The organism is Photobacterium sp. TY1-4, from assembly GCF_025398175.1.
Taxonomy (GTDB): domain Bacteria; phylum Pseudomonadota; class Gammaproteobacteria; order Enterobacterales; family Vibrionaceae; genus Photobacterium.
Genome location: NZ_CP099734.1, coordinates 2,528,804 through 2,759,489 on the forward strand (window position 1 = coordinate 2,528,804; position 230,686 = coordinate 2,759,489).

Sequence of the window (230,686 nt, forward strand, 5' to 3'; positions counted from 1 at the left end):
CGACGGCCAGCCGGGCGAACCAATCATGTGCAATACCGCCCATCGATTCTCGGGCATTGATCTCGACAACCGGTACGATTTCCCCACTCGCCAACAGCATGGAATCCACGCAGACCGGCCCCCAATAGCCATCCTGATAAAGCCGGGCAAGTAATGGTCGCAACAGCTCGGGATACCCGTGCGCCCGGATGCGCTGTAACAGGCCATCCCCCATCGCTTTCACCCCGGAGAACTTCAGGTTGTCATTGATGATTTCTGATAACCCGAGCAAAGCAATATCGCTATCCCTGCTGATCTGCCATTGGCTGGAAAAATCGACCTCTTTATCCACAAACGGCTCGGCAATGAGCCCCACCTGCCGGCCAGCCTCCACCTGACGTAGCAAGTGCTCCCTGACGCGCTCCCAAATGGCCGGATGACGCACCACCAGACTACCTTTACCGGAGACACCAAACGGCTCTTTTAAAATCATCGGCAGGGGATGAGCGTTCAGCGCCAGCAGCGACGATCGCGTTGAAACAATCTCGCCTAATTGCGGGATATTCAGCTGACGGCAAACCTCGACGGCGTAGCGCTTGTCATTGACTTTCACCACAGCGTCAAAAGATGGCAGATGCGCCGAACTTGCCGTGCACTGATAAGCGGCCGGCACACAGGCAAACGGTCGCTGCAAGCCTTGGTGGGGTAAGCCGTGGCACAGTATTTCAGCCGCTTCCCCCCAGTTGGGCATTCCGGCTGCCTGCCAGTCCTCAGGATGCACAAAGGCAGCATGACGCGAGGACGCAATACCCAAACTAGCGTGATAGCTGACTAACGCAGGATCCGGCGCGATCACGGTAAAGACCTGCTCCGTAGCGGTGCGGGCAATAAGTACTTCATCCAGGCAATACAGCTGGGGATCTACACGCTCTGCGGCAAATCTCGGTAGCGTCACGAGGGTGGGATCCTGCCATAAGGCTTCGGCCTCAAAGCAGGCCCATCGGATCTCAGTGCTCATCCGCGGCCACTTCGCTTTGCTGCTCAGCAATAAACGTCATCAGCGCTTGCACACTCTGCATGATTGAAAAATCCAGCTGGTCAAAATCAAGCCGGAGGTCAAACTCGGCTTCCAGTTGCAGCAGAAAGTCAATGATATCGAGTGAGTCCAGGCCCACATCTTCAATCAAGTGGCTCTCTAAGGTGATGGTCTCTTTCAGGGAAGGATCTTTTTTGATTTCGGCGATCAGGGTGGTGATTTGCTCAAACATGGTCTTCCTTTGTACGCTCAGTAACAGATTGCTCTATTTTTTTCACTGACAAAGAAAGTTGTCTATTGATGAATCAGCCAAATATTCGGTTTTTCGGCTGACTCTTCAAGAATATGAAACCCTGGAGATCGTAAGGTGATTCATCCGTGATATCACTCGATTACGCTGCAAAACCCTCAGCGAGCGACGTGGAAATCTGCTACGTCCGGCGCAAAGTCCATGCGAAAAAGCCCCGACAAGCAAAGGCTTATCGGGGCTTTAGAAGAATGGCACGCCCTACAGGATTCGAACCTGTGACCACATGCTTAGAAGGCACGTGCTCTATCCAACTGAGCTAAGGGCGCGCGGAGTGTGTAACAAAAGTTACGGGACGGGATTATACGTTGCCCGTCTCCCACGTCAACGCTTTTTCCTTGAATTTACCGCTCGATGCGCACAAGCGGTTAAAGGAGCAACAATTTGATTCAATTCACGAAATTGAAACCCTGCGCTCATCAGCTGCGCCAGGCTTTATTTTGTAACAATGACAGCACGCATCACGCCGGCAGCCCCGTTGCCATATTGGCATCATTCCAGCAAAAACCAAAAAGCAAACGTTTGCGCTAGACCTGTTCTCTATTCTCTGCGACAATAACGCCGCTCAGTTATTAACAGCTCAAAGGATAAACATGGCCGCTCAAATTATTGATGGAAAACTGATCTCACAAACTGTTCGTCAAGAAGTTGCTGCACGGGTAAAAGCGAGAACCGAAGCTGGGTTGCGTGCCCCTGGGCTTGCCGTTGTCCTTGTCGGGGATGACCCTGCGTCGCAAATTTATGTCGGCAGCAAGCGCAAAGCCTGTGATGAAGTCGGCTTTACCTCGAAATCGTTCGACCTTCCGTCGACCACCAGCGAAACTGAGCTGCTGGCATTGATCGATGAGCTCAATGCCGATCAAAGTATTGACGGGATTTTGGTTCAGTTACCGCTCCCAGCCGGGATCGATGCAACTAAGGTTTTAGAGCGAATCGATCCGGAGAAAGACGTGGATGGTTTCCACCCGTACAACGTCGGTCGTCTGTGTCAGCGGATCCCGAAACTTCGTTCTTGCACCCCAAAAGGGGTCATGACCCTACTGGATCGTTACAATATTCCGGTTCGCGGCAAACATGCGGTGATTGTCGGCGCGTCCAATATTGTTGGCCGACCAATGACGCTGGAGCTGCTACTGGCCGGTGCGACCACCACCACTTGTCATCGTTTTACCCAAAATCTGGAGCAGCATGTTCGCCAGGCCGATATTCTGGTCGTTGCCGTGGGTAAACCAAACTTTATCCCGGGCGACTGGATCAAAGCCGGTGCAACTGTGCTGGATGTCGGCATTAACCGTCTGGATAACGGCAAACTGGTCGGCGATGTCGAATATGACATCGCTCGTGAAAAAGCCCGTCATATCACCCCGGTTCCGGGCGGCGTTGGCCCGATGACAGTCGCTACCCTGATCGAAAACACCATGCTGGCCTGCGAGCAATACCACAGCGAAGATTGATGGGCGCTCACCCCATACTTGAACGCTGAGCAAACGATCAATCACGCACACACATACAATAAAAGCGAAAGGTCTCCCTTTCGCTTTTTTAATCTCCCGGTACCGCCAGAGAACACCAACGACGGTCTTGTATTCAGTACGGTACAAGGTGGCAGTGGTCCGAAGCTAAAGTTTCCTTCCACCAGCATTGCTCCAAGCCATTACAGACTTTTCACCACGCTCTTAAGGTAATCGGTAAAATCTTCACCTAGCGTCTCGTGACGCATACCGTAGTCAACAAAGGCTTGCATATAACCCAGCTTGCTGCCGCAATCATGGCTCTTACCGGACATATGGAACGCATTCACTTGGGTCGATTCCATCAGCATATCAATCGCATCGGTCAGCTGAATTTCATCCCCGGCACCGACCGGCGTTCGCGCCAGCAACTTCCAGATTTCAGCCGGCAGCACGTAACGACCGACGATCACCAGGTTTGATGGTGCCTCTTCTACTGCAGGCTTTTCGACAACCTTGGTCATCGCTGCAGTTTCGCCCGGGTGCAACTCGCTGCCATTGACATCTGCAACACCATAACTGGACACTTCAGACATCGGCACCGGTTCAACCATTACCTGGCTGATCCCGGTTTCAGCAAAGGCTTTCACCATGGCTGCCATATTTTCCTGCCGCAGGTCGCTGGCAACATCATCAAGGATCACATCCGGCAACACCACCGCAAACGGCTCATCGCCAATCAGCGGATACGCACACAACACGGCATGGCCGAGACCTTTCGCCTGTCCCTGACGGACATGCATGATGGTGACATCCTTCGGACAAATACTTTGTACTTCTTCCAACAACTGGCGCTTCACCCGCTTCTCCAGCGTGGCTTCCAGTTCAAAGGAAGTATCAAAATGGTTTTCAATCGAGTTTTTTGATGAATGGGTGACCAGCACAATCTCTTTAATACCGGCCGCCACACACTCATTCACCACATACTGAATCAGCGGCTTGTCGACAATCGGCAGCATTTCCTTCGGAATAGCCTTGGTTGCAGGCAGCATCCGGGTACCCAGACCAGCAACTGGGATCACCGCTTTACGGACAGGGGAAGTTGTAGGCATTTTTTATTCCATTAATCAAGATTCGGGCAAACTATATCAAACCACCGGCAAAGTAGCGACCGCTCAGCCCCATGTAAACATGCCGCGTTATTTCTTCACGATATCTTCATTCTGAACGCTGACTTTCACCGGCTTGCCCAGCAAATTAATCAACATAAAAGATCGTTTTTCGCCATCCGGCTCCTGATAAATCGCTTCAATGCCTTTAAACTGGCCCTGCGTCAGCTTCAGGCTCTCACCCGGTTGCGGCAAACTGGACAGTTTGGCCTGATGCTCCTCGCAATTTTCATTCATCATCAACCCATAGATGATATCCGGCTGCACGATTTGCGGTTTGGCACCCTGACTGATGAAATTGGCAACCCCGCGGGTCGAACGAATGGTCGTGTAGCTGACCTCTTCCGGATCAAAGTAGACAAACATATAACCGGGGAATAACGGCTCACAACTTTCCGTGCGCTTTCCCCGAACAATCTTCTGCACCGTAACCTGCGGGTAGTAACATTCAACACTTTGGCGATCAAGATTGATCACGGCGCGCTCCTGCTCACTACGCTTACAATATAGAAGGTACCAATCTTTCATCTGCTTCTCTTTTTCATTGACGCCAAACTCCAAGATTATATACCGAAACAACCTCAAGGTGCAGAATTCGAAATCGCACGACGGGCTTCACAGCGAGTCGCCGGAGCTTAGACTCTCTTCAGCCATGGCCAGCACACGCTCACACAACAAAAAAAATTGAAGCGTCATCAGGCCTGAATCGATGCAATCATACACATAAAATCCCCACCTTCGTGTGCCACACTCGCCTCGAGAAATGTAACAAATATGAAAAAAATCGATCGACAACCATTATCAACCAAAGAATCAATATTAAATCGACATATAACCCCAAAAATAACTGCAACTGCAGCAAATAAAACCAACTCAAACCTTTAAACCTAAGATTTCACTTTTGAGTGCATTTTGCTCACTTACTTATAGATCAATTACTTATATCGATAATAAATTGTTCTGATTTTGTAAAAGTTTGCAGTTTAAAAGTTTGTAGATTATAAAATAGGCCAAATTTGCAAACACACTGACAATGGATTACAGAGTAAAATCATGAACAATGGAAATAGTGGTACCCTGTTAGGACATCCGAAAGGGTTATTTTTGCTGTTTGGCACCGAGCTGTGGGAGCGATTCTCCTACTACGCCATGCGTGCCATCTTGGTCCTGTATCTCACAGATAAAACCATCAATGGCGGGCTGGGATGGACAACCCAGGAAGCCTTAAGCCTTTACGGGATTTATACCGGCCTGGTCTACATCACCCCGCTGATCGGGGGCTGGATCGCTGATAACTTCCTGGGCCAACGTCGCTCAATCATTATCGGCGGTGTGCTGATGGCTTTGGGCCAGTTTACGCTCGCCCTGCCAAATAGCATGGTCGACCCGCACGCCGTCACCGCGTTTTACCTGGGCCTTGGCCTGCTGATTATCGGTAATGGCATGTTCAAGCCAAACATTTCAACCATGGTCGGCGATCTTTACCAGGAAGGGGATAACCGTCGCGACGGCGCATTTACGATTTTCTACATGGGGATCAACCTGGGCGCGCTCTTGGCTGGTATTGTCGCAGGTTCTGCATCTACCGCTTATGGCTGGAAAGCCGGCTTTGTTGCTGCAGGGATCGGGATGGTGATCAGTCTGATCACACAAATGATTTTTGCGGAGCGCCTGCTGGGCGATATCGGGAAGGTGCCTGCGGCCAAACGTGCGGCAAACATGAACGCATCCGGCAAAAAAGAGCCCCTGACCAAAAAGGAAATCGACCGTCTGAAAGTGATCATGATCATGGGTTTGTTTGTCGTGGTTTTCTGGGCCGGCTTTGAACAAGCAGGCGGCCTGATGAGCATCTACACCCAGGAATATGCTGACCGCATGATTGGCAGCTTTGAAGTCCCGACGGCCTGGTTCCAGTCACTGAACCCGTTATTCATCATCACGATGGCGCCGGTGCTGGCCTCACTGTGGGTGAAAATGGGCCCGAAAGAGCCGAGCTCGCCGGTTAAGTTTGCGATGGCCCTGTTTATGCTGGCAATTGGTTTCGTCTTTATGATGGGCGCCGTGATGCAGCAAGGGGGGGACCTCACCGCGAAAACGTCCATGTTGTGGATTATCGCCGCCTACTTCTTCCATACTATGGGTGAGCTGTGCCTGTCGCCAATCGGCCTGTCGATGGTGACCAAACTGGCACCACTTCGCCTGGCGTCGTTGATGATGGGTGTTTGGTTCGGGTTTAATGCCGTCGCCAACTACGTCGCCGGGATCATTGGCGCGCAAGTCGGTGAAGCCGGTCCAATGGCCATTTTTAGCGGCATCGCCATCGCAGCAGGGATTTCCGGGCTTGTACTGCTCCTGCTGTCGAACCAACTGATCCGCTGGATGCACGGCGCTGAAGGTAAAATCGATCAAGCTGTGCTTGAAGGCGCTGAGCCTCAGCCAGCCAAAGCATAAACCATTTCTGGCGTAGCCGCCGTGCCATGACGCCGCTGGAATAAGCAAAGCGGAGCCCCTGGGCTCCGCTTTTTCGATCGTACTTTAGCAAAGTAGGATAAATCATATTTGAATAAAAACGCCGGAGGTGAAACAGGCGCCCGGTTATCAGCTATACACTGATCCTAAAACCCACATCGTTTGATGATCAGACTAAAACTGGCTGCGCCAATTTCACTGAGCGACAGGCGTCCGCCCGACTCAGACAGCTGTAATTCAATGGTATCGTTTTGATAAGCCTGGGTCCCGAGCCAGGGTTGAGCGACAATCTCCTTCCGATCGTCACTGGTTTGCAGGACAGCCGCCAATCCGGTAGAGGTTACACTCAGGCTTTTATCGCAGGCATCAAATATCCCGAACAGGGCCCGAATGGGGGATGCATAACCCGAATGTTTCATCCCCTGCTCAATCAGGCGCAATAAACCGCGGATATCCCGCTCATCGGCCATCCGGGTACGCAGATAATCATTGAAAAATGCCCGGATCAGCAAGGTGGTTGCCGTGCCGTTTTCGGTGTCTGATGAAGAATCCACCAGGTAAAACGCCAGTCTGCCATCAATCAACCAGGTGTAATCGAGCAACACCGGCTGCACATCGGCCGACTGCAATACGCAATAGCTGAGCTGCCAATCCCCCAATTGCGACTCAGTGTCCGGCATCAATCCCAAGAGTAACTCTCTCGCCGCTTTCGGATTCGCTTTCAGCTCCTCGATATGCCATTCCAACTCTTCATCAATGCCAGCGCTATCTCCCCCAACCTCAAACCACTGGCTGGCAAAATCCCGGTTGTCGGCAATCGAATCCTCTGTACGCAACACAGATAAAATGGCTGATTTGAGCACCATGATATTATCCAGCGGCTTGATCAGAAAATCTTTCACGCCATGGCGTAACGCCGTCGCTACATCCGCCATATCCCCGGTCCCGGAAATCACAATCACCGGCACCATGGGATACTGGACCGAGACCTCTTCAACGAACTCCATGCCGGTCAGCACAGGCATCGCCAAATCACACAGCAAAACATCGGGGATGTTGTCCCGCAAAGCCCGTAATCCTTCCAGACCATCTTCGGCTTCACGCACATGGCAGCCCTGGCTTCTCAAAAAGCCGGTAAGCATACTGCGAAATACAGGATCATCTTCAACGACAAGAACATCTTTATCCTCAAGCAAAGTCTGTGCCCTCCATGAGTGATGATGAGTCGCATCCTGAGTGGTGTCAGGCGAGTTAGCGGAATTGTCTGGAGAAGTGCGCATGAAACCCCGGTCAGCAAATGAACCTATCAAAAGCATAGGTCGGAATTGATGCTCCGTCACAAGGATCACTGTATCCGGGGCGGAATTTATTGGGTTATGCAAACCATATCAAACTTTGCGTCATGAATTTGTCGCAAGCCGTTCTCGATAGCGACTCTGAATGGATTTTGACTTACAGCAAATCATCTAATGATAATGACATTTTTAGACCCAGTTTGTTATACAATTCTCATTTGTTTAATTTCAGCTGCTGTAACCTATGAAGCTTGATGATCTGAACCTGTTCCGCCTGGTGGTTGAACATGGCAGCTACACTGCCGCCTCTCGAAAAACCCAAGTGCCTGTCGCTACCCTGACCCGACGCATTCAGGCGCTGGAAGAGTGTTTAAGTATTCGCTTGCTCAACCGCCACGCCCGTAAACTGTCTCTGACTGAGGCCGGGCAGAAATTCTATGATGACTGTAGCCCGCTGCTCCAGCAGCTGGTCGACACCACCGAGCATATCAGCGAGGAATGTAAAGGCGCGGCCGGTAAGCTGAAAATCGCCGCCCCTTCCAATCTGACCAAGGTCATGCTTCAGCCGATGCTCAACGCCTTTATGCGCGAACACCCGGCGATCAGCATTGTGCTGCAAATGAGCAACGAGCCGGAACAGCTGGATCCGACCGACTGGGATATTATTTTCCGTGTCGGGCCGCAGCGGGATTCGACGCTCATCGCCCGGCGGATCAGTAGCGTGAAAGATATTCTGGTCGCCAGTCCGGACTACCTGGCCCACCAGCCGGAGCCGAAGCATGCCCAGGATCTCTCTCAGCATTCGCTGCTCAAAGGACGTCCCTTGATGCGCTGGCGCCTGACCGACCACAATGGTGAAACGGTGACCATCAGTGAACGAGGACGCTTTGAAGCCAACCAACTCAATGTGGTCCGTAAAGCCTGCGTCAGCGGCCTGGGGATCACCCTGATGCCGGATGTGATGCTGGAGAAATATATTGCATCCGGTGAGCTGGTCCAGATTCTGCAAAACTGGTCGGAAAACCCCCGTGATGTTTACCTGATGTACAACCACCGCGATTATCAACCGGAAAAGTTGCGGTTGTTTATCGAGTTCGCCAGCAGCTATTTCAAGCTCTGAGCCGTACAAGTCAACCCAGGGAAAGCCCGTGAAACGACAGGTGAATTTCTTGCCAAGCCTGTCAACCCAGACTAAACGTTAATAGACCGAATAGAGCAATTTTTGCCTGCTCCACCCGGCGACCCGCCGTCACAACGAACCCAGGCATTCAGGACAGTAGATTTCTGTTCGGTTTGACAACAGAGCACACACGGAACAAGTGAGACGTGTTCTTGGGAACAATAACCTTATGATGCGCATGAATGCGCTGAGGAATGAGGAAACGTTATGATTCTGGGACATTTATTCGGGCTATATACACATCCGAAACAAGAGTGGCGCACCATTGACAAGGAACACGAAGGGTTTCAAAGCAGCTTATCGCATATTTTGCTGATTGCCTTGCTTCCCCCGATTTTTGCGTTTATTTCCAGCGTCTTTATCGGCTGGCGGATCGGGGTCGGTGAGCCGATTTACCTGACTCAGGGCAGTGCGCTGGGCATGAGCGTTGCGATGTACTTTGCTTTAATCGCCGGAGTGTTCGCCCTCGCCTACCTAACCTACTGGATGAGCCACACGTTCGGTTCAACGCCAACCTTCACGCAGGCAGTCGAGCTGGCCGCCTATACGGCAACGCCGCTCTTTATGACCAGTATTGCGGCGATCTATCCGCAGGTATGGTTTTTAATGATTGCCGGCCTAATCGGGATTGCCTACTCGGTCTACCTGCTCTATACCGGGGTACCGATTCTGATGCATATTCCGGAAGAGCGCGGATTCATCTATGCCAGCTCGATTGTAACCTGTGGCCTGGTGTTGCTGGTATCGATCATCGTCAGCTCAGTCATCTTGTGGAATATGGGGCTGGGGCCACAGTTCAGCCACTAGCGCTAGATGCTAGATGCTAGATGCTAGATGCTAGATGCTAGATGCTAGCGTTACAAAAGATTGCAACACAATCTGCGCGCGTACCGCATCTCCACAAAACACTTCAACAACAAAAAAAGCGAGAGGTGCTCCCTCTCGCTTTTTCCCAGTGTTGCTTCTCAGACCGACTTCAAGGCCAGCAGCAGCACGTTAGCCGTTCTGTAACCGCCTTAAGCGTCTTCATTGTGCAGTTCAAGGTTGGCCAGATCCTGCTGGATTTCACGCTGAATTTTCGAGTCTTCACTGCGCAGCGTTTCCAGGTATTCCAGATACTGCTGGCTGACGTCCCCGGTGACATACGTGCCGTTAAAGACCGAACTCTCGAATTGAGTGATATCCGGATTGCCTTCGGAAACCGCTGCCACCAGATCGTCCAGATCCTGGAAAATCAGACCATCAGCACCGATCATCTTGCAGATCTCATCCACTTCGCGGCCATGGGCGATCAACTCATTGGCACTTGGCATATCAATGCCGTAAACGTTCGGGAAACGAACTTCCGGCGCCGCAGAGGCCAGATAGACTTTCTTTGCGCCGGCTTCACGGGCCATTTCGATAATCTGCTCTGACGTAGTCCCGCGCACAATCGAGTCATCCACCAACAGCACACGCTTGTCCTTGAACTCAGAGCGAATGGCATTCAGCTTGCGGCGTACCGATTTGCGGCGCATCTGCTGACCCGGCATGATAAAGGTCCGGCCGACATAACGGTTCTTCACAAATCCCTGGCGATACGGCTTGTCCAGCGTCCGGGCGATCTCCAGCGCACTGTCAGTGGAGGTTTCCGGAATTGGGATCACGACATCAATGTCCAAATCTTCCCAGTCCCGTTTGATTTTTTCACCCAACTTCACACCCATGCGGACCCGGGCACCGTAAACGGACACTTTATCAATAAAGGAGTCCGGGCGAGCAAAGTAAACAAACTCGAAAATACATGGGGTCAGCAGCGGGTTATCCGCACATTGCTCCGTGAACAGCTCGCCGTCGAAAGTAATATATACAGCCTCTCCAGGCGCGACATCACGGACGAAGTCAAAACCGACCGCATCCAGGGCGACAGATTCCGATGCCACCATGTACTCAATCTTTCCTTCCACTTCCCGCTTGCCCAGACACAGCGGGCGAATACCGTTCGGATCACGAAAGGCCATAATGCCATGACCGATCAGCATGGCGACGACAGCGTAGGCACCTTTGACGATCCGATGCACTTCACGAATGGCGGCAAAAATTTCGGCGGGAGTGATTGGATAAGAGGGGGCTTTTTCGAGCTGACTAGCCAGCACATTCAGGAGGATTTCTGAATCAGAAGTTGTATTGACATGACGTTTGGTCTGTTCAAACAAGGTTTCTCTGATTTCGGCTGCATTGGTCAGGTTACCGTTATGCGCCAGCGCCAGACCATAAGGCGAGTTGACATAAAACGGCTGTGCCTCCGATGCACTTGAACTACCGGCCGTCGGGTAACGGACATGGCCAATTCCCACCTCACCCTGCAGGCGCTGCATGTGTCTGGCTTCAAACACATCCCGCACCAATCCATTTGCTTTTCGCAGACGGAAACGATTGCTCTCCAGGGTAACAATACCGGCAGCATCCTGGCCGCGATGCTGTAGCACAGTCAGTGCATCATAGATAGACTGGTTGACCGGGGATGAACCCACGATTCCGACAATACCACACATGTCCTAAATCCTCGTCACGCATTAAGTGCAATGATAGCAGTTTGACGCTGTCCTTAATATTCAGCGGGAACCCAGTTGCCCGGATCCCCGCTGATTCAAGACACCATCAGTCAACTGCCTGATTTCCGATACTAGAATGCACCGGGCAAAAAGCTTGATGTTTCTTTGAGGTAAGTGAAGAACCACTCGATCACCACACCAAATTGCGGGATCAGCTGCGACTCTTTCCACCAGTCAGCATCCGAAAACCCGGTAAAGGCGTCGATGAAGAACAACAGGGCCGACACAATCAGGACCCCGCGCACTCCCCCAAAGACCACACCCAGAACCCGATCCGTCCCTGACAGGCCGGTCTTCTGGACTAACTGTCCTATCACATAGTTCACCACGGCCCCGACAACCAGAGTCGCAATAAACAATGCGGCGATGGCGCTACCTTTGCGTAGCATCTCATCTTGAATATTGGTGAAGAATGCCGCCAGCTCAGTGTAAAAATTACTGGCAATAAAAAAGGCGGCAAACCAAATCACAAGTGATAAGGCTTCTTTGACAAAACCACGGATCAGACTGACCAGTGCCGAGAAGCCGATGACGCCTAAAATTACGTAATCTATCCAGATCATCATTTGTTGTATTCGTCTTGTTGGTGCGTATTCTAACAGAAAAAATGAGAACGCAAACGTTTACCTAAGGGTTTAGTGGGTTAAATCTGAGCAACTGACCTTTCAGGCCCGTTAATTTTTCCAATTCTTTGATCTGGGTAGACAGCTTGTCTTTCGAGAGATCCGGTCCGACAACCACCCGGGCCAAATCCCCCGGTTTGGGCTTCTTGGGAAATACATGGGCCTGGTAACCGGCATCCCGTAACGTCGCAACCAGCTGATGAGCGTTGTCAAACTGACGGAACACCCCGAGCTGTACCACCCAGCCGCTCTCCTGGTTACCGGCTTTCGGTGCCTGAACCGGCTGCGGGGCAACCTGTAACGGTGCATCCGCCGCTGCAGACTCGTCCTCAATCACCACGGTTACCGGATCCGGCGGCAGCTCTATTTCCGCAAATTCAGGCTCCGGAATAGTCTCATATTCTACGGCCGCTTCCATTTCCGGCTGAAGCGGGATACTGGCAAACTGCTCCTGATAATGCTGTTTCTTCCCGTCGAACAGGTCCGGCAGAAAAATCACCCCGATCGCGACCAGAATAATGGTCCCGACCAACCGACTTTGGAATTTACTTGCCACGTCTACTCCTGTGTTGCTGCAATATGGCTGGAAATCTGACCGACAGTGTAAAACGAGCCAAACACGATTACCATATCCGCTTCAGTCGCCTGTGTCAGCGCTGTGTCATAAGCCTGTTCCGGCGTCTGACAAGCCTGATAGGTCTGCCCTGCCAGATGCCGGACAATCTCATCCGCCGAGGCTGCCCGCGGGCCTTGGAGCGAAGCGGGGTACCAGACATCAACGACCGACTTCAATTCGGCAACCGTTGCCGCAATGTCTTTGTCATGCAGCATCGCGACCACAGCGTGGATCCGCTGCTTTTGTTCGCGCTGCTGAATTACCGCCAGCTGCTGCGCAAAATACTGGGCCGAGTGCGGGTTATGCGCCACATCCATGATCACCAGCGGGGATTCCGACACCCGCTCCATACGTCCCGGTAAATTGGCTTTGGCCAACCCGGCAGCAATATGCTCATCACTGATCTCAAGCTCTGCCACGCCCAACGCCATCAGAGCGGTGGCCGCATTCGGCAGCGGCAAAGACGGCAACGGCAAGTTCTTCAAATCAAACGCACCGCACTGCCAGTCCCAACCGCCGTTGTGTTGCTGGTAGTCAAACTGATAACCGACCTGATACAGCTGGGCACCAATATCATCGGCATGGGCCGGCACACTGGCCGGCGGATTCGGCTGACCGCACACGGCAGGTTTGTCGGTGCGGAAAATTCCGGCTTTTTCATACCCGATCACTTCAATGTCGTCCCCCAACCAGTCAACATGGTCGACCGCCAGGCTGGTGATCACGGAGACGTCGTGATCGACGATATTGGTCGCATCCAAGCGTCCGCCAAGCCCGACTTCCAGAATCGCCACCTCCACCTGATGGGTCCGGAACAGCGCCAGGGCCGCCAGGGTACCGAACTCAAACAGGCTCAGACTGGTGTCTTCGCGATACTGCTCAATCGATGCAAAAGCGCGACTGTGCTCGCTATCTGCCAACTCCTGGCCGTTAATCCGTACCCGCTCGTTATAACGCACCAAATGCGGCGAGCTGTACACCCCGACGCGATAGCCGGCTTCGCGTAAAATTGCTTCAAGAATCGCGCAGGTGGAGCCCTTGCCATTAGTTCCGGCAACGGTGATCACCCGCGGCGCAGGTTTGGTGAGATCACCGCGACGGGCAACGGCCATGGCACGGTCTAATCCGAGATCGATGGCGCTGGTATGGAGGTTTTCTAAATAGGTCAGCCAGTCGGCTAATGAATCGGTTGCTTGTGGTGCTGTCAGTCCGGACATTCTTTATCGTTCTAATAAATCACTGTGAAGGGGACTTTACCACTGAATCGGGAGGAAGTTCATGCAAACCGACGAATAATTTGTGGGAAACGCGCACCGGTTTGCATGTTTACGCCGGGTCAGAAGACACCGGCGCAAGACGGTCAGCAAAAATTACTCTTTTTCCTGGCCGCTTTCTTCTTGAGGGGCGTTGGCGTTAGCATTGGCTTCGTCTTCAACAACCACAGTTTCCGGCTGGATCACCGGCACCACCATCGGTGATGGGGACTGAGTCATTTTCGCCACCAGGCCGCCGATACGCTGGCGCATCTCACGACGGTCGACAATCATATCGATGGCGCCATGCTCAAGCAGGAACTCACTGCGTTGGAAACCTTCCGGCAGTTTCTCACGCACGGTTTGCTCAATCACGCGCTGACCGGCAAAGCCAATCAGGGCCTTCGGCTCACCAATGTTGATATCGCCCAGCATCGCCAGACTGGCAGACACGCCGCCCATGGTCGGGTCGGTCAGGACGGAGAAAAACGGCAGGCCTTTGGCAGACAGGCGCTCCAGGGCAGCACTGGTTTTCGCCATCTGCATCAGCGACATCAGCGCTTCCTGCATACGGGCGCCACCACTGGCCGAGAAACATACCAAAGCACAGTTGTTCGCGATGGCTTCATCTACTGCGCGAACAAACTTTGCCCCGACGACAGAGCCCATCGAGCCCCCCATAAATGAGAATTCAAAAGCACAGGCAACCAGCGGCTGCGACAGCAAGGTGCCTTTCATCACAATCAGGGCATCTTTTTCACCGCTGCTTTTTTGGGCAGCAGAGAGACGATCTTTATATTTTTTGGAATCGCGGAATTTCAGCTTGTCCTGCGGCTCCATCTCACCTGCAATTTCGACCTGGCCTTCGGCATCCAGGAACGTTTCCAGGCGGCGACGCGCTTTCATGCGCATGTGGTGATCACACTTCGGACAGACTTCCAGATTACGTTCCAGTTCCGCGTGATAAAGCACTTGCTCACATGAAGTACACTTGGTCCATACCCCTTCCGGGATAGACGCTTTACGTGAGGAAACAATATTGCTTTTCGTGAGGATCTTTTCAAGCCAGCTCATGAATGACCTTTCATCTTTTTCATATCCCCGCGCACTCGCAGAGAATTACAAATTCGTTAAATTTTACCGAGGTGGAATTAAAGCACAAAGTTGTCTGGCTGTAGATAAAAAACTGGTTGTACTAGTTGATATTAGGCGATTGCTCCTAATATCGGCCCTGAACGTCTCAGGGCCGATCCCAGCATTCAGTCCGGCAGAAACAGCGGTCCAATCGGCGCTTTCGGGATCCCGAACGCTTGCGGGTAGTCCACTTCTACCAGATACAAGCCCTCCGCTTTTGCCGTGGCTCCGGCGAGGGTCCGGTCTTTCTGTGCTAACAGCCATTTCATCCATTCCGGCTTCTCTTCACCGCGGCCCACTTTGATCAGGCTGCCGGTGATGTTCCGCACCATATGATGGACAAAGGCATTGGCCTTGATATCAATCACCACATAGTGCCCCTGACGGGAAACGTTCAGGTGCATCAGATTACGCCAAGGACTCAGGGATTGACAATACACGGCTCGAAAGGATGTGAAGTCATTCTCACCAAGCAGGTACTGACCGGCCTCGTGCATCTTCTCTACATCGAGTTCGCCGTGATAATGGCTGACGCCGGCGCCCAAAATCGCAGGTCGCAGTGCATGATTATAGATGATGTAGCGGTACCGACGTGCTGTCGCGCTAAAGCGGGCATGAAAGTCCTCATTTACTTCAACGGCCCACCGCACGGCAATATCTTTAGGGAGATTTGCATTGGCACCCATGGTCCAGGCAACCATCTTCCGCGCGACATGGGTTTCAAAATGGACCACCTGGCCCGTCCCATGTACACCGGCATCGGTTCGACCGGCGCATTGTACTTCAACCGGGTGATTGGCTATTTTACTGAGCGCTTTCTCAAGCCGCTCCTGAACACTGTCAACATCACGCTGACGCTGCCAGCCATAATACTTGGCCCCATCATACTCAATGCCTAAAGCTACGCGCATCATCTACTTCGTTCTTACTGTCTGTCGGCATCACAGGCCGGTTAATCGAGATGCGGAATTATAGGGAAAAAGCGGGCAGGTTTCGAGGGGGGATTCACGGCCGGGACTCGGGCCCTCCGAATGAGGGCCCTGTCCCAGGATAATGATGACCGTTTAACGACTCATTTTTTGTAGCAGGATTTGTGCTTCTTTCTGGCTCTGGGCATCGCCATTACCAGCAATATCTTCCAACAGCCCCTGCGCCCCTTCGCGATCATTCATCTCCAGATATGCCTTAGCCAAGTCCAGTTTGCTGGCATATTCCCCCTGGCTGTCGACATCAATATCAGCAACATTATTCAGAATATCCGGAAACTCATCGAGGCCAACATTCAGATCCAGCGGCTGCTCTTCAATCTCTTCCGGAGCGTCGGCTTCCATGTCTTTCATCAGTTCATCGATACTGATATACGACGGTGCCGGCTCCGGATCATCGACCAACTCGCTCTCCCCCGTCGCATCAGTCAATACTTCTGAATCCGCTTCTGCCAACAGAAACTCCGGATCAAATGCAGCCACATCATCAATATCCATTTGTGGTTGCTCTGCCCAGTCTTCCGTTTCCAGCTCCGGATCCGGATTGCTGGCTGCCCAGATCTCCGCATCCTCCTCCGGATACATTTCTGAGGCCAGGGCATCGTCGTCAAGCGCAGATGACCAGAGCTGATCCCGCTCAGCATCTTGCTCATCCTGCTGGCCTTGCTCATGCTGTTCAACAGTGGTTGATTCGGCAGCCGACAGTGGTTGCTGTCCTGGCGCCTCCGCTTCACGATGTGGACGCGCATTTTCATCCCCGGTATGTTCGAACCCTGCAGGTGCTAAAGCTTCACTTTCTGAGGGATTCGTCGCTGCCGAACGCTCTGCTGCAACGGCTTCATCCCGTGCCTGCTCAGCCAACAAACTGTCCGCAGTTGCGACATCCATGCCGACAAACTGATCATTTTCAAAGCTATCACCTTCAAAGCTATCATCTTCAAAGCTTTCATTGTCGACGCTGTCATTATCAAAACTGTCATCCGTAACCTGTTCGTCCGGATCACTGAGCAGTGCAGCCATATCGAGCCCGGCCGTATCAACCAGCTCATCATCAAACATATCCGCCGGGACCTGAGCATCATTCGGCGATGTCGTCTTCCCGGAAGCCTGATGAGCCGGCGCTGACGCCGGAGCCGATGCAGCCGCCGACTCTTGGGCGCCCGTATGATACTGATCCAACGCCATTTGTTCATCAAACGAGGCCTGCAGCGCATCATCTTCGCTGAACTCAGCAATGCTGGCCGGATCAATGGTTTCAAATTCAATCTGTTGCTCACCATGAATTGAGTAGCGCGGCTCTGAGGACGCAGCATCCCCCATGGCTTCTTCTGCGGCCAACACCAGTTCCTCCGGTGTCGGCTCATCACGTGCAGACTCAGACTCTGATTCAGGCTCCTGCAACAATGTGTCTTCCGGCTCAGCCGCGGTCACGGCATCCTCGGAAACCAATGGCTCACTCAGATTCAGCGGCGCTTCCGCCTCTAGCTCAGTCTCAGAGTCAGGCTCGAACGCATCCGGGTCCGGTGTCGGCGCAACGGCTGGTTCATTCAGCTCAGGCTCGACTTCCGGCTCAGACTCGGCCAGGGCCGCTTCTTCATCAAACGCCGGCCAATCTTCCAGATTCAGCGGCGCATCCGACGCTGACTCATGCGCCGGCTCGGCGAGCGCATCCAGGTCCGGTGTCGACTCAGCGGCCGGTTCAACTGACGACGGTGCTTCATTCAGCTCAGGCTCTGCTTCCGGCTCCAACTCAACTTCAGGCTCAGACTCGGCCAGGGCCGCTTCTTCATCGAACTCCGGCCAATCTTCCGGGTTCAGCGGCGCATCCGACGCTAACTCATGCGCCGGTTCAGAGAGCACATCCGGATCCGGTGTCGGCACAACGGCTGGTTCAACGGGCGACGGTGCTTCATTCAGCTCTGGCCCTGCTTCCGGCTCTGGCTCAGCTTCCGGCTCCAACTCAACTTCAGGCTCAGACTCGGCTAGGGCAGCTTCTTCATCGAACGCCGGCCAATCTTCCAGGTTCAGCGGCGCATCCGACGCTAACTCATGCGCCGGCTCAGCGAGCGCATCCGGGTCCGGTGTCGACTCAGCGGCCGGTTCAACGGGCGACGGTGCTTCATTCAGCTCAGGCTCTGCTTCCGGTTCTGGCTCTGGCTCTGGCTCAGCTTCCGGCTCAAACTCAGCTTCCGGCTCCAACTCAACATCAGGCTCAGACTCGGCCAGGGCAGCTTCTTCATCGAACGCCAATGTTTCATCAGGCTCAGATGCATCGACCAACTCTTGTACATCCGCAAGCAGCGCATCAATATCTTCATCTTGTACGTCTGCCGCAGGTTCAACGCCTGCAATAGCGTCATCAACGTCTGCAATAGCTTCAACGTCTGGAATGGCTTCAACGTCTGCAATAGCTTCAACGTCTGGAATGGCTTCAACGTCTGCAATAGCTTCAACGTCTGCGACGGACTCAGCCTGCTGCTCATTCAGTGCTTCATGCAGCGCATCCGCAAACCCCGTCTCGTGTGTGTCCGGGAAATCTGCATCGCGTGAAGCATCCAGCTCATGCCCGTCAGTTGAAGTGTCCGCAGGTTCAAATTCCGGATCATCAAACAGCAACGCGTCGACGGCCGGGTCGGCAACCGCGGGTTCAGTCGCCGCTGACATCGGCGCATCGGCGCTCAAATTGACATCATCAGCGAAATCGGATTCTAAGACAGAATCCAACCGTTCTGCAGGCTCAAACGGCTCGCTGCCTTCCGATGTCGTCTGAGGCGGTTGAGCGGTTTGTGGCTGATGTCCCTGTTGCGCGAGAATGTCATCCAACAGATCGGTGCTGTTTTCATCAATGACAACCTCATCCAGGTTCAGAGCCAGCTCATCTTCAGTCTCAATATCCGCGACATCAATACGACTCTCGTCACTGTCTTCCTCGTCCGCAACCAGTTCATCAAGCAGCGCGGTACTGTTTTCATCAATCGCAATATCGGCCCGATTGAAAGTATCCTCGTCATCCCCAAGGAGCTCATCGAGTAATGCCGTACTGTTCTCTTCCAGCTCAATATCCGGGGTATTGAGCTCATCATCGTCTATAAATTCATCCAGCAACGCCGTACTGTTTGCATCAAACAGTGCGTCCAGCTCCTCTTCCGGCAGCGCATGCTCTTCTACGGCAAACAGCGCGTCTGCATCAGCCAGTGCCTGGTCGACGGCAGCCTGCTGCGCTTGCTCCTCAGGCTCATCAACTTGCACTTGCGTCGGTTCAGGGGCCGGCTCATCCAACCCGACCGTCTCAAACAAGGAGTCCAGTTCATCCTGATCCACCACTTGAGCCGTTGCCGCTTCAGGCTTTGTTGCCTCAGTCGGTTCATCATCCGGAAGATCATCCGTTAACCCGCCGGCTTCGCTCAACAAATCATCCAGGATGGACTGGTCCAGCAACCCATCCTCAATATCTTTGTCAGCATCATCGGCCAGTTCCGCATCCGCCAGATCAAAACTGTCGTCGTCATCATCATCGCCCTGCAGGGACTGCTCCCACATGGCTGCCAGCGCTTCGTCCGAACTTGGCTCCGAGGACTGTTCAATCTCATCCAGCGCCCGCTCCATATCCTGGAGTCCAATCGCTTCTTCATCTCCTTTCACCGAGATGCTGCTTGGCGTCAGGCCACTTTCAATTTCAAAGTCATCATGACCATCGGCGGACAGGTCAAGTAAATCATCCGGCTCACCCGACGAATTGCCATCATGCTCCGGCCCGAACAGACTAGTTTCCGGATCATCGAACAGAGAATCATCCCCGGCGAACAGATCATCAACGTCTTGCTTGTCGCTATCCAGCTCCGGGATCGCCTCAGCGTCCCCTTTCGGCGGGGCCGGAATTGCCGGTTCCTGCGCTTGCGGGCCTTCCAGCGATTTCACATCGTCATCTTCTTCTTTACGACGCATCATGAAAAATGCAATCGCGCCGGCAATCAGGGCGCCAGGCACAAACGCAGCAGCAGCCATGGCCCATGGATTAGCGACCAAGTCATCCATCCAGGAGGTTTCAGGCACCACCGGTGCGACCGGTTGCGATTTCTGTTGCTGAATAAAATTGAGGATTTCATCGCGCAGTTGCTCGTCGTTGCTGATCTGATCTTTGAGCGCACTGACCTCATGCTGCATTTCTGCCAGGCGAACGCGCAGCAAGTGGTTACTCTCCACCAGCTTGGTCATCTGCACATCAGAGGCATCCAGTTGCGTCTGCAACGCAGTCGGCTTCGCGGGAATGCCTCCCTTATCAGTCGCGCTGGCCGCTTGGGCCGTTTTACTTGCCGTTTGTACCGATGTGGCCGCCGGTGTGACCGGGGCCGCCTGCGTCACCTGCTCCTGAATGGCAACTTGCGGTTTGGGTTGTGGGTTCGCCACAACGGTCGGTGCCGGCGCAGTGGCGCTTGGCGCCGGTGCACTTGGTGTCTGAGTTCTTGGTGGCGGTGTTCTGGAAACCGAAGTCGCAGGCGTCGCCGACTGGCGTACCTGGCGGCGCTGATCGGCATCCAGACGACGCCGTACACTGTCCAAATCTTCCTGACGGATCTGGGCTAAAGACGGTATTCTCAGCACACTTCCCGGGATCAGACCGTGGATATTATTCTGCTCAAATGCCTGTGGATTCGCCCGGTGAATGGCACCAATGACCTGATAAATAGAGACCTGGTTATTCGGACGGTAACGAGAGGCGATCGACCACAGGGTTTCATTACTCCCGGTCGGACCGTAGCGATTGATGGTATTCTGGCTCGACGCAAAAGATTGAGCAGGCTCAGTCGAAGCTGCGCGCACTTCATCTTCGGATGGGCCGATAATACGCACCGCATGGGCTGACAAGGGCATCTGAAGGGCGGCTCCGGCAATGACGACCGGTAAAATAAAACGTTTGATCATAGTCGATAAGTCAGACACTGCCTGCTGTCCTCTCTGGCAGAGATGAGAAATTGGTTTCGAGTATCGAAAAAGTCGCGTCGAGCTTCGAAGTTATGGCGCTAAGCATAATGAATCTATCGGCCATTCATCAAGACTCTTGAACGGTAAATGAGGGATGCTGCCTAATTCGAAAGACGAACCGCTCTGCGTGTTCTGGTATTGCGCTGAGTAAAAATAAATACGGCCCATCCTACCGAAAGGCAGGATGAGCCGCACCAAAATCCATTACAGGTATTCTGCAATCAGCTTTTCGGCAATCTGCACGCTGTTCGTCGCAGCGCCTTTGCGGACGTTGTCGGCCACAACCCACATGTTCAGCCCACACGGATGACTGATGTCTTCCCGGATCCGGGCGACCATGACGTGATCTTTCCCGGTCGCATCGCTGACCTGAGTCGGATAATCGTTACCGTGGAAGAGTTCCACCCCTTCGGCATTTTCCAGCAGGCTAATCGCTTCTTCGATATGAACCGGCTGGCAGGTTTCGACATGTACGGCTTCCGCGTGACCATAAAAGACCGGCACCCGAACACAGGTCGGATTCACGCGGATATTGTCATCGCCGAGGATCTTCTGGGTTTCCCACACCATTTTCATCTCTTCTTTGGTGTAGCCGTTATCCATAAAGTCATCGATATGCGGCAGGCAGTTAAACGCAATCTGCTTGTCATACGCTTTATTTTCTGCCGGCAAGCCGTTCAACAGCTTCGCAGTCTGTCCGGCAAGCTCATCAACCCCTTTCTTTCCAGAGCCGGAGACCGACTGATACGTGGCAACATTAATGCGCTCAATGCCGTACGCATCATGGATTGGCTTGAGGGCCACCAGCATCTGAATCGTCGAGCAGTTCGGGTTGGCTATGATATTCCGGTTACGGTAATCCGCCAGCGCGTGCGGGTTCACTTCCGGCACCACCAACGGAACATCGTAGTCGTAGCGGAACTGTGAGGTGTTGTCGATCACCACCACGCCGTGATCCGCCGCAATCGGCGCCCAGTGTGCAGACGCTTCTGCGCCGGCCGAGAACAGCGCCAACTGAACCTGACTCCAGTCAAAGTCTTCGACGTTGGTTACACGAACGCTTTTACCCTTAAAGCGCAGCGTTTTACCCGCGCTACGTTCCGAAGCCAGTAAATAGAGATTGCGAACCGGAAAATCACGCGATTCTAAAACCTCGACGATCGTTTCGCCCACGGCACCAGTGGCGCCCAGAACGGCAACATCAAATTCCTGACTCATGGCGTTTCCTCAACTGTAAAACCTAAATTAGCCAGCGACTCTAACCCAAAACCGGCCTGTCCGGCTACTGTAATCGCACTGTATTCGCGCCGATCCCAGTAATTTTTCCGCATTTGATCGAAGGCCGAGGCCATCCGGGCAGTATTCTCTCCTGCGGCAGTCATTTCGCGGCGGAATAACCCATCGTCCCGACGCACATCATAGACGAGCTGAATCAGGCGAAACAGGGTCTCTTCCTGCCAGGCGCGACTGAGAGCCACCTGCGGCAACGGCGCTTCCGGCAACAGACTGGCAGCAGATACCGGCTGTCCCTGATCTAAGAACTCGCAATAACGGTTAAAGACCATGGTCGTTCCCCGAGCCTTGCCTTCGAGCCCGTAGCCCGCCACATGTGGGGTCGCAAACGCCAGCAACGGCAGCAATTCAAGATCCACCAACGGCTCTTGCTCAAACACATCCAGCACAGCGGTCAGGGCTCTGCCTTCCCCGGTCTGCGCTTGTTGAAGCGCAACTTTCAACGCGGTGTTATCGACCACAGGGCCACGAGCTGCATTGATCAAAATCGCGCCGGGCTTCAGCTGCTGCAAAAACGCTTCATCCACCAGGTGATAGGTCGGGTATGCGCCGTCACGGGTGAGCGGCGTATGCATGGTGATAATGTCACACTGCTGCTGTAGCGCTTCCAGCGAGTGAAATGCCCGGCTGTCGCCCTGTTCGGCTTTCAGCGGATCATTGAGCAGGTAGCGGATCCCCAGCGCGTCCAGACATTTCGCCAGGTAACTGCCGACATTGCCCGCACCGATGATCCCCACCGTTTTATCAAAAATAGAAAAGCCCTGCTGCTGGCCCAGCACCATCAGGCTGCTCAGCACATACTCAGCCACACCCACCTTGTTGCATCCCGGCGCTGCAGTAAAGGTGATCCCCTTTTGCGCCAACAATGCCTGGTCGACATGGTCCTGTCCTGCCGTCGCTGTACCGACAAAACGCAGTCGGTTTGCCTTCGACAGTAAGTCAGCATTCACTTTGGTGACCGAGCGAATCATCAGCGCATCGATATCCACCAAGTCATCAGCAGTCAGGGTGCGGCCGGGTTTGGCAATCACCTCGCCAAGCTGGCTGAACAGGTCGAGCGCATACGGCATATTTTCATCAATGAGGATTTTCATGGGTCCGTTCCTGTAGCGTCGCGGCAATGACAGCTCTCGCGACAATTGCGGCCTGCGCGGCGATAGCTCACGTGGCGGCGGCAATAAGAAAAAAAGTGTCAAAATAGTATTGAGTTGCCCGGGAAAGTACAAGCCTGTTGAGGGACTGGGCCAACGTTACGCCAGCCATTAATGTGAAGCCGCTGCCTGTCCCGAACGACCCGTATAAAAAAACCCGGCATTGAGCCGGGTAAAAAATTCCAGGAATAAAAACACCTGCCAGTGCAATAGACAGCTCCCGCAAAAGAAAATACTATTCACACCAACAAGTGCCGCGTCTGTTTTCGGCACTGGTTAACCGGATCGGTCTTTGAAGTCTCTGCAAAGCCATCTTAGAACTGTCCATTAGCCAGTGCCACTCCCGGAAAAATGACAAAAGTCATGCGCAGAGACGAGATCCTACTGTCGAGCGCTGGGAATGTTTTCCCTGATTGAATCTCGCCTCTGACAATTGTGACCGCGAATTGTTGTCGCGGTGACCCATTAGCCTTCGTACTTCTTAATCACCAGCGTGGCATTGGTACCACCGAAACCAAAGCTGTTCGACATCACGGTCTTCAGCGCTTGCTCTCGAGTTTCCGTCACAATATCCAAACCATCCGCTGCCGGATCCAGATTCTCGATGTTGATGCTCGGGGCGACAAAACCGTGCTCCAGCATCAGCGTTGAGTAAATCGCCTCATGCACACCCGCAGCACCCAGGGCGTGGCCGGTCATGGCCTTGGTCGCAGAAATCGCCGGGCTGTTGTCACCGAAGATTTCCTGGATCGCGCCCAGCTCTTTCACATCACCGACCGGCGTTGAAGTTCCGTGGGTGTTGATGTAGTCGATTGGCGCATCCAGATCCTGCATCGCCATCTTCATACAACGCACCGCACCTTCACCTGATGGTGCCACCATGTCGTAGCCATCGGAGGTCGCGCCGTAGCCGACGATTTCGCCGTAGATTTTCGCACCGCGTGCCAGCGCATGCTCCAGCTCTTCAACCACCAGCATGCCGCCGCCACCAGAGATCACGAAGCCATCACGATCGGCATCATAGGTTCGGGACGCTTTCGACGGATCATCGTTGTACTTGGTCGACAACGCGCCCATCGCATCGAACATCATGGTCAGGGTCCAATCCAGCTCTTCACCGCCACCGGCAAAAACAACATCTTGTTTACCCAGTTGGATCAGCTCCAGCGCATGGCCAATACAGTGTGCAGACGTCGCACAGGCTGAACTCATGGTGTAGTTCACGCCACGAATTTTAAACGGTGTCGCCAGACAGGCTGACACGGTTGAAGACATGGTACGCGGGACCATATAAGGACCCACACGCTTCACGCCTTTCTCGCGCAGGATATCCACCGCTGCGATTTGGTTTTGCGAGGATGCACCGCCCGAGCCTGCAACCAGGCCGGTACGATCATTGGAAACTTGTTCTTCAGTAAGACCGGCGTCTTCAATTGCCTGCTCCATAGACAAATACGCAAATGCTGCTGCATCGCCCATGAAACGCATTTTTTTACGGTCGATATGCTCAGACGGGTTCATTTTCAAATCACCCCAAACATTGCTGCGCAACTTCATTTCCGCAAACTGTTCGGAGAAATTAATACCGGATTTACCGGCTTTCAGAGACTCCAGCACCTCTTTCACATTGTTACCGATGCTGGATACAATACCCATGCCTGTAATTACGGCTCGTTTCATGATGAATTCCTACTGTCATTTAACGATGCTGATCATAACGGGTTTATCTCGGGAAAGTGGTCAGCTTTCCCGGCAAACGGTACAATCAGCACCAAGATCATCTGTTTGATCGGTCATTGCTCGCGAATCAATCGCTTATCAGGCATTCACGGACCATGACCGACCCTTGTTACAGCACTACATGAGGTTTCCCCTTGTCCGAGCAGTCTCCCCATCGCATTGAAAATGCCGTTCTTGACTGGAATTCATCCGGTACCCCGGTCTCCAATGACTTTGACGATGTTTATTTCTCAAATGCCAATGGCTTAGAAGAAACACGCTACGTATTTCTCCACCAGAACGGACTCCCGCAACGCTGGGAAACCTCGACGCGTCGCCGATTCGTGATTGCTGAGACCGGTTTTGGCACTGGCCTGAACTTCCTGGCCGTGTGGCAATGGTTTAAGGCCTTTCGCCAGGCAAACCCGGATGCCGCGACCCAAGCACTGCATTTCATCAGTTTTGAAAAATTTCCGGTGACGCGTGACGATTTAATCAAAGCGCATGCGTCCTGGCCGGAGCTGGCAGATTTGGCAGAGCAGCTGCATGCGCACTATCCACCAGCTGTGGCGGACTGCCACCGGATTGTGCTGGAAAATGGCCTGATCACCCTGGATCTCTGGTTCGGCGACATTAAAGACTGTATGCCACAAGTATGGACCAATGATGACGGGATCGTGGACGCCTGGTTTTTAGACGGTTTTGCCCCAAGCAAAAACCCGGAAATGTGGAACCAGAATCTCTTTGACGGCATGGCCAAACTGGCACGGGAAGGTTGTACCACCGCAACCTTCACCGCCGCCGGATTTGTCCGCCGCGGCCTGATTGAAGCCGGTTTCGACATGAAGAAAGTCAAAGGATTCGGTACTAAGCGAGACATGCTGGCCGGCACCATGACCCAACGCCGACACTCTGCCTACTTCAAGCCCTGGTATGCCCGCAAACGTGCCGACCAGCCGCAAGACTTGGCGATTATCGGGGGCGGGATTGGCTCGGCCACCACCGCGCTCGCGCTGACCCGACGCGGCGTCGATGTAACACTCTACTGTGCCGACCCGCTCCCGGCAAAAGGGGCTTCCGGCAATCGCCAGGGGGCAGTTTATCCCCTACTCAATGGCTCGAACGATCCCCTGTCGCGCTTTTTTGCCCCGGCATTTTTGTATGCCCGGCAGTTTGTCGAACAAGCGGCGCAGCACAAAACCTTTGCCCATGACTGGTGCGGCGTCACGCAGCTGGCCTGGGACGACAATGCACAAAAAAAACTGGGAAAAATGCTGGAAGGCGGTTTCCCGGACACGCTGATCCGATTTTTGGATGAGGACCAAACCCAAACCGTCACCGGCGTCGAAACCGGCCACACCAGTGTGAACTATCCGTTAGGGGGTTGGCTGTGCCCGCAGGCGTTGACCCGGGCCTTGATCGAACTGGCAAGTGAAAGTGGTCATCTCACCCTCAAGACCAACACCGAGATCCGTCAACTCGAGCGCAGCGATCCGGTTGACGCTGCCTCAGCCGAAAAACAATGGACGCTGATTGCCGATGAAGCACGTTTTCAACACGATACTGTGATCGTCGCCAATGGCCATCGTTTTGAGGACTTCCCGCAAACCAGCCAGATCCCGGCCTACTCGGTCCGGGGCCAGGTGAGTCATATCCCGACCAACCCAGCGCTCTCGCAGCTCAAAACCGTTCTGTGTTACGACGGCTACCTGACCCCGGCAAATCCGGCCTCCCAAAGCCACTGTATCGGCGCCAGCTACCGCCGGGGCAGCACGGATCTCAGCTTTTGTCCGTCAGAGCATGCGGACAACAAACAACGCCTGGTCAACTGCCTGCCGGGTGTTGAATGGCCGCAAACCATCGATATGGACGAGAACCAAGCCCGGGCTGCTGTGCGCTGTGCCAGCCGGGATCATTTGCCGTTTGTCGGCGATGTCTGCCAGTACGAGCCACTGCTTTCGCAATATGCCGACCTGAAAACCCAACAAGACACAGCAGCGCCAGTGCCGGTATGCCCGAACCTGTATGCCCTGATTGGTTTGGGCTCCCGCGGGTTAAGTTCAGCGCCGCTGTTGGGAGAGCTGCTCGCCTCGCAAATCTGTGGAGACCCGTTACCTCTGCCGAATAGCGTGTTAGATGCGCTCCATCCGGGCCGGATGTGGGTGAGAAAATTGGTGAAAGGCAAACAAGTGTAACGACGCGCCTATCTATAGACGCGCCTGTCCATCGTTGAAGTGATATTCACGCATCACTTCAGGTTACAGATTGCGCGTGACTGCTTGGGGGCTATTCCGCCTGAGCCGTTACCGGTGGTGCCGGATCATCGCCACCACCGGTATCCGAAACAGCGACACCGACCACTAAAGCCGCCACACCAACTGCTAATACCGTGGCAGTGATCCCACCTGCCGACGCAGCCATCGCCGTATCAATCCCTGCGGCTTTGCCTGTGCTCCCAGCTTGAGTTGCCGCAGTCGATGTCGAATTGGCAGCAGATGCATTCTGGGCGGATGTTTGCGATGCCTTGGTTTGCGGTGCCTTCATTTGAGGAGCCTGGGTCTCCGACATCTGTTGCTGAGATGTCTGTTTCTGAGCTGCCTGAGGCGATTGGCGAGCCACCGACTGCCCGCCGACGCGATCAGCCGCACATGTCGACAGGCTCGTCATGCCGGCAAAAATACCAGCGCAAAATAGTGCAAGCGTTGCTCTTTTCATATCATTCCCCGAACCACAAATACGAGCTGATAGATATGTAAATAAGTATAGGCCAGCGTGGAAAACCGGGAAATGAGGTCACAGAAAGGATGCAATCAATCTTAGAAGTGAGAAAACCGCACAGGGAAATATTCGTGGAGAAGCTGAGGAAAAATTCGTTGTTATTCAGTCTGTTATCAAGAGAATCAGGGACGACTCAATGACGCCCCTTCCATTAAGTTTTTCTTTCAGTGCAAGGCACAACCGAAAAACTTAATCAGAGCCGAATAAATCTCGGGTGTAGACTTTATCGGCAACATCCGCCAGTTCAGTAGCCATCCGGTTGGAGACAATCACATCAGATTCTTGCTTGAACGCTTCCAGATCCGTCATCACGCGACAGTTAAAAAACTCCGGCTCTTTAAGTACCGGCTCGTAAACCACCACTTCAATCCCTTTCGCTTTCAGTCGCTTCATAATGCCCTGAATAGATGAGGCACGGAAGTTATCGGAGCCACTTTTCATGATCAAGCGATAGATACCCACCACTTTCGGCTTACGGCTCAAAATCGACTCCGCCACGAAATCTTTCCGGGTCCGGTTAGCATCCACGATCGCACCAATAATATTGTTTGGCACATCTTGGTAGTTGGCCAGCAATTGCTTGGTATCTTTTGGCAAACAGTAACCGCCGTAACCAAACGATGGGTTGTTGTAATGTGAGCCAATCCGTGGGTCCAGTCCAACGCCTTCAATAACCTGACGGCTATTTAAACCATGGGCTTCGGCGTAAGAGTCCAACTCATTAAAATACGCAACCCGCATGGCCAGATAAGTATTGGAGAACAGCTTAACCGCCTCTGCTTCTGTCGAATCAGTGAACAGAACTGCAATGTCTTCTTTGACTGCGCCCTGAACCAACAACTGGGCAAACGTCTCGGCACGCGCTGAGCGCTCGCCAACAATAATCCGGGAAGGATGCAGGTTATCGTAAAGTGCACGGCCCTCACGCAAGAACTCCGGCGAGAACATCAGGTTGTCACAACTCAGCTCTTGTTTTATTCGATGAGTAAAACCAACCGGCACAGTGGACTTAATCACCATCACAGCACTCGGATTGACTTCCATTACTTCTCTAATGACCGCCTCTACAGAAGAAGTATTAAAGTAATTTGTCACCGGGTCATAATCCGTTGGTGTTGCAATCACCACAAATTCAGCGTTTTGATAGGCTTTCAGTTTATCAGTCGTTGCAATAAGACTTAGTGAACTCCCTGAAAAAAAACGTCTAATTTCATTGTCATCAATCGGGGGGATTCGACGATTAATTAAATCAACCTTTTCAGACAATATATCAAGCGCGACAACATCATTGTGCTGTGCTAATAAGACCGCGTTCGATAAACCAACATATCCAGTTCCCACAACAGTAATCTTCATTACTATCCCCCAAAGAATCAACTGAAAGCAGTGTTATTATGTCCGTTTCAACTTCAGTCACCTTAGCAGCAAAGTGTGACACGAATATTGAAACAGCATCTCTCTAGTTATCTAAACGGATAGTGCAAAATGAATATTGTTGCTAAGTAAATGTCGTAATTATTTCGCATTCCGGGTGCAATATTGACAAATGCTGGGACAGAGCTTGTTGCGAAGCGGGCTCGCCATGAACCAGCCGGATTTGCTGTGGCCCCTGTTGAATACCTGCCACAAACTGGATCAGATCGTGCTGATCTGCATGTGCTGAGTACCCGGACATTGTGTGAATCGCAGCCTTAACTTCGACAGTGTGCAGATCGAACTCAACCAGCTCGGGTTGGGCTAATAACTGACGCCCCAGCGTTCCCTCAGCCTGATAACCCACCATAATTACATCGGTTCGAGGATCCGGCAGTAATGCTTGTAAATAATTCATAATCCGGCCGCCATTACACATGCCACTGGCTGCAACAACAATGGCCGGCTCACCGGTTGCTTTTAAACGATTGATCAAAGCCTGGTGTTCTGCGTGTTGGGTGATGGTGATACATTGATCGAACGATAAGGGGTGCCGACCGCGATAAACCCGCTGCTTGGCTTCTTTCGCCCATAACCGCTGAAAATGCAGGTATTGTTCAGTGACCCTGGCTGCCAAGGGGGAATCCAGAATGATAGGGATGTCCGGCCAGTTTGGCTGACTTGAAGGATAGCCAAATTCAGATTGCATCGCTTTGGCGAGCAGGTTTTCAAGATCGAACAATATTTCCTGAGTCCGACCCACCGAAAAAGCAGGAATCAAAATCGCCCCGCCATCCTGCAAAGAACGCTGAATGATATCAGATAAACACGCTTCCCGTTGAGTCACCGCATGATGACGTTGGTCGCCATAGGTACTTTCAAGCACTAATGTGTCGGCTCGAACGGGCGACACAGGATCAACATGTAAGGGCGTATGGCAAGGTCCGAGATCGCCCGAAAACACAACGACATGACCATCGGGTAACACGATCTCGATATAAGCTGAACCCAGGATATGACCAGCCGGTCGAAAGCAGACATGAATCAGCTCACCACTCGGCCAAATCAAATCCACACGACAGCCAAAAGGGATCGGTTTCAGGAGAGATTTGATCACCCGGGTAAACTGCTCGCACTGCGCTTGATTCAACCCCAGGTTGATCTTTAAGCCATCTTCCAACATCAGCGGCAATAAAGCAGCCGTTGCTTCCGTCGCATAAATTGGCCCGCGAAATCCTGCCGCCAACAACCAGGGAATCCGTCCAATATGATCAATATGGCAATGCGTCAGCAACAGCGCACGAATATGGCGAATAGGAAAATCAATATCATGACGTGCTCGAGCTTCACGGCCCTGGAACAGACCACAATCAACTAATAGGCTGTGCAGCCCCAACTTGAGCTCATGACACGAACCTGTAACGCCTGAACTTGCACCATGATGTATGATCTCCACAACCTGCACCTATAACATTGCGCCGAGAAGAAATCATGACAAAATCAGCGAGATATAAAATAGCAAGAATGAAGAGTCTAGAAATAAATCACGATTAAACGTCCTGACAGATATAACGGTTACCTAAAATATTTCCTCTTCCCCAATGCACTTTCTTATAAGGCATACTCTAATTTTGACAGTCTGAGGACAAACTCACTACACTCAAAAGTGATTGGGAAACGTGCAGAAAACCATTAATGATAGTTATAAATTTACCAATTACACAAAAAAATACGAATTTTGTTACCTTAATTCACGTTATCCAACAACAACAAAACTGATTGCATATGTAACTTTAATGTCACCAGCTTTGGGTATAACATAACGAAAAATTTTTGCTTCTTATATAGGCAGAATGATGGATATGGAACTCCCAATACTCTTTAGTTTTTCTTTAGTCAGCTTATTTGCGCTTCGAATCATCGCTAAAAAAATTCAACTGGTCGATACTCCAAGCGGCAGAAAACAACATCAGGGGGTGATCCCGCTCGTCGGTGGGATTGCCATCTTCGGCTCAGTCTGCGTCGGCATTATGTTATCGCCCGAGATCCACACGGCCCCCATATTGTATCTCAGCTGTGCCACAATCCTCGTGCTCATCGGCGCGATTGACGACAAATATGATATCAGTGTCAAAAGTCGCCTGCTGGTTCAAGTACTCATGTCTGTCGTGCTCATCGCAGTTGGTGACTTGAAATTAACAAACTTAGGCAATATCAGTGGCTTCCAAGAGTTAACCCTCTCAACGCCACTGAGTTACATGATCACAATTTTCGCGATTCTTGGGGCAATTAACGCTTTCAACATGGTCGACGGCATTGACGGATTATTGGGCGGGCTGGCAACCGTCTCATTTACAGCGCTCGGGTATCTGTTTTGGGCCGGTCACCAGATCAACCTATACCAATTCTGCGTGATCTTTGTGGTTGCAACCATACCCTACATCATGATGAATTTAGGACTACCATTCGGTCGCCGCTTCAAGATTTTCATGGGGGACGCCGGCAGTGTCTTCATTGGCTTTACAATCGTTTGGTTACTGGTTCAAGGCACCCAAGGCGAAGAAAACTCATTCCGCCCGGTGACGGCACTGTGGATCATTGCCTTGCCGCTGATGGATATGGTCACCATCATGATCCGCCGGATCCAAAAAGGCCAATCGCCGTTTAAACCCGATCGGGAACACCTGCATCACATCTGCCAACGGGTTGGACTGTCTCAGAGAATGACGCTGGTCACCATCTGTAGTATCGCGGGTTTGTTTGCCTATATTGGTATTTTAAGTGAGCAGTATCAGATTCATGAAGCGGTGATGTTCTTGAGCTTTCTTATCCTCTTTACGCTGTACTACTTCATGATTTCTCACATCTGGCGTATCACTTCCTGGCTCAGAAAGCGGTCGTTTCAACGAACCTCATTCAAAACGTCGTCCATCAAGACACAAACTCACATCAGACCACAAAACCTAAAACAAAAATTGGGTACTTTTACCAACCAGAAGTAACTACCCTTCGGCTTGCAGTAAACGACTGTAAGCCGAAGATTTCCCGCTTGTAACAAAAACGTGCTCTAAATCAATCCCTTCCCCAATAAATCAACTATACTCAACACTATAGTCACTTTTCTAACATGACCATTTCATCATCAAGGAGATACTGTCGCCTTACCTGTTAACGACACCCGTTCATTGCAAGGAGGATGTATGCAAAAAATTCATTTCGCAACTAACACGATCAACGCCGTCTACCAGATGACGGCGCAGGCTTGTTTTTCATTCGCGTTGCGACTCTCCTTGTTTTTGGATGAATTAGAGCAGTATGACCAAATGTCGAAGGCGATGCGCCGGGAAGATCGGCTGAAAGGTATTTAAAAAAGAAATAACTGAAAATTCGTATTCTGGATCAGATACAAAAATGCCCTGCTGAGCAATGACAGCAGGGCATTTTCACTTATCGGTACATTTAAATCGTATCGATAAATCCGTTGAAGAAGCGAATATGGGCTATAGCTTCTTTGCCCAGGCCATCGCCGCTTCTTCAATTAATCCGTAAGCGAAATCAAACGCCTCACGACTTTGGCGATATGGATCGGGAATATCTTTCTGACCAATCCATTGCCCAAATAGCATGGTTTTACCACGCGCTTCCGGCGCAATCTTAGTCACAGCTTCAATATGTCCTTTTTCCATCACCAGGATCAAGTCGTACTGCTGGCACAATTCACCGGTCAACTGCTGGGCTTCGTGCCCTTCCAGGCTGATACCGTGTCCTTCAGCGACTTCCGCAGCCATCTTATCGGCAGGCTTTCCGACCAATGCACCGACACCAGCAGAAGCAATTTCCTTTCCAGGCAACAACTGCTTCAGTAAATACTCGCCCGATGGTGATCTGCAAATATTACCGACACAAACAACCAAAATTTTATGAAACATAAACGATACACTTCCTCAAACACAAACCCCAAAAACAAAAAATGCCACATCCAACAGATGCAGCATTCCTCATCAGCTACCCAATTTTAAACTTGGTCCCAGACAAACCAAGAATTATTTCTCGGCGTGAGACTGGCCCATCTCAAGATCCAACTCGGATGCTTTTTGACGACCGGCAAGTTTGTGAATAAAGGTCGTAATACGCCAGATGTAGCTGATCGACAGGAAATATCCGACAAATACAGCCAAGAAACTAAAGAACATCACCGACTCACTGATTTTGTTGATATCAGACCAAATACCGATCCCCGCCAATACGGACGCCAAACTGCAGATCACCACCAGAGACATCCCGGAAGACAACCCAATGCGCTGACAGATATGGTGGAGGTGTTCGCGGTCCGGCTTAAACGGGGACTGTCCTTTGCGGATCCGGCGGATCATGATGGTCGCCATATCCATCAGCGGTACCGCAATCACCCACAGCGCCGTCACCGGACGGATATGGGTTACTCGCTCGCCTTGCGTTGCCTCAATCAGCAGCCAGATCACCGTAAAGCCAATGAAAATACTGCCGGCATCCCCCATAAAGACTTTAAAACGCCTGCCCAGCGGAAAACCAAGGTTCAGCATGATGTAAGGCACCATTGCGGTGACAATCAGGCCACACACTGCCGCCAGCTCGGTATTGCCATCGACCAGGAACATATAACCCAATGCAGCAAAGGTCACAGACGCCAAGCCGCCAAGGAGACCGTCAATGCCATCGACCATATTAAAGGCGTTGATTGCCCCAATCACACCAAAAATCGTCACCAGATAACTCATGGCAAGCGGCAGTTCAATCGCCTCACTACCCATCAGGTACCCCAAGTTATGCAGGCTTTTCCCGGCCATATGGATCATCGCCAGAGAAACTGCAGCCTGAATCACTAACCTAATTTTAAAGCTAATATCCAACCGGTCATCGACAACCCCCATGACCACCAAAATCGTTGCACTAATCAAAAACAGAATTGTGTCTTGATCAACCGGTGTAAACATAAGAAAAGCGATACTCAGTGTGGTAAATATAGAAACCCCACCAACCAGTGGAATCACACCCTGATGCAGTTTTCTGGCATTAGGCTTATCCACTAAACCGACTCTCTTTGCTAGCTTACGGAAAATAAACAAACTACAAAAAGAGAAAATAAAAACGAAAACAAATGCGGTAGCTGTCATAGCGAACTCTTACTTGAGTAATAGCAGAAAGCGTATTGATTGCATATAATTAAAGCTTACTAAGCAATACAACCATCCCTCAAAAAACAAATGATTAACAACAAAAATATTAATATACCTGCTCATAATCTTTTGAAATAACTTGCCAAGTATATCGAGCATTAGCTATTTCTTTCATTTCAGTTGCAACTTTTTGACGTACTTCTGAATCAAAACCACTCAAATGGCTTTTTAACATTTCAGAAGTTGAAAAATATATCGCTTTGTCGTCTGTACTATAGCGATTGAAACTGCAATCATACGCATAGATTGGTTTGGTAAAATGCATGGCTTCTACCAGAGAAGGATTGGTACCCCCAGCAGAATGACCATGAATATAGCCTGAGCACCCTTTACGAATCTTATACAAGTGACTAAGGTCATATACGGGATCAATAATTTCTATATTAGGGCATTTTAAAAACTTAGATTTTAAGCGACGACCATATTCACTATTATCCCAATTACCAATAAACTTCAAACAGCTTTTTGAGTTTACAAACGCCTCTAAAATCATTTCGACGTTATTCTCTGGCTCTATACGGCACAATGAAAGATAATATTCTTCGTGTTCTACATCAGGTTGGTTATGAGGTATTACATGATCACCACCGTACGCAATAATCACATTAGATTTTCCATATTCCTGAATGACATAATCTCCGATCGCTTGATTATCCGCAATGACCACATCAGAATATTTAACAGCAATGGATTCAGAAAATTTTAGAAATTTTCTAGCAAGTTTACTCCACTTATCGCGCCGCCACTCTAACCCATCGATGTTCGTGATAACTCTAGACCGAGAAAACAGACGATATATCGGCAAAAAGATACAACCTGAGACACCTAGAATTAAAGTAACATCTGGTTTAATTGACAAACATTTCACTAATGAAAAAATATCGTAAGGGATGCTTTGGATCCCATTCGCATTCAAAGGCAAATATATTAACTCAGCGCCATTATGCTCAACTTTTTGTTCATCATATGATTTAGATGAACAAAAAACCTGATATGACACATTCTCCGAAGAGTATTTCGTCAGGTTTTCGACTAAAGACTCAAAACCACCATAGCATGCAGGTATGCCAACGGTACCTATCACTGACACTTTCTTCATAATGTCACCGCGTCTTGAAATGGAGTACCATCAAAATCTTTCTCTGAAAGTGAAGGCTGTTCAACAAGTAGTGGCCACTCTATACCCAACTCCGGATCATTCCATAAAATCGAGTGCTCCGCTTGTGGGTTGTAATAGTCAGTACACTTGTAAACAAACTCAGCCTCATCACTGGTTACATAGAATCCATGTGCAAAACCTTCAGGTACCCACAGCTGACGTTTGTTCTCAGCAGACAGGTACACCCCAACCCACTGGCCGAATGTCGGAGAGTCTTTGCGGACATCAACCGCAACATCAAACACTTCACCCGAAACCACGCGGACCAGTTTACCCTGTGTATTTTCCGTCTGGTAATGCAACCCACGCAAAATCCCTTTTTTGGATTTCGAGTGGTTGTCCTGCACAAATGGGGTTGGTTTGCCGGTCACCAACTCCTCAAATTTCTTCTGCTGCCAAGTTTCCATGAAAAATCCGCGTTCATCACCAAAAACAGATGGCTCAATAATTTTTACATCGGGGATTTTCGTATCAATAACTTTCATAACATCACTTATAAGCTTGAATGTTGTCTAAGGCCTGCACCCAATTACTTGGCTGGATACCAAACTGGGCTTCAATTATTGTGCAATCGAGCCGCGAGTTCTCCGGCCGTGTCGCTGGTGTCGGATAAGCCGATGTCGGAATCGATGAAAGATTAGGTGTAGTCTTCAACACTTCCTTCTCAGCAGCTTGCTCGAAAATCTTCTCGGCAAAGTCATACCAACTGACATGCGGCATGCCGGAGAAGTGATAGACGCCCCACGCTGCATGCTGGCCCGATTCAAGATGGTTGACCATGGTGATCAGGGCATCTGCTATATCCCCGGCATAGGTTGGCCCGCCGAACTGATCGCCGACGATACTCAGTGCATCACGATTTTCACCAAGTCGCAGCATGGTCTTGACGAAGTTATTGCCATGCTCACCAAAAACCCAGGCCGTTCTTAAAATGAAATGCTTTTCACAACAACTTGCTACAGCCTGCTCACCAGCAAGCTTGCTCTGACCATAAACCCCTTGTGGACCGGTCTGGTCGGATTCAACATAGGGGGTTTCGCCTTGACCGTCAAAAACATAGTCAGTTGAAATATGCAGCATGACGGCACCACACTGCTGCGCCGCTTCAGCCAAATAGCGGGGGCCATCCCGGTTGATTAAATACGACAGCTCAACTTCTTTTTCGGCTTTATCCACAGCGGTATGTGCTGCCGCATTGATAATATAGTCTGGTGAAAAAGCCTGGACGACCTCGTGTACGGCAGCCTCATCAGTAATATCCAGCTCAGCACGATCAACAGCTAATAACTCAGCTTTACCTGTGAGTTTTGAAACAAGGCAATGGCCAACCTGGCCATTGCTTCCGGTGATCAATATTTTCATGAACGATAAAGCCTTATTTCTTGACCAGGGACATCAGGTAGCGTCCGTACTCATTCTTCAGCATTGGCTCGGCACGGGCAGCAAGCTCGATATCACTGAGCCAGCCGTTACGCCAAGCAATTTCTTCCAAACAAGCAACTTTGAGCCCCTGAACATTCTCAATAGTTTGCACGAATGAAGAGGCTTCATGCAGGCTTTCATGAGTACCGGTGTCAAGCCACGCGAAACCGCGTCCCAGCAGCTCGACACTCAGCGAGTCGTCATCCAGGTACATTTGGTTAATGCTGGTAATTTCCAGCTCACCGCGGGCTGATGGCTTCACTTGCTTAGCAAAATCAACCACACGATTGTCATAGAAATATAAGCCTGTGACTGCATAGTTTGATTTTGGCTGAGCCGGCTTTTCTTCAATCGACACCGCTTTCATCTGGTCATCAAACTCGACCACCCCAAAGCGCTCCGGATCTTTAACTTGATAACCGAAGACGGTCGCGCCATGAGCACGTTCAGCGGCATGGCGGAGAGTATTGCTGAAAGACTGGCCATAAAAGATATTATCGCCCAGCACAAGGCAACACTGATTTTCACCGATGAAATCTTCGCCAATCAGAAATGCCTGCGCCAAGCCATCCGGGCTCTCTTGTATGGCGTACTCCAGGTTGATCCCAAAGTCACGGCCATCACCCAGTAAGCGTTTGAAGCCTTCATTATCTTCCGGGGTGGTAATCACCAGAATGTCCCGGATCCCTGCCAGCATCAATGTCGACAGCGGGTAATAAATCATCGGCTTATCGTAAACCGGCAACAATTGCTTTGAGACACCCCGGGTAATGGGATAGAGACGCGTGCCGGAGCCCCCGGCGAGAATAATTCCTTTCATTTTTCAACCTCCGCCCCTAAACGCTCACGGCTGTATGAACCGTCCAGAACCCGGCTCCACCAGTCTTTGTTGCTGAGATACCATTCAACCGTTTTCCGAATACCGGACTCAAACGTTTCGGCTGGTTTCCAGCCCAGTTCACGTTCAATTTTCGAGGCATCAATGGCATAGCGCACATCATGGCCCGGGCGATCTGTCACATAGGTGATCAAATCCTGGTACTGGGCAACGCCTTCAGGTTTCGCTGGCACCAGCTCTTCAAGCAGTGTGCAAATCGTTTTCACAACGTCAATGTTTGCCTTTTCGTTGTGGCCACCGATATTGTACGTTTCACCAACCTCACCTTCGGTCACAACTTTGTAAAGTGCGGACGCATGATCTTCAACATACAGCCAGTCTCGAATTTGCATCCCATCCCCATAGACCGGCAACGCTTTACCTTCCAGGGCATTCAGGATCATCAAGGGGATCAGTTTTTCCGGAAAGTGATACGGACCGTAGTTATTGGAGCAGTTGGTGACAATCGTCGGCAGACCATAGGTACGTAACCAGGCGCGGACGAGATGATCACTGGATGCCTTGGACGCAGAATAAGGGCTTGATGGCTCGTAAGACGTCTCTTCCGTGAACAGATCGTCCGTGCCTTCCAAATCACCGTACACTTCATCGGTAGAGATGTGGTGGAAACGGAAAGCGGCTTTTTTCACCACATCAAGCTGGCTCCAGTAGGAACGAGCCGCTTCCAACATGGTATAAGTCCCAATAATATTGGTTTCAATGAATTCGGAAGGGCCGTCGATGGAACGATCAACATGGCTCTCGGCGGCCAGGTGCATCACCAAATCAGGTTGGTGCACCTCAAAGATGCGTGCCATCGCCTCACGATCGCAGATATCGGCTTGCTCAAAAGCATATCGAGCACTATCTTGAACTGACAGGAGTGATTCTAAGTTTCCCGCATAAGTCAATTTATCGACATTCACCACTGAATCTTGGGTTTGGTTAATAATATGGCGTACAACCGCAGAGCCAATGAAGCCTGCACCACCTGTTACTAAGATTTTCATTTTATTTTTCTCCTGAAAATAAGAAAGAGTAAATCAGTGCCAGATTTCTTTTAACTCCCTGCATAGATATTCCATTTTCATAACAGGTAATTAAATCTCTAAGGCTTCCACCCTCACCTATTTTTGATACTAAAATTAGATTTTCTTTATGATTTTGTGCAAGGTGCGGCTCATATGCTTGCATAAATGCAACAGCTTGAGCTGACACTTTTAAGCGGAAATTACGAACACGACCTATACCAGCTCCAGTTAGCATCGAAATAACATATCTCATCAATGAATTGGATGGAGCACCTAAAACATTTTTTCCATGTTGACGATATAAAATAGTTTTATTAGAATCAAAATCAATTCGACCGAAGAACTTAGCTATTAATGCAAGCCACCAGTCATGCATAGCCACATTTTTTATATCAAAATCAACTGAAAAAACTTGCTTTTTTAAGCTGTTATTTACCGCAGAAGTACACCCAACAACAAAATTCTGAATTAAAATATTATTTTTAGAATTAGAGTAATTTGCATCCATACACTGTTGCCGTAAAAATGAGGAGTGCAAAGTGACGAGTGATTGGTTCACCACTCGAAGATCTGTATGATAAAGAACACTTATATCCATATCAACATTTTTAAAATGTTCTACAACTCTTTCAACCTTACTCGGTAACCAAACATCATCTTGGTCACTAAACAGATACACATCTGATTCAACAACCTTTAATAATTGAATAAAAGAACCGGCCGAACCTAAATTACCATTAGACTCAATAAGCTTAAATCGACAATCTTTCTTACAATAGTCATGTAGTAGGCTCAAAGTATTATCGCTGGAACCATCATCACGTATAAAAACTTCAAAATCACGGTACGATTGAATTGCTATTGAATCTAATTGCTCAGTTATAAAACTCTCACCATTATAGGTGGATAATAAGATAGCTATTTTCATGAGAACTTAAACCTAACAAGAAACCTACAGCAAATAACAATAAGAACTAAGTTAAAAATGACATAGAACTTATAAAACATAAATTCATACATTCCCATTACCATGTTCCATGAGAAATAGGCGTACATTATATAAAACCCCGTAACTCCTTTTGTTGCCTGAGTATATAACAACCCCCAAACATACCCAATCATCAGAAAGATTAGACTTCCAAAGTAAGAAAAATCAACATAAGGAATAGTAAACATCGTTGGCGTAATAGTACCATGAAAATGTATTCCTAAAACATCAGCTTGCAAATCTTTTAAAGTGTATACATCTGAAGATATGATAGTTAACCAAGGGTATAGTATTGTAAAATACCCGTAAAAATAATCACTAACTTCCATTACATACAAGTTGAATGCTTTAAAATTGAAAGTTAATCCAACATAAATATAATAGAGAACTGCTGATAAATATGAATCATCAAGAACCCATACATCATCTATTGAAGAAAAGACACTTTCACCAAAAAAGAAATAGTCTCTGAGCAGCCTCGTTATACCAAAAAGAATCAAAAGCACCCCACAGAAAAGGATAAATGCTTTCGCAGAAAAATTATCTTTCCTGTAAATGCAGAATAGTAAAAACGAAAAAGCAACTATTTCTGCTCGATTCCCCATTAATAAAAATAAAGTCATTGTAATAATAATGCAAGATATACGCTTAGCCTTATGTGTTTCATAAAAGTATATTATCGAACAAAGTAAGTATGATGACATGGCTATAACATGGACATAACCATTCACCATAAATTCCATTCGTAACAACTCAAAATCTGGATTTAATATCGGAACAGTACCAAACCTTAAGAAGAAGTAAATGTGTTCAAAAATCAGTAATAAAGATGAAATTGAATATAAGACATAGATAAAACTCAATTCAACATTAAAACTTTTAAAATGAAAACTTTTAAATGAGAAATGTGAAATTTGATACCCAAGAAACAATAATGTTGTACACAGTGTAAAGTATATAACTGCATTCAAATTAACCATTTCATATTCACTACTTAACCCTAAGGAAAATAAAAGAAAACAAGCAGAATAAAATAATATCAAATACAGCGGTTTCAATATGATTAACATAAAAAAATGGGGAATCATTCCCCCATACCCTAAATTAATTATAATATGGAATTTTCAAGAAAATGATTTATCCGTTTTTTTTGCTCAGCAATTAACTCACTGGAGATCGTACCAGATGAAATTAAATTCAAAGCTTCATCATAGAAGTCAGATGTGGGAATATTTTTTGCGTATTTATTCCATGTTTTGTTATATTCTTTAAGTTTTTTAACTTCACTAGTATAAATTGCACAAACAGGAACACTATAAGACATAGATGTAATTGCACCATGAAGACTCGTTCCTATATAACATTTTGAACCGGAAATAACTTTCATTATTTCTAATACATGATCATTCTTGAATAATTCAATTGATTCACATCCAATTTTTTCATGAATTTTTCCAAGTAAAATATGATCTTCATGACCAGTCGCTTTTCCAATTGGTACAAGTTTAATATTAATATGCTGACTTAATAATTTTAACTGTTCACATATAAAATCTAAATCTTTAATTGCATAATGCAATCCTGCCTGGAAAACAATGTATTCTTCCTCTGTTTTTTTGAACTCAAAATAATCGCTCATAATTAAAGCTGAGTCAGGTATTAAATCTCCAATGACACCGTCTGAATTTAATTTCTGATGTAATTTTTCATCTCGATAAGAAACACTGTCAGAGAACTTCAAAGAGTTCGTCATATAATGGTAATAATAGTCATCAAGCTGTGAAACTCCAGACCCACCTACACAATTAAAAACTAGGTTTTTTGGAGTATTATTGAAATGACTTTTATCAAAAACATATGGTAGTTGACTACTACAGTTATATTTATTGGAGACTAGATTATTAACAACTTTTAACCCTAATGTTTTTTTAATTAACTTCAAAAAATAGACATAGTAGTTAGAAGTAGTTACATGCGTATCCATAACATACCAATAAGAAGACAAAACGTCCCCACCAGCAATAATCACATGATCATAAATACATTCAGAATTAAAAAGCATTGAAAGCGTATTTGTTTTATATCCACCACAATATTCAAGATCGCTCTCTGTTAGGCTATAATAGTCAATATCAACATTTCCGATGTTATTCTCGATAAATTTAGTTAGAATTAATGGAAACAGAATATCACCATAGTTATGACGATCAAATGCTCCTACAATTGCTACTTTCATAAAACTTTTTCTCAATAATCAAAAAGGCTATATTTTGAAGAACCACACTCAAAATCATACGAATTAATACAGATATAGAAGCTCCAACCAATTGAAACTCATATATTAATATACTCGCATATATCATATATAGTACGGTTTCACCAATGTGTATACAAGCTACTTGTTTCGTGAACCCACTCGCTTGTGATATTACAAAAGCTGGCTGTGATAACATTTGCAACAAATAAGCAATCAGTAGTATCTTAAAAGACAGCATTAATGAACCAGAAGTATTCTCGCCCAGCCATATTAACAAAAAATCATTACTAACAAGACAAACAATAATTATGCTTAACATTGTGAAAACAAAACAATAAAACAATGTTTTAGAATATATATCCTTTTTTCTATTCAATTCACTCTTAGAAAACCATTGAAAAAGTACAGTAGAAACAGAAGAATTCAGAACAGATGTTTTTGACGTCAATTCAGCTATAGGACTGTACATCACGTATGCACTTGGGCTAATCATCGATAATATTATTTTATCTGCAGATCCAAGGATAGCGGATAGAATACTACTGACTCCAGCCCAACCACTAAAATTGACTATATTTATAAGTTCACTCTTTTCTATATTCTTCGGTATAACTAATTTAACATGAACATATTTATATGTTAAGAAAAACCAAGTCAATGTTTCAAAAAATTTTATTAGTAGAAAACCAAAGACAATAAGTGTAATGTCCACATAAAATAACGATACAACCCAGGGGCAGATATATGGCAAAGTAGAGAAAACAATCTTCACTTTTGCCGTAATATTAAACCGTCCCATCCCTTCTAAAATAAATCTAAAAAAATTCGATAGAAAAGAAACAAACACTAAAATAGAAAACTCGATACTATGTTCTTGAAAGAAATATATGTATGCATTTTCAAGGGTAAAGGAAGCGGCAAAATGTATAGACACAAGCCCCAACATTACTATAAACAATGATACTGTGACATACAAAAATAACACAAGTGATACGTGTTGTGTACTTATATTCATTGAGTATCTTGCAATGTAATGTGTCAGATATTTCCCAATCCCCAAATCTAAAATAGTGGACAAGCTAATCACTATCCACAACAGTGTTAATTTAGAGAAGTCATCATAGCCAAAAATCTCTATATTTAGAGGGATAAAAATAATTGCAAAAAGTAAAGGTAAAATTAACCCTATTATATTCCATATTATATTTCGTATCATTTTCTTATCTTAAGTTTATTTCGCAATCGCATTAAATTTAACTCCAACCGCACTATAACATTCACCCAAACACAATACCATTTATAAATTCATTTTAAAAAAATGAACTAAAATTTAATGATGAAACTAATTTCAAATTACAACAAGAATATGTGTGTTTATCTGTTTTTGCTACTAAAATAAAAGGCAGCGAATTTAACTATCAAGTCAGTGTTCGCTTATTCAAGCTTTAATATTATTTAAAACATTAGTTTAAGCTGCCTAAATTCAAGACACTCACTCGGCCTGAGGTGTATTCGAATATATACTGGCTTTGTTGACTAAATCGGCGTGAACTTTTCTTGCAGTCAGTGATCTGATCTTGTGACGTTTACTGACAGGCCACCCTCATGGGAAAAAGCACTTACCGAACAGATAACTGGAAAGAGTACAACCAATCACTGATTAACCGCGGCTCGCTGACATTCTGGATCGACGAAGAAGCGATAAGCGGCTGGTTATGCTCTGAACATCACGGTAACCGTGGACGCGGCTATCAATATTCAGACACTGCGATCATGACTGCTCTCATGGTGAAGCGACTATTCAACCTGTCACTTCGTGCTGTTCAAGGTTTCATGAACTCGGTGTTTTCTCTGATGAAAGTACCACTAACATGCCCGAACTACAGCAGCATCAGCAAGCGAGCGAAAACGGTCGATATCCCTATCAAAATGCCTGCTCGGGGTGAAATTCGTCATCTAGCTATTGACGCAACTGGCCTGAAAGTATTCGGCGAAGGTGAGTGGAAAATGAAAAAGCATGGCAAAGAACAACGTCGTGTCTGGCGAAAGCTCCATCTTGCTGTTGATGCTGATACCCACCAAATTATCTGCGCAGAACTCTCGTTATCAACCGTCACCGATGGTGAGGTCATGCCAACATTACTTAACCAAACTTATCGTAAGATCAAATCGATATCAGGTGACGGCGCTTATGATACCAGGCTGTGCTATCAAGCGATTCAACGGAAGAAAGCACAGCCCCTTATCCCTCCCAGAACTGGAGCAGCATACTGGGAGCACGGTCACCCCAGAAATGTTGCGGTTGCAAACCAGCGTATTCACGGTAGCAATGAACACTGGAAAAAGACCAGTGGTTACCACAGTCGCTCAATCTCGGAAACGGCGATGTCGAGATATAAGCGACTGCTTGGTTCAGCTTTAAGCCTGCGTGATTACAACGCTCAGGTCGGAGAAGCGCTTGCTGCCGTCCGTGCGTTGAACAAGTTAACAGGGCTCGGCATGCCCGTAACTCGTAAAGTTAGCTAAAACATGGCTTAAATTGGGTCGATCTGTTGTTTTCCTGATTTGATCAACAAAGCCATATATACTTGCACTTTCTCGTCATAACTAACCAAACAGGGTAAGAACATGAATGCTCATTTTACTCGATACTTTAAAACCAGCCAGTAAGACCTTGTCCAGATAAGAAGTATTCATCGCTGCAATGTGCCGAAAACAGACCATGATCTCAACGGCATCTCCGCGATAAATCTGGCAAGCATCCTCGTTCATTGATGCATCAAGTACCCAGTGCTGGTTGTTTTCAATTCCCCAGTGGCCACGCACTGCGGTGGCAAAACGCTCTTTCTCCAACTCAGCAGAGCTAATGTAATAGCGGTATTCAAGTGACTCTTTACCCTATTTATCAATGCGCTAACCAATGGTAACGCCGATGCCCATTAGCCTTTTTTAATCAGGAAACTCTTGTACCAACTCACCAGCAGGTAGTACATGATATTCTCAGGCTTCGATTCGTCCGCGGCTTTGTTCCACAGTGACATTTTCAGGGACAAACCGAAGTTTACGCAGACAGCGCCTGACGTACAGCTTTAGCCAGTGTTGCGTGGTTACCTTTAACTGCAAGTAAATAATCACCACCTTTATCAATGATGGTTGAGGCGATGTTGACTTGACAGGCTATCGCGTCAATCGAAATCAGGCAGCCTTTGATCTCCAACAAGTTAAGCAGTTTCGGTATTGCCGTGATCTCGTTGGACTTCGAATTGGTTTTGAGGTGGCCCATAACTACGCCGTTGGCCGTGTCGAAAGCACCAACCGTATGAATCGTAGACTGCCTACTTTCGCGGTTATATGAGCCGTGCACCACTTACCATCGATAGCGATGAACTCACCATCTGAGTGCTCAGTGACGGCTTGTATCCAGTTGATAAAACACTGTTGAAACTGACTTGGATCTAGGCGCGAGATAACGCAAGCAATGGTGTCATGAACAGGAACCCAAAACATACACCCATCGCTGGTTGAATGATTTACTGAAACGGAAACATAAAAACGTTGCAGTTGTAGCATTGGCAAATCGAATCGCTCGAATTGCATGGGCGTTACTGGCCAATCAGCAAGACTATAAGCCGGAATTACTATCGGCTTGAAATTGCGCATGAAATGTAAATGAGAAAACAGGTAAGACCGTGAGTGTGTAGCTCTGATTTGATCAAGGGACATGTTAGTCCGAGTTGTTGATAAGAGCATACCCAACGGAAATCATTAAGAGTCATTGAACTCGGATATAAGTGCGCAAAACAACGCCTGAATTCTTTACTTCACTACTTGCAATAGGAAGTGTCCATATATGATCAAATCAGAAAGCCAATAGATCTACCTAATATAAGTCATGATTTAGATAACTTTGTGAGTTACAAGCTTGCCTAGCCTTGTTAATTTTGCCAACGCTCGGACAGCAGCAAGCGCGCTTCCTCGACCTGAGCGTTGTAATCATGCAAGCTTAAAGCTGAGCCAAGCAGCCGCTTATATCTCGACATCGCCGTTTCCGAGATCAAGCCACTGTGGTAACCACAGGCCTTTTTCCAGCGTTCATTGCTCCCGTGAATTCTCTGGTTTGCAACCGCAACATACCCTGAAGTGACTGCGCTCCCAGTGTGCTGCTCCAGCTCTAGGAGGGTAAGGGGCTGTGCTTTCTTCCGTTGAATCGCTTGATAGCACAGCCTGATATAATAAGCGCCGTCACCTGATATCAATTTGATCTTAAGATAAGTTTGGTTGAGCAATGTTGGCATGACTCCGCCATCTGTGACGGTTGATAACGATAGTTCTGCACAGATGACTTGATGGGTATCAGCATCAACAGCAAGATGGAGCTTTCGCCAGACACGGCGTTCTTCCTTGCCATGATTTTTCATTTTCCATTCACCTTCACCGAAAACTTTCAGACCAGTTGCGTCAATGGCAAGATGACGAATTTCACCTCGAGCAAGCACTTGGGTGGGGATATCGACCGTTTTGCTATGGCGCTGATTTCCTCTGGGCCTCCGCCCCAACATAGCACCATTTCAACAAACCTGACCCTCTCCTTGGGCATGCGGTATTTCAATGCCAGTGTTCGGCGTTGCTGGCTTAACATATGTGTATCGCTAGGCCTGTTCACTTCTGCACCAGCATTCCTCTTCAGCTCACCACAGATAATTGAACGCTGAGCACTTAGCCTTCTTGCTATCGCTGTTTGCGAATTATCTTCGCCGATAAGTGTTGAAATCTTAAATCGTTGACCCTCGGTCAATTACTGAGAACACATTGTAAGTAATACTGCTTTGATTTTGGCGATAAGAAGGATACCACTTTCAGCAGCAGACCTTCTCTCTCGCCATCTTAGCCATGAGTGTTGCACTTTTTATCTAAATTCAGGGACCTATCTCTATGTATCCCGTATGAAATCATATCTTTCATACTCTCTAAAAAGCGGTAAATCCTAAAAGTTCAAATAATTAATCATTAGAACTGTAACTGTAATTATAATATCCATAATTATTACCATAATAGCTACTCGACTTACGAACTACAGCATTCAGAATAAAGCCTTTTATTTCAATGCCATTCTGTTCAAAACGCTGCTTCGTCACTTCCACTTCTTTTACAGTGTTTTGACCAAAGCGACCTACTAGTAATGATGTTCCTGCATGAGAGCCAACAATTGCAGCGTCAGTCACCGCTAGAATTGGCGGTGTATCGACAATGACTAAATCGTAGTTAGCTGAAGCCCAGTCCATAAGTTCTTTAAAACGCGGATGCATCAATAATTCGGATGGATTTGGTGGTACTTCACCACGCCCGATGAACTCCAAATTTTCAACGCCAGGCTGTTTAATCAGAGTTTCAATGCTTACTTGGCCACTAAGATAATCTGATAATCCAGGCTTTGCACTGACACCCATTTGGCGTTCCATCCTGCCTTTACGCATGTCGGCATCAATTACCAGTACTTTTTGTCCAGCTTTAGCAACGACGGCTGCCATATTAGCTGATACAAATGACTTACCAATGCCCGGGCTTGGACCGGAGATCATCAAAATATTATTTTTTGCTTCCATCATGGCAAAGTGCAGGCTAGTACGTAGGCTACGCAGTGCTTCAATGGATAAATCAGCCGGGTTCGAAACAGCCAACAAAGTCTCTTCAATAGAAAACTTCTTTTTACCATTTTGTTTTTTCTCAAGCTCGATTTGCCAATCTGACATTGGCACACTTGCATAAACCGGTAAACCAACCGCTTCAATTTCATCCGGATTTTCAACCCCGCGATGAAGCGCAGCACGAAGTAGTGCAATCGCAACCCCAAACATGCCACCAAGCAAAGTTGCCAGTGCTACAACCAACGTTTTTTGGGGTTTCACCGCCTTGGTATATGTCTGTGCTTTATCCAGAATACGTACATTCCCTACCGTGCTGGCTTTCACAATATTGAGCTCTTGTACTTTATTCAGCAGTTCGACATAGATTTGCTGATTCACTTCAACATCTCGGGTTAAACGCAGCACTTCTCGTTGGGTTTTCGGCAATTTTTGGATCTGCTGGTTCAGGCGCTCTCGCTCGCCAAGCAAGGTTTTACGTTTATCCAGCAAGGCAACATAAGCCGGGTGTTCTTTGGTAAAACGCTGGGAGATTTCACTTTCCTTGAAAGTCAACTCATTGAGTTGTGACTCAATCGTTACCATCACATCTAATGTTGATTTGGCCTCTAAGCCTAAATCAATCGACTCATTTTCCTGGCGGAACTGATTCAGCAGATCCTCCGATGCTGTCAATTGAGTTTTGATATCAGGCAAATGCGTGCGCAAAAACTGCAGACTATTTTCTGCTTCTGCCGAGTTTCGTGCCACATTTTGCAGGAAGTAATTCTGACTGATATCATTCAGGATTGCTTCGATTTGTGAACGATTTTCACCAGTATACGACAACTGGAGGATTCCCGTTTGTTTACCACGTTCGTTGATTGATAAGTTTTGCTGTAACCACTGGATGGCGTCTAAACGACTCTGTTTGGTGAGTTCAAAAGACTGTCCACTTTCAGCATCCAGCTTCGATACAAACAGTACGAACTGGTTATTCTGAGCCAACATGCCTACCGTACCGTTCAACACCAAATTACCATCTACATCTTGGAGCTCATATTGTCCAGACGAAGCATCTAAAACACGAAGTCGATACTTAGGTTTCAGTACTCCATCAGGGATTTCAAAACGCTCAATATGTGCTTCTGGTTGATTCCCCTGGATTCTGGCAATTCCTTTACCGAAAAGCGGAAAATATTCAGGTGTAATGGTGGTTGTTAAATTTAGCTTATCAACCGTTTTTCCCAATATCATCCGAGATTTAATAATCTCGATTTCGGTTGTCGCGGAAGACTCACTGGCAAACAGCTCGCCCATCTCACCCAGCGCAGGCATCCCTGAACTTTTCTCTTCAACTTGAATGAGTGCATCTGCTTTATATATCGGTGCTGCCAGCAACGCATATGCGACGCCAACAATGGCAAAAACGAAGGTGATAGCAATAATGCTCCAACGGCTATCCAGCAAGATACCAAACAGTTTTCCCAGATCAATTTCATCTGAGTCTTGCTTCACCTGAGTGTTTTGAGTAACGCTCATAAATTCTTAACTCAATATCAATAGTTTATATCGTAATCATATGTCTGATTGTCGCTTCGAACCATTACGGCCAATTTCTGATCCGCAGCACGCCCTCACTCAGCTCATTGAAACTGGTAATAGTTGGGACCAGTTGGGTAATCACACGGTTCCAACGGACGATCGGCGCCGCAGTCACATAAACCACATCATAGGGCTGTAATTCAAATTCGGTTCCGATGACCAAAGCTGACGCATCAGACAAGTTCAACTGATAGATGTCAGCCAATCGTTGTTGCTGCTCAGTATTGGTGTTGCTTGGATTCACATCCTGTGTCATCTTGCTGCGAATCACAAACACTCCGGTCGCGTCTGCAGACAGTTGATTGATGCCACCAACATTACTGAGCGCTTCCGTGAGGCTCATCCCTGCCCGATCAATTTTCAGCAATTTCGGATCGTTCACTTCACCCATCACAAAGACTTTTTGGGCATCGTTGCGGGGCACATGAACGATATCTCCCGGGCGGAGCAAGCGGTTCTGTGTCAAATCGCCACGTTGCATTAAGGCGTACAAGGAAAGACGCTCTTCCAATCCATTGCGGGTCAATGTGACGTTACGCCAGTCCGCATTCTCTGCCAAGCCACCAGCACTATTAATGGCATCTAACAAGGTTAGCGGGACATTGGTGATCGCTTGCTTACCCGGATTGTTAATTTCACCGGTGATGTAAGCCTTTTGTGAGCGGAATGAAGCGACATTAACGTCAACTTGTGGGCTTTCGATGTATGCAGCCAGACGTTTGGCAATATCGTCCCGAACTTCAGTTACGGTTTTCCCTGCAACCCGCACGATGCCAATGTACGGGTAAAAAATCGAACCATCTGCATGGACCCAGTTGCCTGCTTCTGCCGAACTTCGATAAGAGCCGGCCGGAATCGTCAGCTCCGGATGATCCCAGATGGTAATATTGAGGATATCCCCTGGGCCAATGCGATACTGATAGCGCGCGATTTCAGCATCTAAAGTCGCATTCATCTGAGAGTAAGCTTCTTGAGCTTTGTATCGTTTTGCTGTCGTTGCCGTCAGTGGGTATACATTGACCTGCTCCGAAATATCCTTGGTCTGCTCACTACCTGTAGTAACCACATTTTTGTTATCAACACTCAAATGGGAACCTGGCACTGTACATCCAGCCAACATTGCTGTTGCTACCGCTGTTATAAGAAGCTTTTTTGTAAAATGCATCATTCGTAAAGTTCAACTTTCAAATTGATTGATATGCTTAGATAACACTCAGGGTATGCCGCCCCTAATTACGGGGACGTGACATTCTCAATATCTGTGTGCTTGCGCGATTAAACGAGACTGCAGCGTTTAATCGAGGTTTGAGACTGGTCGCTTCACACCACGGAAGCGAAAATTCAGATACGCTACCGCCCTTGGGTTCGAGTTCCCAATGCACTCAGAGAGCGTTCAGTTGTGATCAGTTTGAGGGGTATCCCCCTGAACTGATTGGTTTGTCCATTTCTGTGCTGAAACGCAACGAAGCGTCAAAAAGTTATACATTTATCACTATTGCAGCGGCCATATTCTACACAGAATACGCCAAGAGAGAAACTCAAATTTTGCCTCTTCTCATTTTAAAGAAGTGAAACGCCCAAGATAAGACACTGAAATTTATAATGATATTTCCTGAACAATCTCGATGGTAAACAGATTTAGGCACAGAATTGTCTTTCTCCGTTTATCTTCGTTCTGAGATCTTGTTCCCTAAATTAAATGTGTTTCGTGACAAATTTATGGCCCCATTGCCTTCCTCTGAGTTAGTTCATATCATTAACAGGAAGACTATCTTCACTTTACTATTAATCTTATAAATAAGGGGATCGGATGAAGAAGACTGCAATCGCGCTGTTGACTACAATGTCGATAGCCGCAATGTCGATGGCTGGTTCGGCCTTTGCTGCGACTGAGACAGCTGGTTCAACCAGCTCTGCCAGTGCAACCTCGACGACAGCTTCAACGGCATCCACAGCGGGTGCAACATCAACCACAGCAACCACTGCAGGTGCGGCTTCGAGTACAGCGGCGACTGCGGGTGCAACCACCGGGGTTGCAGCGGGTACTGCGGGTGCTTCACTGGCAGCCGTCGGCGGGATTACGGCAACAGCTGTTGCTGCAGGGGCTGCAGTCACAGTTGCAGCTATCGCCGTTGCTGACTCGTCAGATAACGACAACAACACAACCACTTCTGTCTCTGCTCAAGGCTAAACACTTCGTTGAACCACAACGAAAGCTTACCTGAGTTGCTGAAGTTTGAATTGATAACCGCACATCGCACGTGGGTGCGGTTATTCTTCTCTTGGCATTCTTCACTTACTGTTCCGGACGGCTTATGATTGAAGTTTCCATGCGCCCTTCCCGACCAATTCTGTCCCCTTTCATTCTATTGCTGGCAATGCTTTCATTAAGCGGGTGCAGCCAAAAGTTCAATGATGTCAACGACACCTTGCACCTGGCTTTATTGGGCGAAAATGACATTCAAAAAAGTGACCTTGAGATCCAAAGCCTGCCTTATGCCAGTATGTATGCCCGCCTCGGCAACGGCCCACAGGCTTTTATGGTACTGGCATTAGCCGAGCCGACATTCGGAATCAACCCTGCTCAGCTACCGTCGTTCCAGCTAAAGTGGCTCTCCAACGATCAGGGGATGCTGGTGACTGAACACGGACGCTTAATCAAAACGCTGAATCTCCCGACAGGAAACTTACTCACGACGCAATCAACAACAACCGATCCCCTCGCCCTCGGTCTTCATTTAGCCAAGACCCATAAGCACTGGCAGCGACAGATTGACTGGCAGCCCGGCTATCACTTCGGTTATCAACTCCATTCTGAGTTTTCCAGCCAAGGCACCGCCGTCATTCTGATCAATGAAACCCCTGTCGAAACCTTGCACTTTACCGAACATGTCACAGTTGAGAGTCTCGCGCTCAATTTTGACAACGACTTTTGGCTCCACCCGCAAACCGGAACAGTACTCAAGAGCCGACAAAAGATTGCGCCTGGCCTGCCTTATATTGAGATGACGCTGTTAAAACCATTTTCGTTACCTTAAAGATAACCCTTTGTTTCGTCAGAAACTTCGATAACAAAAAACTGTCGAAGTTCTACACTTAAAGTTACGCACCGTCTTGAATAAGTCTCGACTCCAAGAGGCCTCGGATGTTAAATGAATAGCCATGAACTCATGAAAAAGCCAGCCAATATGCCGATAACCATTTTATCCTGGGTTGCCGGCTACGTTTTTAAGATGGCCTACGGCATAGCCACCTTTGTGTCTGGTCTCTATATCACTTCTTTTTTTGTTTCTATCGTTGTTTCTGTTTTTGTTGCGCCGGTTTATGCAGAGCAGAGCGCCGTACAACTCACGCAACAGCCACCAGCTAGCATTCAAGTAAATGTTGCCACTTCAATTCGCAGTCAACAGCAATTGCAGCTTCGTTACCCTCAACCTGTCAGGGTCAATCAGATCCTCGAAGATACCCGCCATAACATCCACCGTCTTCGCGAACTTTCCGGAGCTAATCCGATCTACTGGTCCGGGGCATCTTTCTATTTGAGCCAACCCTTTCCTGAAAAAAAACAGGTCATTTCCCGACTTCAAGCACTTGCTGAGCAATGGCAAGGTGAGCAAAGAACAACTGTCTTGGCATTGATCAAGCTGTTTGAGAGTCAGGTTTTCCAGCCACGGATTTTCTCCACGATTGATATTGACCAGATTCGGATCACGCCATCACTCAATCCTTTAATTACGGAAAACATGCTGCTGATTCTGCCATCCCGACCAGCATCGGTGCTGATCCTGGGCGCTGTCAGCGAACCTCAGCAACTTTCCTGGCAAGAACGTACCGGTGCCCGTGAATATTTAACGCAACTATCACTTTTGGATAATGCAGAGAACAGCGAAGTGGTTGTGATCCAGCCCGACGGAACTGTCGAGCACCACCCAATAGCCTATTGGAATCATGATCACCGGGATATTGCGCCAGGTGCAACGCTATACTTGGGCTTCCAATCTTTGCCTTCAGGGTTTACAACGCTCAATGAAGACATCATTAACTTGTTAAGACATCGGGCCTTATGATGCATCAACGTGTTCTCTTCTCACTATCTGCGCTCTCTTTGGCAATGCTGCCTGCCGTACCAGCGCAGGCTGATGACTTCAGCTATCCGGTGTTAACCCCTTCCCAGACTGACTTTGGTGGTGTCGGACTCATCCAAATGCCCTCAGGGCGAATGGCGAAAGAAGGTGAGTTTATCGCAGGCGGCACGTTCAATGATGAGTACCATCACTACACTGTCTCACTGCAACTACTGCCATGGCTGGAGTCAACCATTCGCTATACCCTGGTTCAGGACCTGCTCTATAGCAATGACGAAAGTTTCAGTGGCGATACCAAATACACGGACAAGGGCATTGACTTCAAAGTTCGGCTATTAAAAGAAAGTTACTGGTTGCCGGAGACCGCCATCGGCGTTCGCGATTTTGGGGGGACGGGACTCTTTGATGGGGAGTATCTTGCCGCCAGTAAACATGTCGGGCCGTTTGATCTCACCCTCGGCATAGGCTGGGGTTATCTCGGCAACAGTGCCAATTTCCACGGGGATAAAACTTTAGGCAATGACTGTGATCGCGGCACTGAATATAAAGGTAAAGGCGGCAATATCGATTTTGAACGCTGGTTCAGTGGTTGTAGTGCGCTTTTTGGCGGGATTGAATACCAGAGCCCCTGGCAGCCGCTGCGCTTCAAGGTGGAATATGACGGCAATGACTATACCAGTGATTTTCCGGTTACCCGGGGCGGAATCACGATGCCCCAAAGCAGTAAGATCAACTACGGCGTCCTGTATCGTTTAAATAATTGGGGCGATTTACGTCTGAGTTATGAGCGGGGCAACACCTGGACCTTTGGTTTTAACCTCAATACTAACTTTAATGCCATGAAGGCGATTTGGCGTGATGAGCCAGCACCGGTCTACCGACCTCGCCTTACATCACCGGATCAGCCACTTTCAGCCAAAGATTGGGAGCAGTTGGCACAAGACTTACATACCATTGCCGGTTACCAGGATCCGACGATTTACGCCACCAATGACACTGTGACCATACTCGCCCCTCAAAGCAAATACCGTAACCGTGATGAAGCTTATCAGCGGGCAGCGACACTCATTGCGAACCAAGTGCCCGCGGCCAACGAATTCCGACTCATTGAATCTGTCAATCACCTGGCTGTCACTGAAACGCGCATTGATCGTGAGCAATTTGCCAAGGTGGCTCAATATGAATATTTCAACGCAAAAATCAGCGATGCCACAATTGTCGCCTCCCCTTCAGTACCGGAAGGGAAACTCATTGCCAAATCTGACAAGCCCTGGGAAATCAGTGTGGCCCCGACCTTGCAACAATCTTTTGGGGGTTCGGAAGATTTCTATCTGTTTAATATCGGGATCAATGCCGGAGCCAACTATTGGTTAGGGGATCATATCGAGATTGGCGGTGGTCTGTACTTCAACCTCTATGATAATTACGATAAGTTCCTCTACGAAGTCCCACCCGACGGCACTGACTTAAAACGAGTCCGGACGCTGGTACGTCAGTACATTAACGATAACCCAGTTCGCATCAACAATCTTCAACTGACCTGGATGGATAGCCTGAGTGATAACTGGTACAGCCAGGCCTATGCTGGTTATTTGGAAATGATGTTTGGTGGCGTGGGAGGTGAAATCCTCTACCGTCCGTTTGACAGCAACTGGGCAGTCGGCGTCGATGCCAACTACGTTATCCAGCGCGATCCGGACTCTCAACTGGGCTTTTTCACCGAAGAAGTTCAATATGACCCCATTACAAACCGGAATTACCGCGTCCAGACCGGTGCAGTCACCGGCCATGCCACGGTTTATTATCAACCGCAGTGGAAATGGCTGCCGAATACCCTGTTCAAAGTCAGTGCTGGCAAGTACCTGACCGAGGATAAAGGGATCACCGTCGATTTTTCCAAACAATTTGACAGCGGTGTGATTGTCGGTGCCTTTGCCGCGAAAACAAACCTGTCAGCAGAAGAGTTCGGAGAAGGGAGCTATAACAAAGGGTTTTATATCTCGATTCCGTTTGACGTAATGACGGTGAAACCGAGTACCAACCGTGCGACGATTTCCTGGCTACCGCTGAGCCGGGATGGTGGCCAGATGCTAAACCGTAAGTATCAGCTCTTTAGCGTGACGGATGCACGTTCACCTTGGTATGGACGAAGGCCGATGAACTAAGTTGATCTTCTGTTCAATTAGATAGACCACTAGACGAGGTTTAATTTATCACTCCTTAATTACAATCATATTAATAACGTGATCTTGAGCGAGAAAAGCCTTTTACTTCCTGCGGAATAATGAAATTAGGCTAAAATAGTAATGGTTAACATACGATAAATCGTCAAACATATGGCGAAAAATCACACTTTTTGCTTACGTTGTAGAAGAGGTAATTGAGCATGTTCCGGTTGTACGCTCGGTTTTCAGTGGAGCACCCTTTGATCCACAAATCAAACATCTTGATGACATTCAGTATTTTTATCCTATGCTGCTATCAAATTCTTGAAAAAAACAACCTCCAATATACAGTTGGTTTTATTTTAATTGCGATACCAACATTTATCTTCGCGAAATCATCTGACTATAAACGAAAATATTTAAGTACGGATAATTAGCAATCATGGAAGAATAAAAAAGTGCTACTAAGTAGCACTTTTCATTCAATTTCAACGTAATTCAAAAAATTGGATTACGAAGAGCAAGCTGATTGTTGAAGTTGATCCCACATAGCTTTCACGATCACCTGATCGGCTGGTGCTAACTCAGTTTGTGCATCTGCAAGACTTTGTTCAACCAAATCGTTCATCTGCTTCACATTGGTCATACCTTCCAGTTCACACTTTGCTGCAGAGAGCGAAATATGACCACGTAGATACCCACCAGCAAACAACTCGTCATCGGATGCGGTTTCTACTGTTTGATCAATCAAAGTCAGTAGTACTTCTTCATATTGCTGGATCATCATGTTGGTAACTCTTCTATTGAAAGTATCTCGGCCCCAAAGGTTATGTGATGTTGGCTTTATATACTCATTGCAGGCTCAGGAAAATCTTCAGGGCATAGTGAATCGATCTCATAATGGCTTCTTAATGCATCTGACAAGGTTTGTACACGTTCAGGCAATCCTTGCTCAAGGTAGTACAAAACTTGTTCACGCACTTTTCGCGTAAAGCCAATCCGATCCGGTTCGTAGTTGCCGCTTAAGTTATCACAGCTAACCTGAAAACGAAATCCACAACTGGCAGACAAAATCCACTCCAACGCCTGCGGTTTAATTTCGACTTTTTCAAATTCTGCCTGCTTTTCAGCCGTCCGACCATCCGGCTCATACCAGTAACCATAATCTTCTTTTAGCCGACGTTGCGGCCCGGCAACGCACCAATGTGCTATCTCATGCATCGCTGATGCAAAATACCCATGGGCAAAAATGATACGGTGGTACGGATAGACCGAATTAGCCGGCAAATAGATAGGTTCATCTGTCCCGCAAACCAATTTGGTATTGTGAGTCGCGTAAAATGCGGCGTTGAAAATTTCTATTAAATCAGTGTAATGATACTGCATGGTGACATTTTAAATATTGTTCTGTTAGTGCCTGATCTGATCCCCGGCACCTTTGCCGATCGCCGTTTGAAGTATCAGCTTAAAGTAAAGCGATAATGAAAAAGAGCGAATCATCTCAGCATCTAACGATGCGAGTTTTTGCGGCTCCGACATATCAACACCATTCACTTGCGCCAAACCTGTGATGCCGGGTAGAACATCCAGCACTCCAAGTTTATCACGGGCATTAATCAATTCTTGCTGGTTAAACAGGCACGGACGAGGACCAACCAAGCTCATCTCCCCCCGAAGAACATTAATCAACTGAGGTAATTCATCCAATTTAGTTTTACGAAGAAAGCTCCCCAGCTTGGTCACCGAACTGGCCTGAATCAAATGGGTTGCAACAGAAGCGGTTTCGACAGGCATGGTACGAAACTTAACTAAGGTAAATGGCTGCAGATGTCTGCCGACACGCTCCTGGCGAAAGACAGGTTGACCCGTGTCAAATTTCCCCAGAATGTAAACCACTCCCATTACAGGGGCTAAGGCGATCAGTCCGGCAAGGGCCAAACTGAAATCAATCGTTCGAATCAAAGAATTGTGCATGAGTTTTATTTTCTTACTGTATATTTCAAAGCGCATTCAAGGCGATAAGGCGGCGACCAATCCAGCGTTTCTTTGGTATGGCGGATGTCGACCTGGAGTGAACTACAGAGCCGTTGCCCGACTTCAGGTTTACCAAGAAGCTTCGTCAGGCCCATAAGCCACGCTGCAGGCACAGGCACGAGTCGACTTTTCGTTCCCATGGCAACCGCGAGTTTTTGCAGCAACTGGGTCGTCGAGATATCTTCGTCATCGGAAACTAAAAACACCTGATTAGCTGCTTTCGGATGATGCAGGCAAACCTTCATCAGGTCAACCAAGTTTCCCAGGTATACTAAACTACGTGAATTCTGAATCGCCCCGAAAGGAAGTGGAATTCCTCGCTGGACTATATGTACCATCTTGGCAAAATTCGCTTTTACGCCGGGCCCATAAACCAAAGGGGGGCGGATAATCACAATTTCCATCCCAGAACGCTGTCCGAGAGCAAGTAGCGACTGCTCAGCTTCATATTTACTGAGGCCATAGGGATCATCAGGGCAAACCTGACTTTGCGATCTGAACGGTATCCCGGGAAGCGTATTCTCCCCGTTTACCTTGATGGAGCTTAAAAATACAAATCGTTTCACACCTGCAGCAGCAGCCTGCTCGGCTAACCTGAGGGTTGCAGTCGTATTCATTCGGCGGTACGCATCTAAAGGATTTTGAGCATCTTCGTGCATTTGGTGCACTCGCGCAGCACAATGAACGACAGCATCAACACCAACTAACTGAGATTCAATCTCAAACGCTGACTCGAGATCAAAGACAACGGTTTGCATCATTGAAGACGCAGCCTGCCGTACACCACAAATCACTTCAAATTGCTTTGATTCCGATAAAGTATGGGTCAGCGCACTACCAACAAAACCGGTACTACCCGTAACAAAAACTTTCACAAGCGCTCAATTTTCCAGCAAATAGAGCTGAAGATTTTACCACAACAGGTCTGTGACTGCATGTTCGACGATATATAATTGCAACTCCCCCACAATCGATTAAAATCGCAAGGTTGAGAAAACTATTTAGCGTGACTATGTTCAGACCTATTCAAGCCCTACTGAGTACCAAGCGAAGTAATAAAAGAGCAATAACATTAACTTATGATGTGATTGCAGTCCTGGTTTCCCTCTATCTGGCCATGAGCCTTCGCTTGAGCGACTGGATGTTTGATATCACCATCAGAGAGCTGGCCAGCTTTGCCGTCACAGCAATGGTGACAATCTATACATTTGTTCGACTCGGTATGTATCGCGCCGTATTGCGCTATCTGATGTTACCGGCGCTAGGCAATATTTTTCTTGCGGTGATGCTTTCAGCTGTTGCTTTAGCAATCTCAGGATTCTTTTTTCAGTCATTCATCCCTCGCAGCGTACCATTGATTTATACCGGGCTCGGTATCTTGCTTCTCGGGGGGCCACGTATTCTGATCAGAACCCTCTATTACCATTACTACAAACGTAAAAAACCGAATGTTTTCATTTACGGCGCAGGTGCCACTGGCCGGGATCTCGCCTATGCTCTAATCCATGGTTCTGAGTATCACCCTGTCGTAATTCTTGATGACGACATCAGCAAAGTGGGTCAGATTATTTCCGGACTCAGAGTTCACCACAGTAGCGATTTTGAATCACTTCAATCACTGTACAAACCGTTAAAACTGCTACTTGCTATTAACAATATCAGTAAAGGGGACAGATTACGCTTACTGGATAAGTTATCTGACTGGCCCATCGCGATTCAGTCTGTCCCTTCAGTTGAAGATATTGCAGCAGGGAAAGCCAGCTCGACTGAAATCCGCGATCTTGAGATTGGTGATTTGCTTGGCCGTGCGCCGGTAGAACCTGACCACAACCTAATGACGCAGAACATCACAAACAGAGTTGTCATGGTGACCGGTGCTGGCGGCTCTATCGGTTCAGAACTTTGTCGTCAGATTTTACAGCAAAACCCTAGATGCATCGTCTTGTTTGAGCTAAATGAGTACAACCTGTACTCGATCGACCGAGAGCTCAAAAAATTGATCGAGAATACAAGAAGCAACTGCCGAGTCGCCTCTGTGCTCGGCAGTGTGCAACGACAGAACCGTGTTGAAAAAGTCATGAAAAAATATGCCGTCGAGACAGTCTTTCATGCAGCAGCCTACAAACACGTGCCCTTAGTTGAAGACAATATTGTTGAAGGGATCAGGAACAACGTCTTTGGCACATTGGCAACCGCGGAAGCTGCAATTCATGCCGGCGTCAAAAATTTCACATTAATCTCAACCGATAAAGCAGTTCGTCCGACGAACGTGATGGGCGCGAGCAAACGTATGGCAGAGCTTGTACTGCAAGCATTAGCCGATCGTCAAACAGAGACGATCTTCACCATGGTTCGTTTTGGTAACGTACTCGGCTCGTCAGGCTCTGTTGTCCCCTTATTTAAAGAACAGATCCGCAAAGGTGGACCCGTGACGGTGACCCACCCGGATATCATTCGATATTTCATGTTGATCCCGGAAGCAGCACAGTTGGTCATACAAGCGGGAGCAATGGCGCATAACGGGCAAGTGTTCGTACTGGATATGGGCGAACCTGTCAAGATCCTCGACCTGGCTAGACGCATGATTCATTTGATGGGAATGAGCGAAAAATCAGAAAACGAAGAGGAGTCTCAAGAAGGGGACATTGAAATCCGCTTCACCGGGCTACGCCCAGGAGAAAAACTCTTTGAAGAATTGCTGATCGGCGATAATGTTGAAGGAAGCTCACACCCCAAAATAATGACGGCAAGAGAAGAAAGCTTGTCATGGGGTGAGATGAATAAACTGTTGGATATACTCGATCGTTGCTGCCATGATTTTGATGTAGGATGCATCAAGCAAGTGTTACTCGATGCGCCAACTGGTTATAACCCAAAAAAACAAATCGAGGCAGCATGATGGCTACTTTATTCATTTCAATTGTCAGTCACAACAATGATGACCTTATTATTGCTAATCACGCTTTATGCCAGATTGCATCAGAACATCAGGTTGTTATCAAATCAAATACTCCGGCAACTGCAGCACTTAAAAAACACTGTATCAATTATAATATAGTTTTAATTGATAAAGACCATGGCCTTGGATTCGGTGAAAATAACAACTACGTATTTAAATACTGTCGTAATCATTTGAATATGAATCTTAGAGATTTATTTCTAGTTCATAACCCTGATCTTGTTATAGAAAAAAGTGCATTAAATCAATATGTTGAAACTAGTCAGCATTATCCAACATCAATCTCAGCCATCAACCTGTACAAAGACAGTGCATTTACGACTTCGGATGACTCGATTAAAACCTTCCCAAGATTATTAACACCGATCCTTGCAAGGATAAAAAATCAACGCGCTGACACTTACAACAAACGTGAAATAAACACTCATACTGTCATTGATTGGGCTGCAGGTTCCTGCTTACTAATACCGGTAACTCTATATGAAAAGCTGAATGGGTTTGATGAGAGGTACTTTATGTACTTTGAAGATGTGGATTTAGCGAGGAGATGTAAAAAAAATGGTTACTCTGTTGTCTACCTACCGGAGATAAAAGCTATTCATTACGCATCTTATAAAAACAGGAAAATATTATCTAAAAACTTTCTATGGTATCTGAGAAGTTTTCTTCGATACCACTTCATCTAAAAGAAACCCAGCATAAGCTGGGTTTTTTTGTTACTGACTTAGACTTGAATAAATTGCATCTGCAATTCTTGCTGATGCTTTCCCATCACCATATGGGTTATGTGCAAAGCTCATTGCTTCGTATTCAGATTGCATAGTCAATAAAGATGTGACTTCTTCACAAATCTTAGCCACATCAGTGCCAACTAATTTTACAGTGCCAGCAGCTACAGCCTCCGGACGCTCCGTAGTATCACGCATTACCAGAACAGGCTTACCTAATGAAGGAGCCTCTTCCTGAATACCTCCTGAATCAGTCAAAATGATACTTGACCGATCCATTAGGTATACAAACGGCAAATAATCCTGAGGTTCAATAAGATGAATATTGTTTCGATCGGATAAAAATTGATTTACAGGCTTGCGAACATTTGGGTTTAAATGGACAGGATAAACAAAATCAACGTCCGGAAACTTACTTGCCAAATCTGACACTGCCTGGCAAATACGCTCAAACCCACCGCCAAAACTTTCTCGTCGGTGGCCAGTAATTAACACCATACGACGATGATGTGCTAAGAAGTCAAATTGTTTCGAAAATTCAGCTTGAAGGTTTGCGTCATTACTCAACTTATCTTTGACCATATATAGCGCATCGATTACAGTGTTTCCCGTAATGATGACTGAATCTTCAGGTACATTTTCAGAAAGCAAGTTATTCGCAGAGGTTTCAGTTGGTGCAAAGTGTAAGTTTGCCAAACAACCTGTTACTTTACGGTTACCCTCTTCTGGCCAAGGTGAGTAAATATTATGTGTACGTAGTCCAGCCTCAACATGACCAACCTTAACTTGTTGAAAATAAGCGGCCAAAGTCGTCGATAAAGTCGTCGCAGTATCACCATGAACTAAAACATAATCAGGCTTAAAGTCAAGTAAGACTGCTTTTAAACCATTCAAAATTGTTGAAGTAACATCAGTAAGATCCTGACCAGGTTTCATGATATTTAAATCATAGTCAGGATTAATATCAAATAATTCTAAAACTTGGTCCAGCATTTGTCGGTGCTGACCTGTAACACATACTTTGCTTTCAAAACGATTATCTTGGCTAAGTGTCTCAACTACAGGAGCCATTTTAATCGCTTCTGGTCGAGTCCCAAATACTGAAAGTACTTTAATTACGCTCATAATTATTCCAAACTATTTCTAATACTAAAATATATCCTTGAAACGATCTTCCCAAGTTATAACTTCGTTCTCTTTTGGCATACATCCATTCAAGTGCATCTCAAGTGTTAAAACTTTTCCTTCATTAACACGGTGTTTCATTTCACCAAACGCGGTCGAGATTATTGGAATTCCTGCTGCTACATATTCATAATATTTCACAGGATCTACAGCTTCAGTAAGTTCGTCCAATTTAAAAGGAATCAAACCATAATCAAATGAAACTAATAGACTAGCAATTTCACTATGCTCAACTGCAGGTTCCACTGATATATTATCTGGTAGATCAGGTAGTTTTGTATAGCAGGGTCCAATCAATCTTACCACAGAATCAGGCTTAGATTTGGCAAGTTTAATAACAAAATCCCAATCAAACCACGATGCTATACTACCGATATAACCATAAACACAATAATCGGAGTTAACTTTTTCAACTCCTTGCAGTGATTGAACAAAGCTACTATCACATGCATTCCGAATGACTTTTGATACTGTTGTATTATCTTTGTATTTATCGAACAAACCAGTAGACGAGAACCAAACCTCATCAGAGAGTGATAAAGATCTAGTTAATAAATTAGCTACACTTTTCGATGCTATTCCATCAAAAAAATATGGATAATCATCCATAATATCAAAAATAATTTTTTTGAAGGTAAATCCTTCAATCATATGCAAAGCTAACCGGCTTGGTTTACCACTGATTAATATTGTATTATTGGAATCAAAACCTATAGCCTGCAACTTTCCGATGAAATATTTTATCGCAACATGGTTTAGTTTAGAATATATATCCTCAAGAGGTTCAATAGGTAGCAATCCACTACAGTTAAGTATATGCAAATTGGATGGCTTTTCTATACCTTTTGATTCAACCCCTACCACTTTAGTACGAAAATCAGATAACTTCGGAAAACGAGAAGCCGTCGGTTGAATCCAATAAAAATTTTCAACACCTTGCTCTAAACAATTTTTTGCAAAAAAATGTGGTCTTTGAGCTATACTATTCCATGATACTGGAGATAAATAGATAATATTCAAATCATAATCCAAGTCTAGGTTGGGGCTTTAGAAGCCCCCTTATATTAATCACTATCCTAGCTTTAATGTATAGCTTGGCTAAATGTATTTCATCGTAAACTTTCAAAGGATTATTCAGTAAGCAAACGACTTTTCCATTTCAGCAACACGTGCATCCCAACTATTTTCATCAGCAAGACTTGCTAATCTATTCTTAAACTCTGAATCTTTACTTAACTCAATTGCTTTATCAATTTGCTTAGATAAAGATTCTGCAGAATCTCCAGAAAGCACTTCATCAAAAGCGATACATTCAAGCATCTCTGAAGTAACTACAACTGGCTTTTCTAATGCAAAATACTCGAACAACTTTAGAGGAGAGGTAGTACGAGCAATTTCTGTAGGTGCAAATGGAATGAAGCAAATATCAAATGTATGTGCATAACCAGGAAGAACTTTATAGTCTACTGTTCCCAAATATAGTACATTATCAGCTTTTACTAATTTATCGACTCCGCCGTAATAGTCTGGACCAATAAATACAAATCCTAAGTCTGGTCGCGATAATACTAGTTTTTCTATCTCTTCATACCATAACCAAGGGGCAATCGCACCGAAGTAACCAACAATATACTCATACTTATTACGAAAATTAACTAATTCAGTAGGAAGTTCACATTCAACGTGAACTGGGTCTCGATAATGGCATGTATCTACACCGTTCTGAGCCAAGATAACCTTATCTTTGTCAACAAATTCTAGCGCTTCACTTTCCAACTTCTTAGCTGATGCAACAACAACATCAGCTCCGCCATTGAAACTTGCCTGTTTTAGCTCAAGTAATCTTTTTATATTCTCATCATCTCCACTAATAGCCGGATCTATATGATCAATATATTCATACATGATTGTTGAATAATTGGAAAGTTTAGATATTTGTTGAGGTGGCAATGAGTATGCCGTACTATAAAACGATCGGACAGCACCTTTAATATGGTCAACCTGAGGGGAATTAGTCAACCAAACATTCGGGGCAACTTCCCGAAATCCATTTACGCAATCATGAGTTAGGTTTGTAGTCCGGTATATCACTAGATAACCTGCTCTACCAAAAGCACAAGCAATATGCTGTGGCCTTTGATATAGCGGGACATCCCAATCAATGACAACCTCCTGAACAAAAATACCTTTATAGTCATCTTTTTTTGAAAGAATATTTTCTTTAAAAGAGTCCCAGTTTAAATCGAACTTATTCACTTCGTTTAATGGTGCTACTACTGCTTGTCCTCTAAATCTTCTAACAACCTTAAACCTAATTCCATTTAACTTATGACGAAGACCGCTAGGCATCAACCAGAAGCTAGTTCTTGCCATTTGGTATAAGTGACGTTTAAGCATCACGATTGAAAACTTGGACTTTTTAACAGACATAAAAAAATCAGTCATTCTACTCTTACTCTCTTTAAAAAAACTATTTATTGTTTCAAAAATTGTTCTTCTAGAGCTGTCTAACTCTTTGTGATTGGATTCTATAATATTTTCTAAAAAATTAATTTTTTCATTTAACTTCAGTAAATTATCATTTATTGAAATTGTTTCATGTTTATTTTTTTCACTGAAGTAATGTAGCTCTTTCAATAAACCTGCATGTATTTCAGAAAGTTGATTATTTGATAGAAACTTTTGTTCATAGGATGCTATTACTTTTAGCGATTCAAACGGAAAAGAAAAAGTTAGAGTTTCAATTATCTTTCTGAATTCTGGACTATGTAGATAGGGTTCTGTATTATCTGAATTGTATGATGTATACTCAATCAAATTTGAAAAATTATCAAAAAACGATTGATCATTACTGATCTTAACATCAGAAAGATTTAAGTTATTAACCCATAAATTGTATGCATCAAACTCTTTAAGTAAACTTTCAGATATCACTGTTGCATTTTTAAGTTGCTGAAAAAAGACATCATAGTTAATTTTTTTCAAATTACGACCTGAAAAATTACACTTCTTGGCCTTCGTAAATCTTACATCATTCAAAAATCCCTTCACGCCATCATAACCAACAAGGCATACAATTTTTTTAGCAATCGCAGCCTCTATTACGCATCTTCCCATACCTGCAATAAGATCATAATGAGATAAGTTTTGGCTAATACTATCAACGAATCCTAATAGTCTTACTCTTTCGCTGCACTTATTTTCGTCAACAAAATCTTTTATAATTTGGCTCGAATCACCATCACCAGCTATATCAATATATTTAATTTCTTCTGAAGCGATCGCGAACTTAAGAAACTCTATAATCCCTGGTAATTTATCAGCATCAAGTCGGCTAACAACTAAACATCTATAATGATTTAGTCGTATCAGCTTCTGATTTACTTCATTATTCACCGGTAATACAGAATTTCTTAACAAATGAATATTTTTAAAATGGAGTTGTGCCAATGCATATACTTCTTCGGAGACAGCAAGAGTCAAATCAACATATTTGGATATTAAATCATTAAGCACAAAATCATATTCAGGACCAAAAAATCCCTCAATCGACACAGGGCCATGCAAGGTTAACATAACAGGTATGTTTTCAATTTTAGCTGCTATTACCGCTGGTAAAATACTATGAAATGGATGAGTATGAACAATATCTATCTCATATTTTTTTATTATTTTTCTTAGCTCTGAAATTGTACGATTTAATTCAGATAACGTAGTGTCATAATTTAACTTCAAATTATAGTCTATTGTATCAAAATCCGAAAAATCCAAACTCTGATTAAAGTTTTCACCTGCGGCTAGATGAATACGACATCCATTTTCTTTTAATACTCTTGCTTGTGTGCTTATGTATGTTTCTACACCGCCTATATTAAAACTCTCTGTAACAACTAATATTTTTTTCATATAGAATTCACATTAGCTTTATCAAAATTCACCTTTACCGGAAGAGCAGCAATACCAGAGCAATTAGCCCTAGGTTCAGAAACCTTAATAATGATTACGTCAGTCTTTCTATCAAGATAAGCCATGTCGGCGTGACTAATTGCTTCCGCTATGGCTAACGTTATAAAGTAAGTTCCTTCACAAAGGTTTACATCCAGTTCGAATGATGCTCTAAGCTTATCTTTATCTTCAGGAGCAGTATAGTTTAGCTGATGGTATAATGTACTCGTGCCAAATACAGGCACTCCTTCAACTGTTCTTATTAATACTCCAGCTTGTATTTCCTTAACACTTCCCAATACTTCTGTTGTAAAATTGATTACCGCTTTATCTCCAGTTCTAAATACCTCACAATGTTTCCCTGATTGGTCCAATACATCCCAACTGGTAATATATGCACCAGATCTTTCACTTTTATTCTCATTCATTTTCTCTGGTTTGAGACTTTCAGTATCACCTTCAATATTTTTTTCAACTTTACTATCCTCACCCTCATTATTTTTCTGATTTACATATCTCATATATGTTTTCTCATCAGAGTATAATAAGGCATGATACTGATCTACAATTTCTTTTGCGGCACCTACACCCTGAACACATCCTTTATGTAACAGAACCGCCCTTTGGCAAAATTTCTCTACAGTTGCAGTAGAGTGGGTAACAATCAGAATTGAACAACCTGATTTTCGTAGTTCATCAATATAATCGAAACATTTTCGTTGAAATTTCTCATCACCAACTGATAAAGCTTCATCAACAATAAGAATATCTGGCTTCACACATGCTTGCACCGCAAAAGCTAACCGTACATACATCCCACTTGAATACGTCTTCACAGGTTGATCAATATGATCGCCAATATCAGCAAATGATTCGATCTCGTGAAACTTTTCATCCATTTCTGACTTTGTGAATCCCAGAATTGTTCCATTTAGGTAAACATTCTCTCTTCCTGAAAACTCCGGATTGAAACCAGAACCTAATTCTAACAAAGCAGCAAGTTTCCCATTAACTGTCAAATCACCATGAGTTTGACTTAATGTACCGGCTATAATTTGCAGTAAAGTGCTTTTTCCACTACCATTTCTACCCAATACGCCAAGAGTTTCACCACGCTTTACATCAAAACTGACATCATTTAAAGCCCAAAACTCTTTAAAATATTGCCTTTTACCAAATGGTAACATCTGGAGCAATCTTTCTTTTGGATTTGCATACATTTCGTATTTTTTAGAAACATTGTTAATAGAAATTGCAATATTAGATGACATCTGCAAACCCTTTCTTTGTAAAACTAAACCAGTAATATCCAAACCATGCAACTACTGAAGAAATTAAAGTATATACTGACCAATATTCCCAGTTCATACCTTTACCCCAAATCATGACATCTCTTGCTTGTTCAACAACGAATGTTAAAGGGCTAATATGCATAAAAAACTGATATGACTCTGGCAAAATAGAAACAGGGTAAAATATCGGGGATAAATACATTAAAACCATCACAAAAATCCCAATAAACTGTGTAATATCTCTCATAAACACACCCAAAGATGCCAAAATCCATGATAGGCCAACTACCATTAATATAAAAGGAATCATCACTAGTGGTAGTAGTAATATTTCTAAATTAGGCAACCCAAAAAACAACAAGTAAAATACTAGCCAAACAATGAAACTAATAAAACACTGAAATAACGCAGAACACAATGTTACGATTGGCAGTATCTCTATTGGGAAAACTACTTTTTTAACATAATTTACATTCCCGATAATTAGGCTAGGAGCTCTTGTTATACATTCCGAAAATAAATTAAATATAAGAAGGCCAGAAAATAATACTAGTGCGAATTCTGTTTTTGAATCGCTACCACCCGCCCATCTTGCTTTAAATACGACGCTAAAAACAAATGTATATACAGCTAACATGAGCACTGGATTAATGAAAGACCACATTACTCCAATTAATGATCCTTTATACTTCCCAATTACTTCCCTTTTTGTCAAAGAGTGAATTAAAGATAAATTTGTATTAATCACTCGAACTAAGTCAATCGGGGCTTTTATTATGCTACTATTAGCTTTCATTGTTTCTTCCAAATCAGAACAGGAAAAGGGGCATTTTTTATACTGTTTTTATATTTCATATTTTTTAGAACTCTTTAATAATAATCCCTGTTTATCTTTATCAGACAATATCACATCACTCTGAATAGGCCATTCAATACCAACATCCGGATCATTCCACAGAATCGAGTGCTCCGCTTGCGGGTTGTAATAGTCAGTGCATTTATAAACGAACTCTGCTTCATCACTGGTCACATAAAAGCCATGTGCAAAGCCTTCCGGAACCCAAAGTTGGCGCTTGTTCTCTGCAGATAAATACACCCCAACCCACTGACCGAATGTCGGAGAATCTTTGCGGACATCAACCGCAACATCAAACACTTCACCCGAAACCACGCGGACCAGTTTACCCTGTGTATTTTCCGTCTGGTAATGCAACCCACGCAAAATCCCTTTTTTGGATTTCGAGTGGTTGTCCTGCACAAATGGGGTTGGTTTGCCGGTCACCAACTCCTCAAATTTCTTCTGCTGCCAAGTTTCCATGAAAAATCCGCGTTCATCACCAAAAACAGATGGCTCAATAATTTTTACATCGGGGATTTTCGTATCAATAACTTTCATAACATCACTTATAAGCTTGAATGTTGTCTAAGGCCTGCACCCAATTACTTGGCTGGATACCAAACTGGGCTTCAATTATTGTGCAATCGAGCCGCGAGTTCTCCGGCCGTGTCGCTGGTGTCGGATAAGCCGATGTCGGAATCGATGAAAGATTAGGTGTAGTCTTCAACACTTCCTTCTCAGCAGCTTGCTCGAAAATCTTCTCGGCAAAGTCATACCAACTGACATGCGGCATGCCGGAGAAGTGATAGACGCCCCACGCTGCATGCTGGCCCGATTCAAGATGGTTGACCATGGTGATCAGGGCATCTGCTATATCCCCGGCATAGGTTGGCCCGCCGAACTGATCGCCGACGATACTCAGTGCATCACGATTTTCACCAAGTCGCAGCATGGTCTTGACGAAGTTATTGCCATGCTCACCAAAAACCCAGGCCGTTCTTAAAATGAAATGCTTTTCACAACAACTTGCTACAGCCTGCTCACCAGCAAGCTTGCTCTGACCATAAACCCCTTGTGGACCGGTCTGGTCGGATTCAACATAGGGGGTTTCGCCTTGACCGTCAAAAACATAGTCAGTTGAAATATGCAGCATGACGGCACCACACTGCTGCGCCGCTTCAGCCAAATAGCGGGGGCCATCCCGGTTGATTAAATACGACAGCTCAACTTCTTTTTCGGCTTTATCCACAGCGGTATGTGCTGCCGCATTGATAATATAGTCTGGTGAAAAAGCCTGGACGACCTCGTGTACGGCAGCCTCATCAGTAATATCCAGCTCAGCACGATCAACAGCTAATAACTCAGCTTTACCTGTGAGTTTTGAAACAAGGCAATGGCCAACCTGGCCATTGCTTCCGGTGATCAATATTTTCATGAACGATAAAGCCTTATTTCTTGACCAGGGACATCAGGTAGCGTCCGTACTCATTCTTCAGCATTGGCTCGGCACGGGCAGCAAGCTCGATATCACTGAGCCAGCCGTTACGCCAAGCAATTTCTTCCAAACAAGCAACTTTGAGCCCCTGAACATTCTCAATAGTTTGCACGAATGAAGAGGCTTCATGCAGGCTTTCATGAGTACCGGTGTCAAGCCACGCGAAACCGCGTCCCAGCAGCTCGACACTCAGCGAGTCGTCATCCAGGTACATTTGGTTAATGCTGGTAATTTCCAGCTCACCGCGAGCTGATGGCTTCACTTGCTTAGCAAAATCAACCACACGATTGTCATAGAAATATAAGCCTGTGACTGCATAGTTTGATTTTGGCTGAGCCGGTTTTTCTTCAATCGATACCGCTTTCATCTTGGCATCAAACCCGACTACCCCGAAACGCTCCGGATCTTTAACTTGATAACCGAAGACGGTCGCGCCATGAGCACGTTCAGCGGCATGGCGGAGAGTTTTACTGAAAGACTGGCCATAAAAGATATTATCGCCCAGCACAAGGCAACACTGATCATCACCGATGAAATCTTCGCCAATCAGAAATGCCTGCGCCAAGCCATCCGGGCTCTCTTGTATGGCGTACTCAAGGTTGATCCCAAAGTCACGGCCATCACCCAATAAGCGCTTGAAGCCCTCATTATCTTCCGGGGTGGTAATCACCAGAATGTCCCGGATCCCTGCCAGCATCAATGTCGACAGCGGGTAATAAATCATCGGCTTATCGTATACAGGTAACAACTGCTTTGAGACACCCCGGGTAATGGGATAGAGACGCGTGCCGGAGCCCCCGGCGAGAATAATTCCTTTCATTTTTCAACCTCCGCCCCTAAACGCTCACGGCTGTATGAACCGTCCAGAACCCGGCTCCACCAGTCTTTGTTGCTGAGATACCATTCAACCGTTTTCCGAATACCGGACTCAAACGTTTCGGCTGGTTTCCAGCCCAGTTCACGTTCAATTTTCGAGGCATCAATGGCATAGCGCACATCATGGCCCGGGCGATCTGTCACATAGGTGATCAAATCCTGGTACTGGGCAACGCCTTCAGGTTTCGCTGGCACCAGCTCTTCAAGCAGTGTGCAAATCGTTTTCACAACGTCAATGTTTGCCTTTTCGTTGTGGCCACCGATATTGTACGTTTCACCAACCTCACCTTCGGTCACAACTTTGTAAAGTGCGGACGCATGATCTTCAACATACAGCCAGTCTCGAATTTGCATCCCATCCCCATAGACCGGCAACGCTTTACCTTCCAGGGCATTCAGGATCATCAAGGGGATCAGTTTTTCCGGAAAGTGATACGGACCGTAGTTATTGGAGCAGTTGGTGACAATCGTCGGCAGACCATAGGTACGTAACCAGGCGCGAACGAGATGATCACTGGAAGCTTTAGATGCCGAATACGGACTAGATGGCTCATATGAGGTCTCTTCCGTGAACAGATCGTCCGTGCCTTCCAAATCACCATACACTTCATCGGTAGAGATGTGGTGAAAACGAAACGCAGCTTTACGGCTGTCCTCAAGCTGATTCCAGTAGCTGCGCGCGACTTCGAGTAAGGTATAAGTCCCGACAATATTGGTCTCAATGAAGGCTGCTGGGCCATCAATCGAACGGTCGACATGACTCTCTGCAGCCAGGTGCATCACCAAATCAGGTTGGTGCACCTCAAAGATGCGTGCCATCGCCTCACGATCGCAGATATCGGCTTGCTCAAAAGCATATCGAGCACTATCTTGAACTGACAGGAGTGATTCTAAGTTACCCGCATAAGTCAATTTATCGACATTCACCACTGAATCTTGGGTTTGATGAATAATGTGGCGTACAACCGCAGAGCCGATGAAACCAGCGCCACCTGTTACTAAGATTTTCATGTCAGTCCTTATTTTTAGGCACGCTACCGCCCTAGGGTTAACCGCACCCCCACAGCGTAAATATGAAAAACTGGTCAAAAACCATCCAACCAGTTAAGTTAACTGAGCCGTATTCTACCAAAACGAGTGCTTGGGTTCCAACTTGAAAAAATATTAAGTGATGACTTTATTACCTATTAATATTCAATAAGTTAAGTTGCATGTATTTCTGACTTCACTAATTATTCTATGGGGTTAATATCAAATCTCACCTTGAACGAAAATGACCTTCCACAATGAAAAAATGGCCCCTGCATGCAGGGGCCATTCAAATCAACACTATTCAACAAGTAGCGTTAATATTCATTAATCTCATCCAGAAAGTCATCCAGGAACTCTTCTTCCTGAGGCGCTTCCAGCTCCAGCTCACCGCCGCTGGCGCGGAAGTTGCGGTTCTGGATATAGGCATCACGAGTAAAGAGGTATGGATCCGGAGAGTCTTCGAGTAGCGCTTCCTGGGAAACCAGCGCTGCGCGATCTTCCATCCCCTCGAAGGCCCATTTACCCAGACTTTGCCAGAAGGTCAGCAGGCTGAGCGGGAAGTATAAACCGTCGACATAATCACCGGCCCCCTCACGCAGGGTCGTCGGCCCATAGAAAGGCACCATAAAGTACGGTCCGTTCGCTACACCGTGATATCCCATCGCATCACCAAAACCAGGCTCAGCTGGCTTGCGGATATCGGCGGCAGAGGCGATATCAATCAAGCCGCCAATGCCGAACACGGTATTGATCCAGAAACGGTTGAAGTGAGTCACCGCCTGCTCGCCATCAAGCATAATGATGCTGTTGACCATATTGGCCGGCTCATCCAGATTGGACAGGAAGTTGCGGATCCCGCTACGCAGCGGTGAAGGGACATAATCCACATAAGCCAGTGAAACCGGACGAGCAATATACGGGTCCAGGTAGTTGTAGTTTAAGTCCCACATTGCACGGTTGAAGCCCTCAAAGGGATCATAGGTTCCTGCGACATTAAATTCAGGCTCCGCTTCGACCTGGACAACATTGGTTTCCGCTTCCACCGCCTCTGCGGTCTCGTCATGGGGTGTCTCAGCACAACCGGTGAGCAACAATGCGAATAAAAAAGAGAGTAATGTTATTTTTTTCAAAGAGATACCCTATGAAACAAAAAAGCAGACCGGACAATGATATCCAGCCTGCTCGCTTTGTGCCAGTCTTGTGTGATCAGTATTGCTTGTTAATCAGAACATTAGTGGAACCACCCAACGGGATAACTTCACTCTGTCCATACCAATCTCCCTGCTTGGTCATCACATTGCCATCGGTATCAATCCGGGCTTTGACAATCAGGTTTGGCAGAGAAGACATCAGACGCTCCGGGATCATGCTATCGCCATCAGTCAGGGTCAGAGTCATCGGAAACTCAGACAACGGGAGCCGACGCGCTGCAACCGGCATCGGGGCACCATCTGCCGAATGGACCGAAACAATCACCACTCCCTGAGCCGGCAAGTTGACCGTCGGATCCAGGTCAATCTTCACGGCAACGCTGGCATTGCCGTTTGCAGCGTTCGTGACCGCCTGTAGCTGCGCCTGCGCCCGTTCAATACTGCGGTTGAGCATCTGCGCGCGAGGATCACTCTCCCCAATCAGGGTTTTCATCATCGTCCAATAAGACACCGCCTGCTCATAATCCGAGCGCTCATAGGCATCAAAGGCCAACAACGACAACGCACGAAGGTTGGCGTGATCTTGTTTGACCACAGCCTTCAGCAACCGGCGCGCTTGCTCGCTTTGAGCCGGATCACCAATCATCATCAGGGTTTGAGCATAACTTAACTGAACTTCTGGATTGTTCGGATCCAGTGCATAAGCTCGTTTCATGGCGCCTTGCGCAGTATCAGCATCACGGTTCGCCATGCCAATCCGTCCCAGTAACAACCACCCTGTGGCGTCATCCGGGGTTTCATGCAATCTGGTTCGCAGTCCCAGCGTCAAATCATCCATTTCCTGATCCGTCAGCGGCGCGGCATTATCCCCTTGCATCAGACGCTTCGACAGCTCCGGCAACTTCTGAACAGTCTGCTGCCAGGTGTCAACTTTATTCAGGCTCCCGACCGTCAGATATGAGCCGTAACTAACACCGATCAGGATCAGGATACCCGGGATCAGAATGGCCGGACTGCTTTTCGCTTTACGCTGCTCAGACTGCGCCGGAACATCATCCAGCAGAGACTGTTGCAGCTCAGTGACCAGTTCCTCACGGTTCGACACCAAGCCTTCATCGGCTTCCGATTCAAGTTCACCAACCCGGTCTTTAAAAAATGCTTTGTTTAACTCGTCACGGCTGGCGGTATCATCCTGCGGCTTGCCAAAAAAAACCGGCGCCACAAAAATCAGGATTGCCAGCACAACCAAAGCGACGGTTACTAACCAAAACAGCGTCATTCCTTCACCTTCCCGTCATCATTTGGTTTTGAAGATTCAATCTCGTCCAACAAGGATTTCAGCCGTGCGGCTTCGCCGGCATCCATCACCGCCGACGATTTTTCCGCACCGTGTTTACGCGAGCGGACGACCAGGATAGTAAAGCCGATCACGATAAACAGCACCGGCCCCAGCCACAAAATGATCGTGGAGAGCATCAACGGCGGATCATAGGTAACAAAATTACCGTAGCGGGCGATCATGTAATCCACGACATCCTGTTTGCTCTTCCCTTCATGAAGCATCTCAAAGGCTTTCTGGCGCATATCTTTGGCCAGTTCAGCATTCGAGTCTGCAATGCTGTTATTCTGACACTTCGGACACCGCAGTGTTGCGGTCAGCTCATGGAAATCTTTTTCCTGCGCTGCACTTTCAAATTCATAGACATCAATCGCGGCTGTCACCGGCAAAGCCAGGCTCAGCGCCAACCCCAGCCCAAGCAGCAGCGCTGCAACTTGCTTCCTCATCCTTTGGCTTCCTCCAGCAACGCCTGGTACATCGGCTCCAGCGTCTCTGACCAATTCCGGGCATTCACATCACCGACATGGCGATAACGGATAATCCCGTTCGCATCAATCAGGAAGGTTTCCGGCGCACCATAAACGCCCAAGTCCATTCCCAACATGCCGTTGCCGTCAAACAGGCTATGCAAATAAGGGTTGCCGAGATCATTGAGCCAACGAACGGCTTTCAACCGCTCGTCTTTATAGTTCAGGCCGATGATTTTCACGCCCTGAGACGCCAGTTCGTTGAGATACGTGTGCTCGGCATAACAGGTCGGACACCAGGTCGCCCACACGTTCAGCAGTAAAGGCTCACCCTTGAAGATATCCTGCTCATACAGTTTACCGGCTTCCACCAGATCTTCGAGCTTAAAGGCCGGAACGGGTTTCCCGACCAGCACCGACTCCAGCTTGGTCGGATCATCACCCTCAGCATTGCGGGTCAGTTGAACCATCAACACCACGGCCAGAGCCAGAAACGCGGCCAGCGGAATAAATAGAAGTTTCTTATTCATCAGTGAACCTCAGCTTCACGATCCATCTTCGCCTGCCGGGCAGCTTTTGCTGTCTTCCGGAAACGGTAGCGTTTATCGCTAATCGCCATTGCGCCACCCAGTGCCATCAAGGTTGCACCAAACCAAATCCAGTTCACAAACGGTTTGTAGTAAATCCGGATCGCCCAAGCGTCATCGGTCAGGCGTTCTCCCAATGCGACATACAGGTCTCGGGTCACGCCGCTGTCAATCGCCGCTTCAGTCATCATCGAGCCCGCGACACTGTAGAAACGCTTCTCGGCGTGCAATACAGTCACCGGCTGACCATTGCGGCTGATGTTGATATCCGCAATGTAACCGTCGTAGTTCGGACCGTCTGCATTACGCAGACCAGCAAAGTGGAAATCATAATCCTGTAGGGTGACCGTTTCCCCGGGTGCCAACCGCACATCTTTCTCAATATCATAGTTTGAGACCAGGGTGATCCCGATGACCGAAATCGCCAGGCCGATATGACCCAGCACCATCGCCCAGTGGCTCCGGCCGAGCTTGCCTAAACCGGTCATCAGAGAATGACGATGGGTCGCACGCTCATACAGCTCAAATCCATGCATCACGATGATCCAAAGCGCCATCACCATTCCCAGGACGGCCATCGGCTCCAAGCGATCCGTGAAACCAGCAACCAACGCGAAGGACAACGGCAGCGTGATCACCGCCGAAATCAACATCTGCTTACTCAGGCTGGACAATTGGTCACGTTTCCAGCGCACCAGCGGGCCGATCCCCAGGAAGAAGGCAAACGGGATCATCAGCCAGGTAAACAGGGTATTGAAGAAAGGTACCCCGATAGACACCGACCCCAGGCCAATTTGTTTATGAACCAGCGGCAACAAGGTACCGATTAGCACCACCAGCAACCCCGCAACCAGCAACAGGTTATTGGCCAGCAGCAGGTTTTCCCGTGATAAGAGGCTATAGTTGCCATGAGAGCGAATTTGACCGCCACGCAGGGCGTACAGCAGCAACGAGCCGCCAATAACCACAATCAGGAAACCGAGGATAAACATCCCCCGCGCCGGATCCGAAGCAAACGCATGCACCGAAACCAAGACGCCAGAGCGAACCAGAAAGGTGCCCAACAGGCTCAGCGAGAATGCCGAAATTGCCAGCAGAACAGTCCAGGCCTTAAATGTGCCCCGTTTCTCGGTCACTGCCAGCGAGTGCATCAAAGCGGTCCCGGCCAGCCACGGCATGAAAGAAGCATTTTCGACCGGATCCCAGAACCACCAGCCACCCCAGCCGAGTTCATAGTAAGCCCACCAGGAGCCCAACGCGATACCCAGTGTCAGAAATGACCAGGCCGCGATGGTCCACGGACGCGACCAGCGTGCCCAGGCGGTATCCAGCCGTCCCGTCATCAAGGATGCAATCGCAAAAGCAAAGGCGACCGAGAAACCAACATAGCCCATATACAGCATCGGCGGGTGAATGATCAGGCCCGGATCCTGGAGCAGCGGGTTCAAGTCACGCCCCTCGACCGGGAAGTACGGCAAGGTGCGCAAAAACGGATTCGACGTCAGGATAATGAACAGCAGGAACCCAACCGAAATCATCCCCATCACGGCAAGCACCCGCGAGACCGACTCTTGCGGCATGCCACGACTGAACGTCGCCACCGCTGCAGCCCAGGCTGCCTGGATCAGCACCCACAGCAGCAATGAACCTTCGTGCGCACCCCAAACCGCGGTGATCCGGTAGTACCACGGCAACATACTGGTCGAGTTGCTGGCCACATAGCCGACGGTAAAGTCATTGATGTAAAACGCGTGACACAGAATCACGAACGACAACAGCAGCATGCCGAAGACCCCATAGGTCAACGGGCGGGCCATTCGCATCAAGGTCTGATTCCCGGTCGATGCGCCATACAAGGGATAAATACTGACCAGGAGCGACAGCCCCAGGGCAATAATCAGGCTGAAATGCCCTAATTCTGCAATCATTGAACACTTCCCTGCATCTGCTCGTTGCTGTACTGAAGCGGCTCATGGGTTTTCTTCATGGCTTCGGCAATTTCCGGCGGCATGTATTCTTCATCGTGCTTGGCCAGCACTTCATGCGCTTCAATCGTCGTTGCGTCCACCAGAACACCCTGAGCGACAATCCCCTGCCCTTCACGGAACAAGTCCGGCAAGATCCCGTCATAAACAACGGTCACGGCCGGGCCGATATCAGCCACCTGGAAGCTCACTTTCAAAGAGTTTGGATCGCGCGAGACCGAGCCATCCACCACCATGCCCCCAATACGCAGACGCTGACCCACAGATGGTTTGGTGCCATCAGGTTTACCCTGCACCAGCTCGGTCGGGGTGTAGAACAGATCCATATTCTGATTCAAAGCATAAAGCATCAAACCAACCGTAGCGCCGAGGCCTACCACCAACGCCACAATCAACGTCAGGCGCTTTTTCCGTCTCGGGTTCATAGTGTGTTCTCCAGTTTTTTCGCAGCTTTAATCCGGTGCTCACGAGCGATTTTGTTTTTGATCTCGGCCGACAGGCGGCGGGTCTTGCTCAGGCTTGAAAATAAGATCCACAGCAAGGCGGCAAATGAGATCCCGTAGGCGCCCCAAACGTAGCCGGCATAGCCGCCCATCGCTAAAAAGTCACTGAAAGAGTCAAAATGCATGATGGCCTCACTTCATTAATTCACGCACCCACGGGCGGTGGCTTTCACGGGTAATAATATCATTGCGCAGTCGGATCAGAGTCACTGCGCCAAAGAAACAGGCAAAACCGACAATATTGAGCAGCAGCGGCCACAACATTGAACTGTCGATTGAAGGCTTGGCAAATTTGGTGATGGTCGCCCCCTGATGCAGGGTATTCCACCACTCGACTGAGAAATGAATGATCGGCAGGTTAATCACTCCGACAATAGCCAGAATGCCGGCAGCTTTGCCGGCCGTTTTCTGATCATCAAAGGCACTGTACAGGGCAATTACCCCCAGGTAGAGAAACAGCAGGATCAACTCAGAGGTCAACCGCGCATCCCAGACCCACCAGGCCCCCCACATGGGTTTTCCCCAAATCGCGCCCGTCAGTAGGGCAACGGCAGTAAACACCGCACCAATCGGTGCCATGGCTGCCGCCGCCATATCAGACAGTCGAATTTGCCAGACCAGGCCGATAAACGCCGCAATGGCCATTGACATATAGGCGCCCATCGACCAGATAGCTGCCGGGACATGCAGGTAAATAATTCGGAAACTGTCGCCTTGCTGATAATCGGTCGGTGCGAACATCAGTCCCCAAAGGGTACCAGCCAGGATCGCCAGAAAGGCAATCACAGAAAACCAGGGCAACAAGGTACCGCACAGGCGGTAGCAATTTTCAGCTTTCGCGTAGGGATGTAACCACTTCCACATAGTTCTGCTCTACTTGTGTAATAGTAATAAATACGTTTTTAACCGGCCCATTGCTCAGAGCCGGGGAACAGGGCATCAGTGCATGGCCGGATCATTCAGCCAGTGTACCGAAAGCAAAATACCCCTTTAAGGGTATTCGCCGCGTTATCTGCCGCTTCCTTGTTCTCGCTCAAAGTTGTCGCACGAGATTTTGTCTCATGAGACCATTTGGATGTGTGTGTAATTGTAATCTTTTATTGCACACTTATGCGTAGCGAAGCTGCGACAGCAAAAGGCGCCAGCGTCGCCGAGCCGACCAGCATCGCGCCCATCAGGGCCAGCTGCCCGTTATATGCCATGCCCAGGCTGGCAGCATCAATCGCTGCCGTCGCAAAAATCAACACCGGAATATATAAAGGCAGGATCAGCAAGCTCAGCAGCACCCCGCCTTTACGCAGCCCGACCGTCAGGGCAACCCCGATTGCACCGAGGAAACTCAACGTCGGCGTCCCCACCAGCAAGGTCAGCACCACCGCCAGCCAGGTTTGCCAGTCTAAAGACAATAAAATGGCCAGCAAAGGGCTAATCAAGAGTAAGGGGACCCCGGTCAGCAGCCAGTGCGCGACCATCTTCGCAAAAGCCAGCACCGGCAGTGGTGTCGGCATCATCAGCATCTGCTCAAGAGAGCCATCAACAAAGTCATCACGAAACAGCCGCTCCAGAGACAACAAGGCCGCCAGCAGCGCTGCGACCCAGATGATCCCCGGCGCAATCCGGGCCAGCAGGTTCGGCTCCGGACCAACCCCCAGCGGGAACAAGGTGATGGCGATGATAAAAAACCACAGCGGATTAAACACATCGGCCTGGCGGCGAAAGGCGATCAACAGTTCACGGCGAATCACCTGTACAATTGCATTCATCATGAACTAGTGTCCCAATTTGATTTTTCGAAGGTGATCGCAGTCCGTGAACATGTCCTGATGGGTGGTCAGCAACACGATCCCGCCCCGCTCGACGTGGGCCAGGAACAAGCGTTCCAGCACTTTCACACCTTGCTTATCAATCGCCGTCAAAGGCTCATCAAGGATCCACAACGGGTGGTTACTGATCCACAAGCGCGCCAGCGCGACCCGACGCTGCTGCCCGGCAGAAAGTTGTCCGGCCGGGACATCCTCGCGGCCAGCCAGGCCGACATGCGCCAGCGCTTGCCATAAAGCCTCCTCGCCCGAGACCTGGGCTTGTCCCTTGAGCGCGAGCGTATCGCTTTCCCGGTGCATGGCCTGAAAGTAGGCCAGGTTTTCATAGGCTGTCAGTTCCCGCTTGACCCCGGTCTGATGACCAAGAAACAGCAACGCCTGATAATAGTCTTCCCGGGCTGATTCAATTTTCTCATCGTGCCACAGCACATCGCCACTGTCTGCCCGCCCAAGACCCGCTATAATCCGCAGCAGGGTGGTTTTACCGGCACCGTTATGCCCTTCAATCTGAACCAGCTCGCCCGATGAGACCGAAAAGTTCAGCGCTTCGAACAAGACCCGCTCATCGCGGACACAACTTAACGCTTGTACAGACAACATATGAAATGATGTATCCTAGGTGTCACAAATTAGCGGGCATATTACCACACTGGATCGCGATTATGTTAGACACCCGGAGGGATACTTCTATCACGAAGATCATTAAATGTGACATCTATGCGTATCGATAACAACCCGTACAGCGCTTTCACCCCAAGCGAAACAGCAAGGCTGCAAAAAACCACCGGGGCTGAGGTAAATCATAAAATACCTCAATCAGTTAGCTCGTTTTCGCCATCTCAGAGCCAGGTCTCGCAACTCAGTAACCTGTTGCTGCAAATGAATGTACTGCAACGTTTTTTTACAACTTTTGGTACACATAGCGCGCACATGGGTGCAACACCGCCTCCGGTACTCACTCAGGCCTTGGCCCAGCTCTTGATGCCGGATAATCAGGCAACCCTGGTTCAGTGGCTGCGTCAGGGCGCAGGCAAACTCGCCTTGGCGCAACTGTTGGCTCAAGCGAATCAACCCGGCCATCCGATCAACCAATGGCTGATGCAACTGCCACCCGAGGTGAAAGATGAATTCCAGGCGATGCTCAGGCTGGCGACGGAGCAGCGGCTGACACCGACCGGCAAAGACGCTGAGCCACAAGTTCTGCAACTGCCCTTACTGTATCCGAATGGCCGGGAAAGCAAACTGACCATCAAAAAAGACGCGGGGCAACCGCAGCGCGGCAAACAAACGCCTCCCCGCTGGACCGTCCGGATCGCACTGCCGGTGGGCGACCTCGATACCGTCTTTGCCACCGCCTTGTGGGATCAACAAAAGTTAAGCCTCGGCTTTGAAACGGACAATCCCGTGTTGCTGAAACGAACGCAATCACTCACCCCGTTGCTGACGACACGACTTTCTTCAATGGGGATCCGTTGCGACACCACGCAGTTTAAACTGCGACCGCCAGAGCCCGTCGAACCACCGGACGTCGACGGCCTGCTGATCCGAATCTGACAGGTAGATATATGACCAACAAACGCGCAATTGCGCTGCACTATGACGGCGTACAGGCACCGACTGTTGCAGCCAAGGGATATGACCAGCTTGCCGAGCACATTATTGCGCAGGTCAAGCAACACGGTGGATTGATCCACAAAGACGAAGCCTTAAGCGACTTTCTCAATCATCTGGAGGAAGGGGATGAAATCCCGGAGAGCTTGTACCGGATTATCGCGGAGCTGGTCGCATTTTCCTGGGCCCTGAACGGCAAAACCCCGCCCGGGTGGGAGGGGTTTTCAGGTATTGATGAGCAAGTCTAGTGCGAAAAGGCGATACACGGATCCTGATGGCGCTCAGCAGCTCCCGCTGACAAACGCCAAGGGGACACCCAGATTAACGACGCCGGGGCTGAGCCATTTTCTGCTGTAAGCGTAACAGTAGCTCTGCTTCGGCTTTCGGCAAATCGCACTCTTCCATCAGCTCATTGACATCGGCGCCCAGCTCTACCATTTTACTGGCACGGCTGTACAGTTTGCCGTCCGGATCCAACATCGCCATTTCGCCCTGGCGATCATCCAGCACCTCCAGGTGCTCAGCCATATCTGCCAACTTCTGGCTCATTCCGATCGTCCCGGCACGCAACTCATTAAATTGCTTCAATAAACTTTCGTACTGTTGCCGGGAGTTTTTCAGAACCAACTCCGTCGCAGTAAACTTGGCTTCAAGCGCCTGGCGGGCTTTACGCTCCCGGCTCACCAACAGCCACGCCAGAATGACGGCCAGAATCGCCATCACCAACGGAACCCATTGCAGAACCAGCGTAAACATTACAGGTACGCCATCTCATCCCACTCTTCGTCGGACAGCAGTTTGTTCAGATCCACCAGGATCAGCAGCTCACCATCACGGTTGCTGACGCCCTGGATAAACTTGGCACTTTCTTCTGTCCCAACGCTCGGAGTGCTGTCGATTTCAGAGCTGCGCAGATAAACCACTTCCGCAACACTGTCGACCAGGATCCCGATCACCTGTTTTTCAGCTTCGATGATCACAATCCGGGTATTATCAGACGTTTCGCCCGGCATCAGGCCGAAACGGGCACGGGTGTCAATCACCGTCACCACATTACCGCGCAGGTTGATAATCCCCAGCACGTAATCCGGCGCACCCGGAACCGGCGCAATTTCCGTATAACGCAAGACTTCGCGTACTTGCATCACGTTGATGCCGTAAGTTTCATCTTCCAACTGGAAGGTGACCCATTGCAGGACCTGATCGTTCCCGTCTTCTTTTTGTATTTCGGCTACGCTAACCTGAGACATGTTGTTTCCTCTTCGGCCTTGCTCATACTACACTCTTAACATCTAAACCCGCATTCAGCATAGATATTAATTCGTTAACATGAATTAGAGCACACATTTTTTCTTTAACCATTCCGGCAAGCCACGGGCGTTTTCCCGCCTGCTCCCGCCAACGAACACTTTGCGCTGTCAGGGTTTCAGTTCCATGAAGGACACTGCACGCAAGCCCCCATTTACTGGTCCCTAACATCACGATGTAGCGATAATCTTCCTGATGATCATCTGAACTCAACTTCTCCGGCATCACCCAGCGGGCGGTATCCACCACATCCAGCTGATGTTCCCGATTGGTCATCAGGCCTAAATACCAAGGCGGCCGCCCCAGCAAGTGATTGACTTGCGTGAGCTGATGAATGCCGCCAAGTTCAGTCAAGGGCACGGCAAACGTCACCCCATTGACTTCAAAAAACAAAGCCTGGAACTCCGCGTCCAGCGACTGCCGCGACTGCCAGATCTGCGGCGGCTCGCCATGGCCCGCCTGCGTTTCCAGAGCAGCCTCAGGCTCCCCCGTTTCCGCTTCAGGCTCGGACACCAGCGGTTCCCGCTCAAGATTCGGCACATTGGTTTCAGCCGCAACCACCTCAGATGCTGCTGCCTCTTCCCGAAGGACATCTTCCCAACTGACCTCAGGCTCCGGCTCGTATTCCGGGAGCACCGGCTCAGCCAGGGCGGCAGGCTCAGTCTCGATGCTCACCTGCTCCGGCTGGAGCTGGCTGACCTGGCTCAACAAGCGCTGGACCGTGTCCAGATCCGGTTTATCGGCGAACGTAACCGTATCCGGCGCAGTATCCACCGGCGACCAAGCCAGGGAAGCAGGCTGCATTTGCGGCTGTGGTGCCCAGCCCGACACATTGCCGGCCGGGGACGACAAATCCAGCGCTACTGACAACGACGGCGCCTCTGACGACGGTGCGACATCTTCTGACGCACTGTGATCCAGCCGGTCAAAATCAAACGGCATAACCGGTGCCGCGCTCTGAGATTCATCTCCCGCTGCACCGAGTTCAGAGTGCATCCCGTCTGTCGCCTGATGATCCGAAAGCAGCTCGTCTTCAGAGACCGTCTCTTCCGGAGCATGCGCGGCAACATCATCAGTTTCAAGTGCATCGGCTTCAAGCGTATCCACTTCAAACGCTTGCGCAATGTCTTCTGCCTCCGCGGTTCCAGAAGCCGTGATGGCGGTATCGGTACCGTCATCGGCTGTGTCGGCATCGTCACCATTCGCGCAAGGCACATCCCCACCCGCAGACTCGCGCGTCAACGGAGCCGAGCGTTCTTCCGGCGGCAGTGCGGGTGTCTCTTCAGAGACAGTTTCGGCCAGATCCCCGGGCGCGACATCCAAGAATTCCTCTGCCGGCTCAGCCAGCAGATCTGAAAAATAGTCATCCAGCGCCTGCTCGCTGGATAAGGGCTGCTTATCGTTCATCTTGCTCCAACCGCTGTAAATAATTTAACAGGGTTTTATACGCAAACACCCCGCGACAGCTGCGCGCGTACAAGGACGGCGGCATATGCTTGATGCTGGCATCCCGAAACTTAGTGTCAATCGGCACGGCCGAAGCCCAAACTTGCTCCGGAAACCGCACTTTCAACTCCTGCAGCGTTTGCAGCGAGGCGCGAGTCCGCTTGTCGTACATGGTCGGGACAATCGTCACCCGGAAGGCCGAATTACGGGACTTTTGCATAATGTGCAGCGTCCGCATCATCCGCTCCAGGCCTTTCATGGCCAAGAACTCCGTCTGGACCGGGATCAGGATCCGATCACTGGCAGCCAGGGCGTTCACCATCATGACGCCCAGGATCGGCGGACAGTCAATGAGGACATAATCATAATCTTCCGCCAGACACTGCAGGGCTTTTTTCAGGATCAGGCCCATGCCGCCCCGGTTCCCCATCACCCGATCCAGAGTCGCCAGCGACATATGCGCCGGAATAATATCAATATTCTTAAACTGGGTTGGTAAAATCATCGGCTTGACCATATCCCGCGAAATCTCACGCAGTTGAAACAGGTCAAACAGGCTGGACGCAACCCGGTCGGCATCAAAATTCAGGTACGTCGTGAGCGAGGAATGCGGATCGGTATCGACCAGCAACACCCGCTGATTTCGTTCACTCAACAGACCGGCCAGGGTCACCGTTGTCGTGGTTTTCCCGACCCCGCCTTTCTGGTTGGCAATGCTCCAAACGATCAAAACGTGCTCCCTAGGCCATTCCGATCTCAACCAGGATCCGTTCGGCTATCCGCTCAAGCGGCAAGTCCTCACTGGAAATCCCGGCTTTGGCAACTGCCTGCGGCATGCCGTACACCACACAGCTCTCTTCGTCCTGTGCCCAGATGGTTGAACCGTTGGTCTTAAGCATCCGCGCGCCTTCCCGGCCATCTGCACCCATCCCGGTCAGGACCATCGACAGGACTTTATCGTGGTAAACTTTTGCCGCAGAGCCGAAGGTGACATCCACACAAGGCTTGTAGTTCATCCGATCGCCCCCGTCGATAATCCGGATCCGTGCAGCCCCCGGACGCCCTTCCAGCATCATTTGCTGGCCGCCCGGTGCCAGATAGGCCATCCCCGGCTTGAGGGTGTCCCCATCCGCCGCTTCCTTCACCCCAATCTTACACAGGTTGTTCAGACGCGAGGCAAACGCAGCGGTAAAGGTTGCCGGCATGTGCTGGATCAACACAATCGGATACGGAAAGTTGGCCGGAAGCTGAGTGAGAATTTTTTGCAGGGCAACCGGTCCGCCAGTCGAGGTGCCAATCGCCATCAGCTGATATTTCTTTCCGGATGCTTTAAACCGGGCGGCCGGTTTCACGGGGCGCGCTGCCGGACGAACCGGTGCCGGTGCTGTGACCGACGTTGCACCCGCTCGACCCGTCAGTGGTGCTCTCACATCCCGCTCAACCGCTGGTGCAGCTGTCGGTGCCACCGCCGGACGGACCGGGCGACGCATAAACAGACGTTTACGAGCCAGCTCCCCGACACGCTTTTGCAGCAGGTTCACCGCTTCATCCCGGTTACGGGCAATGTCTTCAAACTTTTTCGGCAAAAAGTCCAGAGCACCGGCATCCAGCGCATCCAGGGTGGCTTTCGCACCTTCGTGGGTCAGCGAAGAGAACATCAGGATAGGCGTCGGCGTACGCTGCATGATTTCACGCACCGCAGTAATGCCGTCCATCACCGGCATCTCAATGTCCATAGTAATGACATCCGGCTGAAGCTTGCTCGTCAGCTCTACCGCTTCTTTACCATTCACAGCACTGCCAATCACCTCCAACCGGGGATCGGCATTTATGATCTCGCTGACACGGCGGCGGAAAAAACTCGAATCATCCACCACCAATACTTTTACTGCCATGTCGTTTCTATCCCGTGATATATGAGTTACCCAGCCGAACAACAGGCTGAATCATTTTCTGCCCTGAACAAGACGCTATTTCACGCCGGAAAATAATTCAGCCCGCTAGTTACGGGTTAGGGGCTCGACGCCCCTAACTTTTTATTATGAATTGTTTGCCAAGGGGACTACGTCGGGTTTAACGACCCGCGTAGTGTTTGAGCAGATTCGGCACGTCGAGGATCAATGCAATATGACCATCGCTGGTAATCGTTGCACCGGCCATGCCAGGTGTCCCCTGCAACAGCTCATCCAATGGCTTGATCACGACTTCTTCCTGACCAATCAGGGTATCGACCACGAACCCGATGCGCTGATGACCGATCTGGACGATGACCACATGGCCATGATCCCGATCACGCTTGGGCAAGCCCATCGCGATCAACCAGTCTTGCAGATAGAACAGCGGAATGGCTTTATCGCGAACGATGATCGTCACCTGGCCGTCAACCGTGTTGGTTTTGCGTAAATCCAGATGGAAGATCTCATTCACGCTCGCCAGCGGCAGCGCAAACGGCTGATCAGCAACCCCGACCATCAGAGTCGGCAGGATCGCCAGTGTCAGCGGTACCTTAATGTCAATTCGCGTGCCGCGGCCCATGGCCGAATCAATGCTGATCGAACCATTGAGCTGACTGATCCCGGTCTTCACCACATCCATGCCGACGCCGCGGCCGGAGATATCCGAAATATCTTTCTTGGTCGAGAAGCCCGGCGCAAAGATCAGGTTATAGCATTCCGTGTCGGTCAGGCGCGAAGCCGCGTCGGTATCCATCAAACCACGCTCGACCGCAATCCCGCGCAGCTTGTCCGGATCCATGCCGCCCCCATCATCCTCGATGGTCAGCAGAATATGATCCCCTTCCTGGGAAGCGCCCAGCAGTACGGTTCCGACGCGTGGCTTGCCGGCTTTCTCGCGCACATCCGGCATTTCAATGCCGTGGTCGACCGAGTTCCGCACCAGGTGAACCAGCGGATCAGCCAGTGCTTCAACCAGGTTTTTATCCAGATCGGTCTCTTCGCCGCGCATCTCCAGCACGATTTCTTTCTTCAGGCTCCGGGCCAAATCACGAACAACCCGAGGGAAACGGCCAAACACTTTCTTAATCGGCTGCATCCGGGTTTTCATCACCGCGCCTTGCAGATCGGCTGTGACCACATCCAGGTTCGAGACGGCTTTCGACATCTCTTCATCGTTGGTATTGAGGCCCAGGCTGACCAGACGGTTACGCACCAGCACCAGCTCACCCACCATGTTCATGATGGTATCTAAGGTCGAGGTATCCACGCGTACCGTGGCCTCAGGTGCCGACTTGGCTTTGTCCCGTGTAGCGGCTGCTTTCGGCTTCGCTGCCGCAGCAGCAGGCTTCGGTGCTTCTGAGACCGGTGTCGGTGCTGCCGCAACAGGCGCACTCGCCTGAACCGGCGTTGGCTGTGGTGCCGGAGCAGAAACAGGCGCCGGTTGGGCCGCGAGCATTTCCGAGACTGACTGAGTCGCCATCTCCAGCTCTTCCGCGCTCGGTCCTTTCCCGCTACCGTGCAGCTCATCCAACAGACGCTCAAACTCGTCGTCGGTCATTAAATCATCATCACCGTCGAAGGCGGCCGCACTGACCGCTGCAGCAACCGGGGCTGCCTGAACTGCCGTTGATTCAGTGACATCACTGTTCCCCGGGCCTTTTCCGGCACCGTGCAGCTCATCCAGCAGACGCTCAAATTCATCATCGGTGATATCACCGGATTCTGGCGCTTCGACCGCCTGTGACTGAGGCGCAACTTGCGGGGCAGGTTCGGTTTTGTTCGCAGAAGGACCACAACCGTTGCCGTGCAGTTCATCCAGCAAGCGGTCAAACTCATCCTGGGTAATTTCGTCGACCGAGTTCCCGGCAATGGCTGTCGACTCCGGCGCGCTCATTGGCTCCGGCGCGGGGGCCGCAACCGGTGCAGGCTCAATTTCAGGTGCCGGTGGCGGCGGCGGTGCAACCGGCTCGGCGGCCGCGACCAGCTCATCGTCACCCGGCGGCTGACTGAAACGGTGCAGTGCGTCCAGCAAGTGCTGCTCAGCCGGATCAACCGGTTCACGGTCCTGTACCTGGCTGAACATCGCGTTGATGGTGTCCAGGGCTTCCAGGATCACGTCCATCAGTTCCGATGTGACACTGCGCTTGCCGGTGCGTAATAAATCGAAAACGTTTTCCGCCCCGTGACAGGCATCAACCAAGTGTGTCAGCGAGAGAAAACCGGCACCGCCTTTCACGGTGTGAAAACCACGGAAAATTGCATTGAGCAAATCGGAGTCTTCCGGGCTGCGTTCCAGCTCGACTAACTGCTCAGACAACAGCTCAAGGATCTCCCCTGCTTCAATTAAAAAGTCTTGCAGGATGTCTTCGTCTAAATCAAAGCTCATATATTTCCCCTAAAATCCAAGACTAGACAGCAAGTCGTCAACATCATCCTGCGATGACATGACATCTTCACGATGTTCGCTATTGACGATTGGCCCCTCGGGAGAAAGCTCGCAGACGGCTTTTTTCGCATCTGCCCTGTCTTCTTGTTCCATACCAAAGGCTTTAAGGATATCGACTAATTGATCTTCCACTTCGTGCACCAGCTCGATAACACGACGTATGATTTGTCCGGTCAGATCCTGAAAGTCTTGAGCCATTAAAATTTCGGTCAGTTGACTGCGCAGCGCATTGTTGTCACTGTCGACCTGCTCCAGCAGACGATCGATCTCATGGCAGAGCGCCTTAAACTCGTTCAGCGCAATTTGCCCGCCCATCAACCGTTTCCACTGGGGGTGGACCTGACTCAGGGTCTCGCTCATCCGGTTGGCCAACGGCTCGATATTGTCGATGGCATCCATCGTGGTGTTGGCCGCAGCTTCCGTCTTATCAATCACATAGGACAAACGGTCGCGAGCATCCGGAATTTCGTTTTTCGCAATATCGTTGATGCGGGGATCAAGGCGAAAGTTGGCCAGGGAGTCGTGCAGTTGGCGGGTCAGCTTCCCCACTTCCGCATAGACAGGATCACGGCTGTCAGAAATCGCCGATTGCAGCAAGGCATTTGCATCGTCCTGCTTGCCCTCTTCAAGCAAGCTGACAAGCTGTTTCGCCTGATCGAGTGATATCATTCTAATAATTACCCTATTCGCGCCTGACGAAAATGATTACTGCATCCGCTCGAAAATCTTATCTAACTTTTCTTTCAACGTTGCCGCGGTAAATGGCTTGACAATATAGCCGTTCACACCAGCCTGAGCCGCTTCGATAATTTGCTCACGCTTAGCTTCAGCGGTGATCATCAACACTGGCAAGTGCTTCAGTTCAGCATCCGCACGAATATGCTTGAGCAAATCAATGCCCTGCATACCCGGCATGTTCCAGTCCGTTACGACGAAATCAAAGCCGCCTTTTTTCAGCATGGGTAGGGCAGTCAATCCATCATCCGCCTCCTGGGTATTGTTAAAGCCCAGATCACGTAGCAAATTTTTAACGATTCGGCGCATTGTCGAGAAGTCATCAACAATGAGGATTTTCATGTTTTTATTCAAAGTTGCCTCCACTGAGGTCACAGTGTTTTTATCTAGTGTTTATTAAGCCGTCCAAGACTTTAGCTTGGAACGTAAGCGTTGCATCGCCTGACTATGAATCTGGCAGACCCGGGACTCACTGACCCCGATCACCGCCCCAATCTCTTTGAGATTGAGCTCCTCATCATAGTAAAGAGACAAGACCAGCGCCTCTCTTTCCGGCAGTGTCTTTATTGCTTCAGCCAGTGAATGACGGAAATTATCATCTACAACACCCTGAAAGGGAAGATTTTCTTCAATTGCAGCCTCAGTCGCGATAGCATCTTCGGACACACCCAAATCATCCATCCCCACTAGGCGACCACAATTAACATCATTTAAAGCCTGATGGTACTGTTCGAGTGTCATTTCGAGATGTTCGGCAATTTCCTGATCATTCGGGTCTCGCCCAAGCTCTCCCTCAAGGAAAGAAATGGCTTCCGAAATCCGGCGACTGTTTTTGTACACCGAGCGCGGAACCCAATCACCACGGCGGATGTCGTCCAACATCGCCCCGCGAATCCGGATCCCGGCAAAGGTCTCAAAACTGGCACCTTTGGTGGGATCATAATTCTGCTGTGCTTCAAGCAGGCCGATCATACCTGCCTGAATTAAATCTTCTAGTAGAACGTTAGGCGGCAACCGCCCCATCAGGTGATGGGCTATGCGCTTTACTAAAGACGAATAACGTTCAATAAAGGCATGCGGACTTTCCTGGTACCGTCCGTATGTCAGTGCTTTATTCACCTAGAGAAACCTCATCGGGTGCAGGTTTGACCAAGAGCTTCTCCACGAAGAATTCCAAATGCCCGCCGGCACTGCTCGGCACCGGCCAGGTCAGCGCTTTGGATGCCAATGAGCTCAGCGCCAGGGCTGCCGGGCTGCGCGGGAAAGCCTCAACGACCACTTTCTGCCGCTTGACCGACTGACGTACCCGATCATCCAGCGGCACACAAGCCACCAGCTCCAGGTTGGCATTCAGGAAACGCTCCGTGACCCGGGTCAGCTTGGCAAACAACTCACGGCCTTCGCGGTAACTGCGTACCATATTGGCCACAATTTTAAAGCGCTGGACATCGTACTCGCGGCTGAGGATCTTGATCAGGGCATAGGCATCGGTGATGGACGTCGGCTCGTCACACACCACCACCAGCACATCCTGGGCGGCTCGGGCAAAACTGAGCACCATGTCGGAGATCCCGGCGGCGGTATCCACCAGCAACACATCCACTTCCTCGTCCAGGCTACTGAAGGCCCGAATAAGCCCCATATGCTGCGCTGCCGTCAGTTCAGCCATATTCTGGGTGCCTGAAGCCGCCGGGATAATTTTCACCCCGTAAGGCCCTTCGACGATGATGTCCTGCAAGTCACATTGGCCCGCCAGGACATGGGACAGGTTGCGATGCGCGCGTAGACCCAGCATGACATCGACATTTGCCAGCCCCAAATCGGCATCCAGCACCATGACACGCTTGCCTTCGCGAGCCATGCTCAGCGCGATGTTCAGCGTCACGTTCGTCTTGCCGACCCCACCTTTGCCGCCCGTTACGGTAATGACTTTGGTGGTCGTTAATTTTGTCATACGGCGCAAACCGCTCGCTTGATCGTACATTGCCTTCTCAATCATAAAAGTCCGCCGCCTGATTATCTGAACTATCACTACTCCAGTAATGAGATTGCTGGCTTAATTCTTGCTCTAGTAATTCATTGGCACGCGCCACCAGGTAGTCCCCGGTTGCCACCTTAATATCTTCCGGTACCCGTTGGCCGTCGGCCAGGTAAGCAATCGGCAGTGCGTTCTGAATCGACACACAAATCACTTCCCCCAGACTGAGCGACTCATCCAGCTTCGTCAGTACGCAGCCTGACAACGGGATCCGGCGGAAATGTTCAATCGTTTCGTTCAATACCCGGCGCTGCGCCGTGGACGGCAGCACCAGAAAGCTGCGGATTTGCGAGCCACTGTTTTGCATCAGGGTATCCAGTTGCTCCGACAGGCGGATATCCCGCTGCCCCATCCCCGCAGTATCCAGCAGCACCAGGCGTCGGTGTCTCAGCTGATGCAGTATATCGGCCAACTCTTCCGCATCTTTAGCCACCCGAACCGGGCAGCCCATAATCCGGCCATACGTTGCCAGCTGTTCATGGGCGCCGATCCGGTAGGTATCCGTGGTCACCAGGGCAATCTGCTCCGGGCCAAAATCCATCGCCGCACGGGCGGCCAGCTTGGCAATCGTGGTGGTTTTCCCCACCCCGGTCGGTCCAAGCAGCGCCACGACCCCGCCGGTTTCGAGAATACAGTCATCGGTGGTGATAAGCTGGTCGGAGAGCAGATCGAGCAACGCCGGCCAGGCTTCGTTCGCTGGCACATCTTCCGGAATATAACAGGCCAGCTGATCGGCCAGTTCCGGCGACAGGCCCATTTTCTCCAGACGCTTAATCATCATCGCCCGCATCGGCTCACGACGCTCAACCTCCTGCCACATCAGCCCGGACAGCTGATGCTCGAGCAAACGGCGAATCGAGGCCATTTCATTGCGCATCGATTCGATTTCATCGCCGGCATGCCCGCCACGCGGTTCATAGCGACTCGGATCAAGACGATTACCGTGACGCTGGTTGCCCGCTTTGGTTTCCGGTCCTTGTGCCTGCGGGCGGCGGTAGTCACCGATATCCAGCGCATGTTTGGGCGATTGCCCGGACAGACGGCTCCCGTTGCCACCCCGTTGCTGGCGGCGCTCCGGGCGGGCCTCGGGATCATAGTGCCCCTGGCGGCGGTTCCCCTGCCCCGGGTTCGGCTGATCATAGCCGCCCTGAAATGCACGACGCTCAGGACGTTCCGGCTGTTCGTAGCCACGACCTTGCCCGCGCTCCTGACCGGGTGAACTTTTTGCCTGACGTTTGAGCAGCGCAGACAAAGAATCGACTTCCGTCTCTGCCTGCTCCGGCTCCTGGCTACCGCCGGTATAATTTTGCAGCACATTGGCAAAACGGCTGGCGGCCGACTGCTTGAGTTGGACCTTATCATCAGCCAGCTTGCGTCGTGCCTGCCCCAGACGGTTCGACAGCGCTTCCCGCGTTGCCTGGGAAGCCTTCGGCGGTTCATTGCCGGCGTCGGTATCGACTGCCGCGACAATTTCGACGCCGCCCGTCACTTTTTTATTCGACATGATCACTGCATCAGCACCGAGCTCTTCTTTTACTTCGCTCAATGCAGTGCGCATGTCTTTGGCAAAAAATCGCTTAATCTTCAATCTCGTCTTCCCGTTTCATCACGCTATTGCCGGCGGCTCAGGCCAGCCAGCTTCCACCCGTGGCGATTTAATTGCCCACGGCATGGACAATCCGGATCTGCTTTTCATCCGGCACTTCCTGATACGACAGGACCCGCAGTGACGGGATGGTATTTTTGACAAACTTAGCGAGCGTGGACCGCAATACCCCGGAAGTCAGTAATACGGCAGGCTCTCCTTTGAGCTCTTGCTGCTGTGTCGCCTCGGTCAGGGAGCTTTGCAGGCGCTCCGCCAGCCCCGGCTCAATGCCGGACGACTCACCGCCAGCAGACTGCATTGTTTTATGCAATATCTGTTCCAACTCTGGCGCTAAAGTAATCACCGGCAGTTCAGGTTCTATACCGTTGATTTCCTGACAAATTAGGCGTTTCAAGCCAATTCTGACCGCTGCGGTCAGAATGTCAGGATCTTGACTCTTTGAAGCGTATTCCGAGAGCGTCTGGACAATGGTGCGGATATCCCGGATCGGGATCCCTTCATGCAGCAGGTTCTGCAGTACTTTCACCACCACGCCGAGCGAGAGCTGATCCGGCACAAACGCTTCCACCAGCTTCGGCGCCGTCTGCCCGAGCATCTCGAGCAGGTTCTGAACTTCTTCATGGCCCAGCAGCTGCGAGGCATTATTGGTCAGGATCTGGCTCAAGTGCGTTGCCAGTACCGTGGCCGAATCCACCACGGTATAGCCCAGCGCTTGGGCATGCTCACGCTGTGATTCCATGATCCATACCGCCTCCAGACCAAAGGCCGGATCGGTCGTCGCCTCCCCGTCAATGGTGCCGAACACCTGCCCCGGATTAATCGCCAGCTCCATATTCGGATGAATACTGGCCTCCCCGCACGCAACACCCATCAGGCTTAAACGATAAGTATTCGGCGGCAGCTCCAGGTTATCGCGAATATGCACCGGCGGGATCAAAAAGCCAAAGTCCTGAGACAACTTCTTACGCACCCCTTTCACCCGCTCAAGCAATTCCCCGCCCTGCTCTTTATCCACCATCGGGATCAAGCGATAGCCGACTTCGAGGCCAATCACGTCGACCGGCTGCACATCATCCCAGGACAGCTCCCGCTGGGTCGGCTGCGTGGCCAACTCTGTCGACGGAGCATCGGCTTTGGCCGCCTCGGCTTCTTTTTCTTTCTTGATCCGCCAGTAGGCAATCGCGCCAATCAATACAGCCAGCAGCAGGAACGGGATATGCGGCATGCCGGGGACAATCCCCATCACGAACAAAATTACGCCGGTGATGATCAACGCCTGAGGATTGTTGAACATCTGGAACACCATCTGCTGCCCCATATCCTCGTCAGTATTTTGACGCGTCACCATCATGGCGGCACCGATCGACAACAGAAGTGACGGAATTTGCGCCACCAGACCATCACCAATGGTCAGCAAACTATAGATTTCAATCGCTTCGCCGAAGCCCAATCCGTGCTGGCCCATACCAATCACCAGGCCACCGATAATGTTAATCCCGAGGATCAAAATCCCAGCAATCGCATCCCCTTTGACGAATTTCGAGGCACCGTCCATCGACCCATAAAAGTCAGCTTCTTTGGTGACCTCAGAGCGACGGGTTCGTGCCTGTTCCTGATCGATCAGCCCGGCATTCAAATCCGCATCAATCGCCATCTGTTTACCCGGCAACGCATCCAGGGTAAAGCGGGCACTCACCTCGGAAATCCGCCCGGCACCTTTGGTGACAACCATAAAGTTGATAATCATCAGGATCAGGAACACCACCAAACCCACGGCATAGTTGCCGCCAATGACCACCGAACCAAAGGCATCAATCACCTGGCCGGCCGCATCCGGTCCTTCGTGGCCGTAGAGCAACACCACCCGGGTCGAGGCCACATTCAGTGCCAGACGTAATAAGGTCGCAATCAGCAACACGGTCGGAAACGCGGCAAAATCCAGCGGGCGACGGGTATAAACCGTCACCAGCAGTACCACCAGCGCCAACGCGATATTAAAGGAGAACGCCATATCCAGCAGCAGCGGCGGCATCGGCAGCACGATCATCGCCAGGGTCGCCAGGACCATGATCGGTGCGCCCACGGCCGGCATGGACTGCAGGCGGGATACAGGCAATTTATCCGCAAAAGGTATCGAGAACTTCATTCGGTTTTATCGTCGTTGGTATGATTGGGTGGCCGCGGCTATAGTATCGCTTTCGCTGCGAAACCGGAACCTTCCTAGCAAATCCCGTTCCCGGTTTTCAGCCATAATTTTGACAACCATCCCGTCGCCCTGCGCTGTCGTTGCCGCGACAGGGCGATGCGGCAACAAACTGCCTCAATAATGGTATTCCGGCGGCAGATTCATCGCATCTTTCGACAACTTCGGCCGCTGTCCCCGCCCCTTGCGATACTGCTTCAGCTGGAAGATATAAGCCAGCACCTGCGCCACCGCGGCGAACAACCCATCCGGGATCTGTTGCTCCAATTCTGTCGTGTGGTACAGGGCCCGGGCCAGTGGCGGCGCCGGCACAATATCCACATCATGCTTATTGGCGATTTCCCGAATCTTCAGGGCGATATGATCCGTACCCTTGGCGACCACCACAGGGGCCGAATCAATTTTCGGATCATAGCGCAGCGCCACCGAGAAGTGCTCCGGGTTGGTGATCACCACATCGGCCTGCGGCACGTCCGCCATCATCCGGCGCTGGGCCATCTCCCGTTGCAGCATCCGGATCCGCCCTTTGACTTCCGGCTTACCTTCCTGTTCCTTGAACTCGTCTTTGACTTCCTGTTTGGTCATCTTCAACTGCTCATTGTGCTGCCAAATCTGATAGGGAATATCAATGGCCACCACCACCAGCAATGAGCAGCAGATCAGCAGCACAAACCCCGACAGAATATCCAGGGCATGGAACAGGTTCTGCGGATAAACTTCGATATTGAGCTGGAAGAAGTCTTCCAAGTTCGACCGCATCAGGAAATAGGCCACCCCGGCAACCAGAGACACCTTGAGAATTGACTTGATTAACTCGACCAGGCTCTGCTTGCCAATCATCCGCTTGAGGCCACTCATCGGGTTCATTTTCGACAGCTTCGGCCGCGCCGCTTCGGCGGAGAAACTGATCCCCCCCAGTCCGGCCGCCCCAATCACCGCGGCGACAAACAAAAACGCCAGCACCAACACCAGCGGCAGCGCCACATGCCAGACCGAGCCGGTGATCAGCGCAAACAGCTTGTTGAGATCAAACACCTCTTCCCGGCTCAGGGTAAACATTTTCGCCATCACCTCGGCCAGCCCTTTACCGAGGATTTCACCGAACCACATCAGGCCGACGGCACCCGCCACCAGGACGGCCACAGAAGCAAGTTCTCTTGAGCGCGGTATTTGCCCCTTTTCCCGCGCCTGCTGAAGCCTTCGGGGCGTGGCTTCTTCGGTCCTTTCCTGACCGTCTGACTCTGCCATCAGCAATCCACCCGGATCAAACTACAGATTTGAGAGAAGCCCATGTCCCAGTGGTACTCGTATTGCGGCATGATGGAAGCCACCAGAAACCAGCAAATAACCAGACCGAGCAACAAGGCGAACGAAAAACCGAGCGAGAAAATATTGAGCTGCGGCGCGGCCCGGGTCATCACGCCAAACGACAGGTTCACGGTCAGCAGCGCGACAATCCCGGCCAGGGCCATATTCAGCCCTGCCTTAAACATCAGACCGAACCAACCCGCCAGCTGATAGTAATCGGCCGGTTGCAGCATCGACTCACCAATCGGCAGGGTTTTGAAACTGAGCACCACCATATTGAGCATGGTCAAGTGGCCGTCGGTGACCAGAAACAGCATCACCGCCAGAAACATAAAAAACTGCCCCAGCACCGGGGTATTCTGGCCGTTGGCGGGGTCGACCATGGAGGCAAAGCCCAGGCTCGACTGCATCCCGAGGATCTGGCCGAGCAGCACGAAGGTTTGGGTAATAAACTGGGTGACCAGGCCCATGGCAATTCCAATAATGACCTGCTGCGCGGTGACAATAAACCCGCCGACCGACAACAGCTCAATGGTTTCCGGCACTTTGGGCAGTACCGGCATGACGGCAAAAGTCATGGTGACGGACAGATACAGCCGCACTTTCGCCGACACAAAGCGGGCACCGAAAAAAGTCATCACCATCATCATCGAGGAGATGCGTGTCAGCGGCCAAAAATAATTGGCAATCCAGTCCAGTAACACGGCGGCGGGATACGTCATCACCCAATACTCATCTCAATGCAAAATCGGCTGCATTAATACAGCAGCTGCGGGATCTGCTCGATAATGCGATAAAAGTAATCCATCAGCATCTGCGTCATCATATGGCCGAAAAACATCAGGGCCAGCAGGGTGACAATCAAGCGCGGCAGAAAGCTCAGGGTTTGTTCGTTGATCGAGGTTGCGGCCTGAAATACCGCTACGACCAAACCTATCAACAACCCCGGCACCACAATCGCACTGACCATCACCAGCACCATATACAGAGCGTCCTGGAAAATCTCGACAAAGGCTTCAGGATTCACGGCTACGCCTCCGCTCAGGTGCCAAAACTGCCGGCCAGGGTCGACAGGATCAGGTTCCAGCCATCGACCAGGACAAACAGCATGAGTTTAAACGGCAGCGATACAATCATCGGCGACAGCATCATCATCCCCATCGCCATCAGGACCGAGGCCACCACCAAATCGATGATCAGAAACGGCAAAAACAGCATAAAACCAATCTGGAAGGCAGTTTTCAGCTCCGAGGTAATAAAAGCCGGGATCAGCACCGTCATCGGTACGTCCTGCGGATCGGTCGCCGTCGAGCCCGACATATTGACGAAACTCTCCAAATCCTTTACCCGGGTTTGCTTGAGCATAAAGGCCCGCAGCGGCTTCTGGGCCGCCGTCAGGGCTTCCTGGGCTGTCATTTGCTCATTGATATACGGCTGCAGGGCGGTGGTGTTGATTTGGTCCAGCACCGGCGACATCACGAAGAAGGTCATAAACATCGCAATCCCGATAATCACCTGGTTGGACGGCGTCTGCTGCAGACCCATGGCCTGACGCAGGATCGACATCACCACCACAATCCGGGTAAAGGAGGTCATCAGGATCACGATGGCCGGCAGGAAGCCCAGCGCGGTCATCAGCGCCAGGATCTGCAACGTCACCGAGTAATCTTCGCTGCCGTCCGGGTTGACCGTCACCGACAGCGCCGGGATCCCGCCGCCCTGACCGGTGGCGACCAGCCGGGTTGCCCCGGCTTCGCTTTGCATTTCACTGACCGTCACGCTGTTGCCGGCCGTCTCCGCCAGAGCCGGCATCGCCAGCAGCAGCGTCATCGCCATCAGCACGGCGGCGATCAGACTATTTCTTATCATGCTTTCTTAATAAGTTCGTTAAATGACTGGCAAATTCACCACCACCGGTACCTTCATCGGTAGATACCGGCTGCGCCAGTTTACTGATCAGCGAAATATTCTGTTGGGTGATCCCCACCAGCAGCTGCTCCTCACCGACTTGCAACAATACAATCCGCTCGCGCTGGCCCACCGGCAACTGGCGGAGGATCTTCATGGTCCCGTCGCCGCCCTGGATCCCCGGCAGCTTCATCCGTTTGAGCAGCCAGGCCAGAAACAGGATCACCATCACCACCAGTATCAGCGCAGCCAGCGTGGTCGCAATATTCATATCCGCCGGTGGCGCAGCACTGGCCGGGAGGCTCATCACCAGCCCCAGCGCACCCAACACCCATTTGTCATGTGGCAACTTCAGCATGTCTCAACCTAACGCAGTTTCTTAATTCGTTCAGTCTGGCTGATCACATCGGTCAGGCGGATACCAAACTTATCATTCACCACCACCACTTCCCCGTGGGCAATCAGGGTGCCGTTGACCATCACATCCAGAGATTCCCCGGCAATCCGATCCAACTCGACTACAGAGCCCTGGTTCAGTTGCAACAAGTTCCGAATACTGATTTGGGAGCGACCCACTTCCATCGAGATGGTCACCGGAATATCCAAAATGGTGTCGAGCTTACGACGCTCGTCATCCGTAATCGGCTTACTGTCATCCGTCAGCTCTTCCAGCGGCGCCGGTTGCACCCCTTCGTCAATGGCCTGCTCGGCCAGCGCTGCTGCCCAGTCATCCGCGATTTGTTGATCATCTTGAGACATCACTTACACCTGTTAATCATCGTCATTTGCATCGGCATGGAACAGCGCTTCGCCGATCGCATCATTTTCAAGGAACGCCAGATCGGTTTTCACCATCGTTGGCCGTTTGAGCTTCTCGGTGATCTTCAGCGCCACATTATCACCGGATTTCCCCATCTTGGCCCGGTAAGTCGGCAGGTCTTCGACAAACACGGTTGCCGCCTCCGGCATATCAATCGGAATGACATCGCCCGGTTGCAACTCCATCAAATCCCGCAGGGAGAGCTCGACATCGAGCAACTTGGCCCGTAGATTCACCGGCACATCCATGATTTCGTCCCGCAGCGCTTTGCTCCAGCGTACATCGGTGTCCATCTTGTCACTCTGAACACCGGCATCGAGCAGTTCACGGATCGGCTCAACCATGGAATACGGCATCACGACATGGAAGTCGCCGCCGCCGCCATCAACTTCGATATGGAACGAGCTGACGACGATCACCTCGGTCGGGCTGACGATATTGGCCATGGTCGGGTTCACTTCCGAGTCCAGGTATTCGAACTCAACCCCCATGACCGGAGACCAGGCCTCACGGTAATCCTCAAACACCAGCTTGAGCAGCATCTGGACAATCCGACGCTCGGTCGGGGTAAATTCCCGCCCCTCAATCTTGGCGTGAAAGCGACCGTCACCGCCGAAAAAGTTTTCCACCAGAATAAAGACCAACCGCGCTTCCATGGTGATCAGCGCGGTGCCTTTGAGCGGGCGAAAACGCACCATGTTCAAGCTGGTCGGGACATAGAGCGTATTCTGGTATTCACCGAATTTGATCATCTGGACGCCGTTGATCGACACTTCTGCCGTTTTGCGCAGCATGTTAAACAGGCTGATCCGCATATGACGGGCAAAGCGCTCGTTGATCAACTCCAGGGTGGGCATCCGCCCACGGACAATCCGGTCTTGCGATGAGAAGTCAAACTGAACCACACCGGCTTCGCTCTGACCGCCACCATCATCATCTTCGACGTCATCGACCCCGTGAAGCAGGGCATCAATTTCGTCTTGGGTTAATAAGTCACTCACATTAAACCTATTGCATTACAAAACCAGTAAACAATACGCGTTCGACAACTTTCTGGCCGGACACCTTGACCATGGCATCCTGCACCGATGCCAGCGCCTGCTGGCGCAGGTCCGCCCGGCCGGTCGGAGTCCGTAATTGCTCAACGGTCGCAGCCCCGAATGTTTGTAGCAACGTGCTTTCGATCAGCGGAATATGTTGATTCGCCTGGGATTCATTGTCGTCCCCGCGCACCATCAGCTGGACCTTAACCTGGACCAGGCGATCCCGCTTGTCCCCGGTGACGTTGAAGATAAACGGCTGCGGCAGGATCACATAGTATGCCGGTCCCACCTGCGCAGGTTGCTGGACTTGCGGCAGAGCTGCCGCCGTCTCGGCCTCAGGCTCCTCATCCCCCATCAGGAAAAACCAAGCACCGGCACCGCCGCCCAAGAGCAGCACCACCAGTGCGATGATGATGATCAGCTTTTTCTTCCCGCCGCCGTTCTCTGCGCCATCTGCCATAATTCTGATTACCCTTTGTTGTTCAAGCCGCATTGCTGCGGGGTGTGGTTATTATGCGTAATAATCAACGCGGTCAGTTGGCTGACTCACGTACATCTCTAATGCGTCACTGTCGCCCTGCTGGGACTGACTGCCCGCATGACCGGATTGGCTACCGCCGCCCTGTCCATCCCCGGACTGACTGCTGGTCGCCTGTTGCTGTTGACCGGACTGGCCGGCAAACTGCTGGCGGCTACTGTCTTGCTGGACACTACTTTGTGCCAGTTGCAGCCCCTGCTGGTTCATCAGTTCGCGCAACCTTGGCATCGCCTGCTCCACCAGCTCCCGGGTTTGGGCGTTGCTGACATGGAACTGCACACTGGCCTGATCCTGATTCAACGACAATTTAATTTGTAAACGACCCAATTCCGGTGGATCCAAGCGGATATCCACATGCTTGAGGTTTTTCGCCACCATCACCTGAACCCGCTCAGCCAGCTGTTCTCCGGCTTGCTCTTTACTCAGCATCAAAGGCGCTTGCGCAACCTCAGCCCGTAATGGTGCCGGTGGCATGCCTTGCGCTTGATTCACCGAGGTGATCCCCGGTGCAGCTTCAAGACCACGCCCCTCAGCGCCTTCCGCCCCGTGCGGCATCGCGCCATGGGCCAGAGCCGTCGGCAGCGCTTCGGTGATCCCCTGCGACATCATCGCCTGGGCCACATCACCTGACGCGGCCTCCCCGGAACCACTCATCAGCCCCGGTAATGAACCGCCAGCCTGCAAAGCTATCGACGCCCCGCTCCCGGCAGTCCCGGCCCCCAAGGTGCCCGTACTCAAAGTACCCGTACCCAAAGAGCCTGAAACTGCCTCAGCCACAGCCTGTGGCGTTCCCGGCCCGCTCTGAGCTGCTCGGCGTTGCGCTTCTGCCGATTCAGTCCCGGCAGCCGCTTTGACTTTCTGCGCCACCGCTTCTAACCACGCCGCTTGCTGGCGGGGAAGCATTTGCGCATTGGTACCGCCGGATTCAGCCGATTCAGCCTCAGCAACCATCGCCGCCGGTGTGCCTGGCGCCTTGATGCCTTCAGCGTTCAGCTGCGCCATGGCCGCCAGTTGGCTCGGATCCAGTTTTGCTAGATCGAACTCTGATGGATCCAACTCTGACAGATCGAGCTCGGACGAATCCTGCGTTTGTGGGGTTGCCTCGGTAACCCCCGGCTTATCGGCAGTCAAGCCTTGAGGCAACGCCTCATGAACATTACCCATTCCCCCAGCCATGTTCAGCTCAGCCGTGAATGCTGCGGTTGCCGCCGCCTCTGTCTCTGACAGAGATTGCGCCGCCGCAGCCCCGGACACGTCAGCGGCGGCCGAGAGCGGCAATTCTTTGCCATTGGCCGACTCGGTCCGGAGCACAGCCGACGGGGCTGCTGGCGCCGCCGGAGATGCCAGTTGTTTTTCTGCGGCAGCCAACCGACTCAGCAATGCTTCGCCGTCGTCCATTATCTGTCGCTTCTGGCTGGGATCAAGCCCCTCATCGTCATTATTCTGACGATGAGCCGGTTGAATCAGCTCGCCAGCCTCTGATTGGGAAGATTCGCCCGAATTCGATTGGACCGGCAACGCAGCATCAAGCGCGACGCCATCCCCCTGCGCCGCCGCTGCGCTCAGGTGCTGTTCTTCCGGGGCTGTTTGCCCGGATTTTGATGATTCAGCAACAACTTCGTCCGATGCGGCCAAACCCAGCGTTGCCTGCTCGGTCTCTGCGGTTCCCGAGGCAGCCTCACGGCCTTCTGCCTTTTTGCCTTCTGCGACGTTCAGAGCGACCGGGCGCTGGCGATCACGTGGATTCGTCGCCGACTCAAATGTCTCCGCAAATCTCCCTTTTTCAACTGAATCAACATCTTGCTTTGGTTCAGCCCCGTTCGGGCTGGCTTTACTGCCGCCAGCTTGGGCAGCAGACGGTGTTGGCTCGGCAGAAAAGATGCGAGATGAAAACATAGCGATGCTCGTCTGGATAAGATCGTTAAAGGTTATACAGAAACAATGCAAGAAATGAACCAGAAAGATGAGAGAGGCAGCCGACTGAACAAGATCGCGGCAGTTCCGGCCAGTTGCAGCGAGCAGATAAATTCAGGGCAACTCACGGGTCAGCTTGCGGGCAAACTGCAAGGTTGAGAATTCATCCATCAGCTTTTGCTCCTGTTTGTCCCGGAGCCGCTGCTGCTCTGTCTGTTTCTTTTCCAGTAGCCATTCCACCGAGCGGCGCTTTTTACGCATCTCGTGCCAATGGGCACTGCACTGCTCAACCTGCCGTTCGAACTGGGCCCCGGCAGCTTTCTGCTTCACCAGCGTTTCATCGAGCTGGTTGAGGAATTTCTGCAAGTGGCCGAAGCTGCTGGCCGTGAGTCCGTTCTGGCCCCGAGCCGTCAGTTGCTTGCTGTAATCAAGCCGGTACTGCTCGATTTGCTGCAGCTGCTGGTAATAGCTCTCCAGCTCCAGACGCGCCTGATTGAGCGCCAGGGATGCCTGGTGCTCATCTTCTTTGGTTTTCTCCAGAATCAACGTCAGTGCCGTGTCCGCCATGTCAGCTCCGCTTGTGTTTCAGGTTAACCGCTCAGGGTCGAGCGAAGCATGTTGATGCACATCTCATAAGGCACCGACTCTTTCATCGACTGTTGCAGGTAGGCGTCCAGTTTAGGCTTATAACTGAATGCCTGATCAATCCCGGGATCAGTACCCGGTTTATAGGCGCCAATCGACACCAAGTCCTGGTTCTTACGGCAAATCGACAGGATCTGGCGCACAGCTTTCGCCATCAGCATGTGCTCTTCACTGACAATCGCCGGCATCACCCGGCTGACGGAGCGCTCGACATCGATCGCCGGATAATGACCGGCATCCGCCATTTCGCGCGACAGCACAACGTGGCCGTCAAGGATCGCCCGCGAGGCATCGGCGATTGGGTCCTGCAAATCATCGCCTTCCGTCAGGACGGTAAAAAAAGCCGTGATCGAGCCTTGGTGCTCGCCCCCGTTCCCGGCGCGCTCAACCAGCGCCGGCAGCTTGGCAAACACCGACGGCGGATATCCTTTGGTTGCCGGCGGCTCGCCGACCGACAAGGCGATTTCCCGCTGCGCCTGGGCAAAGCGAGTGAGTGAATCCATCAACAACAGCACATCCAACCCCTGATCGCGGAAGTACTCGGCGATAGTCAGGGCCGTCTGACAGCCTTTCAGGCGCATCAACGGGGAAGCATCGGCCGGGGCCGCCACGACCACCGCCCGCTGGCGACCTTCGACGCCCAGAATTTCATCGATAAATTCTTTGACCTCACGGCCCCGCTCGCCAATCAGCCCCACCACCACCACCTGGGCGGTTGTCCCCCGGGTCATCATCCCGAGCGTTACCGACTTGCCAACCCCGGAGCCGGCAAACAAGCCGATCCGCTGGCCTTTACCGACCGTCAATAGGCCGTTGATTGCCTTGAGTCCAACATCCAGCGGCTCCTTGATCGGCTTACGGGCGAGCGGGTTGATCGGATCGGCGTTAAACGCGGCCCGCTCGGCAGTATAAATGTCACCCAGGCCATCAAGCGGGTTGCCGACGCCGTCGATCACCCGTCCCAGCAATTCCGACCCGACCGGCAAGCCACTGTTTTGCAGCACCGGGGTAACTCTGGCCCCCGGCATAATGCCGGTCAGTTGCTCGCTGGGCATCAGGAACAGGGTCTCTCCGGAAAAGCCGACGACTTCAGCTTCGATATCCCCGCTGAGGGTTTCCACCCGGCACAGGCTCCCGACCGGCGCCCGGCAGCCGACCGCCTCCAGTGTTAACCCGACCACCCGAACCAGGCGACCCGAGGCCACCGGCCGACAGGCCAGATGCTCGGTTTTGTAACGGCCGAGGCGCTCGGCCAGCGTGGCTGCCATTACTGGCCTCCGGTACTGTGCTGGCTATTGGCGCCCTGGAACTGTTGTAAGAGGTGGCGGATCCGATCCTCGATGAGGTAGTCCACGCTGGCGTCGCCCGACACGACCTGCAGGTCGCCACGGTTGAGCGACGGCTCAGCTTGCAGCGTCCATTGACGCTCCGTGAGATTGTCTTCGCCGTAGGCCTCTTTCACCAAGGTTAAATCATCCGGGTGCAGGTTCATTTGCACCTTGCGACCGGCAATCGGCAGCGCGCCCATCACCTCACGAATGGTATTTAGAATAATTTGAGGATTGGTTTGCACCTCCACCCGGATCAGCTCCCGGGCCAGGCAGGCGACCATTGATACCATTTGCTGTTCGACTTCAGCATCCACCTGCTGTAATGGCGTTGCCAGTTGCTCTATCAGCGACGTCAGATGCGCCACCTGCTCGGTAATTTGCGTCTGTCCCTGCTCCAGGCCCTGAGCCAGCCCCTGTTCAAACCCTTCCTGGTGACCGGATGCCAGACCTGCTTCGTGTCCGGCCTGGAGCCCTTCGGCATGACCGGCGGACCGGCCTTCAGCCAGCCCTTCTTCATAAGCCGAATGGCGGATTTCTTCGAGATCGGCTGCCGTTAACGGCGGCGGGCCTTGCTCTTCCGGCATTGCTTCCAGTTCGGGATGCCACTGTGGATCATAGTTCAGGGCATTATCCACCGGTCCCTGCTGTTCATCGGCGTAGTCCGGGTATGCCCAGCGCTCAAGCTCCTGCGCCTGGTGCTCGGACACCCGTAAAAAACCGCGACGGCGTTCAAGACTCATCGCCACTCCTCAGGACCATGTCCCGGCATCATCCACTCATTACAGGAATTCATCCGCGCCGCCTCCGGTCAACATCAGCTCACCGGCATCAGACAAGCGACGGGCGATCGACAGAATCTCTTTCTGCGCAGCTTCCACATCGGAAACGCGGATCGGTCCCATCGCTTCCAGATCGTCCTGCAGCATTTCCGCAGCCCGTTTGGACATATTGCGCAGAATTTTATCCCGCAGCACATCGTCGGCCCCTTTGAGGGCCTGTTGCAGCAGATCTTGCGGTACATCACGCAGCAGCGTCTGGATCCCGCGATCATCGACTTCAGCCAGGTTATCAAAGACAAACATCAGATCGTCGATCTGGGTCGCCATATCTTCATCGGCTTCACGGATTTGCTCCATCAACAACCCTTCAACATTGTTGTCGAGGTAGTTCATGATCTCTGCCGCGGCCTTCAGGCCGCCAATTTTCGCCGCCTGAGCACCGGCCTGACCGGCAAACTGTTTCTCCATGATGTCATTCAGCTCATGCAGGGCCGCCGGCTGGACTTCTTCCAGGTTGGCGATCCGCATCATCAGATCGAGACGGGTCCGCTCCGGGAACTGCGCCAGGATTTCCGCAGACTGCTCCGGCTCAAGATAGGACAACACAATGGTCTGGATCTGCGGGTGCTCATTGAGAATGATGCTGGCCACTTGGCGCGGATCCATCCATTTGAGGGAATCCAGACCGCGCGAGCCGCTGCCCATCAGGATTTGATCCACCAGGTTATTGGCCTTGTCTTCGCCCAGGGCTGCCACCAGGGTATTGCGGACGAAGTCTTCACTCCCCATCCCGATACTGGTGTATTTCTGGATATCTTCCAGGAAGTGGCGATGCACCGCCGAGACTTTTTCCTGGCTCAGATCAGTCATGGAGGCCATCACGCTCCCCACCCGCTGCACCTGTTTCGGCTCCAGATGGCGAATAATACTGGCCGCATCCTGCTCGCTGAGACTCAGCAACAGGATGGCCGCTTTGTCGGCCCCGGTCAGGGACGACACATCGAATTTTTTTTCTTCCGTTGTCGCGACTTCGTTAGCCATCTTCGCTTACCCAACTTTTCACAACTTGCGCGGCCAGATCCGGCTCATTGGCCACCAGGGCCCGCACCGCTTTCAGCAAATCTTCGTCTTTATGCAGATTCGGCAAATCGAGGGTACTGCTGCTCAGCTCCAGTCCTTCGACGCCATCCAGCTCGGCGCCGATGAGATCCACACCATCTTCGCCAAACTTCCCAATCGGCATGCCGTTTTCATCCAACGGTGTGCCATCCGACGCCTGATTCGGATACAGCAACTTGCGCATTGCCGGGCGGACCAAAACCAGAACCACCACGACAATCACCAAGGCGGCTGCCAACCAGCGGATCCAGGTATTGAAATTCGGGTGTTCCCAAATCGGCAGATCCGGTACCACCTGCTCCTCCGGCATCGCGAACGGTACCGAAATCACTTCCAGCATATCGCCCCGGCGCTCAGAGAAGCCGACCCCGCCTTTCAGCAGGCGGGCAATTTTCGCCAGTTCAGCCTCGCTGACCGGCACCCGGGTGATCTCGCCGGTTTCCGGGTTGGTGATTTGCTTGTAGTCAACGGCGACTGACACGGTCTGGCGATTCACGATCCCGGTTTGTGCCCGCTTGTGCCGAATGGTCGTGTCGAGCTCAAAGTTCCGGGTCGACTCCCGGTGAACCGAGCCATTGCTCGAACCTTTGCCCGCTTGCATTTCCGCAATGTCCTGCGGGATCGACGAATCTGCCGGCGGCTGGTTACTCAGTGCTCCCGGGATCCCGGCCACCACATGACCGTTGTTATAATCTTCCAGCGTATATTCGCTTCGGGTCGACGGCGTGGTCGGATCATACTGCTTGCGGGTTTCTTCAATCGCACTGAAGTCCAGCGACACATCGACCTGCGAGGTATAGTTGCCCAGTCCCAGTACCGGGATCAGAATCGCATCAATTTTCTCCCGCAGCGCCTGCTCTTGCTTACGCTCGAGTTCATATTCCTTCCGCTGCGCCGCCGCACTCGGATCTTCGGTGCCCGAGCTCAGCAAACGCCCGTGTTGATCGGTCACCGTAACCCGGGTCGGCCTCAGGCCGGGCACCGCGGTCGCCACCATATCGACAATCGAGTCGACTTCTTCCTGGCGCAGACTGCCATTGGTGCCCAAAGTCAAAAACACCGAGGCCGAGGCTTCCTGGTTATGCCGTACAAACACACTTTGCTTCGGCATCGCCAGCAAGACCTGGGCTTTACGCACCTGGCGGATTTGTTCAATGGCCCGGGCCAGCTGACGCTCCCGGCTCAGCTTCAGGCGCTCACGTTCCAGGCGCTGTGATACCCCAAACCCCATATCCTGCAGCAGGATTTCATCACCTTCGGCGACATTGTTATTCAGGCCGGCTCGGCTCATTTCCAGCTTGATCGACGAGAATTTGTCTGCCGCGACTCGGATTGTATTGCCGTCGAGGGTGTATTCGATCTTTTTCTGATCAAAATGATCCAGGATCGGGATGAGCTCCTCGGTTTCAAACGTCCCGAGCGGCCGCATTTCCGGCTCTTTGATCCAGACCACCACCAGCACAATCAGCGCCACACAAATCGCGATCGACAAGACCAGGATCACCTGACGCAATAAGTCCAGATTCCCCAGCAGGCTATCAACACGACCGGCACTCTTTTCCTCGGTGTCCGGGTTCTGCAGCTCCAGTTCGGAGTCGGTCACTGCCGGCGGAGGCGCATTACCGGCAACCGCCAGCTCGTGGTTTGAAGATGATTCCGACACTAACTATTTCCCGATCTTAAACTGGCATGTTCATCAGTTGCTTATAGGCGTCCACCAGCTTATTGCGGACCTGAACGGTGGCTTCAAAAGCGACGCTGGACTTATTCCGGGCAATCATCACATCCGACAGAGACACACTGCGATCCCCTTGATCGAAACGTGTGGCCAGCTCGCCAGAAGCGGACTGCAGTTGATTGACGGTTTTAATCGCATCACCCAGGACCGCGCCGAAGTCTGCGCTCACCTGCTGACCGGTTGCCGGATGCGACGTATTCTGGGCTTCCAGCTTCATCGCCTGCATTTCTGCCTGAAATCCGTTAACTTTCATGATATTCCCCGTACAGTCAAAAAAGTGTCACCGCTTTAGATACAGTGACGGATTTTATTCATTTGAGTTCGTGTTGCCTAGTCTTCACGTGGTTTCGTGAAACGATTAGCAAGCTTACCGCCAGTGCAAGCCGATAACCCTGCCTCAGTGCAGTTTTTCCTTAAACTGGGATCTCGATTCCAGCATCGCGCATTTTCGCCAGCTTATAACGCAGGGTGCGCGGACTGATCCCCAATTTCTCCGCGACATCCTTGCGCCGGCCTTCGCAGGCGCGGATCGTATCGAGGATGATGGCAAATTCCTGCTCGCGCAGCTCTCCCCCCAACCCTTCGACGCCGGACGGGATCTGCACCGGCTCGATCGTCGGCACTGGTGGTGTCGATTCTACCGCGGTTTGCAGGCTTTGTGCATCCAGCCAATCCAAACCTTCCAATAAAATGTGTTCACTTTCAATTCGGTGGCCATCAGCCAGGATCAGCGCCCGCTGGATCACGTTATCCAGCTCCCGCACATTGCCCGGCCAGCGATATTGCTGGAGCTTTTGAATCGCGGCAGTGCTCAACGTCGGGACCGGTAGTCCCTGCTTCATACAATGGCGCTCTGTCAGATAACCGGCTAACGGAGCAATATCTCCGACGCGCTCAGCCAATGCCGGCCACACGAGCGGAAAAACATTGAGCCGATAATACAGATCTTCGCGAAAATGCCCTTCCGCTACATATTGCTTGAGATCCCGGTTACTGGTCGCCAGAACCCGGACATTGAGCTTGATACTCTTGCGGCTGCCGAGCCGCTCGACTTCCCGCTCCTGCAACACCCGCAGCAGTTTGACCTGCAGGTTCAAGTCCATCTCGCTGATTTCATCGAGCAGGATCGTGCCGTCCTGCGCCTGCTCAAACTTACCGGGACAAGCCTGGACGGCGCCAGTGAAGGCCCCTTTTTCGTAGCCGAACAGCGTCGCTTCCAACATATTGTCCGGGATCGCCGCACAGTTAATCGCGACAAAGGGGCCATCCCGGCGCTCGGAATGTTCGTGAATATAGCGGGACATCACTTCTTTGCCGGAGCCGCTTGGCCCCAACACCATCACGCTGGCATCGGTTTTTGCGACCTTCTCTGCCAGCGCCAGTAACTTCTTCGACTTCTCATCCTCGGCAATGGCGTGGCTGGATTCGCTTTTGACCGGTGCGTAACGGCTGACCATGTTCAACAGCACTTCCGGCGCAAAAGGCTTGGCCATATAGTCGATGGCCCCTTCTTTCATCGCGGATACCGCATCTTCAATATTGGCGTAGGCGGTCATCAGCAACACCGGCAGCTTCGGCCAGTGTTGTTTAATGCTGCGCAGCAAGCCCAGGCCATCCATGCCGGCCATCTGCACATCAGAAACCACGATATCGACCGGCTCAGATTTCAACAACAGCAATGCCTGCTCGGCACTGTCCGCTTCCAGCCATTGGTAGCCGGCCAGGGCTAACGTATCAACCAGCGCCTCACGCAGCCCTTCATCATCTTCGACGACCAATACACGGCTTTGATTCATCACGACTCTCCAATTGCTTGTTGTTGGTGGGTTGTTGCGGCATCCGGTGCCTGAGCCGACGCGCCAGCCAGGGGGAAAGTCAGGGTAAAACAGGCGCCCTGACCCGGCTCGGACTCGAGAGACAATTGCCCTTTATGGGCAGTGGCCACCATCTGAACTACAGCCAATCCTAACCCCGTCCCCTGCTGGCGGGTGGTAAAGAAAGGCTCCAGGATTTTCGATTGCATCTCCGGTGCAATTCCCGGCCCGTTGTCGGCAACGGAAATCTGCACCGTCTCTCCCTGCAGCCGACAGTAGAGTCCGACCCGGCATTGCTTTCCGGACATCTGAATGGCATTGGTGATTAAATTCCCCAGCGCACTGGCCAGGGCATTGGCGTTGCCAAGCAGGGTCAAGCTCTCGTCTTCGCAATCAATGCTGAAATCGACCTGGTTGGAGACCACCTGGGCTTCGACCATGTTATCGAGTTCATTCAGCAGACTCTCCAGGGTAAAAGTGGCGACCACCTTGTTGTCACCGCCCTTTGCAAACAAGAGCATATCATTAACCTGCTTTTCCAGATCATGTAGGCGATCAACTAATTTGGTCTGAAACCGCTGCCGGGTGTGCTGATTCAGATTCGGCGCCGATAAATTGGCGGCGTACAGCATGGCACTCGAAAGCGGGGTCCGCACCTGGTGCGCCAGCGAAGCGACCATCTTACCTAAAGAAGATAACCGCTGCATTTCACTGATCCGCGATTGCAACAGTCGGGTTTCCGTCATATCGGTAATAAAAATCAACTGACCGCTGTCTGTGGCCGAAATGGCCAGTTTGACTTTCCGTCCGCTGCGCAACGAAACCTCATGGCCGTCATCGTCCTGTGGCGCGAATGCCCGCTGAATGACGGAAAACCAACGCTCTCCGACCAACGGCTCGCCGAGCAAACGCCGGGCTTCCGGATTCGCTTCATCCACGACCCCGGTCGAGTCGAGAAAAATAACGCCGGACGGCATGACGTCCAGAACCTGCTGATAGCGGCTTACCTGCTGGGTGAGCGTCCCGGATGGTGGAGCATTGTCGGCCATGAGTTCCCTGATAAAAACGCATAAAAACACCAATTAAGCATGTTTTATGCCAAAATAAAATTCATATTATCAATGGCTTGGCGAAAAGAAAAGAAAGCAGGCAGTGTCAAGAAGGTGACACTGCCTGCGATAGAGAGGAAAATTAGCGCAGGTCGTCTTTGTTCAGACCATATTTGCGCATTTTTTCAACCAGCGTCGTTCGGCGCATACCCAGCATATCTGCTGCGCGGGCAACCACGCCGGATTGGGCTTCCAGGGCCTGACGGATCATGTCAACTTCCAGATCAGCCAGCATTTCTTTCAGGTTGACCCCTTCCGGCGGCAAATCGCTCATGCCGGCATGCTCATCCTGCTCGACATAGCTGGAAGCGAACATGTCGGCCAGCGCGGCCCGCTCTTGATCTTCCGTCGACAGGAAATGATCTTCCGGTTGGAACTCCGGCAAATCGTTATAGCGATACTTCATCGGCAGGTGGTTGACGTCGACCATCTCCCCCGGATACAGAATGATCAGACGCTCGACCAGATTCGCCAGTTCACGCACGTTGCCCGGCCAGTCATGCTCCATCAGGGAGGTAATGGCACGCGGCGTAAAATGGATCAGCTTCGCCCCTTCGGCTTCCATCCGCGCCAGCAGCTCTTGCAGCAACAGCGGGATATCACCAATCCGTTCGCGCAGTGCCGGCATCTCAATCGGGAACACATTCAGGCGGTAATAGAGATCTTCGCGGAACGTATTGTTCAGGATCATCTCATCCAGATTACGGTGCGTTGCCGCAATGATCCGGACATTGACCTTGATGGTATCGTTGCCACCTACCCGCTCGAAGCAGCGCTCCTGCAGCACCCGCAGGAGTTTCACCTGCATCGGCATCGGCATATCGCCGATTTCATCCAGGAACAGGGTACCGCCTTCAGCCAGTTCGAAACGCCCCTTCCGCGCAGAAATCGCTCCGGTGAACGCACCTTTCTCATGGCCGAACAGTTCGCTTTCCAGCAACTCCGGCGGGATCGCGCCACAGTTGACCGGCACAAACGGCCCTTTGCCACGGGAAGAATGGTAGTGAACATTACGGGCCACCACTTCTTTTCCGGTGCCGGACTCGCCGAGGATCAACACGCTGGCATCCGTAGAGGAAACCTGTTCAATCAGATGACGGACCTGGCTGATCGCTTCGCTGCGACCCACCATGCTGCGGAATAAGGTGTTTTTCCGCCCCAGCTGCGGGACCTGGAATGCACGCTTGCCAAGGAATTCCTGGCAATGGCGTAACGCATCAGACAGCTGGCCGTAATATAACGGCAACTCCAGTTCACCCACATAATTGGGTAACCCCGCCAGCTCTTCGGCATGGCATGATAATGCAATGACAGGAATATGATTGTGGACTCTTAATTCATCCAGAATCTTTTTCAGGGTTTTCCCATTACTTACTTTTCCCAGTAAACAGGCACCCCATTCCTTTTCCCAAAGCGAATTATCAACCTCACCAGCCGACACAGCTTCGTGTTGCTCACCAACAAAATTCAGGATGACACTGAGGTCATGACGGTGCTGCTGGTCGTCATCAATAACGAGGGTTTTTGCTAAACCTTGCATAGGAGAGATATTGCCTGCCTTTATAGGATTTTCTATTCTATGGCTTTTATACCAAACTGAGTCATCAGCAGAGCCACTGATCTTCATTCAGTTGAGTATTACTGAGGAACAGCAACCAAAAGTATTGCCGTCCATTGTAATAAAAGCACAGGATAAGGCAACCGGGGACACGCAAAAGCTGTGACCCCAGTACAAAGGAAAGTGTAGATCAAGGCATTGGCGGTGGTATTTTGACTATCCAGGCGAGCAGCCAGTAACCAATACCCTGGTTTGGGAAACGACGGGACTAGACGTCAAGCTGCGTCATGTTGTGATATTCAGTCGGGATCTGATCCCAGGCGGATTTGATTTCCCGCAACATGTCGATCACTTCGTCGATCGGCGCGTCCAGGTTTTCCTGGTTGGCTTTGTAGATCTGCTGGATCATATAGTCATACAGTGCATCCAGATTCATCGCAATCTCAGCACCATCTTCCATCGACAGACAGCTGCGCAGACTGATCACAATATCCAGCGCCTTGCCCAGACGTTCGCCTTTCATCGCAATATTGTTCTGACCCATGGCCGCTTTGCCCTGGATCAAACGCTCAATTGCCCCGGCCATCAGCATCGAGATCACACGGTGGGGTGATGCCGATGTTAACTGACTGTCTACAGATACACGCTTGTAAGCCTGTAGTGATCCTCTCATTGCCATTTTTCTAACCTTACCGAAATGTATTGTAAATCTGCATCGAGCGTTGCCCGTGCTGTAGTCGCTGTAGCTGACCTGCCGATCGCTCTCTGTGTTGGCGAATCCGGTCAAGTAAACCCGACGTGCGTTCTACGGCAGCCCGCCACTCGTTGTGATCCAAGTGTTCAGGCGCTGCCATGAGTTGTTGTAACAATTGATGACGCTGTTGAAGCATCTGCTGCAGTGGCCCGGCATCGACTTCCCCGTCGGTTGCCAGAAGTGCTTCTAATTGATCATCAAGCTGTTGTAATCGCTGCATCGGTCACCTCATTGATCCGACCATCAGGACGGCAGCATGCTCATCATTGAGCTGAGCTGACCTTTCATGTCGCCCATCGCCTTATCCATGGCCGTAAATTGATCATGCACCCGCTTCTGGACACTGTCCATCCGGCGATCCAGCTGCTCCTGCTCACTGTTGAGCGCCATCCGCTGCTCATTCAGGCTGTCTTGCCGCCCTTTGATGCTGCCGGTGATCCCGGTATGCGCATGGATCAGATCTTCCACCTTACGGGCAAACCCTTCACGGCTGGAAAAAAATTCACCGACATCGGCAAAGTTCTTTTCCAACTGACGATCCAGCAGATCATAATCAATCTCAAGTTGCCCCTGCAACGTGGTGGTGATCCCCAGCTCACTCAGAGTTTTGATGCTCTCCGGCGCACCTTCAACGGGCGTCGAAAACACCGCACGCAATTGGCTGTCGATGGTCCGGATAATACTATCACCCACCAGCGGACCTTTGTCCTGAGTTTCCGGATCAAACTTGGCCAGCTCCTGGGACGTGGCATAAAACTGGTTGTAGGCGTTAACGAACTGCTCGATGGCGCCGCCCACCGCGTTGCGGTCATAAGCGACATCCACAATCACCGGCTTGTCCTGCGGCTGACCGAACTCATCCCGCTGCGTCAGCGCCTGCAGGTTGAGATCAACGCCTTTAATGGCATCTTCAATGGTGTTGGTATCGCTGGTCACAACAGCCAGCCCGTCAATCACCACTTTGGCATCCTCAGCCGCCTGCATCTCCCGCATCGAGTTGATCTCGTTATTCGGATTAAATCCGAATTTTTGCAAGGTACTGGCCACCGGGGCATCCACCCGGATCTTAATGTTGTTCTGTTCGCCGCTTTTATCCGCTGACAACACCAGACGCGCACCGGCGTCGTCCTGGATCACCGATGCCATGACCCCGGTATTCGCGGGATGGCGGTTGATCAGCCGAACCACATCGAGAATTTTGCTCTCATCTTCCGGAATGTCGACGTTAAATGCGCTGGCACCCAGGGAGATCGCCAGTTTTCCGGCGCCCATTTTTTCTTTGTCGTCAAATGTCCCGGAGACAATCTTGTGCGACTGTGCCAGTTGCTCAACCTTCACACTGTACTTCCCCGGAAGTGCCTCATGCGACGCATTCGCCGTCAGGACTTCCGGCGTATCCGAGCTGACCGTCCGCGCCGATAAGGTATGATTGCGACGAAAGTCTCCCATCAAGTACTTCATGTCGTCCAAAGCACCCTTCAGCTTCCCGTAGGCACTGATACTGACATCAACATTGTCGCGGCGTTCGTTAATACGCGCTTCTTTCGGTGCCCGCTCCGCCTCGACAATTTTGCTCACCATGCTGTTAATGTCGAGACCGGAAGCCGTCGCGGCTGCGCCTATGTTCATTACCACCTCTATCGATATCGCATCAGACTTTCGTCATGACCAAGCCTCCCGAATGATGCGCCAACTGTCGCGACAGCGACAACATCTCTTCGTCAGGAATTTGGCGAACCACCTCTCCGGTACGCTTATCGTAAATCGTGACCACATTCTTACCTGACTCTTCATCGATCCGAAATGCCAGGCCTTTATTGAGCGTCGTCCCTACAAATTCTTCAATCCGCGCCACCACCTTCTCCAGTTGCTCCCGCTGCAGTTGATGTTGCTGCTCAGCCTTGCCGGACTGCTCGACCCGCCGGACATCGCTTTGACCGCTGTCGCTGCTGGTGGTGATCGGTGCACTGGCGACTGGGGCCGCAGGGATCTCTGGAGATTGACGCTTAGATTTATTTGCAAGACTTGTGCCAACAGAAGCATGGGTGCCATTCTCGGGGGAACGGGAGGGAAGTGAAGAAGTTGAAACAGATTTGACATCCATATTCGTTCACCTTCTGAAAGCAGAAAGCGGCAAGGGGGCAGCCCCTTGCCGCTTTCAGAGGGATTAGCCCAGCAGGCTCAGTGCAGCCTGAGGGGCTTGCTTGGCTTGCGCCAGGATAGACGTTGAAGCCTGTTGCAGGATTTGGTTCTTCGTCATATTGGTTGTTTCTTTCGCGAAGTCAGTGTCACGGATACGGCTGTTCGACGCGTTGACGTTTTCGTTCACGTTGTTCAGGTTGTTGATGGTGTGGTTCAGACGGTTCTGAGAAGCACCCAGCTCAGCACGGTTTGAATCGACATACTTCATCGCGCCGTCCAGAACCGCTACGGCTTTCTGAGCACCACCAACAGAGGTGACGTCAATCTCAGACACGGTGGTGTTAGCTGCTGTACCGGCAATCGTAGCATCAATCGCATTGCCTTTGCTGTCGGTCATCGCCATGGTGCCAGTGGTGACTGCAACTGCGCCTTCAGCAGAGAACAACTGTAGTTCACCTTCTTCAGAAACCGACGCATTGATCTTGTCATTCTGACCGTTGATTCGGGTGGCGATTTCTTCAATGTCATCACCTTTCACCAGGTCAACCTTCACAGCTGTCGCAGTACCGGCAGCGTCAGCGACGCTCAGTTCAATCGCGGTATTGGCATCCAGAGTGGCATCCGCAGCAACTTTTTTGTCGGAAACCAACATGCTGCCGCCCATTTTCGCTTCGTCGGAACGGATGTTGTTGAAATTCATCTGAACCGCTTCACCCGAGTCAGCACCGACCTGGAATGAACGGGAGCCAAAGGTGCCGTTCAGCAGTTTGGTACCACCGAAAGAGGTGGTTTCTGCGATCCGGTTCAGCTCGTCGTTCAGCGCGGTCACTTCTTCCTGGATCGAGTCACGGTCTTCCTGAGAGTTCGAGCCGTTGGACGATTGCAGGGCCAGATCACGCATCCGTTGCAGGATGTTGGTGGTTTCCTGCATTGAACCTTCTGCCGTCTGCGCCATCGAAATACCGTCGTTGGCGTTACGAACTGCCACATCCAAGCCACGACTTTGCGTCATCAAACGGTTCGAGATCTGCAGACCCGCGGCGTCATCTTTGGCACTGTTAATTTTGCTACCAGTTGCCAGGCGCTCCATTGAGTTTGCGGTCGCGTCAGTCGCCTGACCCAGGTAGCGCTGAGCGGTCATTGCAGAAACGTTCGTATTTACTGTAACTGCCATAGTGTCTCTCCTTTCCTATTCATCATGGCTTGACCAGCTCAGCCGGAAAAACCTTGTTATTCTGTGTTCATGAGTTGTAACGGCATGGATTGAAAAACCTTTAAGCTTTTTTTGGAATTTTTTTGTGGTCGCTGTGAAATGTGATCGCACGCATGAAAATAGCCGCGGTAATTCCTCAAGCCCAGGGAGGATAGGGCCCTTGTTCAGATCCCAAGGGATTGATTCACAGAAAATCGTGTCGCGAAATACAAAAACGGCAAGGGATTGCCCCTTGCCGTTTTTGTAAAAGGTATGACTAGCGTCTGCGCGGAAACTTACTGCAGCAAGCTCATCGCTGCCTGCGGCACCTGCTTGGCCTGGGCCAAGATAGACGTCGACGCCTGTTGCAGGATCTGGCTCTTGGTCATTTCGGTGGTTTCCTTGGCAAAGTCTGTATCGCGGATCCGGCTGTTCGAGGCCGACACGTTCTCAGACACATTCGCCAGGTTATTGATGGTATGACCCAGACGGTTTTGCTTCGCACCCAGATCGGCGCGCTGGCTGTCAATATACTTCAGCGCCGCATCAATGATCGGTACCGCGTGCTGTGCACCACCGACGGTTTCCACATCAACCGAAGCCACGGTGACATTTTTTGCCGCGCCCATTGCCATGGTGATCTGCGTGCCGTCTTCATTGTTCATTACCACGTTGCCCGATGACATCGCCACGGTACCATCACCGGAAAAGATCTGCAGCTGGCCTTGTTCATCGACGGATGCATTGAGCTTGTCATTCTGGCCATTAATGCGGGTCGCGATCTCTTCAATGTCATCACCGGCTACCAGCGTTACATCGACGTTCGTCACATTGCCCAGGCTATCGGTGATACTAAACTGGACCGGAGAATCGGCGCTCAGCTTCGCATCGGCCTTGATCGGCGTCGTAGACTGCATCAAGCTGCCGCCCATTTTATCGTAGTCGGCACGCACACTGTCGATGCCCATGATGATGGCTTCACCGGAATCGGCACCGATCTGGAACGCCGCTTCGCCGAAGGTGCCGTTGAGCAGTTTCCGACCACCGAAAGCAGTAGTTTCAGCAATCCGGTTCAACTCGTCCTGCAGGGCGTTCACTTCTTCCTGGATCGCCACGCGGTCTTCATCTGAGTTCGCACCATTGGAAGACTGCAGCGACAGATCCCGCATCCGCTGCAGGATACTGGTTGATTCTTGCATCGCCCCTTCCGCAGTCTGGGCAATCGAAATGCCATCGTTGGCGTTACGCATGGCAACATTCAGGCCACGCGTCTGAGCAACCAGACGATTCGAGATCTGCAGACCTGCCGCATCATCTTTTGCGCTGTTGATTTTGCTACCGGTCGACAGACGCTCCATCGATGTACTCAGGTCACTCGTTGCTTTGCCCAGGTAACGCTGCGCCGTCATGGCAGAGACGTTAGTGTTCACGGTTACAGCCATTTTGCTCTCCTTTGACTTTCGCTCTTGGTTGGCGAAACAGCCTACCCGCAACAGTCGGAACAAAGACCTTGAAGCGGGGCCAGCTATAAGTTGTAAATCATATCGGCAACATCATTGCCGAGAATTCATGGTAGTAATCTTATTAAGCAATCATCGTGCCAAAAAAAATTCCCTTTAATAACAGTCAAATATGCCTTTATGTCACGCTATCTTGGCGAAAGCGGCAAGCCCGTGCCAGTTCAGTTGCCACTTTGCCGAAACTTTGCCGGAAGCCGCGTTCATCTTTTGCCGCCAGCACCCGCTATCCTGCCGTGCTTAGTGCTTAGTGCTTAGTGCTTAGTGCTTAGCGCCTAGTGCTTAGTGCTTAGCGCCTAGTGCTTAGTGCTTAGCGCCTAGTGCCTAGTGCCTAGTGCCGCAAGCAATCGGATCAGATGTAGTTAAACAAATTCAAATCTTTGGTTTTGGCAAAGGCCTGCTGGGATGCCTGCAGCGCCATCATGTTTTCATTCAGTTCAATGACCGCGGTGGCATAATCCAGATCTTCCAGCGTCCCGCGGGCCTGCTTCATCACGATCCGGAAATCTTCATGCATATCTTCCTGGCGATCTAAGGTTTGCAGCCGGGTACCAATTTCGGAGCGGGCCCGGTTGATATGCTTGAACCCTTCGGATAACTCGGCGGCGACCTGGTGTAGCTCGGCAGACGCTGAAGCATCGGATACGCTGCGATCCGACAGCTCGATACCGCGGCGAAAAGCATCAAACACGTTCACTTTGTCCTGGCGGGACAAGTCGATCACGTCGCCATTCTCGATTTCCCCTTCGATGTCCACTTTCAGGGTGCCCCATTCAATCCCTTTGCCGGGCTCGAACGGTGCGCTGCTGACCACTGCCCCATTCTGGTACAGCTGGTACGAAGTGCCGGACGGTGCAGTCGTAAACTCAACCCGGTACGCGGACTGATCGGCATCGTTGCTGTTGGTCGCTTGCGAGAGCAACAACATCGAGCCTTCCTGCAACTGATAGTCCGGCTGGTAATCGCCATACGGATTGGTAACCTCCAGGAACAGCTTGTCGCCGGCATCATTCATCGGCACTTCCACGGCCGGAGCCACCTTGGCCATGCGCTGGTAGCTGTCGCCGACGTAGCTGACATGGCCGTTGTTATCGCGGAAAAACGGCTGCTTGCTGTACTGGGTTCCGGCAAACACGTAGTTCCCGGATTCATCCTGGGTGTTGACCAGATTCATAAACGAATCAAACAGCCCCTGCATATCCTGCTTATGCGCCAGGCGATCATCGCCAGACAACGAGCCGTTCACCATCATCATCGACTTGCGTTTGGCTTCGTCGAGCAGGTTTTCGACCTCAGTGATCGCGGTTTCTTCGTTGTCCAGCCGGTTACGGGCCAAGGTGATCGATTTCAGCGATTGTTCAAGCTGGGTATTTTGCTGATCAAAATTCTGAATATAAATTGAGGAGACCGGGTCGTCTCCGGCCGTCAGCAGGCGCTTGCCGGAAGCCAGCTGCTGCTGGTTCTCCGCCACTTTCACCTGCTGGCGGTTCATGTCATTGGCTACCGACTGATAATTATGGAAGCTGGCAATTCGGCTAATCATGGTCTGTCAGTCTCCCTAGCGTGAAGCATTCAATAAGGTGTCAAACGTTTCGTTGGCAACGGTCATGATCCGGGATGAAGCCATATAGGCTTGCTGGAACTTCATCATATTTGCCGCCTCTTCATCGAGGTTGACCCCGGCAATTTCTGCCACCCGGCCCTCGGCCGCATCTTTCTCCACCAGCCCGACTTCTTTCAGGCGCGAGGCAGAAGCCTTCTGGACCCCCATCTCGGTATTCAGCCCCTGGTAGACATCAATCACGGTGGCACGGCCACCGTCCATGAATTTGTCCGCCTGCAGGTTCTGCATCCGGATCAGATTGCCGTTGTCCCCGTCCGCCGCATTGAGGTTGACCGCAAACAGATCGCCTCCCGCAGCACCCGGCCCCAGCGTGAAGCCATTGCCGCCAACAAGCACTTCTCCGGACGGCGGATAAGGCTGCGGCGGCTGCAAAATATTGCCTTGCTTATCCAGCACGGCAAACTGGCTGGCATCCGGCGACACCGCCACCTGAAATTCCTGCAATCCCCCGGCGCGGGTCACGTTAAACTCTGCGCCGCCCTGGATCTGGCTGGCAGAGCTTAAATAACTCTGGGCGGCAATGCCGGCCGGATCAGCCAGGGTCATGCTGATCTCTCCGGCCGCCGAACGGGTCGGTCGCAGCACAACCCGCTCCCCGGCTTTCATCGGCACTTCCATTTCCACCCGGAAGCCATCCATTGAAAATGCCGACGGGGTGCCGCTTGGGATCACCGTCTGGCGGCTGCCATCCGGCATCGCCAGGGTGTGCTGGCTGCCATCAAACGTCAGGCCGTACTCGCCGATTTTGATCCGGCTGAGATCTTCGACATAGACTTTCAGATCCGCATTCGACCCCGCCGGGAGCATCACCCGGGCCGCTGCCACCGCCGGATCGTTGACATCGCGAAACATGTGCTGACCGACCTGCCCCTGCAAATCCAACCCCTGCTGCTGCAGTTCGTTCACCGAATGGGAAAAACCGATCGCAATCCGCCCGATCTCATCCATCGCATGGGTCAGGGTTTCATCACGAAACTGAAATAAGGCGGCCATTTTTCCGCCGATATCATCATTTCGGATGGTTTTCAGCGATTTTCCTTCCACAATCGCCAACTGGGTCTGCTGCGGATCCGGTTTGCCGCTGACCATGCGCAGCTCACTGGCTTCCGTTCCGGAAACCAGGGTATGGCCGCTGCCAATCATGACGTTGAAGCTTTCGTCATTCTTGCGGGTCACCGTGACCTTGGTATATTCAGACAGCTCATTGATCAAGCTCTGATGGCGATCCAGCAGATCGTTGTCATGACCGGATGCCGGGGTTTTCACCAACGCTTTGTGAACATCCACCAACTCCCGGGCAATGTCATTGACCCGGTTCAGGGTGCGTGACAGGACTTCGTTGGTTTCTGATTGCTGACGCGCGAGAATGGTGTAGTTGTCATTCAGACCAGCTGCCACCATCTTGCCTTTTTCCAGCACCACTTTGCGTGACCCCATATCATTCGGGCTATCGGCCAGGGCCTTCACGGCGTCATACCACTGGTTCATATCTTCCGGAATTTTCTTGGCACTGTTGGCCAGCATGTTATCCAGTCGGCCCAGTTGCCCTTCCCGCTCCATGGCATAGCTCAGATTCGTGGTGGTCAGGTTCAGTTCGTTGGTGGCAAACTGATCAAACCCGCGGCGAACTTCTGCCGCATGAACCCCGGTGCCGTATTGGTTGCCCCCCCACCAAATCGGATCATTGGCTTGCTGGACCACAGACTGACGGCTGTAGCCTTCGGTATTAACATTGTTAATGTTATGGCTGGTGGTATTGAGCTGCCGTTGAGCAGTCATCAGCCCCTGCGAGCCAAGGTTGAGCAAGTCAAACCCCATGGATCCTCCGTCACTGAGGGGGTGAGTATCATCTGGGGATAAATAAGCAAGAATCGAGCCACATAAATCAATCAACACTAGTTGATTGATTTATAATAAATTATCGAATGAAATGTGCAGCGTGGAACGCTGACAGGCAAGAGTTTGCCGGACCGGCTCAGGCGGGGAGCAAGGCTGTTCTGTCCATCCGGTGCCGGGCTGCGGCGAGCAACATCGCAGCCCTTCAGACACCGACGGCAACCTGGTTATTGCATCAAGCGTTTGACGGTGTCCATTACGCTGATGACTTTATCGGAATATTTGGGGTCGGTCGCATAGCCGGCCTGATGCAGGTTGCGGATAAAGCGGACCGGATCTGCCGGCTGCTCTAAGGCCTGCGAGTAGCGTGGGTTCTCATTGAGAAAGCGGACATAGTCATTAAAGCTCTGTTGATAGTTATCATAAGAGCGAAACGCCGCTGTTTCCTGTACCGGGATCCCGTTGTGAAACTCCAGGGTACTGGTCGCAACCTTGTTGCCCGACCAACGCGGATCGGCCTTAATATTAAACAAGTTATTGCTGTTGCCGGCTGCGTTGCGGATCACCTTCTTCCCCCAGCCGGTCTCCAGTGCTGCTTGTGCGATCAGCACCGACGGATCCGTCCCCAGGGCATGGGCAGCCTTTTCCGCATAGGGCCGCATGCGGGACACAAAATCTTCCGGGGAGCGAAACTCGGGCTCAGGGGCTGCGACTTTCCGGGGCGGTAACGGCGCAGTGAAAGTCGCGGGTTGCGTTTTTTGCATCAACGACAGCGCATCATCCGCGGCTTTTTCGATCAGGGCTTTGTCCGTAAGTATCGCTTTATCCACGGGCATCGCTTTATCCGACTGGCGATCCGCCAGCGGCTTTGGCTCCGGCGGCCAGTTCAGCGGAACTTCCTTGGCCGCTTCCCGAAACGCCGGCTCATCGGCTGAAACCGCCTGATCTTCCACCCCACCCAACTGCGACACAATCAGATCGGCAAGCCCGAGCGATCCGGTGGTGCTGAGTTCACTGGCCATCTGCTCATCACGCATCTGCTCAAAGAACTTGGTGTTATTACTACTCATTAAATCCGACTCGAATGCCTCGTTCGCCTGACGCATGGATTTAAACAGCATCTGGGTGAACAACGCCTCAAACTGCTGCGCCGCACCACGCAATGAGGCACTTTCGTCGTTGTTAATCCCGGCCCGCAACCGTTCCAGGTTGGAGATATCATGAATAAAGCCCGGTTCGGTGGTCTTCATAGTCATAAACCTACAGTCAGTCGCGCTACAGTTCTTGGAGAAAAGGTTTAAATAATGATCAGCTGGCCTTCAATGGCCCCGGCCTGTTTCAGGGATTGCAAAATCGCCATCAAATCTGACGGCGCCGCGCCGACCTGATTCACGGCCCGGACCAGCTCATCCAATGTTACGCCCGGCTCGAACTTGAACATCCGGGAATCTTCTTCCTCAACATTGATGTCCGAATTCGGAACCAGCACCGTATTGCCGCCGGAAAACGCATTCGGCTGGCTGGCCGTGAGGTTTTCCTTGATCGTTACCGTCATCCCGCCATGGGTGATGGCCGCCGGTTTCAACCGGACATGCTGGCCGACCACAATGGTGCCGGTGCGCGAGTTGACAATGATTTTGGCCGAGCCGTCAGCGGTCTCGAACTCGAGATTCTCAATGGTCGCCAGAAATGCAACCCGCTGGCTGACATCGCGCGGCGCCCGAACCCGAACCGACGTGGCATCGACGGCAGCAGCCATCTGCGGCCCGAGAAACTGGTTCACCGCGTCAGCCATCCGCTGGGCCGTCGTGAAATCAGATTCCAGTAGGTTAAAAGTCAGAAAATCCCCACGGCCAAACGGATTCGGGACTTCCCGCTCCACCATGGCGCCATTGGAGATATGGCCGACAGTCGGTGTATTGGCGACGATCTTGGAGCCATCAGCGCCCTCGGCACTGAATCCCCCGACCACCAAACTCCCCTGCGCGATCGCATACACTTTACCGTCCAGACCTTTGAGGAAGGTTTGCAGCAACGTTCCGCCCCGCAGGCTCTTGGCCGAGCCAATGGAAGAGACCGTAATGTCGATGGTCTGCCCCTGCTTGGTAAACGGTGGCAAGGTTGCATTCACGGCCACTGCCGCGACATTCTTGGTTTTCGGTTTGGTCCCCGCCGGCAGCTGAATACCAAAGTTCTGCAACATGGCATTAAAGCTCTGATCGGTAAACGGCGTGGTTTCCCCGGTCCCCGGCAAGCCGACCACCAGGCCATACCCCACCAGCTGGTTACTGCGCACGCCGGCAACCTGCGCCACGTCTTTGATCCGAGCCGCTTGTGTCGGCATCGCCAACAGCAGGATCAGGCCCATCAACATTGTCGAAAATTTCACTTGGTACTCCGCTGATCCCGATGTTCAGGCATCTCTGAGTTTAACAGGGCCGAGTGATCAATCACTTGATTCAACCGGCTTAAATACTGACGTTAAAGAACCGGGCCAGCCAGCCCTGCTCCTGAACGTCCTGACGATCACCGGTGCCGGAGTACTGGATCCGGGCATTGGCAATCCGGGTCGAGGCGATGGTATTTTCCTGGCTGATATCATCCGGTCGAATGGTGCCGCTGACCCGGATATATTCATCCCCGGTATTTAACGTCAGCCATTTCTCGCCACGGACCAACAGATTGCCGTTGGCCAGCACTTCAATCACTTCCACCGAGATCGAGCCCTGGATGCTGTTGCTCTGATCTGCCGATGAGCTGCCGGCAAAGGTATTGGCGTTGCTCAGGGCGTACGACAAGTCCCGCTCGCCGATCGTGAGCGGCTTCCCGCCCAGAACAATCGGATCCATCGACAGATCGGCAGATTTATCCAAATCCGAACTGGCACTTTTCTTGGCCTGCGTTTTTTCTTCCAGCATCACGGTGACGATATCGCCGATCCCGCGCGGTTTGGTATCGTCATACAGATCCTGCGCCCCGGCGGCATCGAACAACGAACCGGTAGCCGTTGAGTAATGCTCTGGCTGTTGTTGCGGCCGGATACCGGTCCAGGCCGGATCACCGGCTTGGGGATCATCACGGCGACGCATGCGGTCGATCAGATCACCATCCTGCTTGGTGGTGCCTTCCACGGCATCGATCGGCGATGTTGCCTGCGCAACATCCGACGTTTGTTCCTGCTCTAACTGAAATTGAGTACAGCCGGAGAGCACCAGGACCAAGCCCAAAATGAGTTTCTTCATCGCCACATTAACTCCCGATTAGAGCTGCTGGTTGACGTAGCTGAGCATCTGATCCACGGTCGAGATCACTTTCGAGTTCATCTCATAGACCCGCTGGGCTTCAATCATGTTCACTAGCTCTTCGGTGACGTTCACGTTCGACGTCTCCAGCATGGATTGGCGGATTGAACCCAGTCCGTCCAGGCCCGGAACCCCTTCCTGGGCATCCCCGCTGGCACCGGTCGGCAAGAACATGTTCTGGCCAATCGGCTCCAGACCGCCCGGGTTAATGAAGTCAACGGTGGTGATCTGACCCAGCACCTGGTTTTCCTGCTGGCCCCGGATCCGCGCCGACACTTCACCGTCGGTCCCAATGGTGATCCCAACCGCATCTTCCGGCACCACAATTTCCGGTTGCAGCACATAGCCTGAACCACTGGTCACCAGCTGCCCTTCACCATTAATGGTGAACTGACCATTGCGGGTATACCCCATGTTGCCGTCCGGCAGCAGGATCTGGAAGAAACCGTCCCCTTCGATCATCATGTCCATGGCGTTGTTGGTGGTTTGGGTATTGCCTTGCGTATGGACTTTCTGGGTCGCGACCACTTTCGCGCCGGCCCCCAGCATCAAGCCGGACGGCAGTTCAGTATCCTGCGTCGACTGGCCGCCCGGTTGGTTAATATTTTGATAGAACAGATCTTCAAAGACCGCACGGCTTTTCTTAAAGCCCACGGTCGAGGCGTTCGCCAGGTTATTCGAAATAGTCGAAATATTGGTTTGCTGCGCGTCAAGACCTGTTTTACTGACCCATAGTGCCGGATGCATATTGAATTCCTCTTATCGGTTTAGCCTAAACGCAGCAGTGACGAAGATGCCGCATCCATTTCTTCTGCTGTTTTCATGAGTTTGACCTGCATTTCAAAATGGCGTTGCAGGTCGATCATGCTGGTCATTTCCCCCACCGCATTGACATTGCTGCCTTCCAGTGCCCCCTTCAGCAGCGTGACACCGGCATCTGCGTCAAACACTTCATTCGGGGTTTTGGATTTAAACAGGCCATTGGCGTCTTTGCGCAGATCGGCATGATCCGGGCGAACCAGTTTCAGGCGATCGATCACTTCCATCGCTTCCGGTGGTGCCCCCTGCGGCAGCACGGAAATGGTTCCGTCCTTACCGACTTCAATTTTGCTGATTGGGAGTGGAATAAAAATCGGGCCGCCGTTTTCACCCATCATCAGGTGGCCGCTGCTGTTTTGCAGCATCCCGGTTTGATCGATCTTCAGATGGCCGGCACGGGTATAGGCTTCTTGGCCTGTCGGGTCCACAACCGTCAACCAACCGTCACCTTCAACAGAAACGTCAAGATCCCGACCCGTGGTCATCACCGAGCCTTGTGACATATCCTGCCCGGGGCTCTCCGTCATCGAAAATACCCGGGTCGGCAACCCTTCACCGTATGCCTGCATACTGCGGGCCTGCGCCAAATCGGCACGGAAACCCGTCGTCCGCACGTTGGCCAGGTTGTTGGCATGCAACTGCAACCCATACATGTCTTGCTTGGCGCCACTCATGGCCAAATACAGTGAACGATCCATTATTGCCTCTCCAATCACAATCTGGACAAAATAAAGCAATAACTATGCCACTAAAAATAGCAACTACAAATCAGGAGGTTAGCCAAATCTGCGAACGCAGGCGGCCAGAGAGAGACAATTTTATGGCAGGTTCGGACAACCATTGCCGCTTTTTTAACGCAAAGGCCAAACAGCGGCAATGGCTGCTTCAGGCGACGCGTGAGCGCCACCTGAAGCCCGGATGGGATTAGCGGATTTGCAGAATGGTCTGCTGCAGCTGATTATCCACCTCCAGGGCACGCGAGTTGGCCTGGAAGTTGCGCTGTGCGGTGATCAAATCCACCAGCTCCTGGGTCATATCAATGTTGGACTGCTCCAGGGTGCCGCTCTTCACGGCGCCAAAGGCCCCCTGGCTGGCTTCACCCCAGATGGCAGCGCCGGAATCCTGGCTTGCCACCCACTGGGTACCGCCTTTGGAGACCAGGCCCTGCTCATTCGGGACCCGCACCATGCCGACACGGCCCAGAGTGACGTTCTCACCGTTACTATAAGTCGCGACAATCGAGCCTTTGGCATCGATATCGACTTTAGCCAGATAGCCGGTTGTCGCCCCGTCTTCGTTAAAGCGACGAATTTCAAACGGCGCCGCATATTGGGTCGGCTCATCAAAGTTCACCGACAGCGTCTGGTTTTCATCCGCACCGTTCAGGTTCAGACCGGCACCTGCTGCGCCGAGCGGCTCGGTTTGGATTGGGTTACCGCCATTGACCGAAGCCACTGAGCCATCGGTATTAAAATCAAGAAAGCTGCCCTGCTGGCCGGTGGCTGTGGCTGAGCCGCCATTGACCACATTGACCGGCTTCTCTCCGGTAGAATCGGTCGCAGTGTAGTAAACCGCCCAGCGATTTGCCGCCGTATTATCTTTCACGTAATACGTCGTCATCTTGTACGGCTGACCCAGGGAGTCATAAATCGTTACGGAGGTCGATTTATTGTAAGAATCCGGGTTATTGAAATCGAATTGCTTAGGATCTTTGACGTCCGCGTTGGCCGGCAGGTTCACCCCAACCTCAACATTCCCAGATGCCCGTGGCTGACCAAACTGATCCGGCACTTTCAAAGACTGTGCTTCGTAAGAGGTGACCTGATCGGTTTCCTGATCGACCTGATAACCCAGCAGGTACTGGCCCTCGGAGTTAACAATTTGGTTGTCTTTATCAAGGTGAAATGCGCCGTTTCGGGTCAGGCTGTTATTTTGTGGCTGCAATTTATCATCCGCAACCGCGAAAAAACCGCTGCCCGAAATCCGCAAATCCATCGGGTTATTGGTATAGATACTCGACCCTTCGTGGAATTGCTGAGCCACGACAGAGGTTTGCACCCCGCCCCCGGTAGTGGTTTTGGCATTCGAAAAAATCGAGCTTGAATACACATCACCGAACTCGGCACGGGACTCTTTAAAACCGTAGGTATTGGAGTTGGCAATGTTGTTACTGGTGGTATTGAGGTCTTTCTGCGAAGCCCCGATACCGCTGAGTGAAATATTAAATCCCATGTGTTACATCTCCTAAAACCGGTTAAACCTTGCCGACTTCCAGTACTTCAGACAGTTTGAACGGCGAATCATAGCCCGCCAGATTCAGCATGACATTCCCGTCGCCGTTCCCCAGCAACACGCTGTTGACATTGGCATACGTGGAGACGTCAAACTCACGGTTTTCACCGTCGACTAACCCGGCAACCTTGAGCTGGTAGCGACCCTCCGGCAATAAATTGCCGTTATCGTCCTTACCGTCCCACTCTACCCGATGTTCCCCCGACGGCTTGGCGCCCATATCCAGGGTTTTAATCAATTGGCCCTGCTCATTTTCAATGCGCAGCATCATGTTGTTCAGCGCCTGCGGCAGTTTGACCATCCCGGCCACCGAACCCTCGGCCGTTTTCACCCCAGTGGCACTCGGGACCAACACATCCCGCCCGACCAGAGAAGAGGCCTGCAACGCCTGGTTCGAGGTCATGGCAGAGTTCAAGCTGCCAAACTGCTCGTTCATTTGGTTGATGCCGTCCACGGTGGCAAAAGAAGCCATCTGGGCAATCATCTGATCATTCCCGACAGGTTTGAATGGATCCTGCTGGGCAAGCTGCTTGGTCAGCAATGAGAGAAAGTCTTCCTGCTTCAGCTCATTCTGGCCGGTGACCTTTTGCTCTTCCTGCAGCTTTTTCTCTTGCATCCCCTTGAGTTGATCAAGGTAGGACAAATTGCTTTGACCTGCGCCGTTAATACCGGTCATAACAGTCACTCCTTACCCTTATTTACCCATCTGCAATGTTTGCATCAGCATCTGCTTACTGGCATCTGCAACCTGCACATTGCTTTGATAGGAACGAGAAGCTGAAATCATGTTGGCCATTTCTTCCATCACATTCACATTCGGCTTGTAGATATACCCTTCCGCGTTGGCTAACGGGTGCTCCGGGTTATATTCGGCCCGCAGTGGCTTTTCACTTTCCACAATGCCTTTCACCTGTACCGGCACGCTCTCTTCGCGATTATAGCGGGCACTTTCCAGCGCAGCGGCAAACACCGGATGGCGGGCGCGGTAAGTTTCTTCCGCCGAGCTGCTCACACTGTTGGCATTGGCCAGGTTACTTGAGGTGGTGTTCAGACGAACCGACTCCGCACTCATGGCAGAACCCGTGACATTAAAAACGTTAAACAAGCTCATGATTATTCTCCTTTTAATGCCTTGCTCAGGTTCTTGAATTTAGAGCCCAGAAAGTCAAGTGACGCCTGATACTCCAGTGCGTTTTGCATAAACAGGTTTTGTTCCAGCTGCGCGTCCACCGTGTTGCCGTCGCCGGTATCCGGCTGAGTCGGCACCCGATACTTTTGCTCACCCATCACCATCGTAGAGGCAGAGATATGCCGTTCATTGGTCCGACTAAGGCCAATGTTTGCCTCTGAGGTTGCCGCATTCAGCGCACGCTGAAAGTCGATATCTTTTGCTTTGTATCCCGGCGTGTTGGCGTTGGCGATATTACTTGCCAGGGTTTCCGCACGTTTGCCACGTACGCCAACTGTATGCTGATGAATACCTAATGCTTTATCGAATGAGATGGACATTGCAGCCTCCAAAAATCGTTAACGATATAAAGCAAAGGCTGTGCCAATTTTATCAATAAGCGAGATCAACAAGGAAAAAGAGACGGCAGATAGCGCCAAAGGGAGAGGGCTGAGCCTGCAGAGTAACAGGCTCAGCATCATGGGGATTATTTCAGCTTGTAGATAATGCCCGGGTTACAGCGGATCATCTCGAATTTATCGGTCAGACCGGTCAGCGACTCCGAGGCCCCCAGCAGCAGGTACCCCCCCGGGTTGAGGCTGGCCGCCATTTGATTGAGCACCTTGGCCTTCATGTCCGGCGAAAAGTAAATCAGCACGTTGCGGCAAAAAATGACATCAAACTTCCCCAGCAGCGCATAACTGTCTTTCAGGTTCTGGGGACGAAAGTTGACCATGCGCTTGACTTTGTCATTGACCTTCATCCGTCCGTCGCCGTTATTTTCAAAAAACGTCCGGCGACGCTCCGGAGACAGGCCGCGGCTCAGGGCCAGGTTGTCATAGACTCCGGCACGGCAGGTATCCAGCATCGTCTGGGAGATATCCGTGGCGGTGATCTGCACCCCGCCACCCAGCATCCCCGGCCGGCGGCTCTGTGCCTCCAGTACCGTCATGGCAATGGAATACGGCTCCTGGCCGGAAGAACTGGCCGAAGACCAGATCTTAATCGGGCGCTTGTTTGCCGCCAGCTCCGGCAAAATTTTGTCGGCCAGCACCGTAAACGGATAGGTATCACGAAACCACAGCGTTTCGTTGGTTGTCATCGCATCGACCGCTGCGACCCGTAACTCCCGGTTACGGCCACTGATCACCAGTTGCAGCAACTCAGAAAGAGATGATAGCGAAAATCGGCTGACCAACGGACTTAAACGGCTCCGGACCAAATACTGCTTGCTATCGCCAAGTACTATGCCGCACTGCGCTTCTAAAAAACGGCAAAAGTCACGGTATTCCTGGTCTTTTATGGTTATGGCTGTCATCTACTACTCTTATTCCGATTATTGCGGCATGGCGGCTTTCACCGCAGCACCCAGTTCATCCGGGTTAAATTTAGGAATGAACGCATTGGCGCCCACTCGCTCAACCATCGCCTGGTTAAACACCCCGCTCAGGGAGGTATGAAGAATCACATGTAAATCCTTCAGCTTGGCATCATTGCGGATCTCGGCCGTGAGGGTATAACCATCCATTTCCGGCATTTCAATATCGGAAATCACCAGGGCCAATTGCTCGTAAATACTCTGCTCGGAAGCCATCTGGCGCAGCTTCTCAATTGCTTCTTTACCGTCTTTGACCAACACGCACTCACAACCGATCGCTTCAATTGCCCGCTGCACCTGCTTGCGTGCAACACTGGAGTCATCGGCAACCAGCACCCGACGCACGGTCGGCGTCTCTTCGACCAGCTCTTCCAGAACCGTGCCGGTAATGTCGGTGCTGACCGGCGAAATCTCATCTAGGATCTTTTCCACATCGAGAATTTCGACCAGCTCGTTATCAATTTCAGTCACCGCGGTCAGGTAGTTCTCTTTACCGGCCCCTTTCGGCGGCGGCAGGATCGATTCCCAGTTCATATTGATAATGCGCTCAACCGATGACACCAGGAAGCCCTGCACCGAGCGGTTAAACTCGGAGATGATCACAAAGCAATTGTCCAAATCTTCAATCGGGCGACCACCGGTCGCCAGGCTCATGTCAATCACCGAGATCGTCTGACCACGAATGTGAGCGATCCCTTTGACCAACGGGTGCAGGTTAGGCATAGTGGTCAGTTTCGGGCACTGTAGCACTTCTTTGACTTTAAATACGTTTATTCCGTAGCGCTGGCGTCTCTTGAGCCGAAAGGTGAGTAGCTCCAAACGGTTTTGCCCAACAAGCTGGGTGCGCTGATTCACTGAATCCAGTATCCCCGACATAAGGTGACTCCATGTTATTCGTGTTTTCTGACGATGCGTGTTTGATGAGCATTCTCACCGCAAATTTCATAAGATCAGCTCGAGGCTAATTGTAGCCCCTTCGACTTTGCATTAAAGAGTAAAAACCGTGACCCAAAGAACACATTTCACACTCTTGTCTCTGCTTTTCGGCCTTACAGCCATTTTCTTTAGCCCTTTTGTGTCAGCTGAGACCCAAAATCCGCTCGATATGGTCCAGCATACCGCTGAAGAATACGTAAAGACAATTGTTGATAAGCCGTCAAAGGGTCAACTGACGGTTAAAGCGGCCAATTTGGACTCGCGATTAAAACTCAGTCACTGTGCCGCCCCGCTGGATGTGTCGGTTCCGGGAAAGCAGTCCTTGAGCGGTAATATTACCGTTCTGGTCCGATGTCCGACCGATGACTGGCAGGTTTACGTCCCCGTTCAGACGCAACTCTTATTGCCTCGGGTCGTGGCAATCAAGCCGCTGGCACGCGGCGCCGTGCTGACCGGTGCCGATCTCGACGTTCGGTTGGTTGAGGCCCGTTTTCAGCGCGGGGTGCTGTTCGATGCCCCGGAACAAATCATTGGCTCTAAAGTGAAGCGCAATGTTAATATTGGCGAAGCGATTGAAGGCAACGATATTTGCCTGGTGTGCCGCAACGATGTGGTGCTGATCAAGGCCGGCCACAGCGGGTTCAATGTGATCACCAAAGGCACCGCCCTGTCCGACGGCTCCCTCGGGGAGCAAATCCGGGTTCAGAACAGCAAATCCAAACGCATCGTCGACGGGGTGATCACCGGCGTCGGTGAAGTCACTGTTCGCTTTTAAAAAATGCTAAAGTTATCCCAAGGGCTGCCGATGTAGTGGCTGTATCTAGTTTTTTGAGCAAAGGCTTTTACTATGGCAAGTATTGATCAGCTCCGCGCTGGCCATCTGATGACCACTACCCGCAGCGCAGGCGGTAACGTGTCAAATGCGGCAGCATCGACTGCGAAAAACCAGCAGTCCCAAGGAATTGGCAGTCCCCAGAAAGACGCCGTTTCGCTCAGCTCACAAGGGAAAGCCGTGGGTCAAATTCACCAACAACTTGCCGCCGAGCCCAGCTTTGACAGCGCCAAGGTTGCTGCGATTAAAGATGCCATTGCCAATGGCGCTTACAAAGTTGATGCTGAAAAACTGGCATCGAACATGCTTAAATTCGAAGACGAATTACGCGGCCTGTAATTGGGCGCGAGTCTATCACACGGCAGTCTTATCTGAATGGCGAAGCAATCGGTTATGGCGCAAAGCATTGAACAACTTCTGGCATTGCAACTGGCAACGCTGGAATCACTCAGTCGCCTGCTTGAGCAGGAAAAGGCTGCGATCGTGACGCGAAAGTCGACGGATATTGCCCGCCTTGCCACGGACAAGCTGGCCCTGCTCAACCAGGTTCAGCAACAGGATCACCTGATTGCCAGCCATGCCCATCGCCAGCAACTGACGGAAAACCCTGAGCTGGCGGAGAAGGTCAGCCTGATCAAAACCACCGTGGCACGATGCAAGGAAATCAACGAGGTCAATGGCGAAGCCCTGCAACGCGCACAACTCAGTTTTCACAAGCTCAATAACTTGTTTCAGCAAAGCCGCGGCAAACAGCAGATGACCTACAACAGCAGCGGTGTCGCACAGAATGTCCGCTCCCTGGGCACCAATATCAAGGCCTGATCGCCTGCTGTCCTGACCCTTCCAGCCGGTTCAACGTAAATCTTCTCTTCGCCATCCCAACCTTCCGACCGCCCAAAAGCCGGAATGCGGACAATGGCTCCGAACGCAACGGAATAGATCTGGCGATGAGTGCAGGAGAACAATCCACGACGGAGTTGGAGCGCCTGACATAAGAGCCACGCGCTCACTCGCTAAGGTAAACTCACTAAGGTAATGGTGCCTTGGAGCAGGCTAAATTCTCGGCCGAGAAAATAGCCTGTGGCCGATTTCAGGAGGGAAGCTTCGCTGGGGAATTAAAAAAGAGTTTCCTGATTGGTCGGTACATGGAACACTTCACCGTGCGCTTTCATCCGATCCATTTTGCTCAGATCCAGCTGCATCTCCGTCACAAAGCTATCACCGACCGGATAGCTGCGGATCACTTCCGCACCACGGATAATGCCATCCACGGCCCCGTCCGTTCGCTCAATCCCCAATTGTTGATCTTCCATGCCCGCTCTGGCGCTGATCCGCATACCGTAGACCTGCTCTGTCAACTCACGGTAGGCATCGATTTTTGAGGCCCGCATCGCCCGGACACGTTTCTCTTCCAGTGTACTGCCACGTTGCTCGCTTATCGAGGCATAGCCCACGGCGGTGATCAGATTCTCATTACGGATTTCCGTTAACGGCTGACATCCCACCAGCAGGGTTACAAGCAGCACAAACCAGTAGCGCATATCAACTCCTAGGGTTTCAGAATCACAGTATTTCGGTCGAAGGTCGTCGCATCATTTCGAATAATGACGCCGTTCTGGAGTCGCATTTTATTCAAAGTATCCAGGTCACGTCCAATCCGATCAGCCGGCAGGAACCCCTGCGCTGACGCAATGACCACCCGTGAGCGCATCCCGATAATCCGGGCATTGATCAGAACACCGGCGCCCTGGCGCAGCATGGTCCCGGTCAGGACATAATCAACCGGCTGCTCCCCGACCAAATCACGCCAGTTACGGCTGATCGCAAAATCACCGTCCGGGGTCACTTTGATTGCCCCGGTCGCCTTGTAATCAACCACGGTAAATCCGCGTTGCTGCATCTGATACATAAATCCTTCGGTAACCGAATTCCCGAGCCAGTTGGTTTCGTTCATCTCCTGCAGATCGACAAAAGAGGTTACCGCCAGCGGGGTTTTGGCGCTCAGATATTGATTTGACGTCAGCAGTTGCTCAGTCAGCCCTTCAATGAAGAAGTCCATGGTATGACGCGGCGTCTCCTTCAGCAGGAAAGCACTCCCCATATACGGCTCTTTACCGTTATAGATCGGAGAGTATGAGCAAGATACAGTCATCGCTGCCAGTATCAGGACTATCCATTTTTTCATTCTTGCCAGCTCCGGGTGAAAATAGCCTTGTAGCCTGTTATCGTTCAAAGAAAGAAAAACTTTACCAATGAATCTATGATTCTGCTGTCGGGAACGCTCTTTGCATATGCTGTCAGAGTGTCAATCATCCGACACGGCAAACTTTCTAACACTAAACAGTGGTAAGCAATTTTCATACCGAACTAGAGACGCAATGAAAAAATTAATCAATTTCCTCACAACGCTTTGCCTGCCCGCCCTCTTTGCTTCGACGCCGCTGCAAGCAGCCTGGCTGGAAGTCACCGGCTCAGCCGTGATGCTGGAAAGTGAACACAACGCCCGGACCAATGCGCTGGAAGATGCTGTTTACCAGGCCATGGCCCACGCCGGAGCTGATATTGCCAGTTTTTCCCATCTCAAACCGTATCTGTCAAGCGCACGGACTGAGTATCAATTCAGCGGCAACGAAGTACGGCATATCGTTGTTCTCAAGTCCGGCCAGCAGAGCGGCAAATATTACCTGACCGCTCGCATTGATATTTATCCGTCGGCAAATACTTGCCACAAAGTACAGTACAAGAAAGGGGTCTTGCTGAGTAACTTTTCGCTGATCTCCCCGCAGCATGCGGCGTTGGGAGGCATTTATCAGCTCGGCAACGACTTTACCGTCTTATTGCAAAGACAGATTACCCGCCATTCGCAAAGCTTTGTTGTCTCTGGCGCCACTCGGGTTGCCGTCAACCCCGGCCAACCTTCGGCTATGATGATGCTGGCAGAAGATAATGACGCCCAGTACATTATCAGCGGCCAAATTACCGACTTGACTTCAACCCTGGAGCAGAATCGGTTTAGCGATGATCAAGTCAACCGCCAGTTTGCCGCCACGATGGAGATCATGGATGGTAAAACCGGTGAAATGCTGCTGCAAAAAAACTACCGCGAAATTGCCCAATGGCCCTTCGCCCGGACCAGCCATGTCGATACCCAAAGTGCCCGGTTCTGGCAATCGCCGTTCGGGCAGGCGGTCCAGCGCGTGAGCCGGAACATGATGCTGGACTTGGAGAACGCCCTGTCCTGCCGTACCAGCTTGCCGGAAGTGGTCAATGTCTTCGGCACCAATGTTCAGGTGAACGTCGGCCGGATCCACGGGGTAAAACGAGGCGATCAGTTAGCGCTCTGGCACAGTGCCGGCTTTATTGATCAACAAGGCATTCCGCGTAACCGGATGGTTCAGACCGAGATTACGTTGCAGGTGGAGCGCGTGTATGAGAAATCTGCCGAGCTGACGGTCCAGCAGCCGGATCTGGCGAGCAGCATTCAGCCTGGTGATTTACTGACCAAGCAACGACCGCGCTAGCAATAAGCGCTTAAAAAATGGCGGATTTTAGGTATAATGGCGGCGTCCTTTGCGGACAAGGCTCCCTTAGCTCAGCCGGATAGAGCGTCCCCCTCCTAAGGGGAAGGCCGCAGGTTCGACTCCTGCAGGGAGCGCCACCCCTCATCCGCCAAGCCTGAATTTTTTCACACGCGATTCCCTTGCCAGCACGCTCCCTTCTGATGATCACCGAACCGCGGGTGAACACAGGATTTCTAAGCGCCGCAAACCAATGTCTTCAGTCACCGAAAAACAAAAAACCCCGCGATTAAGCGAGGTTTTTTGTGGGGTTTGGTGACTGCATTCGGCAGAACCAAACCTGGGATAATTTGGTGGAGCTAAGCGGGATCGAACCGCTGACCTCTTGCATGCCATGCAAGCGCTCTCCCAGCTGAGCTATAGCCCCATAAGACGTCAGCAATCTTAAAAACATAACAATTTCATGTCAATAGATATGTCTTATGCACGGTGGCGGCACGCTGAATTTGCAAACCAGCTCACAGAACCCACGAGACTATCCACCCTGAACGCACTCGCCAGCACTAAAAAAGCGGGAACGTCTCACACGCTCCCGCTCTTTCAATCGACAACACGAAAGCAAACGACTTAAGCGTTCACTTCGCGCGCCGCGATGAATGCCAATGCCATCTTGATCCGGGCAACAACACGCGCCTTGCCGACCAGCGTCATCACCGCATCAACCGATGGAGACTGACCCTGACCGGTCACGGCAACACGCAGCGGCATCCCAACTTTACCCATACCCAACTCCAGCTCGGTACAGGTATCTTGGATCACAGCATGCAGATTCTCTGTCGTCCAGGCTTCCAACGCTTCAACTTTGGCCAGTGCCAGTTCCAGCGCTTCTTTCGCAACCGGACGCAGGTGTTTCTTCGCTGCACCTGCTTCAAACTCGCTGAAGTCCTGATAGAAATAACGAGACTGCTCGGCCAGTTCAATCAGGGTATTGCAACGCTCACCCACCAGTTGGATCACATCGGTCACAGCCGGGCCGTTTGCCGTATCAATTTCCTTCTGATCCAGGTGCCATTGCAGGTAAGTAGCAACATAGGCTGGATCGGATGATTTGATATAGTGGTTGTTCAACCACAGCAGCTTATCGGTATTAAACGCTGAAGCTGACTTGCTGATCGAATCCAGGCTGAACAGCTTGATCATCTCTTCCAGCGAGAAAATTTCCTGATCGCCGTGAGACCAACCCAGACGAACCAGGTAGTTCAGCAGCGCCTGCGGCAGGTAACCCTCATCGCGGTACTGCATCACGCTGACAGCGCCGTGGCGTTTGGACAGCTTGGTACCATCATCGCCCAGGATCATGGCACAGTGGGCAAACTCAGGGACCGGTGCACCCAGAGCCTGATAAATGTTGATCTGGCGCGGCGTATTGTTGATATGGTCTTCCCCACGGACAACCTGGGTGATCCCCATATCCCAATCATCAACCACCACACAGAAGTTATAGGTTGGGCTGCCATCGGTACGGCGAATGATCAGATCATCCAGCTCACTGTTGGCAATTTCAATTCGGCCACGCACGTGATCATTGAAGACGACGGTCCCTTCCTTCGGATTGCGGAAACGGATCACAAACGGGCTGTCTTCAGTCGCAGCATCGTTCGCCGCGATCACTTTCGGATGATTGGCATCGTAGCGCGGCTTCACGCCTGCCGCCATTTGTGCTTCACGGATTTCATCCAGCAGCTCTTTCGGGCAGTAACACTTATACGCCTTGTCTTCCGCCAGCAGTTGGTCAATCAACTGGTTGTAACGGTCAAAACGCTTAGTCTGGTAGTAAGGACCCTCATCCCAAGTCAGGCCAAGCCACGCCATTCCTTCCAAAATGGCGTCAATCGCTTCCTGAGTCGAACGCTCGAGATCCGTGTCTTCAATACGCAGGACGAATTCACCGCCCATGTGTTTTGCAAATAGCCAAGAGTACAGCGCTGTACGAGCACCACCCACATGTAAAAAGCCTGTCGGGCTCGGTGCGAAGCGAGTTTTCACCGTCATCTGAAATACCTAAATGAAAGAAGATGCATCTGGCAGCAAAATCACTGCCTTACTAAAGATGGCCGCTATTTTAGCATTGTGAATCGAGAGTACAAACTGTCACGGAGCAACAGCATTGAGGAAAAGAAGGCGAGCATCAGGAGATGGGGGATGTAGAAAACAGCCAAAGCTGCTTCCCACACCCGCGATAGTGGCTCAAGAACTCAAAAGTCTTTGGCCAAAAGTTATCAAAAGATCGTTTTACCACCTTTTTGCTGGCAAATATGATGCGGCACCCATTGTTGGGTCGTTTTGCCATCCACATCAATCACACAGCGGTAGATCGGCATACTCGGCTGCCCACCAGAGCCTTGATTATTACTGGCCAGTGCCCAGGCAGAAGAAAGTGACATCAGCAGTACCACCATACTTGTAACGAATGCTTTCATACAACCTCACTTAATCAGGCAATCACATCAGTTTGGAGTATAGGTCACGCTTTAGAGTACTTTGATGCCAAACAATTATTTTTTAAAACAAAGAAATGGTTTATCTCAACCTTGATACTGGGTTCATGAGCGGCATTTTATGCTGCCAATCGCTCGGTAGCCCCCAGCTCGACAGCGTGAGTCGTTCACAATAAAAAAGCCGGGCACATGGCCCGGCTCCGTCAATTCAGTAACGAATTACTTGATTGTATAAGGAATTGACAGCGTTACTTTGATATCTGTTTCGTCCTGGAACAAGTTTGTCCAGCCAGTCCAGTTATCTGTTTCAGTGTCATTGACGTACTCAGTGTAGTGGAAGCCAACATTCGCACCTTCCAGAGCACCGTTTGAAATCGCATAGTTGGCGAAGATGCTCCCGGCGTATTCTGACAGGTCATCCAGGCCAGCGACATCAGAAGAGGCGACACCCATAGCAGCGGAGATACCAGCTGAGAATCCAGGTGCGCCGATATCGCTGAAGTCACGTGACAGCGAGCCGAAGAGCGCCAGTTCACCATCGTGGTTGAAGTCAGAGCGGTTGTTCCACCATACATCGTAAGTCCCGTTCGAGCCACCGTATTGCTTGGTCAGGCGATACGCAAAATCTGCCATAGCGCTGTCATCCTTACCATCAGCAACCGTATAAGTTGCTTCTGCACGGACCGAATATGGGCCAAATGAATTACCGGACATGAGTGCGAACTGGTAAGCCGTACTATCGTACTGCTGGTCATCATCAATCGCGTACAGCTGAGCCGCGAGGAACAGGCCGCTGTCTGAAGTCGAGTTCACTTTCACGTGGGCAGTCTTACGGTCACCGTCAGTCAGGCCAGCATACGCACCATCAATGTTGATCCCACTTGGCAAAGAGTAGCGCGCACCGATTGAGTATGCATCACCTGCATCACTCCCGTCAGTCTGTTGGAACTGATAAGTATCTTTGAACCATGGTGCTTTATAACGATCAGCGTACACAAGACCCAGTTGCAGATCACCCAGGTTCACCCCAACTTCCCCCCCAAGGTATGAACCGGCAGCGAAGCTCCAGTTTACGCCAATGGCCGATGGTACCGATGGCTGGAAGTAACCCAATTTTGCAGTAGCGCTATCACCAAATTTAAACTTGGCCGCAACTGTTTGGTAGCTAATCCCATTCTCATTACAGTCAACATTCCATTTACTTTCAGTACCGGCATCGCCCTTTTGATCCAGACATTCACCGTTCGCAGGGCCATCACTACCGTATGGACCACTGACATTCCAGAAATTCATTTCATGGTCTGGCGAAGAGTTTTGCCACATATCAAATGTACTGTAGACATTGAGGTCCAAGCCGACCACATCGCCCACATAGCCAGAGCTAAAGCCTAAATTCATGAAGATGGAGCCGTGATCTAAATTCGGTTTTTTAGCCGTATCTTCTTTTTTCACGGCATCGAACCCACCACGCTCACGATCGCGCAGGAAGAAATTTACCGAGCCATTCATTGATGAATCATCAAGAAAACCACTGGCGTGGGCAGTTGTGGTGACGGTAAGTGCCGAGCCAGCCATCACACCAACAACGACCGCACTTAATACCGAACGCTTAAACATTTTATCCATGGAAAAACTCCTAAAAATACTAGCTGATTTACCTGTGCCTAAAAGGTTGGCCGCCGAAGGCACTAAGCAACTCCCCATATGTCAGCGCCGTTGAAAAACCGCGCTAAATCATATTTGTTCCGTTCGTTAGAACGTCTGATTTACTTCACTCACTAGACTACTTTCGCAGCGCAAAACATCAACGACAACTTACTTAATTGTTTAAAAAATATGAGGCAGTGCAAACTTTTCCTTCGTTAGTGATCCAGCTCAAGCGAATTCGAAAAACGAATAATAACCTACAGTAACAACAACTTATACAAACTTCATTTGCAATGCGTGATCTCACTCGAGAAATAAGTGATCTATCACTTAGCTCGTTTCAAGTAAATAAGACCCAAGAACGAAGTATGATCGGATGGTATTTTTAAGATGAAAAATATGTAGAAGGAATATTATAAAGGTAATAAAAAAGTGGCACCGGTCACCCCAATGCCACTTTTATTCAATTGCGTCGACGAATTAATTAGCGCTGCATAAAATCGACCAGCGCTTGCTCATCCCAAATTTCAATCTCAAGCTCCTGGGCTTTTGCCAGTTTGGAACCGGCCGCTTCACCCGCAACCAGCAGATCTGTCTTCTTCGAGACGCTGCCCGTCACTTTGGCCCCCATCTCCTGCAGTGCCGCTTTGGCTTCAGCACGCGTCAATTGTGACAAGGAGCCCGTCAGGACGACCGTTTTTCCATCAAGTGGCAATTCGGCATCATCTGCCGGCTTTTCAATGGCTGGCCAGTGAACGCCTGCGTCACGCAGGGACTGGATGACCTCCAGGTTATGCGCTTCCCGGAAAAAGTTCACCACATGCTCTGCGACGATGGCCCCGACATCAGGCACTTCGACGAGCTGCTCCAACGTCGCCTGGCTCAAAGCCTCAATGGTTTCAAAGTGCTTAGCCAGATTCGCTGCAGTGGCTTCCCCGACTTCCCGGATCCCAAGAGAGTACAGAAAACGCGGCAGGGTCGTTAGCTTGGATTTTTCCAGCGCCGTCACCAGGTTCTGCGCAGATTTCGGCCCCATCCGATCGAGTACCGTCAACACGCCGGCGGACAGGGTGAACAAGTCAGCCGGAGTCGTCACCATCTCCCGCTCCACCAATTGCTCGATCACTTTGTCACCGCAACCATCCACATCCAGGGCCTTGCGGGACACAAAATGTTTCAAGGCTTCTTTGCGCTGAGCGCGGCAGTACAAGCCACCGGAGCAGCGTGTCACCGCTTCACCTTCGACCCGCTCGACCTTGGACTGACACACCGGGCATTCCGAGGGAAACACAATCGCTTCGGCATCGTCAGGGCGCTTGGATGTCACCACAGAGACAATTTGCGGGATCACATCCCCCGCTCGACGAACAATCACCGTATCTCCGATCATCACCCCTAAACGGGCCACCTCATCGGCGTTGTGTAGGGTGGCATTACTGACGGTCACGCCACCGACGAACACCGGCTCCAGTTTGGCTACCGGTGTAATTGCACCGGTTCGCCCCACCTGAAACTCAACATTGTTGAGCCGGGTAATTTCTTCCTGGGCCGGGAATTTATAGGCAATGGCCCAGCGTGGTGCCCGGGCAACGAACCCTAAGCGCTGCTGCGTGTCGATATCGTCAACCTTGATCACCACCCCGTCAATTTCATAAGGCAGGGTTCCACGGCGCTCGCCAATGGCCTGATAATATTCAATGACGCCCTCAATACTGCTCAGGTGGCGGCTTTCAGGGCACATGGGGATCCCCCAGCCTTTGAGCTGGATCAGGCGCTCAAACTGACCTGCCGCCAGCGTCCCGCCTTCCATCACGCCCACAGAATAGGCATAGAAACTCAGCGGTCGGGTTGCCGTAATTTTCGGATCCAGCTGGCGCAGGCTGCCCGCCGCCGCATTGCGCGGATTGACAAAGCTCTTCTCACCTTTTTTCTGTGCACTCGCATTGAGCGCTTCAAAGCCCTGCTTCGGCATAAACACTTCGCCGCGCACTTCCAGCCGAGCCGGCCAGCCTTCACCGTGTAACTTGAGCGGCACCGCGCGAATGGTACGCACGTTGGCGGTAATATTTTCCCCGGTGGTGCCGTCCCCGCGCGTGGCGGCCTGCACCAGGACGCCATTCTCATACAGCAGGCTGACCGCCAAGCCATCAAGCTTAGGCTCACAGCAGAAAGTCAGTGCATAGCTTGCCGGCAGGCGATCGATCATCCGCTTTTCAAAGGCTTTCAGATCTTCATCACTGAATGCATTATCCAAAGACAACATCGGCAGCTCATGACGCACTTCGCTAAAGCCATCCAGCGGCTTGCCGCCCACCCGCTGGCTTGGCGAGTCAGCCGTGATCAACTCCGGGTGCATTGCTTCCAGGGCAAGCAATTGTTGCATCATGCGGTCATATTCGGCATCCGGTATTTCCGGACTGTCTTCGACGTAATACCGGTGACCATGATATGCAAGCTGCTCGCGCAGCGCTGTCAGTTGCTGCTGAATATCGTGACTCATTCTTAATCCTATCGTATAAAAATAAGGCCCCAAGAAGGGGCCCATACCAATTGATTCACGACCTGCGATTACGCCCGGGTGTACCGTTTTGCTTTTTCGCGGTACGACTCAATCCGATGTGGCGTAATGAGCGCACGCTCGTGATCCAGAATGTCGGCCCCCAGTTCATCCGCAACACGCTGAACGGTCAGCAACATCTGGTTAAAGTTATTATCCGCCCGCCCCGGGCATGGCAGCATCAGGTAAAATGCCACCCCCGGTGTTTCAAAAGCTGGATCATCATGGCCCGGGAAGTGGCCCGGATTCACCATATTGGTCACTGAATAGATGATCGGCCCAGTCCCGGCCGGATCAGCATGACGGTGGTACACCGCATTCTCACCGAAAAGCAGCCCATTTGCTTCCAGGCAGCTAAACAGGGCACTTCCCCGAATAATTTGGCCTCGACGGGCATGGACATTCAGCACCAGATAATCCGGCGGCAGGGTTTCTGTCGACTCGTCTGCAGTGTCGGCGACAGCCTGGACATCGGCCTCAACCTGAACATCCGGATCAACGACTGGCTCAGCAACCGTTTCTTCCGCGCTTGTGACAGCCGTCATCGTTGCTTCGTCAACTTCCGGTGTTGGCGATAGTGCTTCTGAGCTCGCCTGCACTTCAACAAATTCAGCTTGAGATTCGGTTTGTGCCGGTGCTGCACTGCCCTCTGCGGTTTGAGCGGTTATCGGATCAGACACCGGTGCCGCCTCCGAAGCAGACGCCAGCACAGAGGTCTGAGCCGGTTCCTGGACAGATTCCTGAACAGATTTCTGAACAACGACCTCAACCTGCGCTTCCGTAGTGTCCGGCATCAACTCCGGCGTCATCGCTTGGGGCACTGCCGGATCGGCTGAATGATGTGAATTCGTTGATGCGATCGCCGGCTCAGCCTGTACAGCGGCTGCCGTCTGCGGTGTTTCCGGAGCAGCGGCCGATGCATTCACCGTCATTGCCGGACGATCCGGTTCAGTTCGCGGCGCCGGCTGAGCCGGGGCCATCAGCGGATCCGCCTCCGGTTTGTCGCCGAAATGAAATTCAGGCTCTTTGCGGGACGCTTTCTCCCGGCTCGGGTGGTCAGGATGAACTACTCGCACGCTGCCGACACCATCCTGATCAAATCCGTCAGCATCAACACTGCTTTCTTCACCCAGCTTTCCCAGCGGCTTTTCGCCAAACTTAGCGGGTTTTTCCTTCCGGCTACTCCACAGGCCATGCAGCAATAAGGCTGCGATCGCCAGGGCGCCGACAATAATAAGGACCAGACGCAATTCCTGCATATGAATACTCTGACTTTACTCTTTCCCCGTAACAGGGATTATGACCATGACTATGACTCAGGCAACCCGGCGAAACGCCCTCACTTGAAAGATCACCTCAACCGATTTGCTCGATTCCTTTAACCACCTTGCCAGTACCGCGCAGATAATTAAAGGAATGGGCTCTAATGTACCAAAACTCAAATCAGAAAGAGAAGACGATTATTGCGATTCCGGCAAGATAGTGCTCCTGAGCACAAAATCGCGCAAATTTCAGCCTGGAAATTGGATTTTCCGACTTTTATGAGCCATGACGCCAAGATGGGATTTGCTTCACAACCCGGCTCACCGTTAACATGCTTCCACCTGTTGCTGATCCGCATTTTGCATCATCCGTCGGTACATTCAGAGGAGAACCCGATGTCACAGTCCATGGCCCAACAGCCACATACCGGAGCCGGCTATTTTTTCAAGGGCATGTCCCTGGCCATGCAGCCCGGCACCCGCCGCTTCGTGCTCATGCCGTTACTCATTAATATTCTGCTGTTCGGCAGCGCCTTTACGTATGTCCTGATGCAACTGGATGACTGGATCAACAGCTGGATGTCTGCCCTGCCAACCTGGCTCGACTGGCTCTCATACCTGCTCTGGCCACTGCTGGCAATTGCCGCACTGGTCACGTTTTCTTACTTTTTCAGCACCATTGCCAATTGGATTGCCGCGCCCTTTAACGGCCTGCTGGCCGAACACCTGGAAGCCAAGCTGACCGGCGCCAAAGCACCGGATGCCGGACTGCGCGCGATCCTCAAAGACTTGCCGCGCATCATGCACCGGGAATGGGTCAAACTGAAATACTACCTCCCCAAGGCCATCGGGCTGCTGATCCTGATGTGGATTCCGGCCATCGGCCAGACCATCGGTCCGGTGCTCTGGTTTTTGTTCAGTGCCTGGATGATGAGCATTCAATATGCGGACTACCCGTTCGATAACCACAAAGTGCCGTTTCCGGCCATGCGTGATGCCCTGAAGCAAAAACGCGGCAAGTCTCTGGGCTTTGGCACGCTGGTCATGCTCTTTACCATGACGCCACTCCTGAACCTGGTGGTGATGCCGATTGCGGTGTGCGGCGCCACCGCCATGTGGGTCGACCATTACCGCGGCCAGTTCCGCAACTACTAATCACGTCCCCTTGCCGCACTGACCCGTGTATTCTGCTCGAGTCAGTGTGGCGTTGTTCTTTCTTATTTCTGCTTACAATTCCCTCCTATATAACAATAAGATATAACAATTAATTACTTTCCAAATTCAAGACACGGTTTATGCTTAACCTGTTAATTGTTTAAACGTGTCACGAAGGAACGACCAGCATGAGCAAGATTTACGAAGATAATTCCCTAACGATTGGTAATACCCCGCTCGTTCGCCTGAACCGTGTCAGTCAAGGTAACGTTCTGGCCAAAGTTGAAGCCCGTAACCCAAGCTTCAGTGTGAAATGCCGTATCGGTGCCAACATGATTTGGGACGCCGAGAAAAAAGGTCTGCTGAAAGAAGGCGTGGAACTGGTTGAGCCAACCAGCGGCAATACCGGTATTGCTCTTGCGTTTGTCGCCGCGGCCCGTGGCTACAAGTTAACGCTGACCATGCCGGAAAGTATGAGCCTGGAGCGCCGCAAGCTGCTCAAGGCGCTGGGTGCCAACTTGGTGCTGACCGAAGCTCCGAAAGGGATGAAAGGCGCCATTGAGAAAGCCGAAGAGATTGTGGCCTCGGATCCGGCGAAATACCTGCTGTTGCAACAGTTCAGCAACCCGGCCAACCCGGAAATCCATGAAAAAACCACCGGCCCTGAAATTTGGGAAGCCACCGATGGTGACATTGATGTGTTTGTCTCGGGTGTCGGCACCGGTGGAACCCTGACAGGCGTGAGCCGCTTTATCAAGCAGCAAAAAGGCAAAGCCATCACCACAGTTGCCGTCGAGCCGTCCGAGTCTCCGGTCATCACCCAGGCCTTGAACGGCGAAGAGATCAAACCTGCACCGCATAAGATTCAGGGGATCGGTGCCGGCTTTATCCCGGGCAACCTGGACCTGGATTTGATCGATGAAGTTGCGCAAGTCAGCTCTGAAGATGCCATCGACATGGCACGTCGCCTGATGGAAGAAGAAGGGATCCTGGCCGGTATTTCTTCTGGCGCCGCCGTGGTTGCCGCGAACCGCATCGCAGAACGTCCTGAATTTGCTGGTAAGAACATTGTTGTTGTGCTACCAAGCTCATGTGAGCGCTATCTTTCAACAGCCCTGTTTGCCGGTATTTTCACTGAAAAAGAAACCCAACAGTGATCACACTTTAAAAAGTTAGAGGTCAGATAACTACCTGAAAGCTCCCCCAGTGGGGGCTTTTTTGTTGCATTTCGCACTGAGCTTTAATATAAAACCGTTGCGTTTTATTTCTAGCGTCGAAATAAAAGGTCAATTATTGACCAGTTTGACACTTGAAATGCCATAAATGTCACAAAACATTGACTTGGATTAAGCTAAAACGCCGAACTGTTGGGTAGTTTATACTCCAGGTGAGCAAAGACAGGTTATCCGGGTTAAGCTTACTTTCAGTTACGTTAATATTAAATAAATACGAAATGAATCGGGGTGAAAAATGTATCAGAAGCAAGTTGAGATTACTGCAGAAAATGGTCTACACACGCGTCCGGCTGCACAATTCGTGAAAGAAGCCAAAGCGTTTGACGCCGACATCACTGTCACTTCTAACGGCAAAAGCGCCAGCGCTAAAAGCCTGTTCAAACTACAAACTCTGGGTCTGGTGAAAGGGACCGTTGTGACCATCTCAGCTGAAGGTACTCAGGCACAACAAGCTGTCGATCACCTGGTCGCCCTCATGGACGAACTGCATTAATTCGCAGCTGTTTGTCACACATCCAAGTTTCTAGTTAATTTAAGGTAAGGCTATGATTTCAGGTATCCTGGCATCTCCGGGTATTGCTTTCGGTAAAGCACTACTCCTGCAGGAAGAAGAGATTGTTCTAAACAAGGCTCCTGTCGCTGCAGATCAAATCGAGAACGAAATTCAGCGTTTCTTCGACGCTCGAAAAAAATCTTCCGAACAACTGGAAGTGATCAAAGAGAAAGCACGCGTCACCTTTGGTGAAGAAAAAGAAGCGATCTTTGAAGGTCACATCATGCTGCTGGAAGATGAAGAGCTGGAAGAAGAAATCATAGCCTTCATTAAAGATAACAAAGCATCCGCAGACCTTGCGATTCATTCTGTGATCGAAGAGCAAGCCATGACGCTGGAATCGCTGGATGACGAATACCTGAAAGAGCGTGCCACGGATATCCGGGATATCGGTAACCGTGTGGTCAAAAACGCGCTGGGGATCAATGTGGTCAATCTGAGCGCGATCAATGAAGAAGTGATCCTGGTTGCCAACGACCTGACCCCTTCAGAAACCGCGCAAATCAACCTGAACTATGTACTGGGCTTCATCACCGATATCGGCGGCCGGACATCTCACACGTCAATCATGGCCCGCTCGCTGGAGCTGCCGGCGATTGTCGGGACCAATGACATCACGGCAAAAGTGAAGAACGGCGATATGCTGCTCCTCGATGCCATTAACAATGAAGTGATCGTCAACCCAAGCGAAGCCGAACTGACCAAATTCAAAGCGATCCGTGACGCTCACCAAGCTGAAAAAGAAGAACTGGCGAAACTGAAAGATTTGCCGGCCATCACTTTAGACGGCAAGCAAGTTGAAGTGTGCGGCAACATCGGTACCGTGAAAGACTGCGACGGCATCAACCGCAATGGCGGTGAAGGCGTCGGCCTGTACCGGACTGAATTCCTGTTCATGGATCGCGACGCACTGCCAACCGAAGAAGAGCAGTACCAGGCGTATAAAGATGTTGCGGAAGCCATGCACGGCGAGCCCGTGATTATCCGCACCATGGACATCGGCGGCGACAAAGACCTGCCATACATGGATCTGCCGCAAGAAATGAATCCATTCCTGGGCTGGCGTGCCGTACGGATCAGCCTAGATCGTCGCGAGATCCTGCGTGATCAGCTGCGTGGTATCCTGCGCGCTTCTGCCCACGGCAAAATCCGCATCATGTTCCCGATGATCATCTCTGTTGAAGAGATCCGTGAGCTGAAAGCGGCCCTGGACACCTACAAAACCGAGCTTCGTGCTGAAGGCCTGGCCTTTGACGAAAGCATCCAAATCGGTGTGATGGTGGAAACACCAGCGGCAGCAGCGATTGCTCACCACCTTGCCAAAGAAGTTGATTTCTTTAGTATTGGTACAAACGACCTAACCCAGTATACTCTGGCTGTTGACCGTGGTAATGAGCTGATCTCTCACCTGTATAACCCACTGTCTCCTGCTGTCCTGACGGTGATCAAACAAGTGATCGATGCGTCGCACAAAGAAGGCAAATGGACAGGTATGTGCGGTGAGCTTGCCGGTGACGAGCGTGCAACCCTGCTTCTGTTGGGCATGGGCCTGGACGAGTTCAGCATGAGTGGGATCTCAATTCCGCGCATTAAGAAAATTATCCGTAACGCGAATTTTGCTGATGTTCAGGCAATGGCCGAGCAAGCACTGGCGCTACCGACAGCAGCTGAAATCGAAGCACACGTAGAAAAATTCATCGCAGAAAAGACCATCTGCTAATATAGCAGCAGATAGAATAACAACGCTTAGGAGCAACGATATGGGTCTGTTTGACAAATTGAAGAAGCTGGTATCAGACGACAACAACGAAGCGGGTGCTATTGACATCATCGCACCGCTGTCTGGCGAGATCGTGAACATCGAAGATGTGCCAGATGTTGTGTTTGCAGAAAAAATCGTTGGTGATGGTATCGCAATTAAGCCAGCTGGCAACAAAATGGTTGCCCCGGTAAACGGCACAATCGGCAAAATTTTCGAAACTAACCACGCGTTCTCTATCGAGTCTGACGATGGCATCGAACTGTTTGTTCACTTCGGTATCGACACCGTTGAACTGAAAGGTGAAGGCTTCACCCGCGTGGCGGAAGAAGGCCAAACGGTGAAAATCGGTGACACGATTATCGAATTCGATCTGGCTCTGCTGGAAGAAAAAGCAAAATCGACGCTGACACCTGTTGTTATCTCAAACATGGACGAAATCAAAGAACTGAACAAGCTGTCTGGCCCAACCACTGTGGGTGAAACACCAGTTCTGCGCGTGAAAAAGTAATCACCGCCTGCATTGTCCGTGCAGACACCAATAAAAAAGCGCTCCCCTTGGGGAGCGCTTTTATTTTACGAGCTCAATGCCTTACAGTGTATTGAGCATCTCCAGCGACGGGGCGAAGAAGTAAGCACCGGTCACCGCGCGGGTAAAGCGCAGCATGGTGTCTGTTTTGCCATCCGTTTCCCCATACATGCTCTCGAGCATCGCATGAAAGTTATGCTGAGTATGGCAATATGCGATAAACAACAGGCCATGATCGCCGCTCACCGTGCCATAAGGCAGGCTGTGACGAACAATCTTCAAGCCTTTCCCTTCCTCTTTGATATCCACCCGGCCCACATGTGAATTTTCCGGCACATCGTCGAGCTCAACCGAGTCCGGCTTGGTCCGGCCAATTACTTTCTCCTGCGCCTTGACGTTCAGGCGATGCCAGGCCGGCAGGTTATGGACAAACCGTTGCACCATAACGAAGCTGCCCCCGGTAAACTCACCGTCCGGGATCAGAGCCACTTCACCGCGCGATTCCAGGGTTTTCGGGTTTTCTGTACCGTCAATGAACCCGGTCATGTCCCGCGCATCGAGATAACGGTAGCCATAGGTCTCATCCAGGATCTCAACCGCTTCCGCGATGGGCTGCAGGAACTGACGCAGCGCGAAGAAATTAAGATCATGACGGCTGGAGTTCAGGTGCAGCAACACATCGCCGCCTGTTGCCGGCGCAGTGATCTCCCCGCTCCCCAGCGGGCGGAAATCATCAAACTGTGACGGTAGTGTCTGGCCCAGGCTCTGCCAGAATGACCGGCCGAATGCCACGCTGGCCCGCAGGTGGGCATCCGGTTGTTGATGATTCAATTCAGCCAGGCTGTCATGCCATTTCTGGCACTGACGAACCACGGCCGCCTGATCTCCAATCACCTTCAGCACAACGTAAAGTGCAAAAGGGCCCGCTTCCGGCAAAATTGCAGGTTGAGGGTGAGTCATAATCCTCTCCTAATTCTCGATTAACGATAAATCAATATATTATAACGAGATTTTATAGCCTGTATTTGATTCCTGCCAGCGTTCTCAATAAATCATCTCCCCTCTTTACTTCCCTGGTTTTGTTCCACAAAATTGGGGCCGCCCCTTGTGAATAATTGTGAGCGATTGTGAAAAAAAACCACGCCGTGCTGCTATCTTTGCTCTTGATGGTTCTGGCTCAACCAGCCTTCGCGCTGGATCCGGTCAGCCTGCAGCTGCGTTGGCTTCACCAGGCACAATTTGCCGGGTTTTACATGGCCAAAGAAAAGGGATTCTACCGAGATGCCGGGCTAGACGTGACCATCAAACCCGGCGGAAACCATAAGGTCCCCATTACCGAAGTCCTCAGCGGCCGGGCAGAATTCGGGGTCGGGAATACCGAAGTTCTGGTGGCCTATGGTCATGGGTTTCCGGTCACCGCCATGGCCGCCATTTTTCAACATTCCCCATCCGTCCTGATCGCCCGGGCTGACCGCGACATCCAAACCATTCATGACCTAATCGGCAAACGGGTGATGATGTTTGCCGGAGCCGAAGATGCCGAGCTCCTGGTGCTGCTGGCCCGCAATGAGATATATCTGACCGATCTGGAGCAAATTACCACGTCTGCCGACATCGACGATTTACTGAACGGAAAGATCGATGCTTTCAATGGCTACCTCACCAATGAGCCCTATTACCTCCAAGCGCAGGGAGAGCCCGCCTTAATTTTCAACCCGGCGGATTACGGGGTCAGTTTTTACAGCGACATTCTCTTTACCCATCAGGAATTCGCCCGCTCCCACCCCGGCGCCGTTGAACGCTTCCGGACCGCCAGCCTGAAAGGCTGGTACTATGCCCTGACCCACATTGAAGAAACGCTGGACGTGATCGAACGGGATTACCAACCGAAGAAAAGCCGCCAACATCTGGCTTTCGAACTCGAATCCAGCGCCAAAATGATCATGTCTGATCTGATCGAAATCGGGCACATGAACCCGAATCGCTGGCAAACGATCGCCGACGAGCTCAGTCAACTCAATATCATTCCCCACACCCACATCGATGAAGAGTTTCTTTTTCCTCAGCGGGCGGAGCTGACCTGGAAGGATGTCAAACTGTGGTTGCAGTCCGGCATCATGCTGCTGGGCGGAACGATTCTGGTGATCACCTACTTAACCCTGGTCAACCGGAAACTGAAGCGAGAAATCGCCCGCCGGATCGAAGCTGAGCAAAAAGCATCGGAAATGGCCCGCAAGGATACCTTAACCGGGATTGCCAACCGCTATGCTCTGGTCGAAGAGCTGCATCGGGTCGTCAGCCAGGTGGCGCCCTATCAAGCCAAACCGGCCCTGCTTTTTATCGATCTGGATGATTTTAAACAGGTCAATGATACCTATGGCCACCACGCCGGCGATCGGATTTTGCAGCAATTCTGCGCCCGGGTGAGCACCCTACTGACGAGCCGGCGCAGCTTCTTTGCCCGCCTGGCCGGAGATGAATTTGTGATCCTGCTGGAAGCCACCGCGAAGGATGAAGCCAATGCGCTGGTCAGCCTGGTATCCGCCACGGCGCAGCATCCCTTCCCCCACGAGCAAACGCAGATCCAAATTGGAGCCAGCGTCGGTATTACCTTCTACCGGCCAGGGGACACCCCGGACTATTTCCTGTCCCGAGCAGATAACATGATGTACAGAAACAAAAGGCGCTCCCAGAAGGAGCGCCTTGAATCCGGTCAAACTATAGTTGCGTCTTAAACGGAAGTCACTTCAACCAGCAGTTTGACCTGCTGCTCTGCATCATCGCCGCTTTCAAACGACGCCGGCGTATTGAGGCCAGTCGAAATGGTCGGTGCAATCAATGTCCGCCAGGCCCCGTCATCGAGTTGCTCTTTGACTTTAAAGGCTATTTTGACCTCTTCCGCAGACACCTCCAGCAATTCGGCACTGCCCACCAGTCGCCTGGCGTTCATATTCTGGACTGGGGTGTCCATATCTTGCACGGTCGTCCCGAAAAAGACCGTTTCTTCTCCCGGCAGCAGTGACAGCGACGTATTCACCGTTTGTGTCCGGCCGGCACTCGACAGCTCAAAGTTCACATCGAGCAGCCAGTCGGCCATCGCCAGTGGACTCAGTAGCGCGCTAAACAAAATGAGTCCCTTACTCAATTCATTCATGTTGCTTTACCCCTTATCAGGTTGGTCAGCAAAGGTATTGCGGACGCGGGTACTTCTGATCAAATAAGCCGATAACCAAAGGGTCAGCAGCAAATTGACGGCTTGTGGCCAGCGAAAAGCACCCTGGCTCAGCGCCAGTTGATACCCTTGCGACAGACCATCGGCCAAATAAGCAAGCAGTAAAATCACTTTCCCCTGCTGCCAAATGGCGGTGATCCATTGATTCTGTTTGTATCGTTGCCCGGAGAGCCACATCAAGAGCAGCGCCGGCAACCCCATCCCCATACCGACATACAAATGGTCGCGCAGGGGGTAAATCACTTCCAGGATCTGTGCGCCCTGCGCCCGGCTGGCACCGGCCATCAGAAAAATCAGCCAGGCTTTGGCACTAAACGCCAGGGCCAGCCACAGCATCCCGGAAGGTTTCAATAAACCATGTTTGTCATAGGCTTCGATCGGATAAAGCAAACCGGTTCTCCATTTACGCTCTCTGTTCATGCAATGGAGACGCAGGTTATGGATTTCAACCACAATGACAACTTTCACATCATGCATTCACCATAATTCATCTGGCTAAAATCCCCATCCCGAGGAGATTAATTCTGTGGCCCATCGCACGATTCAATTGTTCATCTTGTAGCCAAGATCACGATTTTGGTAATAAAAGTCGTAGTTTTATTAAATCCTCAGCATTTCCAAGGTTAATTCGTCATCAATAGAATCAGATATGAACAGCATTCAAATATAGCTATATCAGCGCTTTAATCAAGATTCAGGTTCGTTCATTATAAACTTGGGATGAATATTTTGATGAAATTTTCCTACAAAATATGCGCAACCCAGACCGCTTTCAACCCAGCATGGGCACGGTATAATTCCCGGAATACCTTGCATGACCAAATGATTTACTGATCTTTACGGGGCCGATATGTCAACCAGTAAGAAACAAGCCGCGCCTTCACCGGAAACCCAGGCAGAAGCCATGCAGATTGCCCGAGCGACCCAAAAACCGGGTCAGACCAAAGAGCAAACCAAGCTCATCGCACAGGGTATCCAGAAAGGGATCGAGCAATACAAAAAACAGCAAAAAGCCAAAGCCCGTGAGCGGGACAAGCTACGGAAAAAACAGAGCAAAGAAAGGCAACCAGCGCAGCCGGAGCAAGACGGCTCCCAACACGACACCAGCGGTCAGACCGTGATCCGAAAACAACACTGGCTGCCCTGGCTCCTACTCATGGCATCCTGGTGCGGATTCGCCGCTTACCTGTTGCAATCCTAGATGCGGGCCCAGCCTGGTACTTACTGTCTAACCTGGTACTTACTGTCTAACCTGGTACTTACTGTCTAAAAGGAAACCAAACATGAAATACCTCAGCCCGGCGGTCTTGATTGGCCTGCTGCTCACCGGCTGCAGCCATGGTGAGACAACGGCGACCTCCCTGCCGGATCGCACCGGACAGCATTGCGGTGTGAAGCCGAATTGTGTCTCCACTTTAGAATCACGTGAAGACTTCCGTCTGGCGCCATTCCAGCTCAACGAGCAAGGGCAAGCCCATTGGGCTGAGATCCAGACGCTGGCCCTGTCGCTGCCGGGGGCCAGCCTGGGCCAGCAACAGCAGCACTACCTGCGGGTCGAATGCCGGAGTAAGATTTTCCGTTTCGTGGATGATTTCGAACTGAGGTTAAGCGGCGACACCTTAGTGGTACGCTCAGAATCCAGGGTCGGCTACTCAGATTTTGGCGTGAATCGCGAGCGGGCAGACTTGTTCCGCGCCAAACTGCAAGCCGCCGGGTATCTAAAGTAACCATTCTTTGCACCTCATGAGTTGATAATGATTGCTATTTAGATCTAAAATATCCCCAATAGACATCGGGGGACTGAGGTATGGACAGGCGAGCATTTTTGGTGATCAGTATCAGCGGATTACTGACCATCACCGCCTTACATCTGGCGGATCTCTGGACGCAACAAAATGAGGGAGCATTCCATCAATTTCTGTTGGAATGGCTCCCCCTGTATCTGGTGTGGATCGGCATGGTGCTGATCGGCGGCTTCACCCGGACAACGTCTTTATCGAAAAAGCCGCCCGGTTATCGTGATGCCTGACAGCCCCCACATCGTTTTAGTCAACGCGCCGATCTTTTCCCAACGATAACAACCCGATGGAAATGGCCGCCACCGCCGCAAAGCCGGTCAGGATAATCACCGGCATGGCCGCATACCCCAACACATGCCAGATAATCGATTCTAATGTACTCATGGTCTGCACCTTGTTGTTCAGTAGTTGAGGCATGATGATCCGTCAGATCACCAGCCTTCCACGTCTTTCATATCCGGCAGCTTGTGCGCAATCCCCTTGTGGCAATCCACGCAGGTTTTCTCACCGGACGCCAGCGCGGTCGAGTGCTGCTTCACGCTCCGCGGTCCCTGCTCTGAAAAGTCCATATATTCAAAGTTATGGCAGTTCCGGCACTCCTGGGAATCGTTATTCTTCATCCGATGCCATTCCCGGTTCGCCAGATAGCCCCGGCGCTCCTTGAATTTATCCTCGGTATCGATCGTTCCCATCGCAAAAGCCACCAGCTCTTTCGACGCCTGGACCTTCCGCACGATTTTATCGGTCCAGTTATGCGGCACATGACAGTCTGAACAAATCGCCCGCACCCCGGAGCGGTTGGAGTAATGGATCGTCTCACGGATCTCTTTCACGATCGGCGCATGGCAACCGGAGCAAAACGCCTCGGTATTGGTCGCTTCCATCCCGGTATTAAACGCCCCCCAGAATAACAAGCCGCCCATAAAGCCCATAAAGAGCACCAGCCCGGCCGCCACCTTGCTCGGCGACGCCATCCTGCGCCAAAAATTTTTCAATAATTTCATTGATAGCCTCTCTTTTGACTGTGGCTACTTACTGCGCAGCGCATCAACACGCTGGAAGGTATTGTCCACCAGCGGCTTGGCATCCGCCTGAGGCACATGGCATTGCAGGCAGAAGTAGCGACGCGGCGACACATCCGACAGCACCTGGCCTTCGCGCGTCTGATAATGGGTCACACTGATCTTGGTCGCCCCCATCTCGTTGGCGTTTTTCCAGCTATGGCAGGCCAGGCATTTATTGGCATTGAGCGAGACTTCGTAATTGCGGATGGTATGCGGCACCAGCGGCGGCTGATACACATAATCACTGTCAATCGTGTCCCGATCACGCGGGAAACGTTTCATGGCATCGGCCGGGCGCGTTGACTCCAGCTCAGTCATCCCACGAAGCGATTCCACGCCCCCAATCCCACCTGGATTATGAAGCTCTTCTGCACTCTGTACGGCACCGGCGACCAGCATCCCTACCGCCATGACCGCTAACACTAATCGTTTCATTTTCTTCTCCGCCTACTGGCTAAAACTCGGTCCCTGCGAATGACAGCCCGGTCGCTTCCGGACTGTCATCACAGCCTTGATTCGTTAACTTATGCTTTGGTGATTTTGATTGGACATTTCTTGTAGTCGGTCTGCTTAGACAACGGATCCGTCGCATCAAGGATCAGCTTGTTGACCAGGATCCGGGCGTCAAAGAACGGGACGAACACCAAGCCGACCGGCGGACGATTTCGGCCCCGGGTTTCTACCCGACAGCGCACTTCACCGCGACGGGACGCCAGCAGCACTTCATCTCCCCGGCGCAGGCCCCTTGAGCGGGCATCATCGGGATGGATATAACACACCGCGTCCGGCATCGCTTTATACAGCTCAGGCACCCGGCGGGTCATGGAGCCTGTATGCCAGTGTTCCAGCACCCGGCCGGTACACAGCCACAGATCATACTCTTCATCCGGGACCTCCGGCGCTGGTTCAAACGGTGCGAAGATAATATTGGCCTTGCCATCAGGCTTGCCGTAAAAACGGTAGCCGGCCCCTTTAGGAACATACGGGTCGGAGCCCTCGATAAACCGCCAGCGGGTCTCTTTGCCATTGACGACCGGCCAACGCAGACCGCGCTCCTGGTGATACACATCATATGGGGCAAGGTCATGGCCATGGTCACGGCCAAAGGCGGCATATTCTTCAAACAGGCCTTTCTGGAGATAGAAGCCTTGTGACTGGGCGTCATCGTTCAATGCCTGTGCTTCAGAAAGCGGGAATCTGTCTACCTCACCGTTACGGAACAGGACATCGTACATCGTCTTGCCGCGATACTGCGGTGCCTTGGCCAATAAGTCCTCATCCCACACTTCTTCCACTTTAAAGCGCTTGCTGAACTCCACGATCTGCCACAGGTCGGATTTCGCTTCACCTTGCGGCGCTACCTGCTGGTACCACACCTGGGTCCGGCGCTCAGCATTGCCGTATGCTCCCTCTTTTTCCACCCACATTGCGGTCGGCAAAATCAGATCAGCCGCCTGGGCCGTCGCTGTCGGATACGGATCGGAGCAGACAATAAAATTCTCCGGGTTACGGTAGCCCGGCAAACGCTCATCATTGATGTTCGGCCCGGCCTGCATATTGTTGTTACACATCACCCAGTAAGCGTTCAGTTTGCCGTCTTTCAGCATCCGGTCCTGCACCACGGCGTGATAGCCAGGTTTCGGTGGAATGGTGCCTTCCGGCAGTTGCCAGATTTTCTCGGCAATCGCCCGGTGTTTCGGGTTTTTCACCACCATATCGGCCGGCAGACGGTGGGAGAAGGTCCCCACCTCACGCGCCGTACCACATGCTGACGGCTGGCCGGTCAGCGAGAACGGACCGCTACCCGGCAGGGAAATTTTGCCGGTCAGCAGGTGAATGTTGTACACCAGGCTGTTCATCCACACCCCACGGGTATGCTGGTTCATTCCCATGGTCCACAGCGACATCACCTTCACCTTTGGATCGGCGTAAAGCTTGGCCATTTCCAGCAAGTTGGCTTCCGGCACACCCGACATTTGCGCGGCTTTCTCGACGGTGTATTCCGCCACCGAAGCCTTGTACTCTTCAAAAGTCATCGGATGCATTTTGCCCGAGTTGGCATTGGCCGCCTGTTGCTGCAACGGGTGCTCATCACGCAGTCCGTAACCGATATCGGTCGTGGCCCGCTTGAAATGAGTGTGCTTGTTGACAAAGTCCCAGTTCACGGCATCGTTCTGGATAATGTAGTTGGCGATAAAGTTGGCAATGGCCAGATCGGACTGCGGCTCAAACACCATGCCGTTATCGGCCAGCTCAAACGTGCGGTGGTAGTAGGTCGACAGCACGTTCACTTTCACATGCGGATTGCTCAAGCGACGGTCGGTGATCCGGGTCCAGAGCACCGGATGCATCTCAGCCATATTAGAGCCCCACAGCACAAACGCATCGGCATGCTCAAAATCGTCATAGCAGCCCATCGGCTCGTCAATCCCGAAAGTCCGCATAAAGCCACCCACCGCAGAAGCCATACAGTGACGCGCGTTCGGATCAATATTGTTGGAACGGAAGCCAGCTTTCATCATTTTGGATGCCGCATAGCCTTCCATCACCGTCCACTGCCCGGAGCCGAACATCCCGATCCCGGAAGGCCCGTGCTTTTTCAGCGCCGCTTTCCATTTATCGGCCATGATGTCGAACGCCTGATCCCAGCTGATTGGCTGGAAATCGCCATCTTTATCGAACTTGCCGTTTATCATCCGCAGCATTGGTGTCTGCACGCGATCTTTACCGTACATGATCTTCGACAGGAAATAACCTTTGATACAGTTCAGGCCCTTGTTCACCGGCGCTTCCGGATCCCCCTGGGTCGCAACAACCCGGCCATTCTGTGTGCCCACCAAAACCGAACATCCCGTTCCGCAAAAACGACATGGCGCCTTATCCCATTTAATTTTGGTTTGATCAGAACTTACGATTAAGTTCGTCGCCGACGCAGGCAACGAGATGCCTGCCACAGCTGCTGCCGATGCAGCGGCGTTTGCTTTCACAAACGCGCGTCTTGTCATTTTCATGCGTCATCCTCAGATTGCGAATCAAAGTGTTCGATTTGGTGATACACTAAGAAAGTGGTTAATACGTGTTCTAAGTTATTGATTTTATCTATAGTATCTGTCACATAGCCCTGGTTCTCCGTCTCCAGCACCACGATGATTTTTCCTTCTTCGCTCTCGCCGTGAATTTCAGTATTCGGAAACTGCAATATGGCATCTTTCACTGCCGCCAGGTACGCAGGCTGAACGTGAACAACCAGACTTGAAATATGAACTTCTTGTAATGCCATGTTGTGGCCTCTTATTCCTGGTTTGATTGGGTCATGGTGATGGCTGAAACCGGGCAGACCGACACACATCCGCCACACCCGGTGCACTGCTGCAAGTCCAGCTCAGGTGTCGCCACCCCGCCAGCCTGCAACCGGAATCGGATTGCCTGCGGCTCACAGGCATCGCCACAACTGCGACACTCAATCCGCTGGTGTGTCAGACAGCTCTCTCCGATTTGCGCTTTCACCGACCAGGGCGATGCCGTTCGCGCCTGGAACAGCGGTTCCGGACAAGCTTCGGCGCAGCGGTAGCAGAAAGTGCACTCCCCGCGCTGAAAATCCACTTCGGGAAATCCGCCGTCCCCCTGGACAATAATCCGGGTCTCGCACGCCGCCTGACATTGTCCGCAGCGGGTACAGGCATCGGTAAATGCCGTTTCTTCAATGGCCCAGGGCAACCGTGGCACAGCTGCTGCCCGGCGTCGGGTCAGAAGTCGTCGGCGGGATGGGTCAAACATAGCGCTTACTCCGGTAACTGGGTCATAACGATGAATAAAGCACATCTCTGAAAAGTTTGATCTATTCATCCCAAACTTTGGTGGATGAAGACCGAACGACAATACCCCTATTCATAACCCGTCTTTTTTTTACACGGCCAGTGTAAATCTCGTAATATTTGCTTAAATACCCAGGAAGGGCTAAATGGGGGGGAACCTTGTTTTGGATCAAAAAAGCAAAATGATAATGCTCACACTATTGCTGACCTGACCGCCCATTCGTCTGAGCTATCAGGTATTGTTGGGAGGAATCAATGGAGAACACAGCCCTGGCCAGTACTGAGCATATGCATGACAAGCACAACCGTCAGCCGCAAAACCATCACAGGAGCAAACGCCCGCTCAAACCCGTGACCACCACCATCGCCCGGGCCATGTTGGTGATTTTGCTGCTTTCGGTCACCACCACCAGCTTCGCCCTGCTGACGCTGGCCTCCAGCCTCAATGACGCCGAGGCCATTAATGTCTCCGGCTCGATGCGGATGCAAAGCTACCGGCTGGCTTACGATGTGCAGACCCGCTCACCGCAATTACCGGCCCACTTGGCGCAGTTCGAACAGTCATTGTTTTCGACCTCCATGGCGGCCCTGGAGCACTGGACGGTCCCGGATGACATCAAGCATCACTACCTCAGCCTGATCGAGCGCTGGCAGTCCCTGCAGCGCCTGCTACAACGCGGCGAGTCACAAGACTTCCTAGATGAAATCGCCAACTTCGTGGATGATATTGACCGCTTTGTCTTTGAGTTACAGGAATTCTCGGAGATCAAGCTGCAAATTCTGTCGATCATCGGCGGGCTCGGGCTCAGCCTGATCCTGCTGGTGGCCCTGTTCACCATCCACTTTACCCGACGCAAGATCGTCGCGCCGCTCAACCAGCTGGTCGCGGCCAGTGAGCAAATCCAAAGCGGCCGGTTTGATGTCAAACTGGCGGTCAAAAGCGACAACGAACTGGGTATTCTGGCCGGAACGTTCAGCCAGATGGCAACCGAGCTCGGCAAGCTGTATCGTGGCATGGAAAAGACGGTGGCAGAAAAGACCCGCCGATTACGCCATGCCAATGAATCACTGCAGGTGCTCTACCAATGCTCGCAAGAGCTGTCGGTAAGCCGCTTGTCATCGCAGCATTTCTCAGCCATGCTCGATACCCTGATCAATATTGAAGGGCTGACTGCAACCAAGCTGGTGATCGACGAAAGCAACGGACGCAATACCGAAATCGCCGCCGGTACGGCGAGCAACGGCACCTGGCATTATCAGGATCTGGAACTGGACGGCCAAATTCTCGGACAACTGTGGTGGCAGTACACCCTGCCCTGTCCGGACAAAAACCTGATTGATAATCTCGCCCGCACCCTGGCCCGCGGGATCTACTATAATCGCGCCCAGAAACAGGCTGAGCAATTGCTGCTGATGGAAGAGCGGGCAACCATTGCCCGGGAACTACATGATTCGCTGGCGCAATCCCTGTCTTATCTCAAAATCCAGATGACGTTGCTCAAACGCCAGCTCAGTCACCACCAACACGACAGCGCGATGGCGATTATCAGCGAGATTGACCAGGGCCTGTCCGGGGCTTATACCCAACTGCGGGAGCTGCTCAGCACCTTCCGCCTGACGATTAAGGAAGCTAACTTCGGCGAAGCGCTGGTAGAAATGCTGAACCCCCTCGATGAGCAAACCGATGCTATGCTCATCATAGAGAACCATCTGTCATCGCTGAGCCTGGATGCCCACCACCAAGTCCATCTGCTGCAACTGATCCGTGAGGCGGTCCTCAACGCAATTAAACATGCCGACGCTGATGAAATCACGGTGCACTGTGCCCAGGATGGCGAGCAGGTGAACATTCTGATCACCGATGACGGCCAGGGCTTTGACCCGGCCGATGAAAAACGCAATCACTACGGACTTGCCATCATGACCGAGCGCGCATCCCGCCTGCATGGTGAGCTTTCGATTCACACGACCCAAGGCGCAGGCTGCAAAGTCGCCTTAAGTTTTTCGCTTGAGCCTCAAGGATAATAACGATGACACACTGGAAATTAATGATCGTGGATGATCACCCGCTGATCCGTCGGGGGATCAGCCAGCTGCTGAGTTTTGAACCTGAATTCGACATTGTTGCCGAAGCCAGCAACGGCTCTGATGCCGTGCGGCTTGCGGCAGAAAATGAGCCGGACCTGATCCTGCTGGATCTGAATATGAAAGGGATGTCTGGCCTGGACACCTTAAATGCCATGCGCGCAGAAGATATTTCGGCCAGCATTGTCGTGCTGACAGTCTCCGACAGCCGCGCGGATATCCGGGCCCTGATCAATGCCGGGGCCGACGGCTACCTCTTGAAAGATACCGAGCCGGATCAGTTGGTCGCGCTGTTGAAGCAAGCACTGCACGGCGACAAAGCCTACAGCGATCAGGTGAAAGAATTTCTTGAAGACGACACCGAATATGAATCCCTGCTCGATGCACTGACCGACCGCGAGATGCAGATCCTGCGTGAAGTGGCCAAAGGACACCGCAACCGCCAGATTGCCGAATCTCTGTATATCTCGGAAGCCACCGTCAAGGTTCACATGAAGAGTCTGCTCAAGAAACTTCAGGTGAAATCACGCACCGCGGCCACCGTGCTCTACCTGGAAACCCAGGGATAGCCACCAGCCACGGTCAATCAGCATTGCAGTTCAAATCAGCCGGCGGACAGGTTATTCACTGTCCATCGGCAGCCATCAGCCGGACACGGATGTAATGATATCCTGCTCTTTGGACACCACCCACTGTAAGTCAAACGGTCCCCAGTCACTCAGCTGGTAGTAACCATCATTATGGCGTTTGCCATCCTGTACAAAGGCCAGCTCGATCCCGAAACCGGGCAGCGCCTTGAGTACATCCTGAATCGTACGTCGTGGCCAGCCGGTAATTTCGATGAGCTTCGGCACATTGGGCCGCTCGACCTTCTCAACCAACAGGGCTAAATATAAACGACGGGCAAAAACCGGATTCAATTCCATTGAGACCTCCATTCTGTGATGGTTAGCTATTATTCCGACTTCTGCTGCGGGGATGTTGCGTTTGATCAATATGAAGTGAAATTTCGCCATGCCGGCGTTCATTTCACGATGAAGGGCGAATTTCATGACTTTTCACCATCATCTTGGGGGAGCTGACGACGCGCTCAAACCAGACGCACGCAAACAAACAGGCCGGACCCAAAGGCCCAGCCTAGTTATCCGAATCGCTAATCCGACGCGGCTTGGCTTAGAAGCTATAACCGGCAGACAGCATAAAGACCCAAGGATCGATCTCGGTGTTGATTGAGACCGGGTCACCGCCCAAGGTGAAGTTCACGTCGGTTTCAATGTCGGCATACCAAACCGACGCGCCGACATACCAGTTATCTTTCACCTGATAGTCCAGGCCGACATTAGCCGCCAGTCCCCAGGAATCATCCAATGACAGGTTACCTAGCCCCAGGTTTTTAGCCCCACTGTTGAAGTCTTCGTTAAAGAAGGTGGTGTAGTTCAGGCCGGCACCGACATATGGGCGCAACTTGCTGTTGCTGTCCATAAAGTAGTACTGCACCATCAGTGTCGGTGGCAGGTGCTCCACTTCGGCGATATCACCCAGCGGGCCCAGTGATACCGTATGTTTGAACGGCGTAGCCGCCAGCAATTCAACACTGAGATTATCGGTGAGCATATATCCCACGGTCAGGCCCAGTTGGGTATCCGAGTCAATGCCAAATTCACCGAACCCGGCAACATCATCGCTACTTTCATTCGGCATCACTGTCGCGGCGCCGACACGAACCAGAATGTCGCCTTTCTGGTGAGCAAGAGCCTGAGGTGCAAGGGTCATTGCAGCGAGCACAGCTGCAGCACAAATTGTTGTTTTCATTATTATTGACTCCATTCCTTTTGAAGATCCCGGATGGGAATAAATTGGCCTTCTTATTGAACGGAGCCAAATGTAACGAGATTGAAACCTGCCCGTATTGATTGAAATCAATTTAAAAAAATTAACCACAATAAATAACTCTTGATACAGATCAACAACTTACACACTGATACTACAGGTTTCACCCGGTGGGAGGCCCGTGTTACATTTTCCACGCATTTTATGCAACATGACTCGCAATTATTTTTTGATCTGGCACAAGATCATGCACCCGGAAATTTGCAATAACCACTTGTTTTGTAGTGTTAAATATCTCAGCATCCCCAGTCGCCTCAAGGCTGGCGGCAAATGTATCGCTTCCCATCAAGACCATTGCGAAGCCCGGGCAATCTCGTTATAAAGGAAGGCCTAGCGATAACAACCAAAAGTCAGTCCCATTATGAGTACAATTGCCTACGGCATTAAGAATTGCGACACCATCAAAAAAATGAAGAAGTGGCTGGATGCGGAAAATATTTCCTACCGCTTCCATGACTACCGCGTTGATGGCTTAGATGCAGCCCTGCTGGAAACCTTTGAAGCCCAACTGGGTTGGGAAGCCATGGTCAACAAGCGCGGCACCACCTACCGCCAGCTGAGTGATGAACAGAGAGCCGGCCTGAACCGCGAAACTGCTCTGGCCCTGCTGCTGGAATACCCGGCGATGATCAAGCGCCCGCTGCTGGTTCACAACGACCGCTATCACCTCGGCTTCAAGCCGGACCAATACCACGCCATTTTTCATGCTCACCAATAAGTAAGGATACAAGGATGTCAGACAGCCCGGTTATCGCTCTGGCGAAAGACTTGATCAGCCGTATTTCCGTGACCCCGGCAGATGCTGGTTGCCAGGACGTGATGATTGAACGTCTTGAAAAACTCGGTTTTACCATCGAACCGATGATTTTTGAAGACACCACCAACCTGTGGGCCCGCCGCGGCACCGAAGCACCGCTACTGGTGTTCGCCGGACATACAGATGTCGTCCCGGCCGGGCCGTCAGAGCAATGGCATACCCCGCCGTTTGAGCCCACCATCATTGATGGCTACCTCCACGGCCGTGGGGCCGCCGATATGAAAGGCTCACTGGCCTGCTTCATCGTCGCCATTGAACGCTTTCTGGCAGACAACCCGGATCATCCGGGCTCGATCGGCCTGCTGATCACCTCAGATGAAGAAGGGCCGTTTATCAACGGCACCACCCGGGTGATCGATACCCTGGAAGCGCGCAACGAGAAAATCGATATGTGTATTGTCGGTGAGCCCTCCAGTACCCATTTCGTGGGTGATGTAGTGAAAAACGGCCGTCGCGGCTCAATCACCGGGGATATCACCATCAAAGGGACCCAGGGCCATGTCGCGTACCCGCATCTGGCAGACAACCCGGTGCACCGGGCAATGCCGGCACTGGCTGAACTGGCCGCCACCACCTGGGACAACGGCAACGACTATTTCCCGCCGACCAGCTTCCAGATTGCCAACTTACAAGCCGGTACCGGCGCATCGAACGTGATCCCGGGCGAGTTCCATGTCCAGTTCAATTTCCGCTTCAGCACTGAGCTGACTGCCGACGATATCAAGCGCAAAGTGCATTCCGTGCTCGATGCCCATGGTCTGGACTATGATCTGAAGTGGACCTTCAGCGGCCATCCGTTCCTGACCGATGAGGGCACACTACTGGCTGCGGTGGTCGAGGCCATTGAAGAGGTCAACCACCAGAAACCCGCGCTCCTGACCACCGGTGGCACCTCGGACGGACGCTTTATCGCCCGGACCGGCGCCCAAGTTGTGGAGCTGGGACCGGTAAACGCGACCATTCATAAAGTGAACGAATGCGTGAAAGTAGCCGACCTGGAAAAGCTGACGGATATGTATCAGAAAATCCTGGAAAAATCTTTGCAATGACCCTTCCTACTGGCGCCCGGCCGCTCACGGCCGGGCAACTCACCGGCCAATCTGAAACCCATCTGATCTCGGTACAGCAATACCAGCTGCACCGTGAGACACGCCCGGCATTTCTGGCCTTACAGCAAGCCGCCAAACAGGCCGGATTCGATCTCAGAATTGCCAGCGCATTTCGCGGCTTTGAGCGCCAGCTGATGATTTGGAACCACAAGTTCAACGGCAACCGGCCGCTGCTGGACAGCAACAGCCAGCCGGTCGACGCCGCATCGCTCAGCGAGCTTGACCGTATCCATACCATTATGCGCTGGTCGGCCCTGCCCGGTGCGAGCCGTCATCACTGGGGCACGGATCTTGACGTCTATGCGGCCAACTGCCTGCCGGACGGGGTCAACCTGCAATTAGAGCCCTGGGAGTATGCGCCGGGCGGCCATCAGGCCGAGTTCAGCCAATGGCTGCAGGCATCCCTCACCACGTTCGACTTTTATCTACCTTACGCCGAAGATCGCAACGGCGTTGCGGTGGAGCCCTGGCACATCAGCCATGCGCCCGTCAGCTCGCCCCTGCTGGCCCAACTGACACCCGAGTTGCTCCATCGCACACTTCATGCCAGCCAAATCGCTGGAAAGTCGCAGATTTTGGCAAATCTTGATACGCTTTATACAAGGTACATTGCAAATGTTTGTGAGGTTTAAATGGCGGAATGGCTCCTTAACCCCTGGGTGATCTCGATCATTATCGTCAGTGTGATCGTCAGTAACATTGCAGCAATCAAATACACGGCCAATATGAAATTTGGCTACCGGGATAAAGTCAAATACATGCAAGAGAAACACAAGCGCGAACAGGCGCAACAGGACGACCCGGACAGCAATTCTCACAGTGCTGAGCAAAGCAACGACAGCGATCGACGCGAGCACTGAGCACTGAGCACTGAGCACTGAGCACACTGAATCAAAAAACACACACAATAAAAAAGCGAGCGTCATCGACACTCGCTTTTTTGTCTTCGCTCTTTCTCGTTTCCCACGGAACCAGACCCAGAGCAATCAGCCCAAGGTCAGTTTTGCGAAAGTACGTTTTAGCTAACTTCCTTCGCAACTGAGCTCGCAGCCAGTTTCCACGAACGCAAAGAGAAACAGCATCCACTTTACCCCGGAACAATCAGCCCACAGTCAGTCTTGTGAGAACAAAGAACAAGCGCGGAGTTTACGCATGTAAATGAGCACTTGTGATGCAGTTATCGCAAGACTGACGACTGGCTGTTTGTTACGGGCGAGACAGGTAATCTGCGACACCAACCCATTTATAACTGGTCAGCTCTTCCAGCCCCATCGGGCCGCGGGCGTGTAGTTTCTGAGTTGAAACGGCCACTTCCGCACCCAGGCCAAACTGTGCGCCATCTGTAAATCGAGTAGATGCATTGACATACACTGCAGCGGAGCCGGCGGCATTGACGAATCGCTCAGCAGCCTGCAGGTTGTTGGTCAGGATCGCATCAGAATGGCTGGCATTGTGGTGGCGCATGTGGGCGATCGCTTCATCAACATCCTTGACGAGTTTGACGCCCAGGGTATAGCTGAGCCATTCGGTATCAAAGTCCCCTTCTGCGACAGGACGCAGCGAAGCTGCCTTGCCTTCCAGCAAGGCAAAACTGCCCTCATCGGCAACAAAGGCCACGTTCGACTTATTCAGCCGCTCGGCAAGGCGTGGCAGAAAGGCTTCCGCCACGGCTTCGTGCACCAGCAGGGTATCGAGGGCGTTACAGGCCGACGGGCGCTGTACCTTGGCATTTTCGACCACATCAATGGCGCGGGCCAGGTCGGCGCTGTCGTCCACATAGACATGACTGATGCCGAAGCCGCCGATAATTACCGGAATCGTGCTGTTTTCCTTACACATTTTGTGCAGGCCGGCACCACCGCGCGGGATGATCATATCGACGTACTGATCCATTTTCAGCAATTGAGACACCAGCTCACGGTCCGGTTTCTCAATGTACTGCACCGACGCGGCCGGCAGACCCGCTTTCTCAAGCGCGGTCTGGATCACTTTGACCAGCGCCATGTTGGAATGGAAGGTTTCGCGGCCACCGCGCAAAATACTGGCATTACCGGTTTTCAGGCACAGCGCCGCAATATCGATGGTCACATTCGGCCGGGCTTCGTAAATCACCCCGACCACCCCCAGCGGCACCCGACGGCGGCTCAGGCGCATGCCGTTCTCCAGGACTTTACAGTCCAGCTCGGCACCCACCGGATCATTGAGTCCGATGACATTACGAACATCATTGGCAATGCCGCTCAGACGTTCTGCGTTCAGCAGCAGGCGATCGACCAGCGCATCACTCATGCCCGATGCTTTCGCCGCTTCAATGTCTTGGGCATTGGCCGCCAGAATCACATCACGGTTGGCTTCCAGCTCATCGGCGATGATCGCCAAGGCATGATTTTTCTGTTGTGTTGCTGCCGTTGCCAGTGCAAACGCGGCTTGCTGCGCCGCTTGCCCCATCAATTCAAGATCCACTGTCTTCCCCTATTCTTTTCTTATACGTTGATGCTAAACCGACATTGGGCCAGCTCAGATCAGGACCAGATCATCACGGTGAATGGCCACTGGCCCATATTCATAGCCCAGCACCTGATGAATGTCCTGACTGTGTTTACCGGCAATTTTTGCCATGTCCCGGCTGGAATAGCGGCAGATCCCGCGTGCCAGCAACACGCCCTGGGCATTGAAAATCCGAGTCACTTCCCCGCGCTCAAATTCACCTTTCACCGTCAGGATCCCTTTCGACAACAGGCTGCTGCCGCGCTGCTGAACCGCCACAGCCGCACCGTCATCAATCACGATGTCTCCGGCAGGCGGTGGCCCGGCCAGGATCCAACGCTTGCGGCTCTCGAGCGGCGATTCCAACGGCAGAAAGCGGGTTCCCACCGATTCACCCCGGACCAGATCAGCAATCACTTCCGGACGGCTGCCTGCTGCGATGACGACTTCGATCCCGGCCCGACGGGCAACATCCGCTGCTTGCAGCTTGGTTGCCATGCCGCCGGTGCCCAAACCGCCGACGCTCCCGCCGGCCAGTTTGTGCAGGGTTTCATCAATGGTGTGCACTTCGCGGATCAATTCCGCCTCCGGATTCCGGCGCGGATCGGCGGTAAACAGGCCCGGCTGATCGGTCAGCAACAGCAGTTTATCGGCGGAGGTCAAGATACCCACCAGGGCGGACAGGTTATCGTTATCGCCCACTTTGATCTCTGTGGTGGCGACGGCGTCATTTTCATTAACCACCGGGATAATCCCATTGTCCAGCAGGGCGACGATCATATCGCGTGCATTGAGGAAGCGCTCGCGGTCATCAAGGTCGGCCCGGGTCAACAACATCTGCCCGACATGCAGGCCATAAATCCCGAACAGCCGTTCCCATTCCTGGATCAAACGGCTCTGGCCGACGGCCGCCAGCAATTGTTTGCTGGCCATGGTTTTGGGGAGTTCGGGGTATCCCAGATGCTCGCGCCCTGCTGCAATCGCCCCGGAAGTCACCAGGATCACCTTGTGACCTTGCTTACGCAAGGATGCACACTGGCGAACCAACTCGACCATATGGGCGCGATCCAGCTGCAGGGTCCCACCGGTCAATACACTGGTGCCCAGTTTAATGACAATGGTTTGCTGAGGGGAATGAACCGACTGTGTGTCGGAAGCGTGCGCGCTGGAAAGTGTCTGCGCGGTCACCTGAATATGATTCGTCTCTGCCATTGGGATAAACAACTGTGATGAAAAAAAGATTACCCGATGTTTTATCAATCCCCTTGGTAGATCACAAGAAAAATGCGCTGAAAAGCGCATTTATCAAGTCAGCGAAGCGATGCACGAGGCAGCAGTAAATCAGGCCGGGCTTCCCAGCTCAGCCTCCTCCAGCTCCCGTGCCGGGGTGACGGTTAAACTCAGCTCATCCTGAAGCAGGCCGGTCAGCTTGGGATAAAAATCATTAAGGGTTTGCAGCACCGCCTGCTCGTGTTTGGCCGGTACTGATTCTTTCAACCATTCGCCTTCGCTGTCATAGCGGCCGAAAAAGTAACGATATTCAAAGCCGGTTTCGGTCGCCGACAGGATCAGCCACCACCCCCAGAACTCCCGTTCTTCCGGCTCTTTTTTGGCGCTGATACAGCTGGCCAGACAATCGAAGAAAAAATAGCCTTCAGATGAGTGCTGCTGTCGCAGATAAGGCCCCAGCGCCGTCAGTTTCGTCATCAGTCGGCCATGTGGCGGGAAGATTGTTGTAGTCATAGCGTTTCTCCATCCTTAGACAATCGCGCAGGAACAGCAATCGCCAAACATCAGGGTGTCATGCCCAACGTTGCACCCTATTGTATTCCATTTAAGCTATAACTACCGAAAATGGCAACAGTTTATTTACAACTGTTGCTTTTTTAACCACCCGCTTATGCCAGCTTTTCCTGCAGCCACTCCACCACGGTGAGCATGGCTCTGTGATACCCGTCATGCAACGGCTTTTCAGGCAAGGTGATCGCTTTCCCGCCACGGCTGGAGATGGCAATCAGCTGATTATCGGTGTCCGGGCAGATCGGATCGTGCTTGAGGCTGATGCCCAGCATCGGGATATCAATCTTGCGCCGCCCCAACAGCCCCTGGTTCTTCAGCGACCAGGCCGGTAAATGCGACGTCAGGCTGGCTTTTGAGATCCCCCGTTTGCCCATCCGCGAAGCAATCATGTCCAAATACATGCGCGGCATCTGATCGAGCACGGTCGGGTTCGCCAACGCGTTGTGGATCACGCCCCCAAGGCTGATACAGGTTTTCAGGCGGGTCGGCTCCAGAAAGCCCAACCGAATCGCCGCATTGCCGCCAAAACGCAGCCCGAGCATGGCGACCCGATGGTGATCAACCCAAGGGACATCCCGGATCTGCTGGAGCAGCGCTTGATGCAATCGGCTGGTATCTTCCGTAAGCGACCAACGTGCACTATGGCCCACCGACGGCATATCGAGCGTGACCATCGCAAACCCAGCCGGGCCGAGGTAATCGTGGTACAAACGCCACAAGTCTGTCTGCAGGGTATCCAGACCACCGGTGACCACCACGGTCGGCAGCAACTTATCCATCCGGGGCATGTGAATAAAGGCCTGGAAGGTTTTTCCTTCATACTTAACGTCGATGGTTTTCATCTTAGCCGGCAGATATTTCATCGCTTCCCGATAAGTCTGGTTGGCCTGGACTTCGGCCTGTGCAGCCAGTTCATCCCCTTTAATATGCGGATAAGCAGCCACGCTGTAATACATGCTGGCATTGAGCAGGGCTTCCCCGGCCGATGCCTGTTGCCCCTGCTCCACCAGATACCGGGCTTTATGCTGGTACTTGGCACCGGACTGACACCATTCATAAATCCAGTTCCCGGGCTTGTACCCAATCACGGTGTCGAGCAAGTCATCCCGGGTCCGCGGCGCTTTCGCATGGGCCATTCGGGCAAAAATCGCTTCCATTTCAATTGGATCAATGCCTTGCCAGACCCACTGCGGACGTCTCAGCACCCGATACCACCCCGCTTCACTGTCCCCGTCAATCGGGTTATGGATCGGCTTATCCGTCACATGGGCCAACCGGACCAAACTGGACGTTTCTTTCGAGGTTTGCCGGGGGGCGAAGAGTTTTTCTGATAAATTGGTTTTTGATGGTTCAGACACAATAGACTCCACTGATCCGGTGCTCTGGGTACATCAGGCACTTGGGACTGACGACAAGCGCTTATCTCGCCTGTGTACAATCGTTTTGATCTCAATAGTATACCACTGACCCGACGGGTTCTGCGTACTGCCGGAAGCAAAAACAAGACCCGTTAGTCAAGTTTTCTGAACTATGCTGAGTCGACTGAGGCAGTATTTCAGTGAGGTTGATATGAAAAACGTAATCGCAGCAGCAAGCCTGCTGATGTTTTCACATGCCGTGTTGGCTTTCGGCAGTGGTGGTGTTCTGGGAGGTAACCCTGGGGAGGCCTCCGGTGCGGTCAACGCCAGAATTGCGGTGTGTCTTGATGCGTCAGGGCAGCAAATCCCCGGCTCTTACCAGGACAAGCTGGACCGGCAATGCCGGGTCACCGGTATTGATAGGATTGATCTCATCAACTACAACAACTTTTATCGCAATAAACCCAATGGCGAGTCCCTGGCCGATATCCGGGCCAAGCGCTCTTCCTGAACATCTCTCCATCCCAGACAAAAAAAGGAGCCACAGGCTCCTTTTTCTCGATTCATAGGGTGAGGCGCTTATTTCTTGGCAATTGGATCAACAAAAGTCACAGCCATATCCCACGGTTGCTCAATCCAAGTGTCCTGTGGGATATCAACAATATAATCGTCAACCAGGTGTTTACCCGCCGGCTTGGCACACACGGTGACAAACTTAGCTTTCGGGTACATCGCACGGATCATCTCCGCCGTACCGCCGGTATCCACCAGATCGTCAACCACCAGGAAACCTTCGCCGTCACCGTCCGCTTTCTTCAGCACGGTCATCTCACGCTGATGATCATGATCGTAGCTGGAAATACACACGGTATCGACATGACGGATACCCAGCTCACGCGCCAGGATCGCAGAAGGAACCAGACCACCACGGCTCACTGCAATAATTCCTTTCCACTGATCAGCCGGAAGCAGCTTCTCAGCCAGCTGACGTGTGTACATTTGCATATTGTCCCAGGTGATGACGAACTTGTTACTCATATCCGATGAACCTCTAAATCAGCGGCTGTGCCGCTGGATATTTATAAAACTGTTATAAGAAGATAATTTTAGCAAGAAACAGAGCTGAGATAGCCCAGACGCTAATATTGACATCCCTTCCCTTGCCGCTCAGGACTTTAACCGCAGCATATGTAATAAAACCAAGGCCAATACCTTCAGCAATTGAGTATGTTAACGGCATTAGCAGGCAAACGACAACTACCGGTGCCGCTTCTGTTAAGTCACGCCAGTCTACACTGACCAAACCGGACATCATCAAAATCGCAACATAGAACAAAGCACCCGCGGTTGCATATGCCGGGACCATTCCCGCCAGTGGTGCAAAGAACAGCGCCAGCAGGAACATCACCCCAACCGTCACCGCAGTCAGGCCGGTCCGACCGCCGACGGCAACGCCCGACACGCTTTCAACAAACGAGGTGGTATTCGAGGTACCCAGAACAGCCCCGACAGAGGTCGCCGTACTGTCAGCCAGCAACGCACGGTTCAGACGAGGGAGCTTACCGTCTTTATCAATCAGGTCCGCCTTGGTGGCAACCCCCACCAGGGTGCCGGCGGTATCAAACAGATCCACGAACAGGAAGGCAAAGACCACTGACACCAGGCCCACTTCCAACGCACCGTTAAAGTCCATTTGCATGAAGGTCGGGGTGATGCTCGGCGGCATGGACACGATACCGGCATATTGGATATCACCAAACACAACCCCCAGCACGGTCACCGCCAGAATGGCAATCAGCACGGCCGCCTTATAGCCGCGATGCACCAAACCAATCGTCAGGAAGAAACCCAGCGAAGCCATCACGGCCGGGAAGCTGGTCAGATCGCCCACATGGACCAAAGTCGCTGGATTGTCCACCACGATGCCGGAGCTTTGCAGGGCGATAAACGCCAGGAACAGGCCGATACCGGCAGAGATCCCGGTCCGCAGGGCCGTCGGAATGGCATTAATAATCCATTCACGAACCCGGAACACGCTCAGGGCAATAAAACACAAGCCGGAAAAGAAGACCGCAGCCAGTGCAACCTGCCAGGTGTGTCCCATGCCCAGAACAACACTGTAAGTAAAAAATGCGTTGAGGCCCATACCCGGCGCCTGCGCAACCGGATAGTTGGCAACAAACCCCATGATAAAACAGCCGACCATGGCCGCCAGACAGGTCGCGACAAATACCGCCCCCTGATCCATTCCCGTTGTCGCCAACATCGTCGGGTTCACAAAAATGATGTAAGCCATCGTCAGGAAGGTGGTCACACCGGCGAGCACTTCGGTGCGGACGTCGGTCCCGTGCTCTTTCAGTTTGAAAATTTGCTCAAGCATTGCTCTCGGTTCCTTGGAGATAATCTGTGCTAGTTAACATGGCAATAGAAAACGTTTGCGTGCTCTATTTTTGGGGGGCGATTATAGTCCCCTTCATTGGTAATTTCCAGCCAATCACGTAATTATCAGTAGCACGTCAGACCAACCGGGCAAAAGCACAGCACCAAAAAACAATCTGAAAATAAAGTCATATAAAATCATACACTTAACCCACATTGATTCAGGTCATTTTTTAAACGCCAGACTTTTTTAATCATGCCGCAAACGTTTAATATGCACAGGATTCGTGATGAAAACAGCGCTCAACCCTCAATGTAATCGAATACACGCAAAAGCCGCCAATCTGGCGGTTGATGTACAGCAGATAAAAAAAACGCCACACCAAAAATGGCGTGGCGTAAGAATGTCGTGCGCCACCCAAACGGGTAACCCTGAATTCTCAATTTAGAGTGGGGGTGAACAATGCAACATTGTTCAAAGGGTTGTGCCGGCCTATTCGCATAAACCGACGCAATTCAAATTAATAGCCGAAAGAGCTTGGGTACTGGAAGTTGCCGGTATAGACAGCGCGGTTATTCCAATAGCTTGCAATTGAATCAAATACTTTCATCTTTTATCACCATTCATATTAAGTAATTACAACACTGTGTCAGTGTTTTGCCTTCGTGGCATGACTTAATCTCGGTTCCTTGGAGGCGATATCTCGGGCTCATCCCAGAGCAATTTACTGTGTCATACGGTCTTCAGCAGAAGATGGTGCAACTATACCACCACGTAATAAACTTTCAACCATTTTCTTTAACTGCGTCACAGTTTTATTAAATAGGTGATCATTGTCACTCCACAATGTAATTTTATTACAAAGCAATGACGCTCACACTTTTCACCACTCACGACTAAAGTGTAACCCCGACCTTATTGATCTCAAGACTGGCATCAACCTAATCTAAGCAATGATGGACCTATAATAAGCACAACAAGACAAAGGACTGGCTATGGGCATAATGCAAAAACTCAGAATGATCTCGATCAGTCGCCGGCTGTATTTGCTGGGCATCACCATCACCGTACTCTCGCTCATTCCCCTGATGATCTTTGCTTCCAATTACCAATCCAACATGCTGGAGCAAAAACGAATCAAAACCCGCCACCTGGTTGAGTCTGCCCACAGTCTGTTTCGCTTTTATTACCAGCAGGAGCAACAGGGACTGCTTAGCCGGGAACAAGCACAAGCACAGGCGACCCAGGCCATAGCTGCGCTCCGCTATGAAGAGAAAGACTATTTCTGGATTAACGACTTTGAGCCCAGAATGGTCATGCACCCTTTTAAACCAGCCCTCAATGGTAAACCGCTGGGCAGCTTTGCTGATCCGCACGGCACCCGCCTGTTCAGTGACATGGTTCAGGTTGTCAAAACTCAGGGCGCCGGATTTGTCGACTATTACTGGGAGAAGCCGGGTGCTGAGATTCCGGTAGCCAAAATCTCCTATGTCAAAGGATTCGAGCCCTGGGGCTGGCTGGTCGGCTCGGGCGTGTATATCGATGATATCGAAGCCCAATTTCTATCTGAGGTGAAAAACCTCGGACTGATCCTGCTGGGCTTTCTGTCGGTGATGTTTGTCATGGCCTGGATGATCGGCCGCTCGATCACCGCACCATGTGAAGAAACCCTAGCGGCGATGACCGACATTGCCGAGGGCGATGGCGACCTCACCCTGCGCTTGCCGAGCCATGGCAAAGATGAACTCGGCCGCCTTGCCGGTGCCTACAACACCTTCGCCGATCGGATATGTGACATGCTCAGAGATGTCGCGCCGGTCAGTGAGCATATCAGCTCAACGGCGACCCAGCTCAACGCGGTCTCCCGCCAGACCGTCCACAGCGCCACCGAGTCCCATACCGGGGTCGACAGTGTGACCACCGCGATGCAGCAGCTTCATACCAATAACCAGCAAGTCTCCGACTCGGCCCAACAGGCGGCAGAAGCCGCAACTACCGCCCATCAGCAGAGCGAAAGCAGTATTGCGGTGGTATCAAATTCATCATCCGAAATGCATGCCCTGCTCCAGCTTCTCGACAATACCGAAGCCAGCGCCCAGGCTCTGGCCAAGGACTCGCAAACCATCGGCTCCGTCCTGGTGGTGATCCGGGAAATTGCTGAGCAAACCAACCTGCTGGCCCTGAATGCCGCCATTGAAGCAGCCCGGGCCGGAGAACAAGGTCGCGGCTTTGCCGTGGTTGCCGATGAAGTACGGACCCTGGCCACCCGGACCCAGAGCAGCACCAATGAAATCGAAACCATTATCGACAGCCTGCAAACCCGGGCCATGGAAGTGAGCCAGGCACTGCAGCAAACCCGGGAGCAATCAACCAACACCGCCAAGCACTCTGAAGATGTCGCAGACGCGCTGACGGCTATCGGCCAGCAGATCCGTACCATCCGTGAGCTGAACCAGCATATCGCGGCCGCCAGCACGCAGCAGACCGAAGCCGCCGAGAATATCAACAACAACTTGCTGCAACTGGCCGAGCACAGCCAGACCACCGTTCATCAGGGCGAGCAGATTTCGTCGGCCAGTGAACAGTTGCTTGCGAGCGGTCACAAACTCAATCGACATCTGTCGCATTTTAAGATTTAGCTGTCACCGTTTCAGGCACAGTGGTATCCTTGTGACAACCGCGATAGTCTAATCTGCTGATTTTTCTGGCTCATTGGCCGATAATCAGCTGGTTAATCGCTTCAGTCCAAAAGTTTATAAGGGAGACTGCTGTGTCTGAAATCAGTCAACTGTCACCGCAACCGGTGTGGCAATTCTTTGATCAAATCTGTTCGATTCCTCACCCTTCCAAGCACGAAGAGCAACTTGCTCAGCACATCATCCGCTTTGCCGAGAGCGAAGGCCTGGACGTGCGTCGTGATGCGGTCGGGAACGTCTTCATCAAAAAGCCTGCAACTCCGGGAATGGAAAACCGTAAAGGCGTTGTGCTGCAAGCCCATATCGATATGGTGCCGCAGAAAAATGAAGACACGGCGCATGACTTCACCCGTGATCCGATCCAACCGTACATCGACGGGGAATGGGTCACCGCCAAGGGCACAACTCTGGGTGCGGACAACGGTATGGGCATGGCAACTTGTCTGGCCGTTCTGGCCGCCAAGGATATCGAGCACGGCCCGCTGGAAGTGCTGCTCACCATTGATGAAGAAGCCGGGATGACCGGGGCATTTGGCCTGGAAGCCGGTTGGCTGGAAGGCGATATCCTGCTCAATACCGATTCTGAGCAGGAAGGCGAAGTGTACATGGGCTGTGCCGGCGGTGTTGACGGTGCCATCACCCTGGACATCACGCGTAAAACTGCCCCGAGCGATCATGCTGGCGTCAAGCTGGTGATCAAAGGGTTGAAAGGCGGTCACTCCGGCTGTGATATCCACACCGGTCGCGGCAACGCCAACAAGCTGCTCGGCCGCTTCCTGTATGCCCACGCCGAAGAGCTGGGCCTGCGCCTGAACCACTTCAACGGCGGGACGCTGCGCAACGCAATTCCGCGTGAAGCATTTGCCCTGGCTTCCCTACCGGCCGCCAATGTCGACAAGCTGAACACGCTGTTCGCCCATTATCAGTCCATCCTGACGGCCGAGCTGGGTAACGTGGAGACGGGCCTGAACCTGTTTGTCGAACCCGCGACTCTGCCTGCTGATGTGATGACCACAGGTACCCAACAACGCCTGCTGGCCGTGCTAAACGCTTGCCCGAACGGCGTGATCCGCATGAGTGATGACATCGAAGGGGTGGTTGAAACCTCATTGAACGTCGGCGTGATCACCACAGAGGCCGACCAGGTGACGATCCTGTGTCTGGTTCGCTCGCTGATCGACAGCGGTCGCAGCAATGTGGAAGGAATGCTCAAGGCCGTAGCTGAACTGGCTGGCGCGACCTGCGAATTCTCCGGCGCTTACCCGGGCTGGAAACCGGATGCCGACTCAGAAGTCATGCACCTGTTCCGTGAGACCTATGAGTCGATTTACGGCAAGAAGCCGAACATCATGGTGATCCACGCCGGTCTGGAATGTGGCCTGTTCAAAGAGCCGTATCCGACCATGGATATGATCTCGTTCGGCCCGACCATCAAGTTCCCGCACTCTCCAGATGAGAAAGTCAACATTGAAACCGTTGGCCTGTTCTGGGAGCAGATGGTTGCGATTCTGAAAAACATCCCGGTCAAAGCGTAACCCACGCTTTTCCCGCGCGACAAAGGCGAGTGTGAGACTCGCCTTTTTTATCGCCGGATCCCCAGCCCTGCCGGGTTAAAAACCCTCAAAGGACAACTGCTGGGCTTTGATCCCCAGCTCCAGTCCGACGCTGATCCCAATCAGACGAATTTCACGATCTTTCTGCCGGGTCAGGGCTTCTTTGAGCAACCCGACGAACTGATCTTTATCCAGTTGATGCTGGCTGTGTTCGACCGTGGTCTGCTGAAAATCGGCAAATTTGACCTTCACTCCCTGCTTGGCAATATTCAACGCCGGTCTGACCCGACGCAGTCGTTTTTCAAGCTCCGGGTACAGTCGTTCGACGACATCCCAGCACTCTTCATAACGACTGATATTCTGGGTAAACGTCCGCTCGACCCCGACCGACTTCCGTTCGCGCTCAACCACCACCTCGCGCTCGTCAATCCCATGGGCGCGCGACCAGAGTGACTGGCCGAACTTGCCGAACTGCTTGAGCAGTAAATGCCGATCATACTGCTGAACATCCCGCCCGACGTACAGGCCTTGCTCATGTAATTTTTGAATCGTCACCTTGCCGACGCCCGGGATCTTTTCGAGCTTGAGGGAGGCGACAAAATCCGGCACTTCGTCCGGAGTCACCACATACTGGCCATCCGGCTTATTTAAATCCGAGGCGATCTTGGCAATAAACTTCACGGGTGCAACCCCCGCCGATGCCGTCAACTCCAGCTCTTCGCGAATTGCCTGACGAATATCCTGCGCAATCAGGGTCGCGGAGCCGTGCAGTAACTCGCAGTCAGTGACATCGAGGTAGGCTTCATCCAGAGACAGCGGCTCGATTTTATCGGTATAGCGCTGGAAAATAGCCCGGATCTGACGCGAGACCGCTTTATACGCCTCCATTCGACCCGGGACCAGGGTCAGATGCGGACAGAGCTGCATGGCTCTGGCCGTCGGCATCGCCGAGCGAACGCCGTATTCACGGGCGAGGTAATTACAGGTACTGAGCACCCCCCGCTGCTCCGAGCGACCGCCGATGGCGATAGGAATGCCTTTCAGGCCCGGGTTATCCCGCATTTCGACCGCCGCGAAAAAGCAATCCATATCCACATGGATGATTTTGCGTTGCTCCGGCGATATCGAATAAGAAGAAGTGGCCATATCCGCTCATGCTCTGCACCAGCGCCCCGCTGTTCAGCCGAACGTCTGATGGTAACTGTTTTTATATACAGTAAACATTATAGAGAGCGGAGACGCTGGTGGGAAGTGGTGACGCAGAAAAACAGTAACCCCGGCGATGGCCGGGGCTGTGATCATGATTTCGGGGCAAGACACTCAGAGGATCTGATTTTTCTTCCATTCTGCCTGACGGGCTGCGCGGGCCTCGCGACGCTTACGCGCATCACACGGCTCAGGGCAATCACATTCCTTCTCGATGCCGATACTGCCCAGCCCACCGCAGCTGCCGCTGACCGTTTTACGCTGGAAAATGTAGCCGACCGCCATCGCCGCGATCACCAAAACAAAAACAGCAAAGGTCGTTAAATAGACAAACATGATAATTCTCTACTTTTTCTGTAAATAAGGGACAAAAGCACTCGAGGTATACTCACTGAAGCCTTCGTCAGTTTTTACCACCAGCAATACAGGCAATTGTTCCTGCTCTGCCAGGGCCAAAGATTTTTCTTTCCCCATCACCGAAAATGCGGTCGCCAGGGCATCTGCTGTCATGCTGGACGGGTGCAGCACGCTGACCGAAACCACCCGGTTGTTGATCGGCTTGCAAGTTTTCGGGTCAATCAGGTGCGAATAACGGACACCATTCTGCTCAAAATAGTTCCGGTAATCCCCGGAGGTTGCAACCGCCATATTACCGGGCTCAATGATTTCCTGCACGGCCCGGCTACCATCTTCGGTCGGCTTTTCAATCGCGATTCGCCACGGCGTGCCTTCCAGGTTATTGCCCTTCAGACGCAGCTCTCCCCCGATTTCCACCAGGTAGTCTGCCACCTGCAGCTCGTCAAAATAGTCTGCGACCACATCCACGCCGTACCCTTTGGCAATCGAGGACAGATCCACATACAGTTCCGGAATCCCCTTTTGCAGCGAATTGCCATGCACCGATAAGTGACGGATACCGACCTGACGCTGGCGGGCAGCGATTTCCTCGGCCGTCGGGGTGGTTTCCGGACGCGCTTCCGGACCGAAACTCCACAAATTGACAACAGGCCCAATAGTAACATCCAACGCGCCGTCGGTCAGCTCTGCCAGGCGAATCGCCTCGCGCACGACCTTGGCAGTGTCTGCCGAGACCGTCATCGGCTCAGTAGAGTGAGATTGGTTAAATTGGCTGAGCTCGGAATGCTTACGATAGGTCGACATCTGATCATTGACCAGTTCCAGCCGACGATCAATTTCGGCCTGAATATCTGTCGCTGGGGGCAAGCCTTCCTGCTTAATCAACTTAATTGAGTAATAGGTCCCCATGGTCGAACCATTCAGGTGGATCATGTCACGCTGATCACTACAGGCGGATAAGGTCACCACAAGGGCCAACAAGAGCATACATTTGCTCAAGAACGTCTTCATTCAACAACTCCAACGGTACACAACTGCAGAGACTGCCAAGCACCGATAAAAGCAGCAAAGCGCTGCAAGCTACAGGACGAAAAAAGGCTGACCCCGGAAGGGTCAGCCAGTCTTTGCATGGGTCAGGCTAATTAGCCACCGAAGTCATCCAGCAGGATGTTTTCGTCTTCAACACCAAGGTCTTTCAGCATGCCGATCACGGCAGCGTTCATCATTGGTGGACCACACATGTAGTATTCACAGTCTTCCGGTGCTTCGTGATCTTTCAGGTAGTTTTCATAAAGCACATTATGGATGAAACCTGTGTAACCATCCCAGTTGTCTTCCGGTAGCGGATCAGACAGGGCACAGTGCCAAACGAAGTTATCGTTTTCGGCCTGCAGCATGTCGAAGTCTTCGACGTAGAACATTTCGCGCTTAGAACGGGCGCCGTACCAGAACGACATTTTACGCGTAGAGTTCAGACGCTTCAGCTGATCGAAGATGTGAGAACGCATTGGTGCCATACCTGCACCACCACCCACAAAGACCATCTCGGCATCGGTATCTTTGGCGAAGAACTCACCAAACGGACCGGAAATCGTACACTTATCACCGGCTTTCAGTGACCAGATGTAAGAAGACATGATGCCTGGTGGTACATTCGGATTGTTCGGCGGCGGTGTCGCGATACGCACGTTCAACATGATGATGCCATGCTCTTCCGGGTAGTTCGCCATGGAGTACGCACGAATCGTCTCGTCATTGACTTTAGACTCGTAGCGGAACAGGTTGAACTTCTCCCAGTCCTCACGGTATTCCTGTGGAATATCGTAATCGGCATATTTCACGTGGTGAGCCGGCGCTTCAATCTGGATGTAACCCCCGGCACGGAACGGTACAGACTCGCCATCCGGGATTTGCAGCTTCAGCTCTTTGATGAATGTCGCTTTGTTATCGTTCGAGATAACTGTACATTCCCATTTCTTCACACCGAAGATTTCTTCTGGCAATTCGATGTCCATGTCGGTCTTCACGTTGACCTGACAGGCCAGACGCTCACCTTCACGGGCTTCACCTTTCGTGATGTGATCAAGTTCAGTCGGCAGAATGTCACCGCCACCTGATTTCACTTTCACGCGGCACTGACCACATGAACCACCACCACCACACGCAGATGATACGAAAATACCGTTGCCTGCCAGTGCACCTAGCAGTTTGCCACCCGCAGCGGTTGTAATCGCTTTTTCCGGGTCGCCATTGACTGAGATAGTAATGTCACCTGATGGTACCAGCTTGGATTTAGCGAACAGAATCACTAAAACCAGAGCCAGGATAATCAGGGTGAACATGACTACGCCAAGAATAATATCCATTGATTATTCCTTTTATCCTGTTTACAGCTGAACACCGGAGAAGGACATAAAGCCCAACGCCATAAGGCCGACAGAGATGAAGGTGATGCCCAGGCCACGCAGACCCGCAGGAACATCAGAGTACTTCATCTTCTCACGGATACCCGCAAGAGCAACGATTGCCAGCATCCAACCGATACCAGAACCGAAACCGTAAACCACAGATTCAGCAAAGTTATAGTCACGCTGCACCATGAAAGATACACCACCGAAGATCGCACAGTTTACGGTGATCAACGGCAGGAAAATACCCAGCGCGTTATATAGCGGCGGGAAAAAGCGGTCCAGAATCATTTCCAGAATCTGTACCAGTGCCGCGATAACACCAATGAAGGTGATGAAGTTCAGGAAGGTGAGATCCACACCTTGAACCAGCGCGCCATCTTTCAGCAGCAGGTTGTAAACCAGGTTGTTCACCGGCACAGCAATGGTCAATACGACCGTAACTGCTACACCCAGACCGAAAGACGTCTTAACTTTCTTGGATACCGCCAGGAAGGTACACATACCCAGGAAGAATGACAGCGCCATGTTCTCGATGAAAATCGAACGAACCAGCAGGCTTAGATAATGTTCCATGTTCCCCTTACTCCTTCGCTTCTACTTGTTCAGGACGGAAGGTACGAATCGTCCAGATCAGGAAACCAATCAGGAAGAAAGCAGACGGTGCCAGCAGCATGATGCCGTTCGGCTGGTACCAGCCACCTTCTGAAATCAGAGGCAGAACCTGCGCACCGAACAGCTTGCCTGAGCCCAGCAGCTCACGGAAGAAACCGACTGTGATCAGGACGAAGCCGTAACCCAGACCGTTCCCGATACCATCCAGCAGCGATGGCAGCGGTGCTGATTTCATGGCATATGCTTCTGCACGACCCATGACGATACAGTTGGTAATGATCAGACCAACAAATACAGTCAGCTGCTTCGAAATATCGTAAACATAGGCTTTCAGTATCTGGTCAACCACGATTACCAGAGAGGCGATGATTGCCATTTGGGCAATAATACGCACACTGTTTGGAATGTGGTTACGGATCAACGATACGAAAAAGTTCGAAAACGCCGTTACGAAGGTTACTGCCAGCGTCATAACAAACGCTGTTTCCAGTTTGGTGGTCACTGCCAGGGCAGAACACACACCCAGGATCTGCAGGGCGATCGGGTTATTACTGATCAGCGGTCCAAACAGAACCTTCTTCATTTCTTTAGTATCAGCCATTGTTCAGGCCTCCTTCACGAACCTTCGCCAGGAACGGACCGAAGCCATTTTCACCCAGCCAGAATTTGAAGGTATTCTCGACACCGTTACTGGTCAGCGTCGCACCAGAAAGCGCATCTACACCATGCTCACTACCGGCTGGTGCACCGCCTTTCACGACACGGATGGCAGGTTGACCGTTTTCATCATACAGTTTCTTGCCTTCCCACTGTGCACGCCATCTCGGGTTCACAACTTCACCACCCAGACCGGCAGTTTCACCCTGCTGGTAGTAAGTGATGCCTGAAACCGTGTTGCCGTCAGTTTCGACTGCAACAAACGCGTACATCATCGACCACAGGCCATTGCCGTGAACCGGCAGGATCACTTTCTCAACACCGTTGTTGTCATCGCGAACCAGGTATACCTTGGCCACGTTGGCACGACGAATGATCTTACCGAAGTCAACGGTCGGATCCAGCTTCTCAGACTGTGCCGGCGTTTTCGCAGCATTGCGCTGATCGTACTGAGCGGCATTTTGACCGTCCACAGACTCTACAAAGTTGCCTGTATTCAGATCAACCAGCCGCGGCTCGATGAACTGCTCGTAAGTCTCTGGTACGTTGATGCCTTCCTGAAGAAGACCGGCAACAGAAAGGATATTGCGCTGAACGTCAAGCACAGCATTTTTCTGCTGCAGTGGACGCAGAGCAACCGCCGCAGCTGATACCACGATCGAGCACACCAGGCTCAGTGCGATAACAACAATCAGCGTCTTTTTAATGCTATCGTTATTACTTGACATGACGTGCTAGCCTCCGCTTGATGTTGCCCTGAACTACTAGGTTGTCAAATAGAGGTGCAAATAGGTTTGCAAACAGGATTGCCAGCATCATCCCTTCCGGGAATGCCGGGTTCACCACACGAACCAGAACAGCCATCACACCGATCAGTGCACCGTACCACCATTTACCTTTATTGGTGAAAGCAGCAGAGACAGGGTCGGTCGCCATGAACATCATCCCGAATGCAAAGCCACCCAGAACCAGGTGCCAGTGCCAAGGCATGCTGAACATTGCGTTGGTGTCAGAACCGATGATGTTGAACAGCGTTGCTGTCGCGACCATACCAATCATGGTACCGGCAATGATGCGCCAGGAAGCAATCCCCATGAACACGATCATGGCACCACCCAGGACGATGAACAGCGTCGAGACTTCACCAATTGAACCAGGAATGCGGCCGATGAACGCGTCCATCCAGCTAATCGCTTCGCCAGTTACTGTGTTGATCAGCGCAGCCTGACCACCGTTCGCCCACTGGCTCAGCGCAGTCGCGCCAGAGAAACCGTCTGCCGCAGTCCAGACCAGATCACCAGAGATCTGAGCCGGGTATGCGAAGAACAGGAACGCACGGCCTGCCAGTGCAGGGTTGAGGAAGTTACGGCCTGTACCACCAAAGATTTCTTTTGCAACGACAACACCGAAGGTGATCCCCAGGGCTGCTTGCCATAGTGGTAGTGTTGGCGGCACGATCAGTGCAAACAGGATCGAAGTAACGAAGAAGCCTTCGTTCACTTCGTGCTTACGGACCATACAGAACAGGACTTCCCAGATACCGCCGACAGCAAATACTGTCGCGTAAATCGGCAGGAAGAAGGTTGCACCCAGCAGCATTTTGCTGCCCCAGCCCGCATCGGCTGCCAGGGTTCCACCCAGCATTTGCGTCAGCCAGTAGTGCCAGTCGCCGGCAATCACCGCAGCCAGTTGCTCACCAACATACATGTGGTTCAGCGCAACAATCGCTTGGTGACCGGTGTTGTACATGCCCCAGAACATAGCTGGGAAAACTGCGAACCACACCATGATCATGATACGTTTCAGATCGATGTTGTCACGCACGTGAGCACCGGTGCGCGTCACTTGACCTGGGGTATACAGCAACGTGGCAACCGCTTCATACAGCGCAAACCACTTCTCGTGCTTACCACCCGGCTCAAAATGGGGCTCGATTTGCTCTAGGAAATTCTTGAGGCTCATGAATTACCCTTCCTTCTCAATCTTGTCCAGACACTCACGCAGCAGAGGACCGAACTCATACTTACCTGGGCATACAAACGTACACAGTGCCAGATCTTCTTCGTCAAGCTCCAGTGCACCCAGTTGCTGAGCACTGTCACTGTCACCAGCACACAGGTCACGCAACAGCAGGGTCGGCTCAATATCCAGCGGCATCACACGCTCGTAGTTGCCGATTGGCACCATCGAACGCTCAGAACCGTTGGTTGACGTGGTCATGTTAAACAGTTGGCTTGGGAAGAACTGGCTCAGGAACGCACGGGTGACCGAGAACTTGTTCTTACCTGGCGCAATCCAGCCCATGAACTCTTTCTCACGGCCTTCACGCAGCGCAGTCACCTGGAGGTGGTAACGACCCAGATAGGCTTGAGGACCCGCAGCATGCTTACCGTTCAATACTGAACCAGACAGCACACGCAGTTCGCCCGGCATCAGCTCAGCGTCCGTCAGTTGCTCAATCGAAGCACCCAGCGTGGTACGAACCAGACGTGGTGTGTTCACGGCAGGACCTGCCAGAGAGACGACACGGTCGGTGTACAGCGCACCGGTCAGGAACAGTTGACCGAAAGCGATCACGTCCTGATAGTTGATGTGCCACGCAACGTTGTGCAGGTCAGCACCAAACAAGGTGTGAATGTGCGTGCCAACCAGACCCGCAGGGTGCGGACCGTTGAAGACATGCTCTTCGACATTCGACTGCTTCGAACGCGGCAGGCTGGCGCCTGATTTACAAACCATCACCTTCCCGCGGGTCAGTTTTGACAGCAGGGTCAGACCGGCCACAAACGCGTCGCTCTGCTCATTGATGATGATTTCCGGGTTCGCTGCCAGCGGATTGGTATCCATGGCAGTGACGAAAATCGCCTGGGTTTCAGCGTCGATGGCAGGCACCTTGCTGAACGGACGGGTCCGCAGCGCTGTCCACATGCCAGATTCAACCAACTGCTCAACAATCGCATTGCGATCCAGCTGGGCCAGCTGGTCTGCTTCGTAGCGGTTAAATGTGACCTGCTCGTCGCCTTCGGCTTCAATCACAACGGATTGCAGCACGCGCTTCGCGCCACGGTTGATTTCAACGACCTTGCCGCTGGCTGGTGCAGTGAACTTCACGCCAGGATTCTTTTTATCTTCAAAAAGAATCTGACCTTTTTTCACTACATCCCCTACGCGGGTATGCATTGTAGGACGCATACCAACATATTCTTCGCCAAGCAAGGCAACTTGTGTGATGGTCTTACCATCATTTATCGCCTGGGCAGGAGTCCCTGCAATTGGGATATCCAAACCCTTTTTTATTGTAATCATACGCACTTGCACTACATTAAAGGGAAAAAGAATTTTCTATTGCGTAATTTAGACACGACTTTCCTTCGTCCGAAGCCAGCTGGAACACCGCCGGCACCGCAACATCCTATTTACTTATCGATCACAGCCTCTGTGACGAATAATTTGAGGCCGCGATTCTATCATTAATCCACGGCTTTTTACTATGCCAAACCACGCTAAACGCGGTGAAAATCAGCGAAGATTTCCAACGCAACACATTTATAAGGCTGTAAATTTGAGCCAACGCACAATTGTGAACTGTTCGTCGATTTAGCAACACATTCTCACGACGGACACATCATTAACAAAAATCCAATAAAGTAAAAACACCCACAATAATGGGGCAACACAGCCCCATTTCGTTTGGTTATAATCTGTCACAAGATGTTAATCACCGTTCACAATTTCGCCAGATGATACCCGGTTATACAACTGGGTGTCGGCCTGAAACTGCCGATATGACGCGTAAATTCGTGCCAGCACCGGGTCATTTTCACTTATCTCTACCAGCAATTCCCGGGTCAGTCGCTGCAACTCGACCAGGACCGGAGCCGGGAAGCGCCGTAACGCCACATCATGCTCACGGACCAGCACATCCAGCGCCTGCATATTTTTCACCGTGTACTCATCCAGCAGATCCTGGTTTACCGCACGGGCTGCCGTGATCACCAATTGTTGCAAATCATCCGGTAAACTTTGCAACGCCTGCTGATTGACCAGAAACTCAAGGGTGGTACTGGGTTCCTGCCACCCTGGGTAATAGTAGTATTTCGCGGCATTATGTAAACCGAATGCTAAATCATTATAGGGGCCGACCCACTCCGCAGCGTCAATCGCCCCGGTTTCCAGCGCGGTAAAGAGCTCCCCGCCGGACAAACTGACCGGGATCCCGCCGGCCCGCTTAAACACATCCGCGCCATATCCCGGCAAACGCATTTTCAGCCCTTTGAGATCATCCATGGTCTGAATTTCTTTGTTAAACCAGCCCCCCATCTGAGCACCGGTATTGCCGCCCGCCATCGGAACGACCCCGTAAGGCTCATAGAGCGACTGCCACAGCGCTAACCCGCCACCGTAGTGAAGCCAGGCGTTCATTTCCTGTGCTGAGAGTCCAAAAGGGACGGATGAAAAAAATGGCGCGGCCGGAATTTTCTCCTGCCAATAGAACGCGGCCGAATGGCCCATCTGTACCGTACCTTTCGACACGGCATTGAAAACATCGAAACTCGGCACCAGCTCACCGGCACCATAGACCCGGATCACCAAGCGGCCATTGCTCAGCCGGTTCACCGTGTCGGCAAATCGCTCCGGCGCGACTCCCATTCCGGGAAATCCTTTGGGCCAGGAGGTTACCAGCTTCCATTCGACAGCCTTTGCTGCCTCGCCTTCGCCGCCCGGTTCACTACAAGCGGCCAGAGTAAACACGCACAGCGTGCCAAGTAGCCACTGACGACAACGTCTCACCATGCAATATCCTTTTGCTTGATTTTCACTCAATGATCTCCTGCTTGACCTGAAGGCTCACTGAACAAGCCCCATTCATTCCGGGGCTTTCGTCACAGTGCCACGACTGCCGCGCTCAGCAGAGCACGCCTCAACCAGTATAGCCAGTCCACTCGACAAGCTCACATGCAGGCACAGGATTGAGATCAGACACGATCAAGGACTTATCATACGCGATAGCGGGCAAGAATATTGCCCGCTATCTCAAACTTTGAAACGTCGGACCAGTCAAACAGTTCCGAGTCAGGAGGGAAGGAATGCGCCGCGTTACCACGGCTGCGCTGCCGTGCTCAGGCCGCGACTCGTCAGCCCAGTTTACTGCCGCCGCGACACGCCGGAGACGTAGGCGCTTGCGCTTGCTGGGCCTGCCACTCACTGTCGGTATAGGTGTGGATCGCCAGGGCATGAATATGATTGGCCAGCTCATCGGCCAACACCGTATTGACTGCACGGTGGCGCCCAATCAGGCGCTGTCCGTCGAACTGCGCGCTGACAATCACCACTTTAAAGTGGCTTTCCGACCCCGCCGGGACATTGTGCATGTAGCTTTCATTGATGACTTCAAGGTGTACCGGGGCAAATGCCTGATACAATTTTTTTGTAATGCGATCCTGGATCATAACTCTCACCTTCAGCGCTGACCTGTTTCCCTTCGCTTGAGCTCACGCCCTCAATAACCCCACCAAACGAGCCGTCAAAGCGACCGAATCGGGTTCAGTCCCAGTGCTATTCGACAGGAAGAATGACTGAAATCAGTGGCTCGGCAAGGGTTTTAGTTTGCAGCGCAGGCATGTTCTGCGAAAATAGATAACCAAAATGTAAACATACCTGAAAGTAATCGGTAATGAAACCAGAGCTCAACCTGCATGGGCAAACGCTGACCCTCAAGCGTTTCCCGACCAGAACAAATGAAACGCTCCAGGCATGGGACGCCGCAGATGAGTACCTTATCAACCACGTCCATGACCAGGACATCACCCTGGATCCCGCCCGTCCGATCCTGATCATGAACGACAGTTTCGGCGCGCTCAGCTGCTGGTTTGCCAATCAAGGGCCGGTGACTTGCGTCACGGACTCCTATATCGCCCATCAGGGGTGTCTGGCCAATCTGGCAGCCAACCAGCGCCCTGCCGTCAATATCATCGACTGCCTGGCCGAATTGCCGGAGAACCCGCAGTTGGTATTGCTCAAGCTGCCGAAAACCAACCGCCTGCTAACCTGGCAGCTCCAGCAGCTCTGCCAGAAACTGCCTGCAGACTGCACCGTGATCGCTGCGGCCAAAGCCAAGGACATTCACACGTCAACCCTGAAACTGTTTGAAAAATATCTGGGCCAAACCAAAACCTCACTGGCGGTGAAAAAAGCCCGGCTCATATTCTGCGAGGTGAACCCGGCGCTGGCACAACCACTGCCGGAGCCGCTGCGCTGGGAAGTCCCAGAGCACGGCCTCACCCTCACCAACCATGCCAATGTCTTCTCAGGGGATAGCCTGGATATCGGCGCGCGGTTGCTGCTGGAGCATATTCCCAGCTACGATCGCCCGCAGCACATCATTGACTTAGGTTGCGGTAACGGCGTGATTGGCATTAAAGCGGCCCAGCTGAATCCGAAAGCTAAGATCACCTGTGTGGACGAGAGCTACATGGCCGTCGCTTCCTGCCGCGCCAATGCCGCCCTGAACTTGCCGGATCCGGCGCAGCTGACCGCCACGGTGAACAACTGCCTGAGCGGCTTTGCGCCCGACAGCGCCGATGTGGTGTTGTGCAACCCACCGTTCCATCAGCAAACCACTATTACCGATCACATTGCCTGGCAAATGTTTTGTGATGCAAAGCAAGTTCTGACATCTCAGGGACGGCTGATCGTGATTGGGAACCGCCACCTGGGCTACGATGGAAAACTTAAACGTTTATTTGGTAACGTATCGGTCATTGCCCAGAACAATAAGTTCGTGGTTTATCAAACTAGAAAATAATTTTGACATTTACATACACTGTTACGGCGCTCAATCCCGCCGCAGTTTGTTAAGGATAGAGAAATCGATGAAAAAGCTTCTTATTGCCGCCACCGTGATGGCACTGACCGCCTGCTCGGCACCCTCCGAGCCGCAGCTGACCCTGAACCCGACGCCTGTCATTGCCCAGCAACCGACCACATCCGGGAAAACGCTGAGCCTGGAAAGCCGCGACCTGCGCACCGCCCAGTTCGTGGCCGTCGTTGACAGCGGCCGCCAGAATGTTCAGCCGCTGCACGCCTCCCAGAACTTGCGGATCACGTTGGAAGATGCCCTGTCTCGTCAGCTCAGCTCGCAAGGTTATGGCATTACCCAAGACAGCAAAGGCACCCTGCGTCTGGATATCCTGGAAGCCATGGTCAATGTGAAACACAGTGTGATGAGCCACGAACTGAGCAGCAAGCTGCAGCTGCAACTGGTGGTTGAAACCCCGACCGGGAAGTTTGTGAAACGCTACGCCGGGAAGTCGGAGCGTAACGGTGCCATGAGCGCCTCGGTAGAAGATATGGAACTGGCGCTGAATAACCTGATCACCGCGGTGCTGAAAGACATCTACGCCGATCCGGAATTCAACAGCTACCTGCAGGAGAAACTATAATGCGTCAGGCCTTACTAGCCCTGCTCCTGAGTATCGCCCTGCCCGTCAGCGCTGCAACCCAAGTGCTGGTTTCCACCAGCCTGGGTGACTTTACGATTCAGCTGGATGAGAAAAGTGCGCCGATCTCAAGTCAGAACTTTCTGCGCTACGTTGAAGACGGCAGTTATGTCGGCACCATTTTTCATCGCGTGATCCCGGGTTTTATGGCTCAGGGCGGCGGCTTCGATCAGGACTTCAATCGCCGGGATACCTACCCGCCGATCCAAAACGAGTCCACCAATGGTCTGAAGAATGAACGCGCCACCATCGCCATGGCCCGGACCAACGCACCGGACTCTGCCACCCGTCAGTTCTTCATCAACTACAACAATAATGCGTTCTTGGATGCCCGAGGCAGCCAACCGGGCTACGCCGTATTCGGCAAAGTTGTGAAGGGGTTCTCAGTTATTGAAAAAATGGCTGAAATTCCTACCACTACCGTTCGCTCGATGGGTATGAAAGATGTCCCGCAGCAACCTATAGTTATTAAAGAAATAATGATTCTCAAAAAGTAGGTAAACGTCACCTGGTCGTTCGCCTACCGCAACAACCAGGTGGCCCCTATGCTCAGACTGATTTCCTCCCAACCAGAAACGCCTACCCGACAGGTCGATCAGCACATTTCAGATTACGCCCCGGCCCTGGCTCTGAGCGCCCTCGGTGTGCTTTGCGGCGAAGCCAGCTACGACTCTCTGAAAAAAACCTGCACCGAGCACCTCCACGACTGGTGGAAATTGTCGGTCCCCGCCGGCACACCGGCCAACCGGTACGAATCGGCTTACTGGTATTTACTGCATTTACTCGAATCACTGGAGGAGCATGAGCTGCTGGGCAACCATTTTATCCAGTTCAAAGTCACGTCAACCGCCCAGTTTTTACTTGGGGTCGGTGAACATCTGGCGAAAATGCAGGGGATCCGGCCGTAGCGGATGATCCGCCCCGCCCCGGATCTCACCCCATCATCTTTTTACCCGCATTTTACTGAAGTTCGCCGCGACTTCGCCTTATAATCGAATCTCGTCAACACAACACAATCAATACTGAGGGAACCATGTCGCAACCACTCGCGGACAATCGCCAGGGCTGGCGGGTCTATCTGGAGAAAAAAGTCCTGATCATGCTGGCACTGGGCTTTTCATCCGGCCTGCCGATCCTGCTGGTTTTCGGTACCCTGTCTTTCTGGCTCAGGGAGGCCGAAGTCAGCCGAACGGATATCGGATTTTTTAGTTGGGTCGCCCTCGCCTACGGCTTCAAGTGGATCTGGTCACCGCTGATCGACCGCTTTCCGGTGCCGATCCTGTCGCGCTTGCTGGGCCGCCGCCGGGGCTGGATGGTGTTCTCCCAGCTGTTGATCATCGCTTCGCTCTACGGCATGGCCGTCAGCAACCCTCAGATTGATCTGATCCAACTGGCAATCTTCGCCGTCATCGTTGCCTTCTCCTCGGCCTCGCAGGATATCGTCATCGATGCCTACCGGATTGAAATGGCTTCGGAGCGTCTGCAGGCCGCACTCGCCGCAGCCTATATGACCGGCTACCGTCTGGCCATGATCACCGCAGGCGCCGGGGCCATGGCCCTGGCTGCCTGGTTCGGCTCCGATACCGAATACAATGCCCATGGCTGGCAAGTCGCCTATTTCACCATGGCCGGACTGATGCTGGTAGGCTTGCTCACAGCCCTGTGCATTCACGAACCGACCATCGATAACTCAGCAGTCGACAACCTCGAACGCCAGATGCGCCAGCAATTGCTCGACAAAGGGATGCCGGCGATCCCGGCCCGCCTGACAGCCTGGTTCTATACTGCGGCTGTACTGCCGTTCCAGGATTTCTTTACCCGCTACGGCCGCGAAGCGCTGGTGATCCTGGTGCTCATCGGGACCTATCGGATCTCGGATGTGGTGATGGGCGTGATGGCCAATGCCTTTTACGTCGATATGGGCTTTAGCAAAACCGAAGTCGCTTCCGTTTCCAAAATTTACGGGGTGATTATGACCCTGCTCGGGGCGGGCCTGGGTGGCATCTTGGTCAGCAAGTTCGGTACCCTGCGGATCCTGGCCCTGGGGGCAATCCTGGCAGCCGCCACCAATATCCTGTTCATGATTTTCACCTATCTGGGAAACAGCCTGGGCATGCTGACCCTGGTGATCTCGGTAGATAACCTCAGCGCCGGCATCGCCACCGCAGCGTTTATCACCTATATGTCCAGCCTGACCAACGTTGCCTTTTCCGCCACCCAATATGCCCTGTTCAGCTCCATCATGCTGCTGTTTCCGAAATTCATTGCCGGTTTCTCGGGCATGTTTGTCGATAACTTCGGCTACAACATATTTTTCTTTGCCACAGCCCTGATCGGCTTGCCGGTGCTGATGCTGATTTATACCGTCGGCCGACGCCAGAAAGTCAGCGCTCAACCCCGTTCAGAAGTGACCTGACCCTCGAACACCCGCGCTTAGCCGGGGATTGGGGAGGTGTTTTGTTGACAGCAAACACCTCCCTTTTTTATTTTCGCAGGTCAGGCAGTGAAAACCGATGTCAACAGCCGCCATTAGATGACGCATTTATCACTTAGTTCAGAAAAATATCACTGAAACCACCAAAAATGACGATCGTGATCACTAAACACCAAAAATGTAATCGATTCCAAAAGATCGTGATCACAATTAGCAAATGATTGCGCAACCGTTACATTTCCAACAGTGACATAAAACCATAGAATCACTTCCACAACGAAACGGGCCGCAAAAGAGCCTGATACCAATACACAATGAGCGAGAGTTTACCCATGCGCAAATCCCTAGCAGCACTGAGCGTGCTGGCAGCAACAGCACTGCCGGCCACCGTTAACGCCGCCGATTATTCTGACGACATTCACAAGAACGACTACAGCTGGTCACAATTCAACCTGATGTACGCCATCAATGAATTGCCAGGTGAATCAGACCACGATTACATGGAAATGGAATTCGGTGGCCGCTCTGGCATCTTCGACCTGTACGGTTACGTTGATGTATTCAACCTGAGCAGCGACAAAGACAGCGACAAAGCTGGTGCCGAAAAAATGTTCATGAAGTTCGCACCGCGTGTTTCCCTGGATGCCGTGACCGGTAAAGATCTGTCATTCGGCCCGGTTCAGGAACTATATGTTGCGACACTGATGGAATGGGGTGGTAACGCAGGTGTCAACAACCAGAAAATCGGTCTGGGCTCTGACGTAAACGTACCATGGCTGGGCAAAATCGGTCTGAACCTATATGCGTCATACCGCGGCAACGACCATGAGTGGAACGGTTACCACCTTGCAACGAACTGGTTCAAGCCATTCCACTTCTTCGAAAATGGCAGCTTCCTGTCTTACCAGGGTTACATCGACTACGAATTCGGCCTGGACGATGGCCCGAACACCGGCGGCGCGAGCAGCGGTGGTGCGATGTTTAACGGCCTGTACTGGCACTCAGATCGCTACGCAGTGGGTTACGGCCTGAAAGCGTACAAAGACATCTACGGTATCAAAGACTCTGATGCGCTGAAATCAACCGGAGTCGGCCACTATGTTTCTGTAACTTACAAGTTCTAAGTTCCAGACATTCATATCCTGAAAAGCACTCACGCTGTGGGTGCTTTTTTTTTGCGCTCTCATTGTTAAGAGGGTCCTTATTTTCAAGACTGCCTCGCTTTCTCTTTCATTTTTTTCAACTTTTCCCCCTGCGACACTGCCCGGTGATTAAGGATCACGCCTTAACCTTAAGACAACCAACCGCCCGGTAAAGAATACGCTAGCCTTTGCTAATAGAAGCGTGCCCATTTCATTTCTATAACAGCGCGCTGAACAGGGCTCCTGCGATGGTGCAACCGGTCATCCGCAGATCCCCGAAGCAATGGCATTTGGCTAGCGAGATCTCATTATGAACAGAACTTTGGCTGCTCTCAGTATTAGCGCTGCCCTTGCCCTGCCGGGCACCAGCGGCGCCGTCGATTACTCCGACGATATCCATAAAAATGATTACAAGTGGTTCACCCTCAATCTGATGCAGAGTATCAACAACCGGATCCCCTTCGGATTCCAGGACGATACCTATTTCGAGATGGAATTCGGCGGCCGCTCCGGCTGGCTGGATCTCTACGGTTACCTGGATGTGTTTGATGTACTCAACTCCAGTAACTCCGATCGCAACAAACCGGAAGGCAGTGATGACTTTGCAGACAACTTCTTCTTTAAATTTGCTCCCCGCTTCTCTTTAGATGGGATCAGCGGCAAAGATCTCTCCTTCGGCCCGGTGATGGAGCTCTATATTTCCACCTTGACCAATGTGGGTGACAACGCACTGTTTGAGCACTATATCGGCCTGGGGTCTGATGTGCAGGTGCCCTGGTTCGGCAAAGTCGGTCTCAATACCTATGCCCGGTATGTCCGGGAAAACTTTGGGGCGGAGAACGAGGGGGAATGGGATGGCTATATGATTTCCACCAACTGGTTCAAACCCTGGCTGACCCTCAGCAGTGGCGACTTCGTTACCTACCAGGGTTATCTGGACTATAAATTCGGGGCCTCGAAAATTTCCGATGATATCAACCGGACCACCACGGCCATTGAGTGGTTCAACGGCATCTATTACCACACCCCGCAATGGGCCTTCGGCTACGGCCTGAAGTACTACCACAACATGGCCCTGTTTAAAGACGGGGGATTTGCCGGCGATACCACCGGCTTTGGTCACTACCTCTCGGCCAACTACAAATTCTGATCCGCTCCCTTCAGCGCAAACGGCACAACCCGGACGTGCCCCTCACCTGTCAACGGCGGCCCAAGAACATGGTATGCTGAGCGCTGTTCTGACTAAGAAAGGATACCCGTGTTGAACCTGACCATTGTCGGCGCCGGAGCGATTGGCCGTTTATGGGGATGCCACCTGAGCCAAGATCATGCCGTCCACTTCTGGACCCGGGATAGCGCCTCTGAGCTGTCCCTGAGCTTCAATCCCCTGGCGCAAACATCCCCACAGCACTATACCTTTGCCGCCAACCAGTCCGCGCAATTGCAGCAAGCCGACGCGGTGTTACTGACCGTCAAAGCATTCCAGGTTGAGCAAGCACTCACCTCCATTTTGCCGTATCTGCCGTCCCGCACACCGGTCATCGTGATGCACAACGGTATGGGCACCCATGAAAATGTCTCAGCGTTGCTGCCGGAGAACCCGTTGTTGTATGCCACCACCACCCAGGCAGCCTATCGACCGACTCCGGGACAACTCAACCACACCGGTCTGGGGCATACCTGGATCGGGGCGATCAACGGCAGCGGCAAGGCACATGCGGCACTGACCGGGCAGCTGAACCAGGCGCTGCCGCCCTGCCAGTGGCATGACCAGATCCTGATCCCGCTGTGGCAGAAGCTGGCCATCAACTGTGCGATCAATCCGCTCACCGCCATTGCGCAGTGCCGCAATGGGGAGCTGGCGCAAGCCAAATACCACCGGCAGCTGGATGCCATCTGCACCGAAGTCGCAACCGTGATGAATGCCGAAGGGATCGCCTGCGACCGCACCTCCCTGCGCCACCAGGTCGATCAGGTGATCAACAATACCGCTGGAAACTATTCGTCGATGAATCAGGACATTTCTCAGCACCGGCCGACGGAAATCGACTATATTACGGGATATCTGATTGACCGGGCTCAGGAACACGGGATTGCGGTTCCGGAAAATACCCGACTATGGCACCAAATCAAACAACTGGAGCAACAACACCATGACGCATGAGGCCCAGCAGCGCCCGATCAAAGTTGCCGTCTGTATCGCCCCCGGCAGCGAAGAGATGGAAGCCGTCACCACCATCGATATTCTGATCCGGGCCGGTTTTCAGGTCACCATTGCCAGTGTCGCTTCCGACGGGGCATTGATCATGGCCGGCTCTCGCGGGATCAAGCTGGTCGCCGACGTCGCGCTGGTGGCCATTGCCGACGAGCCGTTTGACTGTGTGGTCCTGCCGGGCGGTGTCGCCGGGGCCGAATGTTTCCGCGACAGCCCGCTGCTGGTCGAGTTTGTCAACCAGCACAAATATGACGGCAAGCTGGTTGCCGCTATCTGCGCCGCCCCGGCAGTGGTATTGGAGCACCACAATCTGTTTCCGAACGCCCTGATGACGGCTCACCCGGCCTTCCTGGATCAGATCCCGGAAGCCCGCCGCCGGAGCAAGCGGGTGGTCTATGATATCAACCACCGTCTGCTGACTAGCCAGGGACCGGGCACGGCACAGGAATTTGCGTTTGAAATTATCGGCCATCTGGCAAGCAAGGCACTGGCCGCCGAAGTCGCGGAGCCGATGGTGGTTTGGCCGAATATGCACTACACCGTGCTGCCGCGAAAGTAAGCGCTAGCCGCCAGCAAAGCCGGCAGGCAGGAAAGACACCGACGCCAGTCCGACACCACTGCGCCCCCGCTGTACGGGCATCGCCGCAGTGCCGGAGGCTAAAAACAAAAACGAGAGCCGAAGCTCTCGTTTTTTATCGTGAAGAAGCGCAAGATCTCCTTACGGACGGTACACCTTCACGTTCTCAAACCCGTTTTCTTTCAGGTACAGCGCCTGCAAACGGCTCATCACTCCGCGATCGCAATACAGCAGGTAAGTTTTATCCTGCGGCAGATCGCCAAACTGCGTAGCCAGCTTGTAGAACGGCAGATGTCGCACTTCAACGTTCTCCAGCTCCAGCGGATTCTCGTCTTCTTCATCCGGGCTGCGGATATCCAGCACAATCGCATCCGTTTCAATCTGATCCACCAGCTCAATTTCCGGCGCCTGCTCCTGGCTTTCTTTCTCGATATTACGGATATCGATCACCCGGGCTTCGGTCACCACACGCTCCAGCACCGCAAAGTCAAACTTGGCTTCTTCCGCTTCCAGCTTCTCTTTCACCGCTTTCACAGTCGGGCTTTTCGAGATCACGCCGCAGAATTCCGGCATCGTCTTGGCAAAATCTTCAGTGCCGATCTCACGGGCCACGTTGATAATATCTTCTTTATCCCAGTTGATCAGCGGACGCAGGATCAGCGTGTCGGTCACGTTATCAATATGGCGCAGGTTGGTCAGGGTCTGGCTGGAAACCTGGCCCAGTGCCTCACCGGTCACCAGCGCCTGGATCCCGAAACGCTCCGCCACCTGGCCGGCCGCGCGCATAAACATCCGCTTCAGGATCACGCCCATCTGGCCGTCATCAACTTTTTCCAGGATTTCCGCCACAACCGGCTCAAAATCAATCGCGATGAATTTTACTTTGGCCGAGGAGCCATACTTTTTCCACAAGAAGTGAGAAACCTGCTTCACGCCAATTTCATGCGCCGGGCCACCCAAGTTGAAGAAACAGTAATGCACCTTGCTGCCACGCTTAATATGCAGGTAGCTCGACACCCCGGAGTCAAAACCGCCGGAGATCAGGCTCAGGACATCTTCCTGCGTGCCCAGTGGGAAACCGCCCAGCCCTTTATGGCGAGCCAGGATCTGGTTCAGCTTCTCGTTCTCAACCTCGATATTGACCGTGATGTCCGGGTTTTTCAGCTTCACCGACGCCGAGGCAACGGCCTGGTTCAAACCGCCGCCCACATAGCGCTCAAGATCAATGGAAGTGAAGTCATGCTTACCGGTCCGCTTCACGCGAACACAGAAGGTTTTGTCTTCAAGCTGACTGGCAACATGTGCCAAGGTCTGCTCATAGATGTCGTGCATGTCCTTGAATTCGGTCTGTTTGACTTCCAGTGAATGATGGATACCCGGTGTCTGCGTCAGCACCGCCAGCACCTGGTCGCGAATACTGTCATCTTTTGAAGTCACTTCGATGTAGCTGCGTCGGTTATGCACCGCCACAGAATCGGACAAACGCTGAAGAATAATGCGGATGTTACATTCCAGAATTCGGGTGAAGCGCTTGCGAACCGATTCACTCTTCACAAAAATCTCTGGATGGGGTTTAACAATAAATTTCATAACACGCTTCGCTACACTGGGCCAAACAATACCAAAAGGCAAACATACCAAAAGGATCAAAGGCGCGAATTATACAGCAAGCAGGCTGTTGCTGAAACAAGGATATATCCCCAAGTCGTGCTCATCACTCGCAGAGACAGCCTGAAGATACAGGGCACGACCCACGGCCCTGTCCATCCTCTTAGTGTAGGCTTAATTCCCGCCGCTGCTCAGTTCCTCGGAATAGTGCGGTTCACCCTGCATAATCGAGATCTCGACCCGGCGGTTGGCGACGCGCTGCGCTTCGGTCTTGTTGTCATTGAGCGGCGCCGTGTCGGCCAGCCCCATCACTCGCAGGCGCTTATGATCGAAACCATCCACTTTTTCCATCTCCTGGGCAACTGACACCGCGCGCTGAGCCGAGAGATCCCAGTTCGAGCGGTACAGCTCAGAGTCCAGTTTCTGATTATCGGTATGGCCGGAAACCCGGATCACCCCGGGCACGTCTTTCACCAAATCAGCGATCTGGCGCACCAGCGGGCGGAACTTCGGTTGCAGAAAAGCAGAGCCTGCCGGGAACGAGCCTTTCTCTTTAATTCGGATCACCACCTGCTGACCGAAATTCTCGACTTCGATAGCACCGTCTTCGATTTCCCGGTTCAGCGCCTGCTGCAACACTTCCATCAGTTGCTGCTGGGCCTCCATCATCTCGGATTGATCATTCTGGTTGAGCTCAGTTGACAGTTGGGCGCTCTGGCCGCCGGTCAGTTGCCCGGCGTCCCGTTGGGTCCCCCCGGCGCGATCCGATTCCCCTTCGTGGAAGTCCAATGAACGCTGGGTCATATCAATCGTCTGCTGCATGATCACTTCGATCGGCGTCGGCTCCGGACGGCCCGGGCGAAACTCCTGGGCGATCACACTGGTTCCCTTGGGAATATCCTTCACCTCCAGCATGTTCTGCACCCCGAAGGCAAACTTCATTGAGCCGGCGATCTGTTTGAACTTCAGGACGTCCATCTCAGAGAACGACAGCAAGAGGACGAAGAAACACATCAACAGCGACATCAGATCAGCGAAGGTGCCCATCCACGGCGGCAGCCCCGGGGGGGGACATTTGCATTCGTCTTCCATACGCGCCCCCTACTGATCGCCGTCAATCGTACGTTTTTTCTCGTTGAGATAGTTCTTCAGGTAACCGTCAATCACCCGTGGGTTCTGACCGTCCTGAATCGCCAGCACCCCGTCCAGGATCAAGCGACGATTGAGCTTCTCTTCGTCTTTGCGCAGTTCCAGTTTGGCGGCAATCGGCAACATCACCATGTTGGCCAGCATCGCGCCATACAGGGTCGTCAACAGGGCGACGGCCATTGCCGGACCGATGGATTTAGGATCATCCATGTTCGACAGCATGGCCACCAGACCGATCAGGGTCCCGATCATCCCCATCGCCGGGGCCACATCCCCCAGCGCCTTAAAAATACCCGCACCCTGCTCATGGCGCTCGTTGGTCAGGGAAATATCTTTCTGCAGCGTCGCCCGCACCACATCGGCATCGTGGCCATCCACCAGCAGGTCAATCCCCTTGCGCAAGAATGAGTTTTCGACTTCCATCTCTTCCAGGGCCAGGAAGCCCCCTTTGCGCGCGGCATCCGCCATTTCAACAACTTTGGCAATCAGATCTTCCGGATTATCGGTCTTGAACATGAATGCTTTGACCGCAATTTTGGTCGCGCCGAAAAACTGGCCGACACTGTACTGCATCAACGCCACGAACGTTGAGCCACAAAATACGATCAGGATCGACTGCGTATCAATGAACATATTGATACTGCCGCCCAATACCATTGCCATGATGACAAAGGCAAAAGAGCCGATTAAGCCGATAAGGGTCGCCAAATCCACCGAGAGTTCTCCAATTTAGCCAATTACTTTGCTTGGGGTATTCTAACCAACTCAAACTGTATCGGCACCCTTGAATTTAGATTTAGCCTGGTTGTCGGCAAAATACGAAAATAACTGTTGGTCCCACAGAATCCTGTGAGATAATTTGACCCTAATACGTCTCTACGTTATTTTTCCTGCACTTAAATTACAGTGAACCCCGTATGGCAGCTAAAAAACCTGAAAAAATGGCGTTTGAAGCCGCACTGGACGAACTCGACGGCATCGTCAATGAACTGGAATCCGGCGACATTGCTCTTGAGGACGCATTAAAAAAATTTGAGCGTGGTATCGCGCTAGCACGCAGCAGCCAGCAAAAGCTGACCCAGGCTGAACAGCGTGTCGAAATTCTGCTTCAGGCAGATGATCAAGCCCCCCTGACTGAATTTGATGCGAATCATGAATAACTCTTCATCCCTGTCATCCTCCCTGCAGTACTACCTCCAGCGGAATAACCAACAACTGGCCCAGTGGCTGGCGGCACAACCTTACGCCGAGCAGACCCTGGTCGAAGCCATGAAACACGGAACCCTGCTGGGCGGCAAACGGGCTCGCCCTTATCTGACCTATGTCACCGGCCAGATGCTGGGAGCTGACTGCGATGATTTGGATACTCCGGCCGCTGCGGTCGAGTGTATCCACGCCTATTCATTGATCCATGATGATCTGCCGGCGATGGATGATGACGAGCTGCGCCGCGGCCAGCCGACCTGTCACATCGCGTTTGACGAAGCCAGCGCCATTCTGGCCGGGGATGCCCTGCAGACCCTGGCGTTTGAAATCCTGGCAACCGGACAACTGAGCGAGCAAGGCGAAGCCTACCGGATCCGCATGGTCCGCGAACTGGCCCGGGCTTCCGGTGCTGCCGGCATGTGTCTCGGTCAGGCGCTGGATCTGGCCGCCGAAGGCCAGCAAATCTCGCTGGCACAGCTGGAAACCATTCATAAGCACAAAACCGGGGCACTGATCCGGTGTGCGATCCGCCTCGGCGCCCTGGCTGCCGGAGAGCGTGGCGTGGCCGTCCTGCCGCAACTGGACCGCTACGCAGAAACCATCGGGCTGGCTTTCCAGGTTCAGGACGATATCCTCGATATCACCAGTGATACCGATACCCTGGGCAAACCACAGGGCTCCGACATCGCGCTGAACAAAAGCACCTACCCGGCCCTGCTCGGTCTGGAGGGCGCGCAACAAAAAGCACAGCAACTTTACCAAGAAGCGCTACAAGCCTTGGCTGCAATACCCTACAATACAGACCAACTCGAAGTTTTCGCCCGATACGTCATCGAGCGCAATAACTAAAATCAGTAAAAGCGCCAAATTATGACACTGGATATTTCAAAATACCCGCATCTGGCTCTGGCCAACACCCCAGATGAACTCCGTTTGCTCCCCGCAGACAGCCTGCCTGCGGTTTGTGATGAGCTACGGACCTATTTACTGAATACGGTAAGCCGCAGCAGTGGTCATTTTGCCTCCGGCCTGGGTGCCGTAGAGCTGACCGTGGCCCTGCACTATGTCTACAACACCCCGTTTGATCACCTGATCTGGGATGTGGGTCACCAGGCCTATCCGCACAAAATTCTGACCGGCCGTCGCGAGGCGATGCCGACCATTCGCCAGAAGGATGGGATCCATCCGTTCCCGTGGCGGGAAGAAAGCGAATACGACGTCCTGTCGGTCGGCCACTCCTCGACCTCCATCAGCGCCGGTCTCGGCATGGCGATTGCCGCTGAGAAAGAAGGCCTGGGCCGCAAGGTGGTCAGCGTGATCGGCGACGGTGCCATTACGGCCGGGATGGCGTTTGAAGCCATGAACCATGCCGGGGATGTCCATTCCGACATGCTGGTGATCCTCAACGACAACGAGATGTCGATTTCGGAGAACGTCGGCGCCCTGAACAACCAGTTGGCGCGGATCCTGTCCGGCAATCTCTATACCACCTTCCGTGAAGGCGGCAAGAAAGTACTGTCCGGCGCGCCGCCGATCAAAGAGCTGGTCAAACGTGCAGAAGAGCATCTCAAAGGGATGGTGGTGCCCGGCACCATGTTCGAAGAGCTGGGCTTTAACTATATCGGCCCGATCGACGGCCACGATGTGGCAGAGCTGGTCAAAACGCTGAAGAACATGCGCAACCTCAAAGGGCCGCAGTTCCTGCATATCATGACCAAAAAAGGCAAAGGGTATGCGCCGGCGGAAGCCGATCCGATTAACTACCATGCGGTGCCGAAGTTCGATCTGACCCAGAATCCGATCCCGAAAGCCAAAAGCCTGCCAACCTTCTCCCATATCTTTGGCGACTGGCTGTGCGACATGGCCGCCGAAGACAGCAAGCTGATGGCGATCACCCCGGCGATGCGCGAAGGTTCCGGCATGGTCCGCTTCTCGAAAGAATACCCGGAGCAGTATTTTGACGTCGCGATTGCCGAGCAGCATGCCGTCACCCTGGCAACCGGGATGGCCATCGGTGGCTATCACCCGGTGGTGGCGATTTACTCGACCTTCCTGCAACGCGGCTATGATCAGCTGATCCACGATGTCGCCATCATGAACCTGCCGGTGATGTTTGCCATCGACCGCGGCGGTCTGGTCGGTGCCGACGGCCAGACGCACCAGGGCTCGTTTGATCTCAGCTATATGCGCTGTATCCCGAATCTGGTGATCATGGCGCCGAGCGATGAGAACGAATGCCGCCAGATGCTCTACACCGGCCACATGCATCAGGGGCCGAGCGCAGTACGCTATCCGCGCGGCAGCGGCACCGGTATCACGCCGGAGCGCGAGATGACTGCACTGGAAATCGGCAAAGGCGTGGTGCGCCGTCAGGGCGAAAAGGTTGCGATCCTCAGCTTTGGCACCATGCTGGGCTACGCGCTGGAAGCAGCCGAAAACCTCAATGCGACGGTGGCAGACATGCGGTTTGTCAAACCGCTGGATGAGGCGCTGATCCTTGAGCTGGCCGCCAACCATGACGTGCTGGTGACCGTGGAAGAGAATGCCATCGCTGGCGGTGCCGGCAGCGGCGTCAATGAATTCCTGATGAAGCAGAAAGTCCTCAAGCCAGTGCTGAACCTGGGCTTGCCGGATCGTTTCATCGAGCAAGGGACTCAGGCCGAGCTCCATGCCCTGCTGGACATCGACGGTCCGGGCATCGAGAAGCAAATCCGCGCTTATCTGGACTAAGTCCGCCCTTCTCGTTCAACGCGTTCAAACGGCTCCCTTGCGGAGCCGTTTTTTATGGTGACTCCGAAGACGATACGCGTTTCAGCACCGCACCTTCATACCCCCCCAGTTCGATATAGCGCATCGGCTCGCTCAGGCTACCGTCATAGAACACCCGCTGGTAATCGCCCGGCAGCGATACCCGCAGCGGTTTAGCCAGCAGGAAGCTCTGCATATCATGCGCTTTCACCGCCCGGTACACCACCAAGCCGTCACTGTAACGACGCGCCATCACCCCTTCGTTCGGCACCACCCCGTACCAACCGCTCCGGTAGAGCCAGAACCAGTTGGCCGGCAACAGCGCAATATTGCCCAACTGGGTGGTCGTGGTCTTGGCGCTGTCCTTGTCGTTCACCCACTGCACCAGCTTGTAGCCGCCGGGTGGCGTGATCGGGTGGCCGATATCGATATTCAGCATCCCGGTCGGCTGGTAGGCCCAGTTCTTCGGCACGCCCCCGCGGTACCAGTTGCGCACCGTCGTGTTCCCGCTGCCATACAAATGGGTCTGGTTCCAGCTGTGGTAGTAAGTCAGCCCCGGCACATTAAAGAAATAGTACTGCGCCAGACCGGTTTCGATATCCTGCTGCCAGGCCCGGGCCGAGGTCGGTGACAGATCGCTTCTGCCGCCTTTGACCGAGGCCATGATCAAACTCTTGTCCCCGGCTTTACCCAGCGCAAACTGCTCCCAGCCCTGTTGCATCCGCGTCAGCCCCATCGCCGGATGGAGATAGTGCTCGCGCAGCCAGAAATCAACCATCGACCGCAGCTTGGCCGGCCAGACCGCGCTCTGCCACACATTCAGGCGCGAGATATTGGCCGCCAGCCAGCGAGTTTGGGTGCGCTGTTTCACCAGCTGTAAGAAATCGGCCTGCTGCACCGCGTAAGTGGTGGCCGCCGATTCCGTTCCGGCCCGCGCTGACAACTCTGCAATCCGACCGCCCTGAGTCACCCGGAACTGATTCTCGCCCAGCAACTGGGCCATGTCATCGTTATAACCCCCACTCAGCCCCTGGCGCAGCCAGTCGGCCTGGTACCAGCCGACCCTGAACTGGTTCCAGGCCGGATCAGCAAAATTCGTCCGGTACCAGCAGGTACCGGGCCATTGATGCCCGGCCGGGATCAGTCGGGCCTGATGGCGAAAGCGGGCACTGGCATTGCGGTTCGCCCGATCGGCAAATTCGGCATCATCAATGTAACCGTCCCCATTGCGATCGTTTTGCCCGTCCCAACCCGGAATGGCTAAACTGCCCGGCTCCCGCGTCAGCCAGGGCTGAAACTGCAGTCCATGCACCCGGGTGGCCGTCGGCCACTGAAGCCGAATCATCCAGGTTTTCAGGCCATTCTCCAGGCCGCGCTTGCCACTGTTGAGCTGACGGCCCTGATAGACGGCCCGCACACTGGACCAGGCGCCAGCCTGGGCCATTGTACCGGTCTGGATCAGCTGCTTTGCCTCGCCAACCCGGCTCTGCCAGCGCAGCGCAACCGGCTGCCAGTCGCCGACGGCTCCCGCTGCATCGGCAACGGCCCGGCTCGCCTGCGGCGGCTGGAGGGCGGTGATCTGCACGCTGTCAAACGGATAAGCGGCCATGGCGATCAGGGCATCGCCGGGCTGAAGGGTGAGCGGGAGACGAGCCGTCGAATACTGATCATTACGGACCAGCAGCAAATGGTATGGTTGGCCTTCCAGCAGGTAATCCAGACCGCTGCTGAGGCGCTCAGCCGCCAGCACCGTATCTTCGGCAAAATGCAGGTAACCATCTTCCAGGTCCAGTCCCCGGCCCGCCGCTTCGCGGCTCAACCAGGCGGTCTGTGGCCCGGGGCGACAATTGAGCTTTTGGCTGTAGATGTAGCCGATAGCGACCAGAGACTGGTTGACTGTGGCATCGTGCATGCTCCCCAGTACCAAATCAGCATGGCGCCCTTCCCACTGTTTCACCGCATCTGCGGTATCGAAGTAAGAGGTGGCCTCCGGCTCATCCCATCCCCCGGGCAGGACCCAGGCCGTGCCAGTCGAAGGATAAACTTGGGGATAGACCGGAAATGCGATCCAGACCATCAAAAGCAAGGCGCACTGCCACCACCGATTCAGCATGACTCACCATAGGTTTCACCGGATAACTTACTTACAGCCTAGTCGATATGCAGCTAGTCTCCTGATTTTTATTATTTTTCTTAAAAATAAAACACCGCGCAAGTGCGCGGTGTTAATTCGTGTTTAATGCGGGGAGAGTTACCAACCCAGCCCGTAGCCCAGGGCCCATAAGCTGATCATCGCCATCACCCCGGCCAGCAGATCATCGGCCATGATCCCGAGCCCGCCGTGAACATGCTTGTCCAGCCAGCTGATCGGCCACGGCTTGACCATGTCAAAAAAGCGAAACAGCATAAAACCGGCCAGCAACCACTGCCAACTCACCACCGGCGCAACCGCCATGGTGATCCAGAAGCCGACAAACTCATCCCAGACAATGCTGCCGTGATCATGCACACCCATATCATCGGATGTTTTCTGACAAATGGTGATCCCCACCAGCGATGCCACCAGGATCAGAAGCAAGTAAAGGGTAAACGGCAACTCAGCCATCAGCAGGTAAAACGGCACCGCAGCCAACGTGCCCATGGTGCCCGGAATCACCGGGGAGAGACCACTGCCAAAGCCGGTTGCCAACAAGTGCCAGGGATTTTTCAGATTAATTTTATCTTTTGGATTTGCCACGTATTACTCCGCAAAGTGGTCATAACCATGAAGCTGCCAGTCCAGCGGCACCTCACCGCGCATCAGGGTGATCCCCTGGCCGGAGCGGAGCTGGCCGATACAGGTCGCCTGAACCCCACTGTGCGCCAGCGCGGTGTCAATCGCGCCACGATTTTGCTCCGGCACGGTAAAGCAAAGCTCGTACTCTTCACCACTGCTCAGCGCCAGTTGCAGGGCGCGATCGCGCTCCGGCGCGAACCGGCACAGCTCCGGTGACAACGGCAGTTTCTCCACATCGATCACCGCCGCCAGGCCGGAGCGGGTCAGGATATGGCCGAGATCGGCAATCAGGCCGTCAGAGATATCCAGCGCTGCGGTTGCAATGCCACGCAGCGCCTGCCCGGCCAGGATCCGCGGTTGCGGCAGATAATGACGCGCCAACAGACAATCCCGAAGCTGCGGGTCCGCCACCTGCTGTTGTCCCAGCACCAGCGCCAAACCGGCGGCACTGTCGCCCAGATTGCCGGTGACATACACCCAGTCACCCGAGTTCGCTCCGCTGCGGGTCAGCGCCTCGCCCTGTGGCACAAAGCCATGGACGGTGATGGTGATGCTGAGCGGGCCCTTGGTGGTATCCCCGCCCACCAGCTGGACATTGTAATATTCAGCCAGGGCAAAAAAGCCCTGACAGAAACCAGCCAGCCAAACTTCATCCGGCTCGGGCATCGTCAGTGCCAGTGACACCCAGGCCGGCGTCGCGCCCATGGCCGCCAGATCGCTCAGGTTGGAAGCCAGGGCTTTATGGGCGACCTTCGCCGGATCGGCCTCAGCCAGAAAGTGGGTTCCCGCCACCAGAGTATCGGTACTGACGGCCAGCTGGCTGCCGACCGGTACCGCCAGCAGCGCGCAGTCATCGCCAATCGGCAACACCACATCACGACGGCTGACGGCCTGATGCTCAAAATAACGGGCAATCAAATCAAATTCGTTACTAGCCATACTTTTTCAGATCCAGATAGAAAAAAGGCCAGCTTAGCTGGCCCTCTATCGTCTTCAATCGCTTACTTTTTGTTGCGAAGTGTTGGTGCTGCTTTATCCAGCACGCCGTTCACAAACTTGTGGCTGTCTTCCGCACCGAAGAGTTTCGCCAACTCGATCGCTTCGTTAATGACCACTTTGTAAGGAACGTCGTCACGCTTGACCATTTCGTACATCGCCAGGCGAAGCAGTGCCAGTTCCATCTGATCCAGATCCTGCAGCGGGCGCGACAGGTACGGACGCATTTTGCTGTCCAGCTCCTGGTGGTTCAGAACCACACCAGTGAACAGATCACGGAAGTAGACGACGTCTGTATGCGGAGCGGCCAGAACTGGTGCTTCAGCCTGGAACTCTTCTTCTTCAAACTTATCCCCGGACAGGAAATGTTGCTCGATATCGGCAACATTGCCTTTCGTAATTTGCCAAGAATAAATCGCTTGGACAGCAAACTGACGTGCATTTCGACGTGCGGCTGGTTTCACAGTAACCCCCATTAGGATTCGATTTGGGACAGGACATTGACCATTTCAAGCGCGCTTAGTGCAGCCTCTGCCCCTTTATTACCAGCCTTGGTACCGGCACGCTCAATGGCTTGTTCGATAGAATCAACAGTCAGAACACCGAATGCAACCGGAGTGTTGTACTCCAGAGCAACCTGCGCCAGACCTTTGTTACACTCTCCGGCAACATAATCAAAGTGCGGTGTACCGCCACGGATCACAGAGCCCAGCGCAACAATCGCATCGTAACGATCGCTCTTGGCAATCTGTTGTGCCACCAGCGGCAGCTCATAGGCACCCGGGCAACGAACAACTGTGATGTTGTCATCACTCACCTGACCCTGACGTTTCAGCGCATCAAGTGCGCCTTCCAACAGACTTTCGTTGATGAAGCTGTTGAAACGTGAAATTACGATAGCAACTTTTGCATTTGGTGCCGCGATGGCGCCTTCAATAACCTTCATGGGCCTTCCTGTGACTATGTCTTTTCCGGTTTGAGAAACCGCGGGAGTCTACCACACTTTATGGGTTATACCAATTTACTTGTGGGCCGCATCCCGCGACGGCATCCGGGCCCCTGCGGCGTCTCAATCCAATTCAATTTGATATTCCCGGCAGCTGGCACGCCGCGGGAAAGTGAGCCAGCGGGTTACCGCCAAGCCCGGCTATTCGCAGATATACTCAACCACTTCCAGGCCAAAACCGGACAGCGAATGATAGCGCTGGTGCGTTGAGGACAGCAGGCGCATTTTGGCCACCCCGAGATCGGCAAGGATTTGCGAGCCGACCCCGACCTGGCGCGACTGATCTTTCGGATTCAGTTTCACCATCGGCTTACCGGCTTCCTGCGCGGCCAGATGCTGGATCTTGGTCAGCGTCGACTCTTGCGACTCATGGCGATTAAGGATCACCATCACCCCACCTTCCTCGGCAATGCGCTGCATCGCTGCCGACAGCGTCCATTGCGACGCCCCTGAGTGCAGAATATCTTTGAACGTATCCTGCACATGCACCCGCACCAGCGTCGGCTCTGCCGGGCTGACTTGCCCCTGGCGCAACGCATAATGGATTTCGTTATCGATGGTGTCACGGTAGGTGATCAGATCAAACTCCCCGAACGCCGTCGGCAGGCGACACTCGGCCACGCGCTCAATGGTGGTTTCGTTGGTATTGCGGTATTCGATCAAATCGGCAATGGTGCCCAGCTTCAGGCCGTGCTTCTCGGCAAACACTTCCAAATCCGGGCGACGCGCCATCGTGCCGTCTTCATTGAGGATCTCAACAATCACGCTCGACGGCTCCAAACCGGCCAGGCGAGCAATATCACAACCGGCTTCGGTGTGACCGGCACGGGCCAGTACCCCACCCTGTTGCGCCATCAGCGGAAACACATGGCCCGGCATCACGATATCCGACGGTGTCGCATTCGCCGCTACGGCGGCTTGCACCGTCCGGGCACGATCTGCCGCAGAAATCCCGGTGGTCACGCCTTCGGCCGCTTCAATCGAAATGGTAAAGTTGGTGCTGAACTGTTCGGTATTGTCCTGCACCATCAGCGGCAGATTCAGCTGCCGGCAACGGTCTTGCGTCAGGGTCAGGCAAATCAGTCCCCGTCCGTGGGTGGCCATAAAATTAATGGCATCAGGGGTGATCTTTTCCGCGGCCATGATCAGATCGCCTTCATTTTCGCGATCTTCATCATCCATCAGGATCACCATCTTGCCCTGACGAATATCCTCGATGATCTCTGCTGCACTACTTAAAGCCATTGTGTTCCCCTTCTCCTGCTTGCTCTTTATGATTTCAAGAATCCGGACTTGGCCAGCAAATCCATGGTCACTGCCGGCGCTTTTTCAGCAGCGCGCTCCCCCAGCATCAATCGCTCCAGATAGCGGGCGATCACATCCACTTCCAGGTTGACTTTCCGGCCCGGCTGGAATGATTCCATCGTGGTCTCGGCAGCGGTGTGCGGCACGATCGTCAGTTTGAACTCATCGCCCCGGATGGCATTGACGGTCAGACTGATCCCATCAATCGTGATCGAGCCTTTTTCGGCAATATATTTCGCCAGATGCGCCGGCACCCGCACCCAGAACTCAATGGCCCGGCCGGTGTGGGTCCGTTCAATAATTTCGGCCACTTCATCCACGTGGCCGGACACCATATGACCGCCGAACCGGGTGGTCGGCAGCATGGCTTTTTCCAGGTTCACCGCCTGGCCGGCACGGTACGTCGCAAATGCGGTCCGCTGGAGGGTCTCTAACGACAAATCGGCCACATAGCCCTTGCCGGTCAGCGCCACCACCGTGAGGCAAACCCCGTTGGTCGCAATACTGTCTCCCAATTTTACATCGGATAGATCAAGCTTGCCGGAATCTACCGTCACAGAAATGTCTTTGCCTTTCGGGGTCAGCGCCGTAATGGTCCCGACGGCTTCAATAATGCCAGTAAACATGAAGGCGTTTCCTTAAATTGCTTGTTTGATTTGCGCGGTGATCCGGATATCCGGACCCACCATGCGAACATCCCGGATGTCCAGCAGTGGTACCTGAGCCATTGCGGTCAACCCTTGCAGGTCAATCAGTCCCCGGCTGTCGCTGCCCATCAGCTTTGGTGCCTGATAGACAATCAGCTCATCGACCAGCCCGGCAGAGAGCAAGGCCCCCGCCAGCGCGGCCCCGGCTTCCACCCATACATGGTTGATATCCTGCTTCACCAGCGCGCTCATCAGGGCGTCGAGATCCAACTGGCCCTGCGCGCCCGTCGGCACCACCAGCTGCTGCACCGATGCCGGCCAGGCTTCACTCCCCGCCGCACGCCGCGCGAGCAGCGTTTGTCCCGGCAAGCCAATCAGGCGATGGGCCGGAGTGATCCGGTTCTGGCTGTCAATCACCACCCGGGTCGGCTGGCGCAGTGATGCCTGCGGATAATCCTGCTGCACGGCCTCGCCCAGCTCTTCCCAGCGTACATTGAGCGACGGATCATCGGCCAGCACCGTGGCGCTGGTTGACAAGATTGCCCCAGCCTGAGCACGGTAGCGCTGCACGTCCGCCCGCGCCGCCGGGGAGGTGATCCACTTGCTCTCGCCGTTCGCCAGGGCGGTGCGACCGTCTAGGCTGGCCGCCAGCTTGAGCTGCACGAACGGCTTGCCGGTTTTCATCCGTTTGATGAACCCCGGATTCAGCGCTTCGGCATCGGCTTCAAGTAAACCCGACTGCACCGCAATCCCGGCTGCACGCAGCATTTTCAGCCCGCGCCCGGCCACTTGTGGGTTCGGATCGACCATGGCACAGACCACCCGGGCAACCCCGGCACTGATCAGCGCCTCGGCACACGGTGGCGTCCGGCCAAAATGGGAGCACGGCTCCAGGGTGACATAGGCGGTGGCCCCCAGGGCTTTGTCGCCGGCCGCCCGCAAGGCAAACACTTCCGCGTGAGGCTGGCCGGCCTGATAATGATAGCCTTCGCCGACAATGTCGCTGCCGTGGGCAATGACACAGCCGACATTGGGATTGGGCGCAGTGGTGAAACGGCCGCGTTTTGCCAGTTCAATGGCCCGCAGCATCATGGCATGGTCAATCGATGAAAACATCAGGGTTTGCTTATCATGGTTCAGGCGGCGGCAGGGTGCCGCCAGCACTTATTTTTCCAATCTGGCGATCTCTTCGCCAAATTCTCGAATATCTTCAAAACTACGGTACACGGATGCGAAGCGGATATAGGCAACCTTATCCAGCTCTTTCAACGCTTCCATCACCAGGTTGCCAATCATTTCAGACGGCACTTCCCGCTCACCGGTCGCCCGCAGGCGTGACTTAATGGTGTTGATGGCGCGCTCGATATCATCCGCGCTAACCGGCCGCTTTTCCAGGGCGCGTTGAATCCCGCCCCGCAGCTTCTCTTCATTGAACGGATCGCGACTGCCATTGGTTTTAATCACCCGGGGCATCACTAATTCTGCCGTCTCAAACGTCGTGTAACGCTCATTACAGGCCAGACACTGACGACGGCGACGGACTTGATGACCGTCTGCCACCAGACGGGAATCGATTACTTTGGTGTCATTTGCACCGCAAAAAGGACAATGCATCTTGCCTCCTCATACTCGTCGCCTCAGTGTAACCCATTTCTCGCCGCTATTGAGCTTTCGGGCCGGGTTTTTCTTATGATTCTGGCAGATAAAACAAAACGGCACCTGAATCAGGTGCCGTTTGCTTTCACTTGCGTTCTGCCGCCCGGGTCGCGCTGCGTCGGGCGAGCACCGCCGCATTAGGCGTAGACTGGCAGGCGCTGACAGATCTCCAGCACTTTCGCCTTGGTCGCTTCAATCACAGCAGGATTGTTCACGTCGTCCAGGATGTCACAGATCCAGCCAGCCAGTTGCTTGGCATCTTCCGCGGTGAAGCCACGACGGGTGATCGCCGGTGTGCCCAGACGAATGCCTGAGGTGACAAACGGGCTGCGCGGATCGTTCGGCACGCTGTTCTTGTTCACGGTGATGTTGGCCGCGCCCAGTGCTGCGTCCGCTTCTTTCCCGGTGATGCCTTTGTCGATCAGATCAACCAGGAACAGGTGGTTTTCGGTGCTGCCGGAAACAATCTTGTAGCCACGCTCCAGGAACTCACCGACCATCGCCTTGGCGTTCTCAACCACGCGCGCCTGGTATTCTTTGAATTCTGGTTCCATCGCTTCTTTGAAGGCCACCGCTTTGGCTGCAATCACGTGCATCAGCGGACCGCCCTGCGCGCCCGGGAACACGGCTGAGTTCAGCTTCTTGTACAGATCTTCGCCGCCGTTCGACAGGATCAGACCGCCGCGAGGACCGGCCAGTGTTTTGTGCGTTGTGGTGGTGACCACGTGTGCGTGCGGTACCGGGTTCGGATAAACGCCCGCTGCGATCAGGCCCGCCACGTGTGCCATATCGACAAACAGGTAAGCACCCACTTTGTCTGCGATTTCACGCATGCGTTTCCAGTCAACGACCTGTGAGTAGGCAGAGAAACCACCGATGATCATTTTCGGCTGGTGCTCAACCGCCAGGGCTTCCATTTCTTCGTAGTCGATTTTGCCCGCTTCATCGATGCCGTAAGGCACGATGTTGTACAGACGGCCGGAGAAGTTTACCGGAGAACCGTGGGTCAGGTGACCACCGTGCGCCAGGCTCATACCCAGCACGGTATCCCCGGCATTCAGCAAGGCCATGTACACCGCGTTATTAGCTTGTGAGCCGGAATGCGGCTGAACGTTGGCATACTCGGCACCGAATAGCTGGCAAGCACGGTCGATCGCCAGTTGCTCCGCTTTATCCACGTACTCACAACCGCCGTAGTAACGCTTACCCGGGTAACCTTCGGCATATTTGTTGGTCAGCTGAGAACCTTGTGCTTCCATTACACGCGGGCTGGTGTAGTTTTCAGAGGCAATTAACTCGATGTGCTCTTCCTGACGCGCAGTCTCTTCCTGAATAGCTGCAAAAAGTTCTGCGTCATAATCGGCAATATTCATGTCGCGCTTTAGCATCTGTATCTCCTGACTCAGATTGTTCTCATACACACCCGCAGAAGCACCAAAAAAACCGTTCTGTCTGCGAATGAATGGTAAACCGTAATTTTCGGTGAACATTGAAAAAACATGAGGCCAGGCACCGCCTGAACGCAAACGTTTTCGTCACCTTGGTACATAGCGCTGTATTTTACAGAATTTGATCCGGATCAGATAGTCCTGATTGCCCTTTTTCTTACGATTTCTACATGTTTATTTTCCATGCCTGCATGAATTCCTTTCATCTTGATGAAGCCATCATCAGCGCTCTTTAGTTTATCATCTCTATTTTGCAAGAAATTTATGAAATTAATAGTTTACAAAGTTGTACAAATTTAATGACACAGCTGAGTTGGCCATTTCCGCGACCGACTTCTCGTTTTGCGGCCTGACCCAGTATGATTGCCGCCAGCAAGCATCTTCCGATCCCACCGTTCTGATCATCGGTCACGACGCTCGGATCGGGTCAGAAACAAGGAGTCTGATTTTTTGAGCGGTTATCATCATTCCCATAAAGAGAACATCATTGCGATCCTGACCGGCACCTTTGTCGTCGCCCAGGGCGTGTTCTTTCTTCAGCAAGCCCATTTGCTGACCGGCGGCACCACAGGTCTTGCCCTTTTGCTCAGCCAGTTTATCGGCCTGTCGTTCGGCCAGCTGTATTTTCTGCTCAATACTCCGTTCTACCTGATGGCCTGGTTCCGGATGAGCCGCAGTTTTGCCGTCACCAGCATTATCTCCGGCGGTCTGGTCTCGGTGATCACCGACCATATGCACTACGTGCTGGAAATCAGCCGGCTGGAGCCGCTGTACTGCGCGATGATCGGCGGACTGCTGATGGGACTGGGGATGCTGATCCTGTTTCGCCATCAGACCAGCCTGGGCGGATTCAATGTGCTGGTCCTCTATTTACAGGAAAAGTTCGGCTGGTCGGCCGGCAAACTGCAGATGGGGATCGACCTCTGTATCCTGATCGCCTCCTACTTCCTGGTCAGCCCGATGACCCTGGCGCTGTCTGTGCTGGGTGCGGTGATGCTGAACCTGGTGCTGGCGATGAACCACAAGCCCGGACGCTACAGCGGCTCGGCGATTGCCGGCTAGTTGTCATACTGCAACGGCGCGGATCAAAAAAGGCTTGCCCACCCGGCAAGCCTTTTTCATCACTTTCGGCAACGACGCAAGGCGTCTTAGATAGCGTCTTCGTCTTCTTCGCCGGTGCGGATCCGCACCACACGCTCAACATCGAACATAAAGATCTTGCCGTCACCGATCTTACCGGTTTGCGCCGTCTCGATAATGGTCTCGATGCATTGCTCCGCGACATCATCCGCCACCACGATTTCCAGCTTCACTTTCGGTAGGAAATCAACCATATACTCGGCGCCACGATACAGCTCCGTGTGCCCTTTCTGGCGCCCAAAGCCCTTGACTTCCGACACCGTCATCCCGGTGATGCCGACTTCTGCAAGCGCTTCTCGAACATCATCAAGCTTAAACGGCTTAATAACGGCTTCAATTTTCTTCATCTTTCCTCGTCCTATGCTGAGCAGAGGTCATCAACGCACAGTCTGCGCCAATTGCCTGATTAATCATGGCTGTATTATCACAGATCTGGCCGGTTAATACCAAATCCGGCGATGCAACAAACGGTTAATACCGCAGATCATGGGTCTCCATCATCTTGAGCAACAGCCAGACCGCATAGATCAGAATGCCGCTATTGATCGCCAAGACCGCCAGACCGCGGTAGGCCGGTTCAATCAACAAAGGTAAATAGGGGATCAGACTCATGCCGAAAAACAGCGTGGCCGCCGGAATAAAGAAATAGAGCGGGATGAAGCCCCACTGATTGCCGCGAAACAAGCCGAAAATCGCCGTCACGCCGGACAACAGCACCAGGATCGCGATGATCCAGGGCACGATGCCAATTTGCTTTGCACTGAAAATCAGGGCAAAGCTTTCCAGATATCGAATCAGACAAATCATGACGAGGAGCGCTAACGCTTTCGCTGCGCTGAACCTGCGGTGGGATCCGGGTTGTTCCATTCCCTGCTCTCTTCCATAAAACGGGGGCCATCATCGTATGGCCGTCATCTTTCCAGGCGGCATTTTATGAGTAAAGATTAAACAACTCAATCCATTCCCTGTGCCGATGTGCTTTCTTTCAGACATAGCAATATTCAATTGGTTCCTGTGCCTACACAGCGCTTCACTCACGACCATAGGTGACAACGGCCCAAAACCAAACAGCCGCTCCGAAGAGCGGCTGTTTCCTATCGCATCAGCGCGGGCATTAGCCCAGGTTGACCCGGGCGTTACGGAACATCCGCATCCACGGGCTGTTTTCGTTCCAGTCATCCGGATGCCAGGAGTTCGCCACCGTACGGAATACCCGCTCCGGGTGCGGCATCATAATGGTGACACGGCCGTCCTGAGTAGTCAGGCCGGTGATCCCGTTCGGGGAGCCGTTCGGGTTCGCCGGATAGTTCTGAGTGACGTTGCCGTAGTTATCGAGGTAACGCAGGGCCACCGTACCGGATTGTTCAATCGCATTCAGGTGCGCGCCATCGCGAACTTCCACGCGACCTTCCCCGTGCGAGACCGCAATCGGCATCCGCGAACCGGCCATGCCGTTGAAGAACAGCGAGTCACTCTGCTGCACTTCCACCAGGCTGAAGCGTGCTTCAAAACGCTCGGATTCATTGCGCACGAAACGCGGCCACAAATCAGCGCCCGGGATCAACTCGCGCAGGTTCGACATCATCTGACAGCCGTTACACACGCCCAGGGCGAAAGTGTCGTTGCGATGGAAGAAACGCTCGAACTGCTCACGCGCCATGCCGTTGAACAGAATCGACTTCGCCCAGCCTTCACCGGCACCCAGCACATCCCCGTAAGAGAAGCCGCCACAGGCCACCAGGCCGTTGAAGCCATCCAATGCCACACGACCGGACAGAATGTCGCTCATGTGGACATCGCGGGCATCAAAGCCGGCACGGTCAAATGCTGCCGCCATTTCGACATGCGAGTTCACGCCCTGCTCACGCAGGATGGCCATCTGCGGGCGGGCACCGGTTGCAATAAACGGCGCGGCCACATCTTCGTCCAGATTGAAGCTCAGCTTAGTGTTGAGGCCCGGATCGGCGACATCCCGCTTGGCTTCGAATTCCTGCAACGCACCCGCCGGATTGTCACGCATCGCCTGCATCTGGTAGGTGGTTTCCGCCCAGATGGTACGCAGCTCAGTGCGGCTTTGCTCCAGCACACGATCATTGCCGTTCCAGATCCGCAGTACATCTTCGTCTACCACGGTGCCGATCACGTGGCTGCACGCGTCCAGACCATGGGTCGCCAGCACCGACTGGACTGTATCCAGATCTTCGGTCCGGACCTGGATCACCGCGCCCAGCTCTTCGTTGAACAGGCTTGCCAGCACATCGTCGCACGCATCGCCATCGGTGGTGTTCAAATCGACTTCCACCCCGGTATGACCGGCAAAGGCCATCTCGGCCAGCGTCACATACAGGCCGCCGTCACCGCGGTCATGATAAGCCAGCAGTTTCTCGTCGCGGATCAGCGCCTGCACCGCGTGGAAGAAGCCTTTCAGCAGTTCAGGGTTATCAACATCCGCCGGCTTGTCACCCAGTTGTTTGTATACTTGTGCCAGGGCTGTCGCACCCAGACGGTTCTGACCGCAGCCAAGATCGATCAGCAGCAGGCTCGAGTCGCCTTTGTCCGTGCGCAGTTGCGGCGTGACCGTCTTGCGCACATCTTCGACGCGACCGAAGGCCGTGATCACCAATGACAGCGGTGACGTCACTTCTTTGGCTTCGCCGTTCTCTTCCCACTGGGTCTTCATCGACATTGAGTCTTTGCCGACCGGAATGGTCAGGCCCAGCGCCGGACACAGCTCTTCACCGACCGCTTTCACCGCTTCATACAGACCAGCGTCTTCACCCGGATGACCGGCCGGTGACATCCAGTTGGCCGACAGCTTGATGCGTTTCAGATCGCCGATATCGGCACTGGCAATGTTGGTGATCGCTTCACCGACCGCCAGACGGGCCGACGCGGCAAAGTCCAGCAGCGCAACCGGTGTCCGCTCACCCATCGACATGGCTTCACCGTGGTAGGTGTCGTAGCTTGCTGCCGTGACCGCACAGTTGGCGACCGGCACCTGCCACGGACCGACCATCTGATCGCGGGCAACCAGACCGGTCACAGTACGGTCACCAATGGTGATCAGGAAGGTCTTCTCGGCTACCGCCGGCAGACGCAACACGCGGTGGGTGGCTTCTTCCAGCACAATCGTGCTGCGATCAATCGCCTGTCCTTCGGCTTTTTGCGAAGTCACATCCCGGTGCATCTTCGGCGGCTTGCCGAGCAGGATATCCATCGGCATATCGATTGGCGTATTGTCGAAATGGCTGTCTTCCAGCGTCAGATGACGTTCTTCGGTGGCTTCACCGACCACGGCGTACGGCGCACGCTCGCGCTGACAAATCGCATCGAAGATGTCCATATGCTCCGGCGCAACCGCCAGAACATAACGCTCTTGCGATTCGTTACACCAGATTTCCAGCGGGCTCATGCCCGGCTCATCATTCGGCACATCACGCAGCTGGAACTTGCCGCCGCGCTCACCGTCATCCACCAGCTCCGGCAGGGCATTGGAAATCCCGCCCGCACCGACATCGTGGATAAAGGCGATGGGGTTGGCTTCGCCCATCTGCCAGCAGCGGTCGATCACTTCCTGACAGCGACGCTCCATTTCCGGGTTTTCGCGCTGCACTGAAGCAAAGTCGAGATCTTCTGCCGACTGACCGGAGGCCATCGAAGAAGCCGCGCCGCCACCGAGGCCAATGTTCATTGCCGGGCCACCCAGCACAATCAGCTTGGCGCCGACCGGAATTTCTTTCTTCTGGACATGCTCGTCACGAATGTTACCCATCCCGCCGGCAATCATGATCGGCTTGTGGTAGCCACGGATCTCTTCACCGTTATGAGAGGTGACTTTCTCTTCATAAGTCCGGAAGTAACCCAGCAGGTTCGGACGGCCAAATTCATTGTTAAATGCCGCGCCGCCCAGCGGGCCTTCCAGCATAATATCCAGCGCGTTGACAATCCGGCCCGGCTTGCCGAAATCGCTTTCCCAAGGCTGCTCGAAGTTCGGAATTCGCAGGTTCGATACCGTAAAGCCAACCAGACCGGCTTTTGGCTTACCGCCGATCCCGGTGGCACCTTCGTCACGGATCTCACCGCCTGAGCCGGTTGATGCGCCCGGCCAAGGCGAAATCGCGGTTGGGTGGTTATGGGTTTCCACCTTCATCAGGATATGGGCATCTTCCTGGTGGTAGTTGTACTGGCGCGAGGCCGGATCCGGGAAGAAGCGACCCACTTTGGAGCCGGTCATCACCGCGGCATTGTCTTTGTAAGCAGACAGGACGTAGTCGCTGTGCAGCTCATAGGTGTTCTTGATCATCTTGAACAGCGACTTGTCCTGATCCACCCCGTCAATCGTCCAATCGGCATTGAAGATCTTATGGCGGCAGTGCTCAGAGTTCGCCTGGGCAAACATCATCAGCTCGATGTCGTTCGGGTTACGACCCAGTTTGGTGAAGTTCTCCACCAGGTAGTCAATTTCATCTTCCGCCAGCGCCAGACCCAGCGCCACGTTCGCTTCTGCCAGGGCCTGACGGCCACCCGCCAGAATATCTACGCTTTTCACCGGCGCCGGCTCAGCCTGAGTAAACAGGGCCGCCGCGGCGTCCGTCTCGGTGAACACCACTTCCATCATGCGATCGTGGATCAGACCTTTCAGCTCAACAAGTTGAGCGTCGGAAAGGGCAGCTGTGGTTTCGATATAATACGCCGTCCCGCGCTCCAGGCGTTTCACCTGAGTCAGGGCGCAGTTACGGGCGATATCAGTCGATTTGGAAGACCAGGGAGAAATCGTCCCCGGGCGCGGGGTGATCAGAAGCAACAGGCCGGACGGCTCATGCTCTGCAATCGTCGGACCGTAGGTTAACAGGCTAGCCAGCTTGTCTTGCTCGTCCTTGCTCAGCGGCGCTGACAGATCAGCAAAATGCATGAACTCAGCGTAAATGCCTGACACAGGCAGCCCCAATTCGCGGCAGCGCTCTAGCAGCTTTTGAACGCGAAACTCAGACAGTGCGGGTGAACCACGCAAAATTTCCATGTGCGTACGTCTCTCGATTAGCAGTTGAATGAAGGTGATATTGGCCTAATCCCCCGGTAATCCGGGACAATTACGTCAATGCCACCTCGTTTTCCAGCACATTCCGAGGCATTCCGGCCACGAAGAAGCACGCGATGGGGCGTAGTATAAGGGAATTTTTTTTGTGACGTAACACCTGACGCAACCGTTTGCGCGTTTTTTTTTCGATCCGCGACAATTCTCGGGTTCCAGCCCCGGTATTGTCACGACAGCCGCTTTTATCCTGCCCGTTTCTGACCCGGGGGTTCAACATGACATCAAAACATATGCCTGAACGCACATATCAGAATAACAAGCTGTTACGGGTTAGGGCGCGTCGTTGCTTTGCGGACCTCCAGAGCTTTGGTATAAAGAACATCAAATAAAAACGATGAGCATGTATTGTTGAACAACATTCTATTTCCCCAACGCCTGCGCCTGTTGCTGGCTGCGGTGCTCAGCCTGACGCTGCTCAGCGGCTGCAACTGGCTCGAAGCCCCGGAGAAAAGCGACCTTGAGCGGATCCGCGACAGCGGCGTCCTGCGCGTGGGTACCCTGAATAACCAGTTGTCCTACTTTATCGGCAATGAAGGGCCGACCGGCCTCGACTATGAGCTGGCGCAGCGCTTCGCCGACAAACTGGGCGTCAAACTGGAAATGCAGCCGATGTTTACCCTCTCCGGGCTTTTTCCAACGCTCAAACGCGGCGATGTCGATCTCGTGGCTGCCGGCCTGACCATGACCAAAGAGCGTCTGGCTGAATTCCGAGCCGCGCCCGCGTATTACTATGCCAGCCAGATTGTGGTCTACAAAAAAGGCCAGTGGCGCCCGCGCAGCATTGAAGATTTAGCCGAAAACAAAGGCAGACTCGTGGTCGTGAAAGGCTCAAGCCACGAACGCAGCCTGGAGACCTTAAAAGTCCTGCACCCGGACCTGGCCTGGGAAGCACTGGCCGAAACTGACAGCGACGAGCTGCTGCGCTTGGTGGCGACCGGCGAACTGGACTACACCCTGGCGGACTCGGTCGACGTTGCGCTCAGCCAACGCATCCACCCTGATATTGCCACAGCGCTGGAGCTCACCGAAGATGAGCCCATCGCCTGGTTCCTCAACCAGGCAGCCGATGACAGCCTGTATGCACTGCTGATCGAATTTTTCGGCGAGCTGAAGCAGAGCGGCGAGCTGGCCAAACTGGAAGAGAAATACTTCGGCCATGTCGCCACCTTTGACTACGTCGATACCCGCGCCTTCCTGCGTGCCATTGAGAAAAAATTGCCGCGCTGGGAAAGCCTGTTCAAGAAATATTCCGAAGAGCTGGACTGGCGCTTGATCGCCGCCCTTTCCTATCAGGAGTCGCACTGGAACCCAAGAGCAGTCTCGCCGACCGGGGTCCGCGGAATGATGATGCTGACCTTGCCGACGGCGAAATCAGTCGGGGTGACCAATCGTCTGGATCCGGAGCAAAGTATTCGGGGTGGGGTGCAGTACCTGCGCAAGATGATCAACCGGATCCCGGACAGTGTCGAAGGCCATGAGAAGGTCTGGTTTGCCCTCGCCTCCTACAATGTCGGGTTTGGCCACCTGATGGATGCCCGCCGCCTGACCAAGAAACAAGGCGGTGATCCGGATGCCTGGAGTGACGTGAAACAGCGCCTGCCGATGCTGCGTCAGCGCAAGTACTACCGGCAGACCCGTTATGGCTATGCCCGCGGGGATGAGGCGCTCAACTACGTTGAAAATATTCGCCGTTACTACCAGAGCATCATGGGCTATGAGCAGGCGCACCGGCAGCAGCTTCAGAAAGAGCAAATCGCCGAAGTCGACGGCCTGCATACCATCACGCCACCGGAAACGCCGCCGGTAAAACCTGAAGCGATTGAGGAAGCGGCCAAGGCCGCCAAACCGACCCGAACGGCCAGTAATTAATATAGAGCCACCTGGTTGGGACCGATCAACCCCAAACGTTCAGCCCTGCATCTGCAGGGCTGATTTGATTTGTTTCAATACGCCGCGACATTTCAATACGCCGCGCCATATCGGCGGCTGCCTGCCGTCAACTTCAGGCAACACTAGCCATCCATTGGTTTTAAGTCCTGGGCAGCTTTCAGAGCCTCGGCCGCTTGCCTGGCTTTCTTTTCGGCTTTCTTCTCCGCCCGGCGGCGCTTGAAAAAGGCCTGCAACTGAGCCCGGCATTCGGCTTCCAACACACCCGCCTCGTAGGCAACATGGTGGTTGACTTCGTCATAGCTCAACAGGTTCATGATACTGCCAGCGGCACCCGTTTTCGGATCGCTGGCGCCATAAATGACTTTCCCCACCCGGCTGTGCACCATGGCCCCGGCACACATCGGACATGGCTCCAGGGTGACATACAGCGTCGTGTCGATCAGACGATAATTTTGCAGCACCTGGCCGGCCTGACGCAGCGCCATGATCTCGGCATGGGCCGTTGCATCGTGCTGGCCGATCGAGCGGTTCCAGCCTTCACCAATCACCTGCCCGTTATGGACCACCACGGCCCCCACCGGCACCTCGCCTTCGGCTTCGGCATTAGCCGCCAGCACCATCGCCCGGCGCATAAACAGTTCATCTTGGCTTTGCTCAGTCACGGCGTCGTTCTTCCCGTAGTCGCGGCTTTCAATCAGGCCGCGCATTATAGAGCCAATCCCCCGGACCACCAAGTATCACCCAAATTATTACTCATGAGTAAAAGTTATTTTCAATATTATGCAATTATCAACTTCATCGAAATAAATATACTGAGTCCATCACAATCAGTCAGGGAAAAGGCCGGTATGCTTTTTCCCTTTCGATAAAGTCTCCTACTGTTATAGCAGCATCAGGAGCCAATCCGGGGTCCGCCCCGCCAAATCCAAGAGGGACACCATGTCTGAATCCTTTATCAAATCCAAAGCCGCCATTGCCTGGGGACCCAACCAGCCACTCTCGATTGAAGAAGTCGATGTCATGCTGCCAAAAGCCGGTGAGGTGTTGGTCCGCATCGTGGCCACCGGGGTCTGCCACACCGATGCGTTTACCCTGTCCGGTGACGATCCGGAAGGCATTTTCCCGGCGATTCTCGGCCATGAAGGCGGCGGGATTGTCGAACAGGTCGGCGAAGGCGTGACCAGTGTTCAGGTCGGCGATCATGTGATCCCGCTGTACACCCCGGAATGCGGTGAGTGTAAATTCTGCCGGTCCGGCAAAACCAACCTGTGCCAGAAAATCCGCGAAACCCAGGGCAAGGGCCTGATGCCGGACGGCACCACCCGCTTCTACAAAGACGGTCAGCCGATTTACCACTACATGGGCTGCTCGACGTTCTCGGAATACACCGTACTGCCGGAGATCTCGCTGGCCAAGGTCAATAAAGATGCACCACTGGAAGAAGTCTGCCTGCTCGGCTGCGGGGTCACCACCGGGATGGGCGCGGTCCTGAAAACCGCCAAGGTTCAGGCCGGTGATACCGTGGCGATCTTTGGTCTCGGCGGGATCGGCCTGTCGGCGATTATCGGCGCTGCCATGGCCGGAGCCAGCCGGATCATCGGGGTCGACATCAACGAAGACAAGTTTGCACTGGCGAAAAAGCTGGGCGCGACTGACTGCATCAACCCGAACGATTACGACAAACCGATCCAGGACGTGATTGTCGAGATGACCGATGGCGGAGTGGATTTCTCGTTTGAATGTATCGGCAACGTCAACGTGATGCGCTCAGCACTCGAGTGTTGCCACAAGGGCTGGGGGGAGTCGGTGATCATCGGCGTCGCTGGTGCCGGACAGGAAATTTCGACCCGTCCGTTCCAGCTGGTCACCGGCCGCGTTTGGCGTGGCTCTGCGTTTGGCGGCGTCAAAGGGCGCTCTGAGTTACCTGGCATTGTGGAAGACTACATGGCCGGCAAATTCAAGCTGGATGATTTCATCACCCACACCATGGCGCTGGAAGGCATCAATGACGCGTTTGACCTGATGCATGAAGGCAAGAGTATCCGCAGTGTGATCCACTACGCCAAATAATCTTCACCGCCACAGCGCTGCCCCGGCAGCGCTGTGGCACACACGCGAGAGCCCATCACGAATGACGATTGAAAATATCAGTGCCAACAAAAGCTTCGGCGGCTGGCACAAGCAATATACTCACCGTGCCGAGTCGCTCAATTGCGACATGCGCTTTGCCATCTACCTGCCGCCACAAGTCGCCACCGGAGCCAAGGTGCCGGTGGTCTACTGGCTTTCGGGCCTGACCTGTACCGACGAGAACTTTATGCAAAAAGCCGGGGCGCACCGCATTGCCGCCGAGCTGGGAATTGCCATCGTCGCACCGGATACCAGCCCACGTGGCGACGGCGTGGCAGACGATCCGGACGGCAGCTATGATTTCGGCCTCGGGGCCGGCTTTTATGTCAACGCCACTCAACCGCCGTGGAACCGCCACTACCGCATGTACGACTATGTGGTTCAGGAGTTGCCGGCCCTGATCGAGGCCAATTTCCCGGTCAGTACGCAACGGGCGATTTGCGGCCACTCCATGGGCGGCCACGGCGCACTGATGATCAGCCTGCGCAATCCGACCCGCTACAGCTCGGTGTCTGCCTTCAGCCCGATCAGCCATCCAATGAATTGTCCGTGGGGGCAAAAAGCCTTCTCCGGCTATCTGGGCGATGACCAATCACAATGGGCCCAGTACGACAGTTGCGAGCTGATGAAACAAGCGACCGACCTGGTACCGGCACTGGTGGATCAGGGCGATCAGGACCCGTTTCTCAACGAGCAACTGAACCCCGAAACCCTCCAGCATGCAGCCAAACAAAATCAGTATCCGCTGGAACTGCGCATGCAAACCGGTTACGACCACAGCTATTATTTTATCGCCAGCTTCATCGAAGACCATCTGCGCTTCCATGCCGAGCACTTCCAGGCGAATTGATCGCTGCGCGCCAGTCTCTGATCCCTGAGCGCGCGGGGCCCAAAATACGGCGTCTGAAAACAAACAGCCCGGCACAAGGCCGGGCTGCGAACGCATTGCGGTTCGGATCAGAAACCCAACGGAATGCCGAAAGTAAAGAAGCCCACCAGCACCGCTGACCAAACCACCAGGAAGGCCGCCGAGTAAGGCACCATCATGGCAATCACATCACCAAACGACAGTTCAGGCTTATATTTACGCATGAAGGCCAGCACCACCCCGGCATAGGTCATCATCGGGGTAATGATGTTGGTTGAAGAGTCTGCTACCCGATACGCCGCCGTCACCATTTCCGGTGTCATGTCCGGATTCACCTGATACAGCATCGGCACGAAGATCGGCCCCAGCAGCATCCACTTCGACGTCAGGCCCCCAACAAACAGGTTAATCACCGCCGTGGTCAGAATGAAGCCCAGGATCAGCAGGATCGGAAAGTCCTGCAAGCCCAGCGATGCCAGGAACGTCGCCCCCAGATAGGTCACGTAGGTACCCAGATCAGAGAAGCTCAGCAACGCCAGAAAGTTGTAGGAGAAGAACGTCAGCACCAGGATGTAACCCATGGTGTTCATCTGTTTCACCATCGCCGACACCACATCCTGCATCGACTTGAACTTGCCGGTCGCCACCCCGAAGAAAATCCCAATGGTGGCAAACACCATGGCAATCAGCAGGATCACGTTATCCAGATAAGGCGTCACTTCCCGACCGGCGTCGTTGGTATAAGTCGCCAGCGGTCCCATCGCCAGTGCCGCCACGGCACCCAGCGCCAGGATCAGGCCGATGCCAGCCGCGCGTAGCCCTTTGTTCTCAGCTTCAGTCACCTGGAAATCATCCAGATTAAGATCGTCGGGGATCTGGTAGGACATTTTCTCCAGACGCGGTGTCACGAAACGCACCGTCACCCAAGCCCCCAGACCAGCCAGCAGGAAGGTCGACGTGGCAATGAAGAAATAGTGCATGGTGGCCGGGTTGATCGGATCGCCACTGGCGGTGACAAACGGGATCCCCTGGGACTCAGCAAAAATGCGGGCATTCACCCCGAGAATCACATCCGATGGCGTGGCCGGGATCAGGTTCGCCGAGAAGCCTGCCGAAACACCGGCAAATGCAGCCGCCATCCCGATCAGCGGGTTCTTGCCCAACCCGGCATATAACAATCCCGACAGCGGGATCAGGATCAGGTAACCAGCATCGCTGGCAATGGAGCTCATAATGCCGAGGAACACCACCAGGAGCGGCAACCAGCGTTCATTGATCCGCAGACCAACTTTCTTGATGACGGTAGACAGCAAGCCGGAGTGCTCGGCAATCCCAACCCCGACCATCACAATCAGGATCACGCCCAGCACACCACGTCCGAATGACAACCAGTTGGTGAGCAGCGCATTATCAAACATCCAACGGACATTTTCCGTCGCCAGCATATTTTTAATGGTGTGGGTCACCGCATTCCCGTCGGCCCCGGTGGTTTCAAACTGTAAACCACCGATCAACCCGGTCAGCGCCAGACAGAACACCAACAGGGACATAAAGATAATGACCGGGTCCGGGATTTTTTTTCCGACGCGCTCAATGAATCCAATCACGCCCGACTGGGACGGTGGTGAAGCCATGGTATCACTCATAATCGTACATCCTTACTACTTCGATTGAGTTTATGCTTTATCTAACACCAGATACAGAGGATTACTTCAATAGTTTAACTGGTGATAAATCAGCAAAATTAGATTTTAAATCCAATCTAATATGACAAGTTGGTCATATTAATCAAGATTCACAAATATCACCACAAAAGATCACTAAAATTTACAAATTTACTGATACAAAACTCTTTAGTTAGTTAACCCATATAAATTAAATAAAATAATATTCCATATTGGAATCATCATATTTCCCCCGCCTCTGTCTCCGGATAAAAAAAGGCCCTGCATTGCAGGGCCTATGGTGAACAGATGATCCGATTACAGCTGATACGTGTAAGGTGCCTGGATACCCAGTGGGATCCCCAACGCCCAGTAGGCCAACAGGAACAAGGTCCAGCCAATCAGCATCGCAATCGAGTATGGCATCATCAGCGATGCCAGAGTGCCAATACCGGCACGCTTCACATAGCGCTGCATGTAAACCACCACCAGCGGGAAGAACACCATCAGCGGCGAAATAATATTCGACACCGAATCCCCAACCCGGTACGCCGCCTGCGTCAGCTCAGGTGAAATCCCGACCGCCATCAGCATCGGCACCAGGATCGGACCAATCAGGGCCCACTTCGCCGAAGCCGAACCCACCAGCAGGTTGACAAAAGCGGTCAGTAGAATCATCCCGACAATAGTCACCTGGCCTGGCAGGTTCATCGCTTTCAGCAAGTCCGCGCCCGACAGCGCCAGCAGAGTCCCCAGGTTGGACTGGCTGAAGGCTGCCAGGAACTGAGCACAGAAGAATGCCATCACGATGTAGCCGCCCATGGTGCCCATGGTGGTCGACATCGCCTTGATAATGTCGTCACTGGACTTGAAGGTCCCGGACACCCGGCCATAGACCACACCCGGGATCACAAACAGGATGAAGATCAGCGGCACAATCGACTGCATCAGCGGCGCCGAGAACGCGGTGATCTCGCCTTCCGGCGAACGCAATGGTGAAGACTCCGGGAGCACGGCAGCAATCAGGGCCACAATCCCCAGCACCATCGCCCAACCGGCCCGGTTAAAGGCTTTCGATTCAATGGCGGTAAAAGAGCCCAGATCCGGCGCTTCTTCGGCATCGTCATCGATCGCCGTGTTGCTCAGGCGCGGCTCAATGATTTTTTCTGTCACATACCAGCCGATACTAACCACCACAATGGAAGAAAGCCCGGTGAACATCAGGTTCGCCAGCGGGTTGACGATATAAGCCGGATCCAGGATCTGGGCTGCCGACTGGGTAAAACCGGCCAACAGCGGGTCAATCCCGGATGGAATAAAGTTCGCTGAAAAGCCGCCGGACACCCCGGCAAACGCTGCCGCAATCCCGGCCAGCGGATGGCGACCGGCAGCATGGAAGATGATCCCCCCCAGCGGGATCACCAGCACATAACCGGCATCGGCCGCGGTATGCGACACAATAGCGACCAGGATCAGCATCGGTGTCAGCAACTTGGCCGGTGTGAAATTCAGCATTTTCTTCAAGCCGGTATTGATAAAGCCAGACGCTTCGGCAACCCCAACGCCCAGCATCGCGACCAGCACAATGCCCAGTGGCGCAAATCCGGTAAAGGTTTTCACCATCCCGGCCAGGAACTCAGCCAGCGACTGGCCGGTGAGCAGGTTATTAATTTCAATGGCTTGTCCGGTAACAGGATGGATCAGTCCGAATTCGAACTGAGAAAGGAGGGCGGACAAAGCCCAGACGAGCAGCAGCGCCCAGAAAAACAGCAGCGCCGGATCCGGGATTTTGTTCCCTGCCCGTTCAATGAAGTTCAGGAATTTATTCATCGCCCCTGACGGCGCTTCAGACGTGTGATTGACAGCTTGATGACTCATGGGAGCTCCATGGTAAGTGTGATGTTGGTTGTCGCGGCGCTCTGTTTATCGTTTTATGGCCGCTCGGATCAGGCCGGAAAAACCTGATTGTAAAATTGTATCGAACATCAATATCAAAAACGTACTTTCAACTCAACAACCGATATCACACAAGAATAAATATTGTAAAATGATATTAATGCAAAACATCAGACCAACAATATGCATCAATGGTAATCACAAACACCAAACAAAAAAGATACTCAAAAGTGTCTTTTTGATCACATTGATGTGTCCCGCCGCGCGAAGGTAATTCACACGCGACATCCCATGAAACCAGCCCCGCTCTCAATCAACGCTCGCACCGTCCTTGCTCCCATCACCGCCAACCAGACACGAATCAAATCATTATGCGCCTTGACTCATAATTAGTCACCATATAGTATGGCACCATACTATTTTTATAGGCCATTTTATGATGATGACTCTGGAGCAGAAGCACCTCGCCCTCCTGGAAGAAGCGGAACGTTGCGGACAAACCGGCATCAAGAATATGCGGATGTGTTTCGAGGTTTTGACGCTGGCATCAGCCATTGACCGGGCTTGCGCCGCTCGCCTGGCCCCCCACCGCCTTTCAGAAGGGAAATTCGTGCTGCTGTTTTTGCTACGCGATATGACGGAAGGGCTGGCACCGCATGAGCTGGCCAAACAGGCCGGCGTCACACGCGCCACAGTGACAGGGCTGCTCGACGGATTACAGCGCGACGGCTATCTCGAACGCCATCTGGATCCCAAAGATCGGCGCAGGGTCTCGGTACGACTAACCGCTCAAGGCCAGGCCATGGCGCAACGCCTGTTCAGCGAACATAACCAGTGGATCAGCGCCCTGTTTGCAGGATTTGACCCGCAGGAATGTGAGGCGCTCAGTGCCCTGCTCAAACGTGCCTGGGCAAACCTCGAAATGCAAGAAGAGAAGCGCAACGCCGCTACGGGTGAACGTTGATGAGTACAATGGCAGAACCTCTGCTCACACAGCTCAACAGGCAACCCGAGACCGGCAATGGCCACATCTGTAAACGCACGCGACGAACCATTCACCGTAAACATGTAAAAGGAACCCCACATGACCCATTATCTAGCCGAACTCTACACGCCGAAACCCGCCTGGCTGGCACTTGACCTGGACGCCCGCCGTCAGTTTTTTGCGGCCGTCGGCGCAGGTATGTCCGAGCTCTCAGCGCTTGGCGTGGAAGCCATCGCCTTAGGCGAAACCAATGCTTCAACACTGCATGCCGCATCCCAGCAATTTTTCGCCCTCTGGCAAGCACCTGACGAAGCGGCGATAGACGCCCTGATCTCCGGTATCGCCGCATCGGGATGGCATGATTATTTCGAAACGATCAATGCATCAGGCGCGGGAGATGGTTTGAATGGCCATCTTTCGCAGCTAATCGCACTGAACTGAGCCAAGGTAACTGACGAGGGGCATCGTCTCTGACCCGTGCTGATAACGTCGATACCACAGCCTCAAAAAACAAAAAAGCCCATGAGAACATGGGCTTTTTGATCAATTATTGCAGATCAACGTCCGCGTTAAACGAGTCAGGAATTATTCCCACTCAATCGTGGCCGGCGGCTTGCCGGACACATCGTATACGACGCGGGAAATGCCATCGACTTCGTTGATGATACGGTTTGAAACCTTACCCAGGAAGTCGTACGGCAGGTGTGCCCAGTGCGCGGTCATGAAGTCGATGGTTTCAACCGCACGCAAGGAAACAACCCAGTCGTATTTGCGGCCATCGCCCATCACGCCAACCGAGCGAACCGGCAGGAAGACGGTGAAGGCTTGAGAAACCTTGTTATACAGGTCAGCTTTGTGCAGCTCTTCAATAAAGATCGCATCGGCGCGGCGCAGCAAATCACAGTACTCTTTCTTCACTTCGCCCAGTACGCGAACCCCCAGACCTGGTCCCGGGAACGGGTGGCGGTACAGCATGTTGTACGGCAGGCCCAGCTCCAGGCCAATCTTACGGACCTCGTCTTTAAACAGCTCTTTCAGCGGCTCGACCAGACCCATTTCCATCTCTTCCGGCAGGCCGCCCACGTTGTGGTGTGACTTGATCACGTGTGCTTTACCGGTTTTCGACGCAGCAGACTCGATCACATCCGGATAGATGGTGCCCTGCGCCAGCCATTTGGCATTTTGCAGTTTGCCGGCTTCTTCATCGAAGACTTCAACAAACACACGGCCGATGATCTTCCGCTTGGCTTCCGGCTCATCCACACCTTCCAGCGCAGATAGGAAACGATCTTCCGCTTTCACGTGCACGATGTTCAGACCGAAGTGATCACCGAACATTTCCATCACCTGCTCGCCTTCGTTCAGACGCAGCAGACCATTGTCAACAAACACACAGGTTAGTCTGTCACCGATCGCGCGGTGAACCAGCATGGCAACCACAGAAGAATCCACGCCGCCGGACAGGCCGAGGATCACTTCATCGTCACCAACCTGCTCCTTAATGCGGGCCACAGCGTCTTCAATGATGTTTTCAGACGTCCACAGCTTCTCACAGCCACAGATCCCCAGTACGAAGCTTTCGATGATCCGCATGCCCTGACGGGTATGAGTCACTTCCGGGTGGAATTGCACGCCGTAAAAGTGCTTGGCTTCATTGGCCATCGCCGCGTACGGGCAGGTGTCTGTTTCTGCCACTTTCACAAAGCCTTC

The 230,686-nt window shown here is 52.3% G+C and carries 215 protein-coding genes, 3 tRNA genes and 2 pseudogenes (2 of these 220 cut by a window edge); 57 read left to right on the forward strand and 163 right to left on the reverse strand.

Features of this window, described 5'->3' with window-relative positions; translation table 11 throughout:
• The 3 genes from NH461_RS11830 to NH461_RS11840 form a co-directional block, all read right to left on the reverse strand.
• Positions 1–997, reverse strand: the 5' portion of a protein-coding gene (locus tag NH461_RS11830) for a hypothetical protein (protein WP_261600549.1). Its footprint begins 269 nt before the window's first position; 997 of the gene's 1,266 nt are visible here — the first part of the coding sequence; its start codon is at positions 995–997; its stop codon lies off the left edge, out of view.
• On the reverse strand, positions 987–1,247 hold the full coding sequence (locus NH461_RS11835; RefSeq protein ID WP_261600550.1) for an acyl carrier protein: 261 nt from the start codon (positions 1,245–1,247) through the stop codon (positions 987–989). Before NH461_RS11835 ends, NH461_RS11830 begins: the two co-directional genes overlap by 11 nt.
• A 267-nt stretch (positions 1,248–1,514) precedes the next feature.
• A tRNA-Arg gene (locus NH461_RS11840) sits at positions 1,515–1,591 on the reverse strand.
• Positions 1,592–1,915: 324 nt separating this feature from the next.
• On the opposite strand from NH461_RS11840, the gene folD reads away from it, so the two are divergent.
• On the forward strand, positions 1,916–2,776 hold the full coding sequence (gene folD / locus NH461_RS11845; RefSeq protein WP_261600551.1) for a bifunctional methylenetetrahydrofolate dehydrogenase/methenyltetrahydrofolate cyclohydrolase FolD: 861 nt from the start codon (positions 1,916–1,918) through the stop codon (positions 2,774–2,776).
• A gap of 200 nt (positions 2,777–2,976) precedes the next feature.
• Here folD and galU read toward each other — a convergent pair whose 3' ends face one another.
• The gene (gene galU, locus NH461_RS11850; RefSeq protein ID WP_261600552.1) at positions 2,977–3,885 is read right to left on the reverse strand and encodes a UTP--glucose-1-phosphate uridylyltransferase GalU; all 909 of its coding nucleotides are present in this window, start codon (positions 3,883–3,885) and stop codon (positions 2,977–2,979) included.
• An 87-nt stretch (positions 3,886–3,972) separates the two neighbouring features.
• On the reverse strand, positions 3,973–4,470 hold the full coding sequence (rfaH, locus tag NH461_RS11855; RefSeq protein WP_261600553.1) for a transcription/translation regulatory transformer protein RfaH: 498 nt from the start codon (positions 4,468–4,470) through the stop codon (positions 3,973–3,975).
• A 525-nt stretch (positions 4,471–4,995) separates the two neighbouring features.
• Here rfaH and NH461_RS11860 point away from each other — a divergent pair.
• Positions 4,996–6,393: a peptide MFS transporter gene (locus NH461_RS11860; protein ID WP_261600554.1), complete on the forward strand. Its 1,398-nt coding sequence runs from the start codon at positions 4,996–4,998 to the stop codon at positions 6,391–6,393.
• 164 nt (positions 6,394–6,557) lie between these two features.
• On the opposite strand, the gene NH461_RS11865 is transcribed toward NH461_RS11860, so the two are convergent.
• Positions 6,558–7,607 (reverse strand): response regulator, encoded by a 1,050-nt coding sequence (locus tag NH461_RS11865; RefSeq protein WP_261600555.1) that lies wholly within the window; start codon positions 7,605–7,607, stop codon positions 6,558–6,560.
• Positions 7,608–7,950: 343 nt separating this feature from the next.
• On the opposite strand from NH461_RS11865, the gene NH461_RS11870 reads away from it, so the two are divergent.
• Together NH461_RS11870 and NH461_RS11875 are read left to right on the forward strand one after the other, a co-directional pair.
• Complete coding sequence (locus NH461_RS11870; protein ID WP_261600556.1) at positions 7,951–8,826, forward strand: LysR family transcriptional regulator; 876 nt, start codon at positions 7,951–7,953, stop codon at positions 8,824–8,826.
• Between the two features lie 267 nt (positions 8,827–9,093).
• The gene (locus NH461_RS11875; protein WP_261600557.1) at positions 9,094–9,693 is read left to right on the forward strand and encodes a Yip1 family protein; all 600 of its coding nucleotides are present in this window, start codon (positions 9,094–9,096) and stop codon (positions 9,691–9,693) included.
• Between the two features lie 209 nt (positions 9,694–9,902).
• Here NH461_RS11875 and purF read toward each other — a convergent pair whose 3' ends face one another.
• The 10 genes from purF to fabB form a co-directional block, all read right to left on the reverse strand.
• Positions 9,903–11,420, reverse strand: a complete 1,518-nt coding sequence (purF, locus tag NH461_RS11880) for an amidophosphoribosyltransferase (protein WP_261600558.1) — start codon at positions 11,418–11,420, stop codon at positions 9,903–9,905.
• Positions 11,421–11,551: 131 nt separating this feature from the next.
• Positions 11,552–12,043, reverse strand: coding sequence for a CvpA family protein (locus NH461_RS11885; RefSeq protein ID WP_261602895.1), 492 nt, complete (start codon positions 12,041–12,043; stop codon positions 11,552–11,554).
• A gap of 64 nt (positions 12,044–12,107) precedes the next feature.
• Positions 12,108–12,659, reverse strand: coding sequence for an SPOR domain-containing protein (locus NH461_RS11890; protein ID WP_261600559.1), 552 nt, complete (start codon positions 12,657–12,659; stop codon positions 12,108–12,110).
• A gap of 2 nt (positions 12,660–12,661) precedes the next feature.
• Entirely contained in the window at positions 12,662–13,936 is a 1,275-nt protein-coding gene (gene folC, locus NH461_RS11895; RefSeq protein ID WP_261600560.1) for a bifunctional tetrahydrofolate synthase/dihydrofolate synthase, read from the reverse strand.
• A gap of 153 nt (positions 13,937–14,089) precedes the next feature.
• On the reverse strand, positions 14,090–15,046 hold the full coding sequence (accD, locus tag NH461_RS11900) for an acetyl-CoA carboxylase, carboxyltransferase subunit beta (RefSeq protein WP_261600561.1): 957 nt from the start codon (positions 15,044–15,046) through the stop codon (positions 14,090–14,092).
• A gap of 185 nt (positions 15,047–15,231) precedes the next feature.
• Positions 15,232–16,017: a tRNA pseudouridine(38-40) synthase TruA gene (gene truA / locus NH461_RS11905; protein WP_261602896.1), complete on the reverse strand. Its 786-nt coding sequence runs from the start codon at positions 16,015–16,017 to the stop codon at positions 15,232–15,234.
• 153 nt (positions 16,018–16,170) lie between these two features.
• Positions 16,171–21,033, reverse strand: coding sequence for a FimV/HubP family polar landmark protein (locus tag NH461_RS11910; protein WP_261600562.1), 4,863 nt, complete (start codon positions 21,031–21,033; stop codon positions 16,171–16,173).
• Positions 21,034–21,279: 246 nt separating this feature from the next.
• Entirely contained in the window at positions 21,280–22,293 is a 1,014-nt protein-coding gene (locus NH461_RS11915) for an aspartate-semialdehyde dehydrogenase (RefSeq protein ID WP_261600563.1), read from the reverse strand.
• The gene (locus NH461_RS11920; RefSeq protein ID WP_261600564.1) at positions 22,290–23,462 is read right to left on the reverse strand and encodes a 4-phosphoerythronate dehydrogenase; all 1,173 of its coding nucleotides are present in this window, start codon (positions 23,460–23,462) and stop codon (positions 22,290–22,292) included. Before NH461_RS11920 ends, NH461_RS11915 begins: the two co-directional genes overlap by 4 nt.
• 522 nt (positions 23,463–23,984) lie before the next feature.
• Positions 23,985–25,199 carry a beta-ketoacyl-ACP synthase I gene (fabB, locus tag NH461_RS11925; protein WP_261600565.1) on the reverse strand — a complete coding sequence of 405 codons (1,215 nt, stop codon included), beginning with the start codon at positions 25,197–25,199 and terminating at the stop codon, positions 23,985–23,987.
• 194 nt (positions 25,200–25,393) lie between these two features.
• Here fabB and mnmC point away from each other — a divergent pair, with 194 nt between their 5' ends.
• On the forward strand, positions 25,394–27,433 hold the full coding sequence (mnmC, locus tag NH461_RS11930) for a bifunctional tRNA (5-methylaminomethyl-2-thiouridine)(34)-methyltransferase MnmD/FAD-dependent 5-carboxymethylaminomethyl-2-thiouridine(34) oxidoreductase MnmC (RefSeq protein ID WP_261600566.1): 2,040 nt from the start codon (positions 25,394–25,396) through the stop codon (positions 27,431–27,433).
• 91 nt (positions 27,434–27,524) lie between these two features.
• Here the strand turns inward: mnmC and NH461_RS11935 are convergent, their stop codons facing one another.
• From NH461_RS11935 to NH461_RS11945, 3 genes are all read right to left on the reverse strand, one after another.
• Positions 27,525–27,953, reverse strand: coding sequence for a hypothetical protein (locus tag NH461_RS11935; RefSeq protein ID WP_261600567.1), 429 nt, complete (start codon positions 27,951–27,953; stop codon positions 27,525–27,527).
• 252 nt (positions 27,954–28,205) lie between these two features.
• The gene (locus tag NH461_RS11940) at positions 28,206–29,372 is read right to left on the reverse strand and encodes a nucleotide sugar dehydrogenase (protein WP_261600568.1); all 1,167 of its coding nucleotides are present in this window, start codon (positions 29,370–29,372) and stop codon (positions 28,206–28,208) included.
• A 142-nt stretch (positions 29,373–29,514) separates the two neighbouring features.
• Complete coding sequence (locus NH461_RS11945; RefSeq protein WP_261600569.1) at positions 29,515–30,885, reverse strand: MBL fold metallo-hydrolase RNA specificity domain-containing protein; 1,371 nt, start codon at positions 30,883–30,885, stop codon at positions 29,515–29,517.
• A 400-nt stretch (positions 30,886–31,285) separates the two neighbouring features.
• Here NH461_RS11945 and wecA (NH461_RS11950) point away from each other — a divergent pair, with 400 nt between their 5' ends.
• Positions 31,286–32,431, forward strand: coding sequence for a UDP-N-acetylglucosamine--undecaprenyl-phosphate N-acetylglucosaminephosphotransferase (wecA, locus tag NH461_RS11950; protein ID WP_410000110.1), 1,146 nt, complete (start codon positions 31,286–31,288; stop codon positions 32,429–32,431).
• 198 nt (positions 32,432–32,629) lie between these two features.
• Positions 32,630–32,797 carry a hypothetical protein gene (locus tag NH461_RS11955; RefSeq protein ID WP_261600571.1) on the forward strand — a complete coding sequence of 56 codons (168 nt, stop codon included), beginning with the start codon at positions 32,630–32,632 and terminating at the stop codon, positions 32,795–32,797.
• 132 nt (positions 32,798–32,929) lie between these two features.
• Here NH461_RS11955 and NH461_RS11960 read toward each other — a convergent pair whose 3' ends face one another.
• The 11 genes from NH461_RS11960 to NH461_RS12010 all read right to left on the reverse strand — a co-directional run bounded on the left by NH461_RS11960 (position 32,930) and on the right by NH461_RS12010 (position 43,595).
• Positions 32,930–33,358 (reverse strand): protein tyrosine phosphatase, encoded by a 429-nt coding sequence (locus NH461_RS11960; protein ID WP_261600572.1) that lies wholly within the window; start codon positions 33,356–33,358, stop codon positions 32,930–32,932.
• Between the two features lie 114 nt (positions 33,359–33,472).
• Positions 33,473–34,582 carry a UDP-N-acetylglucosamine--undecaprenyl-phosphate N-acetylglucosaminephosphotransferase gene (gene wecA / locus NH461_RS11965; protein ID WP_261600573.1) on the reverse strand — a complete coding sequence of 370 codons (1,110 nt, stop codon included), beginning with the start codon at positions 34,580–34,582 and terminating at the stop codon, positions 33,473–33,475.
• A 109-nt stretch (positions 34,583–34,691) separates the two neighbouring features.
• A complete protein-coding gene (locus NH461_RS11970) occupies positions 34,692–35,744 on the reverse strand; it encodes a DUF1972 domain-containing protein (RefSeq protein ID WP_261600574.1) in 1,053 nt (350 codons plus the stop codon).
• Positions 35,741–36,289: a dTDP-4-dehydrorhamnose 3,5-epimerase gene (gene rfbC / locus NH461_RS11975; RefSeq protein ID WP_261600575.1), complete on the reverse strand. Its 549-nt coding sequence runs from the start codon at positions 36,287–36,289 to the stop codon at positions 35,741–35,743. The genes NH461_RS11970 and rfbC (NH461_RS11975) overlap by 4 nt, the downstream gene beginning before the upstream one ends.
• 4 nt (positions 36,290–36,293) lie before the next feature.
• Positions 36,294–37,166: a dTDP-4-dehydrorhamnose reductase gene (gene rfbD / locus NH461_RS11980; protein ID WP_261600576.1), complete on the reverse strand. Its 873-nt coding sequence runs from the start codon at positions 37,164–37,166 to the stop codon at positions 36,294–36,296.
• Between the two features lie 13 nt (positions 37,167–37,179).
• A complete protein-coding gene (gene rfbA / locus NH461_RS11985) occupies positions 37,180–38,046 on the reverse strand; it encodes a glucose-1-phosphate thymidylyltransferase RfbA (protein ID WP_261600577.1) in 867 nt (288 codons plus the stop codon).
• On the reverse strand, positions 38,043–39,113 hold the full coding sequence (gene rfbB, locus NH461_RS11990) for a dTDP-glucose 4,6-dehydratase (RefSeq protein ID WP_261600578.1): 1,071 nt from the start codon (positions 39,111–39,113) through the stop codon (positions 38,043–38,045). Before rfbB (NH461_RS11990) ends, rfbA (NH461_RS11985) begins: the two co-directional genes overlap by 4 nt.
• A gap of 1 nt (position 39,114) precedes the next feature.
• Complete coding sequence (locus NH461_RS11995; protein WP_261600579.1) at positions 39,115–40,062, reverse strand: glycosyltransferase family 2 protein; 948 nt, start codon at positions 40,060–40,062, stop codon at positions 39,115–39,117.
• On the reverse strand, positions 40,059–41,210 hold the full coding sequence (locus NH461_RS12000; RefSeq protein ID WP_315903222.1) for an O-antigen polymerase: 1,152 nt from the start codon (positions 41,208–41,210) through the stop codon (positions 40,059–40,061). The genes NH461_RS11995 and NH461_RS12000 overlap by 4 nt, the downstream gene beginning before the upstream one ends.
• A 20-nt stretch (positions 41,211–41,230) precedes the next feature.
• Positions 41,231–42,358: a polysaccharide pyruvyl transferase family protein gene (locus NH461_RS12005; protein ID WP_261600580.1), complete on the reverse strand. Its 1,128-nt coding sequence runs from the start codon at positions 42,356–42,358 to the stop codon at positions 41,231–41,233.
• Complete coding sequence (locus NH461_RS12010) at positions 42,330–43,595, reverse strand: hypothetical protein (protein ID WP_261600581.1); 1,266 nt, start codon at positions 43,593–43,595, stop codon at positions 42,330–42,332. The genes NH461_RS12005 and NH461_RS12010 overlap by 29 nt, the downstream gene beginning before the upstream one ends.
• 389 nt (positions 43,596–43,984) lie before the next feature.
• Here NH461_RS12010 and NH461_RS12015 point away from each other — a divergent pair, with 389 nt between their 5' ends.
• Entirely contained in the window at positions 43,985–44,905 is a 921-nt protein-coding gene (locus NH461_RS12015) for an IS5 family transposase (protein WP_261600582.1), read from the forward strand.
• 81 nt (positions 44,906–44,986) lie between these two features.
• On the opposite strand, the pseudogene NH461_RS12020 reads toward NH461_RS12015, so the two are convergent.
• A pseudogene (locus NH461_RS12020) lies at positions 44,987–45,877 on the reverse strand (ISAs1 family transposase); the annotation flags it as partial.
• Positions 45,878–45,897: 20 nt separating this feature from the next.
• Here NH461_RS12020 and NH461_RS12025 point away from each other — a divergent pair.
• Positions 45,898–46,029: pseudogene (locus tag NH461_RS12025) on the forward strand (IS110 family transposase); the annotation flags it as partial.
• Between the two features lie 285 nt (positions 46,030–46,314).
• Here the strand turns inward: NH461_RS12025 and NH461_RS12030 are convergent.
• The 4 genes from NH461_RS12030 to NH461_RS12045 all read right to left on the reverse strand — a co-directional run bounded on the left by NH461_RS12030 (position 46,315) and on the right by NH461_RS12045 (position 51,768).
• Positions 46,315–46,938 carry an IS5 family transposase gene (locus NH461_RS12030; protein ID WP_261600583.1) on the reverse strand — a complete coding sequence of 208 codons (624 nt, stop codon included), beginning with the start codon at positions 46,936–46,938 and terminating at the stop codon, positions 46,315–46,317.
• A 441-nt stretch (positions 46,939–47,379) separates the two neighbouring features.
• Entirely contained in the window at positions 47,380–49,542 is a 2,163-nt protein-coding gene (locus NH461_RS12035) for a polysaccharide biosynthesis tyrosine autokinase (protein ID WP_261600584.1), read from the reverse strand.
• 64 nt (positions 49,543–49,606) lie between these two features.
• Entirely contained in the window at positions 49,607–50,770 is a 1,164-nt protein-coding gene (locus NH461_RS12040) for a polysaccharide export protein (protein WP_315903247.1), read from the reverse strand.
• 626 nt (positions 50,771–51,396) lie between these two features.
• A complete protein-coding gene (locus tag NH461_RS12045) occupies positions 51,397–51,768 on the reverse strand; it encodes a hypothetical protein (protein WP_261600586.1) in 372 nt (123 codons plus the stop codon).
• 152 nt (positions 51,769–51,920) lie between these two features.
• Between NH461_RS12045 and NH461_RS12050 the strand changes: the two genes are divergently transcribed.
• The 3 genes from NH461_RS12050 to NH461_RS12060 all read left to right on the forward strand — a co-directional run bounded on the left by NH461_RS12050 (position 51,921) and on the right by NH461_RS12060 (position 55,855).
• Positions 51,921–52,643 carry a YjbF family lipoprotein gene (locus NH461_RS12050; protein WP_261600587.1) on the forward strand — a complete coding sequence of 241 codons (723 nt, stop codon included), beginning with the start codon at positions 51,921–51,923 and terminating at the stop codon, positions 52,641–52,643.
• Between the two features lie 114 nt (positions 52,644–52,757).
• A complete protein-coding gene (locus NH461_RS12055; RefSeq protein WP_261600588.1) occupies positions 52,758–53,672 on the forward strand; it encodes a capsule biosynthesis GfcC family protein in 915 nt (304 codons plus the stop codon).
• Entirely contained in the window at positions 53,672–55,855 is a 2,184-nt protein-coding gene (locus NH461_RS12060; protein ID WP_261602898.1) for a YjbH domain-containing protein, read from the forward strand. Before NH461_RS12055 ends, NH461_RS12060 begins: the two co-directional genes overlap by 1 nt.
• Positions 55,856–56,366: 511 nt before the next feature.
• On the opposite strand, the gene NH461_RS12065 is transcribed toward NH461_RS12060, so the two are convergent.
• From NH461_RS12065 to NH461_RS12080, 4 genes are read right to left on the reverse strand one after another with little or no spacing between them, the layout of a single operon-like run.
• Positions 56,367–56,639 (reverse strand): YfcL family protein, encoded by a 273-nt coding sequence (locus NH461_RS12065; protein WP_261602899.1) that lies wholly within the window; start codon positions 56,637–56,639, stop codon positions 56,367–56,369.
• 59 nt (positions 56,640–56,698) lie between these two features.
• Positions 56,699–57,241, reverse strand: coding sequence for an elongation factor P hydroxylase (locus tag NH461_RS12070; RefSeq protein ID WP_261600589.1), 543 nt, complete (start codon positions 57,239–57,241; stop codon positions 56,699–56,701).
• A gap of 24 nt (positions 57,242–57,265) precedes the next feature.
• Positions 57,266–57,829: a sugar transferase gene (locus NH461_RS12075; protein WP_261600590.1), complete on the reverse strand. Its 564-nt coding sequence runs from the start codon at positions 57,827–57,829 to the stop codon at positions 57,266–57,268.
• A gap of 5 nt (positions 57,830–57,834) precedes the next feature.
• Positions 57,835–58,764: a UDP-glucose 4-epimerase family protein gene (locus tag NH461_RS12080; protein ID WP_261600591.1), complete on the reverse strand. Its 930-nt coding sequence runs from the start codon at positions 58,762–58,764 to the stop codon at positions 57,835–57,837.
• Positions 58,765–58,901: 137 nt separating this feature from the next.
• Here NH461_RS12080 and NH461_RS12085 point away from each other — a divergent pair, with 137 nt between their 5' ends.
• Complete coding sequence (locus tag NH461_RS12085; protein ID WP_261600592.1) at positions 58,902–60,788, forward strand: polysaccharide biosynthesis protein; 1,887 nt, start codon at positions 58,902–58,904, stop codon at positions 60,786–60,788.
• Positions 60,785–61,534 (forward strand): glycosyltransferase, encoded by a 750-nt coding sequence (locus NH461_RS12090; RefSeq protein ID WP_261600593.1) that lies wholly within the window; start codon positions 60,785–60,787, stop codon positions 61,532–61,534. Before NH461_RS12085 ends, NH461_RS12090 begins: the two co-directional genes overlap by 4 nt.
• Before the next feature lie 30 nt (positions 61,535–61,564).
• Here the strand turns inward: NH461_RS12090 and wecB are convergent, their stop codons facing one another.
• The 19 genes from wecB to ccmA all read right to left on the reverse strand — a co-directional run bounded on the left by wecB (position 61,565) and on the right by ccmA (position 80,691).
• Positions 61,565–62,701: a non-hydrolyzing UDP-N-acetylglucosamine 2-epimerase gene (wecB, locus tag NH461_RS12095; RefSeq protein ID WP_261600594.1), complete on the reverse strand. Its 1,137-nt coding sequence runs from the start codon at positions 62,699–62,701 to the stop codon at positions 61,565–61,567.
• A 24-nt stretch (positions 62,702–62,725) separates the two neighbouring features.
• Positions 62,726–63,781 carry a glycosyltransferase gene (locus NH461_RS12100; RefSeq protein WP_261600595.1) on the reverse strand — a complete coding sequence of 352 codons (1,056 nt, stop codon included), beginning with the start codon at positions 63,779–63,781 and terminating at the stop codon, positions 62,726–62,728.
• Positions 63,782–63,895: 114 nt separating this feature from the next.
• Positions 63,896–66,667: a glycosyltransferase gene (locus NH461_RS12105; protein ID WP_261600596.1), complete on the reverse strand. Its 2,772-nt coding sequence runs from the start codon at positions 66,665–66,667 to the stop codon at positions 63,896–63,898.
• Entirely contained in the window at positions 66,664–67,977 is a 1,314-nt protein-coding gene (locus NH461_RS12110; protein ID WP_261600597.1) for an ABC transporter ATP-binding protein, read from the reverse strand. Before NH461_RS12110 ends, NH461_RS12105 begins: the two co-directional genes overlap by 4 nt.
• Positions 67,967–68,794: an ABC transporter permease gene (locus tag NH461_RS12115; protein ID WP_261600598.1), complete on the reverse strand. Its 828-nt coding sequence runs from the start codon at positions 68,792–68,794 to the stop codon at positions 67,967–67,969. The genes NH461_RS12110 and NH461_RS12115 overlap by 11 nt, the downstream gene beginning before the upstream one ends.
• 48 nt (positions 68,795–68,842) lie before the next feature.
• Positions 68,843–69,394, reverse strand: a complete 552-nt coding sequence (gene rfbC, locus NH461_RS12120; protein WP_261600599.1) for a dTDP-4-dehydrorhamnose 3,5-epimerase — start codon at positions 69,392–69,394, stop codon at positions 68,843–68,845.
• Positions 69,395–69,398: 4 nt separating this feature from the next.
• On the reverse strand, positions 69,399–70,271 hold the full coding sequence (gene rfbD / locus NH461_RS12125; protein ID WP_261600576.1) for a dTDP-4-dehydrorhamnose reductase: 873 nt from the start codon (positions 70,269–70,271) through the stop codon (positions 69,399–69,401).
• A 13-nt stretch (positions 70,272–70,284) separates the two neighbouring features.
• Positions 70,285–71,151: a glucose-1-phosphate thymidylyltransferase RfbA gene (gene rfbA / locus NH461_RS12130; protein ID WP_261600600.1), complete on the reverse strand. Its 867-nt coding sequence runs from the start codon at positions 71,149–71,151 to the stop codon at positions 70,285–70,287.
• On the reverse strand, positions 71,148–72,218 hold the full coding sequence (gene rfbB, locus NH461_RS12135) for a dTDP-glucose 4,6-dehydratase (RefSeq protein ID WP_261600601.1): 1,071 nt from the start codon (positions 72,216–72,218) through the stop codon (positions 71,148–71,150). The genes rfbA (NH461_RS12130) and rfbB (NH461_RS12135) overlap by 4 nt, the downstream gene beginning before the upstream one ends.
• A 335-nt stretch (positions 72,219–72,553) precedes the next feature.
• A complete protein-coding gene (locus NH461_RS12140) occupies positions 72,554–73,369 on the reverse strand; it encodes an MlaA family lipoprotein (protein ID WP_261600602.1) in 816 nt (271 codons plus the stop codon).
• A gap of 76 nt (positions 73,370–73,445) precedes the next feature.
• Complete coding sequence (gene ccmI / locus NH461_RS12145) at positions 73,446–74,669, reverse strand: c-type cytochrome biogenesis protein CcmI (RefSeq protein ID WP_261600603.1); 1,224 nt, start codon at positions 74,667–74,669, stop codon at positions 73,446–73,448.
• Positions 74,666–75,175 carry a cytochrome c-type biogenesis protein gene (locus NH461_RS12150; protein WP_261600604.1) on the reverse strand — a complete coding sequence of 170 codons (510 nt, stop codon included), beginning with the start codon at positions 75,173–75,175 and terminating at the stop codon, positions 74,666–74,668. Before NH461_RS12150 ends, ccmI begins: the two co-directional genes overlap by 4 nt.
• The gene (locus NH461_RS12155; RefSeq protein ID WP_261600605.1) at positions 75,172–75,726 is read right to left on the reverse strand and encodes a DsbE family thiol:disulfide interchange protein; all 555 of its coding nucleotides are present in this window, start codon (positions 75,724–75,726) and stop codon (positions 75,172–75,174) included. Before NH461_RS12155 ends, NH461_RS12150 begins: the two co-directional genes overlap by 4 nt.
• Positions 75,726–77,711: a heme lyase CcmF/NrfE family subunit gene (locus NH461_RS12160; protein ID WP_261600606.1), complete on the reverse strand. Its 1,986-nt coding sequence runs from the start codon at positions 77,709–77,711 to the stop codon at positions 75,726–75,728. The genes NH461_RS12155 and NH461_RS12160 overlap by 1 nt, the downstream gene beginning before the upstream one ends.
• Positions 77,708–78,193: a cytochrome c maturation protein CcmE gene (ccmE, locus tag NH461_RS12165; RefSeq protein WP_261600607.1), complete on the reverse strand. Its 486-nt coding sequence runs from the start codon at positions 78,191–78,193 to the stop codon at positions 77,708–77,710. The genes NH461_RS12160 and ccmE overlap by 4 nt, the downstream gene beginning before the upstream one ends.
• Positions 78,190–78,396, reverse strand: a complete 207-nt coding sequence (gene ccmD / locus NH461_RS12170; protein ID WP_261600608.1) for a heme exporter protein CcmD — start codon at positions 78,394–78,396, stop codon at positions 78,190–78,192. The genes ccmE and ccmD overlap by 4 nt, the downstream gene beginning before the upstream one ends.
• A 7-nt stretch (positions 78,397–78,403) precedes the next feature.
• Positions 78,404–79,135 (reverse strand): heme ABC transporter permease, encoded by a 732-nt coding sequence (locus tag NH461_RS12175; protein ID WP_261600609.1) that lies wholly within the window; start codon positions 79,133–79,135, stop codon positions 78,404–78,406.
• Positions 79,136–79,368: 233 nt separating this feature from the next.
• A complete protein-coding gene (ccmB, locus tag NH461_RS12180) occupies positions 79,369–80,037 on the reverse strand; it encodes a heme exporter protein CcmB (RefSeq protein ID WP_261600610.1) in 669 nt (222 codons plus the stop codon).
• 3 nt (positions 80,038–80,040) lie between these two features.
• The gene (gene ccmA / locus NH461_RS12185) at positions 80,041–80,691 is read right to left on the reverse strand and encodes a cytochrome c biogenesis heme-transporting ATPase CcmA (RefSeq protein WP_261600611.1); all 651 of its coding nucleotides are present in this window, start codon (positions 80,689–80,691) and stop codon (positions 80,041–80,043) included.
• Between the two features lie 117 nt (positions 80,692–80,808).
• On the opposite strand from ccmA, the gene NH461_RS12190 reads away from it, so the two are divergent.
• On the forward strand, positions 80,809–81,645 hold the full coding sequence (locus NH461_RS12190; protein ID WP_261600612.1) for a hypothetical protein: 837 nt from the start codon (positions 80,809–80,811) through the stop codon (positions 81,643–81,645).
• Positions 81,646–81,656: 11 nt separating this feature from the next.
• A complete protein-coding gene (locus NH461_RS12195) occupies positions 81,657–81,950 on the forward strand; it encodes an EscU/YscU/HrcU family type III secretion system export apparatus switch protein (protein WP_261600613.1) in 294 nt (97 codons plus the stop codon).
• A gap of 73 nt (positions 81,951–82,023) precedes the next feature.
• On the opposite strand, the gene NH461_RS12200 is transcribed toward NH461_RS12195, so the two are convergent.
• From NH461_RS12200 to NH461_RS12440, 49 genes are all read right to left on the reverse strand, one after another.
• Complete coding sequence (locus NH461_RS12200; protein WP_261600614.1) at positions 82,024–82,458, reverse strand: DUF2802 domain-containing protein; 435 nt, start codon at positions 82,456–82,458, stop codon at positions 82,024–82,026.
• Positions 82,458–82,952: a chemotaxis protein CheW gene (locus NH461_RS12205; RefSeq protein ID WP_255388218.1), complete on the reverse strand. Its 495-nt coding sequence runs from the start codon at positions 82,950–82,952 to the stop codon at positions 82,458–82,460. Before NH461_RS12205 ends, NH461_RS12200 begins: the two co-directional genes overlap by 1 nt.
• Before the next feature lie 22 nt (positions 82,953–82,974).
• Complete coding sequence (locus NH461_RS12210; RefSeq protein WP_261600615.1) at positions 82,975–84,417, reverse strand: chemotaxis protein CheW; 1,443 nt, start codon at positions 84,415–84,417, stop codon at positions 82,975–82,977.
• Positions 84,407–85,186, reverse strand: coding sequence for a ParA family protein (locus NH461_RS12215; RefSeq protein WP_261600616.1), 780 nt, complete (start codon positions 85,184–85,186; stop codon positions 84,407–84,409). The genes NH461_RS12210 and NH461_RS12215 overlap by 11 nt, the downstream gene beginning before the upstream one ends.
• A 10-nt stretch (positions 85,187–85,196) precedes the next feature.
• Positions 85,197–86,351, reverse strand: a complete 1,155-nt coding sequence (locus NH461_RS12220) for a chemotaxis response regulator protein-glutamate methylesterase (RefSeq protein ID WP_261600617.1) — start codon at positions 86,349–86,351, stop codon at positions 85,197–85,199.
• Between the two features lie 178 nt (positions 86,352–86,529).
• Positions 86,530–88,797 (reverse strand): chemotaxis protein CheA, encoded by a 2,268-nt coding sequence (locus NH461_RS12225; RefSeq protein ID WP_261600618.1) that lies wholly within the window; start codon positions 88,795–88,797, stop codon positions 86,530–86,532.
• Between the two features lie 9 nt (positions 88,798–88,806).
• Positions 88,807–89,526, reverse strand: a complete 720-nt coding sequence (locus tag NH461_RS12230; protein ID WP_261600619.1) for a protein phosphatase CheZ — start codon at positions 89,524–89,526, stop codon at positions 88,807–88,809.
• Positions 89,527–89,562: 36 nt separating this feature from the next.
• The gene (gene cheY, locus NH461_RS12235; protein ID WP_039467413.1) at positions 89,563–89,934 is read right to left on the reverse strand and encodes a chemotaxis response regulator CheY; all 372 of its coding nucleotides are present in this window, start codon (positions 89,932–89,934) and stop codon (positions 89,563–89,565) included.
• 54 nt (positions 89,935–89,988) lie between these two features.
• On the reverse strand, positions 89,989–90,711 hold the full coding sequence (locus NH461_RS12240) for an RNA polymerase sigma factor FliA (protein ID WP_261600620.1): 723 nt from the start codon (positions 90,709–90,711) through the stop codon (positions 89,989–89,991).
• Positions 90,704–91,591, reverse strand: coding sequence for a MinD/ParA family protein (locus tag NH461_RS12245; RefSeq protein WP_261600621.1), 888 nt, complete (start codon positions 91,589–91,591; stop codon positions 90,704–90,706). The genes NH461_RS12240 and NH461_RS12245 overlap by 8 nt, the downstream gene beginning before the upstream one ends.
• Complete coding sequence (flhF, locus tag NH461_RS12250; RefSeq protein WP_261600622.1) at positions 91,584–93,218, reverse strand: flagellar biosynthesis protein FlhF; 1,635 nt, start codon at positions 93,216–93,218, stop codon at positions 91,584–91,586. The genes NH461_RS12245 and flhF overlap by 8 nt, the downstream gene beginning before the upstream one ends.
• 67 nt (positions 93,219–93,285) lie before the next feature.
• Positions 93,286–95,382: a flagellar biosynthesis protein FlhA gene (gene flhA / locus NH461_RS12255; protein ID WP_261600623.1), complete on the reverse strand. Its 2,097-nt coding sequence runs from the start codon at positions 95,380–95,382 to the stop codon at positions 93,286–93,288.
• Between the two features lie 174 nt (positions 95,383–95,556).
• Positions 95,557–96,687 (reverse strand): flagellar biosynthesis protein FlhB, encoded by a 1,131-nt coding sequence (gene flhB / locus NH461_RS12260; protein WP_261600624.1) that lies wholly within the window; start codon positions 96,685–96,687, stop codon positions 95,557–95,559.
• Positions 96,687–97,469, reverse strand: a complete 783-nt coding sequence (gene fliR / locus NH461_RS12265) for a flagellar biosynthetic protein FliR (RefSeq protein WP_261602900.1) — start codon at positions 97,467–97,469, stop codon at positions 96,687–96,689. The genes flhB and fliR overlap by 1 nt, the downstream gene beginning before the upstream one ends.
• Before the next feature lie 35 nt (positions 97,470–97,504).
• Complete coding sequence (gene fliQ, locus NH461_RS12270; protein ID WP_255388230.1) at positions 97,505–97,774, reverse strand: flagellar biosynthesis protein FliQ; 270 nt, start codon at positions 97,772–97,774, stop codon at positions 97,505–97,507.
• Between the two features lie 14 nt (positions 97,775–97,788).
• Complete coding sequence (fliP, locus tag NH461_RS12275) at positions 97,789–98,583, reverse strand: flagellar type III secretion system pore protein FliP (RefSeq protein ID WP_261602901.1); 795 nt, start codon at positions 98,581–98,583, stop codon at positions 97,789–97,791.
• 19 nt (positions 98,584–98,602) lie between these two features.
• On the reverse strand, positions 98,603–99,013 hold the full coding sequence (gene fliO / locus NH461_RS12280; protein WP_261600625.1) for a flagellar biosynthetic protein FliO: 411 nt from the start codon (positions 99,011–99,013) through the stop codon (positions 98,603–98,605).
• Positions 99,014–99,021: 8 nt separating this feature from the next.
• A complete protein-coding gene (fliN, locus tag NH461_RS12285) occupies positions 99,022–99,414 on the reverse strand; it encodes a flagellar motor switch protein FliN (protein ID WP_410000079.1) in 393 nt (130 codons plus the stop codon).
• Between the two features lie 12 nt (positions 99,415–99,426).
• Positions 99,427–100,476: a flagellar motor switch protein FliM gene (gene fliM / locus NH461_RS12290; protein ID WP_261600627.1), complete on the reverse strand. Its 1,050-nt coding sequence runs from the start codon at positions 100,474–100,476 to the stop codon at positions 99,427–99,429.
• A 7-nt stretch (positions 100,477–100,483) separates the two neighbouring features.
• Positions 100,484–100,978, reverse strand: a complete 495-nt coding sequence (fliL, locus tag NH461_RS12295; RefSeq protein WP_261600628.1) for a flagellar basal body-associated protein FliL — start codon at positions 100,976–100,978, stop codon at positions 100,484–100,486.
• A 51-nt stretch (positions 100,979–101,029) separates the two neighbouring features.
• Positions 101,030–102,952 (reverse strand): flagellar hook-length control protein FliK, encoded by a 1,923-nt coding sequence (locus NH461_RS12300; protein ID WP_261600629.1) that lies wholly within the window; start codon positions 102,950–102,952, stop codon positions 101,030–101,032.
• Positions 102,953–103,084: 132 nt separating this feature from the next.
• Positions 103,085–103,537 (reverse strand): flagellar export protein FliJ, encoded by a 453-nt coding sequence (gene fliJ / locus NH461_RS12305; RefSeq protein WP_261600630.1) that lies wholly within the window; start codon positions 103,535–103,537, stop codon positions 103,085–103,087.
• A 23-nt stretch (positions 103,538–103,560) separates the two neighbouring features.
• Positions 103,561–104,883 carry a flagellar protein export ATPase FliI gene (gene fliI / locus NH461_RS12310; RefSeq protein WP_261600631.1) on the reverse strand — a complete coding sequence of 441 codons (1,323 nt, stop codon included), beginning with the start codon at positions 104,881–104,883 and terminating at the stop codon, positions 103,561–103,563.
• Positions 104,883–105,686 (reverse strand): flagellar assembly protein FliH, encoded by an 804-nt coding sequence (gene fliH / locus NH461_RS12315; RefSeq protein ID WP_261600632.1) that lies wholly within the window; start codon positions 105,684–105,686, stop codon positions 104,883–104,885. The genes fliI and fliH overlap by 1 nt, the downstream gene beginning before the upstream one ends.
• Before the next feature lie 39 nt (positions 105,687–105,725).
• Entirely contained in the window at positions 105,726–106,766 is a 1,041-nt protein-coding gene (gene fliG, locus NH461_RS12320) for a flagellar motor switch protein FliG (RefSeq protein WP_261600633.1), read from the reverse strand.
• Positions 106,759–108,507 (reverse strand): flagellar basal-body MS-ring/collar protein FliF, encoded by a 1,749-nt coding sequence (fliF, locus tag NH461_RS12325; RefSeq protein WP_261600634.1) that lies wholly within the window; start codon positions 108,505–108,507, stop codon positions 106,759–106,761. Before fliF ends, fliG begins: the two co-directional genes overlap by 8 nt.
• 16 nt (positions 108,508–108,523) lie before the next feature.
• Entirely contained in the window at positions 108,524–108,835 is a 312-nt protein-coding gene (gene fliE, locus NH461_RS12330; RefSeq protein ID WP_261600635.1) for a flagellar hook-basal body complex protein FliE, read from the reverse strand.
• Positions 108,836–108,995: 160 nt separating this feature from the next.
• A complete protein-coding gene (locus NH461_RS12335) occupies positions 108,996–110,378 on the reverse strand; it encodes a sigma-54-dependent transcriptional regulator (protein WP_261600636.1) in 1,383 nt (460 codons plus the stop codon).
• Complete coding sequence (locus NH461_RS12340; protein ID WP_261600637.1) at positions 110,378–111,445, reverse strand: sensor histidine kinase; 1,068 nt, start codon at positions 111,443–111,445, stop codon at positions 110,378–110,380. Before NH461_RS12340 ends, NH461_RS12335 begins: the two co-directional genes overlap by 1 nt.
• A gap of 142 nt (positions 111,446–111,587) precedes the next feature.
• Complete coding sequence (locus tag NH461_RS12345) at positions 111,588–113,045, reverse strand: sigma-54 dependent transcriptional regulator (RefSeq protein ID WP_261600638.1); 1,458 nt, start codon at positions 113,043–113,045, stop codon at positions 111,588–111,590.
• 286 nt (positions 113,046–113,331) lie between these two features.
• Positions 113,332–113,736, reverse strand: coding sequence for a flagellar export chaperone FliS (gene fliS, locus NH461_RS12350; RefSeq protein WP_261600639.1), 405 nt, complete (start codon positions 113,734–113,736; stop codon positions 113,332–113,334).
• A 16-nt stretch (positions 113,737–113,752) separates the two neighbouring features.
• Entirely contained in the window at positions 113,753–114,037 is a 285-nt protein-coding gene (locus NH461_RS12355; protein ID WP_261600640.1) for a flagellar rod protein FlaI, read from the reverse strand.
• Positions 114,038–114,060: 23 nt separating this feature from the next.
• Positions 114,061–115,446: a flagellar filament capping protein FliD gene (gene fliD / locus NH461_RS12360; RefSeq protein WP_261600641.1), complete on the reverse strand. Its 1,386-nt coding sequence runs from the start codon at positions 115,444–115,446 to the stop codon at positions 114,061–114,063.
• 22 nt (positions 115,447–115,468) lie between these two features.
• Positions 115,469–115,921 carry a flagellar protein FlaG gene (locus NH461_RS12365; protein ID WP_261600642.1) on the reverse strand — a complete coding sequence of 151 codons (453 nt, stop codon included), beginning with the start codon at positions 115,919–115,921 and terminating at the stop codon, positions 115,469–115,471.
• 63 nt (positions 115,922–115,984) lie between these two features.
• Positions 115,985–117,133, reverse strand: a complete 1,149-nt coding sequence (locus NH461_RS12370; RefSeq protein ID WP_261600643.1) for a flagellin — start codon at positions 117,131–117,133, stop codon at positions 115,985–115,987.
• Between the two features lie 314 nt (positions 117,134–117,447).
• Positions 117,448–118,593: a flagellin gene (locus NH461_RS12375; RefSeq protein WP_261600644.1), complete on the reverse strand. Its 1,146-nt coding sequence runs from the start codon at positions 118,591–118,593 to the stop codon at positions 117,448–117,450.
• A gap of 427 nt (positions 118,594–119,020) precedes the next feature.
• Positions 119,021–120,211: a flagellar hook-associated protein FlgL gene (gene flgL / locus NH461_RS12380; RefSeq protein ID WP_261600645.1), complete on the reverse strand. Its 1,191-nt coding sequence runs from the start codon at positions 120,209–120,211 to the stop codon at positions 119,021–119,023.
• Between the two features lie 15 nt (positions 120,212–120,226).
• A complete protein-coding gene (gene flgK / locus NH461_RS12385; protein WP_261600646.1) occupies positions 120,227–122,110 on the reverse strand; it encodes a flagellar hook-associated protein FlgK in 1,884 nt (627 codons plus the stop codon).
• Between the two features lie 245 nt (positions 122,111–122,355).
• The gene (gene flgJ, locus NH461_RS12390; RefSeq protein WP_261600647.1) at positions 122,356–123,378 is read right to left on the reverse strand and encodes a flagellar assembly peptidoglycan hydrolase FlgJ; all 1,023 of its coding nucleotides are present in this window, start codon (positions 123,376–123,378) and stop codon (positions 122,356–122,358) included.
• A gap of 47 nt (positions 123,379–123,425) precedes the next feature.
• Positions 123,426–124,502, reverse strand: coding sequence for a flagellar basal body P-ring protein FlgI (locus tag NH461_RS12395; protein ID WP_261602902.1), 1,077 nt, complete (start codon positions 124,500–124,502; stop codon positions 123,426–123,428).
• Between the two features lie 94 nt (positions 124,503–124,596).
• Positions 124,597–125,370 (reverse strand): flagellar basal body L-ring protein FlgH, encoded by a 774-nt coding sequence (gene flgH, locus NH461_RS12400; RefSeq protein ID WP_261600648.1) that lies wholly within the window; start codon positions 125,368–125,370, stop codon positions 124,597–124,599.
• Between the two features lie 18 nt (positions 125,371–125,388).
• Positions 125,389–126,177 (reverse strand): flagellar basal-body rod protein FlgG, encoded by a 789-nt coding sequence (gene flgG, locus NH461_RS12405; protein ID WP_261600649.1) that lies wholly within the window; start codon positions 126,175–126,177, stop codon positions 125,389–125,391.
• A 20-nt stretch (positions 126,178–126,197) separates the two neighbouring features.
• Complete coding sequence (gene flgF, locus NH461_RS12410) at positions 126,198–126,947, reverse strand: flagellar basal-body rod protein FlgF (RefSeq protein WP_261600650.1); 750 nt, start codon at positions 126,945–126,947, stop codon at positions 126,198–126,200.
• A gap of 226 nt (positions 126,948–127,173) precedes the next feature.
• Positions 127,174–128,481, reverse strand: coding sequence for a flagellar hook protein FlgE (gene flgE, locus NH461_RS12415; protein WP_261600651.1), 1,308 nt, complete (start codon positions 128,479–128,481; stop codon positions 127,174–127,176).
• A 22-nt stretch (positions 128,482–128,503) separates the two neighbouring features.
• Positions 128,504–129,217 (reverse strand): flagellar hook assembly protein FlgD, encoded by a 714-nt coding sequence (flgD, locus tag NH461_RS12420; RefSeq protein ID WP_261600652.1) that lies wholly within the window; start codon positions 129,215–129,217, stop codon positions 128,504–128,506.
• Between the two features lie 18 nt (positions 129,218–129,235).
• A complete protein-coding gene (flgC, locus tag NH461_RS12425; RefSeq protein WP_261600653.1) occupies positions 129,236–129,652 on the reverse strand; it encodes a flagellar basal body rod protein FlgC in 417 nt (138 codons plus the stop codon).
• Between the two features lie 2 nt (positions 129,653–129,654).
• Positions 129,655–130,050: a flagellar basal body rod protein FlgB gene (flgB, locus tag NH461_RS12430; RefSeq protein WP_261600654.1), complete on the reverse strand. Its 396-nt coding sequence runs from the start codon at positions 130,048–130,050 to the stop codon at positions 129,655–129,657.
• 146 nt (positions 130,051–130,196) lie between these two features.
• Complete coding sequence (locus NH461_RS12435) at positions 130,197–131,027, reverse strand: CheR family methyltransferase (RefSeq protein WP_261600655.1); 831 nt, start codon at positions 131,025–131,027, stop codon at positions 130,197–130,199.
• An 18-nt stretch (positions 131,028–131,045) separates the two neighbouring features.
• Positions 131,046–131,963, reverse strand: a complete 918-nt coding sequence (locus NH461_RS12440) for a chemotaxis protein CheV (RefSeq protein ID WP_261600656.1) — start codon at positions 131,961–131,963, stop codon at positions 131,046–131,048.
• Between the two features lie 229 nt (positions 131,964–132,192).
• On the opposite strand from NH461_RS12440, the gene flgA reads away from it, so the two are divergent.
• The 3 genes from flgA (at position 132,193) to NH461_RS12455 (ending at position 133,677) form a co-directional block, all read left to right on the forward strand.
• Positions 132,193–132,798, forward strand: coding sequence for a flagellar basal body P-ring formation chaperone FlgA (gene flgA / locus NH461_RS12445; RefSeq protein WP_261600657.1), 606 nt, complete (start codon positions 132,193–132,195; stop codon positions 132,796–132,798).
• A 72-nt stretch (positions 132,799–132,870) separates the two neighbouring features.
• The gene (gene flgM / locus NH461_RS12450; protein ID WP_261600658.1) at positions 132,871–133,194 is read left to right on the forward strand and encodes a flagellar biosynthesis anti-sigma factor FlgM; all 324 of its coding nucleotides are present in this window, start codon (positions 132,871–132,873) and stop codon (positions 133,192–133,194) included.
• 54 nt (positions 133,195–133,248) lie between these two features.
• Entirely contained in the window at positions 133,249–133,677 is a 429-nt protein-coding gene (locus tag NH461_RS12455) for a flagella synthesis protein FlgN (RefSeq protein WP_261600659.1), read from the forward strand.
• 293 nt (positions 133,678–133,970) lie between these two features.
• On the opposite strand, the gene NH461_RS12460 is transcribed toward NH461_RS12455, so the two are convergent.
• Together NH461_RS12460 and NH461_RS12465 are read right to left on the reverse strand one after the other, a co-directional pair.
• Complete coding sequence (locus NH461_RS12460; protein ID WP_261600660.1) at positions 133,971–134,396, reverse strand: LPP20 family lipoprotein; 426 nt, start codon at positions 134,394–134,396, stop codon at positions 133,971–133,973.
• An 8-nt stretch (positions 134,397–134,404) separates the two neighbouring features.
• Complete coding sequence (locus NH461_RS12465) at positions 134,405–135,040, reverse strand: FlgO family outer membrane protein (RefSeq protein ID WP_261600661.1); 636 nt, start codon at positions 135,038–135,040, stop codon at positions 134,405–134,407.
• A gap of 193 nt (positions 135,041–135,233) precedes the next feature.
• Between NH461_RS12465 and NH461_RS12470 the strand changes: the two genes are divergently transcribed.
• Both NH461_RS12470 and NH461_RS12475 read left to right on the forward strand, forming a co-directional pair.
• On the forward strand, positions 135,234–136,376 hold the full coding sequence (locus tag NH461_RS12470) for a flagellar assembly protein FlgT (protein ID WP_261600662.1): 1,143 nt from the start codon (positions 135,234–135,236) through the stop codon (positions 136,374–136,376).
• 60 nt (positions 136,377–136,436) lie between these two features.
• Positions 136,437–136,513: transfer RNA gene (locus tag NH461_RS12475), tRNA-Arg, on the forward strand.
• A gap of 211 nt (positions 136,514–136,724) precedes the next feature.
• Here the strand turns inward: NH461_RS12475 and NH461_RS12480 are convergent.
• The 6 genes from NH461_RS12480 to zipA all read right to left on the reverse strand — a co-directional run bounded on the left by NH461_RS12480 (position 136,725) and on the right by zipA (position 144,334).
• Positions 136,725–136,800 (reverse strand) — tRNA-Ala (locus NH461_RS12480).
• Between the two features lie 200 nt (positions 136,801–137,000).
• Positions 137,001–138,425, reverse strand: coding sequence for a glutamate--tRNA ligase (gene gltX, locus NH461_RS12485; protein ID WP_261600663.1), 1,425 nt, complete (start codon positions 138,423–138,425; stop codon positions 137,001–137,003).
• Positions 138,426–138,652: 227 nt separating this feature from the next.
• On the reverse strand, positions 138,653–138,853 hold the full coding sequence (locus NH461_RS12490; RefSeq protein WP_261600664.1) for a hypothetical protein: 201 nt from the start codon (positions 138,851–138,853) through the stop codon (positions 138,653–138,655).
• A gap of 237 nt (positions 138,854–139,090) precedes the next feature.
• The gene (locus tag NH461_RS12495; RefSeq protein ID WP_261600665.1) at positions 139,091–140,497 is read right to left on the reverse strand and encodes an OprD family porin; all 1,407 of its coding nucleotides are present in this window, start codon (positions 140,495–140,497) and stop codon (positions 139,091–139,093) included.
• 505 nt (positions 140,498–141,002) lie between these two features.
• A complete protein-coding gene (ligA, locus tag NH461_RS12500) occupies positions 141,003–143,018 on the reverse strand; it encodes an NAD-dependent DNA ligase LigA (RefSeq protein WP_261600666.1) in 2,016 nt (671 codons plus the stop codon).
• Positions 143,019–143,086: 68 nt separating this feature from the next.
• Positions 143,087–144,334, reverse strand: coding sequence for a cell division protein ZipA (gene zipA, locus NH461_RS12505; protein ID WP_261600667.1), 1,248 nt, complete (start codon positions 144,332–144,334; stop codon positions 143,087–143,089).
• Positions 144,335–144,733: 399 nt separating this feature from the next.
• Between zipA and cysZ the strand changes: the two genes are divergently transcribed.
• From cysZ to crr, 5 genes are all read left to right on the forward strand, one after another.
• Positions 144,734–145,492: a sulfate transporter CysZ gene (gene cysZ, locus NH461_RS12510; protein WP_261600668.1), complete on the forward strand. Its 759-nt coding sequence runs from the start codon at positions 144,734–144,736 to the stop codon at positions 145,490–145,492.
• Positions 145,493–145,680: 188 nt separating this feature from the next.
• Positions 145,681–146,649, forward strand: a complete 969-nt coding sequence (gene cysK, locus NH461_RS12515; protein ID WP_261600669.1) for a cysteine synthase A — start codon at positions 145,681–145,683, stop codon at positions 146,647–146,649.
• Between the two features lie 313 nt (positions 146,650–146,962).
• Positions 146,963–147,220 (forward strand): phosphocarrier protein Hpr, encoded by a 258-nt coding sequence (ptsH, locus tag NH461_RS12520; RefSeq protein ID WP_261600670.1) that lies wholly within the window; start codon positions 146,963–146,965, stop codon positions 147,218–147,220.
• 52 nt (positions 147,221–147,272) lie between these two features.
• Positions 147,273–149,000 carry a phosphoenolpyruvate-protein phosphotransferase PtsI gene (gene ptsI, locus NH461_RS12525; protein WP_261600671.1) on the forward strand — a complete coding sequence of 576 codons (1,728 nt, stop codon included), beginning with the start codon at positions 147,273–147,275 and terminating at the stop codon, positions 148,998–149,000.
• A 40-nt stretch (positions 149,001–149,040) separates the two neighbouring features.
• Complete coding sequence (gene crr, locus NH461_RS12530; RefSeq protein WP_261600672.1) at positions 149,041–149,550, forward strand: PTS glucose transporter subunit IIA; 510 nt, start codon at positions 149,041–149,043, stop codon at positions 149,548–149,550.
• 81 nt (positions 149,551–149,631) lie between these two features.
• Here crr and NH461_RS12535 read toward each other — a convergent pair whose 3' ends face one another.
• Positions 149,632–150,528 carry a Dyp-type peroxidase gene (locus NH461_RS12535; RefSeq protein ID WP_261600673.1) on the reverse strand — a complete coding sequence of 299 codons (897 nt, stop codon included), beginning with the start codon at positions 150,526–150,528 and terminating at the stop codon, positions 149,632–149,634.
• Between the two features lie 167 nt (positions 150,529–150,695).
• Between NH461_RS12535 and NH461_RS12540 the strand changes: the two genes are divergently transcribed.
• Complete coding sequence (locus NH461_RS12540) at positions 150,696–152,303, forward strand: GGDEF domain-containing protein (protein WP_261600674.1); 1,608 nt, start codon at positions 150,696–150,698, stop codon at positions 152,301–152,303.
• Here the strand turns inward: NH461_RS12540 and NH461_RS12545 are convergent.
• Positions 152,300–152,722, reverse strand: coding sequence for a hypothetical protein (locus NH461_RS12545; RefSeq protein WP_261600675.1), 423 nt, complete (start codon positions 152,720–152,722; stop codon positions 152,300–152,302). The genes NH461_RS12540 and NH461_RS12545 overlap by 4 nt on opposite strands.
• Before the next feature lie 6 nt (positions 152,723–152,728).
• The gene (locus NH461_RS12550) at positions 152,729–153,268 is read right to left on the reverse strand and encodes a DUF2919 domain-containing protein (protein ID WP_261600676.1); all 540 of its coding nucleotides are present in this window, start codon (positions 153,266–153,268) and stop codon (positions 152,729–152,731) included.
• Positions 153,269–153,650: 382 nt separating this feature from the next.
• On the opposite strand from NH461_RS12550, the gene NH461_RS12555 reads away from it, so the two are divergent.
• The 3 genes from NH461_RS12555 (at position 153,651) to NH461_RS12565 (ending at position 154,829) form a co-directional block, all read left to right on the forward strand.
• A complete protein-coding gene (locus NH461_RS12555; protein ID WP_261600677.1) occupies positions 153,651–154,001 on the forward strand; it encodes a DUF2956 domain-containing protein in 351 nt (116 codons plus the stop codon).
• Positions 154,002–154,083: 82 nt separating this feature from the next.
• Positions 154,084–154,527 carry a DUF1499 domain-containing protein gene (locus tag NH461_RS12560; protein ID WP_261600678.1) on the forward strand — a complete coding sequence of 148 codons (444 nt, stop codon included), beginning with the start codon at positions 154,084–154,086 and terminating at the stop codon, positions 154,525–154,527.
• Between the two features lie 80 nt (positions 154,528–154,607).
• Complete coding sequence (locus NH461_RS12565) at positions 154,608–154,829, forward strand: hypothetical protein (RefSeq protein WP_261600679.1); 222 nt, start codon at positions 154,608–154,610, stop codon at positions 154,827–154,829.
• A gap of 16 nt (positions 154,830–154,845) precedes the next feature.
• On the opposite strand, the gene NH461_RS12570 is transcribed toward NH461_RS12565, so the two are convergent.
• The 6 genes from NH461_RS12570 to napF form a co-directional block, all read right to left on the reverse strand.
• Positions 154,846–154,983 carry a TIGR02808 family protein gene (locus tag NH461_RS12570; protein WP_261600680.1) on the reverse strand — a complete coding sequence of 46 codons (138 nt, stop codon included), beginning with the start codon at positions 154,981–154,983 and terminating at the stop codon, positions 154,846–154,848.
• A gap of 47 nt (positions 154,984–155,030) precedes the next feature.
• Positions 155,031–155,603, reverse strand: coding sequence for a NapC/NirT family cytochrome c (locus tag NH461_RS12575; RefSeq protein WP_261600681.1), 573 nt, complete (start codon positions 155,601–155,603; stop codon positions 155,031–155,033).
• Between the two features lie 24 nt (positions 155,604–155,627).
• Positions 155,628–156,098 carry a nitrate reductase cytochrome c-type subunit gene (locus tag NH461_RS12580; protein ID WP_261600682.1) on the reverse strand — a complete coding sequence of 157 codons (471 nt, stop codon included), beginning with the start codon at positions 156,096–156,098 and terminating at the stop codon, positions 155,628–155,630.
• Between the two features lie 89 nt (positions 156,099–156,187).
• On the reverse strand, positions 156,188–158,674 hold the full coding sequence (gene napA / locus NH461_RS12585; RefSeq protein WP_261600683.1) for a periplasmic nitrate reductase subunit alpha: 2,487 nt from the start codon (positions 158,672–158,674) through the stop codon (positions 156,188–156,190).
• Complete coding sequence (locus NH461_RS12590; RefSeq protein WP_261600684.1) at positions 158,671–158,943, reverse strand: chaperone NapD; 273 nt, start codon at positions 158,941–158,943, stop codon at positions 158,671–158,673. The genes napA and NH461_RS12590 overlap by 4 nt, the downstream gene beginning before the upstream one ends.
• A gap of 11 nt (positions 158,944–158,954) precedes the next feature.
• Positions 158,955–159,440: a ferredoxin-type protein NapF gene (gene napF, locus NH461_RS12595; RefSeq protein ID WP_261600685.1), complete on the reverse strand. Its 486-nt coding sequence runs from the start codon at positions 159,438–159,440 to the stop codon at positions 158,955–158,957.
• A gap of 326 nt (positions 159,441–159,766) precedes the next feature.
• Between napF and narQ the strand changes: the two genes are divergently transcribed.
• Both narQ and NH461_RS12605 read left to right on the forward strand, forming a co-directional pair.
• A complete protein-coding gene (narQ, locus tag NH461_RS12600; protein WP_261602903.1) occupies positions 159,767–161,503 on the forward strand; it encodes a nitrate/nitrite two-component system sensor histidine kinase NarQ in 1,737 nt (578 codons plus the stop codon).
• Positions 161,504–161,508: 5 nt separating this feature from the next.
• Complete coding sequence (locus tag NH461_RS12605; protein ID WP_261600686.1) at positions 161,509–162,132, forward strand: response regulator; 624 nt, start codon at positions 161,509–161,511, stop codon at positions 162,130–162,132.
• A gap of 75 nt (positions 162,133–162,207) precedes the next feature.
• Here NH461_RS12605 and NH461_RS12610 read toward each other — a convergent pair whose 3' ends face one another.
• Both NH461_RS12610 and ompW read right to left on the reverse strand, forming a co-directional pair.
• Positions 162,208–162,489, reverse strand: a complete 282-nt coding sequence (locus NH461_RS12610; RefSeq protein WP_261600687.1) for a helix-turn-helix domain-containing protein — start codon at positions 162,487–162,489, stop codon at positions 162,208–162,210.
• A 247-nt stretch (positions 162,490–162,736) separates the two neighbouring features.
• Complete coding sequence (gene ompW, locus NH461_RS12615) at positions 162,737–163,375, reverse strand: outer membrane protein OmpW (RefSeq protein ID WP_261600688.1); 639 nt, start codon at positions 163,373–163,375, stop codon at positions 162,737–162,739.
• A 439-nt stretch (positions 163,376–163,814) separates the two neighbouring features.
• Here ompW and NH461_RS12620 point away from each other — a divergent pair, with 439 nt between their 5' ends.
• The 4 genes from NH461_RS12620 to NH461_RS12635 are packed head-to-tail and all read left to right on the forward strand — an operon-like array spanning position 163,815 to position 166,239.
• Entirely contained in the window at positions 163,815–164,171 is a 357-nt protein-coding gene (locus tag NH461_RS12620) for an ArsC family reductase (RefSeq protein WP_261600689.1), read from the forward strand.
• Positions 164,172–164,185: 14 nt separating this feature from the next.
• Complete coding sequence (gene dapE / locus NH461_RS12625; protein ID WP_261600690.1) at positions 164,186–165,319, forward strand: succinyl-diaminopimelate desuccinylase; 1,134 nt, start codon at positions 164,186–164,188, stop codon at positions 165,317–165,319.
• Entirely contained in the window at positions 165,316–166,011 is a 696-nt protein-coding gene (locus NH461_RS12630; protein ID WP_261600691.1) for a M15 family metallopeptidase, read from the forward strand. Before dapE ends, NH461_RS12630 begins: the two co-directional genes overlap by 4 nt.
• Positions 166,012–166,239 (forward strand): DUF2897 family protein, encoded by a 228-nt coding sequence (locus NH461_RS12635; RefSeq protein ID WP_261600692.1) that lies wholly within the window; start codon positions 166,012–166,014, stop codon positions 166,237–166,239.
• A 346-nt stretch (positions 166,240–166,585) separates the two neighbouring features.
• Here NH461_RS12635 and NH461_RS12640 read toward each other — a convergent pair whose 3' ends face one another.
• The 4 genes from NH461_RS12640 to frsA all read right to left on the reverse strand — a co-directional run bounded on the left by NH461_RS12640 (position 166,586) and on the right by frsA (position 171,024).
• Positions 166,586–167,842 carry a glutamate-5-semialdehyde dehydrogenase gene (locus NH461_RS12640; protein WP_261600693.1) on the reverse strand — a complete coding sequence of 419 codons (1,257 nt, stop codon included), beginning with the start codon at positions 167,840–167,842 and terminating at the stop codon, positions 166,586–166,588.
• A 54-nt stretch (positions 167,843–167,896) separates the two neighbouring features.
• Positions 167,897–169,078: a glutamate 5-kinase gene (gene proB / locus NH461_RS12645; protein WP_261600694.1), complete on the reverse strand. Its 1,182-nt coding sequence runs from the start codon at positions 169,076–169,078 to the stop codon at positions 167,897–167,899.
• A 129-nt stretch (positions 169,079–169,207) separates the two neighbouring features.
• On the reverse strand, positions 169,208–169,609 hold the full coding sequence (gene crl, locus NH461_RS12650; protein ID WP_261600695.1) for a sigma factor-binding protein Crl: 402 nt from the start codon (positions 169,607–169,609) through the stop codon (positions 169,208–169,210).
• A 155-nt stretch (positions 169,610–169,764) separates the two neighbouring features.
• Positions 169,765–171,024 (reverse strand): esterase FrsA, encoded by a 1,260-nt coding sequence (gene frsA / locus NH461_RS12655; protein WP_261600696.1) that lies wholly within the window; start codon positions 171,022–171,024, stop codon positions 169,765–169,767.
• Positions 171,025–171,235: 211 nt separating this feature from the next.
• Here frsA and NH461_RS12660 point away from each other — a divergent pair, with 211 nt between their 5' ends.
• Positions 171,236–171,535: a hypothetical protein gene (locus NH461_RS12660; protein WP_261600697.1), complete on the forward strand. Its 300-nt coding sequence runs from the start codon at positions 171,236–171,238 to the stop codon at positions 171,533–171,535.
• 68 nt (positions 171,536–171,603) lie between these two features.
• Here the strand turns inward: NH461_RS12660 and gpt are convergent, their stop codons facing one another.
• Positions 171,604–172,062, reverse strand: a complete 459-nt coding sequence (gene gpt, locus NH461_RS12665) for a xanthine phosphoribosyltransferase (protein ID WP_261600698.1) — start codon at positions 172,060–172,062, stop codon at positions 171,604–171,606.
• Positions 172,063–172,114: 52 nt separating this feature from the next.
• Positions 172,115–173,404 carry an NCS2 family permease gene (locus NH461_RS12670; RefSeq protein WP_261600699.1) on the reverse strand — a complete coding sequence of 430 codons (1,290 nt, stop codon included), beginning with the start codon at positions 173,402–173,404 and terminating at the stop codon, positions 172,115–172,117.
• 1,004 nt (positions 173,405–174,408) lie between these two features.
• Here NH461_RS12670 and NH461_RS12675 point away from each other — a divergent pair.
• Both NH461_RS12675 and NH461_RS12680 read left to right on the forward strand, forming a co-directional pair.
• A complete protein-coding gene (locus NH461_RS12675) occupies positions 174,409–176,043 on the forward strand; it encodes a methyl-accepting chemotaxis protein (protein ID WP_261600700.1) in 1,635 nt (544 codons plus the stop codon).
• 131 nt (positions 176,044–176,174) lie between these two features.
• The gene (locus NH461_RS12680) at positions 176,175–177,635 is read left to right on the forward strand and encodes an aminoacyl-histidine dipeptidase (RefSeq protein ID WP_261600701.1); all 1,461 of its coding nucleotides are present in this window, start codon (positions 176,175–176,177) and stop codon (positions 177,633–177,635) included.
• Positions 177,636–177,710: 75 nt separating this feature from the next.
• Here the strand turns inward: NH461_RS12680 and dinB are convergent, their stop codons facing one another.
• The 11 genes from dinB to bolA form a co-directional block, all read right to left on the reverse strand.
• The gene (gene dinB, locus NH461_RS12685; protein WP_261600702.1) at positions 177,711–178,799 is read right to left on the reverse strand and encodes a DNA polymerase IV; all 1,089 of its coding nucleotides are present in this window, start codon (positions 178,797–178,799) and stop codon (positions 177,711–177,713) included.
• Between the two features lie 174 nt (positions 178,800–178,973).
• The gene (gene nqrM / locus NH461_RS12690; protein ID WP_261600703.1) at positions 178,974–179,195 is read right to left on the reverse strand and encodes a (Na+)-NQR maturation NqrM; all 222 of its coding nucleotides are present in this window, start codon (positions 179,193–179,195) and stop codon (positions 178,974–178,976) included.
• A 9-nt stretch (positions 179,196–179,204) separates the two neighbouring features.
• Positions 179,205–180,215, reverse strand: a complete 1,011-nt coding sequence (locus NH461_RS12695) for an FAD:protein FMN transferase (RefSeq protein WP_410000111.1) — start codon at positions 180,213–180,215, stop codon at positions 179,205–179,207.
• A gap of 143 nt (positions 180,216–180,358) precedes the next feature.
• The gene (gene nqrF, locus NH461_RS12700) at positions 180,359–181,582 is read right to left on the reverse strand and encodes an NADH:ubiquinone reductase (Na(+)-transporting) subunit F (protein WP_261600704.1); all 1,224 of its coding nucleotides are present in this window, start codon (positions 181,580–181,582) and stop codon (positions 180,359–180,361) included.
• A 21-nt stretch (positions 181,583–181,603) separates the two neighbouring features.
• Entirely contained in the window at positions 181,604–182,200 is a 597-nt protein-coding gene (nqrE, locus tag NH461_RS12705; RefSeq protein WP_261600705.1) for an NADH:ubiquinone reductase (Na(+)-transporting) subunit E, read from the reverse strand.
• A gap of 7 nt (positions 182,201–182,207) precedes the next feature.
• Complete coding sequence (locus NH461_RS12710; protein ID WP_261600706.1) at positions 182,208–182,840, reverse strand: NADH:ubiquinone reductase (Na(+)-transporting) subunit D; 633 nt, start codon at positions 182,838–182,840, stop codon at positions 182,208–182,210.
• On the reverse strand, positions 182,833–183,624 hold the full coding sequence (locus NH461_RS12715; RefSeq protein WP_261600707.1) for a Na(+)-translocating NADH-quinone reductase subunit C: 792 nt from the start codon (positions 183,622–183,624) through the stop codon (positions 182,833–182,835). Before NH461_RS12715 ends, NH461_RS12710 begins: the two co-directional genes overlap by 8 nt.
• Positions 183,614–184,858, reverse strand: a complete 1,245-nt coding sequence (locus NH461_RS12720; protein ID WP_261600708.1) for an NADH:ubiquinone reductase (Na(+)-transporting) subunit B — start codon at positions 184,856–184,858, stop codon at positions 183,614–183,616. Before NH461_RS12720 ends, NH461_RS12715 begins: the two co-directional genes overlap by 11 nt.
• 3 nt (positions 184,859–184,861) lie before the next feature.
• Positions 184,862–186,202: a Na(+)-translocating NADH-quinone reductase subunit A gene (locus tag NH461_RS12725; protein WP_261600709.1), complete on the reverse strand. Its 1,341-nt coding sequence runs from the start codon at positions 186,200–186,202 to the stop codon at positions 184,862–184,864.
• A gap of 408 nt (positions 186,203–186,610) precedes the next feature.
• Positions 186,611–187,690 (reverse strand): TRAP transporter substrate-binding protein, encoded by a 1,080-nt coding sequence (locus NH461_RS12730; protein ID WP_261600710.1) that lies wholly within the window; start codon positions 187,688–187,690, stop codon positions 186,611–186,613.
• A gap of 341 nt (positions 187,691–188,031) precedes the next feature.
• A complete protein-coding gene (gene bolA / locus NH461_RS12735; protein ID WP_261600711.1) occupies positions 188,032–188,346 on the reverse strand; it encodes a transcriptional regulator BolA in 315 nt (104 codons plus the stop codon).
• Between the two features lie 224 nt (positions 188,347–188,570).
• Here bolA and NH461_RS12740 point away from each other — a divergent pair, with 224 nt between their 5' ends.
• The 9 genes from NH461_RS12740 to yajL all read left to right on the forward strand — a co-directional run bounded on the left by NH461_RS12740 (position 188,571) and on the right by yajL (position 196,745).
• A complete protein-coding gene (locus NH461_RS12740; protein WP_261600712.1) occupies positions 188,571–189,701 on the forward strand; it encodes a methyltransferase in 1,131 nt (376 codons plus the stop codon).
• Between the two features lie 67 nt (positions 189,702–189,768).
• Positions 189,769–190,338: a YajG family lipoprotein gene (locus NH461_RS12745; RefSeq protein WP_261600713.1), complete on the forward strand. Its 570-nt coding sequence runs from the start codon at positions 189,769–189,771 to the stop codon at positions 190,336–190,338.
• Entirely contained in the window at positions 190,338–190,892 is a 555-nt protein-coding gene (locus NH461_RS12750) for a peptidylprolyl isomerase (protein ID WP_261600714.1), read from the forward strand. The genes NH461_RS12745 and NH461_RS12750 overlap by 1 nt, the downstream gene beginning before the upstream one ends.
• Before the next feature lie 48 nt (positions 190,893–190,940).
• Positions 190,941–191,303 carry a hypothetical protein gene (locus tag NH461_RS12755; RefSeq protein WP_261600715.1) on the forward strand — a complete coding sequence of 121 codons (363 nt, stop codon included), beginning with the start codon at positions 190,941–190,943 and terminating at the stop codon, positions 191,301–191,303.
• 125 nt (positions 191,304–191,428) lie between these two features.
• Positions 191,429–192,811, forward strand: a complete 1,383-nt coding sequence (locus NH461_RS12760; protein WP_261600716.1) for an AmpG family muropeptide MFS transporter — start codon at positions 191,429–191,431, stop codon at positions 192,809–192,811.
• Between the two features lie 350 nt (positions 192,812–193,161).
• The gene (locus NH461_RS12765; protein ID WP_261600717.1) at positions 193,162–193,953 is read left to right on the forward strand and encodes an outer membrane protein OmpK; all 792 of its coding nucleotides are present in this window, start codon (positions 193,162–193,164) and stop codon (positions 193,951–193,953) included.
• Positions 193,954–194,281: 328 nt separating this feature from the next.
• Complete coding sequence (locus NH461_RS12770; RefSeq protein WP_261600718.1) at positions 194,282–195,121, forward strand: outer membrane protein OmpK; 840 nt, start codon at positions 194,282–194,284, stop codon at positions 195,119–195,121.
• A gap of 108 nt (positions 195,122–195,229) precedes the next feature.
• Positions 195,230–196,135 carry a 2-dehydropantoate 2-reductase gene (gene panE, locus NH461_RS12775; RefSeq protein WP_315903223.1) on the forward strand — a complete coding sequence of 302 codons (906 nt, stop codon included), beginning with the start codon at positions 195,230–195,232 and terminating at the stop codon, positions 196,133–196,135.
• Positions 196,125–196,745 carry a protein deglycase YajL gene (yajL, locus tag NH461_RS12780; protein ID WP_261600719.1) on the forward strand — a complete coding sequence of 207 codons (621 nt, stop codon included), beginning with the start codon at positions 196,125–196,127 and terminating at the stop codon, positions 196,743–196,745. Before panE ends, yajL begins: the two co-directional genes overlap by 11 nt.
• A gap of 159 nt (positions 196,746–196,904) precedes the next feature.
• On the opposite strand, the gene thiI is transcribed toward yajL, so the two are convergent.
• The 3 genes from thiI to pomA all read right to left on the reverse strand — a co-directional run bounded on the left by thiI (position 196,905) and on the right by pomA (position 200,234).
• A complete protein-coding gene (gene thiI / locus NH461_RS12785; protein ID WP_261600720.1) occupies positions 196,905–198,353 on the reverse strand; it encodes a tRNA uracil 4-sulfurtransferase ThiI in 1,449 nt (482 codons plus the stop codon).
• 192 nt (positions 198,354–198,545) lie between these two features.
• Positions 198,546–199,463 (reverse strand): flagellar motor protein MotB, encoded by a 918-nt coding sequence (locus tag NH461_RS12790; RefSeq protein WP_261600721.1) that lies wholly within the window; start codon positions 199,461–199,463, stop codon positions 198,546–198,548.
• A 9-nt stretch (positions 199,464–199,472) separates the two neighbouring features.
• Positions 199,473–200,234 (reverse strand): flagellar motor protein PomA, encoded by a 762-nt coding sequence (gene pomA, locus NH461_RS12795; RefSeq protein WP_261600722.1) that lies wholly within the window; start codon positions 200,232–200,234, stop codon positions 199,473–199,475.
• Between the two features lie 203 nt (positions 200,235–200,437).
• Here pomA and xseB point away from each other — a divergent pair, with 203 nt between their 5' ends.
• The 3 genes from xseB to dxs are packed head-to-tail and all read left to right on the forward strand — an operon-like array spanning position 200,438 to position 203,456.
• Entirely contained in the window at positions 200,438–200,680 is a 243-nt protein-coding gene (xseB, locus tag NH461_RS12800) for an exodeoxyribonuclease VII small subunit (protein WP_261600723.1), read from the forward strand.
• Positions 200,673–201,575 carry a (2E,6E)-farnesyl diphosphate synthase gene (gene ispA / locus NH461_RS12805; protein WP_261600724.1) on the forward strand — a complete coding sequence of 301 codons (903 nt, stop codon included), beginning with the start codon at positions 200,673–200,675 and terminating at the stop codon, positions 201,573–201,575. The genes xseB and ispA overlap by 8 nt, the downstream gene beginning before the upstream one ends.
• 21 nt (positions 201,576–201,596) lie before the next feature.
• Positions 201,597–203,456 (forward strand): 1-deoxy-D-xylulose-5-phosphate synthase, encoded by a 1,860-nt coding sequence (dxs, locus tag NH461_RS12810; RefSeq protein WP_261600725.1) that lies wholly within the window; start codon positions 201,597–201,599, stop codon positions 203,454–203,456.
• Positions 203,457–203,508: 52 nt separating this feature from the next.
• Here dxs and NH461_RS12815 read toward each other — a convergent pair whose 3' ends face one another.
• The 10 genes from NH461_RS12815 to glyA all read right to left on the reverse strand — a co-directional run bounded on the left by NH461_RS12815 (position 203,509) and on the right by glyA (position 213,248).
• Positions 203,509–205,587, reverse strand: coding sequence for a hypothetical protein (locus NH461_RS12815; RefSeq protein WP_261600726.1), 2,079 nt, complete (start codon positions 205,585–205,587; stop codon positions 203,509–203,511).
• 138 nt (positions 205,588–205,725) lie between these two features.
• Positions 205,726–206,211, reverse strand: a complete 486-nt coding sequence (pgpA, locus tag NH461_RS12820) for a phosphatidylglycerophosphatase A (RefSeq protein ID WP_261600727.1) — start codon at positions 206,209–206,211, stop codon at positions 205,726–205,728.
• Positions 206,212–206,214: 3 nt separating this feature from the next.
• Positions 206,215–207,189 carry a thiamine-phosphate kinase gene (gene thiL, locus NH461_RS12825; RefSeq protein WP_261600728.1) on the reverse strand — a complete coding sequence of 325 codons (975 nt, stop codon included), beginning with the start codon at positions 207,187–207,189 and terminating at the stop codon, positions 206,215–206,217.
• A gap of 62 nt (positions 207,190–207,251) precedes the next feature.
• On the reverse strand, positions 207,252–207,722 hold the full coding sequence (nusB, locus tag NH461_RS12830; RefSeq protein WP_261600729.1) for a transcription antitermination factor NusB: 471 nt from the start codon (positions 207,720–207,722) through the stop codon (positions 207,252–207,254).
• Positions 207,722–208,192: a 6,7-dimethyl-8-ribityllumazine synthase gene (gene ribE, locus NH461_RS12835; RefSeq protein ID WP_261600730.1), complete on the reverse strand. Its 471-nt coding sequence runs from the start codon at positions 208,190–208,192 to the stop codon at positions 207,722–207,724. The genes nusB and ribE overlap by 1 nt, the downstream gene beginning before the upstream one ends.
• Before the next feature lie 201 nt (positions 208,193–208,393).
• Positions 208,394–209,497 carry a bifunctional 3,4-dihydroxy-2-butanone-4-phosphate synthase/GTP cyclohydrolase II gene (gene ribBA / locus NH461_RS12840; RefSeq protein WP_261600731.1) on the reverse strand — a complete coding sequence of 368 codons (1,104 nt, stop codon included), beginning with the start codon at positions 209,495–209,497 and terminating at the stop codon, positions 208,394–208,396.
• Positions 209,498–209,523: 26 nt separating this feature from the next.
• Entirely contained in the window at positions 209,524–210,183 is a 660-nt protein-coding gene (locus tag NH461_RS12845; protein WP_261600732.1) for a riboflavin synthase, read from the reverse strand.
• Positions 210,184–210,195: 12 nt separating this feature from the next.
• Positions 210,196–211,320 (reverse strand): bifunctional diaminohydroxyphosphoribosylaminopyrimidine deaminase/5-amino-6-(5-phosphoribosylamino)uracil reductase RibD, encoded by a 1,125-nt coding sequence (gene ribD / locus NH461_RS12850; RefSeq protein WP_261600733.1) that lies wholly within the window; start codon positions 211,318–211,320, stop codon positions 210,196–210,198.
• 48 nt (positions 211,321–211,368) lie between these two features.
• Positions 211,369–211,818: a transcriptional regulator NrdR gene (gene nrdR / locus NH461_RS12855; RefSeq protein ID WP_261600734.1), complete on the reverse strand. Its 450-nt coding sequence runs from the start codon at positions 211,816–211,818 to the stop codon at positions 211,369–211,371.
• A gap of 179 nt (positions 211,819–211,997) precedes the next feature.
• The gene (glyA, locus tag NH461_RS12860; protein ID WP_261600735.1) at positions 211,998–213,248 is read right to left on the reverse strand and encodes a serine hydroxymethyltransferase; all 1,251 of its coding nucleotides are present in this window, start codon (positions 213,246–213,248) and stop codon (positions 211,998–212,000) included.
• 510 nt (positions 213,249–213,758) lie between these two features.
• Here glyA and NH461_RS12865 point away from each other — a divergent pair.
• Complete coding sequence (locus NH461_RS12865; RefSeq protein WP_261600736.1) at positions 213,759–214,370, forward strand: YitT family protein; 612 nt, start codon at positions 213,759–213,761, stop codon at positions 214,368–214,370.
• Positions 214,371–214,456: 86 nt separating this feature from the next.
• On the opposite strand, the gene glnB is transcribed toward NH461_RS12865, so the two are convergent.
• From glnB to purL, 3 genes are all read right to left on the reverse strand, one after another.
• Entirely contained in the window at positions 214,457–214,795 is a 339-nt protein-coding gene (gene glnB / locus NH461_RS12870) for a nitrogen regulatory protein P-II (RefSeq protein WP_261600737.1), read from the reverse strand.
• A gap of 124 nt (positions 214,796–214,919) precedes the next feature.
• Complete coding sequence (locus NH461_RS12875) at positions 214,920–215,315, reverse strand: hypothetical protein (protein WP_261600738.1); 396 nt, start codon at positions 215,313–215,315, stop codon at positions 214,920–214,922.
• A 247-nt stretch (positions 215,316–215,562) separates the two neighbouring features.
• Complete coding sequence (gene purL / locus NH461_RS12880) at positions 215,563–219,468, reverse strand: phosphoribosylformylglycinamidine synthase (RefSeq protein WP_261600739.1); 3,906 nt, start codon at positions 219,466–219,468, stop codon at positions 215,563–215,565.
• Positions 219,469–219,888: 420 nt separating this feature from the next.
• On the opposite strand from purL, the gene mltF reads away from it, so the two are divergent.
• On the forward strand, positions 219,889–221,412 hold the full coding sequence (mltF, locus tag NH461_RS12885; protein ID WP_261600740.1) for a membrane-bound lytic murein transglycosylase MltF: 1,524 nt from the start codon (positions 219,889–219,891) through the stop codon (positions 221,410–221,412).
• Positions 221,413–221,555: 143 nt separating this feature from the next.
• Here mltF and tadA read toward each other — a convergent pair whose 3' ends face one another.
• Positions 221,556–222,140 carry a tRNA adenosine(34) deaminase TadA gene (gene tadA / locus NH461_RS12890; RefSeq protein WP_261600741.1) on the reverse strand — a complete coding sequence of 195 codons (585 nt, stop codon included), beginning with the start codon at positions 222,138–222,140 and terminating at the stop codon, positions 221,556–221,558.
• Between the two features lie 232 nt (positions 222,141–222,372).
• On the opposite strand from tadA, the gene NH461_RS12895 reads away from it, so the two are divergent.
• A complete protein-coding gene (locus NH461_RS12895; RefSeq protein WP_261600742.1) occupies positions 222,373–223,503 on the forward strand; it encodes an S-(hydroxymethyl)glutathione dehydrogenase/class III alcohol dehydrogenase in 1,131 nt (376 codons plus the stop codon).
• A 61-nt stretch (positions 223,504–223,564) separates the two neighbouring features.
• The gene (fghA, locus tag NH461_RS12900; RefSeq protein ID WP_315903224.1) at positions 223,565–224,413 is read left to right on the forward strand and encodes an S-formylglutathione hydrolase; all 849 of its coding nucleotides are present in this window, start codon (positions 223,565–223,567) and stop codon (positions 224,411–224,413) included.
• 107 nt (positions 224,414–224,520) lie between these two features.
• Here fghA and NH461_RS12905 read toward each other — a convergent pair whose 3' ends face one another.
• Positions 224,521–226,077: an AbgT family transporter gene (locus NH461_RS12905; protein WP_261600743.1), complete on the reverse strand. Its 1,557-nt coding sequence runs from the start codon at positions 226,075–226,077 to the stop codon at positions 224,521–224,523.
• Between the two features lie 336 nt (positions 226,078–226,413).
• Positions 226,414–227,973 (reverse strand): AbgT family transporter, encoded by a 1,560-nt coding sequence (locus tag NH461_RS12910; RefSeq protein ID WP_261600744.1) that lies wholly within the window; start codon positions 227,971–227,973, stop codon positions 226,414–226,416.
• A 454-nt stretch (positions 227,974–228,427) separates the two neighbouring features.
• Here NH461_RS12910 and NH461_RS12915 point away from each other — a divergent pair, with 454 nt between their 5' ends.
• Together NH461_RS12915 and NH461_RS12920 are read left to right on the forward strand one after the other, a co-directional pair.
• On the forward strand, positions 228,428–228,955 hold the full coding sequence (locus NH461_RS12915) for a MarR family winged helix-turn-helix transcriptional regulator (RefSeq protein ID WP_261600745.1): 528 nt from the start codon (positions 228,428–228,430) through the stop codon (positions 228,953–228,955).
• 120 nt (positions 228,956–229,075) lie between these two features.
• Complete coding sequence (locus NH461_RS12920) at positions 229,076–229,417, forward strand: DUF6616 family protein (RefSeq protein ID WP_261600746.1); 342 nt, start codon at positions 229,076–229,078, stop codon at positions 229,415–229,417.
• A gap of 144 nt (positions 229,418–229,561) precedes the next feature.
• Here the strand turns inward: NH461_RS12920 and guaA are convergent, their stop codons facing one another.
• Positions 229,562–230,686, reverse strand: the 3' portion of a protein-coding gene (guaA, locus tag NH461_RS12925) for a glutamine-hydrolyzing GMP synthase (RefSeq protein WP_261600747.1). 459 nt of this gene lie beyond the right edge of the window; 1,125 of the gene's 1,584 nt are visible here — the last part of the coding sequence; its start codon lies off the right edge, out of view; the stop codon is at positions 229,562–229,564.

Coding starts and splice junctions, on each gene's coding strand:
- fliO (WP_261600625.1), bottom strand. CDS start 99,013: ATGCTGAAGTTGCCACATGACAAATGGGTGTTGGGTGCGCTGGGGCTG.
- NH461_RS12620 (WP_261600689.1), top strand. CDS start 163,815: ATGAGTACAATTGCCTACGGCATTAAGAATTGCGACACCATCAAAAAA.
- NH461_RS12765 (WP_261600717.1), top strand. CDS start 193,162: ATGCGCAAATCCCTAGCAGCACTGAGCGTGCTGGCAGCAACAGCACTG.
- NH461_RS12440 (WP_261600656.1), bottom strand. CDS start 131,963: ATGTCGGGGATACTGGATTCAGTGAATCAGCGCACCCAGCTTGTTGGG.
- NH461_RS12110 (WP_261600597.1), bottom strand. CDS start 67,977: ATGTCATCTAATATTGCAATTTCTATTAACAATGTTTCTAAAAAATAC.
- fliL (WP_261600628.1), bottom strand. CDS start 100,978: ATGGCAGATGGCGCAGAGAACGGCGGCGGGAAGAAAAAGCTGATCATC.
- NH461_RS12535 (WP_261600673.1), bottom strand. CDS start 150,528: ATGACTCACCCTCAACCTGCAATTTTGCCGGAAGCGGGCCCTTTTGCA.
- NH461_RS11915 (WP_261600563.1), bottom strand. CDS start 22,293: ATGAGTCAGGAATTTGATGTTGCCGTTCTGGGCGCCACTGGTGCCGTG.
- nqrF (WP_261600704.1), bottom strand. CDS start 181,582: ATGGATATTATTCTTGGCGTAGTCATGTTCACCCTGATTATCCTGGCT.
- folD (WP_261600551.1), top strand. CDS start 1,916: ATGGCCGCTCAAATTATTGATGGAAAACTGATCTCACAAACTGTTCGT.
- NH461_RS11960 (WP_261600572.1), bottom strand. CDS start 33,358: ATGTTTCATAAAATTTTGGTTGTTTGTGTCGGTAATATTTGCAGATCA.
- NH461_RS12490 (WP_261600664.1), bottom strand. CDS start 138,853: ATGAAAGCATTCGTTACAAGTATGGTGGTACTGCTGATGTCACTTTCT.
- NH461_RS12815 (WP_261600726.1), bottom strand. CDS start 205,587: ATGCTGAATCGGTGGTGGCAGTGCGCCTTGCTTTTGATGGTCTGGATC.
- ccmB (WP_261600610.1), bottom strand. CDS start 80,037: ATGATGAATGCAATTGTACAGGTGATTCGCCGTGAACTGTTGATCGCC.
- NH461_RS12435 (WP_261600655.1), bottom strand. CDS start 131,027: ATGACAGCCATAACCATAAAAGACCAGGAATACCGTGACTTTTGCCGT.
- cysZ (WP_261600668.1), top strand. CDS start 144,734: ATGTCACAGTCCATGGCCCAACAGCCACATACCGGAGCCGGCTATTTT.
- NH461_RS12175 (WP_261600609.1), bottom strand. CDS start 79,135: ATGTGGAAGTGGTTACATCCCTACGCGAAAGCTGAAAATTGCTACCGC.
- NH461_RS12030 (WP_261600583.1), bottom strand. CDS start 46,938: ATGTTGGGGCGGAGGCCCAGAGGAAATCAGCGCCATAGCAAAACGGTC.
- NH461_RS12745 (WP_261600713.1), top strand. CDS start 189,769: ATGAAAAAGCTTCTTATTGCCGCCACCGTGATGGCACTGACCGCCTGC.
- NH461_RS12150 (WP_261600604.1), bottom strand. CDS start 75,175: ATGAGGAAGCAAGTTGCAGCGCTGCTGCTTGGGCTGGGGTTGGCGCTG.
- NH461_RS12050 (WP_261600587.1), top strand. CDS start 51,921: ATGATTGAAGTTTCCATGCGCCCTTCCCGACCAATTCTGTCCCCTTTC.
- NH461_RS12720 (WP_261600708.1), bottom strand. CDS start 184,858: ATGAGCCTCAAGAATTTCCTAGAGCAAATCGAGCCCCATTTTGAGCCG.
- flgJ (WP_261600647.1), bottom strand. CDS start 123,378: ATGAAGACCACCGAACCGGGCTTTATTCATGATATCTCCAACCTGGAA.
- ccmE (WP_261600607.1), bottom strand. CDS start 78,193: ATGAACCCGAGACGGAAAAAGCGCCTGACGTTGATTGTGGCGTTGGTG.
- NH461_RS12075 (WP_261600590.1), bottom strand. CDS start 57,829: ATGCACAATTCTTTGATTCGAACGATTGATTTCAGTTTGGCCCTTGCC.
- NH461_RS12355 (WP_261600640.1), bottom strand. CDS start 114,037: ATGCAGCGATTACAACAGCTTGATGATCAATTAGAAGCACTTCTGGCA.
- NH461_RS11875 (WP_261600557.1), top strand. CDS start 9,094: ATGATTCTGGGACATTTATTCGGGCTATATACACATCCGAAACAAGAG.
- thiL (WP_261600728.1), bottom strand. CDS start 207,189: ATGGCTAGTAACGAATTTGATTTGATTGCCCGTTATTTTGAGCATCAG.
- fliH (WP_261600632.1), bottom strand. CDS start 105,686: ATGAGTCTTGAACGCCGTCGCGGTTTTTTACGGGTGTCCGAGCACCAG.
- flgF (WP_261600650.1), bottom strand. CDS start 126,947: ATGGATCGTTCACTGTATTTGGCCATGAGTGGCGCCAAGCAAGACATG.
- flgA (WP_261600657.1), top strand. CDS start 132,193: ATGGTCCAGCATACCGCTGAAGAATACGTAAAGACAATTGTTGATAAG.
- NH461_RS12580 (WP_261600682.1), bottom strand. CDS start 156,098: ATGAAACGATTAGTGTTAGCGGTCATGGCGGTAGGGATGCTGGTCGCC.
- glnB (WP_261600737.1), bottom strand. CDS start 214,795: ATGAAGAAAATTGAAGCCGTTATTAAGCCGTTTAAGCTTGATGATGTT.
- NH461_RS12565 (WP_261600679.1), top strand. CDS start 154,608: ATGGACAGGCGAGCATTTTTGGTGATCAGTATCAGCGGATTACTGACC.
- nusB (WP_261600729.1), bottom strand. CDS start 207,722: ATGGGGGTTACTGTGAAACCAGCCGCACGTCGAAATGCACGTCAGTTT.
- dapE (WP_261600690.1), top strand. CDS start 164,186: ATGTCAGACAGCCCGGTTATCGCTCTGGCGAAAGACTTGATCAGCCGT.
- fabB (WP_261600565.1), bottom strand. CDS start 25,199: ATGAAACGAGCCGTAATTACAGGCATGGGTATTGTATCCAGCATCGGT.
- rfbA (WP_261600600.1), bottom strand. CDS start 71,151: ATGAAAGGAATTATTCTCGCCGGGGGCTCCGGCACGCGTCTCTATCCC.
- NH461_RS12015 (WP_261600582.1), top strand. CDS start 43,985: ATGGGAAAAAGCACTTACCGAACAGATAACTGGAAAGAGTACAACCAA.
- NH461_RS12060 (WP_261602898.1), top strand. CDS start 53,672: ATGCATCAACGTGTTCTCTTCTCACTATCTGCGCTCTCTTTGGCAATG.
- fliP (WP_261602901.1), bottom strand. CDS start 98,583: ATGGCGATGACGCTGCTGCTGGCGATGCCGGCTCTGGCGGAGACGGCC.
- NH461_RS12055 (WP_261600588.1), top strand. CDS start 52,758: ATGAATAGCCATGAACTCATGAAAAAGCCAGCCAATATGCCGATAACC.
- NH461_RS12675 (WP_261600700.1), top strand. CDS start 174,409: ATGCAAAAACTCAGAATGATCTCGATCAGTCGCCGGCTGTATTTGCTG.
- NH461_RS12335 (WP_261600636.1), bottom strand. CDS start 110,378: ATGAATCAAAGCCGTGTATTGGTCGTCGAAGATGATGAAGGGCTGCGT.
- NH461_RS12365 (WP_261600642.1), bottom strand. CDS start 115,921: ATGGATGTCAAATCTGTTTCAACTTCTTCACTTCCCTCCCGTTCCCCC.
- flgB (WP_261600654.1), bottom strand. CDS start 130,050: ATGTCCATCTCATTCGATAAAGCATTAGGTATTCATCAGCATACAGTT.
- NH461_RS12730 (WP_261600710.1), bottom strand. CDS start 187,690: ATGGTGAGACGTTGTCGTCAGTGGCTACTTGGCACGCTGTGCGTGTTT.
- ccmD (WP_261600608.1), bottom strand. CDS start 78,396: ATGCATTTTGACTCTTTCAGTGACTTTTTAGCGATGGGCGGCTATGCC.
- NH461_RS12035 (WP_261600584.1), bottom strand. CDS start 49,542: ATGAGCGTTACTCAAAACACTCAGGTGAAGCAAGACTCAGATGAAATT.
- NH461_RS12710 (WP_261600706.1), bottom strand. CDS start 182,840: ATGGCTGATACTAAAGAAATGAAGAAGGTTCTGTTTGGACCGCTGATC.
- wecA (WP_261600573.1), bottom strand. CDS start 34,582: ATGACAGCTACCGCATTTGTTTTCGTTTTTATTTTCTCTTTTTGTAGT.
- NH461_RS12155 (WP_261600605.1), bottom strand. CDS start 75,726: ATGAATAAGAAACTTCTATTTATTCCGCTGGCCGCGTTTCTGGCTCTG.
- NH461_RS12205 (WP_255388218.1), bottom strand. CDS start 82,952: ATGTCTCAGGTTAGCGTAGCCGAAATACAAAAAGAAGACGGGAACGAT.
- NH461_RS12230 (WP_261600619.1), bottom strand. CDS start 89,526: ATGATATCACTCGATCAGGCGAAACAGCTTGTCAGCTTGCTTGAAGAG.
- NH461_RS12190 (WP_261600612.1), top strand. CDS start 80,809: ATGCGTATCGATAACAACCCGTACAGCGCTTTCACCCCAAGCGAAACA.
- folC (WP_261600560.1), bottom strand. CDS start 13,936: ATGTCCGGACTGACAGCACCACAAGCAACCGATTCATTAGCCGACTGG.
- ribE (WP_261600730.1), bottom strand. CDS start 208,192: ATGAAGGTTATTGAAGGCGCCATCGCGGCACCAAATGCAAAAGTTGCT.
- NH461_RS12200 (WP_261600614.1), bottom strand. CDS start 82,458: ATGTTTACGCTGGTTCTGCAATGGGTTCCGTTGGTGATGGCGATTCTG.
- zipA (WP_261600667.1), bottom strand. CDS start 144,334: ATGCAGGAATTGCGTCTGGTCCTTATTATTGTCGGCGCCCTGGCGATC.
- NH461_RS12575 (WP_261600681.1), bottom strand. CDS start 155,603: ATGAAATTATTGAAAAATTTTTGGCGCAGGATGGCGTCGCCGAGCAAG.
- NH461_RS12010 (WP_261600581.1), bottom strand. CDS start 43,595: ATGATACGAAATATAATATGGAATATAATAGGGTTAATTTTACCTTTA.
- fliS (WP_261600639.1), bottom strand. CDS start 113,736: ATGAGAGGATCACTACAGGCTTACAAGCGTGTATCTGTAGACAGTCAG.
- NH461_RS12905 (WP_261600743.1), bottom strand. CDS start 226,077: ATGAGTGATACCATGGCTTCACCACCGTCCCAGTCGGGCGTGATTGGA.
- nqrE (WP_261600705.1), bottom strand. CDS start 182,200: ATGGAACATTATCTAAGCCTGCTGGTTCGTTCGATTTTCATCGAGAAC.
- NH461_RS12090 (WP_261600593.1), top strand. CDS start 60,785: ATGATGGCTACTTTATTCATTTCAATTGTCAGTCACAACAATGATGAC.
- NH461_RS12630 (WP_261600691.1), top strand. CDS start 165,316: ATGACCCTTCCTACTGGCGCCCGGCCGCTCACGGCCGGGCAACTCACC.
- cysK (WP_261600669.1), top strand. CDS start 145,681: ATGAGCAAGATTTACGAAGATAATTCCCTAACGATTGGTAATACCCCG.
- NH461_RS12915 (WP_261600745.1), top strand. CDS start 228,428: ATGATGATGACTCTGGAGCAGAAGCACCTCGCCCTCCTGGAAGAAGCG.
- ribD (WP_261600733.1), bottom strand. CDS start 211,320: ATGTTTTCATCGATTGACCATGCCATGATGCTGCGGGCCATTGAACTG.
- flgE (WP_261600651.1), bottom strand. CDS start 128,481: ATGGGATTTAATATTTCACTCAGCGGTATCGGGGCTTCGCAGAAAGAC.
- NH461_RS12005 (WP_261600580.1), bottom strand. CDS start 42,358: ATGAAAGTAGCAATTGTAGGAGCATTTGATCGTCATAACTATGGTGAT.
- flgL (WP_261600645.1), bottom strand. CDS start 120,211: ATGATTAGCCGAATTGCCAGCTTCCATAATTATCAGTCGGTAGCCAAT.
- NH461_RS12395 (WP_261602902.1), bottom strand. CDS start 124,502: ATGTTGATGGGCCTGATCCTGCTGTTGGCGATGCCGACACAAGCGGCT.
- NH461_RS12670 (WP_261600699.1), bottom strand. CDS start 173,404: ATGCTTGAGCAAATTTTCAAACTGAAAGAGCACGGGACCGACGTCCGC.
- accD (WP_261600561.1), bottom strand. CDS start 15,046: ATGAGCTGGCTTGAAAAGATCCTCACGAAAAGCAATATTGTTTCCTCA.
- NH461_RS12000 (WP_315903222.1), bottom strand. CDS start 41,210: ATGATTCCCCATTTTTTTATGTTAATCATATTGAAACCGCTGTATTTG.
- rfbB (WP_261600578.1), bottom strand. CDS start 39,113: ATGAAAATCTTAGTAACAGGTGGTGCAGGCTTCATTGGCTCTGCGGTT.
- ccmA (WP_261600611.1), bottom strand. CDS start 80,691: ATGTTGTCTGTACAAGCGTTAAGTTGTGTCCGCGATGAGCGGGTCTTG.
- NH461_RS11940 (WP_261600568.1), bottom strand. CDS start 29,372: ATGAAGATTACTGTTGTGGGAACTGGATATGTTGGTTTATCGAACGCG.
- NH461_RS12545 (WP_261600675.1), bottom strand. CDS start 152,722: ATGAATGAATTGAGTAAGGGACTCATTTTGTTTAGCGCGCTACTGAGT.
- NH461_RS12725 (WP_261600709.1), bottom strand. CDS start 186,202: ATGATTACAATAAAAAAGGGTTTGGATATCCCAATTGCAGGGACTCCT.
- NH461_RS12195 (WP_261600613.1), top strand. CDS start 81,657: ATGACCAACAAACGCGCAATTGCGCTGCACTATGACGGCGTACAGGCA.
- NH461_RS12875 (WP_261600738.1), bottom strand. CDS start 215,315: ATGGAACAACCCGGATCCCACCGCAGGTTCAGCGCAGCGAAAGCGTTA.
- NH461_RS12105 (WP_261600596.1), bottom strand. CDS start 66,667: ATGAAAAAAATATTAGTTGTTACAGAGAGTTTTAATATAGGCGGTGTA.
- nrdR (WP_261600734.1), bottom strand. CDS start 211,818: ATGCATTGTCCTTTTTGCGGTGCAAATGACACCAAAGTAATCGATTCC.
- fliE (WP_261600635.1), bottom strand. CDS start 108,835: ATGAAAGTTAACGGATTTCAGGCAGAAATGCAGGCGATGAAGCTGGAA.
- fliR (WP_261602900.1), bottom strand. CDS start 97,469: ATGACGTATCCCGCCGCCGTGTTACTGGACTGGATTGCCAATTATTTT.
- flgD (WP_261600652.1), bottom strand. CDS start 129,217: ATGACCGGTATTAACGGCGCAGGTCAAAGCAATTTGTCCTACCTTGAT.
- wecB (WP_261600594.1), bottom strand. CDS start 62,701: ATGAGCGTAATTAAAGTACTTTCAGTATTTGGGACTCGACCAGAAGCG.
- fliN (WP_410000079.1), bottom strand. CDS start 99,414: ATGTCTCAAGATGATCAACAAATCGCGGATGACTGGGCAGCAGCGCTG.
- rfaH (WP_261600553.1), bottom strand. CDS start 4,470: ATGAAAGATTGGTACCTTCTATATTGTAAGCGTAGTGAGCAGGAGCGC.
- NH461_RS12755 (WP_261600715.1), top strand. CDS start 190,941: ATGCTCAGACTGATTTCCTCCCAACCAGAAACGCCTACCCGACAGGTC.
- NH461_RS12465 (WP_261600661.1), bottom strand. CDS start 135,040: ATGAAAAAATGGATAGTCCTGATACTGGCAGCGATGACTGTATCTTGC.
- napA (WP_261600683.1), bottom strand. CDS start 158,674: ATGAAAATGACAAGACGCGCGTTTGTGAAAGCAAACGCCGCTGCATCG.
- NH461_RS12895 (WP_261600742.1), top strand. CDS start 222,373: ATGTCTGAATCCTTTATCAAATCCAAAGCCGCCATTGCCTGGGGACCC.
- NH461_RS12770 (WP_261600718.1), top strand. CDS start 194,282: ATGAACAGAACTTTGGCTGCTCTCAGTATTAGCGCTGCCCTTGCCCTG.
- rfbD (WP_261600576.1), bottom strand. CDS start 70,271: ATGAAAATATTGATCACCGGAAGCAATGGCCAGGTTGGCCATTGCCTT.
- NH461_RS12910 (WP_261600744.1), bottom strand. CDS start 227,973: ATGAGTCATCAAGCTGTCAATCACACGTCTGAAGCGCCGTCAGGGGCG.
- NH461_RS12065 (WP_261602899.1), bottom strand. CDS start 56,639: ATGATCCAGCAATATGAAGAAGTACTACTGACTTTGATTGATCAAACA.
- ptsH (WP_261600670.1), top strand. CDS start 146,963: ATGTATCAGAAGCAAGTTGAGATTACTGCAGAAAATGGTCTACACACG.
- NH461_RS12715 (WP_261600707.1), bottom strand. CDS start 183,624: ATGTCAAGTAATAACGATAGCATTAAAAAGACGCTGATTGTTGTTATC.
- rfbC (WP_261600575.1), bottom strand. CDS start 36,289: ATGAAAGTTATTGATACGAAAATCCCCGATGTAAAAATTATTGAGCCA.
- crr (WP_261600672.1), top strand. CDS start 149,041: ATGGGTCTGTTTGACAAATTGAAGAAGCTGGTATCAGACGACAACAAC.
- NH461_RS12740 (WP_261600712.1), top strand. CDS start 188,571: ATGAAACCAGAGCTCAACCTGCATGGGCAAACGCTGACCCTCAAGCGT.
- NH461_RS12660 (WP_261600697.1), top strand. CDS start 171,236: ATGAAAAACGTAATCGCAGCAGCAAGCCTGCTGATGTTTTCACATGCC.
- NH461_RS12610 (WP_261600687.1), bottom strand. CDS start 162,489: ATGGAATTGAATCCGGTTTTTGCCCGTCGTTTATATTTAGCCCTGTTG.
- thiI (WP_261600720.1), bottom strand. CDS start 198,353: ATGAAATTTATTGTTAAACCCCATCCAGAGATTTTTGTGAAGAGTGAA.
- NH461_RS12570 (WP_261600680.1), bottom strand. CDS start 154,983: ATGAGTACATTAGAATCGATTATCTGGCATGTGTTGGGGTATGCGGCC.
- bolA (WP_261600711.1), bottom strand. CDS start 188,346: ATGATCCAGGATCGCATTACAAAAAAATTGTATCAGGCATTTGCCCCG.
- NH461_RS12160 (WP_261600606.1), bottom strand. CDS start 77,711: ATGATTGCAGAATTAGGGCATTTCAGCCTGATTATTGCCCTGGGGCTG.
- NH461_RS12455 (WP_261600659.1), top strand. CDS start 133,249: ATGGCGCAAAGCATTGAACAACTTCTGGCATTGCAACTGGCAACGCTG.
- NH461_RS11935 (WP_261600567.1), bottom strand. CDS start 27,953: ATGAAAAGAGCAACGCTTGCACTATTTTGCGCTGGTATTTTTGCCGGC.
- fliG (WP_261600633.1), bottom strand. CDS start 106,766: ATGGCTAACGAAGTCGCGACAACGGAAGAAAAAAAATTCGATGTGTCG.
- yajL (WP_261600719.1), top strand. CDS start 196,125: ATGACGCATGAGGCCCAGCAGCGCCCGATCAAAGTTGCCGTCTGTATC.
- purF (WP_261600558.1), bottom strand. CDS start 11,420: ATGTGTGGTATTGTCGGAATCGTGGGTTCATCCCCGGTCAACCAGTCT.
- NH461_RS11835 (WP_261600550.1), bottom strand. CDS start 1,247: ATGTTTGAGCAAATCACCACCCTGATCGCCGAAATCAAAAAAGATCCT.
- NH461_RS12460 (WP_261600660.1), bottom strand. CDS start 134,396: ATGCGCTACTGGTTTGTGCTGCTTGTAACCCTGCTGGTGGGATGTCAG.
- fliJ (WP_261600630.1), bottom strand. CDS start 103,537: ATGGCGGACACGGCACTGACGTTGATTCTGGAGAAAACCAAAGAAGAT.
- dinB (WP_261600702.1), bottom strand. CDS start 178,799: ATGGCCACTTCTTCTTATTCGATATCGCCGGAGCAACGCAAAATCATC.
- NH461_RS11995 (WP_261600579.1), bottom strand. CDS start 40,062: ATGAAAATAGCTATCTTATTATCCACCTATAATGGTGAGAGTTTTATA.
- NH461_RS11860 (WP_261600554.1), top strand. CDS start 4,996: ATGAACAATGGAAATAGTGGTACCCTGTTAGGACATCCGAAAGGGTTA.
- xseB (WP_261600723.1), top strand. CDS start 200,438: ATGGCAGCTAAAAAACCTGAAAAAATGGCGTTTGAAGCCGCACTGGAC.
- NH461_RS12220 (WP_261600617.1), bottom strand. CDS start 86,351: ATGGCAGTAAAAGTATTGGTGGTGGATGATTCGAGTTTTTTCCGCCGC.
- NH461_RS12845 (WP_261600732.1), bottom strand. CDS start 210,183: ATGTTTACTGGCATTATTGAAGCCGTCGGGACCATTACGGCGCTGACC.
- NH461_RS12750 (WP_261600714.1), top strand. CDS start 190,338: ATGCGTCAGGCCTTACTAGCCCTGCTCCTGAGTATCGCCCTGCCCGTC.
- NH461_RS12375 (WP_261600644.1), bottom strand. CDS start 118,593: ATGGCTGTAACCGTGAACACTAACGTCTCTGCCATGACGGCGCAGCGT.
- NH461_RS12300 (WP_261600629.1), bottom strand. CDS start 102,952: ATGTTTTCATCTCGCATCTTTTCTGCCGAGCCAACACCGTCTGCTGCC.
- flgC (WP_261600653.1), bottom strand. CDS start 129,652: ATGAGCTTGTTTAACGTTTTTAATGTCACGGGTTCTGCCATGAGTGCG.
- NH461_RS12245 (WP_261600621.1), bottom strand. CDS start 91,591: ATGATTGAGAAGGCAATGTACGATCAAGCGAGCGGTTTGCGCCGTATG.
- ccmI (WP_261600603.1), bottom strand. CDS start 74,669: ATGACGCTGTTTTGGTTAGTAACCGTCGCTTTGGTTGTGCTGGCAATC.
- NH461_RS11920 (WP_261600564.1), bottom strand. CDS start 23,462: ATGAAAATCCTCATTGATGAAAATATGCCGTATGCGCTCGACCTGTTC.
- NH461_RS12920 (WP_261600746.1), top strand. CDS start 229,076: ATGACCCATTATCTAGCCGAACTCTACACGCCGAAACCCGCCTGGCTG.
- flhA (WP_261600623.1), bottom strand. CDS start 95,382: ATGAAGTTCTCGATACCTTTTGCGGATAAATTGCCTGTATCCCGCCTG.
- purL (WP_261600739.1), bottom strand. CDS start 219,468: ATGGAAATTTTGCGTGGTTCACCCGCACTGTCTGAGTTTCGCGTTCAA.
- cheY (WP_039467413.1), bottom strand. CDS start 89,934: ATGAAAATCCTCATTGTTGATGACTTCTCGACAATGCGCCGAATCGTT.
- rfbD (WP_261600576.1), bottom strand. CDS start 37,166: ATGAAAATATTGATCACCGGAAGCAATGGCCAGGTTGGCCATTGCCTT.
- dxs (WP_261600725.1), top strand. CDS start 201,597: ATGACACTGGATATTTCAAAATACCCGCATCTGGCTCTGGCCAACACC.
- napF (WP_261600685.1), bottom strand. CDS start 159,440: ATGTTTGACCCATCCCGCCGACGACTTCTGACCCGACGCCGGGCAGCA.
- ompW (WP_261600688.1), bottom strand. CDS start 163,375: ATGAAAACAACAATTTGTGCTGCAGCTGTGCTCGCTGCAATGACCCTT.
- NH461_RS11870 (WP_261600556.1), top strand. CDS start 7,951: ATGAAGCTTGATGATCTGAACCTGTTCCGCCTGGTGGTTGAACATGGC.
- narQ (WP_261602903.1), top strand. CDS start 159,767: ATGCATGACAAGCACAACCGTCAGCCGCAAAACCATCACAGGAGCAAA.
- flgK (WP_261600646.1), bottom strand. CDS start 122,110: ATGGGGTTTGACTTGCTCAACCTTGGCTCGCAGGGGCTGATGACTGCT.
- flgH (WP_261600648.1), bottom strand. CDS start 125,370: ATGAAGAAACTCATTTTGGGCTTGGTCCTGGTGCTCTCCGGCTGTACT.
- gltX (WP_261600663.1), bottom strand. CDS start 138,425: ATGACGGTGAAAACTCGCTTCGCACCGAGCCCGACAGGCTTTTTACAT.
- flgG (WP_261600649.1), bottom strand. CDS start 126,177: ATGCATCCGGCACTATGGGTCAGTAAAACAGGTCTTGACGCGCAGCAA.
- NH461_RS12555 (WP_261600677.1), top strand. CDS start 153,651: ATGTCAACCAGTAAGAAACAAGCCGCGCCTTCACCGGAAACCCAGGCA.
- crl (WP_261600695.1), bottom strand. CDS start 169,609: ATGACTACAACAATCTTCCCGCCACATGGCCGACTGATGACGAAACTG.
- truA (WP_261602896.1), bottom strand. CDS start 16,017: ATGCGCGTAGCTTTAGGCATTGAGTATGATGGGGCCAAGTATTATGGC.
- NH461_RS11955 (WP_261600571.1), top strand. CDS start 32,630: ATGCAAAAAATTCATTTCGCAACTAACACGATCAACGCCGTCTACCAG.
- NH461_RS11970 (WP_261600574.1), bottom strand. CDS start 35,744: ATGAAGAAAGTGTCAGTGATAGGTACCGTTGGCATACCTGCATGCTAT.
- ligA (WP_261600666.1), bottom strand. CDS start 143,018: ATGAGTCACGATATTCAGCAGCAACTGACAGCGCTGCGCGAGCAGCTT.
- ribBA (WP_261600731.1), bottom strand. CDS start 209,497: ATGGCTTTAAGTAGTGCAGCAGAGATCATCGAGGATATTCGTCAGGGC.
- flgM (WP_261600658.1), top strand. CDS start 132,871: ATGGCAAGTATTGATCAGCTCCGCGCTGGCCATCTGATGACCACTACC.
- NH461_RS12370 (WP_261600643.1), bottom strand. CDS start 117,133: ATGGCAGTTACAGTAAATACGAACGTTTCTGCAATGACCGCTCAGCGC.
- proB (WP_261600694.1), bottom strand. CDS start 169,078: ATGGCAGAGACGAATCATATTCAGGTGACCGCGCAGACACTTTCCAGC.
- wecA (WP_410000110.1), top strand. CDS start 31,286: ATGGATATGGAACTCCCAATACTCTTTAGTTTTTCTTTAGTCAGCTTA.
- fliD (WP_261600641.1), bottom strand. CDS start 115,446: ATGAACATAGGCGCAGCCGCGACGGCTTCCGGTCTCGACATTAACAGC.
- NH461_RS12070 (WP_261600589.1), bottom strand. CDS start 57,241: ATGCAGTATCATTACACTGATTTAATAGAAATTTTCAACGCCGCATTT.
- ispA (WP_261600724.1), top strand. CDS start 200,673: ATGAATAACTCTTCATCCCTGTCATCCTCCCTGCAGTACTACCTCCAG.
- rfbB (WP_261600601.1), bottom strand. CDS start 72,218: ATGAAAATCTTAGTAACAGGTGGCGCTGGTTTCATCGGCTCTGCGGTT.
- NH461_RS12790 (WP_261600721.1), bottom strand. CDS start 199,463: ATGGAAGACGAATGCAAATGTCCCCCCCCGGGGCTGCCGCCGTGGATG.
- NH461_RS12635 (WP_261600692.1), top strand. CDS start 166,012: ATGGCGGAATGGCTCCTTAACCCCTGGGTGATCTCGATCATTATCGTC.
- galU (WP_261600552.1), bottom strand. CDS start 3,885: ATGCCTACAACTTCCCCTGTCCGTAAAGCGGTGATCCCAGTTGCTGGT.
- NH461_RS12590 (WP_261600684.1), bottom strand. CDS start 158,943: ATGGCATTACAAGAAGTTCATATTTCAAGTCTGGTTGTTCACGTTCAG.
- NH461_RS12225 (WP_261600618.1), bottom strand. CDS start 88,797: ATGAGCTTTGATTTAGACGAAGACATCCTGCAAGACTTTTTAATTGAA.
- rfbA (WP_261600577.1), bottom strand. CDS start 38,046: ATGAAAGGAATTATTCTCGCCGGGGGCTCCGGCACGCGTCTCTATCCC.
- NH461_RS12560 (WP_261600678.1), top strand. CDS start 154,084: ATGAAATACCTCAGCCCGGCGGTCTTGATTGGCCTGCTGCTCACCGGC.
- flhB (WP_261600624.1), bottom strand. CDS start 96,687: ATGGCAGAGTCAGACGGTCAGGAAAGGACCGAAGAAGCCACGCCCCGA.
- nqrM (WP_261600703.1), bottom strand. CDS start 179,195: ATGTTTGTCTATTTAACGACCTTTGCTGTTTTTGTTTTGGTGATCGCG.
- fliI (WP_261600631.1), bottom strand. CDS start 104,883: ATGGCAGCCACGCTGGCCGAGCGCCTCGGCCGTTACAAAACCGAGCAT.
- NH461_RS11885 (WP_261602895.1), bottom strand. CDS start 12,043: ATGATCTGGATAGATTACGTAATTTTAGGCGTCATCGGCTTCTCGGCA.
- NH461_RS12495 (WP_261600665.1), bottom strand. CDS start 140,497: ATGGATAAAATGTTTAAGCGTTCGGTATTAAGTGCGGTCGTTGTTGGT.
- rfbC (WP_261600599.1), bottom strand. CDS start 69,394: ATGAAAGTTATTGATACGAAAATCCCCGATGTAAAAATTATTGAGCCA.
- NH461_RS12210 (WP_261600615.1), bottom strand. CDS start 84,417: ATGAACGATAAGCAGCCCTTATCCAGCGAGCAGGCGCTGGATGACTAT.
- NH461_RS12340 (WP_261600637.1), bottom strand. CDS start 111,445: ATGGCCGACAATGCTCCACCATCCGGGACGCTCACCCAGCAGGTAAGC.
- NH461_RS12760 (WP_261600716.1), top strand. CDS start 191,429: ATGTCGCAACCACTCGCGGACAATCGCCAGGGCTGGCGGGTCTATCTG.
- NH461_RS12470 (WP_261600662.1), top strand. CDS start 135,234: ATGAAAAAATTAATCAATTTCCTCACAACGCTTTGCCTGCCCGCCCTC.
- NH461_RS12115 (WP_261600598.1), bottom strand. CDS start 68,794: ATGAAAGCTAATAGTAGCATAATAAAAGCCCCGATTGACTTAGTTCGA.
- NH461_RS12085 (WP_261600592.1), top strand. CDS start 58,902: ATGTTCAGACCTATTCAAGCCCTACTGAGTACCAAGCGAAGTAATAAA.
- glyA (WP_261600735.1), bottom strand. CDS start 213,248: ATGCTAAAGCGCGACATGAATATTGCCGATTATGACGCAGAACTTTTT.
- fghA (WP_315903224.1), top strand. CDS start 223,565: ATGACGATTGAAAATATCAGTGCCAACAAAAGCTTCGGCGGCTGGCAC.
- NH461_RS12345 (WP_261600638.1), bottom strand. CDS start 113,045: ATGCAAGGTTTAGCAAAAACCCTCGTTATTGATGACGACCAGCAGCAC.
- tadA (WP_261600741.1), bottom strand. CDS start 222,140: ATGCGCGGCCTGATTGAAAGCCGCGACTACGGGAAGAACGACGCCGTG.
- ptsI (WP_261600671.1), top strand. CDS start 147,273: ATGATTTCAGGTATCCTGGCATCTCCGGGTATTGCTTTCGGTAAAGCA.
- NH461_RS12040 (WP_315903247.1), bottom strand. CDS start 50,770: ATGCATTTTACAAAAAAGCTTCTTATAACAGCGGTAGCAACAGCAATG.
- gpt (WP_261600698.1), bottom strand. CDS start 172,062: ATGAGTAACAAGTTCGTCATCACCTGGGACAATATGCAAATGTACACA.
- NH461_RS12605 (WP_261600686.1), top strand. CDS start 161,509: ATGACACACTGGAAATTAATGATCGTGGATGATCACCCGCTGATCCGT.